The organism is Janthinobacterium sp. 75 (assembly GCF_004365495.1).
Lineage (GTDB): Bacteria > Pseudomonadota > Gammaproteobacteria > Burkholderiales > Burkholderiaceae_D > Janthinobacterium.
This window is the reverse complement of record NZ_SORD01000001.1, coordinates 5,130,005-5,337,761: the sequence shown is the minus strand read 5'-3', so window position 1 is coordinate 5,337,761 and position 207,757 is coordinate 5,130,005. Positions and strand designations below refer to the sequence as shown.

Annotated in this window: 192 protein-coding genes, 7 tRNA genes, 3 rRNA genes, 1 other RNA gene, 2 pseudogenes and 1 riboswitch (1 of these 206 only partly in view); of the genes and pseudogenes, 88 read left to right on the top strand and 117 right to left on the bottom strand. The window is 61.3% G+C overall.

Annotated elements, in window-relative coordinates:
* The 6 genes from C8C89_RS24340 to C8C89_RS24315 form a co-directional block, all read left to right on the top strand.
* Positions 1–1,331, top strand: a 16S ribosomal RNA gene (locus C8C89_RS24340); the annotation flags it as partial.
* An 81-nt stretch (positions 1,332–1,412) separates the two neighbouring features.
* A tRNA-Ile gene (locus C8C89_RS24335) sits at positions 1,413–1,489 on the top strand.
* Positions 1,490–1,514: 25 nt separating this feature from the next.
* Positions 1,515–1,590: transfer RNA gene (locus C8C89_RS24330), tRNA-Ala, on the top strand.
* A 243-nt stretch (positions 1,591–1,833) separates the two neighbouring features.
* Positions 1,834–4,722: ribosomal RNA gene (locus C8C89_RS24325) — 23S ribosomal RNA — on the top strand.
* A gap of 138 nt (positions 4,723–4,860) precedes the next feature.
* Positions 4,861–4,973, top strand: a 5S ribosomal RNA gene (gene rrf / locus C8C89_RS24320).
* Positions 4,974–5,083: 110 nt separating this feature from the next.
* Positions 5,084–6,382, top strand: coding sequence for a leucine-rich repeat-containing protein kinase family protein (locus C8C89_RS24315; protein WP_133993647.1), 1,299 nt, complete (start codon positions 5,084–5,086; stop codon positions 6,380–6,382).
* Between the two features lie 53 nt (positions 6,383–6,435).
* On the opposite strand, the gene C8C89_RS24310 is transcribed toward C8C89_RS24315, so the two are convergent.
* Positions 6,436–7,695 carry a nitronate monooxygenase gene (locus C8C89_RS24310; RefSeq protein WP_101480233.1) on the bottom strand — a complete coding sequence of 420 codons (1,260 nt, stop codon included), beginning with the start codon at positions 7,693–7,695 and terminating at the stop codon, positions 6,436–6,438.
* 183 nt (positions 7,696–7,878) lie between these two features.
* The gene (locus C8C89_RS24305; RefSeq protein ID WP_034759416.1) at positions 7,879–8,364 is read right to left on the bottom strand and encodes a YajQ family cyclic di-GMP-binding protein; all 486 of its coding nucleotides are present in this window, start codon (positions 8,362–8,364) and stop codon (positions 7,879–7,881) included.
* Positions 8,365–8,550: 186 nt separating this feature from the next.
* Between C8C89_RS24305 and murB the strand changes: the two genes are divergently transcribed.
* Entirely contained in the window at positions 8,551–9,579 is a 1,029-nt protein-coding gene (gene murB / locus C8C89_RS24300; RefSeq protein ID WP_101480234.1) for a UDP-N-acetylmuramate dehydrogenase, read from the top strand.
* A gap of 111 nt (positions 9,580–9,690) precedes the next feature.
* Here the strand turns inward: murB and C8C89_RS24295 are convergent, their stop codons facing one another.
* The 15 genes from C8C89_RS24295 to C8C89_RS24225 form a co-directional block, all read right to left on the bottom strand.
* A complete protein-coding gene (locus C8C89_RS24295) occupies positions 9,691–10,005 on the bottom strand; it encodes a pyrimidine/purine nucleoside phosphorylase (protein WP_133993048.1) in 315 nt (104 codons plus the stop codon).
* A 24-nt stretch (positions 10,006–10,029) separates the two neighbouring features.
* The gene (locus tag C8C89_RS24290) at positions 10,030–11,055 is read right to left on the bottom strand and encodes a diguanylate cyclase (RefSeq protein ID WP_101480236.1); all 1,026 of its coding nucleotides are present in this window, start codon (positions 11,053–11,055) and stop codon (positions 10,030–10,032) included.
* 10 nt (positions 11,056–11,065) lie between these two features.
* Entirely contained in the window at positions 11,066–12,115 is a 1,050-nt protein-coding gene (gene cheB, locus C8C89_RS24285; RefSeq protein ID WP_101484423.1) for a chemotaxis-specific protein-glutamate methyltransferase CheB, read from the bottom strand.
* A 10-nt stretch (positions 12,116–12,125) separates the two neighbouring features.
* A complete protein-coding gene (locus C8C89_RS24280; protein ID WP_133993046.1) occupies positions 12,126–14,438 on the bottom strand; it encodes a hybrid sensor histidine kinase/response regulator in 2,313 nt (770 codons plus the stop codon).
* Entirely contained in the window at positions 14,435–15,121 is a 687-nt protein-coding gene (locus tag C8C89_RS24275; protein WP_133993044.1) for a chemotaxis protein CheW, read from the bottom strand. Before C8C89_RS24275 ends, C8C89_RS24280 begins: the two co-directional genes overlap by 4 nt.
* Before the next feature lie 9 nt (positions 15,122–15,130).
* Complete coding sequence (locus C8C89_RS24270; RefSeq protein WP_133993042.1) at positions 15,131–16,381, bottom strand: protein-glutamate O-methyltransferase CheR; 1,251 nt, start codon at positions 16,379–16,381, stop codon at positions 15,131–15,133.
* Positions 16,378–16,833, bottom strand: coding sequence for a chemotaxis protein CheW (locus tag C8C89_RS24265; protein WP_133993040.1), 456 nt, complete (start codon positions 16,831–16,833; stop codon positions 16,378–16,380). The genes C8C89_RS24270 and C8C89_RS24265 overlap by 4 nt, the downstream gene beginning before the upstream one ends.
* Positions 16,834–16,837: 4 nt before the next feature.
* Positions 16,838–18,649, bottom strand: a complete 1,812-nt coding sequence (locus C8C89_RS24260) for a methyl-accepting chemotaxis protein (RefSeq protein ID WP_101480241.1) — start codon at positions 18,647–18,649, stop codon at positions 16,838–16,840.
* 187 nt (positions 18,650–18,836) lie between these two features.
* Positions 18,837–20,072: an argininosuccinate synthase gene (locus C8C89_RS24255; RefSeq protein WP_035825961.1), complete on the bottom strand. Its 1,236-nt coding sequence runs from the start codon at positions 20,070–20,072 to the stop codon at positions 18,837–18,839.
* Between the two features lie 66 nt (positions 20,073–20,138).
* Positions 20,139–21,059: an ornithine carbamoyltransferase gene (argF, locus tag C8C89_RS24250; protein WP_101480242.1), complete on the bottom strand. Its 921-nt coding sequence runs from the start codon at positions 21,057–21,059 to the stop codon at positions 20,139–20,141.
* Between the two features lie 286 nt (positions 21,060–21,345).
* On the bottom strand, positions 21,346–24,201 hold the full coding sequence (locus C8C89_RS24245; protein ID WP_133993038.1) for an ATP-binding protein: 2,856 nt from the start codon (positions 24,199–24,201) through the stop codon (positions 21,346–21,348).
* Positions 24,202–24,361: 160 nt separating this feature from the next.
* Positions 24,362–24,814, bottom strand: coding sequence for a hypothetical protein (locus C8C89_RS24240; protein WP_101480244.1), 453 nt, complete (start codon positions 24,812–24,814; stop codon positions 24,362–24,364).
* A gap of 291 nt (positions 24,815–25,105) precedes the next feature.
* The gene (gene rsgA / locus C8C89_RS24235; protein ID WP_133993036.1) at positions 25,106–26,011 is read right to left on the bottom strand and encodes a ribosome small subunit-dependent GTPase A; all 906 of its coding nucleotides are present in this window, start codon (positions 26,009–26,011) and stop codon (positions 25,106–25,108) included.
* Positions 26,008–26,373, bottom strand: a complete 366-nt coding sequence (locus tag C8C89_RS24230) for a 4a-hydroxytetrahydrobiopterin dehydratase (RefSeq protein ID WP_101480246.1) — start codon at positions 26,371–26,373, stop codon at positions 26,008–26,010. Before C8C89_RS24230 ends, rsgA begins: the two co-directional genes overlap by 4 nt.
* Positions 26,370–27,650: a M48 family metallopeptidase gene (locus C8C89_RS24225; RefSeq protein WP_101480247.1), complete on the bottom strand. Its 1,281-nt coding sequence runs from the start codon at positions 27,648–27,650 to the stop codon at positions 26,370–26,372. The genes C8C89_RS24230 and C8C89_RS24225 overlap by 4 nt, the downstream gene beginning before the upstream one ends.
* A 56-nt stretch (positions 27,651–27,706) precedes the next feature.
* Between C8C89_RS24225 and orn the strand changes: the two genes are divergently transcribed.
* A complete protein-coding gene (gene orn / locus C8C89_RS24220; protein WP_180338396.1) occupies positions 27,707–28,315 on the top strand; it encodes an oligoribonuclease in 609 nt (202 codons plus the stop codon).
* Positions 28,316–28,387: 72 nt separating this feature from the next.
* Here the strand turns inward: orn and C8C89_RS24215 are convergent, their stop codons facing one another.
* Positions 28,388–28,753, bottom strand: a complete 366-nt coding sequence (locus C8C89_RS24215; RefSeq protein WP_133993034.1) for a hypothetical protein — start codon at positions 28,751–28,753, stop codon at positions 28,388–28,390.
* Positions 28,750–29,694: a transcriptional regulator GcvA gene (gene gcvA, locus C8C89_RS24210; protein ID WP_133993032.1), complete on the bottom strand. Its 945-nt coding sequence runs from the start codon at positions 29,692–29,694 to the stop codon at positions 28,750–28,752. Before gcvA ends, C8C89_RS24215 begins: the two co-directional genes overlap by 4 nt.
* 230 nt (positions 29,695–29,924) lie before the next feature.
* On the opposite strand from gcvA, the gene C8C89_RS24205 reads away from it, so the two are divergent.
* From C8C89_RS24205 to C8C89_RS24185, 5 genes are all read left to right on the top strand, one after another.
* The gene (locus tag C8C89_RS24205; protein ID WP_133993030.1) at positions 29,925–30,824 is read left to right on the top strand and encodes a DMT family transporter; all 900 of its coding nucleotides are present in this window, start codon (positions 29,925–29,927) and stop codon (positions 30,822–30,824) included.
* A 203-nt stretch (positions 30,825–31,027) separates the two neighbouring features.
* Entirely contained in the window at positions 31,028–32,122 is a 1,095-nt protein-coding gene (locus C8C89_RS24200) for a ChuX/HutX family heme-like substrate-binding protein (RefSeq protein ID WP_208327753.1), read from the top strand.
* Entirely contained in the window at positions 32,110–33,036 is a 927-nt protein-coding gene (locus C8C89_RS24195) for a helical backbone metal receptor (protein WP_133993028.1), read from the top strand. Before C8C89_RS24200 ends, C8C89_RS24195 begins: the two co-directional genes overlap by 13 nt.
* Positions 33,033–34,085 (top strand): iron ABC transporter permease, encoded by a 1,053-nt coding sequence (locus C8C89_RS24190; RefSeq protein WP_133993026.1) that lies wholly within the window; start codon positions 33,033–33,035, stop codon positions 34,083–34,085. The genes C8C89_RS24195 and C8C89_RS24190 overlap by 4 nt, the downstream gene beginning before the upstream one ends.
* Before the next feature lie 10 nt (positions 34,086–34,095).
* Positions 34,096–34,884, top strand: a complete 789-nt coding sequence (locus C8C89_RS24185) for an ATP-binding cassette domain-containing protein (RefSeq protein ID WP_133993024.1) — start codon at positions 34,096–34,098, stop codon at positions 34,882–34,884.
* A 1-nt stretch (position 34,885) separates the two neighbouring features.
* On the opposite strand, the gene C8C89_RS24180 is transcribed toward C8C89_RS24185, so the two are convergent.
* The 6 genes from C8C89_RS24180 to C8C89_RS24155 all read right to left on the bottom strand — a co-directional run bounded on the left by C8C89_RS24180 (position 34,886) and on the right by C8C89_RS24155 (position 41,202).
* Positions 34,886–35,320: a hypothetical protein gene (locus C8C89_RS24180; protein ID WP_208327752.1), complete on the bottom strand. Its 435-nt coding sequence runs from the start codon at positions 35,318–35,320 to the stop codon at positions 34,886–34,888.
* Positions 35,317–36,756 (bottom strand): efflux transporter outer membrane subunit, encoded by a 1,440-nt coding sequence (locus tag C8C89_RS24175; RefSeq protein ID WP_133993022.1) that lies wholly within the window; start codon positions 36,754–36,756, stop codon positions 35,317–35,319. The genes C8C89_RS24180 and C8C89_RS24175 overlap by 4 nt, the downstream gene beginning before the upstream one ends.
* Positions 36,753–37,823 (bottom strand): HlyD family secretion protein, encoded by a 1,071-nt coding sequence (locus C8C89_RS24170; protein ID WP_133993020.1) that lies wholly within the window; start codon positions 37,821–37,823, stop codon positions 36,753–36,755. Before C8C89_RS24170 ends, C8C89_RS24175 begins: the two co-directional genes overlap by 4 nt.
* 28 nt (positions 37,824–37,851) lie before the next feature.
* Positions 37,852–39,387, bottom strand: coding sequence for an MFS transporter (locus tag C8C89_RS24165; protein ID WP_133993018.1), 1,536 nt, complete (start codon positions 39,385–39,387; stop codon positions 37,852–37,854).
* A gap of 117 nt (positions 39,388–39,504) precedes the next feature.
* Complete coding sequence (locus tag C8C89_RS24160; RefSeq protein ID WP_133993016.1) at positions 39,505–40,425, bottom strand: LysR family transcriptional regulator; 921 nt, start codon at positions 40,423–40,425, stop codon at positions 39,505–39,507.
* 78 nt (positions 40,426–40,503) lie between these two features.
* Entirely contained in the window at positions 40,504–41,202 is a 699-nt protein-coding gene (locus C8C89_RS24155) for a UPF0149 family protein (RefSeq protein ID WP_077401213.1), read from the bottom strand.
* 222 nt (positions 41,203–41,424) lie between these two features.
* Between C8C89_RS24155 and C8C89_RS24150 the strand changes: the two genes are divergently transcribed.
* A complete protein-coding gene (locus C8C89_RS24150) occupies positions 41,425–42,438 on the top strand; it encodes a serine/threonine protein kinase (RefSeq protein ID WP_101480257.1) in 1,014 nt (337 codons plus the stop codon).
* 232 nt (positions 42,439–42,670) lie between these two features.
* The gene (locus C8C89_RS24145; protein WP_133993014.1) at positions 42,671–45,094 is read left to right on the top strand and encodes a hypothetical protein; all 2,424 of its coding nucleotides are present in this window, start codon (positions 42,671–42,673) and stop codon (positions 45,092–45,094) included.
* A gap of 164 nt (positions 45,095–45,258) precedes the next feature.
* Here the strand turns inward: C8C89_RS24145 and C8C89_RS24140 are convergent, their stop codons facing one another.
* The 11 genes from C8C89_RS24140 to C8C89_RS24090 form a co-directional block, all read right to left on the bottom strand.
* Entirely contained in the window at positions 45,259–46,212 is a 954-nt protein-coding gene (locus tag C8C89_RS24140) for a hypothetical protein (protein ID WP_133993012.1), read from the bottom strand.
* A 290-nt stretch (positions 46,213–46,502) separates the two neighbouring features.
* Positions 46,503–46,877: a hypothetical protein gene (locus tag C8C89_RS24135; protein ID WP_070224711.1), complete on the bottom strand. Its 375-nt coding sequence runs from the start codon at positions 46,875–46,877 to the stop codon at positions 46,503–46,505.
* Between the two features lie 100 nt (positions 46,878–46,977).
* A complete protein-coding gene (locus C8C89_RS24130; protein ID WP_133993010.1) occupies positions 46,978–48,222 on the bottom strand; it encodes a TerD family protein in 1,245 nt (414 codons plus the stop codon).
* Positions 48,219–49,214, bottom strand: a complete 996-nt coding sequence (locus tag C8C89_RS24125) for an HpcH/HpaI aldolase/citrate lyase family protein (protein WP_101480260.1) — start codon at positions 49,212–49,214, stop codon at positions 48,219–48,221. Before C8C89_RS24125 ends, C8C89_RS24130 begins: the two co-directional genes overlap by 4 nt.
* Positions 49,207–50,313, bottom strand: coding sequence for a cysteine protease StiP family protein (locus tag C8C89_RS24120; protein ID WP_133993008.1), 1,107 nt, complete (start codon positions 50,311–50,313; stop codon positions 49,207–49,209). The genes C8C89_RS24125 and C8C89_RS24120 overlap by 8 nt, the downstream gene beginning before the upstream one ends.
* Positions 50,310–51,062: an HAD family hydrolase gene (locus C8C89_RS24115; RefSeq protein WP_133993006.1), complete on the bottom strand. Its 753-nt coding sequence runs from the start codon at positions 51,060–51,062 to the stop codon at positions 50,310–50,312. Before C8C89_RS24115 ends, C8C89_RS24120 begins: the two co-directional genes overlap by 4 nt.
* The gene (locus C8C89_RS24110) at positions 51,040–52,197 is read right to left on the bottom strand and encodes a phosphoribosyltransferase domain-containing protein (protein ID WP_133993004.1); all 1,158 of its coding nucleotides are present in this window, start codon (positions 52,195–52,197) and stop codon (positions 51,040–51,042) included. The genes C8C89_RS24115 and C8C89_RS24110 overlap by 23 nt, the downstream gene beginning before the upstream one ends.
* Positions 52,194–53,231: an ATP-grasp domain-containing protein gene (locus tag C8C89_RS24105; protein WP_133993002.1), complete on the bottom strand. Its 1,038-nt coding sequence runs from the start codon at positions 53,229–53,231 to the stop codon at positions 52,194–52,196. Before C8C89_RS24105 ends, C8C89_RS24110 begins: the two co-directional genes overlap by 4 nt.
* 95 nt (positions 53,232–53,326) lie before the next feature.
* A complete protein-coding gene (locus tag C8C89_RS24100; protein ID WP_101480265.1) occupies positions 53,327–54,043 on the bottom strand; it encodes a TIGR00266 family protein in 717 nt (238 codons plus the stop codon).
* Positions 54,044–54,107: 64 nt separating this feature from the next.
* Positions 54,108–54,683 carry a TerD family protein gene (locus tag C8C89_RS24095; RefSeq protein ID WP_034759261.1) on the bottom strand — a complete coding sequence of 192 codons (576 nt, stop codon included), beginning with the start codon at positions 54,681–54,683 and terminating at the stop codon, positions 54,108–54,110.
* A gap of 100 nt (positions 54,684–54,783) precedes the next feature.
* Positions 54,784–55,866 carry a DUF475 domain-containing protein gene (locus tag C8C89_RS24090; RefSeq protein WP_133993000.1) on the bottom strand — a complete coding sequence of 361 codons (1,083 nt, stop codon included), beginning with the start codon at positions 55,864–55,866 and terminating at the stop codon, positions 54,784–54,786.
* Positions 55,867–56,110: 244 nt separating this feature from the next.
* On the opposite strand from C8C89_RS24090, the gene C8C89_RS24085 reads away from it, so the two are divergent.
* From C8C89_RS24085 to C8C89_RS24075, 3 genes are all read left to right on the top strand, one after another.
* Positions 56,111–56,536, top strand: a complete 426-nt coding sequence (locus C8C89_RS24085; RefSeq protein ID WP_133992998.1) for a divergent PAP2 family protein — start codon at positions 56,111–56,113, stop codon at positions 56,534–56,536.
* A gap of 239 nt (positions 56,537–56,775) precedes the next feature.
* Positions 56,776–57,951, top strand: coding sequence for an efflux RND transporter periplasmic adaptor subunit (locus C8C89_RS24080; protein WP_101480268.1), 1,176 nt, complete (start codon positions 56,776–56,778; stop codon positions 57,949–57,951).
* Positions 57,952–57,954: 3 nt separating this feature from the next.
* A complete protein-coding gene (locus C8C89_RS24075; RefSeq protein WP_133992995.1) occupies positions 57,955–61,176 on the top strand; it encodes an efflux RND transporter permease subunit in 3,222 nt (1,073 codons plus the stop codon).
* A 247-nt stretch (positions 61,177–61,423) separates the two neighbouring features.
* Here C8C89_RS24075 and C8C89_RS24070 read toward each other — a convergent pair whose 3' ends face one another.
* The 5 genes from C8C89_RS24070 to C8C89_RS24055 form a co-directional block, all read right to left on the bottom strand.
* On the bottom strand, positions 61,424–62,347 hold the full coding sequence (locus C8C89_RS24070) for an S-adenosyl-l-methionine hydroxide adenosyltransferase family protein (RefSeq protein ID WP_133992993.1): 924 nt from the start codon (positions 62,345–62,347) through the stop codon (positions 61,424–61,426).
* 20 nt (positions 62,348–62,367) lie between these two features.
* The gene (locus tag C8C89_RS24065; RefSeq protein ID WP_243858223.1) at positions 62,368–64,875 is read right to left on the bottom strand and encodes a TonB-dependent receptor; all 2,508 of its coding nucleotides are present in this window, start codon (positions 64,873–64,875) and stop codon (positions 62,368–62,370) included.
* Positions 64,876–65,046: 171 nt separating this feature from the next.
* Complete coding sequence (locus C8C89_RS27590) at positions 65,047–65,460, bottom strand: histidine phosphatase family protein (protein ID WP_347876603.1); 414 nt, start codon at positions 65,458–65,460, stop codon at positions 65,047–65,049.
* 2 nt (positions 65,461–65,462) lie between these two features.
* Complete coding sequence (locus tag C8C89_RS27585) at positions 65,463–65,795, bottom strand: phosphoglycerate mutase family protein (protein ID WP_347876602.1); 333 nt, start codon at positions 65,793–65,795, stop codon at positions 65,463–65,465.
* Between the two features lie 80 nt (positions 65,796–65,875).
* A complete protein-coding gene (locus C8C89_RS24055; RefSeq protein ID WP_133992991.1) occupies positions 65,876–67,276 on the bottom strand; it encodes a cation:dicarboxylase symporter family transporter in 1,401 nt (466 codons plus the stop codon).
* A gap of 277 nt (positions 67,277–67,553) precedes the next feature.
* Here C8C89_RS24055 and C8C89_RS24050 point away from each other — a divergent pair, with 277 nt between their 5' ends.
* From C8C89_RS24050 to C8C89_RS24040, 3 genes are all read left to right on the top strand, one after another.
* Positions 67,554–67,931, top strand: a complete 378-nt coding sequence (locus C8C89_RS24050) for a nuclear transport factor 2 family protein (RefSeq protein ID WP_133992989.1) — start codon at positions 67,554–67,556, stop codon at positions 67,929–67,931.
* A gap of 10 nt (positions 67,932–67,941) precedes the next feature.
* A complete protein-coding gene (locus C8C89_RS24045; RefSeq protein WP_133992987.1) occupies positions 67,942–68,331 on the top strand; it encodes a hypothetical protein in 390 nt (129 codons plus the stop codon).
* Positions 68,332–68,461: 130 nt separating this feature from the next.
* A complete protein-coding gene (locus C8C89_RS24040; RefSeq protein ID WP_133992985.1) occupies positions 68,462–68,926 on the top strand; it encodes a hypothetical protein in 465 nt (154 codons plus the stop codon).
* Positions 68,927–68,956: 30 nt separating this feature from the next.
* On the opposite strand, the gene C8C89_RS24035 is transcribed toward C8C89_RS24040, so the two are convergent.
* On the bottom strand, positions 68,957–69,550 hold the full coding sequence (locus tag C8C89_RS24035; protein WP_133992983.1) for a YigZ family protein: 594 nt from the start codon (positions 69,548–69,550) through the stop codon (positions 68,957–68,959).
* Positions 69,551–69,617: 67 nt separating this feature from the next.
* The gene (locus C8C89_RS24030) at positions 69,618–69,875 is read right to left on the bottom strand and encodes a hypothetical protein (protein ID WP_133992981.1); all 258 of its coding nucleotides are present in this window, start codon (positions 69,873–69,875) and stop codon (positions 69,618–69,620) included.
* 129 nt (positions 69,876–70,004) lie between these two features.
* On the opposite strand from C8C89_RS24030, the gene C8C89_RS24025 reads away from it, so the two are divergent.
* Positions 70,005–70,748 carry a helix-turn-helix transcriptional regulator gene (locus C8C89_RS24025; protein ID WP_243858221.1) on the top strand — a complete coding sequence of 248 codons (744 nt, stop codon included), beginning with the start codon at positions 70,005–70,007 and terminating at the stop codon, positions 70,746–70,748.
* Positions 70,749–70,924: 176 nt separating this feature from the next.
* On the opposite strand, the gene C8C89_RS24020 is transcribed toward C8C89_RS24025, so the two are convergent.
* The 3 genes from C8C89_RS24020 to C8C89_RS24010 form a co-directional block, all read right to left on the bottom strand.
* The gene (locus C8C89_RS24020; protein WP_133992977.1) at positions 70,925–71,854 is read right to left on the bottom strand and encodes a restriction endonuclease; all 930 of its coding nucleotides are present in this window, start codon (positions 71,852–71,854) and stop codon (positions 70,925–70,927) included.
* 519 nt (positions 71,855–72,373) lie between these two features.
* Positions 72,374–73,081, bottom strand: coding sequence for a hypothetical protein (locus C8C89_RS24015; protein WP_133992975.1), 708 nt, complete (start codon positions 73,079–73,081; stop codon positions 72,374–72,376).
* Between the two features lie 231 nt (positions 73,082–73,312).
* On the bottom strand, positions 73,313–73,552 hold the full coding sequence (locus tag C8C89_RS24010; protein ID WP_166674842.1) for an Arm DNA-binding domain-containing protein: 240 nt from the start codon (positions 73,550–73,552) through the stop codon (positions 73,313–73,315).
* 334 nt (positions 73,553–73,886) lie between these two features.
* On the opposite strand from C8C89_RS24010, the gene C8C89_RS24005 reads away from it, so the two are divergent.
* Positions 73,887–75,425, top strand: a complete 1,539-nt coding sequence (locus C8C89_RS24005) for a hypothetical protein (RefSeq protein WP_133992971.1) — start codon at positions 73,887–73,889, stop codon at positions 75,423–75,425.
* A gap of 169 nt (positions 75,426–75,594) precedes the next feature.
* Here C8C89_RS24005 and C8C89_RS24000 read toward each other — a convergent pair.
* Together C8C89_RS24000 and C8C89_RS23995 are read right to left on the bottom strand one after the other, a co-directional pair.
* A tRNA-Lys gene (locus C8C89_RS24000) sits at positions 75,595–75,670 on the bottom strand.
* 79 nt (positions 75,671–75,749) lie between these two features.
* Positions 75,750–75,825, bottom strand: a tRNA-Lys gene (locus C8C89_RS23995).
* Between the two features lie 116 nt (positions 75,826–75,941).
* Here C8C89_RS23995 and C8C89_RS23990 point away from each other — a divergent pair.
* Together C8C89_RS23990 and C8C89_RS23985 are read left to right on the top strand one after the other, a co-directional pair.
* On the top strand, positions 75,942–76,400 hold the full coding sequence (locus C8C89_RS23990) for a MarR family transcriptional regulator (protein ID WP_101480277.1): 459 nt from the start codon (positions 75,942–75,944) through the stop codon (positions 76,398–76,400).
* Positions 76,397–77,896, top strand: a complete 1,500-nt coding sequence (locus tag C8C89_RS23985) for an MDR family MFS transporter (RefSeq protein ID WP_243858219.1) — start codon at positions 76,397–76,399, stop codon at positions 77,894–77,896. Before C8C89_RS23990 ends, C8C89_RS23985 begins: the two co-directional genes overlap by 4 nt.
* Here the strand turns inward: C8C89_RS23985 and C8C89_RS23980 are convergent, their stop codons facing one another.
* On the bottom strand, positions 77,897–78,985 hold the full coding sequence (locus C8C89_RS23980) for an NADH:flavin oxidoreductase/NADH oxidase (protein ID WP_133992969.1): 1,089 nt from the start codon (positions 78,983–78,985) through the stop codon (positions 77,897–77,899).
* A 104-nt stretch (positions 78,986–79,089) separates the two neighbouring features.
* Between C8C89_RS23980 and C8C89_RS23975 the strand changes: the two genes are divergently transcribed.
* Together C8C89_RS23975 and C8C89_RS23970 are read left to right on the top strand one after the other, a co-directional pair.
* Entirely contained in the window at positions 79,090–79,431 is a 342-nt protein-coding gene (locus tag C8C89_RS23975; protein WP_133992967.1) for a helix-turn-helix domain-containing protein, read from the top strand.
* 121 nt (positions 79,432–79,552) lie between these two features.
* The gene (locus C8C89_RS23970) at positions 79,553–80,683 is read left to right on the top strand and encodes an acyltransferase (protein WP_133992965.1); all 1,131 of its coding nucleotides are present in this window, start codon (positions 79,553–79,555) and stop codon (positions 80,681–80,683) included.
* Positions 80,684–80,793: 110 nt separating this feature from the next.
* Here C8C89_RS23970 and C8C89_RS23965 read toward each other — a convergent pair.
* The 9 genes from C8C89_RS23965 to ybgC form a co-directional block, all read right to left on the bottom strand.
* Positions 80,794–80,869: transfer RNA gene (locus C8C89_RS23965), tRNA-Lys, on the bottom strand.
* A gap of 89 nt (positions 80,870–80,958) precedes the next feature.
* Positions 80,959–81,034: transfer RNA gene (locus C8C89_RS23960), tRNA-Lys, on the bottom strand.
* Between the two features lie 67 nt (positions 81,035–81,101).
* The gene (ybgF, locus tag C8C89_RS23955; RefSeq protein ID WP_101480280.1) at positions 81,102–81,860 is read right to left on the bottom strand and encodes a tol-pal system protein YbgF; all 759 of its coding nucleotides are present in this window, start codon (positions 81,858–81,860) and stop codon (positions 81,102–81,104) included.
* A 135-nt stretch (positions 81,861–81,995) separates the two neighbouring features.
* A complete protein-coding gene (gene pal / locus C8C89_RS23950; protein ID WP_101480281.1) occupies positions 81,996–82,517 on the bottom strand; it encodes a peptidoglycan-associated lipoprotein Pal in 522 nt (173 codons plus the stop codon).
* Between the two features lie 43 nt (positions 82,518–82,560).
* Positions 82,561–83,838: a Tol-Pal system beta propeller repeat protein TolB gene (gene tolB, locus C8C89_RS23945; RefSeq protein WP_101480282.1), complete on the bottom strand. Its 1,278-nt coding sequence runs from the start codon at positions 83,836–83,838 to the stop codon at positions 82,561–82,563.
* On the bottom strand, positions 83,835–84,863 hold the full coding sequence (gene tolA / locus C8C89_RS23940; RefSeq protein ID WP_133992963.1) for a cell envelope integrity protein TolA: 1,029 nt from the start codon (positions 84,861–84,863) through the stop codon (positions 83,835–83,837). The genes tolB and tolA overlap by 4 nt, the downstream gene beginning before the upstream one ends.
* A 48-nt stretch (positions 84,864–84,911) precedes the next feature.
* The gene (locus C8C89_RS23935) at positions 84,912–85,352 is read right to left on the bottom strand and encodes an ExbD/TolR family protein (protein WP_242428498.1); all 441 of its coding nucleotides are present in this window, start codon (positions 85,350–85,352) and stop codon (positions 84,912–84,914) included.
* 15 nt (positions 85,353–85,367) lie between these two features.
* Complete coding sequence (tolQ, locus tag C8C89_RS23930) at positions 85,368–86,057, bottom strand: protein TolQ (protein WP_046682323.1); 690 nt, start codon at positions 86,055–86,057, stop codon at positions 85,368–85,370.
* Between the two features lie 47 nt (positions 86,058–86,104).
* Positions 86,105–86,506 carry a tol-pal system-associated acyl-CoA thioesterase gene (gene ybgC, locus C8C89_RS23925; protein ID WP_133992961.1) on the bottom strand — a complete coding sequence of 134 codons (402 nt, stop codon included), beginning with the start codon at positions 86,504–86,506 and terminating at the stop codon, positions 86,105–86,107.
* Positions 86,507–86,821: 315 nt separating this feature from the next.
* A riboswitch (ZMP/ZTP riboswitch) is annotated at positions 86,822–86,946 on the top strand.
* Positions 86,947–87,057: 111 nt separating this feature from the next.
* Here ybgC and glyA point away from each other — a divergent pair.
* From glyA to C8C89_RS23870, 11 genes are all read left to right on the top strand, one after another.
* A complete protein-coding gene (glyA, locus tag C8C89_RS23920) occupies positions 87,058–88,305 on the top strand; it encodes a serine hydroxymethyltransferase (RefSeq protein ID WP_101480285.1) in 1,248 nt (415 codons plus the stop codon).
* A 145-nt stretch (positions 88,306–88,450) separates the two neighbouring features.
* Positions 88,451–88,915 carry a transcriptional regulator NrdR gene (nrdR, locus tag C8C89_RS23915; protein ID WP_102122546.1) on the top strand — a complete coding sequence of 155 codons (465 nt, stop codon included), beginning with the start codon at positions 88,451–88,453 and terminating at the stop codon, positions 88,913–88,915.
* Positions 88,916–89,135: 220 nt separating this feature from the next.
* Positions 89,136–89,720: a type IV pilus modification protein PilV gene (gene pilV, locus C8C89_RS23910; RefSeq protein ID WP_133992959.1), complete on the top strand. Its 585-nt coding sequence runs from the start codon at positions 89,136–89,138 to the stop codon at positions 89,718–89,720.
* Positions 89,717–90,685, top strand: coding sequence for a PilW family protein (locus tag C8C89_RS23905; protein ID WP_133992957.1), 969 nt, complete (start codon positions 89,717–89,719; stop codon positions 90,683–90,685). Before pilV ends, C8C89_RS23905 begins: the two co-directional genes overlap by 4 nt.
* 81 nt (positions 90,686–90,766) lie before the next feature.
* Positions 90,767–91,354 (top strand): pilus assembly protein, encoded by a 588-nt coding sequence (locus tag C8C89_RS23900; protein ID WP_243858217.1) that lies wholly within the window; start codon positions 90,767–90,769, stop codon positions 91,352–91,354.
* Positions 91,355–91,359: 5 nt separating this feature from the next.
* Entirely contained in the window at positions 91,360–95,226 is a 3,867-nt protein-coding gene (locus C8C89_RS23895) for a PilC/PilY family type IV pilus protein (RefSeq protein ID WP_166674841.1), read from the top strand.
* Positions 95,227–95,310: 84 nt separating this feature from the next.
* Positions 95,311–95,811 carry a type IV pilin protein gene (locus C8C89_RS23890; RefSeq protein ID WP_101480291.1) on the top strand — a complete coding sequence of 167 codons (501 nt, stop codon included), beginning with the start codon at positions 95,311–95,313 and terminating at the stop codon, positions 95,809–95,811.
* Between the two features lie 3 nt (positions 95,812–95,814).
* Entirely contained in the window at positions 95,815–96,384 is a 570-nt protein-coding gene (locus C8C89_RS23885; RefSeq protein WP_243858215.1) for a GspH/FimT family pseudopilin, read from the top strand.
* Between the two features lie 35 nt (positions 96,385–96,419).
* Entirely contained in the window at positions 96,420–97,520 is a 1,101-nt protein-coding gene (gene ribD / locus C8C89_RS23880; RefSeq protein ID WP_101480293.1) for a bifunctional diaminohydroxyphosphoribosylaminopyrimidine deaminase/5-amino-6-(5-phosphoribosylamino)uracil reductase RibD, read from the top strand.
* Positions 97,521–97,551: 31 nt separating this feature from the next.
* Complete coding sequence (locus C8C89_RS23875; RefSeq protein ID WP_101480294.1) at positions 97,552–98,187, top strand: riboflavin synthase; 636 nt, start codon at positions 97,552–97,554, stop codon at positions 98,185–98,187.
* Between the two features lie 110 nt (positions 98,188–98,297).
* Positions 98,298–99,689, top strand: a complete 1,392-nt coding sequence (locus C8C89_RS23870; protein ID WP_133992951.1) for a hypothetical protein — start codon at positions 98,298–98,300, stop codon at positions 99,687–99,689.
* Here C8C89_RS23870 and C8C89_RS23865 read toward each other — a convergent pair.
* The gene (locus tag C8C89_RS23865) at positions 99,686–100,111 is read right to left on the bottom strand and encodes an OsmC family protein (RefSeq protein ID WP_101480296.1); all 426 of its coding nucleotides are present in this window, start codon (positions 100,109–100,111) and stop codon (positions 99,686–99,688) included. The genes C8C89_RS23870 and C8C89_RS23865 overlap by 4 nt on opposite strands.
* A 445-nt stretch (positions 100,112–100,556) precedes the next feature.
* Here C8C89_RS23865 and ribBA point away from each other — a divergent pair, with 445 nt between their 5' ends.
* The 3 genes from ribBA to nusB all read left to right on the top strand — a co-directional run bounded on the left by ribBA (position 100,557) and on the right by nusB (position 102,898).
* A complete protein-coding gene (gene ribBA / locus C8C89_RS23860) occupies positions 100,557–101,675 on the top strand; it encodes a bifunctional 3,4-dihydroxy-2-butanone-4-phosphate synthase/GTP cyclohydrolase II (protein WP_101480297.1) in 1,119 nt (372 codons plus the stop codon).
* A 178-nt stretch (positions 101,676–101,853) separates the two neighbouring features.
* Complete coding sequence (gene ribH / locus C8C89_RS23855) at positions 101,854–102,336, top strand: 6,7-dimethyl-8-ribityllumazine synthase (RefSeq protein ID WP_094445951.1); 483 nt, start codon at positions 101,854–101,856, stop codon at positions 102,334–102,336.
* Between the two features lie 91 nt (positions 102,337–102,427).
* Complete coding sequence (gene nusB / locus C8C89_RS23850; RefSeq protein WP_070219581.1) at positions 102,428–102,898, top strand: transcription antitermination factor NusB; 471 nt, start codon at positions 102,428–102,430, stop codon at positions 102,896–102,898.
* Between the two features lie 222 nt (positions 102,899–103,120).
* Here the strand turns inward: nusB and C8C89_RS23845 are convergent, their stop codons facing one another.
* Positions 103,121–104,038, bottom strand: a complete 918-nt coding sequence (locus C8C89_RS23845) for a lytic transglycosylase domain-containing protein (protein ID WP_166674840.1) — start codon at positions 104,036–104,038, stop codon at positions 103,121–103,123.
* Positions 104,039–104,516: 478 nt separating this feature from the next.
* Here C8C89_RS23845 and ubiD point away from each other — a divergent pair, with 478 nt between their 5' ends.
* The 7 genes from ubiD to C8C89_RS23810 all read left to right on the top strand — a co-directional run bounded on the left by ubiD (position 104,517) and on the right by C8C89_RS23810 (position 112,284).
* Positions 104,517–106,001: a 4-hydroxy-3-polyprenylbenzoate decarboxylase gene (gene ubiD, locus C8C89_RS23840; RefSeq protein WP_099380300.1), complete on the top strand. Its 1,485-nt coding sequence runs from the start codon at positions 104,517–104,519 to the stop codon at positions 105,999–106,001.
* Positions 106,002–106,176: 175 nt separating this feature from the next.
* Positions 106,177–106,275: signal recognition particle sRNA small type (gene ffs / locus C8C89_RS23835), an RNA gene on the top strand.
* A 250-nt stretch (positions 106,276–106,525) separates the two neighbouring features.
* Positions 106,526–108,835 carry a DNA polymerase III subunit gamma/tau gene (locus C8C89_RS23830; protein ID WP_133992949.1) on the top strand — a complete coding sequence of 770 codons (2,310 nt, stop codon included), beginning with the start codon at positions 106,526–106,528 and terminating at the stop codon, positions 108,833–108,835.
* A gap of 41 nt (positions 108,836–108,876) precedes the next feature.
* A complete protein-coding gene (locus C8C89_RS23825; RefSeq protein ID WP_101480300.1) occupies positions 108,877–109,203 on the top strand; it encodes a YbaB/EbfC family nucleoid-associated protein in 327 nt (108 codons plus the stop codon).
* 47 nt (positions 109,204–109,250) lie between these two features.
* Positions 109,251–109,841 carry a recombination mediator RecR gene (gene recR, locus C8C89_RS23820; RefSeq protein ID WP_133992947.1) on the top strand — a complete coding sequence of 197 codons (591 nt, stop codon included), beginning with the start codon at positions 109,251–109,253 and terminating at the stop codon, positions 109,839–109,841.
* Positions 109,842–109,844: 3 nt separating this feature from the next.
* Positions 109,845–111,062, top strand: coding sequence for a CaiB/BaiF CoA-transferase family protein (locus tag C8C89_RS23815; RefSeq protein WP_133992945.1), 1,218 nt, complete (start codon positions 109,845–109,847; stop codon positions 111,060–111,062).
* Between the two features lie 88 nt (positions 111,063–111,150).
* Positions 111,151–112,284, top strand: a complete 1,134-nt coding sequence (locus C8C89_RS23810) for an esterase-like activity of phytase family protein (RefSeq protein ID WP_133992942.1) — start codon at positions 111,151–111,153, stop codon at positions 112,282–112,284.
* Here the strand turns inward: C8C89_RS23810 and C8C89_RS23805 are convergent.
* The 4 genes from C8C89_RS23805 to C8C89_RS23790 all read right to left on the bottom strand — a co-directional run bounded on the left by C8C89_RS23805 (position 112,253) and on the right by C8C89_RS23790 (position 119,860).
* Positions 112,253–114,412, bottom strand: coding sequence for an EAL domain-containing protein (locus C8C89_RS23805; RefSeq protein WP_133992940.1), 2,160 nt, complete (start codon positions 114,410–114,412; stop codon positions 112,253–112,255). The two genes, C8C89_RS23810 and C8C89_RS23805, sit on opposite strands and share 32 nt — an antisense overlap.
* A gap of 1 nt (position 114,413) precedes the next feature.
* Positions 114,414–117,290: a response regulator gene (locus tag C8C89_RS23800; RefSeq protein ID WP_133992938.1), complete on the bottom strand. Its 2,877-nt coding sequence runs from the start codon at positions 117,288–117,290 to the stop codon at positions 114,414–114,416.
* A gap of 309 nt (positions 117,291–117,599) precedes the next feature.
* Positions 117,600–117,800, bottom strand: a complete 201-nt coding sequence (locus C8C89_RS23795) for a YbdD/YjiX family protein (RefSeq protein ID WP_010396213.1) — start codon at positions 117,798–117,800, stop codon at positions 117,600–117,602.
* Positions 117,800–119,860 carry a carbon starvation CstA family protein gene (locus C8C89_RS23790; protein WP_101480305.1) on the bottom strand — a complete coding sequence of 687 codons (2,061 nt, stop codon included), beginning with the start codon at positions 119,858–119,860 and terminating at the stop codon, positions 117,800–117,802. Before C8C89_RS23790 ends, C8C89_RS23795 begins: the two co-directional genes overlap by 1 nt.
* A gap of 242 nt (positions 119,861–120,102) precedes the next feature.
* Between C8C89_RS23790 and C8C89_RS23785 the strand changes: the two genes are divergently transcribed.
* The 6 genes from C8C89_RS23785 (at position 120,103) to C8C89_RS23760 (ending at position 127,124) form a co-directional block, all read left to right on the top strand.
* Positions 120,103–121,473 carry a cache domain-containing protein gene (locus C8C89_RS23785; RefSeq protein ID WP_133992936.1) on the top strand — a complete coding sequence of 457 codons (1,371 nt, stop codon included), beginning with the start codon at positions 120,103–120,105 and terminating at the stop codon, positions 121,471–121,473.
* 17 nt (positions 121,474–121,490) lie between these two features.
* Positions 121,491–122,120: a response regulator transcription factor gene (locus tag C8C89_RS23780; protein WP_101480307.1), complete on the top strand. Its 630-nt coding sequence runs from the start codon at positions 121,491–121,493 to the stop codon at positions 122,118–122,120.
* Positions 122,121–122,383: 263 nt separating this feature from the next.
* Positions 122,384–123,508, top strand: coding sequence for an HDOD domain-containing protein (locus tag C8C89_RS23775; protein ID WP_306821351.1), 1,125 nt, complete (start codon positions 122,384–122,386; stop codon positions 123,506–123,508).
* A 1-nt stretch (position 123,509) separates the two neighbouring features.
* Positions 123,510–125,564, top strand: a complete 2,055-nt coding sequence (locus C8C89_RS23770) for an EAL domain-containing protein (RefSeq protein ID WP_133992934.1) — start codon at positions 123,510–123,512, stop codon at positions 125,562–125,564.
* Between the two features lie 94 nt (positions 125,565–125,658).
* Positions 125,659–125,748, top strand: a tRNA-Ser gene (locus C8C89_RS23765).
* Between the two features lie 194 nt (positions 125,749–125,942).
* A complete protein-coding gene (locus C8C89_RS23760) occupies positions 125,943–127,124 on the top strand; it encodes an integrase arm-type DNA-binding domain-containing protein (protein WP_166674839.1) in 1,182 nt (393 codons plus the stop codon).
* A gap of 730 nt (positions 127,125–127,854) precedes the next feature.
* On the opposite strand, the gene C8C89_RS23750 is transcribed toward C8C89_RS23760, so the two are convergent.
* From C8C89_RS23750 to C8C89_RS23720, 8 genes are all read right to left on the bottom strand, one after another.
* Positions 127,855–128,262 (bottom strand): hypothetical protein, encoded by a 408-nt coding sequence (locus C8C89_RS23750; RefSeq protein WP_133992930.1) that lies wholly within the window; start codon positions 128,260–128,262, stop codon positions 127,855–127,857.
* Positions 128,256–128,408 (bottom strand): hypothetical protein, encoded by a 153-nt coding sequence (locus C8C89_RS27100; RefSeq protein WP_166674838.1) that lies wholly within the window; start codon positions 128,406–128,408, stop codon positions 128,256–128,258. Before C8C89_RS27100 ends, C8C89_RS23750 begins: the two co-directional genes overlap by 7 nt.
* The gene (locus C8C89_RS23745; protein WP_133992928.1) at positions 128,405–130,243 is read right to left on the bottom strand and encodes a replication endonuclease; all 1,839 of its coding nucleotides are present in this window, start codon (positions 130,241–130,243) and stop codon (positions 128,405–128,407) included. The genes C8C89_RS27100 and C8C89_RS23745 overlap by 4 nt, the downstream gene beginning before the upstream one ends.
* Positions 130,233–130,610, bottom strand: coding sequence for a hypothetical protein (locus C8C89_RS23740; protein WP_133992926.1), 378 nt, complete (start codon positions 130,608–130,610; stop codon positions 130,233–130,235). The genes C8C89_RS23745 and C8C89_RS23740 overlap by 11 nt, the downstream gene beginning before the upstream one ends.
* A 101-nt stretch (positions 130,611–130,711) precedes the next feature.
* Positions 130,712–131,107 carry a hypothetical protein gene (locus C8C89_RS23735; RefSeq protein ID WP_133992924.1) on the bottom strand — a complete coding sequence of 132 codons (396 nt, stop codon included), beginning with the start codon at positions 131,105–131,107 and terminating at the stop codon, positions 130,712–130,714.
* A gap of 120 nt (positions 131,108–131,227) precedes the next feature.
* Positions 131,228–131,491 (bottom strand): ogr/Delta-like zinc finger family protein, encoded by a 264-nt coding sequence (locus C8C89_RS23730; RefSeq protein WP_133992923.1) that lies wholly within the window; start codon positions 131,489–131,491, stop codon positions 131,228–131,230.
* Positions 131,488–131,676 carry a hypothetical protein gene (locus C8C89_RS23725; RefSeq protein ID WP_035825591.1) on the bottom strand — a complete coding sequence of 63 codons (189 nt, stop codon included), beginning with the start codon at positions 131,674–131,676 and terminating at the stop codon, positions 131,488–131,490. Before C8C89_RS23725 ends, C8C89_RS23730 begins: the two co-directional genes overlap by 4 nt.
* Positions 131,677–131,713: 37 nt before the next feature.
* Complete coding sequence (locus C8C89_RS23720; RefSeq protein WP_035820909.1) at positions 131,714–131,917, bottom strand: hypothetical protein; 204 nt, start codon at positions 131,915–131,917, stop codon at positions 131,714–131,716.
* 294 nt (positions 131,918–132,211) lie between these two features.
* Here C8C89_RS23720 and C8C89_RS23710 point away from each other — a divergent pair, with 294 nt between their 5' ends.
* The 4 genes from C8C89_RS23710 to C8C89_RS23695 all read left to right on the top strand — a co-directional run bounded on the left by C8C89_RS23710 (position 132,212) and on the right by C8C89_RS23695 (position 135,745).
* Positions 132,212–132,658, top strand: coding sequence for a helix-turn-helix transcriptional regulator (locus C8C89_RS23710; protein WP_133992918.1), 447 nt, complete (start codon positions 132,212–132,214; stop codon positions 132,656–132,658).
* Between the two features lie 376 nt (positions 132,659–133,034).
* On the top strand, positions 133,035–133,271 hold the full coding sequence (locus tag C8C89_RS23705; protein ID WP_133992916.1) for a hypothetical protein: 237 nt from the start codon (positions 133,035–133,037) through the stop codon (positions 133,269–133,271).
* A 178-nt stretch (positions 133,272–133,449) separates the two neighbouring features.
* The gene (locus C8C89_RS23700) at positions 133,450–134,904 is read left to right on the top strand and encodes an AAA family ATPase (protein ID WP_133992914.1); all 1,455 of its coding nucleotides are present in this window, start codon (positions 133,450–133,452) and stop codon (positions 134,902–134,904) included.
* Positions 134,897–135,745 (top strand): HNH endonuclease signature motif containing protein, encoded by an 849-nt coding sequence (locus tag C8C89_RS23695; RefSeq protein ID WP_133992912.1) that lies wholly within the window; start codon positions 134,897–134,899, stop codon positions 135,743–135,745. Before C8C89_RS23700 ends, C8C89_RS23695 begins: the two co-directional genes overlap by 8 nt.
* A 733-nt stretch (positions 135,746–136,478) precedes the next feature.
* On the opposite strand, the gene C8C89_RS23690 is transcribed toward C8C89_RS23695, so the two are convergent.
* The 26 genes from C8C89_RS23690 to C8C89_RS23565 form a co-directional block, all read right to left on the bottom strand.
* Entirely contained in the window at positions 136,479–137,714 is a 1,236-nt protein-coding gene (locus C8C89_RS23690) for a phage late control D family protein (RefSeq protein ID WP_133992910.1), read from the bottom strand.
* Positions 137,711–138,319, bottom strand: a complete 609-nt coding sequence (locus C8C89_RS23685; protein ID WP_034785845.1) for a phage tail protein — start codon at positions 138,317–138,319, stop codon at positions 137,711–137,713. Before C8C89_RS23685 ends, C8C89_RS23690 begins: the two co-directional genes overlap by 4 nt.
* A gap of 14 nt (positions 138,320–138,333) precedes the next feature.
* Positions 138,334–141,237, bottom strand: coding sequence for a phage tail protein (locus C8C89_RS23680; RefSeq protein ID WP_166674836.1), 2,904 nt, complete (start codon positions 141,235–141,237; stop codon positions 138,334–138,336).
* A complete protein-coding gene (locus tag C8C89_RS23675; RefSeq protein WP_133992906.1) occupies positions 141,238–141,351 on the bottom strand; it encodes a GpE family phage tail protein in 114 nt (37 codons plus the stop codon). It abuts the gene before it with no gap.
* Between the two features lie 8 nt (positions 141,352–141,359).
* On the bottom strand, positions 141,360–141,668 hold the full coding sequence (locus C8C89_RS23670; protein ID WP_133992904.1) for a phage tail assembly protein: 309 nt from the start codon (positions 141,666–141,668) through the stop codon (positions 141,360–141,362).
* A 40-nt stretch (positions 141,669–141,708) separates the two neighbouring features.
* A complete protein-coding gene (locus tag C8C89_RS23665) occupies positions 141,709–142,218 on the bottom strand; it encodes a phage major tail tube protein (protein WP_034745845.1) in 510 nt (169 codons plus the stop codon).
* A gap of 53 nt (positions 142,219–142,271) precedes the next feature.
* Entirely contained in the window at positions 142,272–143,447 is a 1,176-nt protein-coding gene (locus C8C89_RS23660) for a phage tail sheath protein (RefSeq protein WP_133992902.1), read from the bottom strand.
* A gap of 129 nt (positions 143,448–143,576) precedes the next feature.
* Positions 143,577–144,146 carry a hypothetical protein gene (locus C8C89_RS23655; RefSeq protein WP_133992900.1) on the bottom strand — a complete coding sequence of 190 codons (570 nt, stop codon included), beginning with the start codon at positions 144,144–144,146 and terminating at the stop codon, positions 143,577–143,579.
* A 115-nt stretch (positions 144,147–144,261) separates the two neighbouring features.
* Entirely contained in the window at positions 144,262–146,790 is a 2,529-nt protein-coding gene (locus C8C89_RS23650) for a hypothetical protein (protein ID WP_133992898.1), read from the bottom strand.
* Between the two features lie 12 nt (positions 146,791–146,802).
* A complete protein-coding gene (locus tag C8C89_RS23645; protein ID WP_133992896.1) occupies positions 146,803–147,162 on the bottom strand; it encodes a hypothetical protein in 360 nt (119 codons plus the stop codon).
* The gene (locus tag C8C89_RS23640) at positions 147,159–148,268 is read right to left on the bottom strand and encodes a phage tail protein I (protein ID WP_133992895.1); all 1,110 of its coding nucleotides are present in this window, start codon (positions 148,266–148,268) and stop codon (positions 147,159–147,161) included. Before C8C89_RS23640 ends, C8C89_RS23645 begins: the two co-directional genes overlap by 4 nt.
* Entirely contained in the window at positions 148,261–149,157 is an 897-nt protein-coding gene (locus C8C89_RS23635; RefSeq protein WP_133992893.1) for a baseplate J/gp47 family protein, read from the bottom strand. The genes C8C89_RS23640 and C8C89_RS23635 overlap by 8 nt, the downstream gene beginning before the upstream one ends.
* Complete coding sequence (locus C8C89_RS23630; protein WP_347876601.1) at positions 149,154–149,489, bottom strand: GPW/gp25 family protein; 336 nt, start codon at positions 149,487–149,489, stop codon at positions 149,154–149,156. Before C8C89_RS23630 ends, C8C89_RS23635 begins: the two co-directional genes overlap by 4 nt.
* Before the next feature lie 8 nt (positions 149,490–149,497).
* On the bottom strand, positions 149,498–150,157 hold the full coding sequence (locus C8C89_RS23625) for a phage baseplate assembly protein V (RefSeq protein ID WP_133992889.1): 660 nt from the start codon (positions 150,155–150,157) through the stop codon (positions 149,498–149,500).
* 215 nt (positions 150,158–150,372) lie between these two features.
* Complete coding sequence (locus tag C8C89_RS23620; protein WP_133992887.1) at positions 150,373–151,317, bottom strand: hypothetical protein; 945 nt, start codon at positions 151,315–151,317, stop codon at positions 150,373–150,375.
* A 164-nt stretch (positions 151,318–151,481) separates the two neighbouring features.
* The gene (locus C8C89_RS23615) at positions 151,482–151,946 is read right to left on the bottom strand and encodes a hypothetical protein (RefSeq protein WP_133992885.1); all 465 of its coding nucleotides are present in this window, start codon (positions 151,944–151,946) and stop codon (positions 151,482–151,484) included.
* Between the two features lie 114 nt (positions 151,947–152,060).
* Entirely contained in the window at positions 152,061–152,528 is a 468-nt protein-coding gene (locus C8C89_RS23610) for a phage virion morphogenesis protein (RefSeq protein ID WP_133992883.1), read from the bottom strand.
* Positions 152,525–153,013 carry a phage tail protein gene (locus C8C89_RS23605; RefSeq protein ID WP_133992881.1) on the bottom strand — a complete coding sequence of 163 codons (489 nt, stop codon included), beginning with the start codon at positions 153,011–153,013 and terminating at the stop codon, positions 152,525–152,527. Before C8C89_RS23605 ends, C8C89_RS23610 begins: the two co-directional genes overlap by 4 nt.
* Positions 152,997–153,509, bottom strand: a complete 513-nt coding sequence (locus tag C8C89_RS23600; protein ID WP_243858213.1) for a lysis system i-spanin subunit Rz — start codon at positions 153,507–153,509, stop codon at positions 152,997–152,999. Before C8C89_RS23600 ends, C8C89_RS23605 begins: the two co-directional genes overlap by 17 nt.
* Positions 153,506–154,066 (bottom strand): glycosyl hydrolase 108 family protein, encoded by a 561-nt coding sequence (locus tag C8C89_RS23595; RefSeq protein WP_133992879.1) that lies wholly within the window; start codon positions 154,064–154,066, stop codon positions 153,506–153,508. The genes C8C89_RS23600 and C8C89_RS23595 overlap by 4 nt, the downstream gene beginning before the upstream one ends.
* A complete protein-coding gene (locus C8C89_RS23590; RefSeq protein WP_035820867.1) occupies positions 154,066–154,437 on the bottom strand; it encodes a hypothetical protein in 372 nt (123 codons plus the stop codon). The genes C8C89_RS23595 and C8C89_RS23590 overlap by 1 nt, the downstream gene beginning before the upstream one ends.
* Positions 154,438–154,502: 65 nt before the next feature.
* Complete coding sequence (locus tag C8C89_RS23585; RefSeq protein WP_133992877.1) at positions 154,503–154,718, bottom strand: tail protein X; 216 nt, start codon at positions 154,716–154,718, stop codon at positions 154,503–154,505.
* Positions 154,718–155,212 carry a head completion/stabilization protein gene (locus C8C89_RS23580; protein ID WP_243858211.1) on the bottom strand — a complete coding sequence of 165 codons (495 nt, stop codon included), beginning with the start codon at positions 155,210–155,212 and terminating at the stop codon, positions 154,718–154,720. Before C8C89_RS23580 ends, C8C89_RS23585 begins: the two co-directional genes overlap by 1 nt.
* Positions 155,213–155,316: 104 nt before the next feature.
* Positions 155,317–156,033, bottom strand: coding sequence for a phage terminase small subunit (gpM, locus tag C8C89_RS23575; protein ID WP_133992873.1), 717 nt, complete (start codon positions 156,031–156,033; stop codon positions 155,317–155,319).
* Complete coding sequence (locus C8C89_RS23570; protein ID WP_133992871.1) at positions 156,033–157,052, bottom strand: phage major capsid protein, P2 family; 1,020 nt, start codon at positions 157,050–157,052, stop codon at positions 156,033–156,035. The genes gpM and C8C89_RS23570 overlap by 1 nt, the downstream gene beginning before the upstream one ends.
* Positions 157,053–157,099: 47 nt before the next feature.
* The gene (locus C8C89_RS23565; protein ID WP_133992869.1) at positions 157,100–157,888 is read right to left on the bottom strand and encodes a GPO family capsid scaffolding protein; all 789 of its coding nucleotides are present in this window, start codon (positions 157,886–157,888) and stop codon (positions 157,100–157,102) included.
* A 136-nt stretch (positions 157,889–158,024) separates the two neighbouring features.
* On the opposite strand from C8C89_RS23565, the gene C8C89_RS23560 reads away from it, so the two are divergent.
* The 4 genes from C8C89_RS23560 to C8C89_RS23545 all read left to right on the top strand — a co-directional run bounded on the left by C8C89_RS23560 (position 158,025) and on the right by C8C89_RS23545 (position 162,752).
* A complete protein-coding gene (locus C8C89_RS23560; RefSeq protein WP_133992867.1) occupies positions 158,025–159,836 on the top strand; it encodes a terminase ATPase subunit family protein in 1,812 nt (603 codons plus the stop codon).
* A gap of 14 nt (positions 159,837–159,850) precedes the next feature.
* Positions 159,851–160,897 (top strand): phage portal protein, encoded by a 1,047-nt coding sequence (locus C8C89_RS23555; protein WP_243858339.1) that lies wholly within the window; start codon positions 159,851–159,853, stop codon positions 160,895–160,897.
* Entirely contained in the window at positions 160,894–161,109 is a 216-nt protein-coding gene (locus tag C8C89_RS23550; RefSeq protein ID WP_133992863.1) for a hypothetical protein, read from the top strand. Before C8C89_RS23555 ends, C8C89_RS23550 begins: the two co-directional genes overlap by 4 nt.
* 1,385 nt (positions 161,110–162,494) lie before the next feature.
* Complete coding sequence (locus C8C89_RS23545; RefSeq protein ID WP_133992861.1) at positions 162,495–162,752, top strand: hypothetical protein; 258 nt, start codon at positions 162,495–162,497, stop codon at positions 162,750–162,752.
* 701 nt (positions 162,753–163,453) lie between these two features.
* Here the strand turns inward: C8C89_RS23545 and C8C89_RS23540 are convergent.
* Positions 163,454–164,020 (bottom strand): hypothetical protein, encoded by a 567-nt coding sequence (locus tag C8C89_RS23540; RefSeq protein WP_133992859.1) that lies wholly within the window; start codon positions 164,018–164,020, stop codon positions 163,454–163,456.
* 681 nt (positions 164,021–164,701) lie between these two features.
* On the opposite strand from C8C89_RS23540, the gene C8C89_RS23535 reads away from it, so the two are divergent.
* Entirely contained in the window at positions 164,702–170,107 is a 5,406-nt protein-coding gene (locus tag C8C89_RS23535; RefSeq protein WP_347876600.1) for a putative Ig domain-containing protein, read from the top strand.
* Between the two features lie 530 nt (positions 170,108–170,637).
* Positions 170,638–170,831 (top strand): annotated as a pseudogene (locus C8C89_RS27435) (hypothetical protein); the annotation flags it as partial.
* Between the two features lie 963 nt (positions 170,832–171,794).
* On the opposite strand, the gene C8C89_RS23530 reads toward C8C89_RS27435, so the two are convergent.
* Positions 171,795–172,493 (bottom strand): hypothetical protein, encoded by a 699-nt coding sequence (locus tag C8C89_RS23530; RefSeq protein WP_133992855.1) that lies wholly within the window; start codon positions 172,491–172,493, stop codon positions 171,795–171,797.
* A 716-nt stretch (positions 172,494–173,209) separates the two neighbouring features.
* Here C8C89_RS23530 and C8C89_RS23525 point away from each other — a divergent pair.
* Complete coding sequence (locus C8C89_RS23525; RefSeq protein WP_243858209.1) at positions 173,210–173,584, top strand: VOC family protein; 375 nt, start codon at positions 173,210–173,212, stop codon at positions 173,582–173,584.
* A 37-nt stretch (positions 173,585–173,621) separates the two neighbouring features.
* Here the strand turns inward: C8C89_RS23525 and C8C89_RS23520 are convergent.
* A pseudogene (locus C8C89_RS23520) lies at positions 173,622–173,828 on the bottom strand (IS3 family transposase); the annotation flags it as partial.
* 198 nt (positions 173,829–174,026) lie between these two features.
* Here C8C89_RS23520 and C8C89_RS23515 point away from each other — a divergent pair.
* Positions 174,027–174,419, top strand: a complete 393-nt coding sequence (locus C8C89_RS23515) for a GFA family protein (protein ID WP_133992853.1) — start codon at positions 174,027–174,029, stop codon at positions 174,417–174,419.
* A gap of 172 nt (positions 174,420–174,591) precedes the next feature.
* Here the strand turns inward: C8C89_RS23515 and C8C89_RS23510 are convergent, their stop codons facing one another.
* The 3 genes from C8C89_RS23510 to C8C89_RS23500 all read right to left on the bottom strand — a co-directional run bounded on the left by C8C89_RS23510 (position 174,592) and on the right by C8C89_RS23500 (position 176,599).
* Positions 174,592–174,975 (bottom strand): cytochrome c, encoded by a 384-nt coding sequence (locus C8C89_RS23510; RefSeq protein ID WP_133992850.1) that lies wholly within the window; start codon positions 174,973–174,975, stop codon positions 174,592–174,594.
* Between the two features lie 259 nt (positions 174,976–175,234).
* Positions 175,235–175,630, bottom strand: coding sequence for a hypothetical protein (locus tag C8C89_RS23505; RefSeq protein ID WP_133992848.1), 396 nt, complete (start codon positions 175,628–175,630; stop codon positions 175,235–175,237).
* 222 nt (positions 175,631–175,852) lie between these two features.
* Positions 175,853–176,599 (bottom strand): hypothetical protein, encoded by a 747-nt coding sequence (locus C8C89_RS23500; protein WP_133992846.1) that lies wholly within the window; start codon positions 176,597–176,599, stop codon positions 175,853–175,855.
* A gap of 304 nt (positions 176,600–176,903) precedes the next feature.
* Between C8C89_RS23500 and C8C89_RS23495 the strand changes: the two genes are divergently transcribed.
* From C8C89_RS23495 to C8C89_RS23485, 3 genes are all read left to right on the top strand, one after another.
* Positions 176,904–177,311 carry a GNAT family N-acetyltransferase gene (locus C8C89_RS23495; protein WP_133992844.1) on the top strand — a complete coding sequence of 136 codons (408 nt, stop codon included), beginning with the start codon at positions 176,904–176,906 and terminating at the stop codon, positions 177,309–177,311.
* A gap of 355 nt (positions 177,312–177,666) precedes the next feature.
* Positions 177,667–177,864 carry a DUF3079 domain-containing protein gene (locus C8C89_RS23490; RefSeq protein WP_133992843.1) on the top strand — a complete coding sequence of 66 codons (198 nt, stop codon included), beginning with the start codon at positions 177,667–177,669 and terminating at the stop codon, positions 177,862–177,864.
* Positions 177,865–177,932: 68 nt separating this feature from the next.
* Complete coding sequence (locus tag C8C89_RS23485) at positions 177,933–178,427, top strand: prolyl-tRNA synthetase associated domain-containing protein (protein WP_133992841.1); 495 nt, start codon at positions 177,933–177,935, stop codon at positions 178,425–178,427.
* A gap of 12 nt (positions 178,428–178,439) precedes the next feature.
* Here the strand turns inward: C8C89_RS23485 and C8C89_RS23480 are convergent, their stop codons facing one another.
* Positions 178,440–179,585: an MFS transporter gene (locus tag C8C89_RS23480; protein WP_133993639.1), complete on the bottom strand. Its 1,146-nt coding sequence runs from the start codon at positions 179,583–179,585 to the stop codon at positions 178,440–178,442.
* A gap of 314 nt (positions 179,586–179,899) precedes the next feature.
* On the opposite strand from C8C89_RS23480, the gene C8C89_RS23475 reads away from it, so the two are divergent.
* Positions 179,900–180,460 carry a TetR/AcrR family transcriptional regulator gene (locus tag C8C89_RS23475; protein ID WP_243858207.1) on the top strand — a complete coding sequence of 187 codons (561 nt, stop codon included), beginning with the start codon at positions 179,900–179,902 and terminating at the stop codon, positions 180,458–180,460.
* Between the two features lie 3 nt (positions 180,461–180,463).
* Here the strand turns inward: C8C89_RS23475 and C8C89_RS23470 are convergent, their stop codons facing one another.
* Both C8C89_RS23470 and C8C89_RS23465 read right to left on the bottom strand, forming a co-directional pair.
* Entirely contained in the window at positions 180,464–180,934 is a 471-nt protein-coding gene (locus tag C8C89_RS23470; protein WP_101480322.1) for a GNAT family N-acetyltransferase, read from the bottom strand.
* Positions 180,935–180,967: 33 nt separating this feature from the next.
* Positions 180,968–181,627 (bottom strand): hypothetical protein, encoded by a 660-nt coding sequence (locus C8C89_RS23465; RefSeq protein WP_133992837.1) that lies wholly within the window; start codon positions 181,625–181,627, stop codon positions 180,968–180,970.
* Between the two features lie 165 nt (positions 181,628–181,792).
* On the opposite strand from C8C89_RS23465, the gene C8C89_RS23460 reads away from it, so the two are divergent.
* Entirely contained in the window at positions 181,793–182,449 is a 657-nt protein-coding gene (locus C8C89_RS23460; protein WP_133992835.1) for a tetratricopeptide repeat protein, read from the top strand.
* On the opposite strand, the gene C8C89_RS23455 is transcribed toward C8C89_RS23460, so the two are convergent.
* Entirely contained in the window at positions 182,436–183,416 is a 981-nt protein-coding gene (locus C8C89_RS23455) for a ribonuclease Z (RefSeq protein WP_133992833.1), read from the bottom strand. The genes C8C89_RS23460 and C8C89_RS23455 overlap by 14 nt on opposite strands.
* A 46-nt stretch (positions 183,417–183,462) precedes the next feature.
* Positions 183,463–183,618 (bottom strand): hypothetical protein, encoded by a 156-nt coding sequence (locus C8C89_RS27090; RefSeq protein ID WP_166674835.1) that lies wholly within the window; start codon positions 183,616–183,618, stop codon positions 183,463–183,465.
* A gap of 177 nt (positions 183,619–183,795) precedes the next feature.
* On the opposite strand from C8C89_RS27090, the gene C8C89_RS23450 reads away from it, so the two are divergent.
* The gene (locus tag C8C89_RS23450; RefSeq protein WP_133992831.1) at positions 183,796–184,179 is read left to right on the top strand and encodes a hypothetical protein; all 384 of its coding nucleotides are present in this window, start codon (positions 183,796–183,798) and stop codon (positions 184,177–184,179) included.
* A 118-nt stretch (positions 184,180–184,297) separates the two neighbouring features.
* Positions 184,298–186,133: a lipid A export permease/ATP-binding protein MsbA gene (gene msbA / locus C8C89_RS23445; RefSeq protein WP_133992829.1), complete on the top strand. Its 1,836-nt coding sequence runs from the start codon at positions 184,298–184,300 to the stop codon at positions 186,131–186,133.
* Here the strand turns inward: msbA and C8C89_RS23440 are convergent.
* Positions 186,130–186,537: a hypothetical protein gene (locus C8C89_RS23440; protein WP_133992827.1), complete on the bottom strand. Its 408-nt coding sequence runs from the start codon at positions 186,535–186,537 to the stop codon at positions 186,130–186,132. The genes msbA and C8C89_RS23440 overlap by 4 nt on opposite strands.
* Before the next feature lie 77 nt (positions 186,538–186,614).
* Here C8C89_RS23440 and C8C89_RS23435 point away from each other — a divergent pair, with 77 nt between their 5' ends.
* The 4 genes from C8C89_RS23435 to C8C89_RS23420 all read left to right on the top strand — a co-directional run bounded on the left by C8C89_RS23435 (position 186,615) and on the right by C8C89_RS23420 (position 190,516).
* On the top strand, positions 186,615–187,736 hold the full coding sequence (locus C8C89_RS23435) for a toxin-antitoxin system YwqK family antitoxin (protein ID WP_133992825.1): 1,122 nt from the start codon (positions 186,615–186,617) through the stop codon (positions 187,734–187,736).
* Positions 187,737–187,744: 8 nt separating this feature from the next.
* Positions 187,745–188,887 (top strand): toxin-antitoxin system YwqK family antitoxin, encoded by a 1,143-nt coding sequence (locus C8C89_RS23430; protein ID WP_133992823.1) that lies wholly within the window; start codon positions 187,745–187,747, stop codon positions 188,885–188,887.
* A gap of 87 nt (positions 188,888–188,974) precedes the next feature.
* A complete protein-coding gene (locus C8C89_RS23425; protein ID WP_101480332.1) occupies positions 188,975–189,469 on the top strand; it encodes a MarR family winged helix-turn-helix transcriptional regulator in 495 nt (164 codons plus the stop codon).
* Positions 189,470–189,547: 78 nt separating this feature from the next.
* Positions 189,548–190,516: a toxin-antitoxin system YwqK family antitoxin gene (locus C8C89_RS23420; RefSeq protein ID WP_133992821.1), complete on the top strand. Its 969-nt coding sequence runs from the start codon at positions 189,548–189,550 to the stop codon at positions 190,514–190,516.
* Here C8C89_RS23420 and C8C89_RS23415 read toward each other — a convergent pair.
* Positions 190,513–191,835, bottom strand: a complete 1,323-nt coding sequence (locus tag C8C89_RS23415; RefSeq protein ID WP_133992819.1) for a chloride channel protein — start codon at positions 191,833–191,835, stop codon at positions 190,513–190,515. The two genes, C8C89_RS23420 and C8C89_RS23415, sit on opposite strands and share 4 nt — an antisense overlap.
* Before the next feature lie 77 nt (positions 191,836–191,912).
* Positions 191,913–192,845, bottom strand: a complete 933-nt coding sequence (locus C8C89_RS23410) for a LysR family transcriptional regulator (protein WP_133992817.1) — start codon at positions 192,843–192,845, stop codon at positions 191,913–191,915.
* A 98-nt stretch (positions 192,846–192,943) separates the two neighbouring features.
* Between C8C89_RS23410 and C8C89_RS23405 the strand changes: the two genes are divergently transcribed.
* On the top strand, positions 192,944–193,954 hold the full coding sequence (locus C8C89_RS23405; protein WP_133992815.1) for a zinc-binding alcohol dehydrogenase family protein: 1,011 nt from the start codon (positions 192,944–192,946) through the stop codon (positions 193,952–193,954).
* 6 nt (positions 193,955–193,960) lie between these two features.
* Here C8C89_RS23405 and nhaR read toward each other — a convergent pair whose 3' ends face one another.
* The gene (gene nhaR / locus C8C89_RS23400) at positions 193,961–194,860 is read right to left on the bottom strand and encodes a transcriptional activator NhaR (RefSeq protein WP_101480337.1); all 900 of its coding nucleotides are present in this window, start codon (positions 194,858–194,860) and stop codon (positions 193,961–193,963) included.
* Between the two features lie 157 nt (positions 194,861–195,017).
* Here nhaR and C8C89_RS23395 point away from each other — a divergent pair, with 157 nt between their 5' ends.
* Both C8C89_RS23395 and C8C89_RS23390 read left to right on the top strand, forming a co-directional pair.
* Positions 195,018–195,980, top strand: coding sequence for a TerC family protein (locus tag C8C89_RS23395; protein ID WP_035826186.1), 963 nt, complete (start codon positions 195,018–195,020; stop codon positions 195,978–195,980).
* Between the two features lie 80 nt (positions 195,981–196,060).
* The gene (locus C8C89_RS23390) at positions 196,061–196,462 is read left to right on the top strand and encodes a TerB family tellurite resistance protein (RefSeq protein ID WP_243858205.1); all 402 of its coding nucleotides are present in this window, start codon (positions 196,061–196,063) and stop codon (positions 196,460–196,462) included.
* Positions 196,463–196,468: 6 nt separating this feature from the next.
* Here C8C89_RS23390 and C8C89_RS23385 read toward each other — a convergent pair whose 3' ends face one another.
* The gene (locus tag C8C89_RS23385) at positions 196,469–196,822 is read right to left on the bottom strand and encodes a YnfA family protein (RefSeq protein ID WP_133992813.1); all 354 of its coding nucleotides are present in this window, start codon (positions 196,820–196,822) and stop codon (positions 196,469–196,471) included.
* 115 nt (positions 196,823–196,937) lie between these two features.
* Here C8C89_RS23385 and C8C89_RS23380 point away from each other — a divergent pair, with 115 nt between their 5' ends.
* Positions 196,938–198,206 (top strand): glycerate kinase, encoded by a 1,269-nt coding sequence (locus C8C89_RS23380; protein ID WP_133992811.1) that lies wholly within the window; start codon positions 196,938–196,940, stop codon positions 198,204–198,206.
* Here C8C89_RS23380 and C8C89_RS23375 read toward each other — a convergent pair whose 3' ends face one another.
* Complete coding sequence (locus C8C89_RS23375) at positions 198,207–199,223, bottom strand: zinc-binding alcohol dehydrogenase family protein (RefSeq protein WP_133992809.1); 1,017 nt, start codon at positions 199,221–199,223, stop codon at positions 198,207–198,209.
* A 105-nt stretch (positions 199,224–199,328) separates the two neighbouring features.
* Between C8C89_RS23375 and C8C89_RS23370 the strand changes: the two genes are divergently transcribed.
* The 4 genes from C8C89_RS23370 (at position 199,329) to C8C89_RS23355 (ending at position 204,269) form a co-directional block, all read left to right on the top strand.
* Entirely contained in the window at positions 199,329–200,234 is a 906-nt protein-coding gene (locus C8C89_RS23370; RefSeq protein ID WP_133992807.1) for a LysR family transcriptional regulator, read from the top strand.
* Between the two features lie 96 nt (positions 200,235–200,330).
* Entirely contained in the window at positions 200,331–201,875 is a 1,545-nt protein-coding gene (locus C8C89_RS23365; protein WP_133992803.1) for a DUF1800 domain-containing protein, read from the top strand.
* Between the two features lie 10 nt (positions 201,876–201,885).
* Positions 201,886–203,076, top strand: a complete 1,191-nt coding sequence (locus C8C89_RS23360; RefSeq protein WP_133992801.1) for a DUF1501 domain-containing protein — start codon at positions 201,886–201,888, stop codon at positions 203,074–203,076.
* 92 nt (positions 203,077–203,168) lie between these two features.
* Entirely contained in the window at positions 203,169–204,269 is a 1,101-nt protein-coding gene (locus tag C8C89_RS23355) for an AI-2E family transporter (RefSeq protein WP_133992799.1), read from the top strand.
* 213 nt (positions 204,270–204,482) lie between these two features.
* Here C8C89_RS23355 and C8C89_RS23350 read toward each other — a convergent pair whose 3' ends face one another.
* On the bottom strand, positions 204,483–204,707 hold the full coding sequence (locus tag C8C89_RS23350) for a hypothetical protein (RefSeq protein ID WP_010396348.1): 225 nt from the start codon (positions 204,705–204,707) through the stop codon (positions 204,483–204,485).
* Positions 204,708–204,872: 165 nt separating this feature from the next.
* Here C8C89_RS23350 and C8C89_RS23345 point away from each other — a divergent pair, with 165 nt between their 5' ends.
* From C8C89_RS23345 to C8C89_RS23335, 3 genes are read left to right on the top strand one after another with little or no spacing between them, the layout of a single operon-like run.
* Entirely contained in the window at positions 204,873–205,607 is a 735-nt protein-coding gene (locus C8C89_RS23345; protein ID WP_133992797.1) for a phosphatase PAP2 family protein, read from the top strand.
* Between the two features lie 12 nt (positions 205,608–205,619).
* On the top strand, positions 205,620–206,528 hold the full coding sequence (locus C8C89_RS23340; protein ID WP_133992795.1) for a diacylglycerol kinase family protein: 909 nt from the start codon (positions 205,620–205,622) through the stop codon (positions 206,526–206,528).
* 4 nt (positions 206,529–206,532) lie between these two features.
* Positions 206,533–207,351: a metallophosphoesterase family protein gene (locus tag C8C89_RS23335; protein ID WP_101480348.1), complete on the top strand. Its 819-nt coding sequence runs from the start codon at positions 206,533–206,535 to the stop codon at positions 207,349–207,351.
* 128 nt (positions 207,352–207,479) lie between these two features.
* Here the strand turns inward: C8C89_RS23335 and cls are convergent, their stop codons facing one another.
* Positions 207,480–207,757: the 3' end of a cardiolipin synthase gene (gene cls / locus C8C89_RS23330; protein ID WP_101480349.1), read on the bottom strand. 1,114 nt of this gene lie beyond the right edge of the window; only the last 278 of its 1,392 coding nucleotides appear in the window; its start codon lies beyond the right edge, outside the window; it ends in the stop codon at positions 207,480–207,482.

Here is a 207,757-nt window from a genome sequence, read left to right as displayed (position 1 = left end):
ACCTCATGCTCGTGGAGCGGCCGATATCTGATTAGCTAGTTGGTAGGGTAAAAGCCTACCAAGGCATCGATCAGTAGCTGGTCTGAGAGGACGACCAGCCACACTGGAACTGAGACACGGTCCAGACTCCTACGGGAGGCAGCAGTGGGGAATTTTGGACAATGGGCGAAAGCCTGATCCAAGCAATGCCGCGTGAGTGAAGAAGGCCTTCGGGTTGTAAAGCTCTTTTGTCAGGGAAGAAACGGTGAGAGCTAATATCTCTTGCTAATGACGGTACCTGAAGAATAAGCACCGGCTACTACGTGCCAGCAGCCGCGGTAATACGTAGGGTGCAAGCGTTAATCGGAATTACTGGGCGTAAAGCGTGCGCAGGCGGTTTTGTAAGTCTGATGTGAAATCCCCGGGCTCAACCTGGGAATTGCATTGGAGACTGCAAGGCTAGAATCTGGCAGAGGGGGGTAGAATTCCACGTGTAGCAGTGAAATGCGTAAGATATGTTGGAGGAACACCGATGGCGAAGGCAGCCCCCTGGGTCAAGATTGACGCTCATGCACGAAAGCGTGGGGAGCAAACAGGATTAGATACCCTGGTAGTCCACGCCCTAAACGATGTCTACTAGTTGTCGGGTCTTAATTGACTTGGTAACGCAGCTAACGCGTGAAGTAGACCGCCTGGGGAGTACGGTCGCAAGATTAAAACTCAAAGGAATTGACGGGGACCCGCACAAGCGGTGGATGAATGTGGATTAATTCGATGCAACGCGAAAAAAACCTTACCTACCCTTGACATGGCTGGAATCCCGGAGAGATTTGGGAGTGCTCGAAAGAGAACCAGTACACAGGTGCTGCATGGCTGTCGTCAGCTCGTGTCGTGAGATTGTTGGGTTAAGTCCCGCAACGAGCGCAACCCTTGTCATTAGTTGCTACGAAAGGGCACTCTAATGAGACTGCCGGTGACAAACCGGAGGAAGGTGGGGATGACGTCAAGTCCTCATGGCCCTTATGGGTAGGGCTTCACACGTCATACAATGGTACATACAGAGCGCCGCCAACCCGCGAGGGGGAGCTAATCGCAGAAAGTGTATCGTAGTCCGGATTGTAGTCTGCAACTCGACTGCATGAAGTTGGAATCGCTAGTAATCGCGGATCAGCATGTCGCGGTGAATACGTTCCCGGGTCTTGTACACACCGCCCGTCACACCATGGGAGCGGGTTTTACCAGAAGTAGGTAGCTTAACCGCAAGGAGGGCGCTTACCACGGTAGGATTCGTGACTGGGGTGAAGTCGTAACAAGGTAGCCGTATCGGAAGGTGCGGCTGGATCACCTCCTTTCTAGAGTTTGCACGAATCATGTAAATGATTCACGCATCAAATGTTCACACTTATCGGCTGTTAATATAAAGAACAGCATTTGGGGCTGTAGCTCAGCTGGTTAGAGCACCGTGTTGATAACGCGGGGGTCGTTGGTTCGAGTCCAACCAGCCCTACCAGTTTCTGCAGTCTGGAAATACCCTAGGGGGATTAGCTCAGCTGGGAGAGCACCTGCTTTGCAAGCAGGGGGTCGTCGGTTCGATCCCGTCATCCTCCACCAAAAGTTCAAACGTAAATTAGTGCTGATTAATGCACGGGGATTTAGGTTTGGTCTTTTCGAGATCAAGTGCTGTATGTTCTTTAACAATCTGGAAGAAGTAAAGATTATTTATTGATTGGTTTGCCGTAAAAAGCAAATCGATGGGTAATGATTGTATGTATCAACAAACAAGCAACAACGTTGTACTTTCTTATCCCTGTAGCGCTCTTTCATTATGCAAATGATGAGAGGCTAACGTTATAGGGACAAGCGAATAAGTGCACATGGTGGATGCCTTGGCGATTACAGGCGATGAAGGACGTAGTAGCTTGCGATAAGCTGCGGGGAGTGAGCAAACACACTTTGATCCGCAGATTTCCGAATGGGGCAACCCACCCTTTTAGGGTATTGCATACTGAATACATAGGTATGCAAGGCGAACGCGGCGAACTGAAACATCTAAGTAGCTGCAGGAAAAGAAATCAACCGAGATTCCCAAAGTAGCGGCGAGCGAAATGGGAAGAGCCTGTACGTGATAGTCGGACCGATAACAGAATCCTCTGGAAATAGGAGCCATAGTGGGTGATAGCCCCGTATGTGAAATTGGACCGGTGATACTAAGCGTACGACAAGTAGGGCGGGACACGTGACATCCTGTCTGAATATGGGGGACCATCCTCCAAGGCTAAATACTCGTAATCGACCGATAGTGAACCAGTACCGTGAGGGAAAGGCGAAAAGAACCCCGGAAGGGGAGTGAAATAGATCCTGAAACCGTGTGCATACAAACAGTAGGAGCGGACTTGTTCCGTGACTGCGTACCTTTTGTATAATGGGTCAGCGACTTACATTCAGTGGCAAGGTTAACCGAATAGGGAAGCCGTAGAGAAATCGAGTCCGAATAGGGCGATCAGTCGCTGGGTGTAGACCCGAAACCAAGTGATCTACTCATGGCCAGGATGAAGGTGCGGTAACACGCCCTGGAGGTCCGAACCCACTAATGTTGAAAAATTAGGGGATGAGCTGTGGGTAGGGGTGAAAGGCTAAACAAACTTGGAAATAGCTGGTTCTCTCCGAAAACTATTTAGGTAGTGCCTCAAGTATCACCATCGGGGGTAGAGCACTGTTATGGCTAGGGGGTCATTGCGACTTACCAAACCATTGCAAACTCCGAATACCGATGAGTGCGAGCTTGGGAGACAGACGTCGGGTGCTAACGTCCGGCGTCAAGAGGGAAACAACCCAGACCGCCAGCTAAGGTCCCAAAGATTGGCTAAGTGGAAAACGAAGTGGGAAGGCTAAAACAGTCAGGATGTTGGCTTAGAAGCAGCCATCATTTAAAGAAAGCGTAATAGCTCACTGATCGAGTCGTCCTGCGCGGAAGATGTAACGGGGCTAAGCCAGTCACCGAAGCTGCGGATATTGTTCTGTGATTTATCACAGATATATATGGTAGGAGAGCGTTCTGTAAGCCTGCGAAGGTGTCTTGTAAAGGATGCTGGAGGTATCAGAAGTGCGAATGCTGACATGAGTAGCGATAATGGGGGTGAAAAGCCTCCACGCCGTAAGCCCAAGGTTTCCTGTTCAACGTTCATCGGAGCAGGGTGAGTCGGCCCCTAAGGCGAGGCAGAGATGCGTAGCTGATGGGAAGCAGGTTAATATTCCTGCACCGTCGTATGATGCGATGGGGGGACGGATCGCGGAAGGTTGTCCAACTGTTGGAATAGTTGGTTTTTGGCTCATAGAAGGCACTTAGGCAAATCCGGGTGCGGAATTCAAGGGGTTGAGACGAGTGAACTTGTTCACGAAGCAATCGGAAGTGGTTCCAAGAAAAGCCTCTAAGCTTCAGTCATACGAGACCGTACCGCAAACCGACACAGGTGGGCGAGATGAGTATTCTAAGGCGCTTGAGAGAACTCGGGAGAAGGAACTCGGCAAATTGGTACCGTAACTTCGGGAAAAGGTACGCCCCGGTAGCTTGATTGGTTTACTCCATGAGGGTGAAAGGGTTGCAATAAACTGGTGGCTGCGACTGTTTAATAAAAACACAGCACTCTGCAAACACGAAAGTGGACGTATAGGGTGTGACGCCTGCCCGGTGCTGGAAGATTAAATGATGGGGTGCAAGCTCTTGATTGAAGTCCCAGTAAACGGCGGCCGTAACTATAACGGTCCTAAGGTAGCGAAATTCCTTGTCGGGTAAGTTCCGACCTGCACGAATGGCGTAACGATGGCCACACTGTCTCCTCCCGAGACTCAGCGAAGTTGAAATGTTTGTGATGATGCAATCTACCCGCGGCTAGACGGAAAGACCCCATGAACCTTTACTGTAGCTTTGCATTGGACTTTGAACCAATCTGTGTAGGATAGGTGGGAGGCTTTGAAGCGGGGACGCTAGTTCTCGTGGAGCCAACCTTGAAATACCACCCTGGTTTGTTTGAGGTTCTAACCTTGGTCCGTTATCCGGATCGGGGACAGTGCATGGTAGGCAGTTTGACTGGGGCGGTCTCCTCCTAAAGTGTAACGGAGGAGTTCGAAGGTACGCTAGATACGGTCGGACATCGTGTTGATAGTGCAATGGCATAAGCGTGCTTAACTGCGAGACTGACAAGTCGAGCAGGTACGAAAGTAGGACATAGTGATCCGGTGGTTCTGTATGGAAGGGCCATCGCTCAACGGATAAAAGGTACTCTGGGGATAACAGGCTGATTCCTCCCAAGAGTTCATATCGACGGGGGAGTTTGGCACCTCGATGTCGGCTCATCACATCCTGGGGCTGTAGCCGGTCCCAAGGGTATGGCTGTTCGCCATTTAAAGTGGTACGTGAGCTGGGTTTAAAACGTCGTGAGACAGTTTGGTCCCTATCTGCCGTGGGCGTTGGAAATTTGAAGGGGGCTGCTCCTAGTACGAGAGGACCGGAGTGGACGAACCTCTGGTGTACCGGTTGTCACGCCAGTGGCATTGCCGGGTAGCTAAGTTCGGAAGAGATAACCGCTGAAAGCATCTAAGCGGGAAACTTGCCTTGAGATGAGATTTCCCAGAGCCTTGAGCTCTTTGAAGGGTCGTTCGAGACCAGGACGTTGATAGGCTGGGTGTGGAAGTGCAGTAATGCATTAAGCTAACCAGTACTAATTGCCCGTACGGCTTGTCCCTATAACCTTAGCAGGTACAGAGGATAAGACGGTACAACGTTGTGAGTTTGTTGATACTACTATTCATTACCCCAATCTTTGCTTCTTCCAGATTCAGGCTTTGTCGCTCAATTGAGGACAAATGCCAGTACAAGTTATGCCTGATGACCATAGCAAGTTGGTCCCACCCCTTCCCATCCCGAACAGGACCGTGAAACAACTTTGCGCCGATGATAGTGCTGCAACCAGTGTGAAAGTAGGTTATCGTCAGGCTTGTTATTCGAAAAAACCCCCATCGGTGATCCGGTGGGGGTTTTTTTACGTCCGCGGGTTTTAGCCATGCCAGCGATTGCCGGTTTTTTGAAAGGGATATCTTGTCTGCTTTGCATACACTGGAACAATTACGCGCTGGCCAACTGGCCGGTGTACGCCGTCTGAAGCTGTCCTGCGGCTTGACTGAATTCCCCCGTGAGATCTTCGATCTGGCTGACAGCCTGGAAATTCTTGATTTGTCCGGCAATGCGCTATCCTCCCTGCCCGACGATTTGCCGCGCCTGCACAAGTTACGCATCATTTTTTGTTCGGATAACTTGTTCGCCACCTTGCCTGCCGTGCTCGGTTCCTGTCTGGAGCTGAGCATGATTGGTTTCAAGGCGAACCGGATACACCACGTGCCGGCCGCAGCTTTGCCGCCCAGCCTGCGTTGGCTGACCCTCACCGACAATGCCATCGAAGTCTTGCCGGATGAGCTCGGCAAGTGCCGTGAATTGCAGAAGCTTATGCTGGCAGGTAATTGCCTGAGCCATTTGCCCGCGTCCCTGGCAGATTGCCGCCAACTGGAGCTGGTGCGCATTGCCGCTAACCGTTTTACGGCGCTGCCTGACTGCCTGCTGTCTTTACCGCGCCTGAGCTGGCTTGCGTACGCGGGCAACCCGTTCACGGAAGTGCGCGAACTGGCAGCCTTGACCGATACCGGCGCGGCGACTGTGGCATGGCAGCGCCTGGCATTGGCGCAGCAGCTGGGCGAGGGCGCATCGGGCGTGATATACCGTGCCCGTCTGGATGGGAGCGATGATGTCGCTGTCAAAGTGTTCAAAGGGGCGATGACCAGCGATGGCTTGCCGCGCAGTGAAATGGCCGCCTGCGTCGGCGCGGGTGCGCACGCGGGCCTGATTCCCATCCTGGGCACCCTGGACGGGCATCCGCAAGGGGCGCCTGGACTCGTCATGCCGCTCATCGATGCAACTTTCGGTAATCTGGCCGGGCCACCGAGTCTGGCCTCATGCACGCGTGATGTGTATGCCGATGGCGTGGGCTTTGACGTGCCGCAAGTGCTGGCGATTGCCCATGGCATCGCCTCCGCCGTGTGCCAGCTGCATGCGCGCGGCATTGTGCATGGCGATTTGTATGGCCACAATATCCTGCATGCGGATGGTGGCGCCTGCTTGCTGGGCGACTTCGGCGCGGCATCCATGTTTGTACCCGGCTCGCCGCAAGCAGATTTGCTGCAGGGTATAGAGGCGCGCGCCTTTGGCGTGCTGCTGGGCGAGCTGATCGCGCACTGTGCGACCCCCTTGCCTGTCATGCAGGCCTTGCAGGAGGCTTGCTTGCAGGAAGAAGCGCTGCAGCGGCCCAAGTTCGAGGTGATTGAACGGGCATTGCTGGAAATGCTTCAGGCATAAAAAATGGCGCAGCCTTCACAGGCTGCGCCATTTTCAGTTCAGGCTGAGAAAATTCAGCCCTGAACTTCTTTTTCTGGCAGGGCGATCTGGTTGTCGACGCTGAACTGGTAGTCCTTGAAGACGTGTTCGGCCGTCAGGATCTGGTATTCGCCGTTGTCGAGCTTGTGCGTGGTGTCCTTCAGGCGATACGTGTAATGGCCGCAGGTCCAGCAGTTGAAGTTGCGCATGTGCGTGCACAGGCAGGTCTTGTCCATCACGACGACGGTTTTTTGCTCGGGATGGGCCGCCACTTCGCGGTTGTACGAGTTGATATAGGCACAGTTGCCCGTCGCGTCGAGCAGATAGCCATACGATTCGCAGCCAGGACGGATGCCGGCGCCGATAGCGGGCGTGTTTTTCAGCATGCGCATCGGGTAGCCAGTTGGCGAGACGCCATTGACGATGATGTCTTCTTCCGAAGCCTTGTAGTATTCCTGCTTGACCTTGTTTGGCAAGCCGCATTCCTCGGTGACGGTGAAGCGCGTCGCCACTTGCACGCCGGCTGCGCCCGCTTCCAGAAAGGAAACGGCATCGCTGCCCGTGAAGATGCCGCCAGCGGCGATCAGCGGGATATCCAGCTGTTCCGTTTTCAGATAGGCCAGCAGTTCCGCAGTGATCGTGTGCAAGTCGTAATTGGCCCAGTCCATGCCGAAACCCAGGTGGCCGCCGGCCAATGGGCCCTCGACGATGATGAAGTCGGGCAGGCGATCCAGCTTGGCGTTCTTGCGCAGGAAAATCTGCAGGGCGCGCACGGACGAGACGATGATGCCCAGTTTGGCATCACGGAAACGTGGATGGTCGGCCATCAAGGCAAACGACCCGAAGTGCAAACCAGCGGACAGGGTGATGCCATCGATGCCCGCGTCCAGCGCCGCATTCAGGCGCACGCGCAAGGTTTCGCGGGGGCCGTTCATGGTCAGCTTTTCCATGCAATTGACGAAGATCAATCCATCGCCTTTTTTCGCTTCCATGGTGCGACCGATATGCAGACGTTGCGCTTCCGCCAGGCGGCCCAGGTCGAATTGCACCACGGCCTTGTCGCTATTATTGATGTTGAACTTGTACAGTTTCGTCTTGTCTTTGACGAAGGTGGTGTCGAAACGACGATCCGACACATCTTCCACCATGGCATCGGAAATATGGCCGATACCGTTCAGCCGGGCCGCTTCCAGGGCCAGCTCCGACGTGGAAATATCCACACCCATTCCGCCTATCATGATGGGCACATATTCTTTTTTGCCAAATCGCAGGCGGAAATCATCAACACGTTTCATTGCTATCCTTAGACTACCGTGGTTATCACTGAGCCAGATGTACGGTCAAGCCCGCTGCCGGTCGGGCGCGCGGGCGCATGTAGCTGTGCGCAGCTTCAATTCTACCCCAAGCGGGCAGGCTCTCCGGGGCAGCTTGCCACCATGGCGGTGCAAGCGCGTGCCGGATCGCGCACCTCATCGAAATTAATCGCGGAAATTGTTAAATTCCAGCGGCATGTCGGGCACGTCCTTGCGCAGCATGGCCATGGCCGCCTGCAGGTCGTCGCGCTTGGCGCCCGTGACGCGCACGGCTTCACCCTGGATGCTCGCTTGGACTTTCATCTTGCTATCCTTGATGACGCGCACGATTTTCTTGGCATCATCCGATTCGATGCCATTCTTGATCTTGATGATCTGCTTGACCTTGTCGCCGCCGATCTTCTTGATGTCGCCTTCGTCGAGGAAGCGCACATCGACCTTGCGTTTGGTCAATTTGTTCGTCAGTACATCGCGCACCTGGCTGAGCTGAAATTCCGAATCCGCAAACGCAGTCAATTCGTTTTCCTTGTGTTCGACGCGGGCGTCGCTGCCCTTGAAGTCGAAGCGGGTGGTGATTTCCTTGTTGGATTGCTCGACGGCATTCTTGACTTCGATCATATCGGCTTCGGAGACTACATCAAATGATGGCATGGTCTGTTCCTTTTCTTGTTAAAGCGAGCGCGCGCTCGGCGCACTGGGCCTTGGCGGCTGATTCTACGCCATGGGACGGCCCTGTTAAAGATGCGACATTTTAACGGACAACGGACGGCCTGCCCTTGTCTTGCGCTGGTTTTTTGTCGGTTTCACTCTATAATCGAGCAAAATAATCGCTATCCCTTGTCTGCAGAGCTCACCATCGAACACAATTACTCCCTCCAGCGCCTGAATACCTTCGGCATCACGGCCAATGCGGCCGCCTACGTACGCATTACTTCGCAAGCCGAATTGCAGGCCGCGTTGCAAGATCCCGCCTTGTCCGCCATGCCGCGCCTGATATTGGGTGGCGGCAGCAATATCGTCCTGACGGGCGACTTTCCCGGCGCCGTGCTGCACATGGCCACGCGCGGCATGCGCCTGGCGCAGGCGGACTTCGAGACCATCCTCGTCACGGCCGCAGCCGGTGAAAACTGGCACGACTTCGTGCAGTGGACCCTGGCGCAAGGCGTGGGCGGGCTGGAAAACCTGTCCTTGATCCCCGGTACGGTGGGTGCGGCCCCTATCCAGAATATTGGCGCGTATGGCGTTGAAATCAAGGATTATCTGCATAGCGTGAGCGTCATGCACAGCGCCAGCGGCATTGTCTTCGACATGGACCGTGACGCTTGCCGTTTCGCTTACCGCGACAGCATCTTCAAGCAGGCAGACGGGCGGGAGCTGATCGTGCTGGAAGTAACGTTTGCCTTGCCTGCCGAGTGGCAGCCGAACTTGCGCTACGCGGAGCTGGCACAGGCCGTGGCCGAGCGCAATCTTGCCGAGCCGACGCCGCAACAAGTGGCCGAAACCGTGATGGCGATACGTCGGCGCAAATTGCCCGACCCGGCCGTGATCGGCAATGCGGGCAGCTTCTTCAAGAATCCCGTGGTATCACGAGAGCAATGTCTTGCCTTGTTGGAGCGCTTTCCCACGCTGGTACACCATGCACAAGCCGATGGCACGGAAAAGCTGGCGGCCGGCTGGCTGATCGATCAGTGTGGCTGGAAGGGAAAAAACCTGGGGCCCGCGGGAGTGTATCCCAAGCAGGCGCTGGTTCTGGTGAATAATGGCGGCGCTCGTGGCGCGGACATTACCCGGCTGGCGGCAGCGATACAGGATGATGTAGAGGCGAAATATGGCGTGCGCCTGTCGCCCGAGCCTGTGTTTATCTAAATAATAAATCCGCGCTTGAAAAAATGTTCAGGGCAAGGCGCATTGCCGAAGACAGTACGCATAGTACGGCGAGGCAGTGCAACGCAGCCATGGACGTTTTTTCTGCGCGAATCAGGCAAAATGGCAGACGTAGTCCACTGTTTCAGTCGTTTCGATATCAAAATAGCTGTTGCCCGGCACCTTGAATTCCGTGCCCGCGCCATAGCTGTTCCACTCTGTCGCATCGGCCAGGCGTACCTTGCACAAGCCGCCGACGATTTCCATCGTTTCCGGTGCGCCCGTGTTGAAGCGCAGCGATGACGGGAAAATTACGCCCACGCTTTTCTTCGTGCCATCGGCCAGGATGACGTTGTGCGAGACGCACTTGCCGTCAAAATAGATATTCGATTTTTTGACGACGCTGACATTGTCCAGTTGTGTGCTCATGCTTCACTTTCCTTCAGTTAAAAATCAGTTTTCGATGTCATCGGCGCACAACACGCTGTTGCGTCCGCCGCGCTTGGCCGCGTACAGGGCCTGGTCGGCGCGGTTGATCAGTTGCTCGACCGTCGAGTCCGGCGAAGGCACGATGGTGGCCACGCCGATCGAGATGGTGACGATGCCCGTGCTGGTCGCCGGATTCTCGATCTGCAAGCCCTCCAGGTGGCGTCGGCATGCTTCGGCGATCAGCAAGGCCCCTGCAGCCTCCGTTTCGGGCAGGATCAGCGCGAATTCCTCACCCCCATAGCGGGCGGCCAGGTCGGCCGGGCGCTTCAAATGTTCCGTCAGTACGGCGGCCACTTTTTTCAGGCACAGGTCGCCCGCCAGGTGGCCAAAGTGATCGTTATAGCTCTTGAAATGGTCGATGTCGCAGAATAGCAGGCTCAGCGGCGTCTTGTCGCGCTGGCCCCGCTGCCATTCGAATTGCAGGGTTTCATCGAAGCGGCGGCGGTTGGCGATGCCCGTCAAGCCATCGAGGGCGGCTAGTTTCTGCAATTCAATATTTGTATCGGCCAGGTTTTTTTGGCTTTCGCGCAGGAAACGAAATGCCTGGTCGCGCTGCAATCGGCTGATGTGCGCGTTGGAATGGTAGCGTATGCGCGCCAGCAACTCCAGGCGGTCCGGCAGTTTCACCACGTAATCATTGGCGCCGACGGCAAAGCTGTGGGCCTTCAGTTTCGGGTCATCCTTGGCCGACAGCACGATCACCGGCACATGCGCCAGCGCCGCGTTTTCGCGGTACAGTTGGATCAGCGCGAAGCCGTCGATGCCCGGCAGCACCAAGTCTTGCAGGATGACGGTCGGTTGCAAGCGCAACGCCGTGTCCAGCGCCTGCGTGGCGTCGGTCACGTAATGAAACTCGATATCGTGCTGGTCGCTCAGCATGCGCCGTATTGCCTCAGCAATGATCAACTGGTCGTCCACCAGCAGCACGCTGACTTTGAATTCGGTCAATGCGGGCTCATGCATGGTGAAACTGGAGGAAAATTCTGGCATTGCATTCTTTTCAGATGTTAGGGGAGGACTCCCACCCACTGTTGAGTTTGGCGCCCAGGCGGCTGCGCAGGCTGACGCCTATTCTATCCAATGGCAGGATTTGTTGCGCTGCATCGAGTTCGGCCGCAGCGCGCGGCATGCCATACACGGCACTGCTGGCCTGGTCTTGCGCTATCGTCGTCTTGCCCGCGCGGCGCATGGCCAGCAATCCCTCGCCGCCGTCGCGGCCCATGCCTGTGAGCAGCACGCCGATGGCATCGCCGCGCCAGTGCTGTGCCACGCAATGAAAGAAGACATCGACGGAAGGACGGTAAACATACTCGCGTGGTGCCGCATCGTAACCCAAACGATAATTTTGATCCAGCAACAGGTGATCATTGGTCTTGGCGACCAGTACGCTGCCGGCCACCAGTTCGTCACCCTCGGCGATCACGCGCACGGGCATCTCCAATTGATCGTCCAGCCATTTGGCGAAATGCGAGGCGAAGGTTTCATCGATATGTTGCACCACCACGATGGCGCAGCCGGGCGGCGCCGTCCAGCCGGACAGCACTTTGGCTACCGCTGACGGCCCTCCCGTCGAAGCGCCGATGGCCACCAGAGTGGTGACCTGGCCGTCGCCGCGTTCACCGTTGGCTTGCACCTGGCGCGGCGGCGGCGCTTCGGCGCTGTGGCGTATCAGCTTGCCGATGGTCTTGATCTTGGCCAGCAGTTCGCTGTCGCCTCCCACTTGTCCCTGCAGCACCGGGGTGGCCGTGACGTCGAGTGCGCCGGCGCCCAGCGCGCGGAAAACCTGGTTGACATTGTCTTGCGGGCGTCCCGTGACAACCAGGATGGCGCACGGGCTTTGTTCCATGATCAGGCGCGTCGCCTCGACGCCATCCATCTCCGGCATGTTCAGGTCCATCAGGATCAGGTCGGGGCGGTTGCCCTCGCACATGCGCACCGCTTCGAGTCCCGTGCGGGCGATCCACAGCACCTGGTGTTCCTGCGTGCTGGCCACCACCCGGCGCAGGGCTTCGGCGGCCATGGCGACATCGTTAACAATGGCAATTTTCATGAAGTACAGCTCATAAGCGGGCATCTCCTATCAGGTCTGCCACCGCGTCGAGCAAGGTCTCGTCGTGGAAGCTGCCTTTGGTCAGATAATAGTCGGCGCCGGCGGACAGGCCGCGCGCGCGGTCTTCCGGGCGGTCCTTGTACGAAACGATCATCACCGGCAGCTTGTGCAGGTGCAAGTCCTTCTTGATCAACGAGACCAGTTCGATGCCATCCATGCGCGGCATGTCCACGTCGGTGATGACCAGATCGTACTCGCCGCTGCGCACCACATTCCAGCCGTCGATGCCATCGATGGCCACGTCGACATCGAAGCCGCGCGCCAGCAGCAGCTTGCGCTCCATCTCGCGTACCGTCAGCGAATCGTCGACCACCAGGATGCGCTTGGCGCGGCGCTGCTGCGCGTGGCCAGCCTGCGCCAGCTGGTGCAGGCCGCCCTCGTGCAGCAGCTTGTCAATCGACAGCAGCAGGTCGGGCACGTCGAGGATCAGCACCGGCTCGCCATCATCGAGCAGGGCGGCGGCGGAAATGTCGCGCATCTTGCCGAAGATCGGATCGATCGCCTGCACCGCCAGGCTTTGCTCGCCGCGGATGGCGTCGACCACCAGCGCATAGCTTTGTTTGCCGCGCCCGATCACCACCACCGGCAAATCGTCGGCGCTACTGGGCGCTTCGCCCAGTTCCAGCACCTGCGCCGCCGACACCAGGCCCAGATGCTCGCCCTTGAGTTCAAAGAACTGCTTGTTTTCCAGCGTATGGACGGCAGCTTGCGGCACGCGCACCACGCTTTCCACCTTGACGATGGGGATGGCGTAGGCTTCGCCCTGTACGTCGATCACCAGCGCGCGCACGATCGACTGCGTCAGCGGCAGGGTAATCAGGGCGCGGAAACCCCGTCCCGGCTCGGACTCCAGGCGCACCGTGCCGTTTTGCTGGCGTATCGTCTCGTGCACGATATCGAGCCCGACGCCACGGCCGGACAGCTGGTTGGCCGTCGCTTTCAGGCTGAATGCGGGCAGGAACAGGAATTCCAGCAGCTCGCCGGGCGACAGCGCGGCGGCCATGGCGGGGCTGGCCATCTTGCGCTCGATCACGGACTGGCGGATTTTTTCCAGGTCGACGCCGCGTCCGTCATCGCTGATCTCGATGCTCAGCATGCCGGCGCGGTGGCGCGCCTCCATGCGTATCGTGCCCATTGCTTCCTTGCCCACCTCGATGCGCTCGTACGGGCCTTCCATGCCATGGTCGATGGCATTCCTGAGCATGTGGTTCAGCGGGCTTTCGATCTTCGCCAGGATGTCGCGGTCGACCAGGGTCTCTTCGCCGTCGATTTTCAGCTGCACTTCCTTGCCCAGGCTACGCGCCAGGTCGCGCACCATGCGGGGAAATGCGTGGATGCCGTCGCGGAAAGGGCGCATGCGCAGGGCCAGCACTTCGTCGACCATACCCTGCGAGACGGCCAGCAGGCGCCGTTCATAGGTTTCGATGTCGGCGATGTGCTCCAGCATGAACTGCTTCAGGGGTTGCGTCTTTTGCAGTGCCAGCAGGGATTTTTCCATCAGGCCCGCGTCGCCCGAGCGGGCAATGGCCTCATGCAGGTGTTCGATGGCGGAAAACAGGCTGCTTTGGTTGCGCTTGAAGCGTTGCAGGGCGCCGATGAAGGGGTGCATCTGGTGCGCATTGATGCGCGATTCGCTGGCCAGCGACAGCAGTTTGTCGAAATTCTGTGCCGGGGCCTTGGCGGGCGCACCGGCTCGCGGCGGGGGCGCGGCCGCAGACGACTCCACTTCCTCGCCCGCCAGGCCGCTGGCCACGAGGGCTTGCGGCTCGGCGGCTTCCGGCGCCAAGGGGGCCGGCGTTGGCGCCGGCACAGACAAAGGCAGCGAGGGCAGGGCAGGCAGTTCGGGCAGCTCGGCGATGCCGGCGATGGCGTTCAGGGTCTGGTCGATCTGCGCCGCGTTGGCTGCCAGCCACGCTTCGGCACCCGCATCGTCCAGGCGCGACAGCTGCACGATCAGGTCGACGCCCGACAGCAGCACGTCGACCCGTTCCGGCGTGAGTTTCAAGCGGCCGTGCTGGGCGGCGACAAAGCTGTCTTCCATGCCGTGCGCCAGCTGCACCACCACTTGCAGGCCGACGATGGCGGCGGCGCCCTTGATCGAGTGCGCCGCGCGCATCATCGCTTCGACGGCGGCCGCGTCGCCCGCATGGCGCTCCATGGCCAGCAAGCCATCGGTGAGAATCTGGGTCTGGCTGTCCGCCTCCATGCGGAACAGGTCCAGCATGGAAAAGGCACTCAGGTCGCCGTGCTGGTCCTGGCTCATCGTAATAGTCTCGCAAGTTGAAAGCCGATCAGCGCCGTGTCCAGGCAGCCGATGCGCATGTCGCCCTCGGTGATCACGCCCGACAGAAAGCGCGACAGGCCCTTGTTGATGGTGGCCGCAGGCGTTTGCACGTTGCCCGACGCATAGCGCACGATGCCGTGCAGGTCGGCCACAGGCAGGGCGTAGGCTTGCTCTTCCCAGCGCATCAGCAGCAGGCGCGGAAAGGTGTGACGGCCCTTGACTGGCGGTGCGCCCTGTTCGTCGATGCCCAGCAAACTGGCCAGCGACATGCACGGATACAGCTTGCCGCCGATGTTGACGATGCCAGACAGGCCGCGCCCACTGCGGTGCGGCAGCACGTGCGGCCTGGCTTGCGGCGCCACGGAGTCGAACACGCGCGTGGGCAGCGCCAGCCATTCACGGCCGATGCGAAACACCAGCGCCGAGCTGTCGCGCACTTCCCCGCCCGTATCGATCTGGCGGAAGTGGCTGGCCCAGTCGCGCTGGTAGTGTTCGTCCACGGGCCGCTGCAGGTTGCGCTGGGCCGCGCCCGCATACACGTCGCAGTTGCGGCAATGGACATTGGCTGGCAGCTTTGGGCAGCTCTGGTCGCCGACCACGCCGATATGGTTCCAGCAGTCGTCAATGCTTTCCAGGGTCTCGCTGCCGATGATGTTTGTCATGCTTGCCCCTTAGTTGGACGCCTGGCGGCGCTGGTAGATGCGCGCCGCGCGCGCCTTCAGGGTGGTGGCAGCCGTGTGGTTACCGTTGCGCTCGGCCAGCAGGGCCAGATGGCACAGCGCCTCGTAATGATCCGGCTGCAAATAGATGCAGCGGCGCCAGTAGTCGTCGGCCAGGTCCGTCTTGCCCGCCAGTTCATTGATCATGCCCAGCATGAAATACGCTTCCGATGCTTCGGGTACGCGGGCCAGGTGGGCGTGGCATTTTTCACCGGCTTCGCGCAACTGGCCACGGTCGGCCAGCAGGCGTGCTTCGGCCAGCAAGTCGGCGTGGGCGGCCTGCGCCGGCTGGTGCGATGGTGCGGACACGGGGCGCGTGCGCGGCGCCTCCTGTGTGATGGGCGGGGCGGGAGCGGCTGCGCGCCTCGGTGCGGGCGGCACGCTGCGCAGGGTACGCGCGGCCGGAAGCGGTACCGCCTGGAAGGGGGCCGCCGGCGCCGCCGTTTCCTTCTTCAGGGCGAAGGCCTGGCGGAACTGCAGCGTCGCAAAGCCGTTCTGGCAGAACGAGGGCACTTCCGCGTAGCCGGCCAGCAGCATGCCGTCGTCGGCCAGCAGGGCCGACAGCTTATGGATGGCCGCGCGCGTGGTCGGCTTGTCAAAATAGATCAGCAGATTGCGGCAGAAGATGACGTCGTAATGGCGGCTGTAGGTGGCGGTATCGAACTGCAGCAGGTTGCCCTGCCTGAAGCTTACCTGATCGCGCAAGGCGTCAATGATGCGGTAGGCATCGTCGGCAACGTGCGTGAAATAGCGTTCGCGGAAGGCCACGTCCTGCGCGCGGAAGGCGTTGCGGCCATACACGCCCGCCTGCGCCCGCTCGATGCAGCCGGGGCTCAGGTCATAGGCGTCGATGCTGAACGCCTGTTTCGGCACGCCGCCATCGCGCAATGCCATGGCCATCGAATAGGGTTCCTCTCCACCCGCGCAGGGAATCGACAGGATGCGCGTGGCGCGCCCCCGTGCCCAGCGTTCCTGCACCAGTTCGACGGTAGCGTAAAACGCCTGCGGGTCGCGGAACAGCCACGATTCGGGCACCACCACCAGTTCGATCAGCTGCGTCATTTCGGCCGGCGTGAGCGCCTGCAGATAGGCTACGCTATCGCTGAAGCCCGTCTGCTCCATGCGCTGGCCCACGGCCCGTTCGGCCACGGCTTTGGAGACGGACAGGCCGGTCGCGCGGCGCAGCAGGGCTTGTGCCGTCATGCCGTGCTCGCATCTTGAAACAGCAGCGCACGCACGTCGGGCGGCAGCAGTTGTGCCAACTCGACCAGCTGCACGATACCGTCGGCGTCGCTGGCCACCTGGCCCAGGAAGGGCACCGTCGCCACGCCGCTGTCTTCAAGCTGTTGCGTGTCGATGTCGGCGATCCCGCGCACCTGCGAAGCCAGCAGGCCCAGCGCATGCGTGGCGCCGCCAGGTGCGCGGTAGTCGACGATGATGATGCGCGTGTCAAACTGCGCGGCAGCAGCTGGCAGCCCGGCCAGGCGCGACAGATCGATCACGGGCACGGGCTTGCCGTGCAAGTCCATCAGGCCGGCCACATAGTCTGGCGTGAGCGGCAATTGTTTCAGCTCCAGCAGCGGCAGCACGCGCACGATGCCTGCCAGGGGCAGGCCGTAGCGGTCGCGTCCGATGTGAAAGAGCAGCACTTTCATGGGATCAGATGTTCACGGCGAAGGTCGAGACGCTCGACTGCAGGTCGCCCGCCGCATATTGCAGCTGGTGCACCGCCTCGCTGGTGGCTTTTAAGGACTCCACCGTCTGCTGGGTGGCATCGTTGAGCTGCATCATGGTGTCGGAAATCTGCGACGCGCCTATCGCTTGCGACTGCATGCCTTGCAGCACGGCATCAAATTGCGGCGTGAGCTTTTGCACCTGGTCCATCACGGACGACAGCTGTTCGGCCACTTGCCGTACTTCGCCTACGCTGCGGCGAATTTCCTCCGAGAATTTATCCATGCCCATCACGCTGGCCGATACGGCCGACTGCATTTCCTTGAGCATTTGCTCGATATCCCAGGTGGAGACGGAGGTTTGATCAGCCAGGCGGCGGATTTCGGTCGCCACCACGGAGAAGCCGCGGCCCGCCTCGCCCGCTTTTTCCGCCTCGATGGCGGCGTTCAGCGACAGGATATTGGTCTGGTCGGCCACCTTCGTGATGGTGATCAGTACGCTATTGATATTGCTGGCCTTTTCCGACAGGGCGGCCAGCTTGGCGTTGATGGAATCGGTGGCCGATACCATATGCTGCATGGTCGAATCCATGCGCTTGAGGTTATTCTGTGCTTCGGCCGTGGCATTCGTCGTGTAATCGGCCACGGCGGTCGCGTCTTCCATGGTTTTCAGCAACTGGCTCGTATTGGCCGAGATTTCCTTGGTGGTGCTGAGAATTTCCACGCTGGTTTGCGCTTGCTCAATGCCCGTGGCTTCCTGCTGGCGCGCCGAGGCGGCGATTTCAGTGGCGGACGTCGTGACCTGGATGCCGGCCTTTTGCACATTGTTGAGCAGGCTGCGCAGGTTCTCGAACATCTTCGCCAGGCCGTTGCCCAGCTGGCCGATGGCGTCGCTGCCCGTGATGCTGACCTTGCCCGTCAGGTCGCCCGAGGCCGCCTTCGACACCACTTCCAGCAGCGAATCGACCTTGGCGCGCAAGGTGTTCGTGGCGGCCAGTTCATTGGACTGGTTGTCCTGGATGGTTTGCGCCATGCGGTTGAATTCTTCCGTCACCTTGCCCAGCTCGTCGCGCGAGAGGATGGCGGCGCGCGCGTTTTGCTCGCCGCCGGCGATGCGCCCGACGGCATCCGTCAGGTTGTTCAGCGGACCGAGGATGGAACGGCCCAGCAGGTAGGAAATGCCCAGCGCCAGCACGACGCACAGCAAGCCGCCCAGCGCCAGGGTCAGCAGCATGGTTTCCTGCAATTTCGCCGTGGTGGCCGTGCGTTCGGCCAGCAAGCGGCTTTCCTCGGCAGCGACTTCGTCGAGCAGCTTGTTGGCCTGTGCGACGGCTGGGTATCCGGTAGGCGGCATGGTGCGCGCCACCGCTTCCGTGGCGCCCGGGCCATTGCCCAGCGCGCGGCGCTTTTCGATCAGGGGATTGATCCACTCCTTGACCCAGGTGCTGGTCAGCGCGTCGATCTTGCGGAAGCGTTCCGACTGCACCTTGTTGTCGACCGTCATGCTGATGGCTTTTTGCGTGTGCTGCGACAGCACCGCCATCTCGTCCGTTTCCGGGTTCAGCGAGGCTTCGTTGCCGGTGAGAATGAAACCGCGCACTTCCACCTGGATTTGCAGGATGGAATTGTGAATTTTATCGATTTCGACCAGCACGTCCATCGTGTGCCGGTCCCATGCATTGGCTTCCGAGAGGCGCGAAAAACTGTTGTAGGCCACGCCCAGCAGGATCAGGATGATGGCCACGATCGAGCCGAAGCCCAGGTACAGTTTATTCTTGATACGCAGGTCTTTGAACATGGCAGGGCTCCGGAAGCGGGACGGTCGGCATAATTGCAATGTAGCATTTTGCCATGAGGACAGCAAAATGGGGGGGATGGCGGGGCGTGCAAGTCCGTAAATCGTGGCCGGGAGTGCTCCAGATGAAAAAAAGCCGCCCGTAGGCGGCTTTCGGCGGGCGCGGGAGGGGTTGCCTCCCGGCCGGGGATTACTTCTGGCCGCGCTTTTCGCGGGCGATGGCGGCGATGCGCATGCGCAAGGCGTTCAGCTTGATGAAGCCGCCGGCGTCGGCCTGGTTGTAGGCGCCGCCGTCTTCGTCGAAGGTGGCGATGTTCATGTCGAACAGCGAGTCCGTCTTCGAATCGCGCGAGACGACGATGACATTGCCCTTGTACAGCTTGATGCGTACCCAGCCGTTCACGGTTTCCTGCGTGTGGTCGATCAGGGTTTGCAGGGCAACGCGCTCAGGCGCCCACCAGTAGCCGTTGTAGATCATCGACGCGTAGCGCGGCATCAAATCATCTTTCAGATGGGCCACTTCGCGGTCCAGGGTGATCGATTCGATGGCGCGGTGGGCTTTCAGCATGATGGTGCCGCCCGGGGTTTCATAGCAGCCGCGCGATTTCATGCCGACGTAGCGGTTTTCCACCAGGTCCAGGCGTCCCACGCCATGCTTGCCGCCAACTTTGTTCAGTTCGGCCAGCACGGTGGCGGGCGACATGCGCACGCCGTTGATCGCGACGATATCGCCTTTTTCATATTCGATGTCCAGGTATTCCGCTTCGTCCGGCGCGTTTTCAGGGCTGACGGTCCAGCGCCACATGGTTTCTTCCGCTTCGGCGCTGGGGTTTTCCAGGTGGCGGCCTTCAAAGCTGATGTGCAGCAAGTTGGCGTCCATCGAGTACGGCGCGCCGCCGTTCTTGTGCTTCATGTCGATTTCGATGCCGGCGTCTTCCGCGTACTTCAGCAGTTTTTCACGCGACAGCAAATCCCACTCGCGCCATGGGGCGATGATTTTCACGCCTGGCTTCAGGGCGTAGGCGCCCAGTTCGAAACGCACCTGGTCATTGCCCTTGCCGGTGGCGCCGTGCGAGATGGCGTCGGCGCCGGTGGCGTTGGCGATTTCGATCAGGCGCTTGGCGATCAGCGGACGGGCGATCGAGGTGCCCAGCAGGTATTCGCCTTCATACACGGTGTTGGCGCGGAACATCGGGAAGACGAAATCGCGCACGAATTCTTCGCGTACGTCTTCGATATGGATGTTTTCCGGCTTGATGCCGAATTTGATGGCCTTGGCGCGCGCCGGTTCCAGTTCTTCGCCCTGGCCCAGGTCGGCCGTGAAGGTGACGATTTCGCACTGGTAGTTATCTTGCAGCCATTTCAGGATGACGGAGGTGTCGAGTCCGCCGGAATAGGCCAGGACTACTTTTTTAATGTCGCTCATATTGCTTCCAGTTGTCGTTGTCGATGTATGTATTGCGATGCTGCCAGAATATATGCACCTGGCGAATTAGTTGATTTTACCCAGTAACAGGTACTCGATCAGCGCTTTTTGCACGTGCAGACGGTTTTCCGCCTCGTCCCACACCACCGATTGCGGGCCGTCGATCACTTCGGCGGCCACTTCCTCGCCGCGGTGGGCGGGCAGGCAGTGCATGAACAGGGCGTCGGGCGCGGCGCGGGCCATCTTCGCGCCATCGACGATCCAGCCGTCGAAGGCGGCAATACGGGCCGCGTTTTCCGCTTCGTAGCCCATGCTGGTCCACACGTCCGTGTTGACCAGGTGCGCGCCCTCGCAGGCGTCGGAAGGGTTGGCGAAGAACGTGTAGCGCTCGGTTTTGACTTGCGACAGGTCGATGTCGTAGCCTTTTGGCGTCGACACATTGACGTGGAAGCCGAACACTTCGGCCGCCTGCAGCCATGAGTACAGCATGTTGTTGGCGTCGCCGATCCAGGCAACGACCTTGCCAGCGATTGAGCCGCGGTGTTCGATGTAGGTGAAGATGTCGGCAAACACCTGGCACGGGTGGTGTTCATTGGTCAGGCCATTGATCACCGGCACGCGCGAGTTGGCGGCGAAACGCTCGATGATTTCCTGGCCGAAGGTGCGCACCATGATGATGTCGCACATGCGCGACATGACCTGGCCCGCATCTTCCACTGGCTCGCCGCGGCCCAGCTGGGAGTCGCGCGTGTTCAGGTAGATGGCGGCACCGCCCAGCTGGTGCATGCCGGCTTCGAACGACAGTCGCGTGCGGGTGGAGTTCTTTTCAAAGACCATCACCAGGGTGCGGTCGATCAGTGGATGGTAGATTTCGTAATTCTTGAACTTGCGCTTGATCAGATGGGCGCGTTCGATCACATATTCGTACTCTTCCAACGTGAAATCGGAGAACTGGAGGTAGTGCTTGATCGGTTTTTTTATCGACATAATGACCACTTGAAGATGCGCAGGCCGCCGGCGGCGTGCCTTTCCCGCCGGGTTGCATCAGCGTATAACATCTCGTCTGATGACTGCCTCGCCCGGCGCGCTGCTGTGTTGATCGGTGCCCGTGTCTGTTTGTCGCGCGGGTCGATGCGGTTTGCCAAGTTGTAAATCATGCAATGGCAGGGACTCCAGCTATTCAATTATAAGGGTTTTGCTTTTAGATTGGAAAGACTGGTCGGACGGGGACTTGTGTAGACAAGTGGCCGCGTCCAGCCTGGATCTTGCCGGCTCAATATATGTTGGCCGGGGTGGCCGCATCGATCTGCGGCGCCACCAGGGGCAGCTCGAGCGTGAAGCGCGTGCCGGTGCGGCTGCTGGCCACCTGAATGGTGCCGCCCAGCAGGGCCGTGACGATGTTGTAGCTGATCGACAATCCCAGGCCGCTGCCGCCCTGGCCCAGCTTGGTCGTAAAGAAGGGGTCGAAGATGCGCGACAGATGCTGTTCTGCGATGCCGCCGCCATTGTCGGCAAAGACGATCTGCACGCGCGCCCCATCGAGCGTGGCGGACAGGCGCATGCAGCCCGTGCCGGCGGCACCATCGTTGGGCGCGGGGGCGAAGGCGTGCAGCAGGGCGTTGTTGATCAGATTGGTGATCACCTGGCCTAACGGACCCGGATAGCTGTCCATGGCGATGCCGAAATCGATGTCCGTCTCGATGCGGTGGCCCGAGCTGCGGATGCGGTTCATGACGGTGGCGATGATTTCATTGCTCACCTGTTGCAGGTCAAACTGGCGCCGCTGTTCGGTGGTGCGGTCGACGGCCACCTGCTTGAAGCTGTTGACCAGGTCGGCCGCGCTGTGCAGGCCGCGCATCACCAGCGCCGATGCCTTGGCCGCATCCTCGATGTAGGCGGACAGGTCGGAGCGGCGCAGGCCCGGACCGTTCATCAGGCGTTCCATGTCTTCCGTCTTTTGCTGCATGGTGCTGGCGATCAACAGACTGTTGCCGATGGGCGTATTAAGTTCATGCGCCACGCCCGCCATCAGGGAACCCAGGGCGGCGAGTTTTTCCTGCGACACCAGTTGCGCCTGGGCATCTTGCAGCTGCCGGTAGGCGCTGGCATTGTCGAGTGCGATGGCGCCATACGCGCACAGGGTGCGGAAGATCAGCCGCTCGCGTTCGCCGTAGGCATGGGCATGGCAAGCCTGCACCGTCATCACGCCCAGCACGCGCTCGCCCACCGTCAAGGGCACATACAGCACGCTCTGGTTATGCAGGGTGCCCGGCACGGTGTAGGCGTGGCGCTTGGGCGGCACCTGGTCGATATACACTTCGCGCCGCTCCAGCAGGCAGCGCACGGAGTAGGCGCGCGGATTGCTCAGGGGAATGGCGTTGTCGGACAGGGGCCGGCCCGCTTCCATGCCGTGCGCGCGGCGCAGCGCCGTGCCCGACGCATCGAGCATGTAGACGGCGAAGGTGTTGACTGGCAGCAAGGCATGCACGTGGCGATCGAGTACCTGGAACACGGCGCTGGCGTCGAGGTGGGTGGTGATTTCCTGGCCGATGGCCGACAGCCGTTCCAGGGTGTCGCTGGTCTGTTGCAATACTTCGGCGCGGCGTGCTTCGGAGGCGGCCAGTTCGCGGTGATGATAGCCTTCCGAGCGCGCATGTTCGGTCTGGTGGTAGACCTGCATGGCGGTGGCGCGGTTGGCGGCTTGCTGGGTGTGGCTTTTTTCGCGCGCCACGCCCGCATCGAGGGCAATATCGTAGGCGCGCGCATAGTCGCCCGCATGCGCGTATTCGCGCGCCAGCGCATCGAGCAGTTCGCCGGGCGGCGAATAGCCTTCAATGGAACAGGCTACCTGCAGCGCCTGGTGCAGGAAATGCAGGGCTGGATTGCGTTCTTGCATGTCTGCCGGCGGCGGCAGCTCATGGCGCGCATGCAGCATGGACAAGACGCGCAGCGCCGCCACCTGGTGCATGGCGTCGCCCTGCGCCGTGGCCAGCTGCCGCGCCCGCTCGGCCGCCTGCAGCGCTTCGTCCGGGCGGTCCAGATAGGACAGTGCGTGGGCGCTACCGCGCTGGGCCATGCTGCGAAAATCGGCCTGGCCCAGCGCTTCGGCGCGTTGCGCCAGCCGGCTGAAGGCGTCGAGCGCCGTGTCGTAGTCGCCCTTGTCCAGGCTCAGTTCGCCCAGGTGGAACAGCGCGTTGGCATACGTGCGTGCGCCCGACACGGGGGCCAGGATGTGCAGCGCTTCGCGCAGCAAGCCTTCGGCGGTGGCCAGGCGTCCCAGCTTGCGCATGGTTTCGGCCGTATGCGTCTGGCAGGCGCCGATGCTGCGCGGCCAGCCGGTGGGGCGCGCCAGGTCCAGCGCGCACTGCATCCATTCGAGGGCCGATTCGTTGTCGTTGAGGCTGGAGAAACAGTCGCCGATATTGATGGCGGCCGTGATCGCGCCGCGCAGTTGCCCGCTTTCCAGCGCCGCCTCATAGCTTTGCATGTAGTGGCCGGCGGCCGCGCCCAGGTCGCGCGATTTGTGCGCCAGCAAGCCGCGGAAGTCATGCACCCAGGCTGCCAGCGGCGCTGGCAGCTTGCCGCTGGCGCTGTCAGCCTGGAAGTGCCTGCCCCAGCGTGCCTGGGCGGCTGGCGCATCGCGCAAGACGGCCCAGCGCGCCATGGCCGCGTTGGCCAGGCTGGCACGCATCGCATCGCCGGCGCTGCGCGCCTGCTCCGCCGCCGCCAGCAATTCGGCGTCGCAGCGGGCATGGTCGCCCCGGTCAACCGCGATCGACGAGAGCAGCCAGTGGGCGTCGGCGCAGCCAGCACCGTTGCCGTGCGCACACAGGATGGCGTGCGCCGCCCAGGCGTGTTTCTCGGCAACATCCAGTTCGCCATGTAGCCACTCGAGTTCCGCCTGCACCAGTTGCAAGCGCGCCTGCGCCTGTTCCAGCGCGGCGGAGTCCAAGCCGGCCAGCGGCAGCAGCACGCGGGCTTCCTCGCCGAGCTGGCTGGCGCGCAGGCAGTCGCGTTGCCGCAGATGCCAGGACAGCAACAGCAAGTGCGGTACGCGCCCGGCGTCGCGCAGCGACGGCAGCTCGCTTTCCCACTGCGCTATTTCATGCTCGAGCGCGAACATTTCCATTCGACAAATCTCCCCGCAAAACAGTGGTGATGGCCTGCGGGCGCCAGGCCATATGTCACTGCATTGTAAGCTGCATTGGGGAGCAATTGTCCAGTGTGGCAGGCAGATTTCGCGCGCGCAGGCCTGCACGGGGCGGCTGCCGCTGCCGCATGGGGATAGTCTAGCGCGAGACGAGCCGCACCGAATGCGCGCCTTCGAGCCGCATGGCCGTGCGGCTGTCGGCGGGCATGCGCAGTCCCGGCAGATACTGGGCATCGTCGATCACCACGTGCTCGCCAGCATTACTGAAAGCAAAGGTGGCTCCGCGTCGTGTGACGAACAGGCCTGGCGCCTGGGGAAAGATTTCGACTTCCGCCTTGTCGTGGCGTCCGTTCTTGTCGCTCAGGCGGCCGTAGAAATGCTGGTTCTGTTCGCGCACCACGAGGATCTGCTGATTCGACAGCAGGTACTGTTGCTCGATTTCCAGCGCTTCCTGCGCGGTGACGCTGTGCGGCGAACTGACGGTAACGCGTACGCTGTCGGCATGTTGCGGGGTCGCTTGCGCCAGGGCGCTGGCGCTGGCTAGCGACAACAGTGCGGCGGCGGCAAACGGGAAAAGACGTGGGGTATGCATGACATTCACCTTCAATCAGGGTTGAGGATAGGATTTGGACCGGATGATCTCTGCCAGGTTTCCTGCAGGGACTGATGTCAAGGTAGCAAATGCCCATCGCCATCACCAGCAGACGGTGATGAAATGCCGGTTTCGTGCGCTGAACTGCATAAAAACGGTGGCGGATGGTTTTTGGGATTAAACGCGGAAAGCTGGCTGTGCAACGGAATTTAATTTTTCCGGTCGAGCTGTGGCTGGTATTAAATTTGCATGGTCGCGCCGCCACACCATGGCGGACGCGACCGGCGGCGGTCAGTAGAGGGTCTGGGCCGATTCGTGCAGCAGCTGGCCATACAGGGTATGGCGCATTCTGGAGATTTTGCCTTCAGACAAGGCTTGCAGGATGGCGCACTGCGGCTCGATCAGGTGGCGGCAGTTGTAGAACTTGCAACCGCCCAGGTAAGGCTGGAATTCGCGGAAGGCCCGCTCCAGCATGCCTTCGGACAGGTGGTACAGGCCGAATTCCTGGAAGCCGGGCGAATCGATGATGGAACTGTTGACACCCAGTTCATCGAGTTTGTACAGGCGCGTAAAGGTCGTCGTGTGCTTGCCCGTGTCGAGCGCGGCCGAGATTTCGCGCACGGCGATGTCCGCATCGGGCACCAGCAGGTTGATCAGCGACGACTTGCCCATGCCCGACTGGCCGATGAGGATAGACGACTGGCCCGCCAGTAGCGGTGCCAGGGTGGCCACGGCGTGCTCCGGTTCGGCGCGCGCCGACACTTCATCGACGGGATAGCCCATCGAAGAATACGGCAGCAGGCGTTCGCGGGCTCTGTCCAGCGAGGCCGTCACGTCCGTTTTATTCAGGATGATGCGCGCCTCGATGCCTGCCGCGTCGGCCGCCACCAGCGAGCGCGAGATCAGGTCGTCGGCGAAGCCCGGTTCCGTCGCGACGACGATGAACAGTTGCGTCAAATTGGCCGCCAGCAATTTCGATTTGTACTGGTCCGAGCGGTACAGCAGGGTCTTGCGCTCCTCGATGCGGTCGATGACGGCCTGGTCGTTGGACGTGCGCGTCAGGTGCACGATGTCGCCCACGGCCACATTGGTTTTCTTGCCGCGCGTTACGCATTGCAGCTTGGCGCCATCCACGTCGGCCAGGTAATGGCGGCCGTGGGCGGCGATGATGACGCCAGTTAACTTGCCTTCGCTCATGGGGCCACCTGGCTGCTCTGGTAGATGAGGTCAGCCTTGGCGGCGCAGATGAAGTCGTTTTCGGACAGGCCGCCGGCGCCCTGGTTGACCGAGTGCGTGTCGTAGCGCACGGTGCAGGTTTTATAAGTAATGATGAGCTCCGGATGGTGGTCTTGCGTGTGTGTCATATAGGCCAGGGCGTTCACGAACGCCAGGGTCTGGTAGTAATTCTTGAAGCCGAAGTCGCGGCACAGCTTGCCATTTTGCAAGGTCCACTGGGGCAGCAGGGCATGCAGGGTGGCGATGTCGGTGTCGCCCAGCGCCTGCTGGCGCGGCGCGCAGGACAGTTGGGTCAGGCCTTGCGAAGTCGATGGCGTATTCATGTGGAAGCCCCTTTCAGGTGGCGGATGCGCACGCTGGCCGGCGGGTGTGAGTCATAGAAGGCCGAGTGCAGCGGGTCGGGCGTCAGGGTCGACGCATTGTCTTCATACATTTTCACGAGGGCCGAGACCAGGTCGTCGGCCTGCGTGTGCGTGGCGGCAAAGGCGTCGGCTTCGAATTCGTGCTTGCGCGAGCTGAGCGACGTCAGCGGTCCCAGCAGGAAAGTGAAAACGGGCAAGGCCAACATGAATAGCAGCAGGGCCAGCGCGTCCGTCGGCTGGCCCGTCAGCGCCAGGGCGACGGGATCGATGCCCAGGCCCGCGTAAAACCACGGCTGCGTCTTCAGGAAGCCCAGCAGGGCCAGAAAGCCCAGCGAGATGACGAACATCATGGCGATGCGCTTGACGATGTGCTTGAGCTTGAAATGGCCCAGTTCATGCGCCAGCACGGCTTCGATTTCCTGCGGCGCCAGGCGCGACAGCAGGGTGTCGAAGAAGACAATGCGCTTGTTGGCGCCAAAACCCGAGAAATACGCATTGCCGTGGGCGCTGCGCTTCGAGCCATCCATGACGAACAAGCCTTTCGAGGCGAAACCCACGCGCTGCATCAAGCCTTCGATGCGGCTTTTCAAGGAGTCATCGGCCAGCGGCGTGAATTTGTTAAACAGGGGGGCGATGACGGTGGGAAACAACACCATCATCAGCAACTGGAAGCCGCTCCAGACGAACCATGCATACAGCCACCACAGGTCGCCCGACTTGGCCATCAGGGTCAGCACGACCCAGATCAGGGGCAGGCCGATGACGGCTCCCAGACCCACGCCCTTGAGCATGTCAGTAAAGAACAGCTTGCGTGCCATGGTGTTGAAGCCGAAACGTTGTTCTAGCACAAATTGGCGGTAGTAATCGAAAGGCAGGTCGATCAGGCCGGAAATGGCGGCAAAGGCGGCGATCAGGCCAATCTGGTACAGCATGGGCGAACCCGCTCCCATCCATTCATTCAGGTATAGCGCCAGCCATTGCAAGCCGCCCAGCAAAGTAAAACCGATCAGCACGGCATAGTTGATCAGCAGGGTTAGCACGCCGAACTTGGTCTTGGCCACCGTGTAGTCGGCCGCCTTCTGGTGGGCGGCCAGCGGGATCTTTTCCACGAATTCGGGTGGGACTGCAGAGCGGTGGGCCAGCACGTGGCGAATCTGCCGCGAAGCGAGCCAGAAGCGCACTGCGAGGGTCAAAACGAGGACGGATACAAACAAAATCGAAAACGCGAGTGAATACATTCTGTGCCTGTGAGAAAATGGCTGATTATTTAGTTTGATTAGGCCAAGAGAGAATTATGTCACAAGCGACCGACTTAACTGCACCCACCTCTGCATCCACCCCAGCACCTGCGGTGCCGGCACGTCCAAATGAGATGAATCTGGTCTGGGTCGACATGGAAATGACGGGCCTGGAACCCGATACCGACCGCATCATCGAGGTGGCGGTGGTGGTGACGGATATGCATTTGAACCTGCTGGCCGAAGGCCCCGTGTTCGTGATTCACCAGTCGGATGAAACCCTGAACAAGATGGATGCCTGGAACAAGGGCACGCACGGCCGCTCCGGCCTGATCGACAAGGTGAAGGCGTCGACCGTGACGGAAGCGCAGGCGGAGGCGGAACTGATCGCGTTCCTGAAGAAATACGTGCCGGCAGGCAAGTCGCCCATGTGCGGCAACACCATCGGCCAGGACCGCCGCTTCATGGTGCGCGGCATGCCGAAGCTGGAAGCGTTCTTCCACTATCGCAATGTTGACGTATCGACGCTGAAAGAGTTGTGCAAGCGCTGGAAGCCGGAAATCGCCACCGGTTTCAAGAAACACCAGAAGCACACGGCACTGGCCGATATCCTGGAGTCGATCGAAGAACTGAAATATTACCGCGAGCACTTTATTAAACTGTAATGGTGTTGTCGGCTTACGCGCTGCGCGCTAAGCCGACCTACGAGCCATTCAGCGCCGCTGGCGTAGGTCGGGTTAGCGCCCTGGCGCGTAACCCGACACATCCGCCGCCTCAAAGACAAGGCTGTGCCAATCGCCACCCTCATCCTGCCACTCCAGCGCAAACGGTCCCGTTTGCCGTAAAGCCGTGATCCAGCGCACGTCGCCTGGCTGGCGGTAATATTCCACGCACTGCCCGAACGGCTGTTCCAGCCGACACAGCATCAATCCCTCGCCTGCCACAGCACACCATCGCTCATTGATGTCGATCAGGGCCACGGCCGGGTCGCCATAGAATTCCCCCAGGCTGGTTTGCCGGCCATCGGCCGCCGTCACGCTGGCCTCTTCATATTCATGCTGGACAATAAATTGGGCGCTGCGCGCCAGTTCCCTGTTCGTCATGCTGTCTCCACGGTGGGCCAGACGGTTTCCTGGTCGGCGCGCGCCTCGGCGATCAGCCATTCGCAGAATGCGTGCACGAGGGGGCGCGTTTCCGCCTGGGGTGAGCGCAGCAGGTAATAGCAGTGGGGGCCGCGCACCGCGTGTTCGAATACGCGCACCAGGCGGCCCGAGCGCAGATCGTCGCCGATCAGCGGGCTGGCGGCGATGGCCACGCCCTGGCCGCTGGCGGCCGCGTCCAGGCATAAATACGTGTGCGAGAAGCGCGCGCCGCTGTTGCCGCTATTGCCGCTGTAATGCACGCCGCAGCTGTGCAGCCAGCGCGTCCAGTCGATTTCGCCGGGCAGGTGTACTTCCGGCTCGTCGTGCAGCAGCGGATAGCGCAGCAGGTCGGCGGGCTGGCGCAGGCTGGCCGCGTTGGCGCGAAAGCCGGGGCTGCAGACGGCGGAAAACCATTCTTCCATCAATAAATCGACTTTGAGGCCCGGATAGCGGCCCGGCCCCAGGCGGATGGCCACGTCCACGCCATCGCGCACCAGGTCGACCGGGTGCATCGACGCCAGCACGCGCAGTTCGATCTGCGGATAGCGGTCGCGCAGCCGGCCCAGGCGCGGCATCAGCCAGCGCGAGACAAGCGAGCTGGTGGCAGTCACCGTCACCACCTTGTCATCGCCCTGGCGCCGCGCCTGCTCGGACACATCGGCCAGCTGGTTGAGGATGGGGCCCAGCGAGGCCGCATAGCGCTGGCCGGCGCTGGTGAGCACCACGCCGCGCGGCAGGCGCTGGAACAGCACCACGCCCAGCCACGCTTCCAGCTGTTTCACGTGATGGCCGATGGCGCCGGCCGAGACATGCAATTCTTCGCCCGCGCGCTGGAAACCTTCATGGCGGGCGGCCGCCTCGAAGGCATGCAGGGCGGCGAGCGGTGGCAAAGGACGTGACATGCGGGGGAGCCTTCTCGTTGAGGCTAAGTAATATTGAGCCTATCCGTTAAGAATATTGGTTTGTTTCATTTTGCGCAAGCGAATATGATGCCGGCTATGCGTGAAGTGACCCGCAATATGATTCACGCATGAATCTTCCCCAGCCTTACCTGGCATTTATATTTACAACGCCTGGGAAAACCGTCGCGATGCGCAGCAGGTTTGCCCAGGTGTACTCAAAGAGGTTAGTCATGTCTGATCGCCGCGCTGTTGCGCTGGTGTTGCTGTCGGCCGCCGGTTTCGGCAGTTCCGCTGTGTTTGCCAAGGCGGCATATGCGTCCGGGGTCAACCCGTCGACCATGCTGGCCTTGCGTTTCGTCATCGCCGCCATGTTGCTGCTGCCGCTGGTGTGGCTGGGCGGCTGGCGCTTGCCACGCGGCCGCTTGCTGGCCGGCTACATGCTGATGGGCCTGATGTACACGGCCCAGTCGCAAGGCTATTTCAATGCCCTGATGTATGCCAGCAGCGGCCTGTGCGGCATGTTGCTGTACGTGTATCCCGTGTTGGTGACCATCCTCGCGCTGGCGCTGGGCTGGGAAAAGCTGGACCGCCGCATGCTGGTGCTGATGGCGCTGGCGATTGCCGGCATGGCCATCACCCTGGGTGGCAAGCTGCAGGGGCAGCCCATCGGCATCACCCTGGCATTGATGGCGGCCGGCGTGTACGCCGTGTACATCCTATTTGGCAACAGCCTGTCGAAAAGCCGCGAGAATATTCACCCATTGGCCGCTTGCGTGGTGATCCTGGGCACGGCTGGCCTGTCGAATACTGCGATTGCGTTGTGGCAAGGCGTGTCCTTGCCGGGCACGGCGACGGGCTGGCTGGCCGTCAGCGCCATCGCCCTGTTCTCGACGGCCATCGCGATTGCCGCCTTCTTTGCCGGCGTGGCGCAAATCGGCGCGGCCAAGGCCTCCATCATTTCCACCTTTGAACCTGTCATCACGATGGCGTTCGGCGTGACTTTGCTGAAGGAATCCGTCAGCGGCACGCAATTGCTGGGCGGCGCCATGGTACTGGCCGCCGTGGTCTTGCTGGCGCAGCGGCCCTCGCCCAAGGTGGCGGCCATGCCGGCCGTGCAGGCGAGCGCCTGAACTTTTTTCCTGAACTGATCGGCTGTATCGATCGGTCTCCTTTGGCGCCGCGACGGGTTTCCTGTCGCGGCGCTTTTTTTGCGCGGAAATTTTGAACATAAATAAGTCTTGATTGCGAATGATTCTCATTTATAATTGATTTCAAGATTCCACCACCACCAGCCAGCCCCTGCCAGCCAGTGTTCGCCTTGAAAGGAGACACCGTGTCGAGCACCTTCCCCATTTGCAATACCGAGCTGGTCACCAGTGAATTTGCCCGCCTGCGCCGTGAGAAAAAAGCCCGCCACCGCGACATCGCCGAGGACCTGGGCATTTCCGAAGGCGAGATGATTGCCGCGCATGCTGGCCTGTCGCTGGCCGATGGCGCCTTGCTGGGTGCCGAGCGCCTGCAGGCCGACTGGCCCGCCATCATTGCCGCCCTGGAACCGCTGGGCGAAGTCATGGCGCTGACGCGCAACGCCTCATGCGTGCATGAAAAGACGGGCGTCTACCGCAAGGCCAGCCACAACAACCACGTGGGCCTGGTGCTCGGTGGCGACATCGACTTGCGCGTGTTTTACCGCCACTGGGCGCATGGCTTTGCCGTACGCGAGATGGGAGAGCAAGAAGTGCAGCGCAGCCTGCAATTTTTCGATGCGGCCGGCCATGCTGTGCACAAGATTTTCCTCAAGCCGCAAAGCGACCTGGCCGCTTACGATGCGCTGGTGGCGCGCTTTGCGGACGCGGACCAGGCGGCAGGCATCGCCGTGACGGCGGCGGCGCCGCCGCCGGCGGAATTGCCCGACGCGCAGATCGACGTGGCCGGTTTTCGCGCCGCCTGGGCCGACTTGCGCGACACGCATGATTTTTTCACCGTGCTGAAAAAATACTCGGTCTCGCGCCTGCAGGGCCTGCGCCTGGCCGAAGCGCGCTTCGTGCAGCAGATCGACAAATCCTGCGTGCTTGACCTGCTCAATAGCGCAGCCCTCGAAAAAGTGTCCATCATGGCTTTCGTCGGCAATGCCGGCATGATCCAGATCCATTCTGGCCCCGTGCACAAGATCGCCGTGATGGGGCCATGGATCAACGTCCTCGACACGCGCTTCAACCTGCATTTGCGCGACGACCAGATCGCCAGCGCCTGGGTGGTGAAAAAACCGACCGTCGATGGTCTGGTGACGTCCGTGGAACTGTTCGATGCCAAGGGCGACACCATCGTCATGTTTTTCGGCGAACGCAAGCCGGGCGTGCATGAGTTGTGCGAATGGCGCCATATCGTCGAAAGAGTGGCGCAGGAGGGCGAACTATGCGCCGCATGATCGCCGCCAGCGTGGCGCGCCGCATCGCGCTGAAAAAAATGGGCGCGGGAGCGCTGGCGCTGGCAGCGCCGATGCAGGTGCTGGCCGCCGTCAGCGACGCGGCCAAGCCGATTATCAAGGCGCGGCGCATCGTCAGCGTCGGCGGCGCCCTGACGGAAATCATCTATGCGCTCGAGGCGCAGGGCGAACTGGTGGGCGTCGATACCACCTCGCTGTATCCGGCAGTGGCGCAACAACTGCCGCAGGTTGGTTACGCGCGCACCCTGTCGGTCGAAGGCGTGCTGTCGCTGGCGCCCACGCAGCTGATCGCCACCGAGGAAGCGGGGCCGCAAGCGGTGCTGCGCCAGGTGCGCGACGCGGGCGTGCCGGTGGCGGTGCTGAACGCAAATAACAAATTCGAAGGCTCGCTCGCACGGGTAAAACAGGTGGGCCAGATCACGGGACGTACTGACCCCGCCGCGCGCCTGGCGCAAGCCTTGCAACAGCAGTGGAACGGCGCCCTGGCCAAGGTGGGCCAGCGCAGCCACGCGCCCGTGCGCGTATTGTTCATCCTCGCCCATGCGCCCAACCAGGTGATGGTGGGTGGGCGCGAGACGGGCGCCGACGCCATGCTGGCGTATGCGGGCGCCGTCAACGTGATGGGCGGGCAGGGTGGATTCTCCGGCTACAAGCCGCTCACGCCCGAAGCCGTGATCGCCGCGCGGCCCGACCTCGTCCTCGTCACGGACCAAGGGCTGAAGGCCTCGGGCGGCGTGGATGGCATATTGAAACTGCCAGGGCTGGCGCAGACGCCGGCCGGCCGCAAGCACCGCATCGTCTCGCTGGAAGCCATGCTGCTGCTGGGCTTTGGCCCGCGCATGCCGCAGGCGCTGGCCGACCTGGACGCGGCCGTCGCGCAAGCCATGGCCGCATGAACGTGGCCTCCGTGGTGTCCGTTGCTCCGTGGCGCTGGCCACGCTGGAGCGCAGGCGGGCTGCTGGCCGCCGCACTGGCTTGCGGTTTGCTCGCCGCCGTGCAGGCAGGTGCCGTGCCGGTGACCCTGGCAGACTGGCTGGCGCCGTTTCAATCTGGCGACGCGGCGCAGTCCGGCGGCGCCTATGTGCTGTGGCATATCCGCCTGCCGCGCGCCCTGTTCTCCATCTTGATCGGCGCCGCGCTGGCGCTGGCCGGCGGCTTGACGCAAGGGCTGTTTCGCAATCCGCTGGCCGACCCGGGGCTGCTGGGCGTGAGCAGCGGCGCCGCCTGCGCGGGCGCGGCCACCATCGTCTTCGCGGCCAGCCTGCACGTGGCGCCCGAGTTGCGCGTATGGCTATTACCGGCCGCCGCGTTTGCCGGCGCCATGCTCATTTGCGTGCTGCTCGACAGGGTCGCCCGCTGGGCCACGCCCGGTTCCATCGTCGGCCTGCTGCTGACGGGCGTGGCGCTGAACGCCATCACGGTGGCTGTCATGGGCCTGTGCATTTACCTGGCCAGCGACGACCAGTTACGCACCCTGACTTTCTGGACCCTCGGCTCGCTGTCGGCCGGCAGCTGGCGCCAGGTAGCGGCCTTGCTGCTGGTGCTGGCCTGCGCGCTGTGGGCCACGCGTTTCCTGATGCGTTCACTCAATGCACTGGCGCTGGGCGAAGCGCAGGCGCTGCACGTGGGCATCGACGTGGGCCGGTTGCGCACACAGGTGATTGTGCTGGTGGCCGTGCTGACGGGTTTTGCCGTCGCCTGGTGCGGCGGCATCGGCTTCATCGGCCTGATCGCGCCGCACCTGGTGCGCACATGGATGGGGGCCGACCAGCGCCGCGTGCTGCCGCTGGGCATGCTGATGGGCGGCTTGCTGCTGCTGTTGGGCGACACGCTGGCGCGCACGGTCGCCATTCCCGCGGAAGTCCCCGTCGGTATTTTCACGGCCTTGCTGGGCGGGCCATTTTTCCTGATGCTGTTGCGGCGCTTCCGCCACAGCAGCACCTGAAAGGATAAGCATGACGCCCCTGCTGGAACTCTCTTTCGCCACCACGCAACTGGGCCAGCAGTACTTCGGTCCCTTCAATGTGCAGGTACATGCCGGCGAGCGCATCGCCATCCTCGGTCCCAGCGGCGCGGGCAAGTCGACCCTGCTCAAACTGCTGGCGCGCGAACTGCGTCCGCAGGCGGGCCAGGTGGCGTTCGCGGGCCGGCCGCTGGCGCAGTGGCCGCTGGCCGAACTGGCGCTGCGCCGGGCCGTCCTGCCGCAAGGTTCGAACGTGGCCTTCGGATTGCAGTGCGAGCTGGTGATCGGCCTGGGGCGGGTGGCGCGCCTGGCCGACCCGCAACTGGAGCGGATCGTGCAGGACGCGGCCGCCCTGGCGCATGCCGCGCATCTGCTGGGCCGCCGTTTGGACACCCTGTCCGGCGGCGAACAGGCCAGGGTGCAGCTGGCGCGCATCTTCGCGCAGATGTGGGATGTGCAGGATGGCTTGATACTGGTCGACGAACCGCTGGCGGCGCTCGATCCCGGTCTGCAGTTCGATCTGCTCGATAGCCTGCAGCAGTTCTGTGCCGCGCGCGGCCACGCCGTCGTCGCCATCCTGCACGACATCAATCATGCCTTGCTGGGCTTCGAGCGGCTGCTGCTGGTGCGCTCGGGCCAGCTGGTCGCCGATCTCGCCAGCGGTGCCGGCGCCGTGCCGGCCCTTGCCGCGCTGTACGGCATCGCCCTGACGACGGCGACCAACAGCGATGGCGACGTGTGCGTCATCCCTGCCAGAAGCGCGGTCCGCAGGGCCGCCTGATTCACCAGACGTCCGCCGCGCGCGGCCGCGCCATCTGGCCGCTGCCCAGCAGCCACACCATCAGGGCCTCGGCCTGTTCGCGCGTGGCCGCCACTTCCTGCACGATACCAAAGGCTTTCATGGCGCCCGCCGTCATCGCCTGCAGGCGCGCGCGTTGTTCCGCGTCCGCCTCGACTGACACCAGGCCCCGGCAAAGGGCGGCCAGCGCTACCTTGTTGTGCTTGAGCCACAGGCCGCGCCGCTTGCGGTCGATGTGCGCTTCGTCGCTGCGTTCCTCTTCGAACAGCATGACGAACGGTACACCATGGCGCAGCAGGGCGTCCATGTCGTTTTCCCACAGCGGAGCATAGCCGGTGACGGCCGTTTCAGGGCGAAAGCGCACGATGGGAAAGTCGCTGACGTCGTGGATGGAAAAGTGTGCGGGATTCGGTTTCATGGCATGCTTCCTTGCGAGGTGGTTGAAAATGCTTGCCAGCCGCCGCCCAGCGCCTTGTAGACCTGGACCAGCGACAGCGAAGCGGTGGCGTGGCTGTCGACCAGCGCCGCTTCGTTGTTCAATAAAGTGTTTTGCACATGCAGCACGTTGATCAAGTCCGTGCCGCCCTGGCGGTACTGCAGTTCCGCGCTGCCCAGCGCCCGCCGTCCCTGCTTGACGGCTTCATCGAGGCTAGCCTGGCGGCGGGCGTTGGCCTGGTAGCCAGATAGCGCATCTTCCACTTCGTGCCAGGCGGCCAGCACCGTCTGGCGGTAGGCGATGGCCGCTTCCTGCTGCTGCGCCTCGCGCAATTGCAGATTGCCGCGCAGGCGGCCGCCGTCGAACAGGGGCACGCTGAAGCCGGGGCCGAAGGCAAAGCGCTTGGCGTCCCAGCCGATGTCGGACAGCTGCATCGCTTGCAAGCCGATGCTGCCCGAGAGCGTGATGCGCGGATAAAAATCGCCTTGCGCCACGCCGATGGCGGCCGTGGCCGCGTGCAGCTGCGCTTCGGCGCGGCGGATGTCGGGGCGCCGCCCGGCCAGGCTGCTCGGCACACCCAGCTGCACCTGCATGGCCACTGTGGGAATGCCCTTGCCCGCCGCCAGTTCCGCCTGCAGGGACTGCGGCGGCAGCGCCAGCAAGAGGGCGAGGGCATTGCCCAGGCGCGCTTCGCGCTGCTGCAGCGGCGGCAGGCGCGCTTCGATGGTGGCCACGTGGGCCGCCGCCTCGGCCTCGTCGAGCTGAGTCGCCGCGCCTTCCTGCAGGCGGATGCGGGTCAGGTCTAGGGTATGGCGGGCGATATCGAGCAGCTGCTGCGTGATGGCCAGCGTCTGCTGCGCGCCGCGCAACTCGATGTAGTCGCGCGCCGTTTCGGCCAGCACGGCCAGCAGCACGCCGCGTTGCGTTTCCAGGGCCACCTCGACCCTGGCGTCGGCCGCTTCCACTTCGCGCCGCACGCGGCCCCACAGGTCCAGCTCCCAGGCTGCATCGAGATTGCTTTGCCACAGGCTGTAGGCGGATTGGCCGTCGTTGCGCGACGGGTCGCTCAAGCCTTGTGCACTGTTACGCGCGCGGCCATAGCTGCCATTCGCGCCCAGGGATGGGCTTTGCGCGGCACCGGCCACGCCGCGCGCGGCGCGGCTTTGTTGCAGCCGGCTGCTTGCCGCCAGCACGTCGAGGTTGGCGCCGGCGGCGCGCTGCAGCAAGGACGACAGGGTGGTATCGCCAAAGCTGTCCCACCAGCGCTGCTCGATGGCGCCATCCTGCCTTGCGGTGAAACGGGCATCCTCCGCCTGGCGCCATTGCTGTCCCAGATCGTTGTGCGGGCGCTGGAAGTCGGTGCCGACGCTGCCGCAGCCGGCCAGGCCCAGGGCCGTGATGAGTACCAGTGCTTTCATCGTGCGCTCACCTGTTGCAGCTGTTGGCGGCGCACGGCCGTATCGATGCGCACTTCGGCCGACATGCCCACGCGCAGGCGATGTTCGCCATCCTGGCCGGGATCGAGCGCGATCCTGACGGGGATGCGCTGCACCACCTTGGTGAAATTGCCGGTGGCGTTTTCCGGCGCGATGGCGGCAAACGTCACGCCTGTGGCGGGCGCGATGCTGTGCACCGTGCCGTGCAGGAGCACGCCCGGATAGGCGTCGACGGCGATGCTGGCGGGCTGGCCCTGGCGCACGTGGGTCAGCTGAGTTTCCTGCAGGTTGGCGACGACGAAGCTGCGGTTCAAGGGCACCACGGCCATCAGGCTGGCGCCGGGAGTTACCAGGGCGCCGACGCGCACGGCACGGCGTCCCACGATGCCGTCGATGGGGGCGCGCAGCTGCGTATGCGACAAATCAAGTTCGGCCCGTTGCAGGCTGGCGTGGGCGCGCAGCAGGGCCGCTTCTGCCGCGCCTTGCTGCGCTTGCAAAATTTCCGTCTGCTTGCGGGTGGAAACCAGGGCGGCGCGGTTTTGCGCCAGGCGTGCGCGGCTCACGTCGAAGCGCGATTGCGCCTGCTGCGCGTTCTGCACGCTCCCCGCGCCCTGGCCGGCCAGATGCTGCGAACGGGCCAGTTCCTGCTGCGCCAGTTTGTCTTCCGCCTGGTTGGCGTCGACCAGGGTGGTGGCTTGTTCGATCACCGATTGCTGGCGCTGCAAGGTGGAGCGGGCATGGTCCAGCTGCGCCTCGGCGCCGGCTACTTCGGCGCGGGCCGAGGCGGCGGCGGCCTGGTAGTCGCGGTCGTCGATGCGCGCCAGCAGATCACCCGCCGTGACAGTCTGGTTGTCTTCCACCAGCACTTCCCGCACGATGCCCCCCACCTTGGGGGACAGTACGGTGTAGTCGGCGCTGACAAAGGCGTCGTCGGTGCTTTGTTCATCGCCATGGGCGAATAGCATTTGCCAGGCGCAAAAGGCGAGGGCGCAGGCCAGCAGGGCCAGGCCGAGGATAAAAGCGCGCGAGCGCAGGATGGGGACATTCATGGTGAGGCTCTTTCGTAAAAATGAAAACTCAAGCGGCGCGCGGCGGATAGACGCGCGTCGGCAGGATGGGAATGATCAGGATCATGGCCAGCGCGATCATGGCCACGGTGAGGTACAGGTCGGACGAGGTCAGGGTGACGACTTGCGCATGCATGCGCTGTGCCAAACCCGGTACGTCCACGGCGGTCGGCAGGTTGCCCAGGCGCTCGCTGAGCACCGTCGAATGGAAATGATTGCGGCGCGTGATCAGCGCATCGAGCACGCCGGTGGCGACGACGGCCGACATGCCCTTGATGGTGTTGAACCAGGCCGAGGCGAATGGGCCATCCTGCGGCGCCAGGCCCGTGGTGGCCAGCAGCAGCAAGGGGATCACGGCCATGGGTTGCGCAAAGATCTGTACCGCTTGCAGCAGGTAGAAATGCGTGCGTATCCAGTCCGGCGACATGCGCGCTCCGAGCACGCAGGACAGGGCCAGCAGGGCCAGGCCGATGGCCAGTACCCAGCGGCAGTCGACCGCGCGGATATTGCACAGGGCGGCCACCAGCGGCAGGGCGATCAACTGCGGCAGCGCCACCATCAGCATCACGGGCGCCGTTTGCAGCGGGCGATAGGCGTGCACCTGCGCCAGGTAGGACGAGGGAATCAGGATTACGGCCAGCAGCACGAACAGCACGCCGCCCAGGGTCAGCAGGGCGTGGCTGAGGTTGCGCCGCGACAGCAGCTGCAGTTTGAAGAACGGCAGCGGATGCGACCACTCGTTGATGAAAAACAGCACCAGCAGCAGGAGACCGCCCCCCAGCAGCACGCAGATCAGCGGCGAGGCGAACCATGCCAGGCGCTCGCCCTGCAGCATGCCGACCACCAGCATGCTGATGGCGGGCAGGCCAAGCAGCAGGCCGCGCCAGTCGAACTGGCGGAAGCGCTCCAGGCGCAGCGGGTCTTGCGGCAAGCCCCAGGACACCATTAGCAGAGCGACGATGCTGCCCGGGACGACTTGCCAGAAGGCCCATTGCCAGCCCAGGTACTCGGCCCAGAAGGCCGCCAGCGGCGTGCCCAGGCTCGGGCCAAAGGTGGCGCTCAGCGCATAGCCGCCCAGGCCATACAGCTTGATATTCGGCGGCAGGAAGCGCAGCGCCACCGTCATCAGCATGGGCGGCAGGGCGCCGCCGGCCGCGCCCTGCACCACGCGCAGGAACATCAGCACGGACAAGTTCGGTGCGAACGGGCATAGCAGGCCGGCGGCCATGCAGACGAGGATGGCGGTGGCCGTCAGGCGGCGCAGCGAGAAGGTGACGGAGCACCACGGCGCAAACGCCATGGCCGACACCGAGGCGGCCGCATACAGGGCGACGAGCCAGCTGGCGTCGTCGCGCGCGATGCCCATGGCGCCGCGGATATCGGCCAGCGCGACCTTGGTGATGTTTTCATTCAGGCCGGACACCAGCACGGCCAGCAGCACGCCGGCCAGGCCCGTGGCCAGGCGCAGGCCGAAAACGGGGGGCGCGGGCGGTGAAGGGGGAGGCGGCGCCGTCGGGACGGCGCCGGGTAGCAGTACAGCGGACACAGGGAACTCCGTGGATGAGAATCATTCCACGCAGTATAGGTAGCCGTTAATCTTGTGAAAATTGATAATTAATGAAGTCTGAATTGCGTCTGGTGCAATGATGCTGGGGCTCAGACCCTAAGCGTCCGGCGGCGTGCTGCCGCACAGCTCCTTGATCATGCGGCGCAGCCAGCGGTGCGCATGGTCGTGATCGAGGCGCGGGTGCCAGGCCTGAAACACGTCGACATTGTCGACGGGAATGGGCAGCGGGAACTGTCGTAGCTTCAAGCCCAGCCGCTCGACGATGGGCAGCAGGGGCGCGGGCATCAGCGGCAGCAGCAGGCGCGAATCGGCGACGGCGAAGATGGCAGACTGAAAATTGGGCGTGATCAGCGAGACTCGGCGCGCGTAGCCCCGCTCGGCCAGGGCCGTGTCGAACGGGCCGCGCGCCAGGCCGCGCCGCGAGACGCTGATATGTTCGTGCTCGGTAAAGCTGTCGAGGTTGATGGGGCCGTCGAAGATCGGATGGTCGCTGCGGGCGATGCCGACAAAGCTGCTGGAAAACAGATGCTGCAGCTTGATGTCTGGTGCAAAGGCGCGCCGGGCGCTGATGTACAGGTCGATGCGGCCCGCGTGCAGGGCGTCGTTTTCCGTGGCGCCATCGCCTTCTGGCACGAAGCGCAGCGCCGTGTGCGGCGCATGGATGGCCAGCAGGTCGCGCAGTTTGCCGCCATACGCGCCGACAAATACGTCGTTGGCGCACAGGCTGAAGGTACGTTCCAGCGTGCGCAGGTCGATTTCCCGGCCGGAAGTGAAGACGGCGTGCGCCTGCTCCACCACGCTGCGCACCTGCTCGCGCAATTCCAGCGCGCGCGGGGTGGGCGTCAGGCCGCGCCCGGAGCGCACGAAGACGGGGTCGCCGATGGCGTCGCGGATGCGCGACAGGGTGCGGCTCATGGCCGGTGCGCTCAAATTCATGCGCCGCGCTGCGGCCACGGCGCTGCCTTCCTCGAGCAGGATGTCGAGGGCAACGAGCAGGTTCAGGTCGGGGAGTTTCATGCGGCGATTATAGCCCTTGGGCCAACGCCAGCGCTGCGCCGGCAGGACGCCGGCGCAGAGGGAGATGCTACTGCTGGATTACTCGGCTGCCGGCTCGGCGCCGCAGCATTTCTTGAACTTCTTGCCGCTGCCACAAGGGCAGTCGTCGTTACGGCCCACTTTTGGCTCTTCGCGCTTCATGGTTTGCACGGGTGCCTTGCGGCGCGGTACCCAGAAACGGTGGATGGCCGGCAGGTTCGCTTCCAGTTCCTGCGCCAGCTTGTGCGCCTTGACCGGGTCTTCCACCAGTTTCAGTTCTTCTTCCTTGATTTCGTCGGCGCCCAGCAGGTAGATTGGCTGCATCAGCTCGGCTACTTCGGAATCCCAGATTTCGTTCCACGAGCCAGGACGCAGTTCCATGCCGTCCCAGAAGCCCCAGCACCAGGCTTCGGCGTCGATCAGGGTCTGGCCTTCGTAGTCGTGTTCGACGAACAGGGCCTCGAATTCCTTCGGTGCGACTTCAAACGTCACCAGCACTTCGTTCATGAAGCGCATGATCAGGTTGACGATGCGCTCTTCTTCCTTGCTGTTCTTGAATTTTGGTGCATCTTCGGCATCTTCGCCCCAGACGCGCGGCAACCACTCTGCCGGCATGATCGGTTCCGGGCCGATGGCCACCGCCGTCAGATAGCCGTGCAGCATATCCATGGTCATCGCGTCTTCGGAGCAGCGGTCCGACAACAGGAATTGGTCTAATTCGTCAAATTCTTTTTCTGATAATGGCTGTTCGAGTTGCATGGCTTGCTCTTTGTATTGAATGTAAGCCGCCAGTATACGCTGAGCTGCGGCTTACCGCCGAATAACCCCCAATTAAACCTGCTGCACGTCGTGATTTTTCATCTCCGATGCTCACTGCACCAAAGTACAGTTCCGCTTCTCGACGCCAACTTCCTCCCACTGGCGAGGGTTTTCTCAGGTGTAATCAGCATGATTTTTTGTGCGCGCCTTACAATGTCGCTTATGCACAATGAAAACCAGCCGCACGAGGACGACCGGCCCGTCCATCCCTTTTCCGCTCTGAGCCCCGATTGCGTCCTCGACGCCCTCGATAGCGTGGGACTGCGCGGCGATGGCCGCCTGCTGGCGCTCAACAGCTATGAAAACCGCGTCTACCAGGTGGGCATCGAAGACAGCGCGCCCCTGGTGGCCAAGTTTTACCGCCCCAAGCGCTGGAGCGATACGGCCATCCTGGAAGAACACGCGTTCGTGTCCGAGCTGGTCGAACGCGAAATCCAGGTGGTGCCGGCGCTGGAAATCAATGGCAGCACCTTGCACCAGTACCAGGGCTTCCGCTTTGCCGTCTTCCCCCGTCACGGAGGCCGCGCGCCCGAGCTGGACGACCCTGCCACCCTGGAGTGGACAGGGCGCTTCATCGGCCGTATCCATGCCGTCGGCGCACTGTCCACCTACAAGGAGCGGCCGGCGCTCGATCACCAGACGTTCGGCGTCGAGCCGCGCGAGTTTTTGCTGGAGGGAAATTTCCTGCCGCCCGAACTGCTGGCCGCGTATTCCAGCGTGGCGCAGCAGGCGCTCGATGGCGTCAAGCGCTGCTATGACCGCGCGGGTGACGTGGCCGTGCTGCGCACGCATGGCGATTGCCATGGCGGCAACGTGCTGTGGACGGACGCAGGTCCCCATTTCGTCGATTTCGACGATAGCCGCATGGGCCCGGCCATCCAGGACCTGTGGATGATGCTGTCTGGCGAGCGGGGTGACATGGTGCGCCAGATGAGCGACATCCTGGCCGGCTACGAAGACTTTTGCGATTTCGACCCGCGCCAGCTATACCTGGTCGAAGCGCTGCGCACGCTGCGCCTGATCCATTATTCGGCCTGGCTGGCGCGCCGCTGGGACGACCCCGCCTTTCCCGTTGCCTTCCCGTGGTTTAACACGCAGCGCTACTGGCAAGACCGCATCCTTGAACTCAGGGAGCAAGTTGCCCTGATGGACGAAGCGCCGCTCTGGCCAATTTAAGCGCGCGATAAAACGCCTATGGCGGCGTTGCATTGCCTAGGCGTACTATTCGCACTGCCTTCGGCAATGCGCCTTGCCCTGAGCATTTTCTCGGACGCTTAAATCCCAGCCAAATCCTGAAAAGAGCGGTAAAAGTCGCTCTTCTTGCCGTGCTGATTTGCATGTGCTTGCTCGATAATGGTGTTAATAAATTCCCATAAGCAACGGAATTCACCCGAATAAGCGAGAAATCATGCAAGCACAGCAAAATCAGCGCCAGGCCGCCTCCCTCACCGTCGCGTATTCCGCCGACGACGAGTTCGACCAGGACAGCCTGGTCTCGCTGCATGATTTCAAGGACCTGGAGCGCAAGGCGGAAGCGCCCGTTGTCGCCAACACGCCAGCACTGCAAGCCGAGCCGGCAGCGGAAGCCGACAGCAAGTCGCCTGTCGCCGAACGCCAAAAAATGGAATTGAAAGCTATCCACGAGGCGATTGCCCGCGTGGAGGCGGAAGCGAAGGCCACCTGTGCCGCCGAAAGCCGCGCGCTGGCCGAGGCGCGCGTGCGCTCGCTGGCCGAGGACCGCGCCGCCATCGATGCCGCCGCCGCCGCCGCCGCACAGCAAAATGCGCAGGCCGCCGAAGAAGCCATTGCCGCCAACCGCGAACGTCTCGATACCATGCGCGCCGCCGCGCAAGCCAGCGTGGCCCGTCTGGAAGCGGTCAAGCAGGAGACGGCCGAACTGCGCGCCCGCGTGGAGTCCGATAATGCCATCCGCCTGGCTGCCGAGCAGCGTTCGCGCGCCGAGCAGGAAAGCCGTTTGCGCGCCAGCGAGCAGGTGGCCGTGCAGTCGGAGCTGGCCGAACAGGCCGCCCGCGCCGCCGAAGAATTGCAGGTGCAGACGGAGCAGGCCCGCCTGCAAGCCGTCGAGCGCGTCGCCGCCGTGCAGGCGGCCAAGGATGAAATGGTGGGTATCGCCTCGGCCGATGCCCGAGTCGCCGTGCTGGCGCGCGAACGCGAGCGCCATGCGCACGGTGCGCGCCAGACGGCGCAGATGCTGGCCGAAGCGGAAAGCGAAGCGCTGGACTTGACGGTGCAGCGCGAGCGCGCCGACCAGATCGCGCTGGAATCGGCCTTTAACCGGGCAGCCGCCGAAGTGCGCGCCCTGGAAGAAGCGCGTGCGCTGGCGCACCTGGAACAGGAACGCGAAGCCATCGCCCTGGCGCAGGCGGAATCGGAACGCCATGCGGCGCAGTCCCTGCGTCTGCGCTTGCAGACGGAAAAGGAATTGCGCGACGCAGCCATCCACCGCGAGCGCCTGGAAATGGTCGCCGTCGCCAGCGCGCAGGCGCGCCGCGATGCCGACGTGCGCATCCTTGCCGCCACCGAGGCGCGCATCGAGGTGGACCGACAGTTGCGTGCCGTGGCGCTGGCCCGCGTGGCCGCCGAACAGGATGCGGAAATCGCCGGCCACGCCAAGCTGGAAGCGGAAACGGCCGCCCTCGAAGAAACCAGGGCACGCGAAGCGTCTGAGCAGGCAGCCGCCGTAGCAGCGGCCCGTGAACTGGAAGAGCAGCAGCGCGCCGCCAGCCTGGCGCAGGAACGCACCGAACTGGCGCGACAGGCGTCGGAACTGGCTGCCATCCAGAACGATGCCGAGCAGGCCGAGGTCGATGCCGGCAAGGCTACAGTGGCAATGCAGGCGCAGGCATCGCAACTGGCGCAGGAAAAAGCCCGCCAGGCAGAGCAATTGCTGCAAGCCGAGCAGGAGCGCCTGGCTGCCGAACAAGCCGCCATCGTGGCATTGAAAGAGAAACTGGAAGCGGAAGCGCTGGCGTTCAACGCGGCGCAGGAACGCATCGCCGCCGAAGGCGCGCAAGCTGAACTGCTGCGCGGCCAGCATGCGGCCGAGCAGGCCTTGCGGGAAGCGGCGCAAAAGGAAGCCGACGCTATCCGCATCCTGATGGATCAGGCGCTGGTCGAGGGCGAGCAGAAAGCCGCTGCCGCGCAAGCCGTGCAGGCGCAGGCGCGCCTGGCCGTGGAACTGGGCCAGGTGCATAGCGAGCGCGCCCGCGTGGAAGAAGACAAAGCCCTGGCAGCCGACGCACTGCTGGCATCCGAACGCGATTTCGTCGCCGCCGAGCGCGAGTCGCTGGCGCTGATCGCGCAAAAACTGGTGCAGCAGCGCCAGACCAGCAGTGCCGAAGAGCGCGCCTCGCAAGCCATCGCCGGCCGTCTGGAAGCGGAAAAGCAGGCGACGGCGGCCGCCGAATCGCGCGCCGCCACGGAACAGCAGGCGCTCGACGCCATGCGCCAGCGCGAGCAGCTGGAACGGACCGCGCAGCAAGCGGCCAGCGAGAAACTCGCCGCGCAGCAAGCCTTGCTGGCCAGCGCCCAGGCCCATGCGGCCCTGCAGCGCAAGGCCGCCGAGACCACGCGCGCGATGGCTGCGGCCAAGCAGCAATTGCTGGACCTGGAAACGGCGCGCGCGCAGCAGCAAGAGCGCGAACTGGCCGCCCTGCGCGCCAGCCTGGAGCAGCCGCAAACTGTCTTTTCCAGCTCCTTGAGCGCCGCCCGTGCGAAAGCCGAACAAGTGAGCTCGGCGAGTCTGACGCGCGAAGTGATTGAGCGCTTGACGCAGCCTAACGAGGCAGGTGCCGTCTGGCGTTCGCGCTAGGCAGGATACCGAACCAAACCTACTGCGCGGCGCGCTTTGCGCCCGGCGATGCTCACCGTACTAGAGTACGGTTGCGCTTCTCGGCCACAAATCACTGCCGCTCGCTATGGTTTTGTTCGGTATCGTTACTTTAGTGGAAGAGCGAGATTTTTTACGTTTCTCTATCAGAACTTTCTCCCCACTCCCACCAAAATCACATCCGCATCGCGGTGGTAATCCGTCACCACCCGGTTCCAGGCAACTTGCGCCACCCAGCGGCGGTCGAGGTGGTAGCGGGCAGTGGCCGACAGCAAGCCTGTCAGGCGCGTGCTGTGGCCCTGGGTGTCGCGCCCGTCCCACGCCAGGTAGGGACCGCCACCCATGCCGAATTCCACCTTTTCATTGAGCGAACGGATCAGCCACAGCTGGGCGGCCACGCCGCGCCGGTGCGCCAGGTCGGTATTGCCCTCATCGAGGGCGGTGACCGTCCAGTCCACGTATTCTCCCGCCGCGCGCCGGTATTCCAGGGTGAACGGGCGCGCGCTTTCCGAGCGCAAGCTGTTGACGATGGTGTGGCCCGTCGATAGCGTCAATGTGTCGTCGTGGGCCCAGTTCTGCAGGTGCAGCTTGGCGCCTGGCACGCCGTCATAGCGGTAGCCGGCGCCGATCAGCAGGTGCGTGGTGTTGTCCTTGCCATCGGGCTTGATGCGGTTGATTTGCGCTTGCGCATACCAGCGGTTGTCGAACTGCCAGCGCGCCTGCAGGCTGACGATGGAACCCCAGCCGTGGTCATTGTCGAAGTTGTGCAGGCCGTCGTCGGTTCTGGCCGTGTCAAAGAAGAAATAGCGGCCCACGCCGGCGCCTAGCATCAGGCCCTGGTCCACTTTTTTCGTGCGCAGCCAGAACTGGCCCGCCATGCCGTCGCGGTGATGGTCTTCCGGGTGCCCTTCGTTGATGTACGACAGACTGACGGCGTTGTAGTTGCCCACTGGCTGCGTGTAGCTGATGGCGGCAACAAAGGTGCGCTCATTGGTCGAACTGACTTTCAGGGCGCCGGCCATGCCGGACAGGTCCTGTGCCTGGACGGACAGGGGGAGCGAGGCGGCCAGCAAGGCCAGGACAGAATGGCGGATGCGCATGAAATTTCCGGTGATGATGCAGGCTGAAGGTCGGCTGGCTGGGCAACATGCGATAGCGCAATAATCACGCACATTTACTACATTAGTAAAATGTCTCAGTCAGAACTAATTGCCCTAGTGTATAAGAAAGTGAGAATGTGTGAGGCGCGCCAGCCGCGCCATGCATTTCTTGCTGGCAGGGAATCGGTGGCTGAAGGGGAGGGGAATGGCGCCGGCACGAGTATGGCTGGCCGGCGCGATGCTGCTGGAGTTGCTGGAGTTGCTGGACTTGCGGTCGTATTACTGTCTTATTATTGGCTGAGTACGACTTTGTCGGCAAAATATTCGGTCTCGCCGAAGCATTGCGTCGGCACGCCCTTGTGCTGGCTGTAGGTGACGAGGATGCGCTTGCCGGCGGCGGCCGACAACTGCTTCGCCACTTCCTCGTCGCGCACGCTGAACTGGAATTTTTCAGGGATGGTGCCCGGCAGTGCCGTCAGCAGTAATTCACCCTCCCATGTCTTGCAAATCCAGCCCCGTTTGGAGAACTTTTGCAGGTAGCCCGCCCGTTCGCCTTCCGAGTACGAGAAGCTGAGGGCCATCCACGTGTAGGCCGCCAGCAGCAGGAAGCCGGCCACGAGGAAGATGGCGAAGGCGAAGGTGACTTTTTTGGTCGTAGGGGTCATGTTGACTTTTATCGTTAAATTGAGGAAAACCCGGGGTCAGACGGGGACGCCGAGTCCCGGCGGGTCTGACCCCAGCCTTCCGCTAGTGGTGTACGTACACTCAGTCTTTCCGTCCGGCTTTCCAGTTCAGTCCGAAATTGTAGCGCTCGTCCATGGCCTGGTGCGCCGTGATTTTACCTTGGCCGCCGAAGTATTCCACCAATTTTGTCACCTGCAGGTTGCCGCCGTGGTTTTCCAGCATGGCGATGGCGCACATGGCGTGCGAGCTGTCTGTGTCAAGGCGCACTTCCACGGTAGGCTGGCCGGGAATCTCGATCGTCACCACGCCATCCGTGGCGGCCCAGTTCGGTACGCCTTCGTAGATGAAGGCGTAGACGAGCACGCGCTTGATCTGGTCGAAATGGCTGCCGTTGATGAAGATGTTTTCGCCGCTGCTGATGCTGCCCGTACGGTCGTCGCCTTCCAGATGGATGTAGGGCGGCCGGTCGTAGGCGCCCCAGCTGTTGCCCAGCGCCTGCACGGCGCTCTTGCTGCCATTGCTCATTTCGAACAGGCAGCCGATGTCGAGGTCGATGCCGCCCGCGCGGCCGGCTGGCTTGTTGAACAGCTTGCCGAGGAAGCCCGTGTCCAGTTTCGAAGCTGGCGCCTGGCCTTGCGCGGCGTTCTGGTTCCAGTTCAGGTTGACGCGGATGCGGCCATAGCCGCCGCTGTCGCGCTTGTCGAGCGAAATCTTGTCGCCGCGCTTTTCCAGGCGGATTTTCGACAGCGAGATTTTATTCGCTGGCGGCGGGGCCGCTGGTGTGGAGACGGGAATCGGTGCAGGGGCAGGAGCCGATTGCCCCGCCTCGCTGCCGCCGAAGTGCTTCAGCAGCGCCGCCAGGCCGCCGGCGAAACCCTGGCCCACGGCGCCGAAGCGCCAGCTGCCGTCGCGGCGATACAGTTCGCCGATGATGACGGCTTTTTCATCCTGGAAGTCATTACCCGTGAAGGCAAACGTGGCGGCCTGGCCCAGCGCCATGCTGGAGTTGCCCAGCGCGCGCATGCTGCCCTGTTCCGTCGCCGCCGTGAACACCAGCTTGTCGATCGAGGCGGGCAGGCGGGAAAGGTCCACCTGGAAGGTGGAGCGGGGGCCGTTCAAGTCCACCGTGATGGCGTTGTCCGGCGCGCTTTTCTGGTTGAAGAACACCATGTAGCGGTCGTCCGACAGCTTGCCGGCCGCATCGACGCCGAAGCAGCTGACGTCCACTTCCATCGAACCCGAAACGATATCGAGCGTGACGGCAAACGGGCCATTCAAGCCCAGGTCAGCCAGTTTGCCTTTTTGTCCACGTGTGAAATTGGTCATGGTCGTGCAGTCCCTTCGTCGCTGGAGAGTTGAGTATTCAATGAGTGATGCAAATGAGGGGCGGGCGCCGCAGCGCCGTCGGCCGCATGGCGGATGCCGAACAGGCGCGCCTGCTCGATGATGCGCTGCGCCCAGCTGGAGTGGGTCGCCACTTCGCACATCGATTCCTGCATGCGGAACACGGCCGGGCTGTCCGGGTCGATGATGCGCAGTGCCAGTTCGATGTCCGACTGGGCCACCTGGTAGTGGCGCTCGATCTGCGGCACCTGGTCCGGGTGGATGGCCGTCTTGGCGATCATGCCGTGCGCCATGTCCTGCGCCACTTCGGCGTCCAGCCAGCTGCCTTGCGACAAGTGCTCGAAGACGGGTGCCGTCAGCTGGAAGCCGTGCGGCTTGAAGATGGTGACCAGGCGGCCGATGACTTGCCCCAGCGGCGTTTGATAGATGGTGCCGCTGGTGGGACGGCGCAGGCCCAGCAGGGCCAGTAAATCGTTGCCGCCAATGCGCAGGGCCAGGATGCGGCGGCGTACTTCCGGCGCCGACAGGAGGAGGCGGAACTGCTTCATTTCCTCGTCGTCGAACACTTCCGCCGTTTCCAGCGTCGGCATCAGCAAATGATGCGTGTGGCGCACCAGCTCGAAATACGCGGCGAAATTGTGGCGGGTGGATTTGGGCAGCACGAAGCCGCTCAATTTGTCGGCGCCGGGCATGGCCAGCACGCGCGCCAGTACGTCGAGATTGCGCACGCGCACGAAGCGCAGGGTATCCGATTCGTCGCACATGTTTTGCAGCGCCAGCGATAAATTGAACAGCGCGTAACTGAGGTCGCGCTCCGCGATGGCGTCTTCGGTGCAAAGTATGACCGAACGCAAATGACTGAATTTGTCGCCATTGGCGATCGCCAGCAAGTCCTTGTGCGTGGTCGGCACATACATGGAGGCGCCCAGCGCCGCTTTATGCTCACTTTGTGGGTGTAGGGAGTTGTTATCCATCGACTGCGCTCCTGATAAGGGCGACCGCCTGGTAGGGCAGCGCCGGTTCTACGGTGACGGGTATGGCTTTTTCCTGCGCCAGAAGCAGCAAATGTGCCACGTCCGGCGCATTCGTGTCGCGCACGATCAGGCGCTCGGGCACGCGGCGCAGCAGCACGCGCGTCGCTTCGCCGATGCCTGGCTTGATCAGATTGATGTCGCTGATGCCGTATTCCTGCTGCGCTTGCGCCATGTAGGCTTGCGAGCGGGCCGCCATGGCTGGCGCATCGCTCGCCTCGGCCAGCGGAACGCCGCTGCTGGCGGCGATCGCCATGGCGTCGGCCACCAGGCCGTCGGCGAAATCGCGCGACTGGTCGTGCTGCTCGAACTGCGCATAGTACACGCAGCCATGGAAGTCGTCCGGACCGATGGCTTCATTGAGCACGGAGCGGCTGACGAGGCCCGAGACGGTGGCATTCAAAATGCTCGACGGGATCAGGTAGTCGCTGGCCGAGGCGGCGCAGGCGGCCGTGCCGGCCAGGTCGGACAGCACGAACAGGCCGCCGTCGATCAACGTGCCCTGCGCGGCGTTGAAATCCTTGACCGTTTGGCGCAGTTCGCGCGAAATCACGCCCTTGCCCGTCCAGCCATCGACGAAGACGATGGAAGCGTCGCCATGACCCTGCGCCAGGATGTGCTTGAGGGCGTTCGCATCGATGCCGCGGTCGCGGATGATGGAGACGGAATAATGGCTGCACTCGCGCTGGAACAACTGGCGCAGCAAATGACCGAGGATGACGCCCACGGGCGTGCCGGCGCGCGCCAGCGACACCAGGGTGATGGCGCCGGTACGACGCGCCGCGATCAGGGCCGCCAGACGCAGGCAGTCGCGCGCCATCTGCAGGCGGTTGGCGGCAAACGCGCTTTGGAACAGCGCCAGGTAGGCCGGCGAGGGCAGGGATTCCGGCGACAGCATTTCGCTGTAGTGGCGTTGGCCCGACTGGATCAAACGCTCCTTTTCGGCCAGGTCGAGGATGGGTTCGAGCGCCATAGGCGTGAGCAGGAACTCCACATCTTCCTGTCGGTAGCTGCCGCTGAAATGCTGCGTGCCTTCGGTCATAGCGCCGCCACCGTGAGTGCCGCCAGCTGGGTGCCGTTGGGGATGATGGCGTAGTCGCATTCGGCCATGAAACGCGCGTCCGAACGGCTGTCGCCCATGCCAAAGCTGACGATGGGGCCATGCTCGGCTTCCAGTTCCGCGCGCAGGTAGGCCACGGCGCGCGCCTTGTTCAGGGTCTTCGGCAGCACGGCAAGGTTGTTGCCGTTGCGGTGGATGAAGTAGTCGGCGCCTTCGGTGGCGATCCACTGCTGCAGCACCTGCTCCTCGATGTCGGCCAGGCGCTCGCCGCGCGCTTCATGGTCCTTGACGACGATGTAGAAAGGCGTGTTGTAATCCTCGATCAGGCGCGCGCGCGAGGGCATGCCTGCCTTGATCTGGAAATCGTCGATGATGCGCATGGCGTCCTGCAGGCCGGGCAGCGCCGTCTGCATGTCGTTCTGCATCAGCGCCAGCCAGCCCGCGTCGAGCGCGCCGCCAGGCTGCAGCACGATGCCGCCGTAGTCGAGCACGCTGTAGCTGGTAAACGGCAGGTCGACCCGGCGGAAGGCGTCGCCATTCCTTGCCGTGGCGGGAATCAGGGTCATGCCGCTTTGTGCGAATTCAAAGAAGGCGCGCTGGCGCGCCGTCGTAAACGAGCAGGCGTCGCCATTTTTCAGGTAGGCGGCGGCTTGCAGGTCGGTCGCGCCGACGCATTTCTTAGGGGTCTGGAACAGTGTGTCGTCCAGATCAACAAACAGGAATTTCTTCAATTTTGGTCTCTGACTGAAAGTGGAACAGGCGGCCGTTCAACTGGCCGGCGAGTTGCATGAGGGCCGGACTGGCCGGGGTTTCATGGCAGATGAAAACGTGCTGGTACTGGCCAGGCGCCACGTTGTACAGATAGTTGGCGATGCCTTCGCCGTAATTGTCGTCGCAGCGGACGATATGGCCGACGGAGCCCCACGACAAAATCGGTGAGCGCGTGGTCGATTGCACCACGACGTTCTTGCCCAGCGCTTCTAGCTCGCGCGCGAGCAAAAACGACGGGTGCATGAATTCGCCCGTGCCCAGCACCAGCACGGAGTCGCCCGCGCCGATTTCTTGCGCCAGCTGCACCGCCAGGCCTTGCGGCGGCGTCAAGGCGCGTCCCACGCCGATACGGCCGAAGGCAGGGCTGGCACCCCTTTCTTCATTCGCCTCGAAACGCTGCGCGCTGGCCGCTATCGGAGCCGGCGCATCGCCGGCCTGGAAAGTGTACTGGCCGGATAGCGCCGCGCCTATGGTGGTGGGCAGGCCGAAACGCTGCGTGAGGCCCGCGTTGGCTGCCTGGCCCATGAAATTGGTGATCACGCCCAGGTGCAGTTTTTCCAGCTGCGGATAGCGTGCGCGGCACACTTGCACCAGGTTGGCGAAGGTGTTGCCGGTCGACGCTTCATCGTCGATCAGCACCAGGCTGCGCGCCGTGGAAAACAGCGCGCTGGCCGCGACCGACAGGTGTAAAAACTGGCGCGGTGCGTGGCTGTGCGATTCCTCGAATTCGAAGAAGGGCACGCTGCCCACGCGATAGCGCGAGCTGTGCAGGAACAGGGCCTTGCCGTTCGGATTGGCGCGCAACCACGCTTCGAACACTCCCTGGCCCAGGCCGACGGCCGTTTCGGCCATGGCGATGAAGACCACGGGGCCGGGCAGGCTGGGGGGGATTTGCGCTGCCAGGTCGTCGTGGATGGCTTCCATGGCGCGCGGCGTGACGGGCCAGTGCTTGCCCAGCACCTTGGAAAGGAACAGGAAGCCGCGCTTCGCGTTGGCGCGCGCGGCATAGCCGATCAGCCAGTCCAGCGGAAAGCGCGCCTCGTCCACTTTCAAGGTCAGCTCGCCCGTGGGCATCTGCTGCTTGACGAAGTTCATGGCAGCTCCACGGCGTAGGCGGCTTCGCCCACGCGCATGCCTTCGTGGATGGCGGGCACGGTGAGCTTGTCAAAGCCCTGGTCGAAACCGGCCAGCGCCAGGTAGGGCAGGTTCGGACCTGCCGCGCACGCCATGCCGATGCCGCCCGACATGCGCGGGTTGATTTCCAACAAAGCCAGGCCGTTCGCGCCTTCGCGGAACTGGATGTTGAAGACGCCATTGAGGCGGTAGTCGCGCGCCAGTTTGTCGCAGGCTGCCAGCAAGTCGGCGCGCAGCTCGATCAGCTGGCCGCTGCCACCGCCATGCAGCTTCTTGCGCGGCACGGCGCAAATGAGCTTGCCCTGATCGGCGACGCAGTCGGCGCTGTATTCGTGGCCGTCAAGGTATTCCATCAGCAGCAGGGTCTTGAACGTTTCCATCTGCGCCAGGCCGCTGCGCAGCTCTTGCGCATTGATCTGGTAGGCGGCGCCGGCCAGCAACAGCTGGGCGCTGGTGCGCTCTTCATCGAGAATGGCAAAGCCCAGGGCATACACGGATTCGGACGGCTTGATGCACAGTTTGCGGTGCAGCGGGCGCAGCTCGGCGTAGGCGGCGTCGTATTCCGCGATGGTCGTCACGGCACGGTAGTCGGCTGGGCGCGCCATCGGCAGATCGAGGCCGTCGCAGAAGCGCGCCTTGTCGTGCATCAGGGTCAGTGTTTCTTCGCTGGCCACGCTGAGCACGCGCGTGCCGAGGGCGGCGAAACGCGAGCTGGCGCTGCCGATCAGGCCCGCTTCCTTGCCGGGCCAGAAAATCGTGATGTTGCGGTCGCGGCAGAATTCCAGGCACCACTCCACATAATTGAGGCCCGTTAATCCCGACGGTTCGACCGCATATTCGTGGGCCGACAAAAAGGCCGCCGCATGCGCGTTCGTATTGCTGCACACGATGTGGTAGCGGGGCTGGCCGCCAGTTGCGGCCATATCGGCCTCGCGGATCAGGCGCATGGCCGTGCCGACCGAGGAAAATGTTTTGTTGAACCAGACTCTTTGCATGTACGGGGACCGGGTGGAAATAGGGGAAGCCGCGCGCAGGTGCGCGCGCGGGAAGTCTATATAGCCAGACTTAACCTGGCCTTAGATAGAGGGAATCAGCCAGCTTTGCCGCTGGCGGTCCATTTCAAAAATGCGTCGCGGTTGCGCGAGCAGATAAACACTTTGCCCGAGCCGGAAAAGCGCAGCACGATACCTTCGCCGCTGGTCACGCTATTGACGATATTGCCGAGGAAACCGCCGATGCCGCCGCCGTTGGCGCCGCCACCCGTGGTCACGGAAATCTCGTATTTCAGGCTATTGTCCCAGCACACCACGTGGGAATTGTCGATCACGACATCCTTGCCCGGCTCGACGTCGAGCTGGAACATGGAGCCGAAGCCCGACACCACCACTTGCCCCGTGCCGGCTGTTTCCATGACGAAGAAGCCGCCCGACTGGGCGAACAGCGCGTTACCGATGCTTTGCGTGCGCACTTTCATTTCCGTGCCCGAGGTGGCGGCGACAAAGGCACCGTCGTTGAGCAGGTACTGGCGCGCGCCCACGTCGACCACTTCGATGGCGCCTGGAAGGGTGGGCGAGAGCAGGCAGTCGCCACTGCCGCGCACCGCTTCGATATGCTGCTGGAAGAACGATTCGCCATTCGCGAAGCGGCGCATGATGGCACTGCCCAAGCCGCCGGTCATTTTGCCTTTCAAGTCCAGCGCCGTTTCCATCATCACCATCGCATCGGATTCGCAATAGATGGTTTCGCCCTGCTTCATGCTGACGTGAAGGAAGGGATCGACGTCGCCGGTGACACTAAATACTGGCATGATAAATCTCCAAAAAAAAGCCGCCTGAGTACGTCCAGGCGGCTGTGTTTAGCGCATAAAACGTTTAGGCATTCACACCGAACGAACGGGCCAGAGGGCCGAGGCCGCCATTGAAGCCCTGGCCGATGGCCTTGAACTTCCATTCGCCGTTGTAGCGGTAGATTTCGCCAAAGATCATCGCCGTTTCCGTCGAGCTGTCTTCGGACAGGTCGTAGCGGGCGATTTCTTTTTCGCCTTCCGCGTTCAGGCAGCGGATGAAGGCTTTCGAGACCATGCCGAAGTTCTGGCGGCGCGCGTCGGCGTCGTGAATGGTGACGGTGACGCTGATGCGGTCGATGTCGGCCGGTACGCGCGACAGGTCGATTTCGATACGCTCATCGTCGCCTTCGCCTTCGCCCGTGGTGTTGTCGCCCGTGTGGACGACGGAACCGTCGGTCGACTTCAGGTTGTTGTAGAAGATGAAGTCAGAGTCGCCACGGACTTTGCCGTCGCTTTTCAGGAGGAAAGCACTACCGTCAAGGTCGAAGGTGGCGCCGTCCGTGGAACGAGGATCCCAGCCGAGGCCGACGATGATCTTCTTCAGGTTCGGTGCTTCCTTGCTCAGGTTGACGTTGCCGCCTTTTTGCAAACTGATTGCCATGTGGTGCTCCTTTTTATTAAATAACTCAAACATACCTTCATGGGATGAGCGCAAGGCGCTCGTGCCATTACTCTCTCAATTGGGGGCGAGCCCCCCGATTTCAAGCTTGTGCCGCGTGCCGTTTGCGATAACGCAGGGACGACCACAGCGAGACCAGGATGAAGGCCACGCCCGACAGGCCCGTGAACCACTCCGGAATATGGTACTTGACGGACGCCAGCATGATCAAGGCCAGGATGCCGATCGCATAATGGGCGCCGTGCTCCAGGTAGACGAATTCGTCCAGCGTGCCCTTGTGCACCAGGAAGACTGTCATCGAGCGCACGAACATGGCGCCGATGGCCAGGCCCAGCATGATGATGACGACGTCGTTGGTGATGGCGAATGCGCCGATCACGCCGTCAAAGCTGAACGAGGCGTCCAGCACTTCCAGGTACAGGAAGCCGCCGATGCTGCCGCGCGCCACCGTTTTGACGAGATCGCCATTGCCGTTCCTGGCTGGCGCGGCGCCTTCTTCTGCGTCATCCAGCAAGTCCGGTTCGCCTTCTTCCAGCAAGCCGCTGATCCAGTTTACGCCGATGTAGACGGCGATGCCGACGATGCCCGCAGCGAGCACGCTGTATTTTTCATCCGCAGGGCCCATCGCCACGCAGGCCGCCACGGCGCCCATGGTGATCAGCACGGCCAGGCTTTCGGTGCCCAGCGCATTGACTTTTTCCTCGGCCCAGCCCAGCCAGTGCAATTCCTTCTCGTCGTCAAACAGGAAGTTCAGGAAGACCAGCAGCAGGAAGGCGCCGCCGAAGGCCGCCACTTGCGCATGGTTGTCCGTCAGGTGCTTGGCATAGACATCCGGCGTGGTGGTGGCCATGGTCCACACGTCGACCAGGCCCAGGCCCGTGGCCACCGATACGATGACCAGTGGAAACAGCAGCCGCATGCCGAAGACGGCCACGAGGATACCGACCGTCAAGAACAGTTTTTGCCAGAATTCATTCCAGTGACGCAAGACCGAGGCATTCACCACGGCATTGTCGAACGACAGCGACACTTCCATGATGCCCAGCACGCCCGTGATCCACAGCGCCTGGATCATGCCTGACATGCCGCCATGGCTGTAACCCCACCAGCCCGACACTGCCATCAGGATAAAAGTGACTAAAAAGGAAATTCTGAAATGCCGCATGAGGACCCCGTTGCAAGTATGAAAGACGTTTGATTATCCGCGCCGCTGTGCGCGCCGCGCTCAGTGTTGATATACGTCAATTGTTGTATATGCCATGATTTTATATTAGTTGCCGCCAAGGGCGGCGTTTTATAGGTTGACGACAGACAGTTCTGCTGGCGCGGATGATCTGCGATAATTGCGGCGCGCCCCTCCGGCTGCCGCAGCCCCTGACACACTCTATACATATAAGAAGGAATACCCCGTGGATATCGCTTACCTCGTCACGCCCCTGATCACCTGGATCCTGGTCGGACCGATCAAATTCCTGATCAACAGTGTCCGCACGCGGCAATGGGCATTCGGCCTGGTCGGCAATGGCGGTTTTCCCAGCAATCACAGCGCCGTCGTTTCCAGCATGGCTACCCTGATCGCCTTGCGCGAGGGCATAGGCCACCCCGCCTTCGGCGTGGCCGTCACCCTGGCCTTCATCGTCATCATCGATGCGAACAGCCTGCGCCAGCACGTGGGCAAGCAGGCGGCGGCGATCAACCGCCTGGCCGTGGAAGCGGCCAGCACCGCGCACAAGACCTTGCGCGAGCGCATGGGCCATACCCTGGTGGAAATCGCCGGCGGCCTGTGCACGGGCGTGGCGATCGGTTTCCTGATCAACACCGTTTTTGCCCGCTAAGCGTCTTCGACCCTGAAACGCACAACCCCGCCCAAGGCGGGGTTTTGCGTTTCAGGGCGTAAAAACTACGTTTCATCCATTCAATAAAGCATTACAGGAATCCGTTGATTGACATGCCCGGACACGCTCATGGATACTTTGGCGCTTGTGGTTTTAATAAAAATAAACGCCTGCTAACGCCTGCAGCCCTATCCGGGCCGCCGGGACGGTAGCGGTGCTATCTATCCGGAGAATTACCCATGTTGCGCAAAACCCTGTTTGTTCTGGCAATCGCTTCTGCCCTGACCGCCTGCGGCAAAGAGTCCAAGGATCCTGGCAAGGGCGATGGCAAGGGCGCCAAGGAACAGGCGGGCGCCGCCGTCAATTTGCTCGTCTCTCCGGAAGACCTGCTGACCATACAAAGCAATGCGCTGGCGTCGGGTCCCGTCATCACCGGTTCCGTGCAGCCCGAGCGCAACGCGGACTTGCGCGCCGAGGTATCGGCCGTGGTGATCCAGGTCATGAAGGAAAACGGTGAAGTCGTCAAACGGGGAGACGTGCTGGTGCGTCTGGATGAAACGTCCATCCGCGACAGCCTCAATTCGGCCGAGGAAGCCAGCCGTGCCGCCAGCCAGGTGCTGGAGCAGTCCGAACGCATGTTCCAGCGCATGAAAACCCTGCGCGCCTCGGGCATGACGTCGACGCAGGCGCTGGAAGACGCGGAAATTCGCCGCAACAATGCGCAAAGCGACTTGTCCGCCGCGAAAAGCCGCGCCGCCCAGGCCCGCCAGCAGCTGCAGCGCACCCTCGTGCGCGCGCCGTTCGACGGCATCGTGAGCGAGCGCAAGGTATCGAATGGCGATACGGCGCAAATCGGCAAGGAATTGATCAAGGTCATCGATCCGACCAGCATGCGCCTCGAAGGCCTGGTGTCGGCCGACAAGATCGGCGTCGTCAAGGTGGGCCAGCCCGTGCTGTTCCGCATCAATGGTTATCCAGGCCAGGATTTCGCGGGCAAGGTGCGCCGCGTCGATCCTGCCGCCAACACTGTCACCCGCCAGGTGGCCGTGCTGGTCGATTTCAACGACAAGGAGCAGCCGCGCGTGGCCGGTCTGTATGCGGAAGGGCGCATCGAGACGGAAACCGTCAGCGCGTTGATGATACCCGACTCGGCCCTGGTGAAGGCGGGCGACGTCACTTACACGTGGAAAGTCAAGGACAAGGCTTTGCACAAAGTCACGCTGCGTATCGGGGCGCGCGACGTGCGCACTGGCCAGTGGGAAGTGCAAAGCGGCCTGGCCAGCGGCGACACCGTGCTGCGCACGCCCGGTTCGACCTTCAAGGATGGGCAGAAAGTGGAATTGACGGCCGGCAAGGCCGTGCCGGCCGCCGCCGTGGCCAGCAGCAGCAACGCCGTTGCCGGTAAAGGAAACTAAGCCATGTTCCTTTCCGATTTCAGTATCAAGCGGCCCACCGCCACCATCGTCCTGATCCTGGCCATGATGTGCGTCGGTTTGCTTGCGCTCAAGAAACTGCGTGTCAACCAGAATCCGGACGTCGAAGTGCCCTTCATCGTCGTCAGCATTCCTTACCCTGGCGCATCGCCTGATACGGTCGAGCGCGAAGTGGTGAACCGCCTGGAAAAGTCGCTGCAAAGCATTTCCGGCGTGACCGAGGTCAACAGCGACTCGAATGAAGGTTCGGCCAGCATCTTCCTGAAGTTCTCTTTCAATACCAATTTGATCGAGGCATCCGACAATATCCGCAATGCGATTGCCGCCGTGCGCTACAAGTTGCCGACGGAAATGCGTGAGCCTATTCTGCAGCGCATCGACCCGGCTGCCGAGCCGATCATGCAGCTGGCCCTGTCGTCGAATACGCAAAGCCATGCGGAAATTTCGCGCCTGGCAGAAGACGTGCTGTCGGACCGCTTCCGCACCGTCGATGGCGTGGCGCTGGTCAACGTGGGCGGTTCGCTGAAGCGCGAACTGTCCGTGCTGCTGCGGGCGGAAAAGTTGCGTGAATATAACGTTTCCGTCAGCGATGTCGTGACCGCCTTGCGCAACCAGAACACGAACGCGCCCGTGGGCAAGGTGCGCGGCACCCTGGACGAGAAAAGCATCCGCCTGGTGGGCCGCATCGAGTCGCCAGCCGATTTCGAAAAAGTGGTGATCAAGCGCCGCGGCGAGGAAATCGTGCGCCTGGCGCAAGTGGCCACCATCGAGGATGGCTTTGCCGAAGTCAACAGCCTGAGCATGCGCAGCGGCAAGCCCAACGTGGGGATATCGATTACCCGCGTGCGCGATGCCTCCACTGTCAGCGTGGCCAACAAGATCCGCGACATGGTGGCGGAAATCAACAAGACCTTGCCGAAAGGCACGATACTGCAAGTGACGCGCGACGGTGGCGAAAACGCCCAGCATAGCTTGAACAATGTGATCGAATCACTGGTGCTGGGCGCCGTGCTGACCATTTTCGTCGTCTACGCCTTCCTGAACTCCTGGCGTTCGACCCTGATCACGGCGCTGAGCCTGCCCACGTCCGTGATTGCCGCCTTCATTGCCGTGTGGCTGTGCGGCTTTACCCTGAACTTCATGACCCTGCTGGGCCTGTCGCTGGCCATCGGCGTGCTGATCGATGACGCCATCGTGGTGCGCGAAAACATCGTGCGCCACATGCAGATGGGCAAGGACCGCCGCACGGCCGCGCTGGAAGGCACGGCCGAGATCGGCATGGCCGTGGCCGCCACGACCTTCTCCATCATCGCCGTCTTCATTCCCGTGGCCTTCATGCCGGGCATTTCCGGCGAATGGTTCCGTCCGTTTGCCTTGACGGTGACGTGCTCGGTGCTGGTCAGCCTGGGCATCTCGTTTACGCTCGACCCGATGCTGTCGGCCTACTGGGGCGACCCGGTCGAGGAACACTCGGCGCCGAAAAAGGGCATCGGCCGCGTGCTGGAGCGTTTCAACCACTGGTTCGACCACCAGGCCGACCGCTATGGCCGCGTCATCGCCTGGGCACTGCATCACCGCCGCTGGATGGCCGTCATCGCCTTCGGCAGCCTGGTGGGCGCCATCGTCCTGCACGCCACGCATGGCGGCACGAGTTTCTTGCCGGCATCCGACTCGGGCAATTTGATGATCAATGTGCGCACGCCATCGTCGAGCAGCATCGAGTACTCGCGTTTGAAACTGGAAGCGGCGGCCGTGCTGGCGCGGACCTTGCCTGAAACCAAGGATACCAACAGCTCCATCAATGCGGGCGGCGGACGCGTGTATGTCGACATCGGCAAGCGCAACACCCGCAAGCGTTCGGCCAAGGAAATCGCCGTCGAGCTGCGCGAGAAGATGTCGCGTCTGGTGGGCGCCGAATACGTGGTGCAGGATGACTTGAGCAACGGTTCGCAAAAACCCATCCAGGTGGAATTCACGGGTCCTGATTCGCGCAAACTGATGGAAATTACCAACGCCTATATGGACAAGCTGCGCGCCATTCCCGGCGCCGTCGACGTGGGCCTGTCCGAGCAGGATCCGAAGAATGAGTTGCAGATTGAGCTCAACCGTGGCCTGGCCAATTCGATGGGTATTTCCGTCAATGATGCTGCACAATCGTTGCGCGTGGCGTTTGCTGGCGTGGAAGTGGGCGACTGGGTCGATCCGACGGGCGAAACGCGTGACGTGGCCGTGCGCCTGCATCCCGATGACCGCGTGGCATCGGAAAACATCGAGCGCCTGCCGATCAGTGTGACGGGCACGTCGCAAATGGTGCCGCTCGACCAGATCGCCACCATTACCATGGGCAAGGGCCCGTCCGGCATCGAGCACAAGAATGGCAAGCGCACGATTACCGTGTCGGCCAATGCGCAGGGCCGCTCGAACGGCGAAGTGACGAGCGACGCCATGAAACTGGCCAACTCCATCGACTTCCCGCCCGGCTACGGTCTGGCGCTCGGTGGCGCAGGCCAGGACCAGCAAGAGCTGTTCACGGAAATGCTGATCGCGCTGGTGATGGGTATCGGCCTGATGTATTTGATCCTGGTCATGCAGTTTGGTTCCTTCACGGCGCCGGTGGCCGTGATGATGTCCTTGCCGCTGAGTCTGATTGGCGTGGTGGTGGCGCTGGTGATCACCAACAATACCCTCAATCTGATGAGCTTTATCGGCATCATCATGCTGATGGGTCTGGTCGCCAAGAACGCCATCCTGCTGCTCGATGCGGCGCGCAAGCGCGAGGAAGAGGGGCATGGCCGCGAAGACGCGCTGATGTATGCGGGCCGCATGCGTCTGCGCCCCATCCTGATGACGACGTTCGCACTGATCGCCGGCATGTTCCCCGTGGCGCTGGGCCTGGGCGAGGGAGGCGAGTTCTACCGTCCATTGGCGATCGCCATCATCGGCGGCACCATCACCTCGACGATTTTGACCCTGCTGGTCGTGCCGACTTTCTATGACAGTATCGAAATCGCCCGCGATGGCGCAGTGGCCAAGTTCCACCGCCGCGCCGCGCGCATGCCCGTGGCCGTGGCCATGATATTGACCCTGCTCGAGTGCGTGCTGACATTGCTGCTGGTGCGCTTCGTCTACCGCATGCTGAAGAAGGCCGTGCTGTTCCTGATGGGGCGCCGCACGCCGAAGGCGACGTCGGTCAGCCTGCAAAAGTAATACCGGGCCAAGGCCAGCTTGCGCTGCGCCGTGGTATTCCAGGAGCCTTCTGCGGAAGGCTCTTTTTTTTGCCCGTCCAGCGGACCAGGGTTCAGTCGCTGGCCGTTGCGCGGCGGCGTGATGGTGTCATCGGGATGGCTGGAGGTGGCCGTCGCCGGGGGCAGAGCGCAGGACTTGAGGTGGCACAAACCTGCAAGGGATATCGCCAGGTGGGCCAGGACAGGATGCCCTGGCCGCGCAAGACGATTTATTTGGCGGGTGGCGACTTGCTCACTTCCACTTGCCAATCCACACCCGACTCGATGTGATACTTGGCCGCAAAGTCACCCTGGCTGAGGGCCACGGCCACATCGAGCAGGCTGTTCAGATAGACCAGGGGCTTGCCCTTGGCGACGCCGCCAAACGTGTGTTCAAACGGCGCCGTGACCTGGGCCACTTGCTTGCCCTTGTGCAGGATGCGTACTTGCAGCGGGTCATGCAGTTTCACCTGCAATTCGTCGAGCAGGGCTTTCGGGATATTCGTCCACACATTGCCATATTTCACGTCCAGCACGGGCACGATGCCGCGGATGGTATTGCCGTCGCGTACAGGTTTTTGATACGCGATCTTGACCACCGATTCGTTCGGCAATAGCGGGCCCACCTGTTCATAGCTGATGGCGCCCGAGGCCAGGCGCGCACCCACATAGGCATACACGTCGCGGCCATGGAAGGTGTAGGACTCGCCTGATCCTGCCAGGCGGTTGACCTTTTCATCGATTTCCCGCAGTTCGGCCACGCCGTCGCGCTCGGCGATCAGGGTGAACAGGCCGTTATCCGGCCCCACGAAGTAGCGGCCACCCTTGGTTTTCAGCACCACCGACTTGCGGTTGGTGCCCACGCCGGGATCGATGACGGATACAAACACTGTGCCTTGCGGCCAGTAATTGGCTGTCTGGTACAGGCGGTAGGCACCCAGCCAGATGTCGTAGTCGGGAATCTGGTGCGTCAGGTCCGAGATGGTGAGCTTGGGGTCGACGCCATAGGCCACGCCATGCATGGCGGACACGGCGCCGTCGGCCGTGCCGAAGTCCGTCATCAGCACCAGCGGTGCGGCAGCCTGGGCGCTGGACAGCAGGAGAGCGCTCAGGCAGGCGCCGGCGACGAGGTGGGAGAGCTGTTTGATGATCATGATTTCCTTTGTGTCCAGTGTCAGAACGTGTAGCTTAATTTAGCGTAAAAGTAGGCGCCATTGACGCCGATGGGGTTGATGAAATTGTAGGGCAGGGCGCCGCCATACGTGGCGTTATTCGTCTGGCGCACGCGCTGCGGATAGCGGTCGAGGATGTTGTTGCCACCCACGCTCAAGATCAGTTGCTTGCTCAGCTTCAACTGGCCTTCCAGGTCCAGCGACCATACGGCGCCGAAGCGCTGTGCGGGGATGCCATCGATCAAGGGCGCGTCGCTGTCATACGAAAAATCTTTCAGTTCGCCAAAGCGCGTGGCGCGCGCCTGCACGCTCCAGCCGGCCGCCTGCCAGTCGGCACCCAGTATCAATTTGCTGGTGGGTGACGCCTGTTTGATGCGGAACAAACTCGTCTCCGTCAGCAGGCTCAAACTGGGATCGATGGTGCTCAACGCTGCGGCACTCTGGCGTACTTTGTCGAGACTGGTCTTGTTCAGGTTCAAGGCTGCGTTCAGGCTCAGCTTGCCTGACGCGAAGGCGAGGTCGTGATTCAGCACCACGTCCAGGCCCTTTGTGCGCGTGTCGAGCAGGTTGGCCAGGTAGGCGACGGACTGGATGTCGCTGCGGCCATTGGCGGCCAGGTAGGCGGTGACGGCATCGCTTTGCAAGTCGCTCGAGCGCGTGATGCGGTCGCGGATGCGGATCACATAGGCATCCACCGTCACGCTGGTGGCGGCAGCCGGTTTCCAGGCCAGGCCCAGGGACAGGTTGGTCGATTTTTCCGGTTTCAGCTGTTGCGCGCCGAAGCTGCGCGCCAGCGGGTCGCTGGCCGGCAGCAGGGCCGATGTTTGCAGGGCCGTTCCATCGGCGTTGAAGTTTAACGTAGCAAAGCGGAAGCCCGTCTGCACGAGGGCTGGTGCGCGGAAGCTGTTCGACAGCGAACCGCGCACGAGGAAATTCTCCGTCACTTTATAGCGCGTGGATAGCTTGCCCGTGCTGGCGCTGCCAAAGTCGCTGTAGTCGGAATAGCGGGCGGCGGCACCCACCAGCAGGCGCGGCGTGAGATCGCTTTCCACGTCCGCATACACGGAGCGGATTTGCCGGCTGCCGTCGTAGGCGTCGGACGGGCGCAAGCCCGGTCCCGCCTGCGCGCCCGGTGGAGCGTCCGTAAAGCTGCCGGCCGCGTACGAAGCCGGGTCGCCCGCCGAGCTGGTGTAGGTTTCGCGCATCCATTCGGCGCCCACGGCCACGCTCAAGGGTGAGGGCAAGCCTATGTCGACGCTGCGTGTGGCATCGAGGTTCAAGGCGTTCTGGCGGAAGTCGAAGCCGGCCAGCTTGAAACGCGTGGGGCTGGCGGCGCCCAGCGAGGCGTTGACGGAGTGGCTCACGCCGTAGTCAAAGCGGTCGCTGCCGTGGCGCGCGCTGGCATCCCAGTTCCACTCGCCGGCACTGCCGCGTACGCCGGCCACGATGCTGAGGTCGCGCTTGTCGCCGTTGGTGACGGGGCGGTAGCCGTTCGGATACAGGGCCAGTACGTTCGACGGGTCGCCCGGATAGCGAAAGTAGGCGCTGCCGTCCGATTTGCGCTCGTTCAAGGTAGCAAACGAGTACAGGTCCAGGCCGTTGGCGAGGGTGAGCTGGGTGTTGTAGAACAGGTAGTTGTTGTGCTGGCGCGAGTCGCCTGACTTGAATACCACCTTGCCATCGAGCGCCTGGTCGGCTGGGGTGAAGTTGTAGGAAGTCCAGCCCGCGTCGCTGGGGCCGGCCCGTTCCGTGGGCGAGCGGCGCCGCGATTCCGCGCCGAAGCGGAAGAATCCCGCCTCGCCCAGCGGCACGCCATAGTCGGCGTTGACGATGACGGTCTGGCCATCCGTCAGGGTTTGGTCGGTCGGGTCGAAATGCGTGTGGTTGGCACCATAGCTGACGGAAGCGGCGCCGCCTGCGCGCGCCTTTTTCAGCACGATGTTGATCACGCCCGCTACGGCGTCGCTGCCGTACTGGGCGCCCGCGCCGTCGCGCAGGATTTCGATGTGGTCGATGGCGTTGGGCGGAATGGCATTGATGTCCACCGGCACGGTGCCGGCAAAGCTGCTTTCCGTGTCGAGCACGGCGCTCGTGTGGCGGCGCTTGCCGTTGATCAGCACCAGCACCTGGTCGGGCGCCAGGCCCCGCAACTGGATGCCGCGCACGGAGTCCGACGCGCCGCTCGACTCGATGCGGGGGAAGTTGATCGAGGGCGACAGGTTTTGCAGGGCCGCGCCCACGTCGCCTGTCGATAGCGCATTGCTCACTTCGCGCGCGCCGAAACGGTCGATGGGCACGCTGCTGTCGAAGACGGTGCGGTTGCGCGCGCGCGAGCCGACGACGGTGACCTGGTCGATGCTGGCGCTGGCCGTTTCAGCGGTGGTGCCGGTGGTGGCTTGCGCCTCTTGTGCCCAGGCGGACGGTGCGCCGAGCATGGCGCAGGCCAGCATGATGGCGCGCAGCGGCGTGGCGGGAAGGGAGAGGGAGGCGTATGAATGGCGCGGATACAAGGCGGTGTCCTTTGGGCTCGATTAGTGTCGGTATGGAAACTGTTGCCATGAGCTTAAGGGAGGTGGCGGCGCGCGCTAACGATTCTTTCTGGATATGCTTATGCTGTTGTTTTTATGCCGCCAGCAGCGCAGCTGGGAAGACGCGAACTCGATGGCGGACATGGACAAGGTCTAGGACTTGGGTGCGGCCGGCCTGTCGGGCTGGGCCGTGACGGGGGTACAGGCCGCTTCCAGCGGCGCGACGAAGTTGCACAGGTCCAGCTGCAGCTTGCCGTGCCTGCCCAGGGCGGGGTTGAAGGCGTACGACGTGATGCCGCAGTCGGGCACGTCGGCGGCCTTGTCGATGGCCAGGATGGCCTGCTCGTCGCAGCGCTCCAGCAGGTAGCGGAAGCAATTGACGATGACCTGGTGGCCGACGATCAGCACCCGCTCGCCCCGGTATTCGCGGGTGATGGTGTCGAGCACGCTGCGCAGGCGCAGGATGACGTCGCACCAGCTTTCGCCGCCCGGTGGGCGGAAGTAAAACTTGCCCACGTGCTGGCGCTGTTCGTGCAGTTCCGGGTACTTGCCGGCGATGCCGTGCACGGTCAGGCGGTCGAGGAGCGCAGGCGCTCGTCGGCCGCCACCGAGCCAAAGCTGTCCGCGTCGATACGCGGCAGCACGGCTTGCGCCGTCTGCTGCGCCCGCACGTAGGGCGAGTACAGCACGACGGTCGGTTGTTGCTCAGGGGGAGGGGTGGCGAACCAGTCGCCCAAGGCGTGCGCCTGGCGCGCGCTCAGGTCGGAGAGGGGGACGTCGACATCGCGCTCGGCGATGGCGATCAATAACTGTTTTTCCGCTTCGGCGGCATCGCGCGCCACGTTGCCGGCACTTTGGCCGCGACGCACGATCCAGATTTGCTGCGGCCATTTCTGTTCCATCGCCTTGCGCCTTCCTCTGTATTTATTGTAAATAAATATAGGCGAAAGGGGCAAGGCGCGGCGCGCCGGTGGATGGCTACTTAAGCGGCGTGTTCCGCTTCGTCCAGGTCGGGTGCGTCGTCGCTGTTGTAGACGGCCAGGTCGGTCTGCCCCATGACCCGGCTGGTGACGGTGCCGGCCGTAATCGAGCCGCTCACGTTCAGGGCCGTGCGGCCCATGTCGATCAGCGGTTCGACGGAGATCAGCAAGCCGGCCAGGGCGACGGGCAAGTCCATGGCCGACAGCACGATCAGGGCGGCAAACGTGGCGCCGCCGCCCACGCCGGCCACGCCGACGGAACCGATGGTGATAATGGCCAGCAAGGGCAGCAGGAAGCTGACGGTGAACGGGTCGACGCCGACGGTGGGGGCGATCATCACGGCCAGCATGGCCGGATAGATGCCGGCGCAGCCGTTCTGGCCGATGGTCGAGCCGAACGAGGCGGCGAAGTTGGCGATGCCTTCCGGCGTGCCCAGGCGTTGGGTTTGTGTCTGCACACTCATCGGGATCGAACCGGCGCTGGTGCGCGAGGTGAAGGCGAAAGCCAGCACGGGGAAGACTTTTTTCACGAAGCGCAGCGGGTTCAGGCCGACGCCGGCGATGATGGCCAGGTGCACCAGGAACATCAAGATCAGCGCGCTGTACGAGGCGACGACGAAATTGATCAGTTTCAAAATGTCCGTATAGCTCGACGACGCCACCACTTCAAACATCAGCGCAAATACGCCGTACGGCGTCAGGCGCAGCACCAGGGTGACCATGCGCATGACGATGGCGTGCGCCACTTTCATGAAGCTCTCGAAGGAAGCGAATATTTCCGGCTTTTTCGCGGCGATGCCCGTGGCCGAGATGCCGATGAAGATGGAGAACACCACCACAGCGATGGTCGACGTCTTGCGCGCGCCCGTCATGTCGAGGAAGGGGTTGGTCGGCACGAAGCTGACCAGCAACTTTGGCAAGGACAGGGCTTTCGCCGTTTCCAGCGAGCCTTGCAGCTGCACGCCGCGCGCCACTTCGGCCGCGCTCGACGTCAGGCCGACAGCCGTCAAGCCGAACAGCTTGGCCATCAGGATGCCCAGCGCGGCGGCGATCGTGGTGGTGATCAGGAGGGTGCCGATGGTCAGCGCGCTGATCTTGCCCAGGGAACTGGCATCCTTGAGTTTCAGGATGGCGGAAATGATGGAGACCATGATCAGCGGCATGATGATCATTTGCAGCAGTTTCACATAGCCGCTGCCGACGATGTCGATGTATTCATTGGTGCCCGCGATGATGGGCGAACCGGCGCCATACAGCGCTTGCGCTGCCGCACCCAGCAGTACGCCCAGGCCCAGGCCCGTGAAGACGCGAACGGTAAACGTCGCGTGTTTGCTTTGCTGGTGGAACATGAAAGCGAAGACGATCAGCGCAACGAGCAGGTTCAGAATGATGTTAATTGCCATGAAGGGGCCTTATCTTGGTTTTATTCGAGACTGCAGAGAGCATGAGAACTTTACTACAAGTAATTGCTGCCCCAGCCCGGGGCGGAAGGGCAAGCACTGTACAGTACTATGGGGGCGTTTTATACGATGCCGCTGCGAATATTACGCTATATGAATATGCTCCACAGGCATAAGCGCAGGTATAGGTCTGCCGGATGATTGTGAAAAGGTAGATTTCGTGCCAGCATTGCATGTTTGTTCGCTTGCTAATTTGGCGCACTATTTTTTAAGGAAAAAGATGAATGCTTTAACGGAAGCTCAAGTACTCGATGCGGAAGAGCGCTTGCGCCTGGCCATGATGGCCTCCGACGTGGCGGCACTGAATGTGCTGCTGGCCGATGACTTATTGTTTACCAATCACCTGGGTCATCTGCTGAGCAAGCATGCGGACCTGGCAGCGCATGAGCAGCGCTTGCTGACCATCACCGATCTGCGCGCCTCCGAGCGCCATGTGCGCATCAACGGCAGCGTGGCCGTGGTCTCCGTGCGCATGCAGCTGACGGGCAGTTATCACGACGTGGAAACGCATGGCGACTTCCGTTTTACGCGCGTCTGGACGCAGGATGCGGCCGGCGCGCTGCAAGTGATCGCCGCCCATTCGGGCGTCGTGGCATAGGGGTGATGTAGTGGATCATCGTTCCAAAGGGCAGTTGTTTGAAGCTGTCATCGCCGCCGGTCCGGCCACCCTGGCCATTACGGCCGGCTATCCCGTGCTGGTGTACAACCTGGTGCGCACCTATGCCGACGCACCCGGCGCCAATGCCCTGGCCGGGCTATTGCTGACGGGCGGCCTGTGGGCCTTGCTGGAATTCTGGCGCATCGCGCTGGCCACAGTGGCGCGCAAGGCCTACGCGTTCAATTGGCGCTTCTGGCTCGCCATCGCCAGCTTTCTTGCCTGCTTCGTGCGTTTCGTGCCGGACATGCCGGCCGGACTGATGTTGTTGTTGATGGTGCTGCCGGCGCTGGCGTGGACGCATTTCATCTTGCTGCAGGTCAAACGTCCGCGCGGCGTCTGAGTTTCGCACAAGCACCGCAAGCCGTGGCAAGATCGTCATGCCACGGCCCCTGGCTATCGATATAATCATTCCCCGCATGCACGGCAAACGGCATGTTTGGCGTAACTTCTCTTATTTTGAAAGAATTTCGATGAAAGCTCTCTTTTTGCTGCTGTTCGTATCGGGCGCGGCCCTGGCCGATGATACTGCCATGTTGCAATGTCGTTCGCTGACCGATATCGCCAGCCGCGTGAAATGCTATGACGCCATTCCTCTGGGCGCCGCCGCGCCTGTCGCCGCCCCCGTTGCCGCGGTGCCGACCGCGCAGCAGCGCGAGCAGAGCTTTGGCATGGAAACGGTCAAGGCGCCCAAGGCATCCGAGCCGGAAGAACACAAGTCGATCAGCAGCAGCATCGCCGGCAAGTTTGATGGCTGGAGTGGCAACGAACTGATCAAATTGAGCAATGGCCAGGTGTGGCGTATCGTTGATGGCAGCTCCGCCGTGCTGCCGCCGCTGAGCAATCCCAAGGTGACGGTCGAACGCAATTTCGTCGGCACCTTCTTCCTGAAGATCGAAGGCACGAACAACTCGCCCAAGGTACGCCGCGTGCAATAAGCTGCGCCAGTCCCAGTCCCTGTCCGATTCTCAGTCCTCGGCGTCGAGCCAGGCGATGCGTCCATTGCCCGCTTCATTCAGGTGGGCGAGCAGGGCGGTGGCGGCCGTTTCAGGCAGACTGAAGTCGAACAGCACGTCTTCGCTGTGCGCCACGTTCAGCAAGGTGGCGCCAGCGCTATCGAGTTCGCGGCGCAGCATGCCTTCCATCGCATACGGCACCGTGCAACGCAAGGTTCGCTGGCGCACGATGGCCGTCTTTTCCGCCTGCAACAGCGCTTGCGCCACGCTGTCCGTATAGGCGCGCACCAGGCCGCCCGCGCCCAGCTTGATCCCGCCAAAGTAACGCACGACTGTCGCCAGCACGCCTTCCAGGTCCTGGTGGCGCAGCACGTCGAGCATGGGCCGTCCGGCCGTGCCGCTCGGTTCGCCATCATCGACGGCCGCCGACTGCCCGCCCGCCAGCAGGGCCCAGCACACATGGCAGGCGCCCGGATGCTGCGCCTTCAAGTCATTGACCACCTGCTGCGCGCTGGCGCGGTCCGTCATCGGCTGCACGCAACCGATGAAACGGCTTTTCTTGATGATCAGTTCGCTGTGGACGGGGGTGGCAATGGTAAACGGCATGGCGGGTGCGAAGGCGGGTAAAGCAGCATGATAGAGGAAATGCGCGCCGGGCACGAGCCGGTGCCGCCTAGGCTCCCGATGGCGACACCAGTTCGCGCAGCGCCGCGTCGCGCACCTGCAGAATGTCGAATAGTCCCAGCGCGTGCAGGGCGGGCAAGGCGTCGAGGATGTCGCGCTCGGCGATGGCCTTTTCGTCGATGCTGCTGGCGTCATCCAGCCATAGCCTGGCATTGGCGAGGAAGGCGCCCACCGTGCCCTTGCGCACGGTGACGCCATTGAACTGGCCCTGGTTTTGTTGATCGGCTAATACGTCTTCTGCACGCATGGTGAACTCCTGAACGATGGAAAGACTCCACTGTATGATGACGGGTTTGTCTTGCCTGCGTTGTTTATGTCATTCGATACGTCAAATCCGTCAATTTTGCCAGCGTCGCTGCCGTCGCCGTTGCGTGCCATGCGCATTGCCCAGCCGCAGGAACGGGTGACGGCGGCGCACCGCCATGCCAGCGGCCAGCTGTTCGGTGCGATACAGGGTTTGCTCTCCGTTGCCGCCGACAGCGGACAGTGGGTGGTGCCTGCCAGCCACTGCGTGTGGATGCCGCCCCATCACGTCCATGCGCTGCGTTCGCATGGCCCGTTTGCGGGCTGGAGCGTGTATGTGGACGAGGCCAGTTGCGCCAGCTTGCCCGCCGCGCCTTGCGTGATGCGCGTCTCGGGCTTGCTGCGCGAGGCGGTGGCCCGCGCCAGCGCCTGGAACGATGGCGCGTTCGATGCGCGCCAAGCCCGGGTGGCGGGCGTGATTCTTGACGAGATCGCTGCCTCGCCGCACGAGCCCTTCGGCTTGCCCTTGCCCACGGACCCGCGCCTGCTGCGCGTGGCGCGCGCCATGCTCGATGACCTGGCCGACGAGCGGGGCGTGGAAGCGCTGGCCGCCTGGGCCGGCGTGTCGCCGCGCACCCTTGCCCGCCGCTTCACGATCGAGACCGGCTTTACCCCCTCGGCCTGGCGCCAGCGCGCCCGCATCCTGCGCGCCTTGGAATTATTGGCCGCCGGCCGGCCCGTCACGACCATTGCGCTGGACCTGGGCTACGACAACGTCAGCGCCTTCATCGCCATGTTCAAGCTGGTGATGGGAGTGACGCCGGGCAGGTATGGGGAAGGGCATGGCAGTGAATCGAGCAATATCGGTATTTTGTAAAGCGCCACTTGCTGCAGATAGAGACGGCCAAGGCTTAAATCGTGTAAGAATGCCGGACTTGACCGCGGCACCCCCGATAAAATCTTGAATGGAGTAAGTAAGATTCGATTCATTCGCACTGATGAACGGCAAAGCCAGATGACTTTCGTGTGGATTAGTCCGGCTTGGCCGGGTAATCATTCTCCTTCGAAGTAGTCTGTGTCGATCTTCTTGAGCTCGTACATGCCGATGGTTGACACACCCACATTATGATCAATCATCATTGCTGCCAGTTGCTGACCATCAATGAGAATAATCTTCGTATTTATTAGGTTGGCAAACTCCACAGCTTCCCGGGAATAGGTAGATGTAGTAATGAAAACTCCCTTACTTGCTCGCTGTCCCTGCAGCGCTCCAGCAAATTTCTGAATCTCTGGCCGGCCCACGGTCCCCTCCCACCGCTTAGCTTGGACATAAATAACGTCTAGGCCAAGCTTGTCTTCTTTGATAATTCCATCTATTCCGCCATCACCGCTTTTTCCTATTGCGCGGCCAGCGTCTTGCCGTGAGCCGCCATAGCCCATTCCAACGAGAAGATCGATAACCAGGCGCTCGAAAAACACCGGTGTGACCGATTTCACTTGCTCAAGCAAGTCAAATTCGAGCTCGGATCGTAGCCGACCATAGGCAAAAGCGAGTTGATCCTCAGGAGTTTGGGTAGCTGACGATTCCTGTTCAGCTTGGCGCGGAACTGCAGCATTATTTTCTGCTGCAGTGTCGCGTCGACGTTCACGGAAAGCGCGAAACTCATCGAACTGCTCTAAAGTTGAGACATTAATTTGTGCTGGCCCTTTTGCTAATAATGCCTTACCTCGTTCGGTTATTTGGAAAACGCCACGTTTTGGCGAGGTCAGCAACCCAGCCTGTTTCAGGTATGTTCTTGCCCATCCAACACGGTTGTCAAAAAGAGGCGCAGTCCCGCTCGGGAGCATCTCACTTCGCTCCTCATCCGTGAGGGCAAAGTCTTGGGCTAGGCATTCAATTGCGTCACGAGATCGATACTCCTTCCCGTCAGCCGCGAGACGGAGTAAGGGGAGCATGGCAGTTTGATAATCGGGGATAGACATGATTTTTTTGCCTTTAATACGTGGGTGCCGTTCACCAGAGGATTCTAGCTTTTAAAGCAAGTAAAAGTGAATCAGTCATGTTACTTATCCTCAATGATTAATACAACTAGTGGCATATGATTCGCCATGTACAGCGTGTCTCCAGTCGGTGAGAATCCAGCAGAAAATGAGAGCATGCGGAAAATGCGTTTTGGCTACTAGAGATCGGAGAAGGCTAGGGATGCTGCCGAATGGATCGCTGGGGATCGTTCGGAGCAACTGCTTGGCTCGTCAAGGCGGCCTATTTTTTGCATGTATGGTCTGGGCAAAGCGCATACCGTCCGGGGCGATCAACATCATTGGCAGTTGCGAAATCAAGATGTGGATAGTGCCCCGGCGGATTGTGTATTTAATTGACAGTTTTCAACCAAATAGGGGCTTTAGTGTTGTGGTCGACCTCTGCATTTGACTTCGAAGCGCGCAGGGAACTTAACCTCGTTAGGTGCTCGCAAATTTGGTCAATCGGCATGTAGGCAATCATTAGTCACCGTCCTTTCCGAAGATGCGTTGGAGCAAAGACAAAATCGCTTTCGAAGTCAGGAGTGTCGTGACTACTTTCGAATGTCCTGTCAAACAGAGTGCAAGAATGGCGAACACCGTGATCGCAAAAACTTCGTTTTCCGCGACGAGGACGATCAGAATCGCTCCAAATATTGCAAAATAGGCAATGTTTTGACTGTTTTGCGGCGAAGGAGGCGGGGACGGAGTCGAAGGAAACTGAGGGGGGGAGATCGTGCTGGGAGCAACGTTCTGCGGAGTCGTAACGGTAGTGCGGGTTTTTTTCTGAGGACGACGGGTTTGGAAAGGGGGACGCTGAGGCCCATCTCCATCGCCGTCGCCACCACCGCCATCTCCACCAGAGGACTTCGCGCTTTTCTTGGCTGATGACTTTCGCCCAGTTCCGGTTGCACCAGCCTTATTACGGGCCATTGGTCGGTCTTGTGAGGCTACAGCCATCATCTGGCGTCGGATACGGTCAAAGATTTCCATCGCCTGCTGAGTTCGCTCGATGTGTTCAAGAACCTGTTGCCGTGCGGTACGAATCGACCGGTAGATACTCGACACCTCGCTCAGCTCCACAATCTTGCGAATATGTTCTACCTCTTGCAGTTGCGCAGCTTGCCGTTGGAAACTCTCAGCTTGCTCGATCACGATCCTTTGTCGTTCAAACACCGCAAGGTCCCGCATCAGCCTCTCTTGGAACGGTGATATTGATAAATTCATAACTTCCTCAATGTAGGTTAGTGCCACATGGCACCCTTCAGATTCTACCTTGACTTATGACGCCATCACCAATTTTTCACCTGTAGTTCAACCTGTAGTCGTCCGTGACAAAGGTCTTCAGCGTGAGGTTAGCTGGGACTATCGCCTCAGGTTCGCGCGGTGGGTCAATGCCGCCTGCAATTTTCCCGCGCATGTCTAGCGCGGGTGCCTTGCATCCGTCACGTGCATCTGCGGATAAACCCCCAATTTCATGCTGCGTTTTGCGCCGTTGAAGGTATAGCGAAGGAGGAAGTACTTGCGGCCTTTACGGGTCACGATCACGCGCATGCCCGCCACTTCCGTGTCGGAGTATTCGCTTTCCTTCGATTTCACTTCTTCGGGATGCGGGGGCAGGACATCGATCAGCTTCTTGTTGAAGCGGAACTGTCGGTTCATTGATTGCGCTCCTATGTGGGCGGGTGGATTCATGGTGCTGGGTTTGGTGTTCCGGGAGGTTCGAATCCGTGGATCTGGGCGCGACTTCGGCTGAGGAGCCGTGATAGATGAGGTAGGGCGTAACAGGGCGAGAGCCAGGCTTTGGGCGCAACTTCTGCCGAGTGGTTTCCGGTCTATTTCTGGTCAGGGCGGCTGTTCGCTTGACCAGGGTTCGGCCGCAAGAGGATTTCGTAGTGTTGATAATATGAAAGTTGTTTTTGAGATATTAGATGGTTGGTGATAGCATGACTGAAGAGATCTACCCCTGTCCTACATCCTATTAAGGAATTGAAAAATGAACGCAGCAGAGTACGCGGGACCATTCGCGTTTTTCCGTAGGCACTACAACGGTGATTATTCGTTGGGCCGGTCTTATTGGGTGAATACGCTTTTAGTATCGTTATTCGCACCGGCTATTGGGATAATGTTATTGCCTTGGCTTACTGAGGAGTTTCCCGCTCGCTACGGATCAATTGGTGTTTTGCTTCTGACAATCTTCGGTGTTTTAGCTTGGTTCTGGGCTGTGGCTGGGACTTGGGCATCGGCGGGGAAGCATGTTCAAAGCGGGGGTAAATCTGGTTGGGCAACGGTCGCAAAAGTGATGATTGTTTTGGGCGCTCTGAGGTTGTTTGGCGATATCGTCAATATCTTGCCCACCCTCCAAGAGCATGCTCGTGTCGCTAGCGGACAGCAGTTCGGGCCGAGCACGAAATTAGAGATGCGAGCTGATGGACGCTCCATTCTTCTATCTGGAGGAGTTAACGACGGAAGCGCTGAACAGTTAGACAAGGCTTTGCAGATCGCTCCTTCCATTACTACCGTCGTGCTTGCATCCGACGGGGGATGGATTCGTGAAGGAAAAATGGTGGCCGAAGTGATTCGCAAACGAGGGCTGAATACTTATGTCGAGGGAAGTTGCGCGTCAGCATGCACTATTGCGTTTCTTGCTGGTAAAGACCGTGCGGCTGCTCCTGTAGCAAGGATCGGTTTTCATGCTAGCCGTAGTATTGGTGCTGTCGCTAAAGCTGCGCCGGAAGAAACTGCAGAGCTACGGACAATTTATCGTGGAGCAGGACTACCTGAAACATTCGTGGACCAGGCGATCAATACTCCCAACGATAAGATGTGGTACCCCTCACACGATGTTTTGTTGTCGGCCGGTGTATTGACTCGGAGAAGCCTAGGAGGGGAAACGGCGGCGCTGTCTACAGTGGTTCGGTCAAAGGCAGGTCTTGCCGTAGATTTCAAAAAAGTCGATTTGTTTGCGTTGTTGGCTGAGAGGTCTCCGAAAGACTTTGACGCAGTAATTGAGGCGGCTTGGGGAAAAACTCAGCAGGGCGCGACCGACGCTGAGGTAACTACTGCTGCGCGGGCAGAACTAACTGCGGCACTTCCTAAATTTTTGCCGTTGGCTAGTGATAAGACCTTGGTAGCCTACCAATCATTGATGCAGGAAGAGCTTGAGGCTTTGCGCGATAGGGACCCCGCAGCTTGCGTTGAAATGGCATTCCCATCAGGGAAGCCTATGAGTATTCTTGGGAACTTGCCGCAGGAATTGATTAAGCGCGAGCTAATCCTAATGACGAACATGCTCCGAGAATACGACTCATCTCGCAGCATTAAGCTTAGTCAGCAAGTTATTGAACAGGTGGCGCAGCGCGCTGCGGCAAGCATGACTCAAGAGCAATTGCTGGTGTTTAGTGATGAAGATATTCGTAGGCAAAGCCGCCCCGCTTTATCATGTGACGCGGCTATCGCGTTTTTCGCGGGCCTGAATGCAATTCCTTTAGCTGAGCGAGGACACGCTATTCGAGTGATATACGCAGCACACTGAATAGTCTAGTCAGTAAGGCTGCCTAGCCTTTTCACTTATACGCTAAACAGCGAAATTCCATGCCTGATTGATAAGAATTGCAGGTTCCTTGATTCTTCGGAAGCGACCAGAGAGCGACCAGAAACAAAAAAGCCCACGAACCGAAATTCGTGGGCTTCTCTGAAGTATTTGGTAGGCCGTGCGGGATTCGAACCTGCGACCAACGGATTAAAAGTCCGCTGCTCTACCAGCTGAGCTAACGACCCAAAAACTTTGACTACTTGCTGCGGTAACACTGTGCGGTACGTGCTTGCCATGAAGGCAAGTAAGCGGACTGCAAATTCTTGGTAGGCCGTGCGGGATTCGAACCTGCGACCAACGGATTAAAAGTCCGCTGCTCTACCAGCTGAGCTAACGACCCAAGGGCGGCTATTATGACGGCCAAAGGCGGTTTTGGGAAGGGCAGGGGAGGAAAAAGCCTTGCATGGTCCTGATGCGCGGTCTAATATGGGTAGGTAGCCTACCTATATATATGCCATGTCCACTATCGAAGACCTTCCCATCCCCGAGCGCGCGCTGGCGCTGTCCGACGAATTGCGTACGGCGTTCAAGCGCTTGCTGCGTTCCATGCAGCGCGAAGGGGGCGAGCTGGAAGGCAGTGTATCGATGATGCAAACCATGCTGCTGGCGCTGATCCACGAGCAGCCAGGCATCGGCGTGGCAGCGCTGGCGCGGCTGCAGAATGTGCGCGGGCCCACCGTCAGCGCGCAAGTCAAGTCGCTGGCCGAAGCGGGGCTGGTCGAGCGCAGCGCACCCGATCCGCAGGACCGGCGCCGTTCCGGTCTGCAAGTGTCCGCGCAAGGCCTGGCCGTCCTCGAAACCTTGCGCGCGCGGCGCCGCGATGCGCTGGCGCGGCGCATCGCCCGCCTGTCGCCGCAACAGATCGATGCGCTGGCCGCCGCCATGCAGCCCCTGCTTGAGATAGGCCAGGCATGAGCGACCACGATCACGCCGCAGGCGCAGAAAAAGACGCGGCCAAACCCGTCACCGAGCGCGAAGTGCGCGCCATCTACCTGGGCCTGATGGCCGTGCTGGGCCTTGGTGCGCTGGACCAGAGCATCGTCGCCACGGCCTTGCCGCGCATCGTCGATGACCTTGGCGGCATGGCGCATCTGTCGTGGGTGGTCACGGCGTATGTGCTGGCGTCGACGGCCACCATGCCCCTGTACGGGAAGCTGGCCGACCAGTATGGTCGCCGCCCCATGATCTTTACGGCCCTGCTGACCTTTTTGCTCGGTTCCGTGCTGTGCGGGCTGGCGCAGAACATGACGGAGCTGATCATCTTCCGCGCCATCCAGGGCCTCGGCGCGGGCGGCTTCATGCCGCTGGCGCAAATCATCATCGGCGACATCGTGCCGCCGGCCGAGCGGGGCAAGCGCCAGGGCATGGTGCCCATCGTGTTTGCCGTCACCAGCGTGCTGGGCCCCGTGCTGGGCGGCGTCATTACGGATGCCTTGTCGTGGCACTGGATTTTCTATGTCAACCTGCCCATCGGCGCGGCCGCCTTTGTCATCATTGCGCGCGCCATGCGCAAGCCCGCACGCACCCATGCGCACAAGATCGACTACCTGGGTTCTGCCTTGCTGACGGGGGCCATCACGGCGGCTCTGCTGGTGCTGGCGCTGGGCGGCACCGAGTGGCCGTGGGACTCGCTGGCCATCAAGGTGTGCGGTGGCGTCGCCCTGCTGCTGGGCGCCTGGCTGGCCTTCCACGTGGGGCGGGTGGATGAACCCGTGCTGCCGCCCGACCTGTTCGAGAACCGTACTTTCAATATCGCCAGCCTGGTGATGGCCATGACCTTCATGGGCCTGATGGGCGCCAGCGTCTTCTTCCCCCTGTTCTTCCAGCTGGTGATGGGCGCCAGTCCCGCCGAATCGGGCGTGATGACGGTGGCCATGATGGTGGGGCTGGTGGCCTCGTCGATGTTCAACGGCCGGGTGTTGTCGCGCTCGGGCAAGTACAAGATGGTGCAGGTGGCGGGGCTGGCGGTGGCGCTGGTGGCGTTTGCCGTGCTGGCCTGGGCCATGGCAACGTCGCGCGGTTACTGGATCATCGAGCCGGCCATCTTCTTCCTGGGCACGGGGCTGGGACTGGTGATGCCGAACATGACGATCGCCGTGCAAAATGCCTTGCCCCTGGCGCGCCGTGGCGTGGGCACGGCCATGCTGGCCTTTTTCCGCTCGCTGGGAGGCTTGCTGGGCGTGACGGCGTCCGGCGCCATCCTGGCGCACCAGCTGCACCAGCATGGCGTGGAAGCCGTCTCGGCGCTCGGTGCGCACGCGGCGTCGCAGACGGTGGAAGTGTATCGCCACGCGATCGCCAGCGTGTTTGGCGCCGGCGCCGTGCTGCTGCTATTGGGACTGGTCTTCCTGCTGTTCCTGCCGGAACTGCCCCTGGAGGGGCATCCGGCAACGGTCAAGGATGATGGATGATCAATAGCGTTCCAGCCAGTGCGCGTAGGGCGCGGGCAGGGTCCACGAGGCGCGCTCCACGCCGAGTTCCTTGGCGGCAAAGTATGCCCAGTGCGGATTGGTCAGGTGCGCCTTGCCGACCATCACCACGTCCAGCTGTTCTTCCTTGACGACACGCTCGGCGATGGCCGGCGTGCCGAAGCCCCAGGCGGACGAGACGGGCACACCTGCTTCGCGGCGGACTCTTTCTGCAATCGGGCCCATGAAGGCGGGGCCCCACGGAATCGATACGTCGGGAATCGTGAAGCCCATGCTGACGCTGAGCATATCCATGCCCGCATCCTTGAACTGGCGCACCAGGCCTATCGATTCGAGCAGGGTTTGCTCGTCGCGGCCGTCGAATTCCAGCACGCCAAAGCGGATCGTCAGCGGCAGGTGCTCGGGCCACACTTCACGCACGGCTTTCAAGGTTTCCAGCAGGAAGCGGCTGCGGTTTTCCACGCTGCCGCCATAGATGTCGTCGCGCTGGTTCGAGTGGGCGGAAAAGAAGCTTTGCGCCAGGTAGCCGTGGGCGAAGTGCAGTTCCAGCCATTCGAAGCCCACTTCGCGGGCGCGCACGGCGGCGTCGACGAAGTTCTGGCGCACGCGGGCGATATCATCGAGGTCCATGGCGCGCGGCACTTTCGGCAGGCCGCCGCCAAAGGCAATGGCGGACGGGGCGATGGTTTGCCAGCCGCGTGTATCACCTTCAGCGATATGGTCATCGCCTTCCCATGGGCGGTTGGCGCTGGCCTTGCGGCCCGCGTGGGCGATCTGGATGCCGGGCACGGAGCCGGCCGCCTTGATGGCTTTCACGACAGGCACGAAAGCTTGCGCCAGATCATCGTTCCAGATGCCCGTGCAGCCGGGCGTGATGCGGCCTTCTGGCGCCACGGCCGTCGCTTCGACGATTACCAGTCCCGCGCCGCCACGGGCCATGCCCGCGTAATGCGACAGGTGCCAGTCATTGACCTGGCCATCGACGGCCATGTACTGGCACATGGGCGGCACGGCGATGCGGTTGCGCAGGGTGATATCTTTAAGACTGAATGGCTGGAAGAGGGCGGACATGGTGGCCTTTGTGTGTTGGTGGAGAGGTAGATAAATGCTGATTCGGTAGTTCGTAAATATTCGAAGAATGGAATTAGTATAGCGCATGCTGTATGATTCTGCTCATGCGTCCACACAAACATCCCTCCGCCAGCGAATTCGTGCTCGAAAGAGTGCTGTACGCCTTGAGCGATTCCATCCGCCTCGACATCGTGCGCCACCTGGCCAGAGTTGACGCGGCCGCTTGTGGCGACCTTGATGGCGGACGGCCGAAGTCGACTGTCTCGCACCATTTCAAGGTCTTGCGCGAAGCTGGCCTGGTCTACACGGAAAACGCGGGCACGACGCACATGAACACCCTGCGCCGCACCGATATCGAGAGCCGCTTCCCCGGTTTGCTCGATGCCATCCTGGCGCAGCAGCCATTGTCCGCCGAGGCGCCGGAGGCGGGCGGGCAGGGAGTCTAGCTGCCTGCCGTGCCCCGCCATCTTCCAGGCTCGGCTATCATATCGGCCTTTCGGTAAATCCTCAGCCGCGTGCCTGTTGCGCGATGGCTGGCGACACTACCTGGCATGGCAAGGGATGGGAATGACGGCAGTAGCATCGGTATCACAGGCGGACCTGGCAAATCGTCCGCAGTTTGGCTGGATCAATGGTTTGAAAGCGGGCGCGGCGCAGTTGATCGTGTTGCACCACCTGGCGTTTTACGGGCCGATGTCTGACTATGTGCAGCCCCTGTGGCCCGCATTGCTGGACTGGCTGGGCGGCAGCGCGCGCATCGCCGTGCAAGTGTTTCTCGTCATCGGCGGCTTTCTCGTCGCCAAATCCCTTTCGCCCGCCGGCCGCCCCGGCATCGCCTCGCCGCTGCAGGCGATCTGGCGCCGCTATGCCAAGCTGGCGCCGCCTTTCCTGGCTGCCACCTTGCTTGCCGCCGTCATTACGCCTGTGGCTGGTATCTGGATGCTGCATGATTCCATGTCGGCCGCCGTCACCCTGGGCCAGCTGAGCGCCCATGCCTTGCTGCTGCATGGCGTGCTGGGCTATGAATCGCTGTCGGCCGGCGCCTGGTACGTGGCCATCGATTTCCAGCTATACCTGCTGACGGTATCGCTGCTGTGGCTGGGCGGCCGCCTGGCGGGCCAGCGGCGCATGGGCTGGCTGATGCCGCTGGCCGTTACATTGGGTATCACCTTTTCCCTGCTGTACTTCAATCTCGATGCGGGCTGGGACAACTGGGCGCCGTATTTCTTCGGCAGCTACGGCCTCGGCATGCTGGCCTGGTGGGCCAGCGACCCGGCCCGCAAGCCCGGTTCCATGACCGCGCTCATGGCGATGGCCGCCGTGCCCGTGCTGCTGGCCCTGGCCGTCGACTACCGCAGCCGCATCGCCCTGGCGCTGATCGTCGCCTGCGTCCTGTTCCTGTTTGGCCGTGCCCGCACGCCTGCGCAGGGCGGCGCCTGGCATATCATCAATACTCTGGGCCGCATCTCGTATGCCGTGTTTCTCGTGCACTTTCCCGTCAGCCTGCTGGTCAATGCCTTGTTTACCGCCTATGTCCCATTGGAGCCGGCCTGGCAGGCGCTGGGCATGCTGACGGCCTGGGGCGCCAGCATGGTGGCCGGTGCGGCGTTTTACCGCTGGGTGGAGGTGCCGCTGGGGCGGTTGATGGGCAGTGTGGTGGCGCATCTGGCGGGGAGGCCGGCATGGGTATCGCGTTAAGGTCGACGCTGTCGAGTGCCGATCGCGCTCGCCTTCTGAAATAATGCTGCCTGTTTCTATTCTGAAAAACAAAAAAGCCAACCGCGAACGGTTGGCTTCTTCATAGTATTTGGTAGGCCGTGCGGGATTCGAACCTGCGACCAACGGATTAAAAGTCCGCTGCTCTACCAGCTGAGCTAACGACCCAAAAACTTTTTACAACAACTTCGGTAACACTGTGCCGTAAAAAAATGCTTGCTATAACAACTCGCAAGCAGATCAGTACTGCGTATTCGTGGTAGGCCGTGCGGGATTCGAACCTGCGACCAACGGATTAAAAGTCCGCTGCTCTACCAGCTGAGCTAACGACCCGAAGAAGAAAGATTATAGGGGGTGCCCGGGATTCTGTCAAACCTAACGGGCAACTTTTTCCCCGGTTTTACTTTTTGCCGCCCCGTTCCTTCGCTGCCTGGGCGGCGCTGGAGTCAGGGTAGCGCGAGATCAGGGCGTTCAGCGTCTTGGTCGCGTTCGACTTGTCTTTCAGCTCCGTGTAGCAGCTGGCGATGTTGAGCATGGCGTCGGGCGCCTTCGGGCTGTCCGGATAATGCTTCAGCACGGCCTGCTGGGCCGTGATGGCGCTCTTGCAGTCACGCTGGGCGTAATAGGCATTTCCCAGCCAGTATTGCGCATTGGCCGCGTAGGCCGATTCCGGATAGCGTTTCACGAAGGCGTCCAGTGCCGTGACAGCGCCCTTGTAGTCGCCCGACTTGAACAGGCCGAACGCGGACTCATACGAGCTTTGCTCGGAGACGCCTACGGCCGCTTCCTGGCCATCGATGGTGACCTGGCGCGGCTCCAGTTTGCGCAGGCGCGCGTCGATGTCGGTGTAGAAATCCTTCTGGCGCTTTTGCGTGTTCGCCAGGTCGTTGCCCAGTACTTCGATCTGGCCGCGCAGGCGGGCGATCTCTTGCATGGTCTGGTCGTGCTGGTTGAGCAGGCTCAAGGTGCTGGTCTTGTCCGCCTTGGTGTCGATGCGGCCGTTCAGGTCGCGCGCCATGGCGTCCACCTTGGCGCGCAGCTCCAGGATGGCCTTGCGCGCTTCGTCGTCGTCGAACAGGGCGGCGTTGGCGTGCAGGGGCAGGTAGGCAAACGCGGCCATCAAGGCGGCGGCGACGCCGGCTTTCGAGAATGTCATCATGGGTCGGGCTTTCAAAGGTTACGCAAAACATGCAAACGGGGCGCCGGGCGGTGAATCACCGCGCTGCGCCCCATTATTATGCCTATGACTGGCCAGTTAGGTAAGCGTCAATGCTGCAGCGCTCACCCATGAACATCAATAAACGATGTCAGCGCGGCGGTTTTCAGCCCATGCTGCTTCGTTGCTGCCTTGTGCTTTAGGCTTTTCTTTGCCCAGCGACACGGCTTCCATTTGGCCTTCTGGCACGCCCAGGGCGGCCATCGACTTGCGCACGGCTTCAGCACGTTTCTGGCCCAGGGCCAGGTTGTACTCAGCGCCACCGCGTTCATCGGTGTTACCTTGGATCAGGATCTTGCGTGCCGGGGTTTTTACCAGGTAGGCGGCGTGGTTTTGCACGACTGGGGTGTCCGCTTCGCGCACGACGTATTTGTTGAAGTCGAAGTAGATGCTGCGGTTAGCCAGCACGCCTTTTGGATCGTCCAGTGGATCGACCGATGCGGTCGTTACTGGCTGAACTTGACGGGTGTCAACTGGAGCTGCGACTTTTTCAGGAGCGCGCTCAACCACTGGGGTCTCTGCGACTTTGACTGGGGTGCTGCAGGCGGACAGCAGGGCTGCGGTAGCGGCGATGAAAGCCAAACTTTTAAAGTTACTCATTTTTATTCTCCGGGTCATGGTTAAAGGTGAAACTGTACAGCATTTACTTCATAAAAGGACCCCAGGTGGGCTCCTTGATATTGCCAGCTTGCGTAGTCAAACGCTGTTTGACGCGGCCATCCACCGATACCACTGCCAGCGACTTGCGTCGTCCGGATTCGGTCGCGTACATAATATATTTCCCGTTGGGCGAAAAGCTCGGTGATTCGTCGTTGGCGGTGTCCGACAGACGCAGTTCCTGGCCACTAGCCAGGTCGAGCGCGTAGAGCTGGAAATTGCCGTCGCGACGGGAAATATAAGCGAGAGTCTTCCCGTCGGATGAAATCCGCGGGCTGATGTTGTAGGAGCCGCCAAACGTCACGCGCTTGGCTTCGCCGCCGCTGACCGACATGCGATAGATTTGTGGTCCGCCGCTGCGATCGCTGGTGAAGTAAATGCTTTGTCCATCGGCCGAGAACTGAGGTTCCGTATCGATGCCGCTGCTGTTGCTGACGCGGCGCAAGCCGCTGCCGTCGGCATTGACGGTATAGACCTGGGTATGGCCATCGCGCGACAGGGCCACGGCAAGGCGCGAACCGTCCGGGCTCCAGGTGGGCGCAGAATTGCTGCCTTTTTCATTCGATACGATGGTGCGCTGGCGCGTCACCAGATTTTGCACGTAAACGATGGGCTTTTTCTTTTCAAACGACACATACGCCACCTTGGTGCCATCCGGCGACCACGATGGCGAAATGATAGGCTCATTCGAGCGCAGGGCGACCTGGATGCCTTCGCCATCGGCGTCGGCCACTTCCAGGCGGTATTCGCGGCCCGATTGCGTGACGTAGGCGATGCGCGTGGCGAATGCGCCTTTGACGCCCGTCAGCTTCTCATAGATGTCATCGGCAATTTTGTGCGCCAGCAGGCGGTTGAACTGCGGCGCGGCCGCATTGTTCATGCTGGAGATCTGGGTGCCCTTGATTGTGTCGAACAGCTTGTAGCGCACGTCCAGGCGGCCATCGGCCATGCTTTGCACGGTGCCGGCTGCCAGCGCGTCTGCGCCGCGCGACTTCCATTGGTCGTAGCTGACGGGCGCCGTTTCCGACACGGGCGCATCGGCGTCGATCAGCTTGAACACGCCGCTGCGTGCAAGGTCGGCCTTGATGATGCCCGACAGCGATTGCGGCGCCGCCGATTCATTGACAAAGCTGGCGACAGCTACCGGGATCTGGTTGCTGCCGATCCCTGTAATCTCCACGCGCAGCTGCGCCTGGGCGCCAGAGGCTCCCAGCATCAGGCCGGCACAGAGCACGACATAGCTCATTTTTTTCATGGTCATCATTTAGGCAAATCCTTCATCTCGAATATGAGTTCAATCTCGCGTTCCACGGTGCCGTCTTTTTTCTTCGGCAGTGGCGACGATTTATTAATGGCGTTTTCCACCGAGCTGTCATACGCCGGCAGGCCGCTACTTTTAATCTTTCGGACCGAAATAATTTCCCCAGTTGGCAGTTGCTCGATCTTGAACACGGCGCGCGGGTTGCCCGGCACGTCCGTGCTACCGCTGTACGCGATATTGCTCTTGATCTTGCTCGTCAGGGCAGCGACATAGCCGCTGTCCTTGCGCGGCGCGGTCGCTTTCTCGGCCGTGCCCGTTGTGCCATTGCCTGCCTGCGCCATCATCCGCTTCATATCATCGGCACGGATTTTGGCGGCGGCGGCATTTTCCGCCGCCGCTTTCTTGGCTTTGGCTGCTTTTTCCGCCGCCGCTTTTTTATCGGACAGTTCTTTCTCGGCTTTTTCTTCCGCCGCTTTTTCTTTCTCTTTGGCTTCTTTGGCTTCTTTGGCTTTCGCCAGTTTGTCGACCTTTTCTTTTTCCAGCTTTTCAGCCTTGTCTTTTTCTTTCTGCTTCTGTTTCTCCAGTTCGCGCTTTTCTTCCTCGCGTTCCTTCAGTTCCTGCTTGCGGCGCTCTTCCGCTGCCGCTTTCTCTTTTTCTTCTTTCAGCTTGGCCTTCTTGCGTTCCAGGGCGATCTCCGCCTCGCGCAGGTCGACCTTCGGCTCGGGTGCTGCCACCGGCGGCGGTGGCGGCGGGGCCGGCTGTTCCACTTGCGGTTCCGGTGGCGGCGCCGGTGTCGGCTCCGGTTCCGTCGCCACGTCGGGCGGCGGCGCTGCCGTCTGCACTTTCAGGTCCCACACTTCCGCTTCGACGGCGACGGGTTCCGTATTTTGCCAGTGTACGCCCACCCACAGGAAAAACAGCAGGCCAAGGTGCATCGCCAGCGCCAGGCCCAGCGAGGGCCAGCGGCTGCGTTCGCGCGGCACGCTGTAGGGCTTGCCGAGTACATGGTCGATTTGTTTGGTCTGCAAAGTCTAGTCTATCTAAAAACGGTCAAGTCTGGAAACAGGATGCTGTGCTTACTTGGTGGCCAGGCCGACGCGGGTAATGCCCATTTTTTTCGCTTCCGAAATGAGCTGGATCACATCGTCGTACTTGCTTTCCTTGTCGCCCGCAATCATCACGGGATAGTCGGGATTGCTCTCGTGCAAACCGCGCAGCTTGCGCAGCAGGGCGTCGCGGTTCGGTTCCGTTTCCGGCGACAACTGTTCCTTGCCGATGACGCCGATCGACAGCGAACCATTCGGTTTGAGCACGATCTGGATATAGTCATCGGGCGGCTTCGCCGACCTTTCCGCGTTGGGCAAGTTCACCACGCTGGGATTGTTCGACGACGGCATGACCATGAAGATGATCAGCAGCACCAGCATCACGTCGATGTACGGCACGACGTTGATCTCGGACTTGAACTTGCGGCCACGGCCGCCGCGCATGCCGCCGCTATTGAATGAGGAACCCATGAACGCTGCTCCCTCTTAGCGCGACTGGCGCTGCAAGATGTTGGAGAATTCCTCGACGAAGCTCTCGAAACGGATCGCCAGGCGGTCGATGTCATGCGAAAAACGGTTGTAGGCGACGACGGCGGGAATTGCCGCGAACAGGCCGATGGCGGTGGCGATCAGCGCTTCGGCAATGCCGGGCGCGACGGCGGCCAGGGTGGCTTGCTGCACGTTGGCCAGGCCGCGGAAGGCGTTCATGATGCCCCAGACGGTACCGAGCAGGCCGATGTAGGGCGAGACGGAACCGACGGAAGCGAGGAAGGCCAGATGCGATTCGAGCACGTCCATTTCACGCTGGAAGGCGGCGCGCATGGCGCGGCGGGCACCGTCGAGCACGGCGCCCACGTCCAGCGCTTCGCGCGAACCATAGGATGCCTTGCCCTTGATGAATTCGCCCATGCCGGCGTCGAAGATGCGGGCCAGCGCGCCGCTCTGGTCGCGGTTGCCGCTGGCGTTTTGATGCAGCGCATGCAGGTTGCCGCCGGCCCAGAAGCTGCGTTCGAATTCGATGGTTTGCTTGCGCGCCTGGCGCACGGCAAACATCTTGCGGAAAATGTAGGTCCAGCTGGTCAGGGAAATCAGCAGCAGCAGGGCCATGATCAGTTGCACGATCAAATGGGCATTGGTGATGAGCGCGAGGAAAGAAAGATCTTGTGTAACGTTCATTGGCTGGCAGTCTGTTGGGTGAATTGTCCGGGGGTGGCGGGTAGGGCTCAGGCGGCGCGCATGCGGGCCGCCACTGCATCAGGCACGGCGCGCGGGCGCAATGCCGAGTCGACGCAGCCGATCTTGACGCGGGCCGTGTTCAGCAGGCGCTCGCCGCACCAGGCTTGTTGCAGGAAAACGATGGAGGCGCGCCCCATCTTTTCTATGCTTAAGGTTAATCTTACCGTGTCATCGAGCCTGGCTGGCGCATGATAGTCGGCGTTGACGCTTTTGACAACGAACATCGCGTCGTGCTGTTCCAGCAGCTCCTGCTGGCCCACGTCGATGGCGCGCAGCCATTCGGTACGCGCACGTTCGAAGAATTTCAGGTAATTTGCGTAATAGACGATGCCGCCGGCGTCGGTGTCTTCATAGTAGACACGTACGTTCCAGGTAAAGACTGAAGGCATGTTTATTGCGCCAGTAGTGAGATTGAGCAACATTTTACGCGATTTTTCTTCTTGTGACGGTGGGCGCTTGCTGGAAAGCTATGCAAAAGCTGCATATAAGTTGCACCGCAGCATTGTAAATCGGGGGTGCATAATGGCAAGCTTCGTAACATACGCTTACATGCCGCAGCCAGGTTTAAGTTCAGCTTAAGAGCCGCAGGCACGCCCCGGGGCGGTCTGTGGCCATGCCCGGGCTGCGATGGCGCGCGGCGATTATAGCTGCACGGTTGCATTCCTTGCTCAATTTGGGCACTTAACTTACAATTTGATTTCCATTACGTCTCACGTGACTGGCGAAAAGTCGGGCGATCTCCCTGGATGGTGATCGGCAAACCGGCGAAAGGTGGGCACCCACCGGGAAACGTGAGATTTTTCATCAGCCGTTCGCCTGGGTAGCCACTATGGAAAAGCACGAAGAGGCTGCCTGTCCAATGTTGTTATTCAATTAACGCCGGCTCCCCTCATTCGATCCAACCTGCCAGTACAAGCACCCTCATCCTTGGAGTTTTTACATGTTTGCAAAAGATCACACCCTCGCCAACGTCGACCCTGAATTGTTCGCCGTCATTCAAAAAGAGAACACGCGCCAGCACGACCACATCGAACTGATCGCGTCGGAGAACTACACATCGCCGGCCGTAATGGAAGCGCAAGGCTCGCAGCTGACGAATAAATATGCCGAAGGCTATCCAGGCAAGCGCTACTATGGTGGCTGCGAATACGTCGACGTGGCCGAGCAACTGGCCATCGACCGTGTAAAACAGCTGTTCGGCGCCGAATGCGCGAATGTGCAGCCGAACTCCGGCTCGCAGGCGAACCAGGGCGTGTTCTTTGCCGTGCTGAAACCAGGCGACCTGATCATGGGTATGTCGCTGGCCGAAGGCGGCCACCTGACCCACGGCATGCCGCTGAACATGTCCGGTAAATGGTTCGACGTCGTATCGTATGGCTTGACGGCGGAAGAAGACATCGACTACGAGGCTATGGAGCGCCTGGCCCGCGAACGCAAGCCCAAGCTGATCATCGCCGGCGCGTCGGCGTTCTCGAAAAAGATCGACTTCGAGCGTTTCGGCAAGATCGCCAAGGAAGTGGGCGCCTACTTCATGGTCGACATGGCCCACTACGCCGGCTTGATCGCCGCCGGCCTGTACCCGAATCCGGTGCCGTTCGCCGACTTCGTCACCTCGACCACGCATAAGTCCTTGCGCGGCCCTCGCGGCGGCATCATCCTGATGAAGGCTGAACACGAAAAAGCCATCAACTCGGCCATCTTCCCTGGCATTCAGGGCGGCCCGCTGATGCACGTGATCGCCGGCAAGGCCGTCGCCTTCAAGGAAGCACTGAGCCCTGACTTCGTTGAATACCAGAAGCAAGTGGTCAAGAACGCCGACGTTCTGGCGAAAACCCTGATCAAGCGCGGCCTGCGCATCGTTTCCGGCGGCACCGAATCGCACGTCATGCTGGTCGACCTGCGCGCCAAGAACCTGACGGGCAAGGAAGCCGAAGCCATCCTCGGTTCCGCGCACATCACCTGCAACAAGAACGGCATCCCGAACGATCCGCAAAAACCTTTCGTCACCTCGGGCATCCGCCTGGGCAGCCCGGCGATGACGACGCGCGGTTTCAAGGAAGCGCAAGCGGAAGAAGTGGGCAACCTGATCGCCGACGTGCTGGACAATCCGCATGACGCCGCCACCATCGAGCGCGTGAAAGCGGCCGTGAAAGTGCTGGCCGATGCACACCCGGTGTACGCCGCGTAATTATTTGTCCAGAATGTGTCATACAGAGTAAGATTCTGTCTGACACATTCCAGTCGTGCCCAAGGGCGCCCGGAGTGATTCGGGCGCCCTTTCATTTAAGGGCGGCGATTTCCCGTAATTATTACTATAAAGTTGTAGCCAGCCCATGAAATGTCCATTTTGCCAGCACGGCGACACCCAGGTCCTCGATACGCGCGTATCGGAGGACGGGGATGCCATTCGGCGGCGCCGCCGTTGCGGTAAATGCGACAAGCGCTTCACCACCTACGAACGCATTGAACTTATCATGCCGGCCGTCGTCAAAAAGAATGGCAGCCGGACGGAGTTCGCTGCGGATAAGTTGCGCGGCAGTTTGATGCTGGCCTTGCGCAAGCGTCCCGTCGCGGCCGCCTCCGTGGATACGGCCATCGCTTCCATCCAGGAAAAATTGCTGACCAGCGGCTTGCGCGAAGTCGATTCCGGCTATATCGGCGAACTCGTCATGCAGGAACTCAAGCGCCTGGACAAGATCGCCTACATCCGCTTCGCCTCCGTCTACAAGAATTTCGAAGACCTGGCCGAGTTCCAGGATGCGATTGCCGAAGTGGGACAGGCGCGCAGCAAGCCCTGATGTCCCCTTATTGAAAACGGGGCCGGTCCTGCGCCCCGTGTTCATCACGCCAGCGTTCGCCTGGCAAGCGACCGATCAATCCCAACGCTGTTTTTCTCACCATATCGCCGTGCTGTTTGCGCTAGCGCAGACGCGGTTGTTTGCGCGCGCCTATCGTGTAAGTGGGCCGGGCGCCGGCGCGGCTCCCGTCCTGGTTACATTCTGTCGGCAGGAGAAGCTCATGCACAGTGGCACGCGTGGTCCCATGGATGGCAGCAGCCTTGTCGAGGTGCTGGTATCGCTGCTGCTGTTGGCGTTGGGCTTGCTGGGCGCCAGCATCCTGCAACTGAGTTCCCTGCGCGCGCGCCATGAGTCGGCGCTGTTGTCGGCGGGTGTGCAACTGGCCGCCGGCATGGCCGAACGCATGCGGGCGAACAGCGTGCTCATGCATGGCCCCGATGCGGGTAATCCCTACCTGAGCGTTGCCTACGCGGCGGAGGACGGCGCCGAGGCTGGCGGCGGCGCGCCCGGCTGCTTCGGCGCCGCCGTCTGCAGCGCGGCCGAGCTGGCGCAATTCGACATCGCCGAATGGAAACAGCAGCTGCAGTCGGCCTTGCCTGGCGCGCGGCTGCATATCTGCCGCGACCTTGCCGCGTGGGATGCCGCCGCCCAGGGTTTGCACTGGGCGTGCAGCGGCGGCAAGGGCGCGCCCATCATCATCAAGCTGGGCTGGCGCGGCAGGCAGGCCAATGGATCACCCGCAGTGAATGCGGCAGGCGAATCGTTGCCCAGGCTGGCATTCCAGCTTGGGGGAGGCGGCGCATGAACACTGTCTTGCGCGGGCATCGCGGCATGAGCCTGCTTGAATTGCTGGTGGCCCTGTCGCTGGGCGCGTTGTTGATGCTGGCGGCCAGTACCGTGCTGCTGGCTACCAGCGGCAGTTATGGTGAGCAGTCCGCCAGCGCGCGCCTGGATGACAATGGCCGCTATGCACTCGACACCATCGCCCGCGCCGTGCGCCAGACAGCGTATGTGAACTGGGACAGCAGCGCCGCGCCCGTCGCCCATGCGGATTACGACAGCGCGAGTATCGCCGGGCTCGACGCGCGTAGCCTGGGCAAGAACAGCGAAGGCATCAGCGGCGCGCTGCCCGACGCCGTGCAGGGCAGCGACGTGCTGGCCCTGCGCTATTACGGCGCCGGCAAGGAGGAGGGCGGCGACGGATCCGTGCTCAATTGCGCCGGCTTCGCCGTGGGCGCCGCGCAAACGGAGGCGCAGCGGGGCTGGAGTATTTTCTATGTGGCCCAGGGAGCCGATGGCGAAGGCGAGCTGCGTTGCAAATATCGCGGCGCGAACGGCTGGGGCGCGGACGCCATTATCCGCGGCGTCGACAGTTTCCAGGTGCTGTATGGCCTCGATACGGATACGCCGCCCGACGGCGTGGCGAACCACTATGTCAATGCCAGCGCGCTCGACGCCGACGATGCGGCGCTGGTGCTGGCGGGCGCGGATGCGGCCGCGCGCCAGCGCGATTTTTACCGGCGCACGCACTGGAAGCGCGTGGCCAGCGTGCGCGTGGCGCTGCTGTTGCATGGCGAGGCGGGCCAGGTGGACAAGATGGCGGAACTGGGACCGGCGCAGTTCGACCTGTTCGGCAAGGCTTATGCCGAAGCGCACGGCGCCGGCGACACGGGCGTGCGCATCGCGCGCGCGGCCTTGCCCGCAGCAACGCGCTCCAGGCTGCGGCAACTGGTGCAGACAAGCATCATGCTGCGCAACGGGCCGGCATAGGCGGGCGCCACCGTGGCTTGCATGGGCGTCCGTTGTTGTCCTGGCTGCTGCATTCCGGGCGCGCAAGGGCGTGGCGCCACCATGGTGTATGTGCTGTGCCTGCTTGTGATCATCTTGCTGCTGGGCATATCGGCGGCGCAGATGGCCTTGCAGGGCGAAAAGGCGGCACGCGGCGAGCGTGACCGGCAGATCGCGTTTCAGGCGGCGGAGGAGGCATTGGTGGATGCGCAAAACGATATCGAAGGCTTGCCTGGCGCGCCGGGCCGGGCAAGCCTCTTTGCGCCGGGCAGTGCGGCAGGGTTTGCCGCCGGCTGCGGCGAAGGGGGCGCACTGGGCCTGTGCCTGCCCGCGCCCGAGGATGCGCCGGCGCTCTGGCTGAGCATGGACCTCGATGGCGCGGACGCTGAAAGCCGTGCGGTACCGTATGGCCAGTTTACGGGCGCGGTCATGCAGACGGGGCAGGGTTTCCTGCCGTCTCGCCGGCCCCGCTACCTCATCGAACTGCTGCCGTTCCACCCGCCCGGCGCACAGGCAGCGGCAGTGGCCGGCGGCCTGGCCACGGAAAGCTATGTGTACCGCATCACGGCCATGGGGTTTGGCGCGCAAGAAAGCACGCAAGTCGTGCTGCAAAGCTACTACCGCAAAGAGGCGGCGGGAGCGGGGCCATGAGGGCTATGTGGTCTTTCTGCTTGATACTGCTGACTTGCCTGGCTATTGGCGCCGCTGTCGCGGCCCAGCCGACGGTGACGCTGGCGCGGGCCGACGCGGGCTTGCAGGGCGCCAGAGTGCCGCCGAATCTGTTGCTTAACCTGTCCTTCACGCATGCGGCCGCTGCGGCTGCGTACGGCAGCGACTATGCGCCGCAGCGCGAGTACGCCGGTTACTTTCATGCGCGCATGTGCTACAGCTATCCGTACCGCAGCAAGGACGGCGTCATGCTGCCGGACTTGCGCGTAGCGACCGCTTACTTCTCCGTGCTGAAACCGGCCGATGCGCTACACGGCTGCGGCGGCGATAGTTTCAGCGGCAACTTTCTCAACTGGGCCAGCGCCAGCATGCTCGACATCGTCCGTTACGCCCTGACGGGCGGCGACCGCGTCATTGACGAGGTGCGCAAGACGGTGCTGCAGCGCGCCTACCTGCCCGATGCCGACGGCCCCATCGACTATTTTGCCCATCCCACCTTTTTTCCGCGCAAGGTCTTGCATGCAGGCGTGGCGGCGGCGACGCCGTTTGCGCTGGCGCAACTGGCCATCGTGTCCTGCCGCAACCGCCTGCTGTTCGGCGATGCCAGCCTTGGCCAGCCCGCAGGTGGCAGTTGCGACGCGCCCGGCTTTGCTGCCACGCATGGCGTGTTTCTCGCGCGCGTGCGCGTTTGCGACGCCGATGAGGGGCCGCTGCGCGAGGATTTGTGCCTGGCATACGGCAAGAATTACAAGCCGGTGGGGGCCGTGCAGCGCCATGGCGGCAGGGTGCGCGTGGGCGTGTTTGGTCACTTGAACGGCACGCCCGCCAGCGCCGGTCCCGTGTATGGCGGCGTGCTGCGCGCGCCGCTGGCGCACGTTGGACGGCAGCGCTGGACGGCGCCCGACTATATGCCGCAAGACAACGCCGATGCCGAGTGGAATCCCGCCACTGGCGTCTATATGGCGCAGGCTGTGGCCCAGGGTGCGAGCCCTGGTGGCGGGGTGACCGCTTACATCAATGGCCTGGGCCGCAGTAATGCCGGGCACCCAGGTGCGTACGCCAGGGCGGCGCCGCTGGCTGAATTGCTGTATGAATCGCTGCGCTACTTGCAGGGGCGGCAAGCGAGTACCGCTGTGCCGCCTGCCAAGGCCGCGCCTGCCATCGATGAAGGCTTGCCGGTCGTGACGTATTGGAGCGACCCGCAATCGGCCAGCTGCCAGCGCCACATCGTCGTCAGCCTCGGCGATGCGGGCATGGCGGGCGACCGCTACGTGCCCGGCAATGTTCCGGCGACTCCCGCATCAAACGGCGACCGCGCACGCGCCGCCGATGGTTTTGCGCCGCCGCCGTTCGATGCGATGGCCTGGACGCATGCGGTGGGCAGCCTGGAAAGCAGTGGCGCGCAGGGTAATCCTGCGCCACGGACCGAACTGGCGGCACTGGAATTGCTGGCCGACGGGGCGGGCGGCGCCAGCTACCATGCTGCAGGGCTGGCCTACTGGTCGCATGTGCAGGCGCTGCGTCCTGGCGCCAGGAACGACGGCGTTGCAAAGGTCGAGCACTATGCGGGCGACTTGCGCCAGGGCGACCCCGCGGGCGTGTCCGCCGTCATGCCCGCCTCGACACCCTTGTTGCTGGTGGCCAAATATGGCGGCTTTCTCGATGCGAACGGCGACGCCAACCCCTACAAGAGCGCGACGGGCAACGCGCTGGAGGAGTGGAGCGTGGACGGCCGTTGGCCCTCACATTACTTGCCCGGCAGCGATCCGGCTGCCCTGATTGCGGGATTGCGGGCAGCTTTTGCGGCAGCCGACATGGGCAGCTTGCCGGCGACGCTGGCGGGGCCGGCCCTGATGGCCTTGGCCAGTGGCACGGAAGAGGCATACTGGTTCCAGACGCAGATGCGCCTGGCCGATGGCAGCATGAGCTTGTCGCGCACCGCGTTTGCCGTGGGTGCCGACGGCGCGCTGCTTCCCGGCAAACCAGGGTGGCGCGTTGGCGGCCAAGAGAAGTTGGTGCCGGATGGCACGCCCGTGTCCTTGCGTCCCGTCTACACGCTCGACGCCCGGGGCAGCCTGATGCCGCTGGCCTGGAACCGTCTCGACGCGGAACAGCGCGGCGCATTCGAAGGCGGCAATGGCCAGGCGGGCCAGGGAGAGGCGCGCCTGGCATATCTGCTGGGCAAGCGCACGCACGAGGTGGGCCAGCCGGGCGGCTTCCTGCGGCGCCGTTCAGGCAGCCTGGGTGCGGCGCCATATGGCAATCTGCTGTACGTGGGCGCGCCGGGGCTGGGCGTGCCGGGCGCCGGCTATGGCTTGCACCGCAAGTTGCTGCTGCAGCGTCGGAAAATGCTCTACCTGGGGGCCAACGATGGCTTGCTGCATGCGTTCGATGCGCGCACGGGCAGCGAATTGTTTGCCTATCTGCCGCAAGCGCTGCTGCACGCGGCGGCGGCCGCTGCGAGCACTCGCTACAGCCCCGGCCCGCTGCTCGATGGCGCGGCGGCCACGGCGGAAGTACAGGCATCGGGACGCTGGAAGACGGTGCTGGTGTCGGGCCTGGGTGGCGGAGCGCAAGGCGTGTTTGCGCTCGATATCACCGACCCGGCGCGCTTCGCGCAAGAAGGGGCGCTGTGGGAATTCACGGACCGCGACGACAAGCTGATGGGCAATGTGCGCGCGCCGCCCGCCTTTGCCCGTATCAATATGGGCGGCAAGGAGGGGGCGCCGGCTTTCCGCGATTTTGCCGTCGTCGCCAGCGGCTATAACAACCATGCGGACGACGGCAAGGACACGACGGCCCCCGCATCGGCCGCCGCCATCTTCCTGCTGGCGCTGGACAAGGCGCCTGGCACGCCCTGGCAATTGGGAAGTAATTACTTCCGGCTCAAGGTGCCCGTGGCCAGTGATGGCCATGGCGGCGATGCGGATGGGACGGTGGGCGCGGAAGCCGTGTCCCAGGCGCTGGGCCCGCCGGCCGTGGTGCCGGGCGCCGATGGCGAACAGGTTTATATCTATGCGGGAGATTTGCAGGGCAATATCTGGCGCCTCGGCATGGCTGGCGGGCCGCCGTGGAAGGAGGGACAGGCGCGCAAGCTGGTGTTTGTGGCGCGCGATGTGCAGGGCAGGCGCCAGCCCGTGACGCAGCGGCTGAATGTGGCGTATGCGCCCGGTGGCGGCTATGTGCTGCTGTTCGGCACGGGCAAGCTGGTCGAAGCGGCCGATACTTGGCCTTCCGCCTTTCTGCCGCAGTCGTTTTACGCCGTGCACGATGATTTGCGGGAGTCGTCCCACACACGCAGCCGGGCCGACCTGGAGCAGCGCAGCCTGGGCGAGGCGGTGGGCGGCGTGCGCGTCGACGGCGCCGAGTTGCGCTATACGGGCAGCGACGCCATGCGGGGCTGGTACCTCGATTTTCTCCATACCGCGCAGACGGGCGAACGCAGTGTCAACAGTCCCGTACTGGCTGCCGGCAAGGTGCTGTTCAATACCGTACTGCCGGGGCGCGACTCTTGCGTCAAGCCCGCCACGCGCCTGTATGTGCTCGATGTGCTGAGCGGTTTTGCCGCCGATGGCGCCGGTCTCGTGCAGGCGGGGGCACAGACAGGGCGCTTGTTCGATGGCCTGGCGCGCGCGCCGCCGCTGGCGTTGGAGCTGAACAGCACGGTGGGCGCCGTGACGGCGTCGGGGCGTGCCGAGGGGCGCAAGGAACTTGCCGTGCTGCAGCCTGGCTTGCCCGGCGCGGCCAGCGGGGTGGGGCTCAAGGTCGTCAGCGCGCCGCTGCCGGCCCGGCGCCTCAGCTGGCGGGAAGTGGCGAACTGGCGCGAATTGCACGAGGCGGCCAAGAAGAAATAGGCGCCGGCATGGCTGGCGTGCGGAAAGCTAAAGCGGTACTGGCTGGCGCAGCGGCTGGCACTTTTTTGGAGAGGGGGAGATCCCATGGGCGTGCTGGCAAGGCGGAATGAGCCCGCTGCAAACGGTGGCGCCCCTGCAGCCACCTTAGGCTTCAGCCTGATCGAACTGCTGGCCGCGCTGGCGATCATGAGCCTGCTGCTTGCGCTGGCCGTGCCCGCTTATCACGGCCATGTCGTGCGCGCCAAGCGGGTGCAGGGACAGGCGGCCCTGCTGCGGCTGATGCAGCAGCAGGAGCGCTATTATTCGCAAAACAATCACTATCTGGCCTTTTCTTCGGCGTCGCCGGCGACCCAGGCGCAAGCGTTTCCGTGGTGGTCCGGCGAAGGGGGGGCGCCCGGCAGCGCCTATGAAATCGAGGCGCTGGCCTGCCCCGGCTTGACGATCGGGCAATGCGTGCTGTTGCGGGCCATACCGGGCACGTCCAAGGTCGATGCGCGGTTCCAGGATGCCGATTGCGGCGTTCTCTCCTTGAACAGCACGGGCCAGCGCGGCAGCAGCGGTCCCGCCAGCCATTGCTGGCACTAGGCCATGGCCACGCATCAGCGCCCACGGTGGACAGGGCATACCTTGATCGAATTGCTGGCCGTGCTGGCGATGGCCGCGCTGCTGGCGGCCGCTGCCATGCCCGGCTTGCAGCATCTGCTGGCGCGCCAGCAGGTACGCGCGGCGGCCACGGACCTGTTTTCGGCCATCGAACTGACGCGGGCGCAGGCGATGGCGCGCAGACAGCGCGTACTGCTGATGCCGGCTGGACCAGGGGGCACGGACTGGGGCACGGGCTGGCTGGTCTTTATTGACCGCAATGCCAACCTGGCGTTCGACGACGGCGACGAATTGCTGTTTCGCCAGGGGCCGCTACCTGCAGGCATCACGGCGCAGTTCGCGTTTTCCTCGGCCACGGCGCCGTTTTATATCGCCTACAATGGCGCAGGACGCAGTTGCAGCGCGACCAATAGCCTGGCCGCGCGCTGGGGTACCTTGTCCCTGACTTTGGGAAAGCAGGTGCGCCATATTAAAATCAATATGCTGGGCAGGGTGCGTGTCTGTGACCCGCAGCAGCAAGCGGCCAATTGCAGCGGCGTGGCCGACAGTTCATAACCCGACTCACCTATCACTCACTATCAAAGAAGCCCGTGGAAATACTCAACGATATCGATGGCATGCGCCTGGCGCTGGAATGGGCTGCGCGCGGTTTATATACGACCTCGCCCAATCCCCGCATCGGCTGCGTGATCGTCAGGGATGGCCAGGTGATCGGCGCCGGCGTGACGCAGGCGGCGGGGCAGGATCATGCCGAGGTACAAGCCTTGGCGAATGCGGCTGCTCGCGGCAACGACGTGCGCGGCGCCACCGCTTACGTCACCCTGGAGCCGTGCAACCACCATGGCCGCACGCCGCCCTGCTCCGATGCGCTCGTGCGCGCAGGGCTGGGGCGTGTCGTGGCCGCCATGACGGACCCGAACCCGCTGGTGGCGGGGCAGGGGCTGGCCAAGCTGGAAGCGGCCGGCATCGCCGTCACCACGGGCGTGCTGGCTGACGAGGCGCATGAAATGAATATCGGCTTCTTTTCGCGCATGCAGCGTGGCAAGCCGTGGGTGCGCATGAAAACGGCGGCCAGCCTGGATGGCATGACGGCTTTGCACAACGGGCAAAGCCAGTGGATCACGGGGCCTGCAGCGCGTGCCGACGGCCATGCGTGGCGCGCGCGCGCCTGCGCCATCCTGACGGGCATCGGCACGGTCAAGGCGGACGATCCGCAATTGAACGTGCGCGCCGTCGAAACGCCGCGCCAGCCGCGCCGCATCGTCATCGACAGCCGGCTCGACATCAGCCTCGACGCGCGCATCTTGCAGGGCGGCGGCACCTGGATCGTGGCGGCCGTCGCCCATCCCGAGAAGGAAGCGCAGCTGCGCGCCCTGGGCGCGGAAGTCATCGTGCTGCCGAATGCGGCCGGCAAGGTCGACCTGGCCGCGCTGATGCTGGAACTGGGCCGCCGGCAATGCAATGAAGTCCACGTCGAGGCCGGCTCCAAGCTGAACGGCTCCTTGATCCGCGAAGGCTGCGTCGACGAGCTGCTGGTCTACCTGGCGCCCACCTTGCTGGGCGATGCGCAAGGCATGTTTGCCTTGCCCGCCTTGACGGATATCAAACAGCAGCGCACTTTGCAATTTCACCAGGTTCAGCAAGTGGGCGAAGATGTGCGTATCCTTGCCAGATTCGCCAAGCGCAATTAATACTTTCACACTTTTTATAGGGTATAGCTCCATGTTTACAGGAATTGTTGCCGCCATTGGCAAGATTGACACCGTGCAAGCACTCGAAGGCGGCCTCGATGCCGGCGTGCGCCTGACCATTCACGCGGGCGGCTTGCCGCTGGCCGACGTGGCCCTGGGCGATTCGATCGCCATCAATGGCGCCTGCATGACGGTGGTGGAAAAGTCGGACACGGGCTTTGCCGTCGATGTCTCGCGTGAAAGCCTCAATTGCACAGTGGGCCTCGATACGACCACGGAAGTGAACCTGGAAAAAGCCCTGACCCTGGCCGAGCGCCTGGGCGGCCACCTGGTTTCCGGCCACGTCGACGGCCTGGGCATCGTGCGCAAGTTCGAAGCCGTGGGCGAATCGTGGGAACTGGTCATCGAAGCACCGCACGAACTGGCGAAATACCTGGCCTTCAAAGGTTCCGTCGTCGTCAATGGCGTGTCCCTGACCGTCAACCGCGTGGAAGACCTGGGCGCGGGTGCCGTCAACGGCTGCCGCTTCTCGATCAACCTGATACCGCACACCATCGCCATGACGACCCTGAAACACTTGACGGTCGATGGCAAGGTCAACCTGGAAATCGACCTGATCGCCCGCTATGTCGAGCGCATGCTGTCGCTGGACAAGGCCGCCGCCTGACATGGCAGCGTAAAGGAGCAACACCCCCGTCGGCCTTTCGTCGTGCCAAGCGTGTGTTGCTTTTCTTCCAGACGCGCATACTATGAAGCTTTCCGCAGTGGAGGCTAGCCATGGACCCGATTTCGCGCGCAACCGTGCCCAATGCCATACCGGCGACGCCTCGCGTGGGCGGGATGGCACCGCTGGCGCCGGCGCAGCCTGTGCCGTCTTCCAGCGCGGCGGCGGCCCTGGCCATTCAGTCATCGACCCAGGTCGACCTCTCCCCGCTGGGCCAGTTCCTGTCAGGCGTGGCCTTGTCGCGCCGGCAACTGCTGGCCTTGCAGGGCGCCACCGAGCAGGCCGGCGCGGCAAATATCCCCGTCAACGTCAATGACGACTTGCTGGCGCTGGCGCGGCAGCTGACGGAATCGTTTACCCAGTTGCAAACGAGCGGCATCGATGCCAGCCAGCTGGCGACGGCTGGCGACACGACGGGCAGCCTGGCGCAGCGCTACGATTTGCTGTCGGGCGATGGCACGACGGGTGCTGCGGCCGCGCTGGCGCAGGACGGCGGCTTGCTCACGCAAGCACAGCTGGCCCGCATCGGCATCGATTTGCGCAATGAAGATGTCAATGTAGTAACTTTGCAAGCGGCATATGCGGCTGACAGTCATGCCACCCTGGACGCCTTGCAACAGGGAACGGACGTGCTGGCGCAGGTGGGCGCCATGCTGGCCCGGCAGCAGGGCGCGCCGCTGGCGGCCAGCGTCGAAGCGGATTTGGCGGGTGCCGCCGTGCCGGCGTATGCCGCGCAGGCCGTGGCTCAAGGGGTGCCGACGCAAACGGCTGCCATTGCACAACGACAACTGGAACTGCAGCAGCAGCTGGAGGCGGAAGAGCTGAACCTGGACTTGCAGGAATTGCGGCCTCAGCCGCAGGCGCAAGCAGCCTCCGATGCAGCGCAATTGCTGCAGACGCAGCGCACGGACAAGCAGCGCGCCGATACCGCGCGCCTTGACGCCGAACGCCTGGACAGCGAACGCATCAATACAGATAAGCAGGCGCAGCAGCAGGAAGTTGCACGGGTGGACGATCTGCGCCAAGGACAAGTGCAGCAGCAGGGCTTGCAGCAGCGGGCGCAAGCGGCAGCGGACGATGCGGCGCGGGCCCAGCTGGCCGCAAGCGACGCGCAAATGGCGGCCCAGGCGGCCAGTGAGCGGGCGCAATCGCTGGCACGCGCAGCGCAAGTGCAAGCCGATGCGGGCCAGGCGACGGCGCAAGCCCAGCTGGCCCAGCAAAATGCGCAGGCGCAAGAGCTGGCCGCGCAAAACGCGGGCATGACTGTACCGCCGCCCTCGTCGCAAGATCCGTCAGTGGCGGCAGCCATCGCCGCGTATAACCTGAATAATGCAGCCCTGAATCCCGGCTTGATGAACCGGCCATTGCCGGCCAGCGACTCGCGCCTGCCACTGGTGGCGCCGGTGGCCGCCGTGGAACCCGTCAAGCCCGTGACTAAAATCTAGGGCAGCAGGCTGGCGTCCAGGGTAATGTTGGCTTTAAGTAACTTCGACACGGGGCAGCCGGCCTTGGCCTTCGCCGTCAATGCCTCGAATGTCGCCTGGTCGGCGCCCGGTATTTTTGCTTTCAGGATCAGGTGGACGGCCGTGATGGCAAAACCGTCGTCCCCCTTGTCGAGGGTCACTTCAGCCGTCGTCTCCATCTTTTCCGCCGTCAGGCCCGCTTCGCCCAGGATCAGCGACAGGGCCATGGTGAAGCAGCCCGCGTGGGCGGCGCCGATCAGTTCTTCGGGATTGGTGCCGGGTTTGCCTTCGAAGCGGCTGGCAAAGCCGTAGGGATAGTCCTGCAAGGCGCCGCTGCGTGTGCTGATGGCGCCCTTGCCGTCCTTGATGCCGCCTGACCAGATGGCCGATCCGTTGGTTTTCATGTTGCCGCTCCTGTGTGGGTATCGCTGCGAGTGGGGTGTCAGCGCCGTGGTGGTGACTGGCTGATCTTATGCTCTTCGCAAGACTGATGGCGCGCGTTTTGCCGTCGCCGTGTGCGCTGGATCGGGGAAGCGGCGCTTTGCGGGGCAAGCAGGGCGGCGGCCTGCATATTGGTGTTGCTGGGCTGTCTTATTTCAGGTCTGCAAGCGCTAAATCCTTTAAAATAGCAGGTTATAAGAAAATTCCCGGAAATTCGCGGAATATTCGCGCTCGACGTTTCAATTTCAGTTTCAGTTTTTAGTTACATTAACAACGCCCGGAAAAAACCGTCGCGAGCGGAAGGGAGAGGTGGCTGAGAAGCGCAACCGTACGAAGGTACGGTGAGCATCGCAGGCCGCCTATACCAACGCGCAGCAGGTTTTGCCTGGCGTCTCAAGAGGATGAATAATGTCTATATCCAGCACCGAAGAGATCGTCGCTGAATTGCGCGCCGGCCGCATGGTGATACTGGTCGATGAAGAAGACCGGGAAAATGAAGGCGATCTGGTGCTTGCCGCCGATTTCGTGACGCCTGAAGCCATCAATTTCATGATTACGCATGCGCGTGGTCTGGTCTGCCTGACCCTGACGGAAGAGCGTTGCGACGAGCTGAACCTGTCGATGATGACCTCGCGCAACGGTACCGCCTACGGCACCAACTTTACCGTCTCCATCGAAGCGGCCGAAGGCGTAACGACAGGCATATCCGCCGCCGACCGCGCCAAGACCATCCAGGTGGCCGTGGCCAAGGGAACACAGCCCAGCGATATCGTCCAGCCTGGCCATATCTTCCCCTTGAAAGCGCAAAAGGGCGGCGTGCTGATGCGCGCAGGCCATACGGAAGCCGGTTGCGACCTGACGGCCATGGCCGGCCTGACGCCCGCGTCCGTGATTTGCGAAATCATGAAGGACGACGGCACCATGGCCCGCCTGCCGGACTTGCTGGTGTTCGCTGAGCAGCATGGCCTGAAAATCGGCACGATTGCCGACCTGATCCATTACCGCAGCCAGACGGAATCGCTGGTCGAACGCGTTGCCGAGCGTAAGCTGCATACGGCGCACGGTGAATTCCGCTTGATCGCGTTCCGCGACAAGCCCAGCGCGTCGGCCCACCTGGCCCTCGTGCATGGCGACCTGGCGCCCGGCCTGGAAGCGCTGGTGCGCGTGCACCAGCCTGTTTCCCTGCTGGATGTGCTGGAAAGCGAAGCGACCACTCACTCGTGGACGGTGGCCGCCTCGATGGCCGCCATCAAGCAGTCCGAGCGGGGCGTGATGGTCTTGCTGAACTGCGGCGAAACGTCGGGCGAACTGTTTGCCCAGTTCGCCGCGCTCGATACGCCGCAAGCCAAGCCGAAAGGCCGCGCCGCCAGCATGGACTTGCGTAGCTACGGCATCGGCGCGCAAATCCTGCGCGACCTGGGCGTGAGCAAGATGCAATTGCTGGCCAGTCCACGCAAGATGCCGTCGATGGCCGGTTTCGACCTGGAAGTCACAGGTTTTCAGTGCCATCCGGGCCAGGACGCCTAAATAAATCTACTGCGCGTCGCGATTTGCGGCCTGCGATGCTCACTGTACTATTCGTACAGTTGCGCTTCTCGGCCACAACTCGCTGCCGCTCGCTACGATTTTGTCAGGCGTCGATGTGAGAGTAAACGATGGCGGCATGTGCGTGTCGCCCAGAACCACCAGATTAAAGAGGCATATGATGACCGTAGGAACATACGAAACCAATTTTGCCGGCGAAGGTTTGCGCGTCGGTATCGTCCAGGCACGATTCAATGAAATCGTCGGTGGTGGCTTGCTGTCGGCATGCCTGGAAGAGTTGAGCAAGCTGGGCGTGGCCGATGAAGATATCCTGCACGTGACCGTGCCGGGCGCCCTGGAAATCCCACTGATTCTGCAAAAAATGGCAGAAACCGAGCAATTCGACGCCCTGATCGCACTGGGCGCCGTGATCCGCGGTGAAACCTACCACTTCGAGCTGGTATCGAACGAATCGGGCGCAGGCATCACGCGCATCGGTCTCGATTACGGCATCCCCATCGCCAACGCAGTGTTGACGACCGAAAACGACGAGCAGGCGGAAGTGCGCATGCTGGTCAAGGGAGCCGAAGCGGCACGCGTGGCAGTGGAAATGGCCAATCTGGCGCAAGCGCTAGAAGAGTTGCAAGACACAGACGAGGATTAATCGTGCTTGCGCCGCGGCGTGCTGTCCAACAGCACGCCGCGGTATTCGTCACTATTTGCAGTACATACGTATTTAAGAACAGGTAACAATCATGACTGAGAAAAATTTGCTCGCCAATCCCAGCAAGAACCGCACGCCGCGTCACCGCGCGCGCGAGTTTGCGCTGCAGGGCTTGTACCAGTGGCTGCTGAACAATGAAGACGCGACCACCGTCGTGAACAATATTCGCGCCGCGCATGGCTTTGACAAGGCTGATGGCGATCACTTCACGGTGCTGCTGTATGGCGCCATCAAGGATTCGCTGGCGCTGCGCGACAGCATGGCACCCTTGATTGACCGCAATATCGCGGAACTGTCGCCCATCGAACACGGCATCCTGCTGATCGGCGCGTTCGAACTGAAGAACAACATGGAAATCCCGTACCGCGTCGTCATCAACGAAGCGGTCGAGCTGGCCAAGTCGTTTGGCGGTATCGATGGCCACAAGTATGTGAACGGCGTGCTGGACAAGCTGGCAGTGAAATTCCGCGAGGAAGAAGTCAACGCCAACAAGCGCAAGTAATATAGGTAGGGATCCAGCGGCGAAGGCCGCAATGGATGCAAAAAGGGCAGACTGAAAAGTCTGCCCTTTTTGCTGTCGGAGTGTTGCGCATTAACGCATCGGCGCCTCTTCAAACCGTAGCGAGCAAGCCCGATGTCGGGTTGAGTAACGCAGCTGTACTGGAGTACAGCGAGTAACGCCGACCCGAGAGCGGGCTGCGCAGTAGGTTGGAAGAGCGCGCTACTACAGGCCGGCGATCTCGTTGTGGGGCAGCACTTTGATGGTGATGCCGCTTTCCGCTACCGGCGCCTTGGCTGGCGCTGGCGTGTTCGATGCCATCACCGGCGTCGTCGTCGGCACGCGCTGGCCTGCCGACACTTGCTTCAGGCGGCGGTATTCGGCCAGCACGCGCGAGCCGTAGCCCGAGTCGGTGGCGAAGTTGGCGGCGCCCACGTAGGTTTTCAAGCCCGCTTCGACGGAACCGCCACGCGTGACGTAGTCTTTCAGGATCAGGGAGCCGACACGGATGTTGGCGACCGGGTTCAGAGCTGCTTGCACGCCGCCCATTTCCTGGAAGCGCTCATGGTGCACTTTCGACATGACTTGCATCAAGCCTTGCGCGCCCACGGGGCTTTCCGCGAACGGGTTCAAGCCCGATTCGATGGCCATCACGGCCAGGATCAGCAGCGGGTCCAGCTTGATTTCACGTGCTGTCAGGTAGGCCGTCGACACGAGCATATTGGTGGCGTCGTTGGCCACGCGGTAGCGCTTGGAGAGCCAGTTGGTGACCCATTGCTGCTGCTTTTGCGTGCCCAGCAAGGCTTTTTCTTCCTTGCTCAGCGGTGCCTCTTTGGCGGCGGCCGTTTGCACGGATGCAGGCGCTTCCATCAGTGCCGACAGAGCCGGCGCTTCGACAGCTTGCGCTTCTGCCATCGGCAGTGGGAACAGGCTGTGCGTCAGTTGCTTGCCCAGGTCGGGGCGGAACATCAGCAGGGCGATCAGTGCCAAGGCGGAAATGCCGAAGACTGTCAGTGTATGTTGCGCCGTGGTCAATACGCCACGGGCCGAAATGGCTTGTGCGCGGGCGCGCAAACGCGCCAACGCTGGCTGGCCAGCCACGGTTGAAGCAGGCAAGGCTGCTTCAGTGCTACGATGAGTCATAGAGTTCCCCGAAATGTCGCGTCAACAGGCAGTCCCTCCGCGGTTTCGCGGTGTTGTGGGTACTGCCAATGCCGTGCATCAGAAATATCATCGTTTCCGCCGCGTATGGATGCGTGCGAGAAACGCCGTCATTGCTTGCTTGAGCTGATCGGTCCCATGCTGGTATTGGATCAGTTGCAATACAACTTTTACCGGGGGTAAGGCAGACGCCTTTTGAAAACACTCCTTAAAATGTCATGTGGAGCCCCGACTCCGTGAATGAAAGAGAAACGCTAAAATCAAGCTCTGGGCCGGCGTGCTCTTTCAAGTTGGGCGAATTGTAGAAGCCGTTTTATATCAAGTCAATACTAATGAATCGATTCTTTATTACTTTTATGTCTTACTTTTTGTCTTGCATTGTGCCAAAAGCCAATAAAATCAATTACTTGGCATAGATCCTTCAGCAACGGCGTCCGACGTCAAAAAAAATTAAAAACACATGAAATATTCAGATTTGCGAGATTTTATTTCTCAACTGCAACAAATGGGTGAACTTAAGCCCATTTCGACCCCCATTTCACCGATTTTGGAGATGACCGAAGTATGCGACCGCACCTTGCGCGCAGGTGGGCCGGCCTTGCTGTTCAATAATCCCACGGGATACGACATGCCGGTGCTGGGCAATCTGTTCGGCACCACGCGTCGCGTGGCACTGGGCATGGGGGCGGAAGATGTCAGCGAGTTGCGCAAGATCGGCCATGTGCTGGCGCGCCTGAAGGAACCGGAACCGCCGAAGGATTTCAAGGATTTGCTGGGCCTCGGCTCGCTGGTGAAATCCGTGTGGGACATGTCGCCGAAAGAGTTGCGCGGCGCCAAGTGCCAGGAAATCGTCTGGGAAGGCAATGACGTCGACCTGGCGCGCCTGCCCATCCAGCATTGCTGGCCCGGCGATATCGCCCCCCTGATCACCTGGGGCCTGGTCATCACCAAGGGGCCGAACAAGAAGCGGCAAAACCTGGGCATTTACCGCCAGCAAGTGCTGGGGCGCAATAAAGTCATCATGCGCTGGCTGGCCCATCGGGGCGGGGCGCTGGACTTCCGGGAGCATGCGATTCAAAGCAAGGGCAAGCCGTACCCGATCGCCGTGGCGCTCGGTGCCGATCCCGCTACTATATTAGGGGCCGTCACGCCGGTGCCGGACAGCCTGTCCGAATATCAGTTCGCCGGCTTGCTGCGCGGCAGCCGCACGGAGCTGGTGAAAGCCATCGGCAGCGAGCTGCGCGTGCCCGCGTCGGCCGAAATCGTGCTCGAAGGCCATATCTACCCGGACGAAAATCATCCGAGCGGCTATGAACACGCGCTGGAAGGGCCGTATGGCGACCACACGGGCTACTATAATGAGCAGGACAGTTTCCCCGTGTTTACCATCGACCGCATCACCATGCGCCGCGACCCGATCTATCACTCTACGTACACGGGCAAACCACCCGACGAGCCGGCCGTGCTTGGCCTGGCCCTGAACGAAGTGTTCGTGCCCCTGCTGCAAAAGCAGTTCAGCGAAATCACCGACTTTTACCTGCCGCCCGAAGGCTGCAGCTACCGCATGGCCGTGGTGCAGATCAAGAAGCAGTACGCGGGCCACGCCAAGCGCGTGATGTTCGGCGTGTGGAGCTTCCTGCGCCAGTTCATGTATACCAAGTTCATCGTGGTGGTCGACGAAGATGTGAATATCCGCGACTGGAAGGAAGTCATCTGGGCCATCACCACGCGCGTCGACCCCATCCGCGATACCACCCTGGTCGACAACACGCCCATCGATTACCTGGACTTCGCCTCGCCGGTCAGCGGCCTGGGCAGCAAGATGGGTATCGATGCGACGAATAAATGGCCGGGCGAAACCACGCGCGAGTGGGGCACGACGATAGCCATGACGCCGGAAGTGAAGGCCAAGGTGGATGGCATCTGGCAAGAGCTGGGTTTGTAGGTATTGGATAGGTCGGGGTAGGTCGGGTTAGCGCTTGCGCGTAACCCGACGTTGCTTGCATGTTCACGATCTGCATACTCGGCAGTGTCGGCTTACGGCCTGCGGCCTAAGCCGACCTACGCAGCATTGACACGGCAATTTCCCAATCCTGCGCAGACCGGTTATAATTGTCCCTGGCGGGCCCCTGCGCATCGTGGCATGGCTAACCTGGTCAGGTCGGGAACGAAGCAGCCACGGCTATTAACCATGAGTGCCGCAGATCAGGCTCGCCTCCTTCGGGATTGTTGTATCGGGATCGTCAATCAAGCTGCCATGGGCAGCTTTTTTGCTTTTACGGCCACATTTTCCCGTGGCGCCGCAGCATTGCCGGGCTTGCCGTGTTTTCCATATTTCCACCTGGCCATGTTATACAATTGCTGCTTTGCCGCGTTTGCCAAGTCTTGCTTGAACTTGACCTGGCCCGGCCATGAGGCTTGCGCCCGTCGCGCAGGATCACCCGCAAAATCGCATGGTAAAATCTCAGCATGTCCTATCAAGTCCTCGCCCGTAAATACCGCCCCAAGAATTTCGAGACGCTCGTTGGCCAGGAGCACGTCGTGCGCGCGCTCACGCATGCCTTGCACAGCGGCCGATTGCATCACGCCTATCTGTTCACGGGCACGCGCGGCGTCGGCAAGACGACCCTGTCGCGCATCCTGGCCAAATCGCTCAATTGCATCGGCCCCGATGGCACGGGCGGCATCACGGCCCAGCCTTGCGGCGTGTGTGTAGCGTGCACGGCAATCGATGCGGGACGCTTTGTCGACTATATAGAGATGGATGCGGCATCGAACCGCGGCGTCGATGAAATGGCGCAGCTGCTGGAACAGGCGGTGTATGCCCCAAGCAATGCGCGCTTCAAGGTCTACATGATCGATGAGGTGCACATGTTGACGAACCACGCGTTCAATTCCATGCTGAAGACGCTGGAAGAGCCGCCCGAGCACGTCAAGTTCATCCTGGCCACCACGGACCCGCAAAAGATTCCCGTGACCGTGCTGTCGCGCTGCCTGCAGTTCAACCTCAAGCAGATGCCGCCCGGCCACATCATCAGCCACCTGGACAATATCCTGGGACAGGAAGGCATCGCCTTCGAACAGCCGGCCTTGCGCCTGCTGGCCCAGGGCGCCCACGGTTCCATGCGCGATGCGCTCTCCTTGACGGACCAGGCCATCGCGTACGCGGCCGGTGAAGTCACCCTCGATGCAGTGCAAGGCATGCTGGGTGCGCTCGACCAATCCTATCTGGTGCGCCTGCTCGATGCGCTGGCGCAGCAGGACGGTGCCGATCTGCTGGCTGTGGCCGACGAGATGGCCTCGCGCAGCCTTTCCTACAACGGCGCCCTGCAGGATTTGGGCACCTTGCTGCACCGCATTGCGCTGGCGCAAACCGTGCCGGCCGCCTTGCCGCAGGATTTGCCCGAATACGCGGACATTGTCCGTTTGGCTGGTGCGTTTGACGCAGAAGAAGTGCAGCTGTTTTACCAGATCGCCGTGCATGGCCGCAATGAGCTGGGCTTGGCGCCCGACGAATACGCGGGCTTTACCATGACCTTGCTGCGCATGCTGGCCTTTCGGCCCGGCATAGGCGGCGCCGATGGCGTGCCGGCGGCCGCGCCAGCATCAGTTCCGGGCAACCGTCCCGGCTTTGTCGCCGCCGCGCGCGCCGCAGCAGGTTCGGCTCCCGCCGCCCGCGCCGCCACGAACAGCGTGGCCAGCCATGCAGCCGTGACACCGCCTGCCGTCGTGGCCGCCACTGCCGCCAGCATGGCCCGCAGCGAAGCGCCGCCGCCACGCGTGGCTGCTCCTGCCCCGGCACCGGCACCCGTTTCCGCCCCGGCGCCAGCACCGGCCACGCCTCCGCCAGCCGCTCCGGCTGCGCCTGCCCCGGCCGCATCAGGCGCCCCTATCAGTTCCGCCCGCGCCGCCATCAATGCCGCGCTGGAAGCGGCCCGTGCCGCCTCGAAAGGCCGTCCGGGCAGTGCGCCGTCGGCGCCATCGTCGGCGCCCAAGCCAGCCGCACCGGCACCGGCACCGGCCGCTGCCGTCGCCACGCCAGCCCCAATCGCGCCCGTCCAGGCAGCGCCGCCACCGCCCGCCGCCGCGAAAGCGCCGGCGCCATGGGAAGATGCGCCTCCCGTGGCCGTCATGGAAGCGCCCACGCTCGTGCAGCCGGCACGCCAGGCACCGCCGCCACAGCAGGCGCCGGCCGACGACGACTTGCCGCCGTGGGTCACCGAATTTTCCGACGATAGCGCCTCGGCTGCCGTGTCGGCGCCAGCCGCGCAAAGTGCCGAGCAGCCTGCTGTCGTCATGCCACAGCGTGCCGCCAAGCAAGCCGCGCCCAGCGGGCCGTATGTGATTACGCCCGTGCCGGATCTGGACTGGGATGGCAACTGGCCGGCCGTCGCCGCCGTGCTGCCCTTGCGTGGCGTGGCCCAACAACTGGCCGTGCAGGCCGAGCTGATCGAATGCCTGCACGACGGCCACAGCACCACGTTCCGCCTGCGCGTGCCCATCGACACGTGGCGCAGCCCCGCCAACGTGGAAAAGCTGGCTGCCGCGCTGACCGAACGCTTTGGCCGCAAGGTCAATGTCGACACGGAACTGGGCGCCGTCTGGTACACGGCCAGCGCGGAGGCGCAGGCTCACCGCGAGGCGTGTCAGCTGCAAGCGGAAGAAACCATCGCAAGCGATCCCTTTGTGCTCGACATGAAGCGTGCATTCGACGCTTTTGTCGTGCCGGGCACGATTACCCCTGCACCGGCCGGCTCCGCCGCGCCGACCCTGCATTGATGATTAACACACTCACAAACTGAATTGAACGGAGCATTCTCATGATGAAAAATCAACTGGCTGGCCTGATGAAGCAGGCGCAAGCAATGCAAGACAACATGAAAAAGGCCCAGGAACAACTGGCGCTGGTGGAAGTGGAAGGCCAGTCCGGCGCCGGTCTGGTGAAGATCGTCATGACGTGCAAGAACGACGTCAAGCGCGTCTCTATCGACCCATCCTTGCTGGCCGACGACAAGGACATGCTGGAAGACCTGGTGGCAGCTGCCTTCAACGACGCCGTGCGCAAGGCGGAAGCGACGTCTGCGGAAAAAATGTCAGGCTTGACCGGCGGCATGAACTTGCCAGCCGGCTTCAAAATGCCATTCTGATGCCATACCGCATGCGCTCGATCTGTGGCACGGGGCAGGGTTGATCCATGTCCAAGTCGCTTGAATTTTTGACCGAGGCGCTGCGGCGCCTGCCCGGCGTCGGCCCCAAGTCGGCGCAGCGGATGGCGTTTCATTTGTTGCAGCACGATAGGGAGGGCGCGGCCATGCTGTCGCGCGCCCTGTTCCAGGCCGTCGATGCCGTGCATCACTGCGGCCTGTGCAATACATTTACCGAACACGACGTGTGCGAGACCTGTCTCGACGAAGAGCGCGACAAGCGCTTGCTGTGCGTGGTGGAAACGCCCGCCGACCAGCTGATGATCGAGCAAACGCTGACCTACAAGGGCCTGTATTTCGTGCTCATGGGGAGATTATCTCCGCTGGACGGCATCGGGCCGAAAGATATCCACCTCGAAAAACTGCTGAGCCGTGCCAACGATGGCGTGGTCGGTGAAGTGGTGCTGGCCACCAATTTCACCAATGAAGGCGAAGCGACGGCCCATTACATCAGCGAAATGCTGAAGGCGCGGGGCTTGCGCGTGAGCCGTCTGGCCCGCGGCGTGCCCGTGGGTGGCGAACTGGAATACGTCGACGCGGGCACGATTGCCCGCGCGATGCTCGACCGCAGGGCAACCTAAATCATGCAAGAGAAAACGTCGGCTGGTCCTTTGGCGGGTATCAAAGTCCTGGAACTGGGCACCCTGATCGCGGGGCCGTTCTGTGCCCGCATGCTGGCCGAATTCGGCGCCGACGTGATCAAGATCGAGTCGCCCGACGGTGGCGATCCCATCCGTACCTGGCGCGTGCTGAAGGATGGCACCTCGCTGTGGTGGTCGGTGCAGGCGCGCAACAAGAAAAGTCTGACCTTGAACCTGAAAGCGCCGGAAGGCCGCGCCATCGCGCGCCAGCTGGCCCTGGAGGCGGACATCATCATCGAGAATTACCGCCCCGGCGTGCTGGAAAAGTGGGACCTCGGCTATGAGCAGCTCAAGCAGATCAAACCCTCCCTCATCATGGTGCGCCTGTCCGGCTTTGGGCAGACGGGGCCGATGAAGGACTTGCCCGGCTTCGGCGCCATCGGCGAATCCATGGGCGGCTTGCGCTATGTGTCCGGCTTTGCCGACCGCCCGCCCGTGCGGGTCGGCGTATCCATCGGCGACTCCGTGGCGGCCCTGCATGGCGTGATCGGCGCCATGATGGCCCTGCGCCACCGCGACGTGACGGGTGGTGCGGTTGCCGGCGAAGGGCAGATGGTCGACGTGGCCCTGTACGAATCCGTGTTCAACTTGATGGAATCGCTGGTGCCCGAATACGACCAGGCCGGCGTGGTGCGCGAGCGCACGGGCGGTTCGCTGCCCGGCATCGTGCCCTCGAATACCTACACGACGGGTGACGGCGAAAACATCGTGATTGCCGGCAATGGCGATGCCATCTTCAAGCGGCTGATGCTGGCCATGGGCCGCATCGACATGGCGGGCGACCCGCAGCTGGCGCGCAACGATGGCCGCGTGGCGCGCACGCAGGAAATCGACGATGCCATCGGCGCCTGGTGCGCCACGCACACGATAGACAGCGCGCTGGCCGTACTGAAGGCGGCCGACGTGCCGTCCGGCAAAATTTACTCCGTGCGCGACATGATGAGCGATCCGCAATTTCTCGCCCGTAATATGTTCGAGCAGCACCATTTCGCCGACGGCACGCCCGTCAAATTGCCCGCCATCAGCCCGAAACTGTCCGCCACGCCGGGCAAGACCCAGTGGCTGGGACCGACCCTGGGCCAGCACAACGATGAAGTGCTGGCGTCGCTCGGCTATGACGCTGCCGCCATCGCGCGGCTCAAGGCCGATGGGGTGGTGTAATTCGTTATTAACCCACACAACTAAAGCTGGGGTCAGACTCGGCGGGTCTGACCCCGGAATTTGCTTCCTGACTTATTTGATACCGATCATGCCTCCATTGTTCTGTACCGCGCTTGCCCTGGCGTCCGCCGCCATCCTTCTCTCCGCCTGTGCCAGCTTCCCGCATGACGCGCCGATTGCCGGCCTGCGCCTGATCGGCGAACAGCGCATCGCCTTGAAACAGGCATTCCAGGGCACCACCGTGGGCGGCTTGTCCGGCATCGACTATGATGCGGCCAATAATAGCTGGGTGATGGAAAGCGATGACCGCTCGGAAATCAATCCGGCGCGCTTCTACCGCGCCACCCTGGCCTACGACAGCAAGGCGTTTAGGGGCGTGACGCTGAGCAGCGTGCATTTCTTCACGCAGCCCGACGGCAGCCGCTATCCGAATCTGGCGCATGCCAAGCTCGACAGTGGCGACCAGGTGCCCGATATCGAAACCATCCGCGTCGATCCGCAGGACGGCAGCCTGTGGTACGGCAGCGAAGGAAACCGCAAGGTGGGCTTGCACCCGTTCGTGCGCCACGCCGATAGCGGTGGCCACTACCTGGCAACCTTGCCCACGCCCGCCATGTTCAATGTCTCGAAGGACGAGGTGGGTTCGCGCAACAACATGAGCTTCGAGGCACTGTCGTTCTCGTCGGATGGCAAGAGCCTGTGGCTGGGCATGGAAGCGGCCCTGTACCAGGATGGCCCGCTGGCCGCGCCCGGCAACGGTTCCGTCGTGCGCATCACGCGCCTGGACCGCGCCGGCAAGGTGCTGCGCCAGTATGCGTATGCTATCGAACCGGTGGCTTCGCGGCCCGCGCCGGGGCGCGAAGCGGACAATGGCGTGTCGGAAATCCTCGCCGTGAACGACCACCAGGTGCTGGTAGTGGAGCGGGCCGGCGTGGAAAACGCGGACGGCATCTATACGAATCACGTGCGCGTCTACGCGATGGAAACGGATGGCGCCACCGATATCCAGGCCATCCCGGCCCTGGCGGGCGCGGCCTATGTGCCGGCGCGCAAGCGCTTGCTGCTGGACCTGGAAAAGATCGGCCTTGAAAGAGTTGACAATATCGAAGGCATCAGTTGGGGCCCGCGCCTGGAAAACGGCCGCCGCAGCCTGGTAATGATTTCCGACGATAATTTCAACGCCCAGCAAGTCACGCAAATCCTTGCTTTCGAAGTGCTCTAGATTGCAGGCTGGCCAGCGGACCCTTCTGTCTGGCCAGCATGGCCGTGATCGTGTCGTGCGGCGAGGGATGGCCCAGGAAATAGCCTTGCGCCATGTCGCAGCCGTATTTTTCCAGCATCAGCAGCTGCTCGTCCGTCTCCACGCCTTCGGCCACGACCACCATCTTCAAACCGTGCGCCATGGCGATGATGGCGCGCGTGATGGCCGCGTTTTCCGTATCCTGCGGCAAGCCGGCAATAAAACTCTTGTCGATTTTCAAGGCCCGCACGTCGAAGCGTTTCAGGTAATTCATTGACGAGTATCCCGTTCCGAAGTCGTCGATGGACAGGTATACGCCGATGCCGCGCAACTGCTCCAGGGTCACCATGGTGGCGCGCGCATCGTCCATCAAGGTTCCTTCCGTCAATTCCAGCTCCAGCAGGCGCGCGTCGAGGCCCGTGTCGGCCAGGGCCGAGAGCACGATCTGCATCAGGTTTTCATCCTTGAATTGTTTGGCCGACAGGTTCACGGCCATGCGGATGGCGCGTCCGCCATCGCTTTGCCAGGCCTTGGCCTGGTTGCACGCCGTGCGCAGCACCCATTCGCCGATGGGCACGATCAATCCCGTCTCTTCGGCCAGCGGGATGAATTCCGTGGGCGAGATGATGCCCCGCTCGGGGTGGCGCCACCGGACCAGCGCTTCCACGCCCACGATCTGTGTGCTCGGTACGTCTATCTGCGGCTGGTACAACAAGTACAGCTCGTTGTTCTGCAAGGCCTTGCGCAGCCCCACTTCCATCTTCACATGGCTCATGATTTCCATCGTCAGCGAAGAGCTGTACAGCTTGGCGTTGTTCTTGCCGCAGTTCTTCGCGTGGTACATGGCCGTGTCCGCAAATTTGAGCAGCGAGTTGCAATCCTCGCCATCTTCCGGATACAGCGAGATGCCGATGCTGGCCGTGACGAAAATCTCGTGCCCCTCGATCATGAAGGGCCGCCGCATGGCTTCCTTCACCCTGTGCGCCACATTCAGCGCGTCTTCCACCCGCTCCAGGTCGGGAATTAATATCGTGAATTCATCGCCGCCGAGACGCGCCAGGTTGCTGCCGCCGAAGGTGGCCTCACACTCGTGTTCGTTGCGCAGCACCAGGTCGCTGGGGCGGATGGTTTCGCGCAGGCGCTCGGACACCACCTTGAGCAGGTGGTCGCCCACGTCGTGGCCCAGGGTGTCGTTGATGCGCTTGAAGGCATCGAGGTCCATGAACAGCACGGCGAATTTCTTGTCGTGCTCTTTCGAGCGCACCAGTTCGCGTTCCAGTGTTTCCAGAAAGGCTTGCCGGTTGGGAATGCCCGTCAGGCTGTCGCAATAGGCGAGGCGGCGGATCTGTTCTTCCGTGCGCTTGCGCTCGCTGATGTCGCGCACCAGGCCCAGCACTTCGTCGGCGCCCGTCGCCACCAGGCGCGCCTCGAAGTGACGCGTGCTGTTTTCGTGGGTGAGCGTGTAGTCGACCGAGCCGATGTGCTGCGTGGCCAGCACGGCGTGCGCCTGGTCCAGCAGGCGCGCGGCGATTTCGGGCGGCAGCACGTCGCGGATATGGCTGCCCACGCAGTCGCTGAGGGAAAAGCCGGCGCTGGCGTCGTGGCCCTGTTCGTAGTCGAGATAAAAGCCTTCGCGGTTCAGGCGAAAGAAGGTGTCGGGGATGGCTGCCAGCACGGCGCGGTTGTGCGCGTCGGCAATGCGCAGGCGGGCGATGGCGTCGCTGGCGCGCAGCACGTACAGTGCGCGATGGCCCAGGATGGGCCAGTTGATGGGCTTGGAAATGAAATCCGTGGCGCCCACTTCGTAGGCACGCGTGACCGCATCCAACTCGTCGTCGCCCGTGACCATGATGATGGGCACGGTGCCGCCCACTTCCTGGAGGCGTATTTCGCGGCATACGGCAAAGCCGTCCAGGGCCGGCATGTCGACGTCGAGCATGACCAGGTCCGGCCCGCTGTGCTTGTAGCTGGCCAGCGCCTGCACGCCGTCTTCGGCCTCGATCACGTCCAGGCCCACTTGCGTGAGCATTTGCCGCATCAGCATGCGCATCACGGGATCGTCGTCGGCAACCAGCACCAGGCCGCGTGGGGAAGGGAGGGGCGCTGTCATGTCAGTGTTCCTTCACGAGGATGGCGCTCAGCGATTCGCTTACGGCCAGGAAGGCTTGCTGCATCTGCAGCAGCAGGATAGTCGCACCCTCGGTACTGCCGGCGCGGCCCAGTTTTTCCATCTCCTTGCATAGCTGCGCCAGACGATCGGCGCCCACGTTGGCGCTGCCCGACTTGAGGCTGTGGGCCACTTTGCGCAGCGCATCCGCATCCGCGCCGGCAATCGCTACGCGCATGGCGCTCAATTGGCGCGGCGTCTCGCTCGTAAAAGCGAGGATGACCCGCTCGAGCAGCGCATCGCCATCGGCGCGCGACAGGGTGCGGATGTTTTCCAGCGCCTGCCGGTTCAGCGGCTGGCACGCTGGCGGGGCGGCGGCCAAAGGCGGCGCCACCTCCGGCGATGCCTGCGGCTCCGGCTCTGGCTCTGGCTCTGGCGCCACGCTGTGGTGCACGGTGGCCGCGCGCGGCAGGGTGATCCAGCGCGCAATCGTGTGGCCCAGGTCTTGCTGCGTAAACGGCTTGCTCAGGTAATCGTCCATGCCGGCCGCCAGGCATGCTTCGCGGTCGCCCTGCAACGCATTGGCCGTGATGGCGACGATCGGCAGTACGCGCGCGTGGCCGCACTGCTGTTCATGGCGGCGGATTTCCGCCGTGGCGGCAAAGCCATCCATCACGGGCATCTGGCAATCCATCAGTATCAAATCGAAATCCTCGGCCTGCGCCGCCTGCAAAGCCTCTTCGCCGTTGCCCGCACACACCACGTCCAGGCCCAGGCTGTCGAGCATGGCCAGCGCCACTTCCACGTTGACGCGATTGTCCTCGGCCAGCAGCACGCGGCGGCGCTGGCGCCGGCCCACCTGGCGGGCCGTGTATGGCGGATGGATGCGCATGCCCTCGCTGGCGCGCGGCGGCGTGACGATGCAGTCGAACAGGTCGCATTCGCGGGCCGGCTTGATCAGCTGGAAGGCCACGCCCGCCTCGCGCCGCTGCACGGGATCGGCCGCCGCCTGCTCCGTGCTCAGCAGCAGAAGCTTCAGGTCGGCCAGCAGCGGCTCGCTCTTGATGTTGGCCGCCAGGGCCAGGCCGCTGGTGCGCGGCAATTCCATGTCGAGCAGGGCCACGGCATACGGGGTGCCCGCCTGCGCGGCCGCGCGCAGCTTGGCCAGGCAATCGCTGGCCGTGCCGGCGCTGTCGCTGACGATGTGCCAGCTGGCCAGCTGCCGTTCCAGCACGGCACGCGTGGCGGGTGTGTGGTCGACGATCAAGGCGCGTAACCCTCGTGTGGTTTTCAGGTTGAAGGACGGGTCGTCGCTGTCGACCCGTCGCTTATCGAAATTTACTTCGAACCAGAAGATCGATCCTTGCGTTAAAGCATTATCAACGCCGATAGTGCCGCCCATCAGTTCCACCAGCTGTTTCGAGATCGTCAATCCCAGGCCCGTGCCGCCGTGCTTGCGCGTGGTCGAGCCGTCCGCCTGCGAGAACGATTCGAAGATGCGCGTCTGTGCCTCGTTTGACACGCCGATGCCCGTGTCGTGCACCTCGAAGCGCAAGCCCACGCTGGCCGCATCTTCGCTGCACACTGCCACTGTCACGGTGACCTTGCCCGTTTCCGTGAACTTGATGGCGTTGCCCAGCAGATTGACGATGATCTGGCGCAAACGGTTGGGGTCGCCGCAAATGGCAATGGGAATGTCAAACGCGATATCGAATTCCAGGCTGATATTTTTCGCTTCCGCCTGCGGCGCGAACACGTGCTCTATATCGTCGAGCAATTCGCGGAAATTGAAGCGGATGTATTCCACGCTCAACTTGCCCGCCTCGATCTTGGAAAAGTCGAGGATATCGTTGATGATCACCAACAAATTCTGCCCCGAGCGCTGCACCATGCTCGTGTAGTGGCGCTGCTGCGGGCTCAAAGGGCTGGCCAGCAGCAGTTCCGTCATGCCCAGCACGCCATTCATGGGCGTGCGGATTTCATGGCTCATGGTGGCGAGGAAGGCACTTTTTGCCTGGCTGGCTGCCTCGGCTGCATCCTTGGCCTTTTCCAGCTGCGCCGTGCGCACGCCCACCTGGCGCTCGAGCTGGTCGCGGTAATTGGCCAGGGTGCTGTCGCGGCTGTCGATCTGCGCCAGCATGTCGTTGAAACTGTCGATCAGCACGCCCAGCTCGTCGCTGCGCTGGTGCGCGATGCGGTGGCTGTAGGTCTGGCTGCGGGACACTTTTTGCGCGGTATCGATCAGCTTGGTGATCGGCTCGGCGATCACGCTTTTGAAACGCCGCGCCAGGAAGACGGCGATCAGGAAGGACAGTACGGTAGCGCCGCCGATGGCGCCCACGTGGCGGCCGATGTTGCGCCACATGTGGTTCAGGTCGGCTTCGATCAGTACGGCGCCGACGATCTGCTGCGGCGCGCCCGGCCGGTAGACGGGACGGTACAAGCGCATGGTGGGCGCCAGGGGCGTGCCCGCTCCTTGCGTGACGGGCTGCACGGCCATGTCGGCCAGCAAGGCCGGGTTCATGTCTTCCGGCGTCGCCAGGCCCGCCAGCTCCTTGTCGTGCTGCGGCGCGCGGTACAGGGCGAACAGGCGTCCGCCCCGGTCGAACAGGGCCGCCTGGGCGATCTCGTCGCGCGCCGCCAGCGCCGCCAGCATCTGTTCCGCCTGCGGCTGTGCCGATTTTCCCACCATCAATGGCGCCGCGCTGGCCGCACCGATCACCCCCGCCAGGGACAGCAGTTGCTTGCCTTCATCGTTCTTGTGGCTGAGCACGGACGTCAGGGCTAACGCCACGAACACCAGCAGCAGCGCGCAGCCCGACGACAGCACGGAGATCATGGTCAGCTTCTGGCTGATGCTGGAGCGGTGGAAATTGAACATGGTGGCGGCGCTTCCCCGGTCGGCCCCTTGACTGTTTTTTAATTCCTATTGGAAAAATATAGACGCGAAGACACACCCTGATGTTGATATGGGTCTAAGGGAGGAGAGGGGAGGGGAACTTATACGAGATGAAACAAATAGGGCGGTTCCGCAAGACCGCCCTCAAATTATTGCTGAGCAACAACATCTGACCCAGCCGTAGCGAGCGGAAGGCAGAGGTGGCCGAGAAGCGCAACCGTACTGAAGTACGGTGAGCATCGCAAGCCGCCTATGCCGACGCGCAGCAGGCTGGGTCAGGTGTCACCACAACTAGCAACAGCCGCCGCGCTTGCCGGCTCCGCCGTAGCGGGCTTCCTGGCGTTCGCGGAAGAACTCTTCATACGTCATCATCGGCTCGCCGGGATGGGTCACTTCCCGGTGCGCCACGTAGGTGTCGTACTCGGGCAAGCCGCACATCAGCCGCATGCTTTGCCCCAGATACCGTCCAGCCTTGATGATTTCATCGATCATCATTGCACCGTGGGCATGGCCTGGAACGGCGTTTCCTTGGTGCTCGGACGGCTGTCGGCGCGCGCCTTCATGATGGTGCGGATGCCGAAGAACAGCACGCTGATCACGACGATGACGAAGAAGGCGGCCAGGCCGGCGTCCAGGTAATCGTTGAAGATGATCTGCTGCATCTGCGCTACCGACTTGGCCGGCGCCAGCAGGGTGCCTTCATCCAATGCCGCCGAATATTTCTTTGCATGCGCCAGGAAGCCGACGCGCGGATTGGCATCGAAAATCTTTTGCCAGCCGGCCGTCAGGGTGCACAGCAGCAGCCAGATGGTCGGCGTGATGGTGACCCATGCGTACTGGCCCTTCTTCATCTTGAACAGCACGCAGGTGCCGAGGATCAGCGCTATCGCCGCCAGCATCTGGTTGGCGATGCCGAACAGTGGCCACAGGGTGTTGATGCCGCCCAATGGATCGACCACGCCCTGGTACAGGAAGTAGCCCCAGGCCGCCACGCACAGGCCCGTGGCCAGCAGGTTGGCGATGACGTTTTCCGTCTGTTTCAAGCTTGGCACGAAGCTGCCCAGCAAGTCTTGGAGCATGAAGCGGCCCGCACGCGTACCCGCGTCGACGGCCGTCAGGATGAACAGCGCTTCGAACAGGATCGCGAAGTGGTACCAGAAGGCCATCATGGCCTTGCCGCCGATGGCGCCGGAAAGAATCTGCGCCATGCCGACCGCCAGGGTCGGTGCGCCGCCAGCGCGCGAAATGATGCTGTGCTCGCCCACGTCCTTGGCCGTCTGCGTCAGCATTTCCGGTGTCACATAGAAGCCCCATTGCGAGATCGCCTGTGCGGCGGACTCTGCCGTAGTGCCGATCAGGGCGGCCGGGCTGTTCATGGCGAAATAGATGCCCGGCTCGATGGTCGAGGCTGCCACCAGGGCCATGATGGCAACAAACGATTCCATCAGCATGGCGCCATAGCCGATGAAGCGGGCATGGCTTTCGTTTTCAATCATTTTCGGCGTAGTGCCCGAGGAAATCAGCGCGTGGAAGCCGGAGACGGCGCCGCAGGCGATGGTAATGAACAGGAAGGGGAACAGATTGCCCGACCAGACGGGGCCGGAGCCGTCGATGAACTTGGTCATGGCCGGCATTTTCAGGTAAGGCGCGACGACGATGATGCCGATGGCCAGGCCCAGGATGGTGCCGATTTTCAGGAAAGTCGACAGGTAGTCGCGCGGCGCCAGCAGCAGCCACACGGGCAGCACGGAAGCGATGAAGCCGTAGCCGATCAGCATCCACGTCAGTTCCGTGCCGGTAAACGTGAACATCGGGCCGAGAACGGCGTGTTCCTGCACGTACTGGCCGCCGATGATGGCCAGCATCAGCAGCACAAAACCGATGATGGAAATTTCGCCGATGCGGCCCACGCGGATAAAGCGTGAGTACACGCCCATGAACAGGGCGATAGGGATGGTCGCCATGACGGTGAAGCTGCCCCATGGGGAGCCCGTCAGCGCCTTGACCACGATCAATGCCAGCACGGCCAGAATGATGACCATGATCATGAAGCAGCCCAGCAAAGCGATCATGCCAGGAATTTCGCCCAGTTCAGCCTTGATCAGGTCGCCCAGGGAGCGGCCGTCGCGGCGCATGGAAATGAACAGCACGATGAAATCTTGCACGGCGCCGGCAAACACGACGCCCGCCAAAATCCACAGCATGCCGGGCAAATAGCCCATTTGCGCAGCCAGCACGGGGCCGACCAGGGGGCCGGCGCCGGCAATCGCCGCGAAATGGTGGCCGAACAGCACATATTTATTCGTCGGCACGTGGTCCAGGCCATCGTTGTGCTTGAAGGCGGGCGTCATGCGGCGCGCATCCAGTCCCAGTACCTTGTCGGCGATGAACAGGCTGTAGAAACGGTAGGCGATCAGGTAGACGCAGACGGCGGCGATGACGATCCAGATCGCGCTGATCGGCTCGCCACGTTGCAGGGCGACGACGCCCAGGGACCCGGCGCCGGCCAGCGCAAGCGCTGCCCAGCCGAGCTGTTTGAAAATGCGGTTCATGCTTCCTCCAGAGATTTGACGGGCGCTATGCCGTGCGATGATGGTGTTTTGCTCCTGGTCGTCGCCAGTTTGATGTTACTTTTGGTGTATTTGCAGCTTATGGCGAGTATTCAGGAATCGTATAATTGCCGCAAGCGCACGACTACGCAGTAACGCTCAGTATTACTACGCAGGGCGATTGCCACGCCGCGACGTAAAATCACGGATTCCCACCAGCATCGACGCCGCCGGAGCGCCAGGCCATGAAACTCAGACAGAAAGTCATCTTCCTGGCTATCACGCCGCTCATTCTTGCCCTGTGCGCCATCGCGTTTGCCGTGCGGCACCAGGCCATCACCCTGGCCGAGCAGCAGCGCGCGACCATCCAGCAAGCCTACCTGGCCAGCAAGGAAGCCGAACTCAAGCATTACGTGACCCTGGCCAGCCATTCCATCGCGTCCCTATACCAGTCGGGGCGCAAGGATGCCGCCACGCAAGAGGAAGCCAAGCGCATCCTGTCCGCCCTCAGCTATGGCGACGATGGCTATTTCTTCATCTATGATTTGCAGGGCAAGTCGCTGATGCACCCGCGCCAGCCCGAACTGGTGGGGCAGAATCTGTGGCAATTGCGCGACGCGGACGGCAATCTGACCATCCAGCGCCTGATGCAGCGGGCGAAGAGCGGCGGCGGCTTCGAGCGCTACAACTGGATCAAGCCGTCGACGAACAAGTCCGCACCCAAGCTCGGCTATGTGATCTTGATGCCGGAATGGGGATGGATGATGGGTACCGGCATTTACATGGATGACGTGGACCAGGCGCTGGCCAAGGTCGACGCCCAGCAGTCGCGCAATATCCGCTCGACCATGGAATTGATCGCCGCCATCGCCATCCTCGGCTCCCTGCTGGTGGCCTCCTGCGGCCTGGTGCTGAATTTGCGCGAATTGAGGGTGGCCGACGCCAAGCTGAAAGTGCTGGCGCAGCGGGTGGTCGAATCGCAGGAGGAGGAACGGGCGCGGCTGTCGCGCGACTTGCATGACGGCATCAGTCAGTGGCTCGTTTCCATCAAGCTGCAGATCGAGGCGGGCATCGCGCGCCTGGCCGGCAATGCCGAGCAGAAAGAAAAGGCGCCCGTCACCTTCGAGCGGGCCGCCGAGCAACTGAACAAGGTGCTGGGCGAGGTGCGGCGCATTTCGCACAACCTGCGCCCCGCCATTCTCGACGACCTGGGCCTGGCCGCCGCGCTCGACCACCTGGTGCATGAATTTAACGACAGCAGCAGCGCGCAAGCCAGTTTCACGGCCAGTCCGGCGGCGGCGGGCGAGGGCTTGACCGACATGGTCAATACCGTGTTGTTCCGTATCGCCCAGGAAGCGCTGACCAATTGCGAGCGCCATGCCCACGCCAGCGGCGTGGAAGTGAGCCTGCACGAGGCAGGCAAGGCGGTGGAGTTGCGCATCCAGGATAATGGCGGCGGCTTCGACTTCGACGGCATCGCCCTGCATCCGCAGCGCGGCATCGGCCTGCGCAACATGACGGAACGCATGGAAGCCATCGGCGGCAGCCTGCACATCTCTTCCTCGCCGGCCGGCACCCTGGTGCTGGCGCGGCTCGCCCTTCCACCCACACATTAATTAATAGATTCCGAGACATGACCGAGACGATCAACATCCTGCTGGTGGACGACCATCCCCTCGTGCGCGACGGCTTGCGCGCGCGCCTGGAGGCGGTGGCGCATTTCGACGTGGTGGCCGAGGCGGGCGGCGCCGACGAAGCCCTGGCCCAGGCGCGCCTCCACCAGGTGGACCTCGTGTTGATGGATATCAATATGCGTGGCATCAACGGCATCGAAGCGACGGCGCTGTTCAAGCAGGCGTTTCCGCAGATTGCCGTGCTGATCCTGTCCATGCACGACAAGCTCGAATATGTGTCGCAAGCCATCGCCGCCGGTGCGCGCGGCTATGTGCTTAAAGATGCTCCAGGGAAAGATATCGTCTTCGCCATCGAGACGGTGATGTCCGGCGGCATTTATTACAGCGCGGCCCTGGCGCGGCAACTGTCGCGCCCGCAAGTGCACGATTCCTTCCTCACCACGCGCGAACAGCAAGTGCTGCAGCACATCGCGGCGGGCCAGTCGAACAAGCAGATCGCCCGCGACCTGGACCTGAGTGTGCGCACGGTGGAGACGCACCGGCTGAACATCAAGCGCAAGCTGGGCATCGAAGGGCAGGCTGAATTGATCAAATATGCGGTCGAGCACGCGCATGGCGGCAGCAACTGACGAGGCGCACGCCGCGCCGTGCTTTATCAAACCCGCATGACAGGCGGGTCTCGCGGGGGAATGTTCTTTTTGAACATTTATTGCCAAAATTAAACTGTTTCGCGGGTGAGATTCGGATAGAATGATTCTCGCTGTCGAGGGCATCCCTGTCGGGCCAGGGTTGCCAATGCTGGTCAGTTTATTTACTATGGCGCCCTACCCACACTGAGATACCGATGTCAGCGTCTGAATCAAACCTGTTTCCGTTGGTGGGATTACAAGCAGTGGCCAATGCTCATAATGAGTGGGTCGCTGTCACCCTGCATGTACCGCAGGCATCGACGGCGCCGCTGCTGGCGGCGCTGGCCGCTGCCGATGCGTATGCGTTTCTGGCACCGCTCGACTGCATCATTCCCCTGGCCGACCCGCATGGCGTGGACGAGGCCGTGCTGGCGCAACTGGCGCCACAACGCACCATCTTCCGTTTGCCGGCCCAGCTTGCCGGCGACAAGCAGATCCAGAAAAAATGCCAGCAATGGCGCGACGCCGGCTACCGCATCCTTCTCGATGGTGCCGATGCCGGTCCCGTGGTGGCGGCGCAGGTGGACGCGCGCGCGCTGAGTTTTGACGCGGCGGGCGCACGCCCGGCCCTGCATCAGCTGCTGCCCTTGCCGGGGCCGCACCTGGCCTACAATATCGTCGACGCGGGGCAGTTTGCTGCCTTGCAAGAAATCGGCGTGAGCTGGTTTGCCGGCGACTATGCCCTGCACCATGCACGCCAGCAAAGCGAGCCGGAAGATGCCACCTCGCGCCGGCGCCTGCTGGCGCTGCTGGGCCTGCTGGCCCGCGATGCCGACGCGCACGAGCTGGAAGTGCCGCTCAAGCAAGACCCATCGCTCAGCTATCATTTATTGAAACTGGTCAACTCAGCCGCCTTCGGTTTCACGGCGCCGATTACCAGCTTCAGCCAGGCCATCACCCTGCTGGGACGGCGCCAGCTGCAGCGCTGGCTGCAACTGCTGCTCTATGCGCGCCAGCAAGACGACGGCAAGATCCATGCGCTGCTGCCGCTGGCGGCCGTGCGCGCGGCACAGATGGAAGCGCTGTGCCAGCTGCGCGGCGGCGATCGCGATGCGCAAGACCTGGCCTTCATGGCGGGCGTGTTTTCCCTGCTCGACGTCCTGTTGGGCATGCCGATGGAAGAGATTATCGCCACCCTGAACCTGGCGCCTGAAGTCAGTGTAGCCTTGTTGGAACGCAATGGCGAGCTGGGTACCTTGCTGGCGCTGGTCGAAAGCGCCACGCCGCCGCCGGAAGGCTTGCGCCGTGCCGGCATCGATGGAGAAACCTATTGGCGCAGCCTGCTACAGGCCTACCAATGGGCGATCCAGGTCAGCCGGAACCTGTAGCATGACCTTGCTGCCGGTGTCGGATTACCTTGGTGACAGCGCCGCCCTGTGCGATGCCGTCGTGCGTTTGCGCGGCCCCGCGCTGGTAGCTGAACTGGGCCGTATCGCCAGCGCCGTGATGGCCAGCCCGCATGGCCAGTTCCTGCCCTCAGTCAGCGCCGATGGCGCCACGTCAGCAACGCTGCCCGCGCCTTTCCCACGCGATACGCCCGCCTTGCTGCAGGAAATCAGTTTCGACGGCCACTGCTTCGGCCATTACAGCGTGGCGGGACGCAGCCTGTACAACGACGCCGACCGCCGCCACCTGGCCAGCCTGGCTTCGTTGACGGCCGGCGTGCTGCAGGTGCATTCGCTGGCGCAACGCTCGACCCATGCTTTTGCGCAAGTCGAAGCCTTGCTGGCGCAGCAGACCCAAATTCTCGACCAGTTACACGAATCCGTGCTGACGATGGACTTGACGGGCTACATCACCAGCTGGAACAAGGGCGCCGAGCGCCTGTTCGGCTACACCTCGGTGGAAGCCGTGGGGCGCAACATCCTGTTCCTGTACGACGATGAAGACACGGCTTTCCACGACGCCTTCCTGGAGCAGGGAGGCCGCCTGATGGAGGTGCGCCGCCGAAAGAAGTCGGGCGAGATTTTCTGGGCCAGCCTGTCCTTGTCTCCGCTGCAGGACATGGACGACAAGCCCATCGGACTCATCGCCTACCTGACGGACATCACGGAACGCAAACTGGCCGAGGAGCGCCTGCACCACCTGGCCTATTACGACCCGCTGACCAGCCTGCCCAACCGCACCTTGCTGGCCAAGCTGGTCGACCAGGCCCTCAGTGTGGCGCAGCGCAGCAAGATGCTCGGCTGCGTGCTGTTCATCGATCTGAACCGCTTCAAACTGATCAACGACACCCTGGGCCGGCGCATCGGCGACGAACTGCTGCGCCAGGTCTCCTTGCGTTTTCGCAAGGTATTGCGCGATCAGGACCTGGTGGCGCGCCTGGGCGGTGACGAGTTTGCCGTTGGTCTGTTCGACATCGGCCAGCATTTCGAAGCCAGTATGGTGGCGCAAAAGCTGCTGGCCTCCCTGGTGCAACCGTTCCTGATCGAAGGCCACGACTTGCGCGTGGGCGCCAGCATCGGCATCAGTGTGTATCCGCAAGACGGGCATGACGCGGAAACCTTGCTGCGCCTGGCCGACATCGCCATGTATCGCGCCAAGCAGGACAGCGGCGGCGAAGCGGAAAGCGTGGCCTTCTACAGCCAGGACATGAATGTGGGCATGCAGGCGCGCATGCGCCTGGAAACTGGCTTGCGCCAGGCATTGTCGGAACAGCAACTGTTGCTGCACTACCAGCCGAAGTACGCTTTGGGCAGCGGCCGCATCATCGGCGCCGAAGCCCTGGTGCGCTGGCACCACCCGCAGCACGGCATGATTCCGCCCGCTGAGTTCATTCCCCTGGCCGAATCGACGGGCCTGGTGGTGCAAGTGGGCGAATGGGTGCTGGAAGCGGCCTGCGCCCAGGCGCAGGCGTGGAAGCTGGCCGGCCTGCCGCCCATTCGCCTGGCCGTCAATGTGTCCGCGCGCGAATTCACTTCGGCCCTGCCCGCCAGAGTGGCGGCCACGCTGGCCCGCTACGGCCTGGAAGCGGCGTGGCTGGAACTGGAAATCACGGAAAGCACGCTGATGCACAATATCGAGCGCGTGATCGGCATCATGGACCGCATCACGGCCTTGGGCGTGGCCTTGTCGCTGGACGACTTCGGCACCGGTTATTCAAGCTTGTCCTACCTCAAACGCTTCCCCATCGACACCTTGAAAATCGACCGATCGTTTACCACCGGCATCCCCACCGACGCCAGCGACTGCGCCATCGCCAGCACCATCATCAGCATCGCGCAGCAGTTGCATCACAAGGTGATCGCCGAAGGCGTGGAAACGGCCGAGCAGCTGGCCTTCCTGAAGAGTTCGGGCTGTGACGAAGTGCAAGGTTATTTGTTCTCGCGCCCGTTGCCGGCGGCGGAGTTCGAGAAGGCACTGCGGGAAAACTGGGGCCTGTAGTTCATGCTTGTTGGCTCTTTCCTGTCAGAAGAATGAGTTGCGACAGTGCCAGCCATTGGTAAGCCACGGACCTTTATGTATAATGCTGCCATCAGGAAGCGTGGCCGAGTGGTTGAAGGCACTAGTCTTGAAAACTAGCGACGGGTTAAACTGTTCGTGAGTTCGAATCTCACCGCTTCCGCCAAGTACATAAAAAATTCGTGAGTATACTCAACCTATATTCAGCCGAATTTCATTGAAAATCAACGACTTAGCTTGATTTTCAGCCTTCCGAATCGCAGATTCGGTGGTATCCATAAAGGCTCTCGCAGAATGACGCGTAGGCTAAATTGTAGGTATCATGCGGTTTTTCTCAGAACCGTACCTACAGGATATCGCATGGCCATCAATACCCTTACCGACGCAGACTGCCGCCGCGCAACGCCGAATGACGGCAAGCTGCGCAAGCTCTTCGATGGCCATGGCCTGATGCTGGCAGTCCTGCCAAGCGGAAACAAGGTTTGGCGCATGGCCTATCGTAACGACGAGGGCAAGCAGCAAACTGCCGTGATCGGCCCGTATCCCCTGATTGGCCTCAAGGAAGCCCGCGAGCGCCGGGACGTTTTGCGGTTGAAACTGATCGACGGGGAAGACCTCAAGCCCAAGCGCAAGACAAGCAGCCCATCCATTGCACTTGATGCCGCCATCGATACCTACTGGGCCGGGCGCACGGACATCAGCGCCGGCTACAAGGCAAATGCACTGCGCGCGCTGGCCATGTATATCTCGCCGACGTTGGGCGCGAAAACTGTGCGTGAAATTACCAAGGAAGACTTGATGGCCGCGCTGCGTCCGATGGATGCCGCCGGCCTGTCCGTGTACGTCCGGCGCGTGCGCATGTGGGTGGGCCAGGTACTCGACTGGTCCATTCAGCACGGCCACTGCGAAGAGAACCCCGCATCGAACATCAATTCGAAGGTCGCTTTTTCACGCAAGCCGCGCGAAGGTTTCGCCGCCCTGGCATTGGCCGAGGTGCATCCGTTCATGGAGCGCCTGGACCTGGAAGATGAAATTCAGTCTGTGCTGGCCTGCAAGCTGCTGGCGTTGACGTGGACGCGCACGGACGAGTTGCGGCGCATGACCTGGGCGGAAGTGGAGGGCGATGTCTGGCGGATACCGGGCAAGCGCATGAAGAAGGGCCGCGAGCACTTGGTGCCGCTGTCTTCGCAGGCGCTGGAACTGCTGGCTGAAATGAAGCTGCGTTCGCGGGGCAGCATCTACGTTTTCCCGAACGACCGGGGCGGCAGCCGCCCCATGAGTGAAAACGCGATTCTTTACCTCATTCACCGTATCGGCTTCAAAGGCAAGATGACAGGCCACGGATGGCGCAAGGTCGGTTCCACCTGGGCCAACGAGCATGACTACAACTCGGATCACGTCGAGGTGCAGCTCGCGCACAAGGACGGCGGCGTGCGCGGAGTCTACAACTCGGCGGAATACCTGAAGCAGCGCCGGGTGATGCTTCAGGCCTTCGCTGACTGGCTGCTAAAGCAGCCTGATCCCAGCGGCTTGGAGCGTTGATAGGCGCCATCCCAGCGTGCGCTGGGTGATGGCAACGTCCGCTGGAGGCAGTTTGTTCTCCTTCACCCATCTGCGTAGCGTTTCCGAGGTGACGCCCAGCATTTTGTACAAGTCCTGTCGATAGATAATTCGGTCTTCATTCATCAGTTTTTTCCTTTCGTTGGTTGATTGCTTTGATGTTGGTCGAGCTGATTCTTCATGAACTCCATTTTTCTGTGAGCCACTTCCTGCTGCTCCCAGCCATGTGGGCGCCCCGCTTCACGTTGCTGCGTGCGCAGGTGATTTACGTGCCATACTTGCCCAGTTGGCGCACCGTACTTGCCTTATAGCAAGCGCTGCGTTTGCGAATCAGCGAGTAGACGGGGGCCGTCTGGTTTGCTAGGTGGTGGCTAGTAATTTGGGCGGGGTTTTCGATCACATTAAAATTGAATTTTTGTTAATACATATGAGCACTAAAGCTGATTTGGTTTGTTTGGCTTACAAACGCCACATAATTGAAATTACAGTCTCTGTAGCTCCTCAATCACATTCTTGGAAAAGTTCGTACATTGTCGTCGACACCCGTATTTCCCAAATGCTGCTCGGACGATTTGATGAACGAAGTGACGCAATTAATGCCTCTTACCAATGTGCCAAGGACGCTATTGATAAGGAATTCTGTTGATGTCATGCCTGCCGCCTGGCTGTGTAAGGATTCACATCGTTGGTACGAGCGCTCATTTAGGCAACCCTAATTGGCAATTACCGCGCACTGTCCAGCTTTAGTGCTAACAGGCCGTACAGCTGCAAGGGGCACCGCGCGGAACGTTTCAGCACACTGGCGGTCTAGCTCAACCCAGGCGTGCAACTCCCCATTGCCCACGTCGCGGCGCAAGTCGTTGACGGTGCCGGCTTGGTAGCCTTCATCGCTGTCGAAACTCACACGATCGCCTACTGCAACAGTGCGTTCCTCGCATTTTTTCCTGACGAGCATGTCGAGGAGAGCCAACAACGCATCTACTTCGGCAATCATCTCAAGTTGCAGGGCGATTTTTACATCGTCGGAAGACCTCAATCCGGACAGATAGGCTTTGCGCTCTCTCAGCGCATTGCGGGCCTTATTGACCTGATAGTTGGACATTGTCAAAGTGCTCAGCATTGCGGTTTCCCTTTCAGTTTGGCTGTAACGCCACACAAGCCGAAGCGGTCGATGGCAGCGTCGATCACGTCGCCGCTGGATGCGGCAACCTCAAAAAAATCAAAGCGTTCGGTTTGCGTGCGAACAATCACGGCAAAGGTGCTCATGTGCCATTTCCTTCATGTGGTGGGTTGTCGGGGACGATCAGCCGGGGCCACGGGCAGGCGTTGACGGCCGCCCAGGCGGCAATCAGCGCTGTTTTTGCCTCGTCGGGCAGGTCAGGTATGGGCGCTGCCGGCGGCGTGGCCGGGGCAGGGCGGTCGGGGTGCGTACAGTTATTTACACGAGTCCGAGGAACGGCAACCCCAACAGCCACCCCGCGCCCGCCTGTGGCCTGTACCGGCGTCCACGTATGGCGCACGGACTTGAAGACCACGCCGATGAGGTCGCTGCAGCGCACGCCGTAGGGCGTGATGCGTTGTGTTTCGCCGTAGCGGCCGATGACGGTCTTTTCGTCCTTGGCCAGCGTGACGACTAGTTCCTTGCGCGGCACCAGGGCGCCGCCCTGGGCACGCAGGTATTCGGCCCAGCAGGCGCGCTTTTCGCCGTCGATCTTTTGCACGGCGTCCCAGGCGCGGCGCATGGCGGCCGGGGCTTCGTTGAGCATGCTTTCCTCGATGCGGCGCAGTTCGCGCCACACGGTGACTGGGGCGCCGCCCCATTGCTGGAATTGACGGATACCCCAGCACGCGGCCCAGGACTCGACGCGCGCCGATGGCGTCAGTTCGACATCGCCTTCGGTGTCGGCCGTGACGACATAGCCCTCTTTCGTCTTGTGTTCGGCCACGCCATCGATGTTCTTGGCCACGTACTTGGCGATGTAGCCGGCGGCGCTGCCCTTGGCCCAGTCGATGCGCTTGACGTCCAGGCGGCGCGCGAAGGCGCCCGGTTCGCCACGGTCCACGCGCCAGGCGTAGCGCTTCATGATGCGGATGGCGCGACCGGCCACGTCCTGCAGGTGGACCGTCTTGTATTTCGCGGTGGGGCGCACGAACAGCAGCAGATGCCAATGTGGACAGCCATCGTGATGCGGCTCGGCGATGCGAAAGCCATACAGGCCGATGCCCCGGCGCGCCAGTGCGGAACGGCACAGCGATGTCATCTTGCCCAGGTAAGCATTCGCCTCGCGCGGCGTCGAGCCATCAAATTTGCCGTTTGGCTTTCCGCTGTGCTGCATGGCGTGAAAGCGCGATGGGCACGTCCAGGTGATGAAAATGCCTTGGTCGCCGCACTCGCGGGCGATCTGCTCAAAGCCGTTGATGCGCAACATCAGTTCGCCGCGCCGGATGGCTTTATTCGCGGTCGTTTTCTCGGCCAGCTCGGCGATGCTGAATTGTTGGCCGTTTTCGTTCTGCACCAGGGTGGCCGCCAGCGCTGCCGCGTTGCGGCGGTTCTGCGCCAAGCGCGACAGCACGGCGTCATTGCTGGCGTAGGGTTCGCCGCGATAGTTCACGTAGCCCAGACGGATATTGCCCGCTTCAAAGGCGCGCTTGACCCGCTTGCGCAACTGGCGGCGCCACCAGCGGGCATCCACCAGGCGGGCGATGGTGTCGGTCATCGTGTCGAACTCGGGCAGCTCGATGCCGTACGAGGCGCATTCGTCTTCCATGATCTGCAGGGCGTGCGTATCGGACACAGCCATCCACAGCATCTTGGTCACGCCTGCCGCCGCGCGCTCGGCGGTGCTCACGATATCGGCATCGCTCTGTGACAGGTCCACGCCGGCCGGCACGTACTGTTCGGCGAACTCGCGCACAAAGCCGGTGGCGACTGACTCATAAATTTTGTACCAGGACGACCAGGCCATCTTGGCCAGGGCGGCCGTGATGACGCGGTTGCGCCATTTGTAGGGAATGCGGGCCAGCTCGGGCGCGAACTGGGCGGATCGCAAAAAGGCTTCGTGACGCTGTGGGGCAGGCAGCAGGATTTGTTTAGATTGCATTCAACAGTCTTTCGTACACACGGATTGCGGCAGAGGTGGCGGCGCGCAGCTCGATGCGCTCTTCCTCGGTAAATGAATGGATGGGTGATTCCCAGCGGTCGGCGTCCATGCCGGCGGCGATCAGCACGGAGCGGCGGGCGCCTCGCGGCGACAATCCCCAGGCCTGTGCGATAAATCGCGCCTCGCTAGCCCGCCGCTGTTCGACGGCGCGCAAGCTGGCCCGCTCGGCCAGGCTGGCTTTCGCCGCAGCAATGGCGGCCAGCGCCTCTGGCGCCCCTGGGGGAGTCGGCACGTCCCTGTCACGGGCGGCGAGGATGGCCGCCGCAGGCAGGAACGACAGGTGATTGTCGATAAGGGACGCCGGCATGGCTCAGTCCTTGATGGCGCCGATGGCCCGCAGCACGTCAGGGATGATGACGATCAGGAGCGACAGCAGCCAGATGCCGCAGGTTTTGAGCAAGCGCAGCATTACCGCTCTCCCGCCATATCGCCGCTGCATGGGATTTTTCCGTCCGCATGCGATACCAAGACAGTCAGGCCGATTCGCGCCTGGCGCGCGATCTCTGGATGGACCATGGCCGCATACTTGCCACCTGGGCAGCAGTCGACCGCTGGGGGGATTACATCGCCCACATGGCCGCATGCTTGGCAATAGCGAACAGCGTTGATTGCGCCTCTCAGACTGATGATGGCGAAATCTGCCATGGAGATTTCGCGCTGGACCCAAGTGCGATGCGATGACTCAACACATTGCTGTAAAAGCTCTTTGTCCTGCAAGCGCTGACGCCCAAGGGCGCATAATGCGGTCAGCACAGACTCATGCGATAAGGTGACGGTTTTGAGCATTTGAAGACCGTTTAACATCGAATTTCCTTATTTCAGGTTGAACGAATCCCGCACGCTCAAAAGGGAGCGCAGCAGGGCATAGCAAAAGAGGGGAGTTACAGCGGCCGGGTTACGGCGGCGCGAGGATCGGGATAGTCATCAGCAGCCCGCAGTCAGGTCCAGGGCCAGCTGGCTGGTGGCTGCCGCGCGCGCATGCTGGGACATCGGGATGCGGATATCCGGCTTGGGCATGGCAGACAGCGAGAGGGTGCGCAGTACTTCCAGGCCTGCCACGAAGGAGTGCCCGCATTCGGGGTTCTGGCACATGTAGGTGATTTCCTTGAACATGGCGGACATCGTGCGGCTTTTGACGGCGCGGACGGTGTTTTCGCAATGCGGGCAGGGCAGGCCGATGACTCTCATTTCAGCTTTCTTTCCACTTGGTACAGGGCGCGACCGCGACCCGTCATGTTTTTCGACTGTATGCGTAAGCGCGACTTGACGAGCCATTCAGCCGCCTGGTCGATACTTGCCAGCCCCTGGCGTTGGCGCACGAGTTCCAGCACCGCGCGCTCTTCGTCATTGAGGTGAATTTGATGGTCTGGCATTTTCTGTAACTTTAGAGTTGCTCAAAAGTGACTCGGTTTAAACGCTGCGACGCTGTACGCTGTCGATGGTGGCGTCATCCAAGGCGATCACGGCCAAGGCTTCACGCATCACGATCTGGCGCACCAGCACGGCAAGCTCTTCGCCTTGGTAGTTGGCGATCGAGGAAACAAGCTGGTGCTCATAGTCATCGAGGCGCAGCATGACGCGGTGGCTGCGGATACGTTTTGCATCGGGGTACATGACGTGGTCCTTAGTGGGTGGATTTGGATGCGAGTTCGCGCTTGTAGTCAGCGAGGCCGCGCAGGATCAGGAAGCGAAGAAACCAGGCTCTGGAGCGCTCAAGCTTCTTTGCGTGACCCTCGACCTCGTCTACCTCATCAGGGGTCAGGCGGACGCCGAGTGGTCGAGAAGTGACGCCCTTCGCAGTACGTCCGACTTTTGACAAATTATTCATAATGTTATGATCTGTAATCGCTACGGAATGGCGTAAATATATCACTCATTTGAGTGATTTGGAAAGGTATTTGTACTCAAATGAAGTATTTTTTTGATCGACTGAAGGAAGAACGCAAGCGCCTTGGCCTCAATCAGGATGAGTTTGCGGCCCTTGGTGGGGTAAAAAAGGGCGCCCAGTTCAACTATGAAAATGGCTCTCGCACGCCAGATTCTGACTATCTTGCTGCCGTTGCTGCGGCTGGGGTAGATGTGTTGTATTTGCTGACAGGGGAACATGCGCTCTCTGCATTGCCTGCGGATGAGCATGAATTGTTGACTGGCTATCGCAAACTGGATATTCGAGCGAAAGCGAGGGTTCTTGGTGTAGTTGAGGGAAGTGTTGAGCCTTCAGCCACCCCGCCATCCAGATCAGTTGAACGCAATACGCAAATGGTTTTCCACGGTAAAGTTGGCCAGCAAATCCATGGCGATATTACGGCACCCCAAACGATCAACGTTGGTCGCAAAAAAAAATCACCGACGTAAAACGGGGCGGAGTGGGCGGTTTTCGTTGCTAAAAAGTGCCTGCAGATGGAAAGTTGCGGCTCTTGCTCCATTGCTCTTTGCTTGCTGCTGGCCACAATACAGATGTGAAATGATGACCGCCGTTGTCAGCAAGTTCATCAGAAATTCCTGCTATTACGACGGGAGAGCTTATACCGTCGGTATCGTCATTGAGACGGCACAAGGTGTCAAGTGCCAGTGTGTTACTGCTGTTTCTGACGGTTTTCCGACCTGGGTGAGCGGGAACTGGAGTTAACTACTTTCGCTACGGCAGATGACAGTTTCGTGATCGACGGCAATTTCCTCCATCCGGAAGAAGCTGCTTTCCGAAATGATTATGTAATTATTTGGACGAAATATGAAATTCAAAGTTAGGGCGTTGTCTGTCAATTTGACTGTGGAACCACATACGTTTACTGAGGCGCGCGATGAAATTATCGACACAGAAAGCAATGCGATTTTCGATGCTTGTGTGTCGATTCGAGATGTCGAAATTGTCTATGAGGACTTTTGGAACTATCTGAATAGCGAGAATGAAATTCATGATGCATCATCAAAAGTAAAGGTCTTATCAGTGACCCCTATTGTTGCTTAGCGGCCAGAAGCAGTCATTCGCGTTGATGTGACAATGCGTGACTTTCCTCGCTTGGTAATTCGTTATGCTCATGGGCCGCTGGCGGCCAGAAGCAGGCGTTGGCGACAGTCCGAAATCGGACCACAGAATTATGTTCACAGGGATCTACCTATCCCGGACAAAACAATATGGAGAACTGATGCACTTTTACAAAGCAGATAATAACCGAAGCTGCAAACCCCCGCCGCGAGCGGTGCTTCCATGTATTGTATATACAGTAGACAACTGGGATGACTACCATTTTAAGACGCTCTATCACCTGTGCCTCGTCAAAAAGAATGGAAGCCATGAAATGTTGGGCTCAGTCAAGATCCTGCAGCGCGGTGAGCACAGCACGCAATTGCCGGAAGACTTTCCCGAGCTTCCCGACGAGTTTTTCAGCTTAGGTCAAGAGCCAGACTACTACAAAAATTTTCGACTGCATTTGCCCAAGTCGCATCGTGGCGTACTGGCGAAGCTCAACGATGTTGTTGTAAAGCCCCAGTTACTTGAAGAAGTCGAGACGAGTAGCGGGTTCAGGAACTCTCTAATTCGGTTCAACGATGCGAAAATCTGCTTGCGCGACGGCCTAGCTATTCTTGATGACGTTGAGCGTCAGAAGGGCTACTCATTTCAGTATAAGGGTAATATCCCAGGAGCCGAAACCGACGTAGCTATCGAAGTTGACCTAAATCCTGATGATTTAGTTCCAGGACGAATCCTTGCCATCATTGGACGCAATGGCGTCGGTAAGACTCAGTTCATGGCAAAGCTTGCACGAGACCTAGCAAGGACGCAGCGCGTATCCAAAGAGACAATAGACGAGATGGAGTCGGCCTTTAAGCCGGCTCGGCCGCTGTTCTCACGAGTGATCGCATTGTCGTTTAGTGCCTTTGACAGATTCCAGCGGCCGGAGCCTCAGAAGTTTTTTAGCTACATATATTGCGGCGTCCGAGACGATAGTGGCGGGCTATCTCGTCGCGCCCTCGAGAGTCGGCACGTTCAATACTTGAAACGAATCAAAGAACAAAATCGTGACGATATTTGGGAGTTTCATGTCTCCAAAGTGGTAGGCGTCTCCGAGAAGCTAGTGTCCATCGACCAAACAATCGAAGAACTGGAGGACGGTCAGACGCCTTCGATGAGTTCGGGACAGTCGATTCTTGCGTACTTCATCTCTGCCGCGATTGCATACCTGAAGGACGAGTCTTTGGTGCTGTTTGATGAACCCGAGATTCACCTACACCCAAATGCTGTAGCATTGTTGATGCAGACATTGCAGGCTTTGCTGGAGGCTTATAATTCATATGCGGTCATTGCCACGCACTCGCCCGTTGTCATACAGGAGGTGCCCCGCAAACGTGTTATCCGATTCGAGCGCGAAGGAAACATTACTAGCGCTCACTCATTGGCGGTAGAGTCCTTTGGTGAAAACATCGCCCAGCTTACTCGTCAGGTGTTCGAGACTGTCGAAATTCCTAACTTCTACAAGGCAACGTTCAAGGAACTTGCAAAAAAGAAAACCTTCAACGAGATTTCCGCACTTTTCGATGATCAACTGAGCCTGCATGCCACCGCATACTTGGCATCACTGTACGAGGACGGTAATGCATAAATTGCGCAGAGTGAAAGAAATTCCTAAAAAATTTCTGACACAAATTGTTGGCGGAAAGGCTGGGGATCGAGGTGTACGCCTAACTAAGATGCTTCCAGACATCGAGAAGCGATATGAGGTGCTGGAGGACGCGTTTACGATTGCAGACATAGGCGGCGTGGCAAAGGATACATGGACAAAGGTGCAGCGGGAGGACCTACTGCATTGCTACGAGAGTACCGCGCAAGCCTTAGAAGAGCTTAAGCGCCTGATCATGGAGCGGCAAAGCGAAGGCATCCGGGACTTCTGCCCATACTGCGGGATCGGAGCCCCCAGACAGTTTGACCACTATCTTCCGAAAGAGAAGTACCCTGAACTTAGTGTTCACGCCCATAACTTGGTCCCATGTTGCGGCACTTGCAACGGCAAGAAATCGGATATTTGGTTAGATGCCACGAATAATCGCGTCTTCGTCAATTTCTACTTGGACTCCCTGCCGACTGCACCAATGCTTAAACCCGACGTCAAGTGGGTCGTAAGAAAGGGGAAACGGGTTCCGACGGTGTCGTTCGAGCTCATCCGGCCCGCCGGCTTCAGTGTGGCCAAATTCAGTCTAATCGAGTCTCACTTTAAAAAGCTTGAATTGCTGAGCCGTTACAAGGATCAGTCACACACGGAATTCTCACTGCTCCGAGATGCTTCAATTGCTAGGGAGGCGAAGACCATTACCACTCTGCGAAAATTTTTGCAAAAATTCCTAGAACAGCGCGAACACACGCTTGGGCCGCTTAACTGGCGGATAGCTTTGTACAGGTCTCTAGTTTTGGATGTACCCTTCCTAACAGAATGCTTGAAGCCGTAAAATTCGCTTGAAAAATTTCTGTAGGTACTGCGTTCTTCAAAAAGGTGTCACAGGGGTAATGGTAGTGAAACCGAAGGCTGGCGATCAAAAAAGGGGAGCAGCGCTTAGCAGGTCCTACTCGGGAGCCAAGAGATCACAAGGCTCGGGGGTGGACGAATTAGCTGCTGCATACCGCATTGCACGTGGGGCGCCGGCCAGTCGTATGCCGGCAATCCGTGCTGTTCTGCGCGGCTACTTGGATGCCTCTGCGGCGATCATTGACGGGATTCCTGCGACGCGTCAGCGCGCGAAGGTTGACGGTTATTTAAGTCGCTTGCTTGAACTACGAGCCGGCTCATTGGCTCCGGGTGATTGGAAAATTGACGTTTTAGAATGGTTGCGGAACGAAAGTGACCCCTTGCAGTATCTGCGATCCAAGAAAATTCGTTAAGCTCACTGGGAGCACATCTCTTGAAGGCAACGTCAGCGCGGCTATGCTGAACTGGCTCCGCGCGCAGTGATAATACGACGATAAGTCGCGGGATATAATCGAACCGCGTGCTCATAAAATGCACCGATTTCGGCTACTGAAACGTACGAACCGGCAAACGGATGACTGGAAAGGATAGGTTGCGGCTCATGGCCGGATATCCAGGTTTTGTCGATTAAATATGCGGGGGAAAGCTGCCACTGAGCGGACATAATTGGCGCACGGTCATGTCGCTCCTGCATCGGCTACCGCTTGCGTAGGTTTTCACGTTGGCTCTTCGCTATTCTCGCGGATGATGTCCCGCACTTCCTCAATATGCTTCCACGCATGCAGGGCCGCCCGCTTGGCGGCCTGCTTGCTCTTGTAAACATGCTCCAACGTATTGAGAGTGCCTGTGGCCCCGGCCATTTCCTGTCCCGTCTTTTTCTTCTTCGCCGCTACGTCCTTCCATTTGGCCAGCACGCCCGTGATGCCTTCATCCGGGTCTTTTTCGTCCTCGCGCTCGGCCTCGACCGCTTCCGTCTTGGTTTCAAACTCCACTCGCGTGGTAAAACCGTTGCCGCCCAGGTTGTGCGTGACCTTGACCGATAGCCACTCGGTGGCGTTGATCTCGGGCTTGAAGCCTGTTACGGTCACGGGCGATTGCGGGAATACGGCCGGGTTGCCCAGGGCCAGGGACATTTCAAAGGTGGCCAGGCCGCGCAGGATGCGCTGCCATTCGGCCACGGCCGCCGCGCGCGCGTCCGTTTCGTTGGCGAAGGTGGTGCGCAGGCGCTTGCTGTTGCCGGGCACGCCCGCCACCACGCTGCGGCGGCGCGCGTAGCGCTCGTCGTGCCAGAAGGCGCGCACGCCCGTGTAGGCGTCGCTTTCGGCGCTATGGTAGCGGTGGCCGTCGCCCAAGGCGCGCGTGATGGGGATGACGGGCAGCGCCTTGCCGCTGGCGGTGCGGCTCTGGTTGATGGGGATGAAGAGCAGGGTGTCATTCTTGACGGTGGCCACCGCGTCGTATTTCCTGCCCAGTCGGCGCAGGAAGGCCGCATCGCTTTCGTGCGTCTGGTCGATGTGCTCGATGGCCGTATCGCGCAGGCGCGCCGACACGCCCGACGCCAGCTCATTGCGGAAGGCAATCGCCTCGATGATGGCGCCCAGGGTGGTCTTGTGAAAGCTGTGTTCCTGCTGCTGTTTGAAGGTGTCGATCAGGTTGGCCGACCTGGCGCGCAAGGTGATGGTGTCGGGCGCGCCGCTGTGCTCCACCTCGTCGACGGTGAACTTGCCCATATCCACCAGGCCGGACGCTTGCCAGCCCAGCGCCAGGGCGATCTGCGCGCCGCGCGGCGGCAGGGCCAGCTTGCCGTCGCTGTCGTCCAGGGAAATATCGAGCTGGTCGCTCTCGTCGCCACGGCACAGGGTCAAGGTCAGATTGATCAGCCGCGGCGAAACGATGGCCGTCAGATCCTTGTCCTCGATGCTGACCTTGAAGGCGGGGATATGCTCGCTCATTTGAACTTGTCCGCCGCGCTGCCGATGGCGCCGCTGATGCTGCCACCGATCTTGTCTTTCATTTCGCTGACCACGCCGCCGTATTTCGAGGTGATGCCGCCCACGACATTGCCGACCACGCTGCCCACTGCATTCTTGGCCGCGCCGGCGATGCTGCTGGTCATGCCGTCGATGCTGAGCATGTTTTTTAGGTCGCCGATGTCGCCCAGGCCCACCATGGCCAGCACGCCGTCGTCGTCGCGCTTGAGCGCAATCGAGAACTCGACGCGGCGCGCGCCGCCGCTGCCGTCCAGGATGCTGCGGCCTTCCGTCATGCTGGTGATGCGGTAGGAGCCGAGAATGCGGCCCGTGCCCTGGATCAGAATCCACGATTTACCCGTGTCGGCCATCATGCGCAGCGCATCGAGCGAGTACAGGGAGCCGGTCAGTTCCGGCGCCACCCAGCCCGACAGGGTAATGGTGTCGTCGCCGGGCCCTACGTACTGGTGCGCGTCGCGCAAGCCCACGCGGGCCGTGCTGGCGTGCTTCCATTCCGTTTGCCGCTGCAGCTCGTGATAGGCCAGCGTCGGCAGGCTGAACACGAACATTCCTAAAATCATCATCATGGTGCTGTTCTTTCTTAATCGTGGTCGCGCAGGGATGAGCGGATGCGCGCCGCCTTTTCGCGGTCGCGCTGCTCCATGGCCGCGTACACGGCGCGGGCGATGGCCTGCGGATCAGAACCGGCTTGCGCCTGGATCGTGATTTCGATCTTGTCGCCCTGGATCGTCATTCCGGCGCCAAACGTGCCCTGGGACAGCGGGGCGCGCGTGTCGAAGGCGCTGACGGGCAGGGCGGTGGCCGTGCCGATGGCAATGCCTGCGCCCAGTTGCGTCAGGCGCTGCGCCAGGCCGGAAACCTTGGCAATGGGCGCGCCCTCGCTACGGTCCAGGCCCACGGCCAGCCCCTGCATGGTGTAGTCGCCCAGCTGGGCAAACACGCGGCTCGGGCTGTGGATGCCCAGCTTTTCCTTGAACCAGGCAATGGTGCTTGAACCGGCATTGCTGATGGCGTCCTTGACGGCGCCCATGGAACCCGTGATGCCGTTGACCAGGCCGCGCAGGATGTTGGCGCCGAACTCGGTGAACTGGGCGGGCAGCTTGATGCCGAACCAGCTCATGACGCCCGCGAACGCCTGGTAAAACACGCCGACGGGTGACCAGTTGATAATCAGGGCGCTAATACCCGCCAGGCCGCTGCCACATGTCGCCTTGAGCTGCGACCACACGTCGGCAAAGAACGTCTTGACCGGCTCCCAGCATTGATAGATGACGTTCAAGCTACTTGTGATGCCGCTGGCCATACCGCGCAGCAGGCCGCTTCCAAAGTCGGTGAACGTGGCCGGCAGCGCGATGCCGAACCAGCCCAGCACGCCGGCGAAGGCGCGATAGAACATGCCCAGCGGCGACCAGTTGGCGATCAAGGTGCTGACGCCGCCGATGCCACCAGCAAACGCGGTCTTAATGTGCGACCAGATGCCGGAAAAGAAACCCTTGATCGGCTCCCAGTACTTATAGATCAGGTAGGCGGCGCCGGCGATGACAGTGATGGCGATGCCAATCGGGTTCATCAGAAGAGCGCGGCCCAGCCACAACACCGCCCGGCCCGCCCACATGAAGGCGCCACCCAGGCCGCGCAGGATGGGCGTGAGCACGCCGCCCGTCACGCCCATCTTGGCGAACATGACGTGCAGCATGGCATACGGGCCAATCAGGGCGGCAATGCCCAGCATCAGCGGGCCGAGCACCAGCAGCAGGCCGGCCAGCACGGCAAAGGCGGTAATCATGACCTTGGCCACGGTCGGGTTGCGCTCCATGAAGCCATTCAGCCGCGTGATAGCGGAAATCGCCATCTCCAGCCCTTGCGCATACAGCGGCAGGATTTTTTCGCCCATGGTCAGCTTGAGGTTGGCCAGCTTCGACTGCGCTTCCAATTCCTTGCCGGCGGCCGAGTCGCGGCCCAGCTTTTCCAGCCGGCCGATATCGGCGGCGCCACGGTTGAGCTTTTCGTTCTTGTGGATCTGCACGCGCTGCAAATACATCTGCGAATACAGGTTCGACGCCGTGCGATTGGAAAAGATGCTTCCGATGGCATCGAGCACCTGTTTCTTTTCCGTGATGCCCTTCTTGGCCAGTTGCGGCAACAGCACCTTTTCCATCCACTCAAACTGATTTTCGCGGAACAGCTCGGAACCCAGCAGCGCACCGGGATCGAGGAATGCAATTTGCCCGGCTTTATCTGGCGTGACCTTGCTTTTGTCGCCAATCAGGCCAAACTCGTCCAGCTTCCTGGCCGAGCGCTTCGTCGTGCGGCCCTGGTACAAGTTCTGGTAGGCACTCATGAGGGAGGTGCCGACGCGGTTACCGCTCATTTCCTGCACCAGCGGCTCCATCTGGTAGTAGAAGGCGTCATCTTTCAAGCCCTTGGCGGCGATGCCGCCCGTCTTGATCATATTCAACCATTCATTCGGGCCGACGCGCCCGCCCGTGGCGGTGATGACTTGCTGCACGATATTGGCCTGGGCTTCGAACTTTTCCTTGCTTTCCAGGCCGCCGCGCAGCTCGATCACCTTGAGCATGTCCATGAACTTGCGTTCGTTATCGGCCCCCTCGGCCTCGCCAAAGAAGGCGTGATTGGCAAACTTCATCTTGGCTAGCGTAGGGGCGACCATTTCCGCATGATGCACGTCGGCAAAGGCGCTCATGCCGTCGCGCATGAGCTGCAGGTTGTCGAGCTGGCTGGTGCCGTAGGTCTTCATGTTGCGCGCGAAGGCGACGGCCTCGGCTGACACTTTGTCGCCCAGGCCCAGGGCGTTGACGCGGCCCACTTCCGTTTGATAGTGCTTGGCCTCGTTCAGTCCCTTGACGACGGGCGCGCCAAGCACGGCGCCCGTGGCAGTTGCGCCAGCGCCGGCCATGGCCAGGTTGCCCGCCTTGTTGCGCAGCTTGTCGGCGTGTTGGGTGGCATTGGTGACGCGCTGCTGCTTGGCCGCCGCGTTGGCCAGCTTCTGCTGCTGCAGCGTCATGGTTTTGTTGGTGGCCTCGATTTCGCGGCGCAAGGTGCGCTCGTGGTTGGCCAGGTCTTTGGTGCCGATACCTGCGCCCGCTAGGCGCTCACGCATGACCTGCAGTTGCTGGGCCTGCTGCTGGCCTGCCGTCTTCAAGGCGCCGGCCGCTTTGACTGCGGCGTTAAATTCGCGCGTCATGGCGCGCGTGGGCGCCTCCGTCTGCTTCATCTTGACGGCCAGGCTGGCGACCTTCTGCTGGGCTGCTTCCAGCTTGGTGCGGGTCGCGTCCAGGCCGCCGTGCAGCTCGCGGAATTTGCTGATGTTCTTTTGCTGGGCGTTCAAGTCGCGCAGGCGGTCACTGGTGGCCTTCAATGCCTTGGCCGTCTCGCTGGAACCAGCCATAATCTTTTTCAGCGGGCCGGTGATCTTGTCCAGTGCCGCAAATACCACCTGTAGTTTCAAATCCCGACCAGCCATCTATTCCGCTCCGCTTCGTTGCCTGGCGCGTTCGCGCCAGGCCATCAGTTCATCAATCGTAAGATCGTCCATCGCTGCCGGCGTCCAGTGGAAGACGCCGGCAATGTCCGCCATGGCGTCTTCTACTTCGCCGGGGATACCGAAAGGCGATCTGCTTTGCTCGCCAAAAAACCGGCAACCTCGGCGCCCACCGCCAGCAGGTCGGCCGGGTCCATGTTGGCGATGTCGTGCGCCGTCAAGGTCGGCTCGGTGATGCGCGGCAGCACGATCTGCAGGGCCGACACGTTCAGGTTGGCCAGTTCGATCAGGGAAATGCCCCGCAGGGCGCCCGCCTTGGGCTTGCGCACGGTCAGCGAGGTAATGAGGCTGTCGCCACGTTTGATCGGTTCGTCCAGCTCGATGACGGCGCTGTTTTGGGTATCGTTGTTCATGGTGTTGTCCTTGTAGGGTAGTGGTGAATAAAAAAGCGGATTACAGGCCGCTGGCCTTGCGGATGGCCGCATTGGTATCGACGCCTCCGATGTTCTCGATGCCGCTCATGAAGTCCAGTTCGATGACGGTGGCGCCGTCGATCATCAGCTTGTAATAGCTGCAAGCCATGGTGTATTTGTGTGTGGTGTCGTCGCCCATCTTGGCGCCGCCCATATCGATTTCCTTGTAACGGCCGCGCACGACCACTTCGACGGCTGCCACGTTGCCGTCCTCGTCGTTCTGATAAGCCCCGGCAAAGCGCAGCATCACGGCCCCGTGCGCATGCGCGCCGTACTGCTTCAAGGCTTCGGCGATCAGACCGCCTGCGCTCCACTCCAGCGACAGCGCCTCGTTGCCGAAGTCCACCGACACGGGGCCGCTCATGCCGCCGGCGCGGTACTCTTCCATCTTGCGGCTCAGTTTCGGCAGGGTGACCTCGGGCACCATGCCCATGAACAGCACGCCGTTTTGAAACACGTTGAATTGTTTAAGTTTGTGGGGCATGCCCATAATTTCTCCAGTTATTCAGTGCGCCCGCGCGGGCGCGGGCAGGGTGGTGGTGCTTAGGCGGCGATACGCGAGGCGAAGTCGGCCAGGTAACGGTCGGTGATGCGTTGCTGGAAGCGCAGGTTTTCCAGCGGTGGCACGGGCGTGTAGTCGTAATCGATGGCCAGCTTGCCGTCTTTCAGCCCTGTCTTGTCGTTGTACTGCTCGTCATACCAGGCCTGGCCGTCGATGATGTAGCCCTGCAATTTCAGGTCGCGGAACTTGGCGTTGATGCTTTCCAGCAGGTCGCGCACCAGGGACGGATGCAAGGGCAGATCGACAAAGGCGAAATGCGCCTCGGCGATGGTGTCGGCCAGCACCTGGGCCGTGCGCGTGTAGCTTTCGAAATAGAAGAAGCCACCCGGCACCTCGCAGGTGCGCGAACCCCAGAAGCGGTAGCCGCCCATGTTAATCAGGGTGGTCACTTCCTTGGCGTTGAGCACGCCGGCGTCGGTGGCCGGGTCTTGCAGGTCGAAAAACACGTCCTTGGTGAGTCCGGTTGGGCCGTTGACGACCACGTTGGACAGCGTCTTGTGCCAGCCCGTTTCCTCGTCGATCTTGGCGCGCAGGCCCATGGCGTAGGCCACGGCGGAAATACTGGCCTCTTCGTCGGTGGCGGTATTCCAGTTCACAAAATCCGGCCAGATGATCATGACCTCGCGCTGGCCGAACTGGCCGCGATAGGTGGTGGCGGCGACCACGTTGCTGCAGCCATACGCGGAGGCGTACACGAAGCTGCGCAGTTGCTGCGCCACGCTGGCCAGGGCGTTGGTCACAGCCTGGGTGTCCAGGCCCGGCGCGCCCAGGATGCGCGGTTTCACGCCCAGCTTGCTTTGCGCGGCCAGCAAGGCTTTCACGCCCAGGTATTTGCCGTCCGGCGAGACGCCGCCCACCACATTGGTGGTGGTTTCCGCTTCTGTCTCTCCTTCTTCCACGCGCACGACGACGCACAAGGGCTTGGTCTGCGCGGCAATCGCCTCCAGCGCGCGGTACAGTGTGCCCGTCTTGCCTGCCTTGCCCATGGCGGCCAGCACGTTGGTGACGAGCACGGGCGTGTCGAGCGGGAAGGCGACCGGGTCGGCATCGTCGGCCGTGGCGATCAGGCCCAGCACGGCCGTGGAGACGGTGCGGATCGGGCGCGAACCCTCGTTGATTTCAATGACGCGCACGCCATGGTGGTAGTCGGTGGCCATTCATTTCTCCTGTGAGATGGTTTTTGTTGCGGGTAGTTGGATGCTTGTGTCATTTCATCTAAGGCCAGGCAACATAGGCAGATGGCACTGCGCACCCCAGTTGATGCGTGATCAATGCGGCGCGGTCCATCACCAGGCCACCTCGCTGACAGCTTCCGGCGTCTCTGCTTTTTCCAGTGCGGATTCCAGGAATTGCCGGCGCCCGATCGTTTGCCCGGAGACGGCCGCATAGGCCTCGGCCTTGATGCGTACCAGATTCGCCAGGTCGACGACTGAGATGCCGCGCACGGCCGCGATGGCGGTCAGCAGCGGGGTTGGTGCGTCGGCGTCGATGGCAAGCGCGGCCGCCTCGGCAACCTGCTGTGGCCAGCTTTTTACTTCCCCGTCTGGATAGGGGGCCGCGATAGATGCCAGAGCCTGCGCGCAGGATTGGTTGATCGCATCCATGCGCTCCGCCTTTGCTGCGGCCAACTGGGCTGCGGGATCTGCCGGCAGATCGAGCGTTCCGATCAGCTCCGTGTCAGCAGCAGCGCAGGCCGGGATGGTCGCCATGGCACCGGCAACGCGCACCGCCACAAAATATCCGCTGGCGATGTACTCGGCCGGCACCTTCCATGCCGTGACTGTGGCGGCGGTCGGCAGGCACGGCAATTCTTCCGAGTGCGCGCCTATGGTCAGGATGTGATTTTCAATTTTCATGTGTTGCGCTCCCTCTGGTGATGAAAAAATCATCGTTCTTTGCCGTGAGTACGAAAGCCTGGTTGACTGTGATGGTCTTTCGCCCACCACGTCATGATTCATGTTGCTTAACACATCACACCTTTGCCAAACGAGCTCCGATGCTCATGCCAGCACTCGACGCCACGCGGTTGCAGTTTACGCACCACAAACCCGCAGCGGCTGCGAAGTTCCAGTCGCCACCGACGACCGGGAAATACTCGCCATCAGAAAGTAAATATTGATAATCCGGTGCAGTAGCGGAAGTGTTATAGGTCGGCCCGGTATCGCCGATGAAGATGTCGTCAAAGTCGTAACCGGCGCCGGACCCGGTGATGAAGGTGGTCGGGTAGATCCCGCCCTCGGCCGCAGTGCGTTTTTTGCCGGTATTGCGCCACGTCCTGTTGCCGTCCTTGTCCCACAGGTTGACCACGCCATAGACGGTTTTCATACCGTCGAGCCATTGGTAGACGTTGCCCCACAAACCGGTGATGCCGCGATACGTGGCCGTGGCTACATCGGCTGCATCGACACGGGCCTCGTTGGCGGCACTGACGCGGCCCTGGCCGGTTTTGGTCTGGCTGTTCATCGTGGCATTTTCGACCAGGTACAGCCATTGGATCGCCGCAGCCTGATAGAACGACAGGGACATGAACCCGGCCACCCCTCGGGTATTGCGCGCCGCTGCGGCTGCGATGGCTTCGGTCAGGGTGATGGCGAGAACTGGCGACATGCCTGGCTTCGATTCCAGCATTGTCCCGCTCTTGCTGGCCTGATATTTTCCGTACCAGAATTGATCGATATCGGCGCCGAAGCTGCGGAATGCTGGGTGAATGGTGTAACCGGCAATCGGCTGGTCGGAAATCCAGCGGCCTTCCTTGCCGGCATTCGCGCCCGAGGCAATGATTGCGCGCTTACGGTAGAACTTGGGCACCTTGACCATAATCTGGCCGTCAATCGTGACGTCCTGAATACTGCCGAATACCGGGTGTGCATTGAAATAGGCCGCACTTGGGTTGGCTACAGTGTTGCCGTCTGCATCGATGTAGGCCCACGTCCCGCCGTCGCCACCACTGGCCAGCAGCACAACGCCGGCAATGTTGGCGTAGACCTGCTTGGTCGTGATCTTGATTTCGTTTGACCATTCCGACCAGCCCAGCGTCGAGCCTTTATGGCGGACGCGCAGGAAATACTGCTGCTGGCCAGCGGCCAGGATGCCGGCGGGGAGGGTGCGCGACAGCAGGTTGACCGTATCTTCCGCAGAATCCCAGGCCGGCGCCGTCCATACGCCGGCTGCGGTGCGTACCTGCCACTGACTGGCCGCGTGGGAGGAGGCGCCGCCGACCACGGCGAAGGCGCCGGTCTGCAGGATAGGCTGCTCACCGATGTCGATAGCATTGCTGGCCGGACTGACCAGGGTCGGGGATGCCACATAGGCGAACGTGGCTGCAGTGGTAAAGCTGGTGACGGCAGCCCAGTCGGACCAGAGTCCCGCAACGTCCTTAACGCGGGCGCGGATGTAGTAGATGGTGTTGGCGATCAGCACGCCGGCCGGCAATAGATATGACAGGCTGGCAGCGATTTCGCCGGAATCGTGCTGCAGTACCGCGAAACTGTTTGTTTTCGATACCTGGAATTGCACGCCTGCCTGCGCAGACCCGCCCGGGCTGGTGTAGCCGCCCACGGATAATGTCGGACGCTCGGCGATATTGATGGCCGCAGCGGCTGGCGTGGCCATGACCGGCGCCGCCGGGCGCATGGCCGGATTGGTGAAGCCGCCCAGGCCGGTGGCGGTCGACAGCGCAATGATGTGCTTGATCGTCACGCTTTCGACGCCGATGTCCATGCGCAGACTGCCGTCGCCGCGCATCGGGATTGCGTATTCATAATCGGCAAATCCGGGCGGGATGTCGCCGCCCTGTCGGCGCGACGACCACATGCGCTCAGTCCAGTTCGGCGTGTAGGCATCGATAAAGTACAGACGTGCCTCGGCACTGTTGAGGCTACGCCGTACCACGACAGCACCGCCATCCATGTCATTGCCGATGTTGATCGGCCGGCCCAGCCAAATGTCGCCTGGCCGCGCGGTCGCCTGCGCCTTGCCCACATGGTTCATCGAACAACGGCTCAGAACGCCGGTTCCCATCGTGCGCGGCAGGTCGGCGGCGATGCGGATTCTGTTCGGCGACAGGATGGCGGCGCATTTGATCAGAATAGAGCCAGCATCGTCGCTCAAGACGTAAAACTCATTGGCGCGCAGTTGCAGCGTGCTGGCGACGTCGACCGAATCATCGCCGGCAATGCCTTGCACCAGGGCGGTGTCGATGGCGTCGATCATGGTAAAACCCGGCGTCCACAGTTCGAACGCGATGCGGTTGTCACGGTATAGCCAGTCCAGCGTGACTGCGCGCTGCACGCTGGCGGAACTCGTTTCCTCCAGGCTGCCGATGCGGCCAGCGACTTCGGCCAGTTCTTCACCAGCGGCCGTGAGCGCTGATTTCAGGTAGGTATCATTGTTGATGAGCGTCTGATAATTCGGGTTCCAGGTGTCCGGGTGCTTTGGATCGGTGGTTTCCAGACGACGCACGCTGCCCGTAAATTCTGGGATGCCGGTAAGTTGGGTCATTGGTGCTCCTCTTTAATATTGGAAAACAAGTTCGATTTCAAGCTGGGTTTCTGGCTCCAGCTCTTTGGGCGTCAGTACGCGGCGCCCCATCAATGTGCCGTCCGCTGCAAACACGCCAACTTCGCGCAGCACATGTGCCCCGGCAGCAATGCCGGTCAGCACGCCGGCCACCGTCATTTGCACGCCATCCACGCTGTTGTTGGCCGCCACGCGGAAAAATTCTGATTCCATGGCGATGTCATCGAGGGTGTATGGCCTGGCGCCGGCGCCAAAGGCCACCCATGCCGCCTTGGGTAATGCGCCGCCGGCCGCTGCAGTCAATGCAACCTTGTGGCGATAGGCGTTTGTTGCCGCGATAGCGGTAGTGCTCATTGCAATGTCTCCGTGGTGATGAGGCTGCCGCGCCGCAAGGTGACGCGCGCAGAAAACCAGATGCCGTCCAGGCCCGGGATATCGCCCAGGAAGCCGACGCCATCGAGCGTGTCTTCCGGGCCGCCGATGGTGGGGTAATACAGCGTGCCGATGCCGTCAATGGCGCTCAGGCCATCGAGTAGCTCGCCGGTGAGCGGCGCGCCGTCCAGATAGCCCGAGCCGCCATCGAGGTAGCCATGATCGGCCCGGTTCCCGCCAGCAGCGGGCAGGGCGATGCGACTGCGCAGACGCTGCGTGTACCCCCATGCGCCGCCGTCCAATGGCTCTCCGGTCGCAGCCGTCCCGCTCAGGCTGTCGCTGCCGTCGAGTGCGCCAAGGCCATCCAGCAGGCTGGGAATGTGGTCCCCGTCGACCAGGCCGCAACCGTCCAGCGTGTCAAAGCCGGGCACGGGAAAGCGCCTGCAATGGTCCATTCGACCGGTAATGCGTGCCGTTGCCCTGGCAATGCGGATGGCTGCATTGAAATCGAAGCGTATGGCCGTCACCAGCGCGGTCAGATGGCTGCGGATGGGGGCGTATGCCCTGGCGACGCGGATGATTTCGCGCTGGCGGGTGCGTGACCATGGCCCCTCGGCCAGGTTGATCCGAATGGCATATTCTGCCCAGTGACGGGTAGTAAAACGGTAGGTGTAACCATCTGGCGCTGACAGGTCGGAACCGCCATCAAGTGCGCCGATGCCGTCCAGGACTTCGCCGCCGGCGGCGTGCCACGCCTGCGTCGTCTGGCTGTGCTCGATGGTTTCGGAGCCTGGATAGCCGATTTTTGCCAGGGCAGTTTCGACTGCCCATGGCGTGCCCTTGTAGCGGTGCAGCTCAAAGCTGTCTTTGATCAGGGCGCGCCGATCCTCTTCATTGAGGGCATACTCCCAGCCGTCGACGTGACGCTCCCACGCCAGCCACGGCAAGATATGGGGCGGACACTCAGCTGCCATCAATACGCTGCGCAGTACATCCGGGTTAGCCTTGGATTCCATAGCGCAGCTAAGCGCTGCTTCCAGGCGCGTGCGGTTTGGCGGCAATAGGGAATGGCGCAGCGGCTCAGACATCGGCTGCCCCCATGCTGATGGCGGCGCCGACGCAGCGCGCCGCCTGTGTCGGGCCGATGACGATGTCCGCCGTTGGCGCGATCAGTTCGACGCGCTTGACGCCCGGACGATGCAGCGCGGCATAGATGCCAGACAGCGTGATGTCTTCGCCGATCTTGGCCGTGCTATCAGCATAGGCGGACAGGGCAGCGATGGCGGCATCCAGTACCGGCCCCGATGCCGGACCCGGGTAGCAGTGGATGAGCGCCGTGACCGTGTAATCGATGATCTGTGCCGCCTGGACGATGACCGTGTCATTGAGCGGGCGGACCTTTTTTCCGGAAAGATGCCCTTGCACCGTCGCAATGAGGTCGGCGTCGGCCAGCATGCTGGCATCGGTAGACAGGATCGTAACCAGCACATCGCCCGGCAGCGGGCTGCTGATGGCGACATCGCGCACCTTGGCTGATGCGGACAGCGCCTGGAAAATGTAACTGCCTTCCGGCCCTGCCACGGTGGCCGATTCGGGCGCCATCTGCACGCGCAGGCGCAGGCGCTCGTCGCTTTCGTAGATGGCCGGTGTCGGTGGATTGGTAGCGGGGTTCGCGGCGCTGACCTGCAGCCGCGCAATGTTCAGTTCCGCTGCCTTGTGTTCCAGATCACTGCCCGTGCTGTACGCCAGCAAGAGCGCCCTTGCCGCATCGTTGACGCGAGCGCGCAGCAGCATTTCCCGATAGCTGCACACTTCGATCAGCTTGGTGATTGGCTCCGATTCCAGTTGCAGCACATCGGCCAGCTCGGGCATGCGCTCGATCAAGTCGGCCTGAATCTCCGTATTGATGCGCTCAAAGTCCAGCGTTTCAATCACGTCCGGGGGCGGCAGTTGTGACAGGTCGATGGCGATACTCATGGCGTGCCGCCCTGGCCGATGCCGACCGCAAGTTGTACAGATTGGCCATCGGCCACGCCGTCCAGGATCAGGGCGGCCGCGCCAGCCTCGTCTGCTTCCAACTGCAGGCCGGTCAGGCTGATGCGCGGCTCCCACAGCCGGATGGCGTAGGCGGTGGCGGCGTAGATGCGCAGCACCGTGGCGCTGTTCAAAGGCTGGTCCATCAGCTCCGGCACTTCCGAACCATAGCGGCGGCGCATCAAGCGCGAGCCGATAGGCGTGGTCAAAATGTCGGTGATCGACTGGCGGATATGGGCAATCCCGGACAGGGTGCGGCCAGTGCTAGCGTTCATGCCCAGCATCACAGCGGCCCGCCCGATTGATCGCTGCCCGCCTTGACGCCGCCGTGCGCATGCGTGGCCAGGCTGATGGCGCCGGCCAGTACGTCCTCGCTGGCCTTGACAGTGCCTTGCACGTCCATGGCCACACCGCCAGCGGCGCCAGCCTTGGCGTTCACGCCGCCATTCAGGGTGGTGGCGCCGTTGACGGTCGCCGATTGCTCGACAAGCAGATTGCCCATGACGGTCAGGTCGCCCGTGCAGATGGTGCTCGGTGCGTTCGACGTCACCTTGTCGGCCGTGATGGTGGCCGTGCCGCCGGGCAGGGTGGCCGTCAGGGCGTGGGCTGCATGATCGTACTGCACCACGGCGCCGTCGGGGTAGTGCGTGGTGTGGACGGTGTCGCTGGTTTCGGGCGCGTCAAATGCCTGCGAGTACAGCGCCGGCACGATGATGCCGCGCGTCAGGTCGCCGCCAGGGGAAAGGACGATTACCTGTTCGCCCACGATGGGCGCCGACCAGGTGCGCGTGCTTCCTGCGTGTTGCGTGGCCCATTTCAGCCATTCGGTGGTGAGTGTCGGCCCGAGCTGCACGCGCGCCTTGGCCCCTTTGACCTCGGCGATGGTGCCCAGGCGGATCAGGTTTTGCAGCAAGCGGGTGAGGTCGGACAGGTCGGCGTTCATGCAATGCATGTTGCCGAAGTCCGCGTGCGGATGCACGCGCGGGCGGGTTGATAAGTGGCTTAGTGACTATGGCAATGTTGGATACGCCAATTCATATTTTCCAAGTAGGTGCGATGTGGCGGCTGTCTGCTTTCGCCCCATTGCGGACCTTTGAATTAAATTGCGCTAGATCTAATAAGTCACTCAACATATGCAAGGTGTGCTGCCGTGGCATATCACCGACGGAAGTTGCGGCCTTCGATAGGGACCAGTATCTTGGGGCCATCTATTTTTCTGAGTACTAGGTAGTAGGTGGAATGCCATCTATCGAGTGGGAAAAAGGACAAAGGAGCATCGGCCTCTGGATGCTTGCCTTCGGCCGCTTCCTGTTCCTCCATCGCAGCAAGTAACTGTTTCGGAAAAGCGGGCATGGCGTCCTCCTGCATTTCAGGATCACCATTAGTGAATGAGATTAACGCTGGCCCCATAAGCATTGGCCATCGCTTCCGTGCCCAGTTGGGCCACCACCACGGCCCCAGTTCGTCAATTAGGGCTGCTCGAAGTTCATCTACCGCTTGTCGGTGGGTCCTTTCATCGTCTTTCGCGTGAAATGCGAGGCCGATAATTGCCGAGGTCGCGTTTGCAATCAGCAGTGGCCCGAGGATGCGTTCAATATCCTTTCTTGTCGGCGGCGGATTTGAGGTATGGGCCTCGGCCAGCTTCTTTTGGAGCTCAAGCACGGCCTCATTACGAAAGCGGTCCGACTTCACCAGATTACGATAGAGTTTCGCGCTGTACACCATCGAATTTAGCTTCGGTATGTGCTTACGCCGTTCCATCAAGAAGCTGAGGGATGGAAAGTCTATGGACGATTCGGCATACGCCTGAAACGTCGCTTGTGCCAACATGAACACAGGAGCATTCGGCCCACGCGCTGGATTCGCTACGTCGTAACGAAAGCTTTTTCGAAAGCCCAGGTAGTCGTCGATCTGGTCGCGCAGCGTCAGTAGTGCCAGATTGCCAGCTGCAACCCTCTCCCTGTGAAGCTTGCGAGCATCGTTGTACCGTGCCACCACAAAGGCAAAAGTTGCACCGACAAACGGGCCAACGGTCAGCTTCACCAAGTCCCAGTTACGAGTCGCTTCGACTAACATCGGGGCGCTGTGCGGCAGTATGTTCATTGGCTTCCTTGATGGGATTACAGCTCTGCATTATCACTCTCTTACCACGCTGGTATCAAGGACATTGCTGCCTGTGAGGCTCACAAGGTGGCGGGCTGCTCGGATATTGGACTGACGGGGTTCGACACGCACGTCGAATAGCAGCTTTTGGCCGTTAACGGCAGCTACTCAATCGCGGATGTTAAGTCGGGTTGATCCCAATTGAACAAAAAATTATGCTTAGGAGGCCGCAAATATTTATCAGCATATGCCTCAAACTTAGAGGCCCAAATAAAACTACCGTTGCGCCCAGGCGACTCAACACGAATCACATAATCAGGAACGATAGCGAGTTCTTCAAGCGTACTAAGGATGAATATTCCTTCAACAATTACTGGTCGTTTGCACCGGTGTCGCGATTCGATAAGCGTTCTAAGAATCCTCAAGTCTATGGTCGGCTCTTGGTATCCTTCCATTAAACACAAGTCCGTTTCTATGACTGGCACTCCAAGCCAACAAGCTAAAAATCGTGCCAACGTTGACTTACCTGAATCATCTACTCCATCAACTGCAATGGTCATTTTCTTCCGTGGCCAAACATAAGGCTGGAGTTCAGAAAGCAGTTCCGTATGAGCCAACGTAATATCCATAGGTAGTTATTTACGCTATCAAGTCAATGTATGTTTTTGATCGGTTGCGGTCGGTTTCATGTGACTCTAACTCATTTGACAACTAATGTCAGTTGAAGTTTGCATTGAGGTATCTTAGTTTTTTCCCATGTGATGCAGCAGCGATTCGCGTATCAAAGTCCGATCCGGCTCACTTAAGCCAAGCAGCCGCCGCTCGGGGTACGTGTAAACTGGCCCTTTCTTTGTAATCTTATCCTGCCGTCCAAACTGATGCACCCTCGCCACGCGCGTCACCCAGCCAAAGAAGCCGACCTCGATCTGGTCGCCGGTCGCCTTCATCTTCAGGTGTTTGGCGGTGCGAATTTTGGCGAACATCGCCGTCTTCTGCCGCTTGATGCGCCCGTTCTTTCCCTTGAATTCCTTGCGCCGCTTGCGCGCCGGGTAGGCTGCGCCATCCGGTCCCTGCTGCGCCTTGATGCGCTGCGCCTGGCTGCGGCGCAGGTCGATGGCGACCTTGTGATTGACGGCGCGGCGCTGGGCTGGCTGCAGCTTGGCCAGCAGGGCGCCGGCCCAGGTTTCCAGTGCGTGCAGGTCGGCGCTCATGGCGTGGCCTCGGGCGTGCGCCATTCGGCCAGCAGGGTGTCGCCGTCATACAGCTTCCAGAACTCGTCCGCATAGGCCGGCATGTGCTGTATCTCGGCCAGGTGCTGGATATTCAGGCGGCCCGCGTCGCCAGCCTTGACGGCCACACGCTCGGCCAGGTCCAGCTTGATCGATATATCGACCGTTTCATGGTTGTTGAAGTCCACTTCGAAGGCAATGCCGTGCTTGCGGGTTTCTTCGTTGGCCATCAGGTCGAGCTGATGGACTTTGAGCCAGGCGATCAGGGCCACCATGATAGCGTCGGCGTCGCCCGCGTAGTCGGTGACGATCAGGTTGAGCTTGAAACGGTATTCGAAGGAGAGGGAGGCGGTGGCCGACGCCACCACGTTGCCCTCGTCGGCGAAAACCAGCAGGCGGTCGGGGTCGCGCTGCAGGTCGGGGATGGCGGCGGCCAAGTGCTGACGCAGGCTATTCGGTTTGTACATGGTAGGTGTCTCGCACGGTGTTGTAGGCGTCGATGCAGGCGTTCAGTTGCCGGGTGGCGTCGTCGCCGTCGCCGGCAATGGCGTCAAGAGCTGCCGCAGTCGCTGGGTCAAGTTCGGCGCGCGCTTCAATCCGATGGCCTGCGGCAGAGGAGGTATCTGCAGCTGCGGCGCAATGACCACCGGCGACGGGGATTGACAGGCGCACAGCGCCGCTGCGCACGTCAGCATTGAAACGGTCACGTTCAGTTTTCGCATGGGTTTGATCCTGGGTGAGGTGGTCGGCGCGCTGCGCCAGAGCGGCGCCGGCGGCGCGCTCCAGCGTCAGCACGCGGGCGGTGGCCTGGGCCAGTTCGGTGGCGGCGGTGGCTGCTTGGATAGCCGCCTGCCGCTGCAGTTCGGCGATGCTGGCGTCCTTGCGCCAGCCCTGCGCCGTCCAGCCCACGATGGCGCCGCAAAGCAAGCATGCGACCAGCGGGCGCCAGGTGGTCGCAGTCACATGGCCACCCGTTCCTTGATCCAGCCGAACAGGAAACGGCGCTGGCTCTTGTTGGCTTCGGTGATGTCCAGGTAACGCGCTGCCTGCAAGCCGTTCAAGGCGCGCAGCAGCACGGTGGCGCCATCCTGGCCGCGCCATTTCAGGAAGGATGCAAGTGCGCCCAGCGACTGTGCGCCCAAGCGGCCGTCGACGAACAGGGCGGGATAGCGGGTGCCCGTGTCATTGAACCCGTTCAGCCAGCGCTGCAGGAACTCGGCCGCGCGGTGCGGCCCCATGTTCACGCCCGTGTCGATCAGCTCGGCGCCGATGCCGGCATGGATGGCCAGCACCTGGTCGAACTTCGGTTCCATGATGTAGCGCGCCGTGTAGATGGCGCGCGCCACAGTCACGGGCAGGTCGCGCATTGGCCCCGTGTAGCCGTTGGCACGGGCCACAGCGAGCGTGATGCCGTAATTGGTTTCGCCACCTTTGTCGGCCGGGTCGTTCACATAGCCGCCTTCGGCGCGCAGGATGGCGTCGATGACGCGCGCGATCAGTGGATTGTCGGTGGTGGCCATCAATGCTCCTTCGCGTCCTTGACCAGCTCGGCGATGTCCTTGTCGCTGCGACGCTGGAACCACAGGGCCACGGCGCGCGATACCCACCAGCCGGGGGCGCCGACGATCAGGTCGATGGCGGAGGCGTTGACCATGGCGCCGATGGCCGGGAGCTGCGCGCACAGCAGCTGGTACACGGTGCCGCCCAGCAGGCACGAGAACACGCCAGCGCAGGCCAGGCGCGCGACAAATTCACCCTTGTTGAAGGTGCCGTCGCTATTTAACGGCGGCAGCACGATGTACAGCATGGCGGCGCCGACCATGCCTAGCGCCGCCTTGAAGCCGTACAGTTTGACCAGGGTGGCGAAACCACCAAACGATTCTGCGGACATTGCTTGATTCTCCGGGGTGAGGGGTGATAGATTTTTCATGATGAATAAAAGGGTGAATGCCGGGGTTAATCCCATAGCTGCACAAGATCGGCTGCGGCCACGGTGGCGGTGCCGTGCGCCGGCTCGGGCAGGGTGACGACCAGGCCGGCCGGCAGCACGGCGCCGTGGCGCGCCAGCGCGGGATTCATTTCCAGGGTTTGCTCGACGTATCCCGCACCGTCGCCCAGGTAGCGCCACACCAGGGCGTCTACCGTGTCGTGCTGCTGCGTGCGCACCTGCATCAGATCAATTCCACGGTGAGGTGCGTTCGGCCGACGATATCGGCAATCGCCCATTGCGCGTTGCGCCGCTGCGCGCCGGGCGCTTCGTCCAGCCATTCCATGCTTTTCTTGTCGCTGACGGACGTGGCTGTGCTGTCGTAGTCCCGGTAACGCTCGATCAGGTCCGCTTTCGCCGTGCTGTAGACGGCGCGCCGGTACTGCGCCAGCAGGCGGGATTCGCGGTTGATACGCGTGGCCGGCACGTCCACCAGGGCGGCAATGCCGGCCACGGCATGTGTGCTTTGCCACTGCGCCAGTTCGCGGTTGACCTGCAGGATGGCATCGACCACGGCTTGCACCAGGCGCGCGTCGGTGACGGTGCCGTCCAGGCGCATGGCATCGCGCATATCGGAGAGCAGGATGTCGGGAAACCAGCCGTCGTTCTCGATGATGCCAGGGCCCTGCGCTGGCGGTGCCGGGGCGGCGCCAGGCTGGGTTGACGGGGGCAGAGCCATGAAGGACATTCGGGACGCTTTCAAAATGGGGCGGTGGACGGGGTTCATCAGGTCAAAGGGTTGGCCAGAATCCCCCCGTGCCGCCGTGCTGCGGGGGATGCTCTTTACGTGGAACCGGCCGCGCGCTTGAGGCGCCGTTCAAGCCGTTCCATATCTTTCTTGACGCCGCACGACTCGGACAGGGCGCGCGCGCGTTTCAAATGGCCCATGGCCGTTTCCGCTTGCGCCACCAGCGCCGGGGCGATGTCCGTGTCGTCGTTTTGATCCAGCACGGCGATCATGGCCAGGCCGATGGCCTTGTGCAGCTTGGCGCGCGCCTGGTCGGGCGCGTCGCTGGCAGCCGTCAGCTGCTCGACGGTGCCCAGCACCTGGGCCGCATGCTGCGGATCGGCGGCCAGCTTGCCATGCAAATAGCCTTCGGCGAACTCGTCCAGCATCAGCGTGGCGATATCGCGGCTGTAGGTATCGGGCAGGGTGAACTTGTGCGCCAGCGCGTAAGCGGCCATGACCAGGGCGCGCTCGTACTCGCCTGTGTCGATGTGCCACACCAGCAGGGTGGCGAACACGTCATCCTGGGCGCCCTTGCCGCCGGCCAGCACGCCGTCGATCCATTGCGCATAGTCGGGCAGCAAGGTAGCCTTGACCTCGATCTTGCGTTCGACGGACTGAATGGACTTCAGCCGGCGCCGGTCGTCGGCCAGTTTGTAGAGCATCATTTCATAGACCGTACCGGTCGTGACGCCTTGCGGCGACGCGGTGCCGGCCGTGCGCTCGGCCAGCATGCGCGCACGGTGGCGCAGGGCAGGGGATTGATTGGCCATCACTTGTCCTTCAGCTCGATGTTTTCCACCAGCGCGGCCAGGCCCAGGTCTTCGATCACGTAGGCGTCGTTGGACGACTCGTAATTCTCGATGCGGTCGCGCTTGGGCACGTCCTCGACGCGGCGGCGACGCGCGCCTTCCTGGAAGTAGATCGACAGATTGTCGAAGCGCGTAATCAGGATGGCGTTGTCAGGGAAGTAGGGCACGCGCGCGGCCGGCAAGCCGCCGATGCGTTTCTGGCTGATGATGATGTCGGCCGCCAGGGTTTCCGTGGGTGCCTGCTTGGCGTTGACCAGCGGGAAATACTTGTCGTTCAACAGCTTGCGCCCGACGATGGCCACCAGATTGGTATCTTCCTGATACCACGGGTCCAGCAGGTTGACGGCATCGGTGACGGCCGCGTCCAGGTTGGCATAGTCGGCATCGGCCACGTCGCCGATGATGACCTTGCCTGGCATGCCGTTGGCCACCAGGCCCAGCACGCGCTCGGGCGCCAGTTCGCGCAGGTGCTGCAGCCAGCCCTTGTTCACGTCCTGCAGCAGCGGATTGGCGTCCAGGTCGGTGTCGGCCATGGCCTTGACGCCATTGAAGCCGATGACGATGCGGTCGAGCGCCTGGCGCGTCAAAATGGCATTGGCCACGCGCGACTGGAAGTCGGAGAACTTGGCCCAGGCGTCCAGCTTGGCATAGTTCAAATGCGTATCGAAGTTGGTTTGCTCGCAGCGGTACTTGGTGCCGTCCAGGGTGGACAGGTCGCGCGTCTTGCGTTCCTTGTCCTTGGTGTTGGTGCGCCCGGCAATCGGCCCGGACACGCCTAGGCCCAGCTTTTCGCCTTCCTGCTCGGTCACGCCAATGATGTTGACCTTCGACAGAAATTCGCTCGATTCCTGCATCTTCGTTTCCAGCTTTTGCTGCACGCTGGGCGTGACGCTGAAGGTCTTGGCCACATTGTCCGTGTCGTTCAGCTGGCCCAGGCGGGTTTCGTATTGGCCAAATACCTGGCGCGTTAGCTTTTTCATGTATCAGTGCTCCGTTGTTGATGGGGATAGGTAGATGGGGCGGGCGCTTAAAACTCGGTCTGCACGGCGCCATCGTTGCCGGTCGCGGCAGGGCGGCGCGGGCCGTTGCCGGGTGCCTCGTCCATCTGCGCCTTGAAGGCGGCCAGCTCGTCCTGCGTGGCCTTCAGGGCGGTTTCGGTTTTTTCCAGGCGCTTGACGGCGTCCGCATAGTTGTCGTTGGCGGTGACGACGTGGCCGGCCAGTGTCTCCACGGCTTCGCTGATGTCGGCGAACTGCGCTGAGTCGGTGCCGGATTTATTGGAAAAGCGCGACAGCAGGTTTTTCACTGCGTCGGCCAGTTTGATGCCTTGCGGCTCTTCAAACTCCAGCGTCACCTCGACGGCGGAAGTAAACAGGTTGTCGCTTTGCTGCTTGCGGCCGGCGGAGAATTTCAGCGCCTCGGTGCCCAGGCTGGCCGGGCTGTCGGTGACGCCCAAGCCGACCAGGTAGGGCTGTGCCGAATCGGCAAAGTCGGGCTGGATTTCCAGGCTGGTGTAAAGCTTCTGTTTCGCCTTGTTGATGGCGACCAGTTCCGGCGTGGGTTCGATCTGCGCGAACAGGGCCAGTTTCTTGCCGCTGTCGGTGTCCACCTCTTCGGCTTTCACCGCGATCACGTCGCCGTAGGCCTTGAACTGGCTGTCGGGCAGGATGCCGCGAATGTGCTCCAGCCAGATGCGCGCGCCGTAGGTCTTGGGGTTGTAGGTGGCGGCGAGCTGCTCGATGGTGGCGCGGTCGATGTTACGGCCGTCCGTGGTGGCGCCTTCGGTGGCGACGCGAAAGAATTGGGATTTGGGCATGGTGGCGTGTCTCGGTTGATCGGATAACGCCATGGTCAACGTCTTGGCGCTGCGATTCAATGCGGTGCGGGTTGCTATGGGCCATAGCGACTTTTGCCTTTCCCCGCTCCGCGCGCGCGCGGCCTACGCTGGCGGCATGCTGACAATCGAGAAAATAAGCGAACAAACCCCCGACGAGAAAATCGCCGAATTGGCCGTGCCCGAATCCGAACCGCGCCGCGCCGCGCGCGCCCTGTACTGGAAGGGCTGGCGCATTTCATCCATCGCCCGCCACCTGGGGATCAAGCGCAGCACCATCAATAGCTGGAAAGAGCGCGACGAGTGGGACAAGGCGCAGGCTATCGAGCACGTCGAGGCATCGGCTGAGCTGCGCCTGGTGAAACTGATCGAAAAGGAGGTCAAGAGCGGCAGCGATTACAAGGAAATTGACTTGCTGGCGCGCACCATCGTGCAGATGGCGCGCGTGCGCCGCTATGAGCAGCCGGGCGGCAACGAGGTGGATCTCAATCCGAAGCTGGCGAACCGCAACGCCGGGCCGAAGAAGAAACCGACCCGCAACGACTTCAGCGAAGAACAGAAAATCCAGCTGCTCGACGCTTTCCAGGACTCGCTCTTCGACTATCAAAAGGTCTGGTATCGCAACGGCGACCAGCGCACGCGCGCCATTTTGAAGTCGCGCCAGATCGGCGCCACCTGGTACTTCGCCCGCGAGGCGCTGGCCGACGCCATGGCGACGGGCCGCAACCAGATTTTCCTGTCCGCCTCAAAAAGCCAGGCGCACGTCTTCAAGCAATACATCGTGCAATTCGCGCGCGAGGCGGCCGGCATCGAGCTGGCGGGCGACCCCATCGTGCTGCCGAACGGCGCCCATCTGTACTTCCTGGGCACCAATGCACGCACGGCGCAGGGCTACCACGGCAATTTTTACTTTGACGAATTTTTCTGGACACAGAACTTCCAGGAGTTGAACAAGGTGGCCTCGGGCATGGCCATCCACAAGAAGTGGCGCAAGACCTACTTTTCCACGCCATCCTCGACCACGCACCAAGCCTATCCGTTCTGGACGGGCGAGCTGTTCAACAAGCGCCGCGCCAAGGCGGACCAGGTGAATATCGATGTGAGTCATGGGCGCCTGTCGTCAGGTTTTACGGGCGAGGACAAGATATGGCGCCAGATCGTCACCATCCTGGACGCCGAGCGCGGCGGCTGCAACTTGTTCGACATCGACGAGCTGCGCAACTTCGAATACAGCCCGGACCAGTTCGACAACCTGCTGATGTGCAACTTCATCGACGACTCGGCCTCGGTCTTCCCGCTGGGCGAGCTGCAACGCTGCATGGTGGACTCTTGGGTCGAATGGGACGACTACAAGCCGTTACTGGGACTGCGCCCGTTCGGCAACCGGCCCGTGTGGATCGGCTACGACCCGGCCTTGAACGGCGATAGCGCCGGCTGCGTGGTGCTGGCGCCGCCCATGACGGCCGGCGGCAAGTTCCGCATCCTGGAGCGCCACCAGTGGCGCGGCAAGGACTTCAAAGACCATGCGGAAGAAATCCGCCAGATGACCCAGCGCTACAACGTCGAATACATCGGCATTGATACCACTGGCATGGGCATCGGCGTGTTCCCCATCGTGCGCCAGTTCTTCCCGGCGGTCACCGCCATCAACTACTCGCCCGAAGTCAAAACCCGCATGGTCTTGAAGGCCAAAAACATCATCAGCCGCGCGCGGCTGGAGTTTGACGCCGGCTGGACCGACATTGCGCAATCGTTCATGGCCATCCGCAAGACCCTCACCCCCAGCGGGCGCAACGTCACTTACGTGGCAGGGCGCACCGATGAAACCGGCCACGCCGACCTGGCGTGGGCCTGCATGCACGCCCTCGACCACGAGCCATTCGAAGGCACGACCGACAACCACCAATCTTTCATGGAGATTTATTCTTGAGCAAAGCACGACACTTGCGCGCGCGCGGCCAGCAGGCCCAGGGCGCGCCATCACCAGCGGCCACGGCGCCGGCCGCCGCCGGCATCGAGGCGTTTTCCTTTGGCGACCCGACGCCCGTGCTCGAGCACGCCGACATTCTTGACTGCTTCGAATGCTGGAAGAACGGCCACTGGTATGAGCCGCCCGTCAACCTGGCCGGCCTGGCCAAGTCCTTCAACGCGGGCGTGCACCACAGCAGCGCCATCCACTTCAAGGCCAACGTGCTGGCGTCCACCTTGATCCCCAGCAAATACCTGTCGCGCGACGCCTTCAAGCGCACGGCCCTGGACTTTCTGACGTTTGGCAATGCCTACCTGGAAGACCGGCCCAGCCGCAGTGGCAAGGCGCTGGCGTATCAGCATGCGCTGGCCAAGTACATGCGGCGCGGTGTCGATCTGGATACCTACTTTTTTGTGAACGGTTACCAGGCCGTGCACCAGTTCGACAAAGGCCGCGTGTTCCACCTGATGGAACCGGACGTGAACCAGGAGCTGTACGGCGTGCCGCAGTACCTGAGCGCGCTGCAATCGGCCTGGCTCAACGAGGCGGCGACCCTGTTCCGCCGCAAGTACTACAAGAACGGCTCGCATGCGGGTTTCGTCTTTTATATGACGGACGCCGCCGCCAACACCCAGGACGTGGACAACCTGCGCCAGGCCATGCGCGACAGCAAGGGGCCGGGCAACTTCCGCAACCTGTTCATGTACGCGCCGAACGGCAAGAAGGACGGCATCCAGATTTTGCCCGTGTCGGACGTGGCCGCCAAGGACGAGTTTTTCAACATCAAGAGCGTGACGCGCGATGACCAACTGGCCGCGCACCGCGTGCCGCCGCAGCTCATGGGCATCCTGCCGAACAATGCAGGCGGCTTTGGCGCCGTCGAGCCTGCCGCGCGTGTCTTCGCCCGCAATGAACTGGTGCCGCTGCAGGCGCAGTTCATGGCGATCAACGAGTGGGCCGGCGTGGAGGTGGTGAAGTTCGCCCCGTATGACCTGGCTACAGGCGGGGAGGGCGCGCAATGAGCGACCACGTCGACAACACGGACAAGATCATCTTTGCCGAAGTGGCGCGGGGCCTGGCTGCCGTGCGCTGCCGGCCGGGCTTGGTGGCGCATGGCTGCTGCCACTACTGCGACGAGGCGCTGGCGCCGGCGCTGCTGTTCTGTGGCGTGGACTGCCGCGACGACTACGATAAGGAACACGCGGCGAGGACACGCGCCGGCCGCGCAGGATGAGCGCCACGCCGCGATAGCCGACAAGGCGGGGTCGCGACAGGCCAGCCACGCCAGCGCGCCCCAGCCACCGCACAAGCCGCCCATGAGGCGGCTTTTTCACGTCCTGATGATTGATGTTGCCCCAGAAGCAAGAAAAAGGCCCGTTTCGGCCCGGCGCGCGCAGTTGTCCCCCCTCCACACCTGCCCGCTATATAGGGGTCTTTTGACTCAAATTTGCGCCATGGCCGAAGGCGCATGAGGACTGGAGCGGCGGGGCGTAGAAGGGGTGTGCGATTTGACGCATTTTGACGCACTTTGAGCGGTTTTTTCTCGTGTGGCTGGTGCGTCATTGGGACGGGCGGCTTTTTTGCCTTGGCAGGGCTGCCTCGCAGCCCTGCACGCCTTACTTATTCCGCGCTGACCGCGATCTACCGGTGGTCGTAAATGTACAATTAGGGTGAGGTTACGGTTGCCGAGATTTATTCTGGCATTTCCAAGTCTATTGGGAGCGCGCGATCACTCCAGTCATCACCAGTACCTGCCGCACTATCAAAACGATGATGCGCTAGAATTTTCCCATTGCACAGCAATGTGACTTGAAACGGTCGAGATGCCAAAAATTGAAATCCTATTAGCTCCTTGAACGAAGCATGTGCAATCTGTAATTCATGCGTGACTGTCGTAGACCACTGGTAGATATATCGGTCAGCAATTGAGAGATAGACCATATACATGACATTAATCCCTAAGAATTAAGAAGTTGGAAAAAGCGTTAATTCCTTAGATTTTCTAGATTTTTTCAGGTACTGCTGGACTCTGCCACGACTCAATAGGTGAACCTGTCACCGTGCAAATCTTTCCATCGCGAATTACTTCATGTGCGTAGGCTGATGCCTCGATTTCTGTAGCCTGGAAGCACATAGCTGTGGTGAAGGTCTCAAAAAATTAACGTATCGACTACTATTCCTGTTTCGTATATTTGCTAAATGGTAGCTATTTTCGCAACTGTTTTGCTATCAGTGTGGTAGTCATGGAGAACTCTTATCCGCGCCAAGTGTGTGGACTTGAACTTAGCATCGAGATTGCCGTTGCTATATCGCAATACCATTATCTGCTGAAGAAGTAGGCCCGAAGCAATAACGCTGATAATGTTGATCTATATCAATAGGTTGACTGTGCCTTGTGGCCGGGCACATTCAAAGTCCCAATGTATTAACTTACGTTGACCACCATGCTTATAAAATTTTGGTGGTATTGTGTTCTGGTAGCGCAAAGGCCTGCTTAACCGCCTACTGAGTGAACTAGAATGATTTTTTGGCGAAAAGTTGCAAAATGGCAAGCAATAGATCGTTTTCAATGAGCAAGTGATGATGTGAAAACAATTCTGAAAAAGGGTAGGAGAATTTATGAAATTGAATTCGGAATTAACAATCTGCCGACTCGTTAAAACTGGCCTGACGATGAGTGTCCTTTTCTCACCGAAAATGCAACTGGGAGTTAAATACAAGGTTAATGTCATGAACTCAAAATTTCCACGAAGAAATATTGCAGTCGATGCGTGGACTTTGCGGGAGGATGGCATGCTTCAGTTTTATTTTGAAGATGGTATTTCAGGACACATCAATTCCCTAAGTTTAGAAGAAGCAAGGAATCAGGTATCTTGACCTGGAAACGGTGAGAATCGAACCCTTACCATGGATGTTGCGAACCTGGTCGATTTACTGGCAAAACGCTGGCAGTACAGACCACTCTTGTACAAAAAAACGTTTCCGCATCATCCGTGTGGGGCGGTGAAAACAGTACGTTGCAAGATGGTGGGGAAACATTACGTGCGGAAAGAAATTACGTGTAAGCATTTGAAATATATGAAGTATTTTTAAGACTTGAAAATTAGAGGCTACTAGTTTTTTTCAGGCCGATGATGCACTAGCCTCATAGGTCGAGCACGAATGCCCGGCGATAGGCGAAAAAAAAGGCTGTCATTTTGTTGTCATTCTTAGGCTTAAACAGCCCAAAAACAACCCAAATAATGACAGCCTTCTACTTGCTAACTACTTGATTTTAAACAATTCAGTGGTGGAGACGGCGGGAATCGAACCCGCCGCGCACGAAGTCCACTTTGGACCAGTCCAGGGCTACCGGTTCGTAGGTGCGCAAGCCGGTTCGGAACACAGGTTGCAACAGGTTGTGGCCTTTATCTGTTGTGTACGGGAAGATGCAGGCTCATAAAGACTTTTTGTGGCGATTTTTACCGGTAGGTAGCGTGGTAGGTACGATTGCTATATGGCGGCTTGAAAGCCGCAAAAAACCTAGATATTTGCATTACACCGCTTCCGCCAGAAATATGAAAATAAGCCCTTGATTATCAAGGGCTTATTTTTTTTGTGCTGTCGACTGCAAAATCCCTGATGTAAAACATCAGTTTCAACTTGGTGCCAATTTGCGGAAATGGTTTCCGCAACTCGCCGCTAGCGGGTAGGGCGGACAGCCTGGCCAATGCGCCGATAGACCTTTTCCGTGATGACTTTTTCACTATGTCCCAGCAGGGAGCTGGCGGCGCCCAGGTCGGCAATGTCGCTGGCAGAGCGCGCCCGGATATCGCGGAACTGGAATGCCTTGATGCGGCGGTCAGCTCTTCGTCGCCAGCTTTTAGCGCCAGATCGGCTGCAGCTTTCCGTGCGCTATCGAAGCGCAGGCGCAAATGCCACTTCTTGACCTGGCAACCATTCGGCAGCGCGACGATGAAGGTGGTGCGCGGCCGGTGCGGGCGCGCGTGGATGCGCTCGATGACCTTCGCCAGTTCGGACTTGATGCCGTCGTGCTCGAGCACGATGCGCAGATGCCAGTTTTGGGCACCAACTACACGGAACTGTGCTGACGAACCTATGCAGACACGCTCCCATTCGTCGCATAAGCGTTTGAGGCGGTCCACTGGCTCATGGATATGCCAAACTGGCGCACCGCGCTGACCATGACCGCCGCGCCGCGATAGCTGGCAGGGCGGGGCCGCGATAGCCCAGCCGCGCCAGAGCGCGCCAGCCACCACCCAAGCCGCCCATGAGGCGGCTTTTTCAGGTCCCGCCGATTGATGTTGCTCTTGGAGCAAGAAAAAGGTTGGTTTCGGCCCGGCGCACGCAGTTTCCCCCTCCACACTTGCCCGCTAGTTAGGGGGCTTTTGACTCAAATTTGCGCCATGGCCGGAGGCGCATGAGGACTGGCGCGGCGGGGCGAAGAGGGGGCGCGCGATTTGACGCATTTTGACGCACTTTGATAGAGAGTTAATGTAGCTAGTTCCTCGCTAAATCAAGCGACAACGCAATATTGTGAAACTTTGCCTATCCACGTTTAATTCATATCTCCGCAGATCGAGAAATTAACAAGTTAATAATATTTGTAATTCCGACAAAGTTTGTCGGGAATTGCTTAGGTTTGCTCAGATTCAAATTAACATAATGTGTTAGATTTTAAGTAATGTTTTGTGATAATCTTTTTTAATTTACATAATTGCAAAAATAGATGTAGATATGGTCAATAGGTTTGCTAATAGTGCCTAACTAAAGTGTTATTTTTTTGACACTCTCCCTTTTATCAGAGGGGGAAGTCTGGAGAGTTCATGAGAGTATCAATTTTCAACTTCATTCCTTGGCTGACCAAGAGAATGGTGTCCGCCGGATTACTGCTCGTAGCCTTGCTGCTTGTGAATGTCGCGCAAGCAGCAGGTCCCACGATTGTCTCGCCACCGTCCGGCACTGTCTTGCCGACCATACCGGTAGGTCAGGTGATGAACATTACGATCACAGCGGTATTAGATGGTGATGGGCGGCCGATCGACAGGTGGGCTGAATGCGACATCGACGACCCCGATTACGATGGTGTCACACCATGCCTACCACCAGGACTGATACTAGACGCTTCCCCTGGCAGTTTGACTACCAGGCTGTATGGTTCGCCTACCAAGGCGGGCAACTACACGTTTGCCATCGGAGTCAACGACCAGAGCAACCGCGGCGGCGTCGCAACCTATACCTTAGTCGTTACCGGTAGTGCCAATCCGACATTGACTTCGCTTACCCCTGCCAGTGGAAGTAGCTCCGGCGGAACTTCGGTGACACTGACTGGTACCAATCTGACTGGTGCAACAGCAGTCAGTTTTGGCGGTACTGCAGCCGCCAGCTTCATCGTCAACAGCGCCACGACGATTACCGCCACGACACCTGCCCATGCAGCAGGCGCGGTGAATGTGATCGTTACAACTTCAGGTGGAACAGCCACGCTGACCAACGGTTATACATATACACCACCACCGCCTCCTCCTCCGCTGGCCAATGCAGTCAGCGCCACGGTGGCGGCCAACAGCAGCGCCAATCCCATCACCCTGAGCCTCGGCGGCGGCGCAGCCACCAGCGTGGCGGTGGCATCTGCCGCCAGCCATGGCACGGCGACAGCCAGCGGCACGGCCATCACGTACACGCCAACAGCCGGCTACTCGGGCACGGACAGTTTTACTTACACGGCGACGAACGCCGGAGGCACCTCCAGCGCAGCGACGGTGACGATTACCGTCAGCGCACCCACCTTGATCCTGACGCCGGCCTCGCTGGGCAATGGCACGACGGGCACGCCTTACGCTGCCACCATCAGTGCCGCTGGCGGCACCGCACCGTATAGCTTCGCCATCACCGCTGGCTCCTTGCCGGCAGGCCTGAGCCTCAATACTGGCACCGGCGCGATTAGCGGTACGCCTACTGCCAGCGGCACGACGAACCTGACCATCACGGCCACCGATGCCAACAGCGCGACGGGTTCGAAGCCTTACACCCTGGTGATCGGTGTCCAGGCGCCAGTGGCCAATGCCGTCAGCGTCACGGTTGCCGCTAACAGCAGCGCCAATCCCATTACGCTCAACCTGAGCGGTGGCACCGCCAGCAGCGTTGCCATCGCCAGCGCCGCCAGCCATGGCACGGCGACAGCCAGCGGCACGGCCATCACGTACACGCCAACAGCCGGCTACTCGGGCACGGACAGTTTTACTTACACGGCGACGAACGCCGGAGGCACCTCCAGCGCAGCGACGGTAACGATCACTGTCAGCGCACCCACCTTGATCCTGACGCCGGCCTCGCTGGGCAATGGCACGATGGGCACGCCTTACGCTGCCACCATCAGTGCCGCTGGCGGCACCGCACCGTATAGCTTCGCCATCACCGCTGGCTCCTTGCCGGCAGGCCTGAGCCTCAATACTAGCACCGGCGCGATTAGCGGCACGCCTACTACCAGCGGCACGACGAACCTGACCATCACGGCCACCGATGCCAACAGCGTGACGGGTTCGAAGCCTTACACCCTGGTGATCGGTGTCCAGGCGCCGCTGGCCAATGCCGTCAGCGCCACGGTTGCCGCTAACAGCAGCGCCAATCCCATCACCTTGAGCCTCGGCGGCGGTACTGCCACCAGCGTGGCGGTGGCATCTGCCGCCAGCCATGGCACGGCGACAGCCAGCGGCACGGCCATCACCTACACGCCTACGGCTGGCTACTCGGGCACGGACAGTTTTACCTATACAGCGACGAACGCCGGTGGTACCTCCGGCGCAGCGACGGTGACGATCACCGTCAGCGCACCCACCTTGATCTTGACGCCGGCCTCGCTGGGCAATGGCACGACGGGCACGCCTTACGCTGCCACCATCAGTGCCGCTGGCGGCACCGCACCGTATAGCTTCGCCATCACCGCCGGCACCTTGCCGGCAGGCCTGAGCCTCAATACTGGCACCGGCGCGATTAGCGGTACGCCTACTACCAGCGGCACGACGAACCTGACCATCACGGCCACCGATGCCAACAGCGTGACGGGTTCGAAGCCTTACACCCTGGTGATCGGCGCCCAGGCGCCAGTGGCCAATGCCGTCAGCGCCACAGTGGCCGCCAATAGCAGCGCCAATCCCATTACGCTCAACCTGGGCGGCGGCACTCCCACCAGCGTGACGGTGGCATCGGCCCCCAGCCATGGCACAGCCACGGCTAGTGGAACCAGCATCACGTACACGCCAAATGTCAACTATTCGGGCACGGACAGCTTTACTTATACGGCAACGAACGCTAGCGGTACCTCCAGTGCTGCCACCGTGACGATCACCGTCAACGCGCCGACGATCAGCGTCGGGCCGGCAAGCATGCCATTGGGTAAGGTTGCTCAATTGTATAGTGTTCAATTGACAGCGGCAGGCGGTACCGCACCGTATGACTATGTGGTGGCGAATGGTAGTGCTTTGCCGCCTGGCATGAGCCTCGGCATCACGGGACAGGTGATTGGTACACCCACAGCCAGTGGCGAGTTCACCTTCGACATTCAGGCAATCGATGCGCATGGTTTTACCGGAAGCCGCACATATACGCTAGTCGTGGCGTCAGCGACCATTAGTCTGGCGCAGGCCAGCTTGCCCAACCCCACAGCGGAAAGTGTCTATGGCGCGAGCCTGACTGTGACTGGGGGCACCGCGCCCTATCATTTTGAGGTGAGCGGCAATTTGCCGCCCGGTCTGGTGCTCGACATGCTCACCGGTACGCTGTCCGGCACGACGAATGTGGCTGGCAGCTTCTCCTTCAGCATCAAGGTCACGGATAGCAGCACAGGCGTGGGTGCACCTTATAGTGTTAGCCAAAACTATACGCTGGTGGTAGCCGCGCCAGCCTTGACGCTCTCACCGTCCAGCTTGGCCGGCACCCGTGCCGGCGACGCCTATCGCCAGCGGTTCACGGCTGCGGGCGGCGTCGCGCCGTACGCGTATTCCCTGAGCAGCGGCGCCTTGCCGGCTGGACTGACGCTCGATGCGGCGACCGGCATCGTCAGCGGCACGCCGACGGTGGCGGGCAGTTACAACTTCACCTTGCAAGCCAGGGATGCGCACCAGTTCACGGTGCAGCAAGCGTTGACCCTGCAGGTGAATCAGGCGCCGCCACAGATTGCCAATGAAACGGCGACCACCCCGGTCAACCAGGGGTTGAGCCTGACCATCGTTTCCACCGATGGCAGCCCGATCACCGACGTCACCATCGTCACGCCGCCGCAGAACGGGCGCGTCACGGTGGTGTCGACGGGGGCGCTGGCGCGCATGGCGCGCGCCGTGGGCGCGAGCTTCAAGTTGACGTACGTGCCGAATGCCGACTACTTTGGTCCTGACGCCTTCAGCTACACGGTCACGGGCCCTGGCGGCACGTCCGCGCCGGCCACGGTCAGCGTGACGGTGGCGCCGCAGCCGGTGCCCGTGCCGGTCGCCAAGACGGCGACGGTGCTGGCCGGCACGCCGGTGATCTTGAACGTGACGCAAGGCGCGACCGGTGGGCCGTTCACGGCAGTGGCCATCACCACGCAGCCCGCCAGCGGCACGGCGACGGTCAATGGCCTGGACATCGTCTACACGCCAGGCATCAATACCAGCGGCGACATCAGCATCGGCTACACCGTGTCGAACGTGTTCGGCACTTCGGCGCCGGTGAAATCGACGATCAGGGTCAATCCGATGCCGCAAGTGCTCGACCAGAGCGCCACGGTGGTGGCCGGCCTGACGGTGACCGTCGATCTCACTGCGGGCGCCACGGGCGGTCCGTTCACGGCGGCCAATGTGCTCAGCGTCACGCCGGCGGAGGCGGGCAAGGCGGAGGTGCGCGACGTGGGCACGGCCGGCAAGCCGTCGTACCAGCTGAGCTTTGCTGCGTCGGGCAAGTTTGCCGGCGCGGCTGTCGTCAGCTACACCCTGAGCAATGCCTTTGCCACCTCGAAACCGGGCGTGGTCAACGTGACCGTGACGGCGCGTCGCGATCCGTCGGTCGATCCGGAAGTGATCGGCTTGCAGGCGGCGCAAGCCGATGCGGCGCGGCGCTTCGCCAGCGCGCAGCTGTCGAACTTCACGCAGCGCCTGGAAAGCCTGCATGGTGACGGCTGGGGACGTTCCAACTTCGGCCTGAGCATGACGCCGCCGAACGATAGTGGCAACCCGACGGCGGCGCTGGCGCGCTGGCAGGAGCAGGAAGCAGACCGAGCTTTCGGCACGAATCCACGTAAACAAGGACGTCGCACCACCCTGAAAACGGGTGTACAGCAGCCGGGGGCAGCAAGAGGCGGTACCGAGGCGGACTCAGCCGCCTTGCCGGACATGCCGCAAAAGCCGGACGCACAGAAACGGGCCCTGTCCCTGTGGCTTGGTGGCGCGGTCGATTTCGGCCAGCATTATGTGAAGGGCCGCGAGACGGGCTTCCGATTCCGCACCAATGGCGTCAGTGTGGGCGGCGATTACCGCCTCAGCGACCTGGCGACCCTGGGCGTGGGTGCCGGTTTCAGCCATGACCGCAGCGACGTGGGTCAGAACGGCAGCCGCAGTACGGCCGACAGCGCCGTGGCGGCCGTGTATGGCAGCCTGCGTCCGAGCAAGGGTGTCTTTGTCGATGGCGTGCTCGGCTACGGCACATTGCAATACGACGCCTCGCGTTACCTGAGCGATGGCAGCGGTTTTGCCACGGGTGAACGCGACGGCAAGCAAGTGTTCGGTGCAGTCGTCGGCGGTATCGAGATGCGCCATGAAACTTGGATGTGGTCCCCATATGGCCGCGTGGAACTGATGTCGGCCAAGCTCGATCCGTACACGGAGAAGGCGGCGGGCATCAATGCCCTGAGCTACTTCAAGCAGACCGTGCGTTCGCGCATCGGCGCGCTGGGCGTGCGAGCCGAGGGCATCTATGTCGGCGGCCTGGGCACGTGGTTCCCGCGTGCGCGGCTCGAGTACCGCCACCAGTTCCAGGGCGCCGATGATGCGCGCCTGGCGTATGCCGACCTGGCGGCGGACGGTCCCGTATATGTGATCCGCACCTTGCCGCAGCAGACGGGCAACTGGACGGCGGGGCTGGGCATGAAGCTGCTGCTGTCGAACGGTACGACACTGACTCTGGACTACAACAGCAATCTGAGTATCGATAGCGGGCGTACCCAGTCGGTTATGTTTGGCGTGGAAGTACCGTTGAAATAGTCGAAGGAAAAGTGCAAATATCGCCCCCCTAGCCTGAGCTCGTCGCAGGCAAGGGGCGTGATGCGATTACTCCACTGATCTTGAGGAGTCGCATTTATTTGATATCATTTTTTTTACCGCCTTCTATATTACCTATAAGTTAAATCAGCAAAGCAGTATGTGGATCGGTACCTTTGGTCTGAATAGTTCGCTCCACAAACGTAAAATGCACCGTATAGATGGCTGCTTATACGGCCGTTAGAATGTCATTTTTACGAAGCAGAAACGGGCCGAAAGCCCGCATGGTTGTTGAGTTCCTTGTCGAGCTTCCCAAGCTTGCGATAGAACGCTGTTAGCTTGGGCTAACGCATGCTTTGCAACGTTGTCTTTGCACAGCAAAATTGTTTCCGCATCATATGTATGTGGCCGCCAAAACAGTACGTTGCGTGGTTGTGAAAAAAACATTGCGTACGGAACGATATCGCGCGCCCAGCTTTCACGGCACGCAATGCACAAGTCTGTATCTGAATGCCAGAATTGCCCCTCGCGTCCTGTTCCTCAGCAAGTGCTACAAGAACGGCCCGCACGCCGGTTTCCTCCTATACATGGCCGACGTCGCCGCCGACACCCAGGACGTGGACAAGCTGCGCCAGACCATGCGCGACAGCAAGGGGCCGGGCAACTTCCGTGAACTGTTCATGTACGCGGGCCGAACGGCAAGAAGGACGGCATCCAGATTCTGCCCGCTATATAGGGCTCTTTTGACTCAAATCTGCGCCATGGCCGAAGGCGCATGTGCACTGGCGGGGCGGGGCGAAGAGGTGGGCGTGCGTTTTGACGGTTTTTGGCGCACTTTGAACGGATTTTCGCGCGCGTGGTGCGATGGTGGGAACGCTGATTCTTGTGCCCTGACGGGGCTGTATTGTAGCCCCACAGCCTATGCCCATTCGATACTGGCCAGGGGAGTTGCAGGGGGCGTAGCGGTGTACTCTGGCTACAATAATAGGTGTTTTTCTCCTGTGCCTCCTCGCGTTCTTATCTGCATGATTTCATAGCCTTTTGATAGTTAAATTTTTACTGCTTCAAAAACTTGATTAAATAAAATATTTACTCAAAAATGGAAATATAAGTTATCTTTAAGGCAAATAAGAAGAGACATTTTTCTCTTTGTTAATGGGGCAAAAATGCACTCTAATAACTTTGATGCACCCATACCAGCTACTGCAGCTAACCAAAATTATGACTGTTTAAGGCATGACGGTCTTACTGCGCAAAAAGTCGACGTTGGAGTCATTTTTCAAGACATGCTAGGCACAGCGACTGCGGCCGCATACCTGGCAAAAAACAAAGTTCCTATGCACGTGGCCCTCCGGGTCTTGACCCAAACGCGCCGCAAGGCAATGAAATGAGGGTATTGCTGTTGTTGCAGAGTCACAGAGGTACGAAAAAAGGCTGTCAGTTTGGTGTCATTCCTACGCTGTAACAGCCTCTAAAAAATCCAAACAATGACAGCCTTCTTCTTGCTAACTACTTGATTCTAAAAAGTTAAGTGGTGGAGGCGGCGGGAATCAAACCCGCCGCGCGCGAAGTCCACTTTGGAGCAGTCCAGGGCTAGGGATTCGGAAATACGCAAGCCGGTTCAGAATACAAGCTGCAACAGCTTGCGGCCCTTAGCGGTTGCGTGCGTGAGGATGCGTGCTCATGGGGTTTAATTGTCGATCAAGGAACCCAGCATGGCGTGCGCTTGCAGATCGCTCCGGGCCGCCGCCTGTTCCTCGCCGCTTAAAATCCAGTGCGTCCTGCCGTCTTGCGTATGACTGCTGCCATATGCCTGCATCGCCTTGTGCAATGCCTGTTGACGCTCCGGCGGCAGCGCGTCGAGCCTGGACTGGCTGAAAATACTGATGGGATAAACGTCGCGGATGTGCTCATACTGCAGGCCTTTGCGCTTGATGGCGCCCCAGTTATTGCCAGGATCGGGCCTGGCTGGTACATACGGATGGGCTTCATCGATTATCCGGTAGCCGCGTGCGTAACCCGTACCATAGCCTAGCGTTTCGCTGTAGCCGTACACATAATCGCAATGGTCGAGCAAGCCAGATATGCCCTCTGCGCATTGAAACAGCTGCGCCAGCGGCATCTTGCTGGCGTGGATAGCCAGCATCAGCGAACAGCTATGTGAATACAGGGCAAGAACGTCGCAGTTCGCCCACTCGTCTATATTGTCGGGTGGTACGACCCGAGGCGAATACAGGCTGATGCTGTCGGCATCAGGTGCGAACAGGGTTTTCTCGTAGTTTTTCTGCGAAAACTTGACGACCTTGCCGGTCTTGCTGCCGTAGCGGTCGACGCGCTCGCCCACTTGCTCAAACCAGGCAAACAGTTGCGCGCTGGCGGTGGCAGGCATAAATGGGCTATTCTTTTTGAATTCGCCTACCAGGAAATGAAATTGCTCCATGTGTCACCATAGTGAATGTGCTGCGCGCATGATGCCATGCGCGCGGCCATGCGGCTAGTGTGCGAGAGAGTGTGCGGGGGGCGAATGCTGTCGTGACTTTCATCGTAAAGCGGCCTGAGTAGACGGGAAATATTAGTTTGCCGATGGGGAGAATTGTTTGCGAGGTAGTCTGGTAGGCATGGTTGTTCAATTGTTCGTAAGAGGCGCATAAAACCTGTTTATTCGCATTACACGGTTTCCGCCACAACGATGAGAGTAAGCCCTTGATTATCAGGGAATAATTTTTTTTGCTCAAAATTTCACGATGCATAGATCTGATATTGGCCCTGGTACCGAGGACTAGTCACCTTGCGTTTTCGATAATTTTTTTTGCAAGAAATGTGACTGTTCAGCAGCTAAGCAGATCCAAGCATTGAGCTGGACAGGATTCAGCGGTGCCCCCCCGCCGCCGGCTGGTGCGGGTAACGCTTCCCCCCCCGCAAAATTCATCCGCATAATACTGAGCCGTTTTGGGACCGTAAACCCTATGAAAGGGCGGCTTGGCGCCACCATCGTGCAGAGAGGCGTTGAGGCGGTGCCTGTAGCGGGTATTATGCTCAATCCGAGTAACTGGGAGGTTCATCCCAAAATGGAAGGAGGGGATGTTGAGAACGCAGAAAAGATGCATGGGCTATGTGGCCATCGTCGTCGACGATTACGATCGGGCGATCGAGTACTACACAGAAAAACTCGGATTTACGGTGGTCGAAGATACGCCACAAGCAGGGAAACGTTGGGTGGTTGTAACGCCGAACCCAGAAAGCGACTGTAATCTTTTGTTGGCGCGTGCCTCAAACGACAGGCAGGAGGTATTTATTGGCAATCAGTGTGGCGGGAGGGTTTTCCTATTTCTTCACACAGACGATTTTTGGCGAGATTATGGTGCCATGAAGGCTGCGGGCGTTCACTTTTGTGAGGAACCGAGGCAGGAAGAGTACGGAACGGTCGTGGTATTTGAAGATCTCTACGGAAATCGCTGGGACCTGTATCAAAACAAATGATGACTGTTCAGCGGCTAAGCAGTGCATCGCTTGTGCTGATGCGCTCGCGTCTTGGACGCTGGAAGAAGCTTTCCGCGACAGCATTATCATGGCAGTTGCCACGCCGGTCCATGCTGGGCTATAGCCAATGCACCGTCAGGAAATCGCGCCAGTCCTTGCCGGTGAATTGCGAGCACTGATCCGAATGCGCCATGACAGGATTGGCCGGTTTGCGTCGCCAAACCGCCGTCAGCAGCGCATTCATCGTCTGCGGTCAACGCGATGAATGCCGCATCGCTCGTCCAGGTCACCGGATGGCAAGCCCTGACTCTCGCGCCCGCACAGCCCTCGCGCTCCGTACCGTGCTTTCTGTTGTGGGTTCTGAAAAATTCCACCAGGTGTACCTTGTTCGTCCAGAAGTACTGTGTAAAAATACAGTGTCAACATTCAAAAAGGACACTTCATGATCAAAGGCAGTTGCTGCTGTGGTTCGGTAAAGTTTGAATTGGCATCCCCTCCAAGCATGATGGGCATGTGTCACTGTTCTCGTTGTCGGAAGGCCGGAGCGAGTGCCTTGGCCTTCGTTGATAAAGATTCATTTACCTTGCTGGAGGGGCGAGAATTTATTCAACGATATGAGCCAGAGCCTCCCTTTAAATACGCCAGAACTTTTTGCAAAAACTGCGGGACTTCTTTGGGGGAAATTGGCTCAGAGAATGATTCATTTCCGGTGTCAGTTAACTGCCTGGATGATGACCCTGAGGTAAGAATACAATTTCATGTTTATGTTGGTTCCAAGCCGGCATGGTATGAAATTTGTGATCATGCAAAACAGTTCCAAGAAAGTCCAACATAGAAAAGAGCCAGTCTGTTGACTGGCTTTTTTATCGCACTCTTGATATTTTGAAGAATTTCGATGTTCGTTCTCTGCCTTCGCGCCCTGCCGTGAGATTCGAACGGCTGGGCCTCCCGGTCCAGACCGCCCTTAATCCACCAACGGGAGCATCGCATCCACCTCGAATCTCAAATCATCGACTCTTTGAAATCACACCACTCATGTATTGATTTAAATCGCGAAAATCCTGGACCTTCCATGCGTACGGCGATATTTTTACGCCATTTTCTCGCAAAGTTTTTGGAATCAAGTCGCCATTTGGGCGAAGTATGACTGATGAAACAATGACGCCCGGATAGTCTTTTAGTCGTTTTTTGAAAGCCGATGTTGTAAGATCAGGTGTTGGAGGAGTGCTTTTATTCGCCAATGGTCCGGTTCCTTTGATATCTATTCCGTGGCACATGGCGCATCTCTGTACATAGAGATTTTTCCCGTTAACATTATCCGCGAAGGATGGTGGCGTTTGAATGAGCGATAGCATTCCCAGGGAGGAAATGAAGAATATGTTGATTTTCATGGGGTATTGTCGCATCAATAAAATCTGAGTCGATTATTGTATATGCTGTTGTTCGCTTGCACTAGGCCGGTGATTTCAGGCGCGAAATTGTGGTGGCAGTGCCAAGGCAGTTCCGCGCACCGCAGGCGAGAGTTCGCGGTTCTGCTTATCTCATCGGCTGAGCCAGATTCTGCGACGTCCAGCACATCAGGTCGTGTACAAACAGCAGGCCTGATCCTCGCGACCATGGACAGTTAAATCGATCATGCCCCCGCCGTGATCATTTATGCGCCATCGGCCTCTTATCGATTGGTACGAACACTTGCCATTTCTTTTGCATGGTAGGCTTGACGGTCTTGTCGCAAATCACAGCGACATTCGGCCCAGACAGGCCATGGCTTTTCGGAACCCATGCCACCCGCAAAGATAGGGCACATTTGGCAACCAGAATCTTCCGGTTCGGCTCCATGGCCTGCCAGCGTGTTCCATTTTTCAGATTCTCTGCTGCAATGAACTTTACAGCTGCATCCCTTATCTCAAACAATCCATGTATGTCGCCTCTAGTCCGATCTTCGTCAAGCGTGCTAGCGAGTGCCGATGAAGTACCCGCAACAAAAAAAAAGGAGCCGGCAAGGGCGGCGTACAGGCGTTTATTCAATCGTAACGGTAGCAACATATTTACAATCCTTGCCAAGTTTTCTCTTTATCAGACAGGTTTCAGCGTGCCTGCTGCGTGACCTGAGCGCCCCGGTCTTGATGGGTGTTAATTGTGGGCATGCGTCTTGTCTATGGCACGGCTGGCACCGCACGACGCGCCAGCCCCTGCCCGCATGACGGAAGCGCTTATTGCGCCATGGCCTGGCATGTGCGCGTTGGCGTGTTCCACGCCATGACAAAGTCAGGCTTCTTCATTCCGTCTGAATACGAATTGTTGGCGGCTAATGCCTTGTGTGACAAAGTCCGCATCCGGCGGTATCGTTTCCCAGAAAAATACATGTTTGAAAATTGGGATTTTGTTGAATTTTCGCGAACGAAATATCCATCTGTTTTTCGTAAAATCGCTGTAGCGGTCCCCTTTGAACTGCTGGTGTACAGCCGTGAAAGGAAGCAGTCTCTCCGCAATGTCCGGGAAAGAATAATCTGGATGGTCGTCTTTGATTTTTTCAAAAATTCCAAACTGATCTCTGCAGATGACTTGAATGGCCGTTTCCGGGAATCGATAGCGCGGCGACCACAGGACATTCCAGCCTGATTCTATTACATTGATGAAATTTACCAGGCGAGGCGTCATGATATAGGCGTCAGACTCGATGTGGATGATTTTATCCACGCCTAATTCATTGGCCACCTTGACCGAGTGGAGAAAACTGCGCCACCAGCCAGGGTAGTCAGCCCCGCTTTGTCGTCCAAGATTGTTATCGAAGCGAATGATGAGATTTTTATCTGTATTTGAAGCCAGCGGAGCGCTATGGGAAATTGTATTGATGATTTCGGCGGGCGGAAGAAATGGCGAGCCATCGTCAATCATTATTTTTTTTATTGCATTGATTGGTATGTCTTCGTAATAATCGAGCCACCGTTGATACCGGCTTTCCCATGATGGGGCATCTTTTATAAAGCTGGTGCAGAATATAATGGCTTTCATTTGCTAAGCACATTCCTTGTGGCTAAAAAATACGGGTTATTCATGATCTAATCACTAAATTTTTGAACTATTTTAACAGATTGGGGGCGCTTGAATAAGCGTGGCGGCATGCCGGCGATGTGGTCGTTGGCAGCATCGAGCCTCTGGCGCCTCTCGTTCTCGACGCTGGCGCTCAAGCATCGGCGCCAGGGACCCGACTTTTCACTTATGTCGTATCGTCCACATGCCTGGACCATCGCTGCCTGGTTATACTATTTGCATAGAAGAGATTTCGCATGGGCGATATCCTTGCACCCGTGAACCGATGAAAAATATCACTGTCGAGTATCGTCATAACTTTCCTCTTGATCCGTTGGATGTTGTTCGTGTCTTCGATCATTCCGGCATCAAGCGGCCCACCAGCGAGCTCCCGAGAATCGCGCGCATGTTTGCCGCGCCTTGCCTCTTGCTGTCGGCATGGGTGGATGGCGAGCTCGTGGGGCTGGCCCGGTCGCTGACCGACTATGCGTATTGCTGTTATCTCTCGGACCTGGCGGTAGACAAGCAATACCAGGGCCTTGGTATCGGCAAAGAGCTGGTCAAGCGCACCCAGGCAGTCATCGGCGACGAAGTGTCCCTCATATTGCTCTCCGCTCCCGATGCCATGTCCTACTATCCGACGCTTGGTTTTGAAGCTGCCGGCAATGCATACGTCATTCGGCGCAAACATTGAGTGAGCGCTTCCAGGCACTTTTGCGCCCCTAAGAAACGCCTCTACACCTTCGCCGAAACGCTGGCACAAGACCCCGCTCGCCTCGCCAAGACGCTAGCCCAGACCCCACTTGGGCCTGTAAGGCAGCCACGGCCTGTTCCCCTCCGACCCGTGGCGGGAAAGCATCAAAGCGGGACACTGATGGCAGTGTCAATGTCGCGCGTATCGTGCTGGCAGGGTACTGCGCTTTGCCGCCACACCACCCATCTGCGCAGAATTGATTCCGGACAAGTTTCCCACCGAAATGCATTTGACCGCCGACTGCGCCTGGCCTAGAGTCAACAGTAAGACCTCAACCGACTCCGTCGCCCCTCCCATGGCCAAGCCTTTTCCCTTGAACCCCAAGAACCCCGAACGCATCTGCTGGGGCTGCGACAAGTATTGTCCGCCGGACGCCATGCGCTGCGGCAATGGTTCCGAGCGCACGCAGCATCCGATCGAGCTGTTTGGAGAAGGCTGGAATGACTGGGGGCTGGCGGCGGCCGACAGGGAAGAGGCTGAGAAAACACCTTGACGGTGACAGCCAGCTAACGAAGCAGCGACCCGCTACAATTGCTCATCGCGCCGAGTTGAGGAAGCACAATGCATGAAACCCTTTCCCGCTGGCTGGCAAGCAACGCCGGTGATGACACTTTGGCCGAGCACCCGGCCGTGCACACCATCGATGAAGCTCTGATTCACGTGCCGGCCATGCCGGGCCTGATGGTGAAAAACCTGTTCGTACGCGACGAGAAGGGCCGCCGGCATTTGCTCGTCATCGTTCCCTTCGACAAGCGCATCGACTTGGCTGCGCTGGGGCGCTTGCTGCCGGCCAGCAAGCTGAGCATGGCCTCGCCCCAGCGCCTGCAGCAGCACCTGGGCATCACGCCCGGATCCGTCAGCCTGTTTGCCCTGATACACGACAGCGCGCAGGCGGTGGAATTGGTGCTGGACCAGGCCGTGTGGGAAGCTGAATTTGTGCAAGCCCATCCGCTGCGCAACACGGCCACGGTGGCGCTGTCGCACGCCGCCCTGGTCAGTTTCCTCGCGCATACAGGCCATGTGCCCCGCATCGTGACGGTGCCGGCGGCTGATTAAACGGCAGCTATTTCAATGCCCGGCGGCGGGTGCGTTACCGCTGCGCCGTCCCGGTCGGAAGCCATGTTTGCAGGCCGACCAGGCGAGCACGAAAGCCAGCACGAGCAAGGAAAGCATGGTCCATGGGAAGGCGCCCGCGCCCCAGGTTTCCAGCAGGGTGCCACCCACCACGCCCGCAGCCGCAATCGCTCCATTCCACGCCACCACATTCATCGACAAGGCCACGTCGGCGCCGCTGCCGGCCGTGTCGGCCAGCGCCGTTTGCAACAGCGTTGCCGCGCCGCCAAAGCTCAGACCCCAGACGGCCATGCCTAGGTAGATGACGGCAGGCAGATGTGACGCGACGCCCAGCACGAGGGCTGTTCCGGCGAACATGGCCAGGCTGGACAGTACGGTGGCGCGCAAGTGGCGTTCAACCAGCTTGCCCGTGATCCAGATGCCAGCCATGGCGGCGGCGCCGAAGACGAGCAAGACCAAGTCGATGCGGCCCGTCAATCCGGCAGGCGCCACGAACGGGGCGATGTAGGTGTAGAGAATGTTGTGCGCCAGCATCCAGGCAATGACGACGGCCAGCACGGGACGCACGCCGGGCGTCGTGAAGACGCGGCGCAGGGGCATGCGCTCATGGACGGACTGGCCGGGGTAGTCCGGCACCTTCGCCAGCACCCAGGCGATGAGGATCAATGTCAGTGCGGAAATGATCCAGAATGCTGCGCGCCAGCCGACCAGCGAACCGAGCAAGGTGCCCAACGGCACGCCCAGGGACAGGGCGACGGGTGCGCCCACCATGGCCAGCGCCAGGGCGCGGCCTTGCTGCTGCGGCGCCACCATGCGCCGCGCATAGCCGGCCAGCAAGCTCCACGCCAGCCCGGCTGCCATGCCGGCAAAAAACCGGGCCGCCAGTGTCAGCCAGTAGTGGGATGACAGGGCCGTGACGGTATTGAACACGAGAAAGCCGATGACGGTGAGCAACAGCACCTTGCGGCGTCGCCAGCCGCGGGTGGCGATGGTAAGCGGAATGGCTGCCAGCAAGGAACCGAGGGCATAGGCCGTGACCATTTGCCCGGCCATCGCGGCGCTGATGCCGAGTCCCGCACTGATCTGCGGCAGCAAGCCGGCGGGCAAGGTTTCCGTGACGATGCAGATAAAACCCGTCATTGCGAGGGCCAGGAGGCCCGAGACGGGGAGGCGGTCGGCCAGCGCTGGGCTGGGTCCGGTGGTGAGCGTGACGTGATGCAAAGCTGAATATCCTTGGAAGTGTGACGAGTCGGCCAGGCGCAGGAATGCCCCTGAGCGTCGTTGTGGTATATATGTATCGATCGGTACAAATATAGGTGATGGGGCGCAGCGTTGTCAACGATTTTTGTATCGAGTAGTATGTAAGTAGCTTTTAAGTAGATGAGAAGGAGCGATGGATGGCGCAAATGGGACGGCCGCGCACGTTTGACCGGCAGGCAGCGGTCGAGCAGGCCATGTTTTTATTTTGGCAGCAAGGGTATGAATCGACGTCCTTGAGCCAGCTCAAGGCGAGCCTGGGTGGCGGCATTTCCGCGCCCAGCTTTTACGCGGCGTTCGGCTCGAAGGAAGCGTTGTTCCGCGAGGCGGCGCAGTGCTACCTGGATACCTTTGCGCGCGTGACGGAGTGTTTGTGGGACGAAGGCATGGCGCCGCGCGCGGCCATCGAGCTGGCCTTGCGCCAGTCGGCCAGCATGCAGTCCGAGCCGGGTCACCCTCCCGGCTGCATGGTGGCGCTCGGCTGCATGAGCGCGCCGACGGCCGAACATGCGGCCGTGGCCGAGCCGCTCACGGCATCGCGCGCGCGCACGCGCAGCGGCTTCGTGCATTGCGTCGAGCGTGGCATGGTCAGTGGCGAATTGCGGGCGGGTATAGACGCGTACGCGCTGGCGGCTGTCTTCGACAGTTTCTTGTCGGGCGTCTCCATCCAGGCCCGCGATGGCGTGGCCTACGCCGTGTTTGATGCAGCCATTACGCAGATCCTGCGCGTGTGGGATGCCAACCGCGTGTTGGGCTAGACGCTAGGCCGGAAAGCGAAACTCCAGTACGTCGTCGCCATACTTGTCCGTCTCGCCCGTAGCGGTCCAGCCCAGGTAGCGGTAAAAGCCGTAGGAGCGCGAGGCGGGGTCGCTGGAACAGCCGAGGAACAGCCGTTGATGGCCCTGCGCGCGCAGCTGCGCCATGATCCCCTCCAGCAAGGTCTTGCCGATGCCCAGTCCTTCGAATTCCGGCAGCAGGGCCAGGACGATGATTTCGCCCGTGTCGCGCTCGCCAAAGCAGTAGCCGACCAGCTGGCCGTCGTGGTGGCAGACCTGGCCGGGCAGGCTGCCCGAGCGCATCATCTCGGCCCAGGATTCGGCCGTGATGCCCACCTCGGCCAGGCGTTCACTGGAAATGGCGTTTTGCCGCGTCTTGCCGCGCAATGCGATGAAGGCGGCTGTATCGTCCGCATTGGCGGCATGGAAGGTGATGGAAGCGGGATGTGTCGTCATGTGTGCGTGAATGGTGGGATGGAATTGAGGGATTTACTCCCAGGGTTTGCGCATGATTTGCGCATGGCGCTGCCAGTCAACTACTTTGGTATTTTCGATGGCCTGCTGGCCTGGATTGCCGCTATCGATGATTTCATCCTTGACGAGTATCAAGTCATTTTTTTCATTCAAGCGATACTCCCGATAGCGCTCGCAATCCTGCTCGCGCCGGGCGATGGCAATTAATCTGTTCGCCTGCCAGGCATAGCTGTCTTCATAAAAGCATTGTGCCGCGCAGCCGCAATTGGCGATGCCGCCCGCGATTCCTTGATCTGCAATGCTGATGTCCAGATTCGGAATTGCTGATAATGGTTTGTTGAAACTGTATTTTTTCGCTTGCGCATCCCATAGCCACACATCGGAACAGCGGACGCGTCCCTGGCTATCCGTGTAGCCGGTGACCCACAGGTCGGCATGGCCGTCGAAATTCATGTCCAGCAGCAGCGCGTGCAAATTGCCCGTGCCGCTGCTGCTGCAACTGCCAGGTATCCATTGCTTCCCGATTTTCAGCTGGTAAGTCTGTTTTTCATCGTGATTCGCATAGCGGATATCGGCGGCTTGCCGCACTTTGCCTGTCGCGGCTTTGTCCAGGTGCAGCGTGCCGCAATAAGCCGAGGTGGAAATCAGGGATAAAAGCAGAGCAATCAATTTCATGGCGATATTCGTGGGCGGGCATTGAGGCACAATGCCCCGATTGCATCAGGCGGAGAGTGATCATACTGCATGGTTTGGGCAATATGCCACACCATTCCCTATCGTGCATTCTGCGCGGAACAGTGCTGTGTACAATGCCCAAAAATCCCCGATTAAGGAATTCTTATGACATCCTCTCCCGAATCTTTTAATGAAGCGGGCATCCTCGCTTATAACGACGGTCATCACGCCGAAGCATTCAAGCAATTCGACGCGGCCGCGCGCACGGGCGATCCTGCCGGCCAGCATTTATTGGCCAGCCTGTATTACCAGGGACATGGCGTCGAGCAAAATTTGCCGAAGGCGGTAGAACTGTTCACGGCGGCCGCGCAAGCGGGTTTTCCGCCCTCGCTGGCCAATCTGGCCTTGATGTATGCGAGCGGGGATGGCGTCGTGCAAGACATCGCGCAATCGCTGGCCTATGGACGCCAGGCGGCCGAGGCGGGCGATGGCCAGTCGCAATTCAACCTGGCGCAGGCGTACCGCAAGGGCGATGGTGTACCGCAAGACTTTGCCGAGGCGGCGTTCTGGTACAAGCAGGCGGCCGAAGCCGGTTCCCTGTCGGCGCAGAATGAATATGGCTTGCTGTACGCGCAAGGGCAGGGCGTGGAACTCGATTACGTGCAAGCGTATGCATGGATCGCCATGCCGGCCGAGGCGGGCAGCGCGCAGTCGGTCAAGAACCGCGACCAGTTGCTGGAAATCCTCACGCCCTCACAGCAGCAGGCGGCGCGCGCGCTGGCGGCCGAGTATGCGGCGCAGTACGGCGTCAATCCCCACTGAACGACGATTTTGCCGCCAACTTGGTGAGCACGCCCGCCGCATCGATCTCATAACTGTCGAAGTCGCGCGCCAGGAACAGTTCACCCGAGTAATGCAGCCGCGCTTCCGCTTCCAGTTCGGCCATGCCGTCCGCATTGTGATAGCGGGCGCTGAAGTGGGTGAGGATCAGGTTCGGCAAGCGCACCGCTTCGGCAAACTGCGCCACGCGCTGCACGGAACTGTGCGTGGGACCGGGGCCTACTTTTTGCAGCATCGCTTCCGTGTAGGTGGCTTCATGTACGAGCAACTGCGCGTCCGCGCAAGCCTCTGCCAGCAACGCTGGCGTGTCGTTGTCGCCGCCGATCACCACCGTGGCGCGCTGCGTTTCCATCTGGCGGAAAGTGGCGGCGTGCAAGACCGTGCCATCGTCGAGTCGCGCATCCTGGCCCGCCTGCAAGAGCCCCCAGGCGGGGCCGGGCGGCGCACCAGCCGCCTGCAGGGCGGCCTTGTCCAGCTTCCACCTGCTCGTCTCCAGCGCAAAACGGTAGCCCACGCTAGGTGCGCGGTGCGATAGCGCATGGCGCTCGATGGTCAAGCCCGCCTCTTGGTGGACCACTTGCGCGCTGTCGACGTCGATGTGGATCAGCGGATACGTCAGGAACAGTTCCGTGTGCAGCAGGGTCGCGTCGATCCAGGCCTTGATGGCGGTCGGCGCGATCAGCAGCAAGGGCTTCTTGCGCCCCGTCATGGAGGCGCTGGCGAGCAAGCCCGGCAGCCCATAGCTGTGGTCGCCATGCACGTGGGTGATGCAGATGCCCACCAGGTCGTGCACGGACAAGGGCAGGCGCTGCAGCCTGTGCTGTGTGGCTTCGCCGCAATCGATCATCCACCAGTCGCGGTTGTGCGTGGTTTGCAGGGCCAGCGACGTGACGTTGCGGTGGCGCGTGGGCACGCCGGAAGACGTGCCTAGAAAAGTCAGTTTGAACATGCCCGCATTATGCGGCAGGCGTGCCGGCTTGCCAACGTTCTGTTCCTCAGTGCGCCGACGGCACGGCATCGGCCGTGTCGCCGACACAGCCGTCGCGGCTGCTAAAGCTCGCCTCTTGCATGCAGGCCTGGCCTCCGGTGCGGATGGCCGGCGAGGCGGGCGTCATGGTTGTCGTTTTGTGCTGCGATAGCACGGTGACCATGGGCATGCTGCGGCAAATGTGTGGCGTAGGCTATGATGGCGTCACCAACAAGGACAGGCTGCTGGATATTTCCACTGCGCTGTCGTCGGCGATCTATTATGTGCCTGGCATCGATGCATTGCTGGCAATGGGTATTTCGCCGGCCATTCCCGATTATTACTTGACAAGGAGTTTTCCATGCGTATTCGTCCCGCTACATTGCTGTCCGCCCTGGTATTTGGCAGCGTCGTCTTCAGCGCATCCGCTTCCGCCGTCGGGCTGGGTTTCCTGGCCGACACGCCGATGGCTTACCTGAACAAGAACGACAAGCCTGTCTTCGTGAAAGCCGTCACCGACGTGCTCAATGACAAGAAGGATGGCGAAACCGTGCAATGGAGTAATGAAGGCTTGCGCAATTCCGTGCGCATCGCCGCCGAAATTACGGCCAGCGACACGGAAAAGACGGATGCGCAAACCTGCCGCAAGGTGCAGGTGGGCTTGAGCGCCAAGGGTCAGGAACAAACCCTCAAGCTGAAAGTCTGCAAAGCCGGCACGGCCGCCTGGAAAGTGGCGAAGTCCTGATTCCCTGCTCTCGCGGGACTGCCCTTGCCGGCGATCTGTACCGGCAAGGCGAAGACTTTCTCATAAGTAAGTGTTGCAGCGGTTAGAATCACGCTTTACCTTCACTTTCACCATCTGCATGCAGCAAAGTCGCCTCCTGTTTTTCCGCCTGGTCGGCCAGTTTCGCCGCTACGGCGCCATCGTTGCCGCCACTTTGCTGGCCGTGGGCGTGGCGTCCGCCACCGATGTGTTGTTAATCCGCCAGCTACAAAACGTCGTTGACGCCATGCGCACGACGGCCAGCGCACAGGTCGCGCCTGCGTCCGGCGTGATGGGCATGCTGCAGGGCTGGGTCGACCGTTTCCTGCCGGCGCAGGCAGGGCAGGTGGACTTGTGGGTCATCCCCGCCACCATTCTGGGGCTGGCCGTGCTGCGCATGGTGTCCAGTTTTGCCGGCGATTACGGTTCCGTATGGCTATCAAGCCGTGTGCAGGCCGACCTGCGCGAAAAGATGTTCGCCACCATCATGCGTCTGCCCAGCCGCTTTTTCGATACCACCACCACCAGCTTGACGCAGTCGCGCGTGGCCTTCGACGCCAGCCAGGTGTCGCAGGCGGGCTTGAACGTGCTCAATGTGATGGTGCGCGACTCCGTCGCCACCATCGGCTACCTGATCCTGTTGTTCAGCATCGATGTGAAACTGGCCCTGTTCTGCATGGCGTCGATGCCCATCGTGGCCATCGTCGTGACCCTGGCCGGAAGGCGCATGCGCCATTTGAGCAAGAGTTCGCAGCAAGCCGTGGGCGAGCTGACCTCCGTGCTGGACGAAAGCATAGCCGGCCAGCGCGTGGTGAAAATCTTCGGCGGGCAGGATTATGAGCAGGCGCGCTTCGTCGACGTCGTCAAGCGCAACCGCCAGCTGGCCGTCAAGCATGCAGCCACCTCGGCCATGAATTCCGGCTTCATCATGATGCTCGTCGGCATTACCCTGTCTTCCGTGATCTATTTCGCCATGCTGCGCGCACAAAGCGGCGCCATCACGCCGGGCGCCTTCGTTGCCTTCATGGGCGCGCTGATGGCGATGCAGTCGCCGATCAAGAATTTGACCAAGATCAATGAACCGCTGCAACGGGGCCTGGCGGCGGCCGAATCCGTCTTCGGCCTGATCGACACGCCGCTGGAACCGGACCCGGGCAGCATCGCCCCGGCGGCCGTGCAAGGCAATCTGTCGCTGCAAAGCGTCCAATTCCGCTACAACAGTGACGATCCCGATGCGCCCACGGCCTTGAGCGATATCACGCTCGACATCCGCGCCGGCGAAACGGTGGCCCTGGTGGGCGGCTCGGGCGGGGGCAAGACGACTTTGCTGGGCTTGCTGCCGCGCTTCTACGACGTCAGCGGCGGCCAGATCCTGCTCGACGGCGTCGACGTGCGCAACTACGCCTTGCTGGCCCTGCGGCGCCAGTTCGCCCTCGTCAGCCAGGATGTGATTTTGTTCAACGACACGATGGCGGCGAATATCGCGTATGGCGACCCGGCCCCGGACATGGCCCGCATCGAAGCGTCGGCGCGCGCCGCCTACGCGCACGACTTCATCATGCAGTTGCCGCAAGGTTATGCAACGCAGGCTGGCCAGAACGGTTCGCGCCTGTCGGGCGGACAACGCCAGCGCCTGGCCATTGCGCGTGCCCTGTACAAGGACGCGCCTATCCTCTTGCTCGACGAAGCCACCAGCGCGCTGGACACGGAGTCGGAGCGGCAGGTGCAGGCGGCGCTGGAAGTGCTGATGCGCAAGCGCACCACCATCGTCATCGCCCACAGGCTGTCCACCATCGAAAGCGCCGACCGCATCGTCGTCATGCAGGGCGGGCGCCTGGTGGAATCGGGCAGCCATGCCGCCTTGCTGCAACAGGGCGGCGCGTATGCGCGCCTGCATGCAAGCCAGTTGTCGCCTGTCAAGGATGGCGCGGCTTAGAACACGTGAATTTCCTGTAATACCAGCCTGGCGCCCAGCGCCGTGCTCTCCACACGAAACGTGGCGGTGAGATCGGACCAAACGCCATTCAGGGGCAGGGAATGGCGCGCTTCGGCAAGCTCCGCGCCGCCGTCCTGGCTGGCCGGGCGCTCGACGCAGCGCTCCTGCCGCGTGCCGCTGGCCTCTGCCGCCGGCGTGACGCGATATACCGTGCCATCCGCATACGGCTCCGGCGAACCATAACCTTCGATCACGGCGCGTAGCAGCGCCGGCGTCCAGCCGTAATACGCGTCGTGCGCCGTGCGCGCATGGGCGCACGCGTAATCGCCGCGCGCCAGGTCGGCGATCCAGGCATCGATGATGTCCAGTATCTGGGTGTCGCCAGGGGGCGCGGGCAAGTGCATGGATTTCTTTCGTGACGGGGGAAAACGTTGCTTTCCATTATGATTGCAGCCGCACAATAACATTGCAACGGAACTCAATGCACATACAACAGACGATGCGCTGGCTGCTGGCTGCCGCGCTGGGCATGGGCGCAGCCCTGCCGCTGGCAGCGCAGGAACAGTCGGCGGCGCCAACGCCAACCTTACAGGAGGAAGACCACACCATGTATTTGGATATAAATTTTATGCCCAGCAACCAGCGCCGTGCCGTATATGCGCTGCGCACGCCGCCCGTGCGCGACGAGGCGCTGGGCGCTTGGCATGTGCGGCTCGAATTTCCCGACACACCGGGTGCGCTGGCCTTTGAAACCTACACCACCGACCTGGACTTGAGTCAGGTCAGGTTCGTGCGCTTTCGCAAGCATTACTACGAGAATGGCCAGCTGCTGCGCGAAACCTATTTCAATGCCCAGGGCGAGGAGCTGCTGGGCGGCTGCGTGTACTTCGAGAATGGCCAGGTCCAGCAGCGGGTGACCGCGTTGCCGAACGGGCGCGACAGCATCTCGGAAACGTATCACGAGAATGGCCAGCTGGCGTACAAGACGCTGTATCACGATGACGAGATGGCCGATGGCGAGCAAGTGTCGTATGCCGCGAACGGGGCCGTCAGCCACCGCTCGTATCAACGCAATGGCAAGATGGATGGCGTGCAGGAATCGTTTTATGACGATGGCAAGCTGTTCCAACGGGGACAGTTTGTGAATGGCAAGCGCGAGGGCGAGTTTGTCACCTATGCCAAGGACGGCAGCCTGCTGGCCAGGACCGTCTGGGTGCACGACCAGCCCGACGGCTGGTCGTTTGAAAGCCATGGCAATGGCGTCGTGTCGAGTAAAACGCTGTACCGGAAAGGTGCCGTGCTCAGCTTGCAAACGTGGGAGCCGAGTGGCCGGCCCAATTTTGCGTGGCAAAAAGACGCACATGGGCGCGACCACGGCGACACGACGGACTGGCATGCCAACGGCTTGCGCGCCAGCGTGACACCGTTTGTCAAAGGCCAGCGCCACGGCTTGCTGCAGACCTGGTACAGCGATGGCAGCCTGCGGCAGATCGTGCCGTACGAACACGGCAAGAAGCACGGCATCGAGCGCCAGTGGGACAAGGCCGGCAAGCTGGTGCTGGAACAGGCGTGGCAGGATGGCCAGCCGGTGGCGGCGAAGTAGGGGATCACATGCCTTATCGACAGACCATGCGGACCGTGCGCCTGGCGCTGCTGGGGGCGCTCATGACGGCCCTGCCGCTGGCGGCGCAGGAGCAGACACAGGAGCAACAGCAGGCTGCGGCACAGTGGCAGCAGCAAGCGCAGGACAAGAGCATCTACCTGGACGAAGACTATGCGGCGAGCGACGTGCGCCACGCCGCGTATGCGCTGCGCACGGCGCCCGTGCGCGACGAGGCGCTGGGCGCCTGGCACGTGCTGCTGGAGTTTCCCGACGCGCCGGGCACGGTGGCGCTGGAAACCTACGCCACGGACCTTGATTTGCGCCAGGCCACGTTCGTCCACCTGCGCAAGTGGTATTACCCGAATGGACAGCTGGCCCGCGATGAGAGGCTGGACGCCAAGGGCAATGTGCTGACCGGTGGCGCGTCATTCTATGCCAACGGGCAGGTCAAGCAGCGCGTGACCCTGCTGCCGAACGGGCGCGACAGCACCTCCGAGAATTACCATGAAAATGGCCAGCTGATGAACCGCATCAGCTACCACGGCAAGCAGATGGCCGATGGCGAGTACGTGTCATACGGGCCGAATGGCAAGATGAGCAGCCACGCCTTCCTGAAAGGCGGCAAGATGCATGGCGTGCAGGAAGTGTTTTACGCCGATGGCAAACTGTTCCAGCGTAGTCATTTTATTAATGACAAGCAGGATGGCGAGTTCCTCACCCTGGCCGAGGATGGCAAGGTGCTCGCCCGCAAGGTCTGGGTGGATGGCGAAGCCGATGGCTGGTCATTTGAAAGCCATGACAATGGCCAGCTGGCGCAAAAGGCAATGTACCGCAAGGGCAAGCTGCTCAGCATGCAGAAGTGGGGCAGCAATGGCAAGCCGTCGATCGCCTGGCAGCAGGACGCGCAGGGGCGCGAGCAGGGCGATGTCACGCAATGGCATGACAATGGCGTGCGCGCCAAGGTCATCCCCATGCGCGATGGCCAGCGCCATGGCTTGCTGCAAGTCTGGGCCAGCGACGGCAGCCTGCTGCAGCTCGTGCCGTATGAGCATGGCAAGAAGCAGGGCATCGAGCGCCGCTGGGACAAGCTGGGAAAACAGGTATGGGAGAAGGCTTGGCAGGCCGGAGCGCCAGTGCCTGCCGGGCTATAGGCAGTAGAGGGCCGCCCGCCTTTGCAGGTATCATGTACGGATTCCGGCCCGCCAGCAGGCGTGAAGCCGGCAGGATAACTGGAGGCAATGGTGGTGGAAGCGGAAGGTTCGGCGATGGCCAAGGCGCAAGGCATGGCCTTGCAAAACATGCGCGTCGTCATGCGCGCGGCGCAGCGGCACTCGGCACAGATCGAGAAACAATGTGGCGTGTCGGGCGCGCAATTGTGGGTGATGCAGGAATTGCTGGAGCAGCCAGGCTTGCGCATGGGCGAGCTGGCCAGCAAGATATCCATCCACCAGACGACGGCCAGCAACCTGGTCGATGCGCTGGTGAAAAAAGCCTATGTGCGCAAGGCGCGCGACCAACCCGACCAGCGCGTGGTCACGTTGACCTTGACGGCGGAGGGCCAGGCCGTGATCGCCGGCGCGCCGCAGCCGGCCCGCGGCTTGCTGCCCAGCGCGCTGGCCCAGCTGGACCCCGACAGCCTGGCGCACCTGAACCAGGGCTTGAACGCCTTGCTGGCCGTGGTCGCCCCCGATGACAGGCAGGCGGGCATGCAGCCGTTTCCTTTCACCATGTAATCCAGGGGCAAGCGTGTGGCGGGACTGCCCCGCTTGCCATTATCATCGGCGCTGTCGCACCGTTGATGAGAGTTCGCATTGAAGATAGTCATACCCGTTTTGCTGGCCACCGTCCTGGCCAGTTCTCCCATCATTTCCATGGCCAATGAGTCGGCCATCCTGGCCTTGCCTTCCGGGCAATCGCCGGCCACCCTGCATTTCGACGCGGATTACCAGCCCGCCGTACCCGCTGCGGCCGTGTACGAGCAGCGTGCGCCGCTGCGCCATGATGCGGCCCGCCAGGCCTGGCATTGGCAGCTGCATTTCGCGCAGCCGCCAGGCAAGCTGCACATGGATGCCTGGCTGCTGGACGCCGACGTGGCGTCGCCCCGCTACGCCTACCAGCGCAGCGTGTATTTCGCCGATGGCCAGCTGGCCCTGCTGGAAGAGCGCAACGGGGAGGGCGATTTCGACGGCGTGAGCGTCGAGTACCATGCGAACGGCGTGGTGAAGAGCCGCAAGGCTTACCGCGACGGCGAGTTCGAGGGCTTGCACAGCCATTATCATGCGAATGGCCAGCTGAGCCGTGAATTGCGGTACCAGGCGGGCCAGCCCGCCGATGGCGAATACTTGAGCTTTGATGCCCATGGCCAGGTGAGCAACCGCGCGCATTTTGCCGATGGCGTGCTGTCGGGCGAGGCGCAAGCGTTTCATCCGAATGGCAGGCTGGCTGAGCGGGGGCCGTATCTGGAAGGCCAGCGCAACGGCCTGCACCAGACGTGGTGGCCGGATGGCCGTGAAAAGTCGCGCCTCAATTTCCTGCATGGCAAGCCGCAGGGCTGGTCGCTGCTATATTTCGCGAATGGCCAGCTGGACCAGAAAATCCTGTTCGAGGATGGCGTCATGTTGAGCACGCAAAGCTGGCGCGAGGATGGCACGCCACTGCACGCCGTCGAGTATGTCGACGGTCGCAAGCACGGCCTGGAGCGCAGCTGGGGCGAGGGCGGCACGCGCACCCTCTGCGCCTGGCAGCAGGGCCGTTTGCTGCGCCCCTGCAGCCATTTTTAGTTGGGTGGCGCCGGCAGCCGTTGCAGCTGCAACTGCGCCAGCGCCCCGTACAGCGGTTCGCTGAGCACGCGCGACACGGTGCTGGCCACCACGGCGCAGGCCATCAGGCTCAGTACCATGCCGTGGCCGTCGACCATTTCCATGACAATGATGAAAGCTGTCAGCGGCGCTTGCGTGGCGGCGGCCAGGAAACCCACCATGCCCAGCGCGATCAGGGCAGGCGCGTGCGGGTAGTGCAGCAGCACGGCGATATCGTGGCCGATGCCTGCGCCGATGGCCAGAGAGGGCGCGAAGATGCCTGCCGGCACGCCCGACCAGACGGTCAGCCAGGTGGCCACATATTTGAAGGCAACAAAGGCGGGCGAGGCGTCGCTGGCGCCATCGAGCATGGCGCGCGTGGCCACGGTGCCGCTGCCGAAGGTGGCGCCATGGCTGGCGATGCCGATGGCTGCCACCAGCAGACCGCAGATGGCGGCGAACAGCACGGGCCGGCCTTTTCTCCACGCGGACAATCGTCCCAGCGGATTGCCCCGGGCGGAGGCCAGCAGCAGCCGCGCAAACAGGCCGCCGGCCACGCCCGCCACCAGGGTCACCAGCAAGCCGGGCAAGGCCAGCGCCAGGCCGATAGGGCCGGGGTGGATGATGCCGAAGTGGGTAGCGTTGCCGTGGATCGACACAGCCATCATGCCGGCCAGCACGATGCCTGCCACGATCAGGCCGCTGTTGCGCTGCTCGGGCGAGCGCGACAGCTCCTCGATGGCAAACATGACGCCTGCCAGCGGCGTATTGAAGGCGGCCGCGATGCCGGCCGCGCCGCCCGCGACCAGCAGTGAATGGGCGCTCACCTGCGAGTGACGGGGCAGCCAGCGGCGCGCGGCCAGCATCACGCCGGCGGCGATCTGCACGGACGGCCCTTCGCGCCCCAGTGACAATCCCCCCAGCAAGCCACCCGCCGTCAGGACGATCTTCGCGGCGCTGAGCTTCAGGGAGACGAACAGCGAACGCTGCTCGGGCGCCACGGCCGGGTCCAGGGTGGCCATCACTTGCGGGATGCCGGAACCGGCCGCGCCCATGGCGTAGCGGCGCGTCAGCCAGACCAGCAAGGCGGCGCAGGCTGGTGTCCACAGCAGGGCGAACCACCAGGCTTTGCCGTTAAAAAAGAGAAACAGGTCCAGTGCTTCCTCCGCCAGCCACGTAAAGCCGACGACGACGAGGCCCGCGATGGCGGCCATGCCGACGACGACGGCGCGCGACCACCACAGGCGCGGGTTGGCAAATTCATGCTTGAAGGCAGAGGGGATGTCGTGCAAGTGCTTCATTGCGGCAAGTCCAGGGTAGGGCGCGCAGGGCGTCGGGGAGACTTGCCATTATATCGATATATTTGTGCAAATGTATTTCATGCGCCTGATCCGTGGGCGGCTGGCAACAGAATGCCTGCCTCGGCCAGGAAATCGACGAGCGCCCGCACTTTTGGCGCCAGGTGCGGCCCGGACGGCCACAGCAGCCAGCAACTGTGGGCCCGATGATCGGTGATCGCGTAGTCCTTCAGCACCTCGACCAGACTGCCTTCGGCCAGCGCGCCGCGCACATGAAAGTCGGGCAGCCAGGCGATACCCAGGCCTTGCCGGGCGAAGTGCAGGCGCGCATCGACGTTGTTGCACACCATCGACACGGGCAAGTCCAGGGGCGCAGCGTCCGCCTCCTGGCGCAGCTGCCACTGTTCGATCTTGCCGCTGTGGCGGAAACGGTAGTGCAGGCAGTCATGTTGGTGCAGCTCAAGAGGATGGCTGGGCGTGCCGTGGCGCGCCAGGTAGGCGGGCGAGGCCACGAGGCAGGAGCGGAACTGGCCCAGCTTGCGGGCTGCCAGGCGCGAATCGCGGGGCGCGCCGATGCGGATGACGGCGTCGAAGCCATCGCCGACGACGTCGGCCAGCGCGTCGGAAAAGTCCAGGTCCAGGGCGATGGCGGGGTGCTGCCGGGAAAATTCGGCCAGCGCGGACAGGAACAGGCCGCCCAGTTCCGGCAAGCCCAGGCGCAGACGGCCGCGCGGCGCCAGAGTGCCCGCCAGCTCCTCCTGCGCCACCTGCATTTCCGCCAGGATGGTCTCGCTGCGCGCGAGAAAGAGCTTGCCCTCGGTCGTCAGACTCAGCTGGCGGGTGCTGCGCTGGAACAGGCGCGCGCCCAGCCGTTGCTCCAGGCGCGCCAGACTCTTGCTGACGGCCGACGGCGAAATGCCGGCCTGGCGCGCGGCGGCGACAAAGCTGCCCGCCTGTGCCAGTTGCACGAACAGGGCCACGCCGGAGAGGTTATCGGTATTCTGCTTTTGCATGATTCATGACAGTTTGGTCAGGTGTGAAACGCATTGAAGCATATTTTTCTTTGTCGCGTGGCTGCTTACCATGGGCTTTTAACTGCAGGGAGCATGCAATGAAGATGATTGGATTCAGGAAGGGCAGTAGCTTGGAGGAGAACGATGGCTTGTTCGACATGATGGGAGACTTGCCTGTGCCGGGCCCGCGCGAGGTGCTGGTGCAAGTGCGCGCCGTGGGCGTCAACCCGCTCGACACCAAGGTGCGCGCGGGGCTTGTGAACGTGCCGGAGCGTGTCGTGACCCTGGGATGGGATGCGGCCGGCATGGTGCATGCCGTCGGCAGCGAGGTCACCCTGTTCGCGCCGGGACAGGCCGTGTATTACGCGGGCTCCTTCGACCGCACGGGCGCGAACGCCGAATACCACCTGGTCGACGAGCGCATTGCCGCGCGCATGCCGGCGACCCTGGATTGTGCACAGGCGGCCAGCGTGCCATTGGCGGCACTGACGGCGTGGCAGCTGCTGTTCGAGCGCTTTGCCATCACGCCCGGCGACCGGCAGCCACGGGGCAGCCTGCTGGTGCTGGGCGGCGCGGGCGGCGTCGGTTCGCTGCTGATCCAGCTGGCGCGCCAGTTGACGGGATTGACCGTGATCGCCACCGCCTCGCGCAAGGACAGCGCGGATTGGTGCCGGGCCATGGGCGCGCATCACGTGATCGACCATGCGCTGCCCATGCCGGCACAGGTGGCGGCCTTGGACGTGGCTCCCGTGCACCATATCGCCGCCCTGTCGCATACGGCGCAGCATGTCGCGGAACTGGTGGCGCTGATCGCGCCGCACGGCAAGCTGGCCGTCATCGATGACCACGATGTTTTTGATGCGGCGCCGCTGAAGGGCAAGAGCATTTCCCTGCACTGGGAAATGGTGTTTACGCGGCCTTTGTACGCCACCGGCGATATGCAGGAACAGCAGCGCATCCTGACCCGCGTGGCGGCACTGCTGGACGAGGGCGTGCTGCGCCACACGCTGCAGCAGCGCCTGTCGCCCATGGACGCGGCCACCTTGCGGCGCGCGCATGCGCTGCAGGAGCGGGGCGGGCAGCCGGGCAAAATCGTGGTCAGCGACTGAACAGGCTTACACGAACAGTTCGTGCCGCGCGCTCTGGCTGATGGCGATGGTGGCCGGGTGGCTCAAACGCCGTTCCGTGGTGATCGCGTAGACTTGCTCGACCAGGCTGTCGACCCGGCCCAGCGCCATCACGGCGTACTGTTCGCAGACCTGGGGCGCGATGACGGTGGGCGCGAAAAACAGGCCGGCGCCGGACTGGCCGAAGGCCTTCATCATGGCGCTGTCGTCAAATTCGCCGACGATGCGCGGGTGCAGATGATTGTCGCCTAGCCACTGCAGCAAGCGCCCGTAAATGGCGAAGTCTTCACCGGGCAGCAGCAGCGGTGCGCCATCCAGGCATTGCGGGAAGCCTCCAGTCAGGGTGGCGGCCAGGGCTGGCGTGCCGAACAGGGTCATGCCGCTTTCGCCCAGCAAATGGTTAAAACCGCGCACGCTCAAATGGGCAGGCATGGGCCGGTCCGCCATGATCAGGTCGAGCCGGTGCACGGCCAGGTCCGCCAGCAGGCTGGCCAGCCGCCCTTCGCGGCAAATGATGCGCAGCGGTTCGGCCAGGCCCAGCGCGGGCGCGACCAGGCGGCAGGCAATCAGTTTCGACACGGAATCGGCGCAGCCCACGCGAAACGTCGTCGTCGCCGTGCGCGACTGGTCGCGCACGATTTCCAGCAATGCGTCACCCGTGCTGAAAATGCTTTCGGCATGGCTGAGGATGCGCCGGCCCGTATCCGTCAATTCCAGCTGGCGCCCGCTGCGGCGGAACAATTCCACGCCCAGGGTGTCGGCAAACTCGCTGAGCTGCCCGGAAATCGATTGCGGCGTCAGGTGCAGCTGTTCGGCCGCGCGGGCGATGCTGCCCGTCTTGGCCACCATCCAGAAATAGCGCAAGTGCTTGAAGTTAAGTGTGGACATACTTTTCCCTGAAATAAATACATCGATTTTTTCGATGTATTCGTCAATTATATTCGATTTGTTCGATGTTTATATTCAGACTATGATGGCTGCTCAATTCATGCAAGGAGAGTGCCATGGGCATCAGGATAGAGACAGACAGTTGCGGAGGCCACCGATGAACGGCCTGGAAAGTATTGCGACGGCACCCATGTGGGCCGGCTTCATCGCCTTTGTCCTGGTGATGCTGGCACTGGACCTGTTCGTCTTCGGCGGCAACAAGGCGCACAAGGTCAGTGTCAAGGAAGCGGCGACCTGGTCGCTGGTGTGGGTCAGCCTGGCCCTGCTGTTTAACGGCGGCCTGTGGTGGTATCTGAACGGTACGGCCGGTCCCGAGATCGCCAACCAGAAGGCGCTGGAATTTTTCTCCGGCTACCTGATCGAGAAAGCGCTGTCGGTCGATAACGTGTTCGTCTTCCTGCTGATCTTCAGCGCCTTCCAGGTGCCGATCCAGTACCAGCGCCGCGTGTTGATTTACGGCGTGCTGGGCGCGATCGTCATGCGTGCCGTGATGATCATGGCCGGGGCCTGGGTGGTAAGCGAGTTCAGCTGGGTGCTGTATCTGTTTGGCGCCTTCCTGTTGATTACCGGCATGCGCATGCTGGTGGCGGCCGATGCAGAGCCGGACGTGGCGAACAACCCCGTGCTGCGCTTTGCCCGCCGCCACTTGCGGGTAGCGGACGGCGACCATGGTGAGCGTTTCTTCGTGGCAAAGGGTGGCTTGCGCTATGTCACCCCGCTGTTCCTGGTGCTGATCCTGATCGAGGTGACGGACCTGGTGTTCGCGGTCGATTCGATCCCGGCGATCTTCGCCATCACGACGGACCCGTTCATCGTCTTCACGTCGAACCTGTTCGCCATCATGGGATTGCGGGCCCTGTACTTCCTGCTGGTGGACGTGGCTGACCGCTTCCACATGCTCAAATATGGCCTGGCGATGGTGCTGGTGTTCATCGGCGCCAAGATGCTGATCATGCCGTGGTACCACGTGCCGGTGGAAGCTTCGTTGCTGGTGGTGGCAGTGCTGATCGTATCGAGCTGCGTGGCGAGCGTATTCATCACCCGCAGCGACAAGAAATAAACAGCAGTACGGCGCGCCCCGCAAGGCGGTGGCGCGCTTGTTAACGCTTTTTAATTAAGTAACTGAGAAAGTAGAAAATCATGCGTACCTATGAAATGAACAGTCCCCAGGCAGCGGGCCGTATTTTGGCCCTGATGATGGTAGTCGACGGCAACCTGGCCAGCGCCGAGCTGCAAGCCATGCACCGCAGCAAGATTCTCGAGCATATCGACCTGGCGCCAGCCACTTTTCAGCAACTGTTGCAAGACTTGTGCGACGACATGCTGACGTCGACCGTGCATGGGGCCGTGCAGCTGGCCAATGGCGTGATCGACAGCCTGCTCGATGAAATCGATGACCCGGATCTGCGCCGCAAGCTGCTGCAAGCCATGTGGAAGATCGCCGATGCGGACGACTGGCTGGCCGATGGCGAAGCCGTGTTGCTGGCCCGCGCCAGCGCGGCATGGTCGGCGGAAACGAATTTCCGCGCGCATGGTGCCTGATGCACATCAAGCCGCCTTGTGCCCCATGGCAATGACGGCGGCGCCGGCCAGGGCCAGGCCCACGCCCGCGATGTCCGTCCAGGCGGGCGTGATGCCGTCGACCAGCCACAGCCATCCCAGGGCCGTGGCGATATAGATGGCGCCATACGTGGCATACACCCTGCCGCTGGCGGCTGGATGCAAGGTCAGCAGCCACACGAAGATCAAGAGGCTGATGGCGGCCGGCAACAGCAGCCAGGCGCTGCCTTTGTTGCTGAGCCACAGCATGGGCAGGTAGCAGCCCAGCAGTTCAGCCACGGCCGTGACGGTAAACAGCCCGAAAGTGCGGGCAAGACTGGTCCATTCGATGGCGTCGCTCATGGTATTCCTGTGATGTGCTCAAGACGCTATTCTAGCTGCCAAGCAATTTGGCACCCGCTGGCGCGGGCAGCGTCGGCCCTGCTATGATCGGGATCGGATACCCGAGGAGAACACAATGACGACGCCCCCAGTGCCGCGCGCCTTGCTGCAAGCCATGTTCCACGCCGCCATCGCGGCGGCCCAGCCATCGCACTGCATACCGCCCCATCTGCCGCCCGCGCCCAAGGGGCGTTTGATCGTCATCGGCGCCGGCAAGGCGTCGGCCGCCATGGCGCAAGCCGTGGAACGGCACTGGCCGGGGCCGCTGTCGGGACTGGTCGTCACGCGCTACGGCTATGCCGTGCCGTGTGAACGCATCGAGATCGTCGAAGCCTCGCATCCCGTTCCCGATGCTGCCGGCATGCAGGCAGCGCAGCGCATGCTTGACCTGGTCGCCAACTTGCAGCCCGACGATACCGTGCTGTGTCTGATTTCGGGCGGCGGCTCTTCCCTGCTGGCTTTGCCGCTGGATGGCATCAGCCTGGAAGACAAGCAAGCCTTGAACCGCGCGCTGCTGGCATCGGGCGCCACCATCGGCGAAATGAATTGCGTGCGCCGGCATTTGTCTGCCATCAAGGGAGGCCGGCTGGCGGCCGCCTGCCATCCGGCGCAAGTCATCACTTTGGCCATTTCCGACGTGCCCGGCGACAAGCTCGGCGATATCGCTTCCGGCCCCACCGTGGGCGACGCCACCACCTGCGAGGATGCGCTGGCCATCGTGCGCCGCTATGGCATGGACTTGCCGGACAGCATACGAGCAACGCTGGAAAGCGGGCGCGGCGAATCGGTCAAGCCTGATGACCCCCGCCTGGCGCGCACGCAGACGACCCTGATCGCCACGCCGCAGATGGCGCTCGAAGCGGCCGCTAGCGTGGCGCGCGCGGCCGGCGTCAAGGCGTATATCTTGGGCGACAGCCTGGAAGGCGAGGCGCGCGACGTGGGGAAAGTCATGGCTGGCATCGCGCTGCAAACGGCCTTGCGGGGCCAGCCGTTCCCCGCCCCGTGCGTGCTGTTGTCGGGCGGCGAAACGACGGTCACCGTGCGCGGCAAAGGCCGCGGCGGGCGCAACGTGGAATTCCTGCTGGCGCTGGGTATCGCGCTGGAAGGTCAGGAAGGCATCCACGCGCTGGCGGGCGACACGGATGGCGTCGACGGCCAGGAAGACATCGCTGGCGCGGTCCTGGCGCCCGACACCCTGCAGCGCGCCTGGGCGCTGGGCATCAAGCCCCGCGACAGCCTCGACAAGAACGATGGCCACGGCTTCTTCCAGGCGCTGGGAGATAGTGTAATCACGGGCCCGACCTTGACGAATGTCAACGATTTCCGGGCCATTTTGATTACCTGATTACTGGAAATTTTCCAGCACGATTTTCCCTTTTGCTGTGTTACTTTCCAGCAGGGCGTGCGCGCGCTTCAGATTTGCCGCGTTGATCCTGCCGAAGCGCTCGGCCAGGGTTGTCTTGATGATGCCGGCATCCACCAGCTGCGCCAGTTCTTCCAGTAATTCATGCTGCCGTACCATGTCGGCCGTCTGGAACAGCGAACGGGTAAACATCAGTTCCCAGTGCAGCGACACGCTCTTGCCCTTGAACTTGCGCACGTCGACGTGCTCGGGGTCATCGATCAGGGCGAACTTGCCTTGCGGCGCGATCAATTCGACGATCTGGTCGAAATGCTTGTCGGTCTGGTTCAGGCTGATCACATAATCGACGGGTGGCAAGCCCAGGCGCGTGATTTCCCCCGCCAGCGGCAAGCTGTGGTCGATCACGTGGTGTGCACCCAGGTCCGTGACCCAGGCGGCCGTTTCCTCGCGCGAGGCCGTGCCGATGATGGTGACACCCGTCAATTGCCGCGCCAGTTGCACCAGCACGGAGCCGACACCGCCGGCCGCGCCGATCACCAGCAGGGACTTGCCCGTCAGAATCTTGTCGCGGCTGATCTGCAGGCGGTCGAACAGCAATTCCCAGGCTGTAATGCTTGTGAGGGGCAGGGCAGCGGCCGCAGCGAAATCGAGGCTGGCCGGCATGTGACCGACGATGCGCTCGTCGACCAGCTGGAATTCGCTGTTGCTGCCGGGGCGGTTGATGGCGCCCGCGTACCAGACCTTGTCGCCCACCTGGAACAGGGTCACGTCGGGGCCGACGGCGGTGACGACGCCGGCCGCATCCCAGCCCAGCACTTCCGGCTGGCCATCTTTTGGTGCACGGTTATTGCGCACCTTGGTATCGACGGGGTTGACGGAGATGGCCTGGACTGAGACGAGCAGGTCGCGCCCCGTGGCGACGGGCGTGGGCAGCTCGATGTCGAGCAGGGCATCTTCATCCGTGATGGGCAGGCTGTGGTGGTAGGCGATGGCTTTCATGCTAATCCTTGGTCAAGAGTGGGGAGGCGATGACGTATGATGGTTGCTTTCGCGCTCAGGAAAAAGAGGGCGCGTACCGAAACACTTTCAAAGGAATGCTGAAAATTGCTGCGACTCGATGACTTGCAGGTGTTTGTGCGCACGGCCGACCGGGGCAGCCTGTCGGCGGCCGCGCGCGAGATCGGCATTTCGCCTGCGCTGGCGAGCGCCGCCGTCAAGCGCCTGGAAGGGGAGTTGGGCTTGCGCCTGCTGACCCGCACGACCCGCTCGCTGAGCCTGACGCCGGAAGGCACGCAATACCTCGAGCACGCGCGCGAAGCGCTGCGCCTGCTGCGCGCGGGCCACGATGCGCTGCTGGCAGGCAAGGACAGTTTCGGCGGAACCTTGAAAATTGCCATGCCTTCGGACCTGGGGCGCAACCTGATGCTGGGCTGGCTGGACGAATTCCAGTCGCGCCACCCGAAGCTGCACTACCAGCTCAGCGTCAGCGACCGGGTGGCCGACATGGTGCGCCAGCAAGTCGATATTGCCCTGCGTTACGGGCAGCAGGACGATTCAAGCATGATCGCCATGCCCATCGCGCCGGCCAACGACAGAGTGCTGGTGGCCTCTCCCGCGTACCTGCGCGAGTATGGCCCCCTGCTGGCGTTGGAAGACTTGTCGCAGCGCAATTGTTTGCGCTTCGCGCTGGAAGACGGCATGCACGACCGCTGGACCTTTTACCGCCTGCCCCAGCGCGAGCAAGTTACCGTCCAAGTGAGCGGCAACCGCAGCGCGGACGATGCTGAGCTGGTGCGGCGCTGGGCCGTGGCGGGCCTGGGCATCGCCTACAAATCACGGCTCGACGTTGCTGGGGATGTGGCGGCGGGCCGCCTGCACGTGCTGCTGCCCGAGGTGGCGGGCGAAGCCACGCCCTTGCAGCTGCTGTGCATGCACCGGGCCCAGGTGACGCCGCTGGTGCTGCAGCTGCGCGATTTCCTGCGCGACAAGTGTGCAGAATTATTAAAATAACATCTTTGATTACAACTCGTTGCAAATGGCAATCATGTGCGGGTCAACCTGGGCGTACCCTCAAGCATTCTGCATGAAACCGCTTGAAGGACCGCCATGACCCCGCCCCGATTATTGCCGACCACCTTGATTTCCCTGCTCTTGCTGGCCGGCTGCGCCGCAACCGGACCTGCCGTCCAGTCCGATCCTCGTGCGCAGACCAGTTCCGCGCAGGACATTGCCATGCTGGAACGGGTCAGCTGGGGCGTGAATGGGGGCAGCGTGCGCCAGGTACAGGCGCAAGGCTGGAACGCCTACCTGCAGGCGCAGTTGCATCCACGAAAAGCAGCCTTGCCGCCGGCTATCGCCGCGCAAATCGACGCCATGACCATCAGCCAGGTGCCGCTGGATCAATTGGTGCTATCCATGGAGCAAAAGCGCAAGGAGTCGGCCGGCGTGATGGACGACATGGCGAAGCAGCAGGCGCAAAAGGAGTACCAGCAGGAACTCAACCGCCTGGCGCGCGAGGCGGCCACGCGCTCCCTGCTGCTCGACGTGTATTCGACCAACCAGTTGCAACAGCAGCTGAGCTGGTTTTGGCTCAACCATTTCAGCGTGCACCAGGGCAAGCACAACTTGCGCGCCATGGTGGGCGATTATGAGGCGAACGCCATCGCGCCACATGCCCTGGGGAAATTTCGCGACTTGCTGGGCGCAACCGTCCACCATCCGGCCATGCTGCGCTACCTGGACAATGAAGCCAATGCCGTCAAGCGCATCAATGAAAACTATGCGCGCGAGCTGATGGAACTGCACACGCTGGGTGTCAACGGCGGCTACAGCCAGGCTGACGTGCAAGAGCTGGCGCGCATCCTGACGGGGGTGGGCGTCAACCTGGGACCGGATACGCCGAAAGTCAAGCCGGCGCTGCAGTCGCAATATGTGCGCCGGGGCTTGTTCGAGTTCAATCCGAACCGCCACGATTACGGCGATAAACAATTTCTCGGGCAAACGGTGAAGGGCAGGGGACTGGCCGAGCTCGATGAAGCGCTGGACCGCCTCAGCCGTAGTCCCGCCACCGCGCACTTTATCAGCGGCAAGCTGGCGCAGTATTTCGTCGGCGACAATCCGCCCGAGCCGCTGGTGGCGCGCATGGCGGCTACCTTCCAGAAAAGCGATGGCATGATCGCCGACGTGCTGCAGACCATGTTCAGCAGCCCGGAGTTCAGGCAATCGCTGGGCAAGAAATTCAAGGACCCCATGCATTATGTGGTGTCGGCCGTGCGCCTCAGCTATGACGACAAGCCCATCCTGAACGCGGGTCCCATGCTGAACTGGCTCTCGCGCATGGGCCAGCCCCTGTACGGGCGCCAGACGCCGGACGGCTACCCCTTGACGGATGCATCCTGGGCCAGCCCCGGGCAGATGACGACGCGCTTCGATATCGCCCGCACCATCGGCTCGGGCAGCGCCGGCCTGTTCAAGACGGAGGGCCCGCAGCAGCAGGAAAAGATAGCGTTTCCCCAACTGGCCAGCGCCCTGTATTACCAGTCGCTGCAGCCGGCTTTGAGTTCCGCCACGCGGCAGGCTCTGGAGCAGGCCGCCTCGCCGCAGGAGTGGAACACTTTTTTGCTCTCTTCGCCAGAAATGATGCATCGTTGAAAGGATTGCCATGAACCGCCGTGACCTGTTGAAAGCCCTGGCTGCCGCTCCCTTGTTGTCTCACGCGGGTAGCTTGCTGGCCGCGCCCGCCACGAATGCCAGACTGCTGTTCGTCTTCTTGCGCGGCGGCTATGACGCCAACAATCTGCTGGTACCGGTCGGCAGCGATTTTTACTATGCATCGCGGCCGAATATCGCCATTGCGAAACCGGGTGCGGACAACGGCGCGCTGGCCCTCAATAGCGACTGGGCCTTGCATCCGGCCTTGCGCGAGACCGTTTACCCCATGTTCAACGGCGGCGAGGCGGCCTTCATCCCGTTTGCGGGCACGACGGATTTGACGCGCAGCCATTTCGAGACGCAGGACAGCATCGAACTGGGACAGGAGATCGGCGGACGCCGCGATTTCCGCTCGGGCTTTTTGAACCGGCTGGCGCAAAGCCTCAATAGCAACCAGGGCAACCACGCCATTTCCTTTACGGACCAGCTGCCCTTGATCTTCCAGGGCGGTGTGCAGGTACCGAACATGGGGCTGCGCTCCGTGGGCAAGTCCGGGATTGATGCGCGTCAAAGTCAGGTCATCGCCGCCATGTACAAGGGCACACCCTTGCAGCAACCCGTCAGCGCGGGCTTTGCCGTGCGCGACGATGTGACGAAGGAATTGACGGGCGAGATGCAGGCGGCCAACCGCAACGCCATCAGTACCAAGGGCTTTGAACTGGAAGCGCAGCGCATCGCCCGCTTGATGAAGGACAAATACAACATCGGCTTCGTCGACGTGGGCGGCTGGGATACGCATGTGGGGCAGGGCGGTGCCACCGGCTACCTGGCGGGGCGCTTCGATGAGCTGGGGCGTGGCCTGGCCGCGTTTTCTCAGGAAATGGGCAGCGAGTGGCGCAATACCGTCGTCGTCGTGGTCAGCGAATTTGGCCGCACCTTCCGCGAAAACGGCAACCGCGGCACGGATCACGGCCACGGCAGCGTGTTCTGGGTGCTGGGTGGCGGAATCAAGGGCAAGCAGGTGGCGGGCGAACAGCTGGCGATTTCGCAGGCGAACTTGTTCCAGAACCGCGACATGCCCGTGCTCAATGAATACCGCGCCGTGCTGGGCGGCTTGCTGCGCCGCACGTTCGGTTTGACGCCGGCGCAACTCGATCATGTGTTTGCCGGCGTCAAACCGGTGGAGCTGGGCCTCGTATAAATTGCCATGCCGCCGTGTTACGCTACGCCTGCGCAACTGGCGCGTAAGCAAGCCCCGTCCCTATCCCCGGTGCGGGGCTCGAATGGAGTGGTATGAGCGATACCCAGCGCGACATCGTCAGCGCAGGCTTTTCCCTGGCCCTGATCGCCGTGACGGCCTTCGTCATGCAGCGTTTCTTTTTGCCGCTCGTGTGGGCCGGCATCCTGTGCGTGGCCACCTGGCCCCTGTACCTGCGCGTGCGCGCGGCTCTGGGCCAGCGCACCATCATCGCGGCGGCCGTGCTGACCCTGGTGTTCGCCTGCATCTTCATCATTCCCGTGCTGTTCGGTGTGGCGCAGGCTGCGCGAGAAGTGCCTGTGCTGGCCAATTTCGTCGTCAACGCGAATACCAACGGCTTGCCCATGCCGGATTGGGTGGCGCACATTCCGCTGGCGGGCAGCGCCATCGGCGACTGGTGGCTAGCCACCCTGAGCCAGCCCCATGGTCTGGGCCACTTTTTTGCGGGCAGCGCCGTGGGCGGATTTCATTCGGCGCGCGACATACTGAAAATCCTTGGCGCGGACGTGTTCCACCGCCTGGTCGACTTCGGCCTGGCCTTTTTGTGCCTGTTTTTCTTTTACAAGGATGGTGAGGCGCTGACGCGTCAGATCACGGCCGTCGGCAGCCATTTCTTGCGTCCCGAACGCTGGGGCCGCTATGCGCAAAAGATTCCCACTGCCATACGCGCGACAGTTAACGGCCTGGTGCTGGTGGGCCTGGCCGAAGGGGTGCTGATCGGTATCGCCTACGCCATCGCCGGATTGCCGTCGCCGGCCCTGTGGGCGTTTGCCACGGGCATCCTGGCCATTATCCCGTTTGGCGCGCCGCTCGCTTATCTGTGCGCCGCAGCCTTGCTGGTCTTCCAGGGCAATGTGGGCGCCGCCATCGGCGTGGCCGCGTGGGGCACCGTGGTGCTGTTCGTGGCTGATCACTTCGTGCGTCCCGGCATGATCGGCAACGCCACCCGCTTGCCCTTCCTGGCCGTGCTGTTCGGCATTCTGGGCGGCGTGGAAACCCTGGGCCTCGTGGGCCTGTTCATCGGCCCCGTCGTGATGGTGCTGTTCGTGACGCTGTGGTATGAAGCGAATATGTTTGACAAGGTGTTTCCAGTGAAAACACCTGCCAGTCCGGCCGCACCGGAACGCACACAGTAATGAGGGGTCGGCCAGCGTTGCCGCTGGCCGGTACTGGTGCGCTCCCGGCGTGGCCGGACGAGGCTTTCAAGCAAGGTGTCGAAAGCCCCGGAATACGCCGAGAAAAATCGTAGCGAGCGGCAACGAGTTGTGACTAAGAAGCGCAGCTGTACTTTAGTACAGCGAGCATCGCAGGCCGCAAATCGCGCCGCGCAGTAGATTTTTACGGCGTATTTAATGCGCCTTGGATAAGATAAGCAACCAACGGCGCATCAGCAGCACTTCAACATAGCCCGGCTCGATGCCCGTACCGCACTCGATCAAGGGATTGACGGTGTAGTAGCGCTTGCGGAAGTCGCGGCAAACGAGGATTTCGCGCTTGCCCATGCGGACGAGGAAAGAGCTTGGGGCGTATTCCAGGCCGAACCGTGAGCCAAAACCGCTATTCAATGTTGCCATGACAATTCCTTTGAGGGAGATGTGTTGAACGAGTCATCAGAATAGCATAACTACTGTATGAAAACACAGCTACTGTATGAATAAACAGTATTTTTTTACTGGTGTGGTTTTTTTGATCATCACCGCGAACCGGAAAGTGAGAGCAGTTTGCAAGAGAAGAATGACATGGGCATGACCGCGGGCTGGACCACGAAACTGCGCCGCTTCGTCGAGGCGCGTTTGTCGCCCGAGGGCGAGCTGGGCCTGCATATGACGGTCGGCGTGGCCCTGATGCTGGTGGCCATCGTGGTATTCCACGAGATCGCCGAAGCGGTGATGGGCATGCAGCAAATTACGGTGATCGACTTGCAGGTGGCGCAGTGGTTTAACCAGCATGCCGTGCCGTGGATCACCAGTTGCCTACTGGTCATCACGCACCTGCATGGCGTGATCGGCGCCATTACCCTGGCCGCCTTGCTGGGCTGGTATCTGCACCGCAAGGGCGCCACCTACTGGCTGTTTACCCTGCTCATCACCATGCCGGGCGTCATGTTTTTGAACTTGCTGCTAAAGTTCATTTTTGTCCGCGCGCGGCCCAGTTTTGACGAGCCCATCTTGCCGACGGCACTGAGCACCTACAGCTTTCCCAGTGGCCATACGGCCACCTCGACGGCCCTGTACGGCTTGCTGGCCGCCTACCTGATTTGCCAGACGGCGCCGGGCGCCTGGGGCAAGCGCATCGCCATCGCGCTGGGCGCCTTCCTGATGGCGGCGCTCGTGGGTTTCAGCCGCATTTACCTGGGCGCGCATTACCTGAGCGATGTGCTGGCGGCCATGGCGGAAAGCTATGGCTGGCTGGCCATCTGCATCGCCGGCGTGTCGACCCTGCGCCGCCGCCGGCATATCCGGCAAACCAAATAAGGGGAAACGATCCTGAGCAAGATTGCAGTCATCATCAATGGGGGCGCCGGCTGCGGCTACGCGCCCGACTGGGCGCAGCAGCTCGAAGCGAAATTCGCGGTCGTGGGACTCGACGTCGCCATCACGCTGGCCGCCAGCGGCGCCGAGATGATCGCCACGGCCGAGCAGGCCCTGCGCGATGGCGCGCCCATCGTCGTGGCCGGTGGCGGCGACGGCACCATCAATGCCGTCGCTTCCGTCGTTGCCGGCAGCGGCACGCCGTTTGGTGTCTTGCCGCTGGGAACCCTGAACCATTTCGCCAAGGATTTGAACATCCCGCTCGAACTCGATGCGGCGATTGCCAATGTGGCGCAGGGCGTGCCGCACCAGGTCGACGTGGGTGACGTCAATGGCCGCATCTTCCTGAACAATTCCAGCCTGGGCCTGTATCCGGACATCGTGCGCGACCGCGAAAAGCAGCAGCGCCGGCTGGGACGGGGCAAGTGGCTGGCCTTCAGCTGGGCCCTGGTGGCCGCCTTGCGCCGCTATCCCTTCCTCAGCGTGCAATTGAAACTCAATGACGCCGTGCATGCGCGGCGCACGCCGTTTGTGTTCATCGGCAATAATGAATATCTGATGGAAGGCTTGAATATCGGCGAGCGCGAGCGGCTCGATGGCGGTCAGCTGAGCCTGTACGTGGCGCAGCGTCCGGGCCGCCTGGGCTTGCTGAAACTGGCCTTGCATGCACTGTTCGGCAAACTGTCACAAGCCAAGGACTTCGATATGCTGACGGCCAATGACCTGGAAATCGCCACCAAACACCGCCGCCTTCGCGTGGCCACCGATGGCGAGGTGACCATCATGAATACGCCACTGCAATATCGTATCCGCCCGGCCGCGCTGGCGGTGCTGGTACCCGCACGTGCACCTTCCGGGGAGTAAGGCCATGCGTACTCTCGTGCATTTATCTGATTTGCATTTCGGCCGGGTCGATGCTGCCTTGCTGGCGCCCCTGCGCGCGCTGGTCGAGCGCCTGGAACCGGACGTGGTGGTGGTTTCGGGCGACCTCACGCAGCGCGCCCGCAGCAGCCAGTTCCAGCAGGCGCGGCATTTCCTCGATAGCTTGCCGGGGCCGCAGATCGTGGTGCCTGGCAACCATGACGTGCCCCTGTACAACCTCTTTTCCCGCTTTTTGACGCCGCTGGTGAAATACCGGCGCCATGTGACGGAAGATATGTCGCCCGAATATGTGGACGGGGAAATCGCCGTGTTGGGCATCAACACGGCCCGCTCCCTGACGTTCAAGGATGGCCGTATCAGCCACGAACAGATTGGTACCCTGCGTGAACGCCTGGGCAGTTTGCCGCCTGGGTTGACGCGCATCATCGTCACGCATCATCCCTTTGACTTGCCCGAGCATTTCGACAAGGATGACCTGGTCGACCGCGCGCCGCTGGCGCTGCAAATGTTTTCCGAATGCGGCGTGGACCTGTTGCTGGCCGGACACTTGCATGCCAGCCATGCGGGCGATACGTCGGCGCGCTACAAGATCGACGGCTACGCTGCCCTGATGGTGCAGGCAGGCACGGCCACGTCCACGCGGGGCAGGGGCGAGTCGAACTCGTTCAATGTCATCCGTATCGACGACAGCTGCATCCGCGTCGAGCGCTATAGCTGGAATGAAGGCAGTGCCGACTTTGAAAAGGTCAGTACGGAAGCGTTCGAGCGCCAGGGCGGGGTATGGGCCAGCTTGCGGCCCTTGTAGGTCGGATTGGCGGGGCGAAGCCACGAGTAGTCCGACGCTATTGTTGGCTTTGGTCATAGCTGTGGTGATGTCGGATTACGCTCCGCTAATCCGACCTACGCCGACCTGCCGGGGCACACTTCTGTGCCTTACAGCCAGTAATTCATGAAACGCGCCGCCCACTCCTTCATGCGGTCCGAGATGGGTCGCGTTTCCCATTTCGCTTTGGTGATTTCTTCCGAGTCGCGCAAGTCTTCCTGGAAGGCATTTTCCATTTCGCGGCCGAAGCTGTCGCCCAGTACGATCACGTTCAGCTCGCTGTTATGCAGGAAGCTGCGCATGTCGATGTTGGTCGAGCCCACGGTCGACCAGGCGCCGTCGATGACGGCCGTCTTGGCGTGCAGCACGGCCAGTTTCAAATGAAAAA

Bases quoted from the DNA above. Each gene is read 5' to 3' on its own strand.
- C8C89_RS24310 (WP_101480233.1), bottom strand. From the start codon at position 7,695: ATGAAACGTGTTGATGATTTCCGCCTGCGATTTGGCAAAAAAGAATAT.
- C8C89_RS24305 (WP_034759416.1), bottom strand. From the start codon at position 8,364: ATGCCATCATTTGATGTAGTCTCCGAAGCCGATATGATCGAAGTCAAG.
- C8C89_RS24295 (WP_133993048.1), bottom strand. From the start codon at position 10,005: ATGAGCACACAACTGGACAATGTCAGCGTCGTCAAAAAATCGAATATC.
- C8C89_RS24290 (WP_101480236.1), bottom strand. From the start codon at position 11,055: ATGCCAGAATTTTCCTCCAGTTTCACCATGCATGAGCCCGCATTGACC.
- cheB (WP_101484423.1), bottom strand. From the start codon at position 12,115: ATGAAAATTGCCATTGTTAACGATGTCGCCATGGCCGCCGAAGCCCTG.
- C8C89_RS24280 (WP_133993046.1), bottom strand. From the start codon at position 14,438: ATGAGCCAGGACCAGCACGGCGACCTGAGTGCCTTTTCCATGCTGGAC.
- C8C89_RS24275 (WP_133993044.1), bottom strand. From the start codon at position 15,121: ATGACAAACATCATCGGCAGCGAGACCCTGGAAAGCATTGACGACTGC.
- C8C89_RS24270 (WP_133993042.1), bottom strand. From the start codon at position 16,381: ATGACGGCACAAGCCCTGCTGCGCCGCGCGACCGGCCTGTCCGTCTCC.
- C8C89_RS24265 (WP_133993040.1), bottom strand. From the start codon at position 16,833: ATGAAAGTGCTGCTCTTTCACATCGGACGCGACCGCTACGGCCTGCCC.
- C8C89_RS24260 (WP_101480241.1), bottom strand. From the start codon at position 18,649: ATGTTCAAAGACCTGCGTATCAAGAATAAACTGTACCTGGGCTTCGGC.
- C8C89_RS24255 (WP_035825961.1), bottom strand. From the start codon at position 20,072: ATGAGCGACATTAAAAAAGTAGTCCTGGCCTATTCCGGCGGACTCGAC.
- argF (WP_101480242.1), bottom strand. From the start codon at position 21,059: ATGTCGATAAAAAAACCGATCAAGCACTACCTCCAGTTCTCCGATTTC.
- C8C89_RS24245 (WP_133993038.1), bottom strand. From the start codon at position 24,201: ATGGAAATGTTCGCGCTCGAGCATGAAATAGCGCAGTGGGAAAGCGAG.
- C8C89_RS24240 (WP_101480244.1), bottom strand. From the start codon at position 24,814: ATGCATACCCCACGTCTTTTCCCGTTTGCCGCCGCCGCACTGTTGTCG.
- rsgA (WP_133993036.1), bottom strand. From the start codon at position 26,011: ATGAGCGAAGGCAAGTTAACTGGCGTCATCATCGCCGCCCACGGCCGC.
- C8C89_RS24230 (WP_101480246.1), bottom strand. From the start codon at position 26,373: ATGAATACGCCATCGACTTCGCAAGGCCTGACCCAACTGTCCTGCGCG.
- C8C89_RS24225 (WP_101480247.1), bottom strand. From the start codon at position 27,650: ATGTATTCACTCGCGTTTTCGATTTTGTTTGTATCCGTCCTCGTTTTG.
- orn (WP_180338396.1), top strand. From the start codon at position 27,707: ATGTCACAAGCGACCGACTTAACTGCACCCACCTCTGCATCCACCCCA.
- C8C89_RS24215 (WP_133993034.1), bottom strand. From the start codon at position 28,753: ATGACGAACAGGGAACTGGCGCGCAGCGCCCAATTTATTGTCCAGCAT.
- gcvA (WP_133993032.1), bottom strand. From the start codon at position 29,694: ATGTCACGTCCTTTGCCACCGCTCGCCGCCCTGCATGCCTTCGAGGCG.
- C8C89_RS24205 (WP_133993030.1), top strand. From the start codon at position 29,925: ATGTCTGATCGCCGCGCTGTTGCGCTGGTGTTGCTGTCGGCCGCCGGT.
- C8C89_RS24195 (WP_133993028.1), top strand. From the start codon at position 32,110: ATGCGCCGCATGATCGCCGCCAGCGTGGCGCGCCGCATCGCGCTGAAA.
- C8C89_RS24190 (WP_133993026.1), top strand. From the start codon at position 33,033: ATGAACGTGGCCTCCGTGGTGTCCGTTGCTCCGTGGCGCTGGCCACGC.
- C8C89_RS24185 (WP_133993024.1), top strand. From the start codon at position 34,096: ATGACGCCCCTGCTGGAACTCTCTTTCGCCACCACGCAACTGGGCCAG.
- C8C89_RS24180 (WP_208327752.1), bottom strand. From the start codon at position 35,320: ATGAAACCGAATCCCGCACACTTTTCCATCCACGACGTCAGCGACTTT.
- C8C89_RS24175 (WP_133993022.1), bottom strand. From the start codon at position 36,756: ATGAAAGCACTGGTACTCATCACGGCCCTGGGCCTGGCCGGCTGCGGC.
- C8C89_RS24170 (WP_133993020.1), bottom strand. From the start codon at position 37,823: ATGAATGTCCCCATCCTGCGCTCGCGCGCTTTTATCCTCGGCCTGGCC.
- C8C89_RS24160 (WP_133993016.1), bottom strand. From the start codon at position 40,425: ATGAAACTCCCCGACCTGAACCTGCTCGTTGCCCTCGACATCCTGCTC.
- C8C89_RS24155 (WP_077401213.1), bottom strand. From the start codon at position 41,202: ATGCAACTCGAACAGCCATTATCAGAAAAAGAATTTGACGAATTAGAC.
- C8C89_RS24150 (WP_101480257.1), top strand. From the start codon at position 41,425: ATGCACAATGAAAACCAGCCGCACGAGGACGACCGGCCCGTCCATCCC.
- C8C89_RS24145 (WP_133993014.1), top strand. From the start codon at position 42,671: ATGCAAGCACAGCAAAATCAGCGCCAGGCCGCCTCCCTCACCGTCGCG.
- C8C89_RS24140 (WP_133993012.1), bottom strand. From the start codon at position 46,212: ATGCGCATCCGCCATTCTGTCCTGGCCTTGCTGGCCGCCTCGCTCCCC.
- C8C89_RS24135 (WP_070224711.1), bottom strand. From the start codon at position 46,877: ATGACCCCTACGACCAAAAAAGTCACCTTCGCCTTCGCCATCTTCCTC.
- C8C89_RS24130 (WP_133993010.1), bottom strand. From the start codon at position 48,222: ATGACCAATTTCACACGTGGACAAAAAGGCAAACTGGCTGACCTGGGC.
- C8C89_RS24125 (WP_101480260.1), bottom strand. From the start codon at position 49,214: ATGGATAACAACTCCCTACACCCACAAAGTGAGCATAAAGCGGCGCTG.
- C8C89_RS24120 (WP_133993008.1), bottom strand. From the start codon at position 50,313: ATGACCGAAGGCACGCAGCATTTCAGCGGCAGCTACCGACAGGAAGAT.
- C8C89_RS24110 (WP_133993004.1), bottom strand. From the start codon at position 52,197: ATGAACTTCGTCAAGCAGCAGATGCCCACGGGCGAGCTGACCTTGAAA.
- C8C89_RS24105 (WP_133993002.1), bottom strand. From the start codon at position 53,231: ATGCAAAGAGTCTGGTTCAACAAAACATTTTCCTCGGTCGGCACGGCC.
- C8C89_RS24100 (WP_101480265.1), bottom strand. From the start codon at position 54,043: ATGCCAGTATTTAGTGTCACCGGCGACGTCGATCCCTTCCTTCACGTC.
- C8C89_RS24095 (WP_034759261.1), bottom strand. From the start codon at position 54,683: ATGGCAATCAGTTTGCAAAAAGGCGGCAACGTCAACCTGAGCAAGGAA.
- C8C89_RS24090 (WP_133993000.1), bottom strand. From the start codon at position 55,866: ATGCGGCATTTCAGAATTTCCTTTTTAGTCACTTTTATCCTGATGGCA.
- C8C89_RS24080 (WP_101480268.1), top strand. From the start codon at position 56,776: ATGTTGCGCAAAACCCTGTTTGTTCTGGCAATCGCTTCTGCCCTGACC.
- C8C89_RS24075 (WP_133992995.1), top strand. From the start codon at position 57,955: ATGTTCCTTTCCGATTTCAGTATCAAGCGGCCCACCGCCACCATCGTC.
- C8C89_RS24070 (WP_133992993.1), bottom strand. From the start codon at position 62,347: ATGATCATCAAACAGCTCTCCCACCTCGTCGCCGGCGCCTGCCTGAGC.
- C8C89_RS27585 (WP_347876602.1), bottom strand. From the start codon at position 65,795: ATGGAACAGAAATGGCCGCAGCAAATCTGGATCGTGCGTCGCGGCCAA.
- C8C89_RS24055 (WP_133992991.1), bottom strand. From the start codon at position 67,276: ATGGCAATTAACATCATTCTGAACCTGCTCGTTGCGCTGATCGTCTTC.
- C8C89_RS24050 (WP_133992989.1), top strand. From the start codon at position 67,554: ATGAATGCTTTAACGGAAGCTCAAGTACTCGATGCGGAAGAGCGCTTG.
- C8C89_RS24040 (WP_133992985.1), top strand. From the start codon at position 68,462: ATGAAAGCTCTCTTTTTGCTGCTGTTCGTATCGGGCGCGGCCCTGGCC.
- C8C89_RS24035 (WP_133992983.1), bottom strand. From the start codon at position 69,550: ATGCCGTTTACCATTGCCACCCCCGTCCACAGCGAACTGATCATCAAG.
- C8C89_RS24030 (WP_133992981.1), bottom strand. From the start codon at position 69,875: ATGCGTGCAGAAGACGTATTAGCCGATCAACAAAACCAGGGCCAGTTC.
- C8C89_RS24025 (WP_243858221.1), top strand. From the start codon at position 70,005: ATGCGCATTGCCCAGCCGCAGGAACGGGTGACGGCGGCGCACCGCCAT.
- C8C89_RS24020 (WP_133992977.1), bottom strand. From the start codon at position 71,854: ATGTCTATCCCCGATTATCAAACTGCCATGCTCCCCTTACTCCGTCTC.
- C8C89_RS24015 (WP_133992975.1), bottom strand. From the start codon at position 73,081: ATGCGGGACCTTGCGGTGTTTGAACGACAAAGGATCGTGATCGAGCAA.
- C8C89_RS24010 (WP_166674842.1), bottom strand. From the start codon at position 73,552: ATGAACCGACAGTTCCGCTTCAACAAGAAGCTGATCGATGTCCTGCCC.
- C8C89_RS24005 (WP_133992971.1), top strand. From the start codon at position 73,887: ATGAACGCAGCAGAGTACGCGGGACCATTCGCGTTTTTCCGTAGGCAC.
- C8C89_RS23990 (WP_101480277.1), top strand. From the start codon at position 75,942: ATGTCCACTATCGAAGACCTTCCCATCCCCGAGCGCGCGCTGGCGCTG.
- C8C89_RS23985 (WP_243858219.1), top strand. From the start codon at position 76,397: ATGAGCGACCACGATCACGCCGCAGGCGCAGAAAAAGACGCGGCCAAA.
- C8C89_RS23980 (WP_133992969.1), bottom strand. From the start codon at position 78,985: ATGTCCGCCCTCTTCCAGCCATTCAGTCTTAAAGATATCACCCTGCGC.
- C8C89_RS23975 (WP_133992967.1), top strand. From the start codon at position 79,090: ATGCGTCCACACAAACATCCCTCCGCCAGCGAATTCGTGCTCGAAAGA.
- C8C89_RS23970 (WP_133992965.1), top strand. From the start codon at position 79,553: ATGACGGCAGTAGCATCGGTATCACAGGCGGACCTGGCAAATCGTCCG.
- ybgF (WP_101480280.1), bottom strand. From the start codon at position 81,860: ATGATGACATTCTCGAAAGCCGGCGTCGCCGCCGCCTTGATGGCCGCG.
- pal (WP_101480281.1), bottom strand. From the start codon at position 82,517: ATGAGTAACTTTAAAAGTTTGGCTTTCATCGCCGCTACCGCAGCCCTG.
- tolB (WP_101480282.1), bottom strand. From the start codon at position 83,838: ATGATGACCATGAAAAAAATGAGCTATGTCGTGCTCTGTGCCGGCCTG.
- C8C89_RS23935 (WP_242428498.1), bottom strand. From the start codon at position 85,352: ATGGGTTCCTCATTCAATAGCGGCGGCATGCGCGGCGGCCGTGGCCGC.
- tolQ (WP_046682323.1), bottom strand. From the start codon at position 86,057: ATGAACGTTACACAAGATCTTTCTTTCCTCGCGCTCATCACCAATGCC.
- ybgC (WP_133992961.1), bottom strand. From the start codon at position 86,506: ATGCCTTCAGTCTTTACCTGGAACGTACGTGTCTACTATGAAGACACC.
- glyA (WP_101480285.1), top strand. From the start codon at position 87,058: ATGTTTGCAAAAGATCACACCCTCGCCAACGTCGACCCTGAATTGTTC.
- nrdR (WP_102122546.1), top strand. From the start codon at position 88,451: ATGAAATGTCCATTTTGCCAGCACGGCGACACCCAGGTCCTCGATACG.
- pilV (WP_133992959.1), top strand. From the start codon at position 89,136: ATGCACAGTGGCACGCGTGGTCCCATGGATGGCAGCAGCCTTGTCGAG.
- C8C89_RS23905 (WP_133992957.1), top strand. From the start codon at position 89,717: ATGAACACTGTCTTGCGCGGGCATCGCGGCATGAGCCTGCTTGAATTG.
- C8C89_RS23900 (WP_243858217.1), top strand. From the start codon at position 90,767: ATGGTGTATGTGCTGTGCCTGCTTGTGATCATCTTGCTGCTGGGCATA.
- C8C89_RS23895 (WP_166674841.1), top strand. From the start codon at position 91,360: ATGTGGTCTTTCTGCTTGATACTGCTGACTTGCCTGGCTATTGGCGCC.
- C8C89_RS23890 (WP_101480291.1), top strand. From the start codon at position 95,311: ATGGGCGTGCTGGCAAGGCGGAATGAGCCCGCTGCAAACGGTGGCGCC.
- C8C89_RS23885 (WP_243858215.1), top strand. From the start codon at position 95,815: ATGGCCACGCATCAGCGCCCACGGTGGACAGGGCATACCTTGATCGAA.
- C8C89_RS23875 (WP_101480294.1), top strand. From the start codon at position 97,552: ATGTTTACAGGAATTGTTGCCGCCATTGGCAAGATTGACACCGTGCAA.
- C8C89_RS23870 (WP_133992951.1), top strand. From the start codon at position 98,298: ATGGACCCGATTTCGCGCGCAACCGTGCCCAATGCCATACCGGCGACG.
- C8C89_RS23865 (WP_101480296.1), bottom strand. From the start codon at position 100,111: ATGAAAACCAACGGATCGGCCATCTGGTCAGGCGGCATCAAGGACGGC.
- ribBA (WP_101480297.1), top strand. From the start codon at position 100,557: ATGTCTATATCCAGCACCGAAGAGATCGTCGCTGAATTGCGCGCCGGC.
- ribH (WP_094445951.1), top strand. From the start codon at position 101,854: ATGACCGTAGGAACATACGAAACCAATTTTGCCGGCGAAGGTTTGCGC.
- nusB (WP_070219581.1), top strand. From the start codon at position 102,428: ATGACTGAGAAAAATTTGCTCGCCAATCCCAGCAAGAACCGCACGCCG.
- C8C89_RS23845 (WP_166674840.1), bottom strand. From the start codon at position 104,038: ATGACTCATCGTAGCACTGAAGCAGCCTTGCCTGCTTCAACCGTGGCT.
- ubiD (WP_099380300.1), top strand. From the start codon at position 104,517: ATGAAATATTCAGATTTGCGAGATTTTATTTCTCAACTGCAACAAATG.
- C8C89_RS23830 (WP_133992949.1), top strand. From the start codon at position 106,526: ATGTCCTATCAAGTCCTCGCCCGTAAATACCGCCCCAAGAATTTCGAG.
- C8C89_RS23825 (WP_101480300.1), top strand. From the start codon at position 108,877: ATGATGAAAAATCAACTGGCTGGCCTGATGAAGCAGGCGCAAGCAATG.
- recR (WP_133992947.1), top strand. From the start codon at position 109,251: ATGTCCAAGTCGCTTGAATTTTTGACCGAGGCGCTGCGGCGCCTGCCC.
- C8C89_RS23815 (WP_133992945.1), top strand. From the start codon at position 109,845: ATGCAAGAGAAAACGTCGGCTGGTCCTTTGGCGGGTATCAAAGTCCTG.
- C8C89_RS23810 (WP_133992942.1), top strand. From the start codon at position 111,151: ATGCCTCCATTGTTCTGTACCGCGCTTGCCCTGGCGTCCGCCGCCATC.
- C8C89_RS23805 (WP_133992940.1), bottom strand. From the start codon at position 114,412: ATGACAGCGCCCCTCCCTTCCCCACGCGGCCTGGTGCTGGTTGCCGAC.
- C8C89_RS23800 (WP_133992938.1), bottom strand. From the start codon at position 117,290: ATGTTCAATTTCCACCGCTCCAGCATCAGCCAGAAGCTGACCATGATC.
- C8C89_RS23795 (WP_010396213.1), bottom strand. From the start codon at position 117,800: ATGATCGATGAAATCATCAAGGCTGGACGGTATCTGGGGCAAAGCATG.
- C8C89_RS23790 (WP_101480305.1), bottom strand. From the start codon at position 119,860: ATGAACCGCATTTTCAAACAGCTCGGCTGGGCAGCGCTTGCGCTGGCC.
- C8C89_RS23785 (WP_133992936.1), top strand. From the start codon at position 120,103: ATGAAACTCAGACAGAAAGTCATCTTCCTGGCTATCACGCCGCTCATT.
- C8C89_RS23780 (WP_101480307.1), top strand. From the start codon at position 121,491: ATGACCGAGACGATCAACATCCTGCTGGTGGACGACCATCCCCTCGTG.
- C8C89_RS23770 (WP_133992934.1), top strand. From the start codon at position 123,510: ATGACCTTGCTGCCGGTGTCGGATTACCTTGGTGACAGCGCCGCCCTG.
- C8C89_RS23760 (WP_166674839.1), top strand. From the start codon at position 125,943: ATGGCCATCAATACCCTTACCGACGCAGACTGCCGCCGCGCAACGCCG.
- C8C89_RS23750 (WP_133992930.1), bottom strand. From the start codon at position 128,262: ATGCTGAGCACTTTGACAATGTCCAACTATCAGGTCAATAAGGCCCGC.
- C8C89_RS27100 (WP_166674838.1), bottom strand. From the start codon at position 128,408: ATGAGCACCTTTGCCGTGATTGTTCGCACGCAAACCGAACGCTTTGAT.
- C8C89_RS23745 (WP_133992928.1), bottom strand. From the start codon at position 130,243: ATGCAATCTAAACAAATCCTGCTGCCTGCCCCACAGCGTCACGAAGCC.
- C8C89_RS23740 (WP_133992926.1), bottom strand. From the start codon at position 130,610: ATGCCGGCGTCCCTTATCGACAATCACCTGTCGTTCCTGCCTGCGGCG.
- C8C89_RS23735 (WP_133992924.1), bottom strand. From the start codon at position 131,107: ATGTTAAACGGTCTTCAAATGCTCAAAACCGTCACCTTATCGCATGAG.
- C8C89_RS23730 (WP_133992923.1), bottom strand. From the start codon at position 131,491: ATGAGAGTCATCGGCCTGCCCTGCCCGCATTGCGAAAACACCGTCCGC.
- C8C89_RS23725 (WP_035825591.1), bottom strand. From the start codon at position 131,676: ATGCCAGACCATCAAATTCACCTCAATGACGAAGAGCGCGCGGTGCTG.
- C8C89_RS23720 (WP_035820909.1), bottom strand. From the start codon at position 131,917: ATGTACCCCGATGCAAAACGTATCCGCAGCCACCGCGTCATGCTGCGC.
- C8C89_RS23710 (WP_133992918.1), top strand. From the start codon at position 132,212: ATGAAGTATTTTTTTGATCGACTGAAGGAAGAACGCAAGCGCCTTGGC.
- C8C89_RS23705 (WP_133992916.1), top strand. From the start codon at position 133,035: ATGAAATTCAAAGTTAGGGCGTTGTCTGTCAATTTGACTGTGGAACCA.
- C8C89_RS23700 (WP_133992914.1), top strand. From the start codon at position 133,450: ATGCACTTTTACAAAGCAGATAATAACCGAAGCTGCAAACCCCCGCCG.
- C8C89_RS23695 (WP_133992912.1), top strand. From the start codon at position 134,897: ATGCATAAATTGCGCAGAGTGAAAGAAATTCCTAAAAAATTTCTGACA.
- C8C89_RS23690 (WP_133992910.1), bottom strand. From the start codon at position 137,714: ATGAGCGAGCATATCCCCGCCTTCAAGGTCAGCATCGAGGACAAGGAT.
- C8C89_RS23685 (WP_034785845.1), bottom strand. From the start codon at position 138,319: ATGATGATGATTTTAGGAATGTTCGTGTTCAGCCTGCCGACGCTGGCC.
- C8C89_RS23680 (WP_166674836.1), bottom strand. From the start codon at position 141,237: ATGGCTGGTCGGGATTTGAAACTACAGGTGGTATTTGCGGCACTGGAC.
- C8C89_RS23675 (WP_133992906.1), bottom strand. From the start codon at position 141,351: ATGGCGGACATTGCCGGCGTCTTCCACTGGACGCCGGCAGCGATGGAC.
- C8C89_RS23670 (WP_133992904.1), bottom strand. From the start codon at position 141,668: ATGAACAACGATACCCAAAACAGCGCCGTCATCGAGCTGGACGAACCG.
- C8C89_RS23665 (WP_034745845.1), bottom strand. From the start codon at position 142,218: ATGGGCATGCCCCACAAACTTAAACAATTCAACGTGTTTCAAAACGGC.
- C8C89_RS23660 (WP_133992902.1), bottom strand. From the start codon at position 143,447: ATGGCCACCGACTACCACCATGGCGTGCGCGTCATTGAAATCAACGAG.
- C8C89_RS23655 (WP_133992900.1), bottom strand. From the start codon at position 144,146: ATGAAAATTGAAAATCACATCCTGACCATAGGCGCGCACTCGGAAGAA.
- C8C89_RS23650 (WP_133992898.1), bottom strand. From the start codon at position 146,790: ATGACCCAACTTACCGGCATCCCAGAATTTACGGGCAGCGTGCGTCGT.
- C8C89_RS23645 (WP_133992896.1), bottom strand. From the start codon at position 147,162: ATGAGCACTACCGCTATCGCGGCAACAAACGCCTATCGCCACAAGGTT.
- C8C89_RS23640 (WP_133992895.1), bottom strand. From the start codon at position 148,268: ATGTCTGAGCCGCTGCGCCATTCCCTATTGCCGCCAAACCGCACGCGC.
- C8C89_RS23635 (WP_133992893.1), bottom strand. From the start codon at position 149,157: ATGAGTATCGCCATCGACCTGTCACAACTGCCGCCCCCGGACGTGATT.
- C8C89_RS23630 (WP_347876601.1), bottom strand. From the start codon at position 149,489: ATGAACGCTAGCACTGGCCGCACCCTGTCCGGGATTGCCCATATCCGC.
- C8C89_RS23625 (WP_133992889.1), bottom strand. From the start codon at position 150,157: ATGAACGCCGACCTGTCCGACCTCACCCGCTTGCTGCAAAACCTGATC.
- C8C89_RS23620 (WP_133992887.1), bottom strand. From the start codon at position 151,317: ATGAACATACTGCCGCACAGCGCCCCGATGTTAGTCGAAGCGACTCGT.
- C8C89_RS23615 (WP_133992885.1), bottom strand. From the start codon at position 151,946: ATGGATATTACGTTGGCTCATACGGAACTGCTTTCTGAACTCCAGCCT.
- C8C89_RS23610 (WP_133992883.1), bottom strand. From the start codon at position 152,528: ATGAGCGCCGACCTGCACGCACTGGAAACCTGGGCCGGCGCCCTGCTG.
- C8C89_RS23605 (WP_133992881.1), bottom strand. From the start codon at position 153,013: ATGTACAAACCGAATAGCCTGCGTCAGCACTTGGCCGCCGCCATCCCC.
- C8C89_RS23595 (WP_133992879.1), bottom strand. From the start codon at position 154,066: ATGGCCACCACCGACAATCCACTGATCGCGCGCGTCATCGACGCCATC.
- C8C89_RS23590 (WP_035820867.1), bottom strand. From the start codon at position 154,437: ATGTCCGCAGAATCGTTTGGTGGTTTCGCCACCCTGGTCAAACTGTAC.
- C8C89_RS23585 (WP_133992877.1), bottom strand. From the start codon at position 154,718: ATGCAGGTGCGCACGCAGCAGCACGACACGGTAGACGCCCTGGTGTGG.
- C8C89_RS23580 (WP_243858211.1), bottom strand. From the start codon at position 155,212: ATGGCTCTGCCCCCGTCAACCCAGCCTGGCGCCGCCCCGGCACCGCCA.
- gpM (WP_133992873.1), bottom strand. From the start codon at position 156,033: ATGGCCAATCAATCCCCTGCCCTGCGCCACCGTGCGCGCATGCTGGCC.
- C8C89_RS23570 (WP_133992871.1), bottom strand. From the start codon at position 157,052: ATGAAAAAGCTAACGCGCCAGGTATTTGGCCAATACGAAACCCGCCTG.
- C8C89_RS23565 (WP_133992869.1), bottom strand. From the start codon at position 157,888: ATGCCCAAATCCCAATTCTTTCGCGTCGCCACCGAAGGCGCCACCACG.
- C8C89_RS23560 (WP_133992867.1), top strand. From the start codon at position 158,025: ATGCTGACAATCGAGAAAATAAGCGAACAAACCCCCGACGAGAAAATC.
- C8C89_RS23550 (WP_133992863.1), top strand. From the start codon at position 160,894: ATGAGCGACCACGTCGACAACACGGACAAGATCATCTTTGCCGAAGTG.
- C8C89_RS23545 (WP_133992861.1), top strand. From the start codon at position 162,495: ATGAAATTGAATTCGGAATTAACAATCTGCCGACTCGTTAAAACTGGC.
- C8C89_RS23535 (WP_347876600.1), top strand. From the start codon at position 164,702: ATGAGAGTATCAATTTTCAACTTCATTCCTTGGCTGACCAAGAGAATG.
- C8C89_RS23530 (WP_133992855.1), bottom strand. From the start codon at position 172,493: ATGCCTGCCACCGCCAGCGCGCAACTGTTTGCCTGGTTTGAGCAAGTG.
- C8C89_RS23525 (WP_243858209.1), top strand. From the start codon at position 173,210: ATGGGCTATGTGGCCATCGTCGTCGACGATTACGATCGGGCGATCGAG.
- C8C89_RS23515 (WP_133992853.1), top strand. From the start codon at position 174,027: ATGATCAAAGGCAGTTGCTGCTGTGGTTCGGTAAAGTTTGAATTGGCA.
- C8C89_RS23510 (WP_133992850.1), bottom strand. From the start codon at position 174,975: ATGAAAATCAACATATTCTTCATTTCCTCCCTGGGAATGCTATCGCTC.
- C8C89_RS23505 (WP_133992848.1), bottom strand. From the start codon at position 175,630: ATGTTGCTACCGTTACGATTGAATAAACGCCTGTACGCCGCCCTTGCC.
- C8C89_RS23500 (WP_133992846.1), bottom strand. From the start codon at position 176,599: ATGAAAGCCATTATATTCTGCACCAGCTTTATAAAAGATGCCCCATCA.
- C8C89_RS23495 (WP_133992844.1), top strand. From the start codon at position 176,904: ATGAAAAATATCACTGTCGAGTATCGTCATAACTTTCCTCTTGATCCG.
- C8C89_RS23490 (WP_133992843.1), top strand. From the start codon at position 177,667: ATGGCCAAGCCTTTTCCCTTGAACCCCAAGAACCCCGAACGCATCTGC.
- C8C89_RS23485 (WP_133992841.1), top strand. From the start codon at position 177,933: ATGCATGAAACCCTTTCCCGCTGGCTGGCAAGCAACGCCGGTGATGAC.
- C8C89_RS23480 (WP_133993639.1), bottom strand. From the start codon at position 179,585: ATGACGGGTTTTATCTGCATCGTCACGGAAACCTTGCCCGCCGGCTTG.
- C8C89_RS23475 (WP_243858207.1), top strand. From the start codon at position 179,900: ATGTTTTTATTTTGGCAGCAAGGGTATGAATCGACGTCCTTGAGCCAG.
- C8C89_RS23470 (WP_101480322.1), bottom strand. From the start codon at position 180,934: ATGACGACACATCCCGCTTCCATCACCTTCCATGCCGCCAATGCGGAC.
- C8C89_RS23465 (WP_133992837.1), bottom strand. From the start codon at position 181,627: ATGAAATTGATTGCTCTGCTTTTATCCCTGATTTCCACCTCGGCTTAT.
- C8C89_RS23460 (WP_133992835.1), top strand. From the start codon at position 181,793: ATGACATCCTCTCCCGAATCTTTTAATGAAGCGGGCATCCTCGCTTAT.
- C8C89_RS23455 (WP_133992833.1), bottom strand. From the start codon at position 183,416: ATGTTCAAACTGACTTTTCTAGGCACGTCTTCCGGCGTGCCCACGCGC.
- C8C89_RS27090 (WP_166674835.1), bottom strand. From the start codon at position 183,618: ATGGTCACCGTGCTATCGCAGCACAAAACGACAACCATGACGCCCGCC.
- C8C89_RS23450 (WP_133992831.1), top strand. From the start codon at position 183,796: ATGCGTATTCGTCCCGCTACATTGCTGTCCGCCCTGGTATTTGGCAGC.
- msbA (WP_133992829.1), top strand. From the start codon at position 184,298: ATGCAGCAAAGTCGCCTCCTGTTTTTCCGCCTGGTCGGCCAGTTTCGC.
- C8C89_RS23440 (WP_133992827.1), bottom strand. From the start codon at position 186,537: ATGCACTTGCCCGCGCCCCCTGGCGACACCCAGATACTGGACATCATC.
- C8C89_RS23435 (WP_133992825.1), top strand. From the start codon at position 186,615: ATGCACATACAACAGACGATGCGCTGGCTGCTGGCTGCCGCGCTGGGC.
- C8C89_RS23430 (WP_133992823.1), top strand. From the start codon at position 187,745: ATGCCTTATCGACAGACCATGCGGACCGTGCGCCTGGCGCTGCTGGGG.
- C8C89_RS23425 (WP_101480332.1), top strand. From the start codon at position 188,975: ATGGTGGTGGAAGCGGAAGGTTCGGCGATGGCCAAGGCGCAAGGCATG.
- C8C89_RS23415 (WP_133992819.1), bottom strand. From the start codon at position 191,835: ATGAAGCACTTGCACGACATCCCCTCTGCCTTCAAGCATGAATTTGCC.
- C8C89_RS23410 (WP_133992817.1), bottom strand. From the start codon at position 192,845: ATGCAAAAGCAGAATACCGATAACCTCTCCGGCGTGGCCCTGTTCGTG.
- C8C89_RS23405 (WP_133992815.1), top strand. From the start codon at position 192,944: ATGAAGATGATTGGATTCAGGAAGGGCAGTAGCTTGGAGGAGAACGAT.
- nhaR (WP_101480337.1), bottom strand. From the start codon at position 194,860: ATGTCCACACTTAACTTCAAGCACTTGCGCTATTTCTGGATGGTGGCC.
- C8C89_RS23395 (WP_035826186.1), top strand. From the start codon at position 195,018: ATGAACGGCCTGGAAAGTATTGCGACGGCACCCATGTGGGCCGGCTTC.
- C8C89_RS23390 (WP_243858205.1), top strand. From the start codon at position 196,061: ATGCGTACCTATGAAATGAACAGTCCCCAGGCAGCGGGCCGTATTTTG.
- C8C89_RS23385 (WP_133992813.1), bottom strand. From the start codon at position 196,822: ATGAGCGACGCCATCGAATGGACCAGTCTTGCCCGCACTTTCGGGCTG.
- C8C89_RS23380 (WP_133992811.1), top strand. From the start codon at position 196,938: ATGACGACGCCCCCAGTGCCGCGCGCCTTGCTGCAAGCCATGTTCCAC.
- C8C89_RS23375 (WP_133992809.1), bottom strand. From the start codon at position 199,223: ATGAAAGCCATCGCCTACCACCACAGCCTGCCCATCACGGATGAAGAT.
- C8C89_RS23365 (WP_133992803.1), top strand. From the start codon at position 200,331: ATGACCCCGCCCCGATTATTGCCGACCACCTTGATTTCCCTGCTCTTG.
- C8C89_RS23360 (WP_133992801.1), top strand. From the start codon at position 201,886: ATGAACCGCCGTGACCTGTTGAAAGCCCTGGCTGCCGCTCCCTTGTTG.
- C8C89_RS23355 (WP_133992799.1), top strand. From the start codon at position 203,169: ATGAGCGATACCCAGCGCGACATCGTCAGCGCAGGCTTTTCCCTGGCC.
- C8C89_RS23350 (WP_010396348.1), bottom strand. From the start codon at position 204,707: ATGGCAACATTGAATAGCGGTTTTGGCTCACGGTTCGGCCTGGAATAC.
- C8C89_RS23345 (WP_133992797.1), top strand. From the start codon at position 204,873: ATGGGCATGACCGCGGGCTGGACCACGAAACTGCGCCGCTTCGTCGAG.
- C8C89_RS23335 (WP_101480348.1), top strand. From the start codon at position 206,533: ATGCGTACTCTCGTGCATTTATCTGATTTGCATTTCGGCCGGGTCGAT.